The organism is Pseudomonas sp. MWU13-2100, from assembly GCF_023242365.1.
Taxonomy (GTDB): domain Bacteria; phylum Pseudomonadota; class Gammaproteobacteria; order Pseudomonadales; family Pseudomonadaceae; genus Aquipseudomonas.
Window position 1 is genome coordinate 1 of the sequence record NZ_JALLIX010000008.1, and the last position, 184,370, is coordinate 184,370.

Consider the following 184,370-nt stretch of genomic DNA (forward strand, 5'->3'; position numbering starts at 1 on the left):
CAAGTGGCGGGGTTGAGGTACGAGCGTGGCGCTCGGAAATCGATGCGCGGGCCCGATCTCCTCCAGGGAGGAGACCGGGTTTGCGGTTACAGCAGGATGGTGCGGATATCCGCCAGCAGGTCGCTCAGGCGCTTGGTGAAGCGCGCGGCGGCCGCGCCGTTGATCACGCGGTGATCGTAGGACAGCGACAGCGGCAGCATCAGCTTGGGCTGGAAGGCTTTGCCGTCCCAGACTGGCTGGATGGTGGCCTTGGAAACACCCAGGATCGCTACTTCCGGTGCGTTGACGATCGGCGTGAAGCCGGTGCCGCCAATGTGCCCGAGGCTGGAAATGGTGAAGCAGGCACCCTGCATGTCGTCGGCGGAGAGCTTCTTGGTCCGGGCCTTTTCCGCCAGGGAAGCCGCTTCGGCGGCGAGTTGCAGCAGGTTCTTCTGGTCGACGTTCTTGATCACCGGGACCAGCAGGCCATCCGGGGTATCGACGGCGAAGCCGATGTTGACGTACTTCTTGCGGATGATCGCCTTGCCGCTTGGTGCCAGCGAACTGTTGAAGTCCGGCAGTTCCTTGAGCAGGTGGGCGCAGGTCTTGAGCAGCAGAGGCAGGATGGTCAGCTTGACGCCGGCCTTCTCGGCCACGGCTTTCTGGGCCACGCGGAACGCTTCCAGCTCGGTGATATCCGCCGAGTCGAATTGAGTCACGTGCGGCACGTTCAGCCAGCTGCGGTGCAGGTTGGCGGCGCCAGCCTGCATCAGGCGGGTCATCGGTACTTCTTCGATTTCGCCGAAGCGGCTGAAGTCCACGACCGGGATCGGCGGGATGCCGGCACCGCCGGTTGCGCCGGCAGCTGCTGCGGCCGGTGCTTCCTTGGCCTTCTGCATCATCGCCTTGACGTAGACTTGCACGTCTTCCTTGAGGATGCGGCCGTGGGGGCCGCTGGCGCTGACAGCGTTCAGTTCGACGCCGAATTCACGAGCCAGTTGGCGTACCGCCGGGCCGGCATGAACCTTGGCACCCGAGTTGACCGGGGCGGCGGTTGGCGCGGTGGCCGCTACAGGTGCAGCGGCAGGCGCCGCTTCAGCCTTGGCCGGTGCAGTCGGTGCTGCTGCTGGAGCAGGAGCGGCTGGGGCGGCAGCCCCCTTGACCTTCAACTTGAGGATCAGGTCACCGGTACCGACTTCGTCGTCGAGTTTGATGGAAACGCTTTCCACCACGCCGGCGGCCGGCGACGGGATTTCCATGCTGGCTTTGTCGGACTCGAGGGTGATCAGCGATTGATCGACCTCGACGGTGTCGCCGGCCTTGACCGAGACTTCGATGATCTTGGCCTTGCCCGACGAACCGATATCCGGCACGTGGATGTCCTGGACGCTGTCGGCAACCGGAGCAGCTGCTGCAGCAACTGGTGCTGCAGCGGCAGCCGGCGCGGCGGCAGCCTGGGCCGGGGCAGGAGCCGCGGCTGGCGCGGCGCCAGCGACTTTCAGGACCAGGATCAGGTCACCGGTGCCGACTTCGTCGTTGAGCTTGACGCTGATGCTTTCCACGACGCCGGCGGCCGGCGACGGGATCTCCATGCTGGCCTTGTCGGATTCGAGGGTGATCAGCGATTGATCAGCTTCGATGCTGTCGCCGACCTTGACCGAGATCTCGATGATCTGGGCCTTGCCCGACGAACCGATGTCCGGCACGTGCACTTGCTGGACCGAGGCAGTGGCAGGTGCGGCGCTCGGGGCGGCAACCGGCGCGGCGGCCGCAACCGGAGCCGCCGCCTGGGCAGCAGGTGCTGGTGCGGCAGCGGGAGCCGCGGCGGCGGCACCTTCGACTTCCAGTTCCAGCAGCTCGTCGCCTTCTTTCAGGCGGTCGCCCAGCTTCACTTTCAGGCTCTTGATGATACCGGCTTTCGGCGCGGGCACTTCCATGCTCGCCTTGTCCGATTCCAGCGTCAGGATGCTCTGGTCGGCTTCGATGCGATCGCCGACCTTCACAAACAGTTCGATTACTTCACCTTCACCGCTGCCGATGTCAGGTACGCGAATGAGTTCGCTCACAGGGTGTCTCCTCAGCAGTCCAGTGGGTTGCGTTTTTCCGGGTTGATCCCGAACTTGACGATGGCGTCGGCCACCACCTTGGGTTCGATCTCACCACGGTCAGCCAAGGCTTCCAGGGCTGCCAACACCACGAAATGACGGTCGACTTCGAAGAAGTGACGCAGCTTCTTGCGGCTGTCACTGCGGCCGAAACCGTCGGTACCCAGGGCTTTGAACTCCTTGGATGGGACCCACTGGCGAATCTGTTCAGCAAACAACTTCATATAGTCGGTAGAGGCGATCACCGGACCTTTGCGGCCGTTGAGGCATTCTTCGACGTAGCTCAGCTTTGGCTTCTGGCCAGGGTGCAGGCGGTTGCTGCGCTCCACGGCCAGGCCGTCGCGACGCAGTTCGTTGAAGCTGGTCACGCTCCATACGTCGGCGCCGATATTGAATTGCTCACGCAGGATCTTCGCCGCTTCACGCACTTCGCGCAGGATGGTGCCGGAGCCCATCAGTTGCACGTGGTGGGCTGCTTCCTTGGTGTCTTCCTCGAGCAGGTACATGCCCTTGATGATGCCTTCCTCGACACCGGCCGGCATGGCGGGCTGCTGGTAGGACTCGTTCATCACGGTGATGTAGTAGAAAACGTCCTGCTGCTCTTCGGTCATCTTCTTCATGCCGTCCTGGATGATCACCGCCAGCTCATAGCCGTAGGTTGGATCGAAGGTACGGCAGTTCGGGATGGTGCCCGCGAGGATATGGCTGTGACCGTCTTCGTGCTGCAGGCCTTCGCCATTCAGCGTGGTCCGGCCGGCGGTGCCGCCGATCAGGAAGCCACGGGTACGGCTGTCGCCGGCGGCCCAGGCCAGATCGCCGATGCGCTGGAAGCCGAACATCGAGTAGAAGATGTAGAACGGCAGCATTGGCTGGTTGTGGCTGGAGTACGAAGTACCGGCGGCGATGAAGGAGCTCATGGCGCCTGCTTCGTTGATGCCTTCTTCGAGAATCTGACCCTTCTTGTCTTCCTTGTAGAACATCACCTGGTCTTTATCGACTGGCTCGTAGAGCTGGCCGACGGACGAGTAGATGCCCAGTTGGCGGAACATGCCTTCCATACCGAAGGTGCGGGCTTCGTCCGGGATGATCGGGACGATGCGCGAGCCGATTTCCTTGTCCTTGACCAGTTGCGCGAGGATCCGCACGAAGGCCATGGTAGTGGAGATTTCACGGTCGCCCGAGCCGTCCAGGATGGCCTTGAGGGTATCGAGTGGCGGGGTCGGGATGTTGAAGCTTTGCGCGCGGCGCTGTGGCACGAAACCGCCGAGTGCGCTGCGGCGCTCGCTGAGGTAGCGGGCTTCGGCGCTGTTGGCTTCGGGCTTGAAGAACGGCAGGTTTTCCAGCTGGTCGTCTTTGACCGGAATGTCGAAGCGATCGCGGAACAGCTTCAGGCTTTCGACATCAACCTTCTTGGTGTTGTGCGCGGTGTTCTTCGCTTCGCCGGCGCCGGTACCATAACCCTTGATGGTCTTGGCCAGGATGACGGTCGGTTGTTCCTTGTGGTTGACCGCTTCGTGGTACGCCGCGTAGACCTTGTACGGGTCGTGGCCGCCACGGTTGAGTTTCCAGATCTCGTCGTCGGACAGGTCGGCAACCATCGCCTTGAGTTCAGGCGAGTTGAAGAAGTGTTCACGCACGAACGCGCCGTCTTTGGCCTTGTAGTTCTGGTACTCGCCGTCGATGACTTCGTCCATCCGGCGTTGCAGGATGCCGTCGACATCCTTGGCCAGCAGTGGGTCCCAGAAGCGACCCCAGATGACTTTGGTAACGTTCCACTGGGCGCCACGGAACACGCCTTCGAGTTCCTGGATGATCTTGCCGTTACCGCGAACCGGGCCGTCGAGGCGCTGCAGGTTGCAGTTGATGACGAAGATCAGGTTGTCCAGCTTCTCGCGACCGGCCAGGGAGATGGCGCCGAGGGATTCCGGCTCGTCGCACTCGCCGTCGCCCAGGAAGCACCAGACTTTCTGCTTGCCTTCCGGGATGAAACCACGGGCTTCCAGGTACTTCATGAAGCGTGCCTGGTAGATCGCCTGGATCGGGCCCAGGCCCATGGAAACGGTTGGGAACTGCCAGAAATCAGGCATCAGCCAAGGGTGCGGGTAGGACGACAGGCCGTGACCGTCGACTTCCTGGCGGAAGTTGTTCATTTGTTCTTCGCTGATGCGACCTTCCATGAACGCACGGGCGTAGACGCCTGGCGAGGTGTGGCCCTGGAAGTAGATCAGGTCGCCGCCGTGTTCGTCGGTCGGGGCCTGGAAGAAGTAGTTGAAGCCGATGTCATACAGGGTGGCACTGGACGCGAAGCTGGAGATGTGACCGCCCAGGTCAGAATCTTTCAAGTTCGTGCGCATTACCATGGCCATCGCGTTCCAGCGCACCAGCGAGCGAATGCGGCGTTCCATGAACAGGTCGCCAGGCATGCGTGCTTCGTGGGTGACGGGAATCGTGTTGCGGTACGGTGTGGTGATGGCGTAGGGCAGTTGCGAGCCGCTGCGGGTCGCGAGTTCGCCCATACGGGTCATCAGGTAGTGAGCACGGTCTTCGCCTTCTTTGTCGAGAACCGATTCCAGGGCGTCCAGCCATTCCTGGGTTTCGACGGGATCGAGGTCTTGCATGGCTTGCTCCAGGGCGGAAAGGCTTCCAGAATCGGTTGCCTGAGTTTGCGACTGGCCTTGTGGGCAGACGACATAAATTCTTGGATGTCCGGAGGTTGTACCGGAGTCCTGTAGTTTTACTACAAATCGTCGACCATTTCAGCCTTTCGAATGTATAGACGAGTAGTAAAACTACAGATCGACGAGTGAAAACTTCCTGCTATGTTGTGAACCTAATCGATATTGTTGGTTGGAAAATAATCAAGGTGAGCACCTTTTTGAGGTTGGCTGCCAAAAAATAACCATTATCAGCTATTTCTAACTTTTGTTCGACAGTCCTTTCCACAGCGTGTTTCTCGCTATCACAGACTGCGGCTGATTGTTCGATCACCAAGGATAGACCATGAGCCTTCCAATGTTGGCCGACCTGCCGGCCATTCTCCTGTCTGCCGCCAATCGTGCCGAGCAGTCGTTTCGTGCCGCCGTTGCCGCCCTGGAGGACGATCACGGGCTGGCCCAGTGGACCGCGCAACGCTGGGCGCAGTTCGCCCGGGTCGGCGCGGCCAGTGACTTCTTTATTGAACAATCGCTGCGTGACCCTCTGATGTTGCTGGAGCTGGCGCAGTTCGGCGACCTGGATCGCGGCTTTGCACCGGGGGAGATGTGCGGGCAGGTCGCCGCGGCGTTGCAGCAGGTCGAAACGGAAGATGAGCTGGGGCGGGTCCTGCGCCGTCAGCGCACGCGCCAGCAGGTGCGGATCATCTGGCGTGACCTGACGCGCCAGGCGGACTTGGTGCAGACCTGTCGCGACCTTTCCGACCTGGCCGACGCCTGCATCGACCAGGCCTATCAATGGCTGTACCCGCGCTATTGCCAGCAGTTCGGCACGCCCACCGGGCGGCGCAGTGGCCAGGCGCAGCAAATGGTCGTCCTCGGCATGGGCAAGCTCGGTGCCGTGGAGTTGAACCTGTCCTCCGACATTGACCTGATCTTTGCCTACCCGGAAGGCGGCGAGACGGTCGGGGTCAAGCGCCCGTTGGACAACCAGGAGTTTTTCATCCGCCTGGGCCAGCGACTGATCAAGGCCCTGGACCCGATGACTGTCGACGGTTTCGTGTTTCGTGTCGACATGCGCTTGCGGCCCTATGGCTCGGCCGGTGCGCTGGTGCTGAGCTTCAATGCCCTGGAACAGTACTACCAGGACCAGGGCCGTGACTGGGAACGCTACGCGATGATCAAGGCGCGAGTGGTGGCCGGCGACCAGGTGGCTGGCGCGCAGTTGCTGGAAATGCTGCGACCCTTCGTCTATCGGCGTTACCTGGACTTCTCGGCCATCGAAGCGCTGCGCACCATGAAACAGTTGATCCAGCAGGAAGTCCGACGCAAGGGCATGGCCGAGAATATCAAGCTGGGTTCCGGCGGTATTCGCGAGGTCGAGTTCATTGCCCAGGCCTTCCAGCTGATTCACGGCGGGCGTGACCTGAGCTTGCAGCAGCGGCCGCTGTTGAAGGTGCTGGGAACCCTGGAAGGCCAGGGCTATCTGCCGTCGGCGGTGATCGGCGAGTTGCGCAGCGGCTATGAGTTTTTGCGCTACACCGAGCATGCGATCCAGGCGATTGCCGACCGCCAGACCCAGATGTTGCCCGACGATGACAAGGACCGCGCGCGCATCGCCTTCATGATGGGCTTCGACAGCTGGGCGGCGTTCCATGAGCGGTTGATGCACTGGCGCGGGCGGGTCGATTGGCATTTCCGCCAGGTGATCGCCGACCCGGACGAAGAGGACGGCGCCGAGAGCGAAGTGATGGTCGGCGGCGAATGGCTGCCGCTGTGGGAAGAGTCCCAGGACGAAGAGGCGGCCTGCCGGCAGTTGCAGGAAGGCGGTTTCAAGGAGGCCGCCAAGGCCCTGAAGCAACTGGCGGCGCTGCGTACCAGCCCACAGTTGCGCGCCATGCAGCGTCTCGGTCGGGAGCGGCTCGATGCCTTTATTCCGCGCCTGCTGGCCCAGGCGGTGGAACATGCCGATCCGGACCTGGTACTGGAACGCGTGCTGCCGTTGGTGGAGGCCGTGGCCCGGCGTTCGGCCTACCTGGTGCTGCTCACGGAGAATCCCGGGGCCTTGCGCCGCTTGCTGACCTTGTGCGCCGCCAGCCCATGGATTGCTGAACAGATCACCCGCTTCCCCATGTTGCTCGACGAGTTGCTCAACGAAGGCCGGCTGTTCAAGCCGCCGCTGGCACCGGAGTTGGCCGCGGAGCTGCGTGAGCGCCTGACGCGGATTCCGGAGGATGACCTCGAGCAGCAGATGGAGGCGCTGCGACACTTCAAGTTGGCGCATCGCCTGCGGGTCGCGGCTTCGGAGATTTCCGGCAGCCTGCCGTTGATGAAGGTCAGCGACTACCTCACCTGGCTCGCCGAGGCGATTCTCGAACAGGTACTGGCCCTGGCCTGGCGCCAGACCGTCGCCCGTCACGGCTCGCCGCGTCGCGTCGACGGCAGTTTGTGCGATCCGGGCTTTATTATTGTCGGTTACGGCAAGGTCGGCGGTATCGAGTTGGGGCATGGCTCGGACCTGGACCTGGTGTTTATCCACGACGGCGACCCGAATGCCGAGACCGATGGTGCCAAGCCCATCGATACCGCGCAGTTCTTCACCCGCCTGGGCCAGCGGATCATTCACTTGCTGACCACCCAGACCAACTCCGGCCAGCTCTATGAAGTGGACATGCGTCTGCGCCCGTCCGGTGCTTCGGGCTTGCTGGTCAGTTCCCTGGGCGCCTTCGAGCGTTACCAGCAGAACGAAGCCTGGACCTGGGAGCACCAGGCGCTGATCCGCGCCCGGGTATTGGTGGGTTGCCAGGAGGTCGGCACGGCGTTCGAGAAAGTGCGGGCGGCGGTGCTGGGGCGTGAGCGGGATTTGCCGACCTTGCGCCAGGAGGTCAGCGAGATGCGCGCCAAGATGCGCGACAACCTGGGGAGCAAGGCCACCGCGGCGGGCACGGCGGCCAATGCCTTCGAGGCCTCGGCACCCTTCGATATCAAGCAGGATGCCGGTGGTATCGTCGATATTGAATTTATGGTGCAATACGCGACATTGGCTTGGTCGAAAGCGCACCCGGCGTTGCTCCGCTACACCGACAATATCCGCATTCTCGAAGGGCTGGAGCAGGCTGGCCTGATCCCCGCCACGGATGCCAACCTGCTGCGCGAGGCCTACAAGGCCTATCGTTCCGCCGCCCATCGCCAGGCGTTGCAGAAGGAGGCAGGGGTGATCGCCGGCGATCAGTTCGCGGTCGAACGTCGCGATGTCATGCGGATATGGACCGAGCTGGGGCTAAGCTGATTGATATTTTAGAGGCGGGGAGGCATAAGCCTCCCCGCATCGTTTGTGGAAGCCTATGAATATTCTGATCGTTGGGCCCAGCTGGGTCGGTGACATGGTGATGGCTCAGACACTGTTCCAGTGCCTGAAGCAGCGTCATCCGCAGTGCGAGATCGATGTGCTGGCCCCGGAATGGAGCCGCCCGATCCTCGAGCGCATGCCCGAGGTGCGGGCGGCCTTGAGCTTTCCGCTCGGCCATGGCGCTCTGGAACTGGCCACGCGGCGGCGCATCGGCAAGTCCCTGGCCGGTCAATACGACCAGGCGATCCTGTTGCCCAACTCGCTGAAGTCGGCGTTGGTGCCGTTTTTCGCCGGCGTGCCGAAGCGCACCGGCTGGCGCGGCGAGTTTCGCTACGGTCTGCTCAACGATGTCCGCAAGCTGGATAAGCAACGTTATCCGCTGATGATCGAACGTTTCATGGCGTTGGCCTATGACCCGGGTGAGCGCCTGCCGACGCCGTATCCGCGGCCGAGTTTGCGGATCGACCCGGCCAGCCGCGATGCCGCGCTGGCCAAGTTCGAGCTGAGCCTGGACCGTCCGGTACTGGCGCTGTGCCCGGGTGCCGAGTTCGGCGAGTCCAAGCGCTGGCCGTCGGAGCATTACGCGAAAGTCGCCGAGGCGCGGATTCGTGAAGGCTGGCAGGTCTGGCTGTTCGGTTCGAAGAACGATCACGCGGTCGGCGAAGACATTCGTCAGCGCCTGATCCCTGGTTTGCGGGAAGAAGCGGTAAACCTCAGTGGCGCCACCTCCCTGGCCGAGGCCATTGACCTGATGTCCTGCGCCGATGCGGTGGTTTCCAACGACTCGGGGCTGATGCACGTCGCCGCGGCATTGAACCGTCCGCTGGTGGCGGTCTACGGCTCGACTTCGCCGGAGTTCACCCCGCCATTGGCGGACCAGGTGGAAATCGTCCGCCTGGGCCTGGAGTGCAGTCCGTGCTTTGACCGGACCTGCCGTTTCGGTCATTACAACTGCCTGCGTCAGCTCGAGCCGACCCCGGTGAATGAAGCCTTGCAGCGTTTGCACGGCACTGCGGTCGAGGTTCACTAATTGCGCGTATTGCTGGTCAAGACCTCATCCCTGGGTGATGTGATTCATGCCTTGCCGGCGCTCACCGATGCCGCGCGGGCGATTCCCGGCATCCGTTTCGACTGGGTGGTCGAGGAAGGCTTCGCCGAATTGCCGAGCTGGCACCCGGCGGTGGACAAGGTGATTCCGGTGGCGATCCGCCGCTGGCGCAAGAATATCTGGCAGACCATCAAGAGTGGCGAGTGGCGGCGGTTCAAGGAGAGCCTGCGCGCCCGGCCCTACGATCTGGTGATCGATGCCCAGGGCCTGGTGAAAAGCGCTCTGCTGACCCGCTATACCAAGGCGCCGGTGGCCGGCCCGGACAAACAATCGGCCCGTGAACCCCTGGCCAGCCGTTTTTATTCGCGGCGCCTGGCGGTGGCGCGCAATCAGCATGCGGTTGATCGCATGCGCCAGTTGTTTGCCTTGGCGCTGGGCTATGACCTGCCCAGGGGCATGGGCGACTACGGTCTGGATGTCGACAAACTGGTCGAGTTGCCGCGCAAGGCGCCTTTCGTGCTGTTTCTGCACGGCACCACCTGGGACACCAAGCACTGGCCGGAAGCCTACTGGCGCGAGTTGGCCGTGCGCCTGGGCCAGTTGGGCGTGCCGGTGAAGCTGCCTTGGGGCAATGCCGAGGAAAAGGCCCGGGCCGAGCGGATTGCGCGCAATCTGAAACACGTCGTGGTGTTGCCCAAGCTGAACCTGGCCGGGGTCGCCAAAGTGTTGGCCGGTGCCACGGCCTGCGTGGCGGTGGATACCGGCCTCGGCCACCTGGCCGCCGCGCTGGATGTGCCGACGCTGTCGCTGTTCGGTCCGACCAGTTCGATCCTGACCGGTGCCTATGGTCGGTCGCAGATCCATCTGGCGAGCAACTTCCCCTGCGCGCCCTGTCTTCAAAAGAAATGCACCTACGTTCCGACAGCGGAGGACCAGCAGCGCTTCGATCTGAAACGCGAGTTGCCTCTGTGCTTCACGCGCTTGAATCCCGAGCGTGTGGTAAGCCGACTGAGCGCGCTGTTAATGGCTGAGGAGCGGCACTGATGCAATTGGCTTTTGTTCTGTACAAGTACTTTCCGTTTGGTGGATTGCAGCGTGACTTCATGCGCATTGCCCTGGAGTGCCAACAGCGCGGGCACCAGATCCGCATCTACAGCCTGTTCTGGGAGGGTGATATCCCGCCTGGCTTCGAGGTGGTGATGGTGCCGGTCAAGGCGTTGTTCAACCATTGGCGTTACGCCAAGTTCAGTGCCTGGGTCAAGGCCGATCTGGCCAAGCGGCCGGTGGCGCGGCTGATCGGGTTCAACAAGATGCCCGACCTGGACGTCTACTATGCCGCCGATGGCTGCTTCGAAGACAAGGCGCAGAGCCAGCGTACTTCGTTGTATCGCCTTTGGGGCCGTTACCTGCATTTCGCCGAGTATGAACGGGCGGTGTTCGCCCGGGATGCGAAGACTGAAATCCTGATGATCTCCGAAGTCCAGCAGCCGCTGTTCGTCAAGTATTACGACACGCCGCAGGAGCGCTTCCACGTGCTGCCGCCGGGGATTTCCCTGGATCGTCGGGCGCCGGCGAATGCCGCCGAGATCCGCGCCGAGTTTCGCCGCGAGTTCAAGCTGGCGGACGATGAGCTGCTGCTGGTGCAGATCGGTTCCGGATTCAAGACCAAGGGGCTCGATCGCAGCCTCAAGGCCCTGGGCGCGTTGCCGCCGGCCTTGAAAGAACGCACCCGGCTGTTTGTCATTGGCCAGGACGACCCCAAGACCTTCCAGGCGCTGAGTGCCTCGCTGGGATTGGGCGATCGCGTGCAGTTCCTCATGGGGCGCAGCGATATCCCGCGCTTCCTGTTGGGCGCCGATCTGCTGATTCACCCGGCCTACAACGAAAATACCGGCACGGTGCTGCTTGAGGCTCTGGTGGCCGGTCTGCCGGTGCTGGTGACTGCGGTCTGCGGTTATGCCCGCTACATCGCCGAGGCCGATTGCGGCCTGGTGCTGGACGAGCCGTTCGAGCAATCCCAGCTCAATCAATACCTGGAACGGATGTTGGTCGATCAGGCCGCGCGTCAGGCCTGGAGCCAGCATGGCCTGAGCTATGCCGAGACAGCTGACCTCTACAGCATGCCGCAGCGTGCGGCGGACGTGATCCTGGGGGAACTACCGCAATGAAGCTGATCCTGGCCGAGCCGTTCAAGCGCTTGTGGGCTGGACGCGATGCGTTCGCCGAGGTCGAGCGCCTGGAGGGCGTGGTTTACCGTGAGCTGGAAGCACGGCGAACCTTACGTACGGAAGTCGCCGGGCGTGGTTATTTCGTCAAGATCCACCGTGGCATCGGCTGGCGCGAGATCTTCAAGAACCTGTTGACCGCCAAACTGCCGGTCCTCGGCGCGGGCCAGGAGTGGCGGGCGATCCAGCGCCTGCAGGAAGTCGCGGTGCCGACCATGACCGCCGTGGCCTATGGCGAGCGTGGCAGCAACCCGGCGGACCAGCATTCGTTCATCGTCACCGAAGAACTGGCGCCGACCGTCAGTCTCGAAGACTTCAGCATGGACTGGCCCAAGCAGCCACCGGAGCCGCGGCTCAAGCGCGCGCTGATCGCCGAAGTGGCGCGCATGACCGGCATGATGCACCGCGCCGGGGTCAATCATCGTGACTGCTATATCTGCCATTTCCTGCTGCATACCGACAAGCCGGTGACGGCCGAGAACCTCAAGCTCTCGGTCATCGACCTGCACCGTGCCCAGACCCGCGCGACGATCCCCGCGCGTTGGCGCAACAAGGACCTGGCGGCGCTGTATTTCTCTGTGCTGGATATCGGCCTGACCCGGCGTGACCGGTTGCGTTTCCTGAAGGGCTATTTCCGCCAGCCGCTGCGCCAGATCCTGCGCGATGAAGCCGCGCTGCTGGTCTTGCTCGAGCGCAAGGCGGAAAAACTTTACCGGCGCAAACTGCGCTACGGCGGCGCGCTCTGATGTCGCTGCGTTTGCGTCGTTTGGCGAAGGAAGGGGTTGATGCGTTTATCTGAATTGAAAACTGCCGGACGGGCTCCGGCGCTGCCCCTGGACCTGGAGTTGGCGGATGCCGCCGGCAGCGGGCAACTGCAGTTGCTGAGCCTGTTGCGCGTGTTGCCCGGCCAGCGTTATGTCGGTGCCGGAGTCTGGCGTGGGCGTGCGGTGCTGGCCAAATTATTGGTGGGCAGCAAGGCGCCACGGCACTTCCAGCGAGAACTGCAGGGTGTTCGGCTGTTGGCCGAGCAGGGCCTGACCACGCCGCTGTTGTTGGCCGATGGACTGAAAGAGGGCGAGGGCGGCTGGTTGCTCTTCGAGTTTCTCGAAGGCGCCGAGAGCCTGGGCGAGGCCTGGAGCAAGGTCGAGTCGCTGCCGCTGCTGGCCGCCGCGCAACAACAGGTACTGGCCGAGGCGCTGGGCGTCATTGCGCGGATGCACGGCAAGGGCCTGTGGCAGGAAGACCTGCACCTGGACAATCTGCTGCGCCATGACGGCAAGCTGTATTTGATCGACGGTGCCGGGATCCGTGTCGAGCATCCGGGCCAGCCGTTGTCACGGCAGAAAGTGCTGGAAAACCTCGGGGTGTTTTTTGCCCAGTTGCCCAAAGCGTTCGAGCCGTTTATCGAAGAGCTGCTGGTGCACTACCTGCTGAGCAACGGCGAGCATGCGTTGCCGCTGGAGGCCTTGCTCAAGCAGGTGGACAAGGTCCGTGGCTGGCGCCTGAAGGACTTTCTCGGCAAGATCGCCCGCGAGTGTTCGCTGTTCAGTGTCCGGCGCGGGGCGTTCGGCCTGCGGGCGATTCGCCGCGAAGAAGAAGCGCTGCTGGGGCCGGTGCTGGAGCAGGCCGATGCGCTGCTCGCGCGGGGCCCCTTGTACAAGAACGGCGGTACGGCCACGGTGGGACGGGTCGATGTCGGCGGCCGTCCTCTGGTGCTCAAACGCTACAACATCAAGGGCTTCAGCCATTGGCTCAAACGTTTCTGGCGCCCGAGCCGGGCCTGGCATTCCTGGCGTGAAGGCAATCGCCTGGCGTTCCTCGGGATCGCCACGCCCAAGCCGCTAGCCGTGCTGGAGCGGCGGTTTTTCTGGTTGCGCAGCCGTGCCTACCTGCTCACCGAACATCTGGACGGGGCGGATGTGATCGAGCGCTTTGCACCATACGTGGAGTCGGGCGAGGTACCGCCGGCGGAGCTCAAGGCGCTGGAGCAGCTGTTTGCCGAGTTGATCCGTGAGCGTATCAGCCACGGTGATTTCAAGGGGCATAACCTGTTCTGGCAGGACGATCGTTGGACCCTGATCGACCTGGACTCGATGCGCCAGCATAGTTCGGCGCACAGCTTCGCCAAGGCCTACGCCCGTGATCGGGCGCGCTTCATGCGCAACTGGCCGACGAGCAGCGCCTTGTACCGCTTGATCGACCAGCGTTTGCCCCGCTCGGCGGCCCCCGAACAGGGCTGACACGCCGGCGACAGGATAAGACGGGCAGATGAAACCAGTGTGTTCGTCTGCCCTGCGTCAGCTCCCGCGATGATAATCCTTGCTATAATCCCGCCCTTTAGTTGTTTGCCACTCCCTTGGCGGCACACATTTTTTCAGGCGCCTTGTCGCCTGCATGTAGACTTTGAGAGGCTAGACCCCTGTGGCATTGACGATTCTCGGCCTGTCCGGCGCCCTTAGTCATGATCCCTCCGCAGCGCTGTACATCGACGGCAAGCTGATTGCAGCGGCCGAAGAAGAACGCTTCGTACGCGACAAGCATGCAAAGAACCGCATGCCCTACGAATCGGCGAAGTTCTGCCTGGAACAGGCCGGTATCAAACCGTCCGACGTTGATGTGGTGGCGATTCCGTTCGCCCCCATCAGCCTGTTTGGCAAGGCTCGTTGGCACTACGCCAAGCGTTACTGGTACGCCCCGGATCGTGCTTTTGACGCGATTCTGATGGGCAACCGCCGCTACAAGCGCTATCGCAACAAGATCGTCTGGTGCCTGGAACAACTGGGTTTCGATCCGAAGAAAGTCAAGATCGAACCGGTCGAGCACCATCTGGCCCACGCCTCCAGCGCCTACCACTGTTCCGGTTTCAAAGAAAAAACCGCGATCCTCGGTATTGACGGCAAGGGCGAGTACGCCACGACCTTCTTCGGCTACGGCGAAAACGGCAAGATCCACAAGATCAAGGAGTTCTTCGATCCGGACTCCCTGGGCGGCCTGTACGGCGCGATCACCGAGTTCCTCGGCTTTGAAATGCTCGACGGTGAATTCAAGGTGATGGGCATGGCCCCTTACGGCGATGCCAGCAAGTATGACTTCTCGCGCCTGGCCTCGTTCGAAAACGGCGAGCTGGTGATCAACACCGACTACGCTAACGTCGTTGGCCTGCGCCGCTACAAGGAAAAGGGCAAGGGCTTCTACTTCTCGCCGAAACTGATCGAATGGCTGGGCCCCAAGCGTGAAGGCGATATCGCCGACGAGCCGTACATTCACTACGCGGCCAGCATGCAGGCGCTATTCGAGAAGATCTCGCTGCAGATGATCGACTACTACCTGGGCGATATTCTCAAGGACACCGGCAAGCTGGCCTTTGCCGGCGGTTGCGCGCTGAACGTCAAGCTGAACCAGAAGATCATTGCCCGCAATGACGTCAAGGAGCTGTTCGTGCAGCCGGCTTCCGGCGATGCCGGCACGGCGGTGGGCGCGGCGGCCTATGTGTCCCATGCTCGCGGGGTGCCGGTGGAGAAGATGGAGCACGTCTATCTCGGCCCGTCCTACAGCAACGAAGACGTGATCGCCGCCTGCGCGCGCCACGAAAAAGCGCCGAAGTGGCGCAAACTTGAGAACATGCCGGAGCAGATCGCCAGGATCATGGTTGACGGCAACCCGGTGGCCTGGTTCCAGGGCCGCATGGAGTTCGGTCCGCGGGCCCTGGGCGGTCGTTCGATCATCGGTTGCCCGAGCGTCGCCGGCGTGGCGGATCGGATCAACCACCAGATCAAGTTCCGCGAGCGCTGGAGGCCTTTCTGCCCGTCGATGCTCGACACCGTGGCACCCCAGATGATCAAGATCGATCACCCGGCGCCGTTCATGACCTTCACTTTCGAAGTGGCGCAAGAATGGAAGACCCGTGTGCCGGAAGTCGTCCATGAGGACGGCACTTCGCGGGCCCAGGTGCTCAAGCGCGAATACAACCCGCGCTACTACGATATGATGAAAGCGCTGGAGGTCCTCACCGGCAATGGTGTGTCCCTGAATACCTCACTGAACCGTCGCGGCGAACCGATGATCTGCTCGCCGACCGATGCCTTGAACATGTTCTTTGGTTCGGATTTGCAGTACCTGATCATGGAAGACATCCTGGTGGTCAAGGATGGAACGGAGGCTTATGACTCGCTTGGTTGATCGCCATGTGCTGCAATTTTGCCATAGCTACAGCAGTCCGTTTCTTGACTGTGCCCGTCAGTACGCGAGTCTGTTCAGTGGTACCGGCTACCGGGTAACCACAGTGTTCCTGACGGGGGCTGCTGACGCCAATGTCGCCGCCAGTTGCGCGTCAGATGAAGTGTTGTTCATGGAGTACAGCTCCAAGGCAGTTGCTGGCCTGAAGCTGGGCGCCATTCGTGATTTGCGCAAGATAGTCGCTGCGCGGAATTTCAGTTTCTGCATCGCCCATCGCGCCAAACCTATTTTTATCAGCATGTTGAGCACCTCGTTACCAATCATCGGTGTTCACCATGCCTTTGGTGACTACCAGCGCTTTAGTCGCCGGCTGTTCGCCAATCTGTTCCATAAGCGCCTGAGTCTGCTCGCTGTTTCCGATGCGGTGCGTGATGAAATTCGCCAGAGTTTGCCGCATTGGCCTGCCGATCGTATCAATACGCTCTATAACCGCATTGATATCGACTCCCTTCAAGCCAGTCAGCTGCCCCCGGCTCAGGCGCGCGACGCGCTTGGGTTGTCATCCGAGGCCTGGATCGTTGGTAATGTCGGGCGGCTTCATCCCGATAAGGATCAGGCCACATTGATCCGTGGATTTGCGATCGCCCTGCCGTATCTGCCTCAGAACAGCCAATTGGTCATTCTCGGCAGCGGTCGTTTGGAGCAGGAACTCAAGGCGTTTGCACGGGCGCTAGGCGTTGCCGAGCAAGTTTTGTTCCTGGGAAACATCCCTGAAGCCCGGCGCTACTTCAAGGCCTTCGATGTATTTGCGTTGAGCTCCAATTACGAGCCTTTTGGTATGGTCTTGCTCGAGGCTATGGCGGCGGGAGTGCCGCTTCTTGCTGCGGATTGTGGCGGCGCCAAGGAAGTAGTCGAGGGCGTCGGCATCCTGTTTCCGCTGGCGGATGCCGAGCATCTGGCGCAGGGGCTCAAGAGCCTCTCGTTACTCGATGATGAACAACGTCTGGCCTCTGCCGGACTCATGCTGGCGCGCTTGCGTGAGCGTTTTTCGGATCAAGCGGTTCGTGAGGCCTTTTGGCGCTTGCCGCAGGTTGCCGATCTGACTGTTGAGGCTTGATACGACAGGCTTCCAGTGGAGAGATGTATGAGCAAGCGTTTCAAGGTCCTGCAGTTACAGCCGGACTACAATGTCAAAAGAAATGATTTCTCCGATTTGGCCGAACAGATTGTCCTGGCTCTGCCGAAGGAACGCTATGAGGTGACATCGGCTTTTTTGCGCGGTCGTCCTGGGCCAGGGGAACCGGTCAGCCGCGCTGAACATTCTGTTTATTTCGATTTTACCAGCAATGCCCTCAAAGGCGTCATGCGCTTGTGGGTGATGTGGCGTTTGTATCAGTTCTGTCGTAAAGGACAGTTCGATGTGGTGGTCTGCAATCGTTTCAAACCGGTGAACATGTTGTTGCAGCTCAATCGCTGGTTGAAAATCCCTCTGTGCATTGGCATCTCTCATGGCTTTGGTGAGTATGATCGATTTTATCGGCGTCGCCAGGTCAAGGTGCTGGCTGACAAGCATTGGCGTTTTGTCGGGGTTTCGCCTGCGGTGAAAGCTTATCTGTTGGGTTGCCAATCCGGCTTCACCGATAAAAATACCTATGCGATCAGTAATGCGATCGATATCGAACAGGCGGAACGCTTGCAGCACTCGCGCGAGCATTCACGCGATCTGTTGGGGGTGTCATCTTCGGCCCGCTTGATTGGTGCGCTGGGGCGCCTGGTTCCGATCAAGGGGCACATTCATCTGCTTCAGGCTTTTGCCCTGCTCAAGGACCGGTACCCTGATAGTCAGCTGGCAATCATTGGCACCGGGAGAGAGGAGGCCAATTTGAAGGCTGAGATAGAGCGTCTGGGGCTGGAAGGGCGTGCGCATTTGCTAGGTTTTCGAGAAGACGCTATGCAGTACTTGCGAGCATTTGATATCTGGACTATGCCTTCTCTGAGCGAAGGGCTGGGCTTGGCGTTGCTGGAGGGTATGTGTGGGCACTTGCCCATTATTGCCTCCAACGTCCCGGCAATGTTGCCGCTTGTGCAAGGTGCTGGTGGCCTGTCCCATGATCCGGGCAATGTGGAGCAACTGGCTGCAGCGCTGGACACCTATCTGGCGATGAGCGACGAGCAACTGCGTGTCAAAGGTGAGCAAGCCTTTCGCTATCTGCAGGAGCATCACACCCTGGCGGAATTCAGGCAAAAGTACCTGGACCTGATCGAAATGGGTCTGCGTGATGAGGGGCGGGTATGAGTCTGCAGCCGCTGGTTTCGGTCATTATTGCTTCCTATAACCATGGGCCATACATTGAGCAGAGCATTCTGAGCGTGCTTGGCCAGACGTATCCGAATATTGAGTTGTTGGTGGTCGACGATGGTTCCAGCGATGACAGTGTCGAGCGGATCAGGCGTCTGCAAGCCGAGCATGGCTTCGACTTTCAGGTTCAGAAGAACCAGGGTTTGACCTGCACGCTTAACGGTGCGGTTGCCCGGTCCAGGGGGAGTTTGATTGCTCCGTTTGGGTCCGACGATATTATGTTGCCCGAGCGTATAGCGATCCAGGTTGCCCATATGGAGGGTGCGCCCGAGGTGGGTATTTGCGCGGGTAATATCGAGCTGATCGATAGCAACGGTAATCCTTTTCCCGAGAAACGCCCGGGCCGGGACGTGCCGTTCCGTCGCCTGGATTTTGATGACATGTTTCTTGAGCGAAAGCCCTATCCACCGGCACCTACCTTGCTGATTCGACGTGAGGTCCTGGAAGAGGTGGGCGGCTTCGACCCGACGATTCGTCTGGAGGACCTGCAGATCGAGTTGAAGGTCACGCATGCCGGTTATTTCATTGACGCCCTCGGGGTGCCAATGGCCCGTTATCGCAAACACGCCAGCAATTCATACAAGAATCTCCGATTCATGATCGACTCGATTCTCAAGACCTATGCACTGTTCAGTGAGCACCCGGCCTATGACGAAGTGCGTTATAAGTTCCTGAACTCGATGTTTATCAAGGCGGCAAATCGGGATAGGGCGCTGGCCCGAGAGCTTCTCAAGCAGATCCCGTACAAATACTTTAATCGCAGGACCTTACGGGGTTTGGGGCGCTTGTATTTTTCGCCGCAGCACAGGGGGTAATGGGGTGGGTTGGTTTGAACGCTTCTTGGAAAAACGCGCTAAACGTGCCATTCGAAAACTACCGAGAATCGAGCGAGGAGCGGCCCGTTTCCGCCGTCGCTACCCAGAGAATGGCTATGATTTTGGCTATGGTAGTTACGGCATCCCACAGGTCCATGATTGGCATGAAGGCACGACATTGCGTATCGGTGCCTATTGTTCGATCGCCGGTGGCGTACAGATTTTCCTGGGGGGGCATCATCGCGCCGATTGGGTGAGTACCTTCCCCTTTCCTGCCGTGTTGTCGCAGGCCTCGCATATTACCGATTATGGTGGTTCTCGTGGCGATGTCAGGGTCGGCAACGATGTGTGGCTCTGCTCCAATTGTACCCTGCTTTCAGGCGTTACCGTCGGTGATGGCGCCATTGTCGCCGCCGGTGCGGTGGTGACTCGGGATGTTGAGCCCTATGCGGTGGTGGCTGGCAATCCTGCGCGCTTTGTGAAGTGGCGTTTTCCAGAGGACCAGCGCATGGCGTTATTGCGAAGTGCCTGGTGGAATTGGCCGAAGGAAGAGGTGCAGGGTCTGGCCGACAAGCTCTGCAGCGACGACATCGCCGGATTCCTGGCTTATGCCGGACAGCGCAAGTCTTCTTGAGTAGCGAGGTGTGCGCACATTCCTGATGCCCTGTGCTCGTTTGTCCGTCCATCTCGCCGTCAGTGGATAGCGACGGCGAGATTGCGAGCGAGCAGGGCATGACTCAAATTTGAGCTTGTTTGCCCTTTGCCAACTGATGGCCGCGATTGGCGATACTGAGTGCCGCGATCAGGGCCAGGGGGATCCACAACAGGAACCAGTGTTCGCGCGGTCGTGTGAGGACTGCGCCGCCTTCGGCCAGGCCGGCACCAATGCCGTAGATCAGTAGGGTGGAGGCGAGGACGAACAGCGGCTGGAGGCGATGACGGTAGCCGCTGAGCAGACCCCACGCCAATATGAAGGCCCAGGGGATCAGGCCGATGATTCCGACGTAGTAGAGCACCCCCAGGGCAAAATTGTGGGGCTCCTGCAGCAGATAGCCTATGCCGACATCGATGCGCAGCTCAGAGTCGTATCCATGACCAATCCAGGGGTGTTCGGCGATTCTCCCCAAGGCAATTTGCCAGATCTGCAGGCGATAGGAGCTGCCGCGGTCGCCCAATACATCCGGGAACAATAGCAGAATGACGGCTGAGCCCAGCAGTATGCCCGTGATCATCACCAGAGCCCTGCGATTACGGCTGACGATGCTTAGCCACAGGATAGAGAGGGTAAGGGCCACCAGCGGGGTTCGCGACCCCGTTGCGATGACCGCGACCAGCATGACGGCCGTCGCCGGTACGCTGAGCCAGAGGACTGACAGGCGCGGGCTGGTAATGCAGGTGTACAACCAGTAAATGCAGAAAAACCCGAACAGATGAGAACTCAGCAGCGGGTTGGTGAAGGCACCTGCGCCGACCATGCGATGACCGGGTGCGTAATCTCTTAAAAATGGCACGAGGTCGATGATGGTCGCGACCAGGGCGATGGTCGCCGCGCAGAGCATCAGCGGCTTCAAGGCCTCGCTACGGTACTGGAGCAGCATGGCGCAACCGGCGAAGAGCATGAGCGGTTGCAAGGGAATTTTCATCATCCCGAAATCCGGGTTCTCTGGAGGGCTCCACAGCAGGCTCAGGCACAACCAGATACAGAGCGCCAGGAAACCGGCAATAATTGGCTCTCCCAGCAGCGTCTTGATTTCCCTCGGACGCAGGCAGAGCATCAGCAGAGAGGGAATACCGAACAGCCCGAGGTAGAATGAGGTTAGCGCGCTGCGGCTCTCGAGAAAGAACATCCCTGAAAGCAAGATCAGCAAACCCAGCGGCAGAATCCATTTACACAGGAAGTCAAAAATACGGGTTGAGGCAGAGGTCAGATGATTGGATTGCATGCAGGCAGGTCATTCCACAAGAGTGATCATCGCCCATCATAAGTGGGCAGCTTTTCAATGTCATTGGTCAAGGTGCGGGATTGTTGATCATTTCGTGTGCAAATACACCCCGGAAGCTGTGCTAAAGTCAGCCTCCTTTTTCATAACCGCCGCGTGATATGACCGAATCCAGTCTCAGCGCAAGCCCATCGAGCTTGAAAGTATACTTCCGCCTACTCGGCTACGTACGGCCTTATATCGGCCTGTTCGCGCTGAGTATCGTGGGTTTCCTGATATTCGCGTCGACCCAACCGATGCTCGGCTATATTCTGAAATATTTCGTCGACGGCCTGTCCAATCCGCAAGCCGCGCTGTTTCCGACGGTGCCTTACCTGCGCGACCTGCAGTTGCTGCAGGCGGTGCCGCTGTTGCTGGTGCTGATCGCCGCCTGGCAAGGGTTGGGTTCGTACCTGGGTAACTTTTTCCTGGCCAAGGTGTCCCTGGGGCTGGTTCACGATTTGCGGGTGGAGCTGTTCAATAACCTGCTGACGTTGCCCAATCGTTATTTCGACACCCACAACTCCGGGCATCTGATCTCGCGCATTACCTTCAACGTGACCATGGTCACCGGGGCGGTGACCGACGCGATCAAGGTGGTGATCCGCGAAGGCATGACCGTGGTCTTCCTGTTCCTCTCGCTGCTGTGGATGAACTGGCGCCTGACCCTGGTGATGGTTGCCATCCTGCCGTTGATCGCGGTGATGGTCAGCACCTCCAGCAAGAAGTTTCGCAAGCAGAGCAAGAAGATTCAGGTCGCGATGGGTGATGTCACTCATGTTGCCTCGGAAACCATCCAGGGCTATCGCGTGGTTCGCAGCTTCGGCGGTGAAACCTACGAGCAGCGGCGCTTTCTCAAGGCTAGCCTGAGCAACACCGACCGACAGTTGCGCATGACCCGCACCGGTGCGATCTATACGCCGATGCTGCAAATGGTGATCTACAGCGCCATGGCGGTGCTGTTGTTTCTGGTGCTCTACCTGCGTGGCGATGCCTCGGCCGGCGACATGATTGCCTACATCACTCTGGCCGGTTTGCTGCCCAAGCCGATTCGCCAGCTGTCCGAAGTCAGCTCCACGGTCCAGAAGGGTGTGGCCGGTGCCGAAAGTATCTTCGAGCAGCTTGATGTCACTCCGGAAGTGGACACCGGCACCGTGGAGCGGGAGTCGGTCAGTGGTCATCTGGAAGTGCGCAACCTGAGCTTTACCTATCCGGGCACCGAGCGTCAGGTCCTGGACAATGTCAGCTTCAGTGTCGCGCCTGGCCAGATGGTGGCCCTGGTCGGACGCTCCGGCAGCGGCAAGTCGACCCTGGCGGCCCTGATCCCACGCTTCTATCACCATGACAGTGGGGAGATTCTTCTCGATGGCGTGGATATCGAGGATTATCGACTGCTGAACCTGCGTCGACACATTGCCCAGGTCACCCAGCATGTCACGCTGTTCAGTGACACCGTGGCGAACAATATTGCCTACGGCGATCTGGCCGGCGCTCCCCGGGCCGATATCGAGGCCGCGGCGGCGGACGCCTATGCCAAGGATTTCGTCGAGCAACTGCCTCAGGGCTTTGACACCCTCGTGGGTGAAAATGGCGTACTGCTTTCCGGCGGTCAGCGCCAGCGTCTGGCAATCGCCCGAGCGTTGCTCAAGAACGCCCCGCTGTTGATCCTCGATGAAGCGACCTCGGCCCTCGATACCGAATCGGAGCGGCATATCCAGGCTGCCCTGGATCATGCCATGCAAGGGCGCACCACCCTGGTGATCGCCCACCGGTTGTCGACGATCGAGAAGGCCGACCTGATTCTGGTCATGGACCAGGGCCGTATCGTCGAGCGTGGTACCCATGCCGAGCTGCTTGCCCAAAAGGGTTACTACGCCCGGCTCAATGCCATGGGCCTGGACGAACCGGCGCACGTCGGGATCGTCTGATCCGTTGGCAGGGCGCGCGATGCCGATCGTTGCGCCCTGTTTTTGTCTAGGCAAGCCTTCGCTAACCCTGTGTTAATATCGCGCCCCTGTTCATTTTTTATGTGGGTTGCTCCATGAAGTTGTCCATGCCGCGATTCGATCAAGCCCCTGTCTTGGTGGTCGGCGATGTCATGCTCGACCGTTACTGGCATGGTGGTACCTCACGGATTTCTCCTGAGGCACCGGTGCCAGTGGTCAAGGTCGAGCATATCGAAGACCGTCCCGGTGGCGCCGCCAACGTTGCCCTGAACATCGCCGCCCTGGGTGCTCCGGCATCGCTGGTGGGGGTCACTGGTGACGACGAGGCCGCCGACAGCCTGGTCAACAGTCTCAAGGGGGCCGGGGTCCGGGCTCTGTTCCAGCGTATTGCGCACCAGCCGACCATCGTCAAGCTGCGGGTCATGAGCCGCCACCAACAGTTGCTGCGGATCGACTTTGAAGAACCCTTCGCCACCGATGCCTTGGCTCTGGCGTCTGAAGTCGATGGCTTGCTCGAAGGCGTCAAGGTGCTGGTGCTGTCCGACTACGGCAAAGGCGCCTTGAAGAATCACCAGGTCCTGATCCAGGCCGCCCGGGCGCGGGGTATTCCCGTGCTGGCTGACCCCAAGGGCAAGGACTTTTCGATCTACCGTGGCGCGAGCCTTATCACGCCGAACCTCAGCGAGTTCGAAACCATTGTCGGCGGTTGCGCCGATGAGCATGAATTGGTGGCCAAGGGCGCCCGGTTGATGCAGGACCTGGACCTCGGCGCCTTGCTGGTGACCCGTGGCGAGCATGGCATGACCCTGCTGCGCCCGGATCATCCGGCGCTGCACCTGCCGGCCCGGGCCCGTGAAGTATTCGATGTGACCGGTGCCGGAGATACAGTGATCTCGACCCTGGCGGCGGCCATTGCCGCGGGCGAAGAACTGCCGCATGCCGTGGCCTTGGCCAACCTCGCTGCCGGCATCGTGGTCGGCAAGCTCGGTACGGCAGCCATCAGTGCGCCTGAGCTGCGCCGGGCGATCCAGCGTGAGGAAGGGTCCGAGCGCGGCGTGCTGGGCCTGGAGCAATTGCTGCTGGCGGTCGACGACGCACGGGCGCACAACGAGAAGATCGTCTTCACCAATGGTTGCTTCGACATTCTCCACGCCGGTCACGTGACCTACCTGGAGCAGGCGCGGGCCCAGGGTGATCGGTTGATCGTCGCGGTCAACGACGATGCCTCGGTGAGCCGCCTCAAGGGCCCTGGCCGTCCGATCAACAGTGTTGATCGGCGCATGGCCGTGCTGGCCGGCCTGGGTGCCGTGGACTGGGTTATCAGCTTCCCCGAGGGTACCCCGGAAAACCTGTTGGCCCAGGTCAAGCCGGATGTGCTGGTCAAGGGAGGGGACTATGGGATCGACCAGGTGGTCGGTGCCTCCATCGTGACCGCCTATGGCGGGACGGTGAAAGTGCTCGGCTTGGTGGAAAACAGCTCGACCACGGCCATTGTCGAGAAGATCCGCAGCAACTGATAAGCGCCAGGCCCGTTCGATAGGTGCGGGCCTGGGTTTCGGCTTTCACTGTGGAGCCAGCTTGCTGGCAATGAGGCCCTTGAGCCTTGTGGTGGCCACACGGCCGCGATCGCCAGCAAGCAGGTTCCTTGTATCGACAAGGGCCATGTGTTCGTCCTTGCTTTGTCAGCGCCCGGTTTTCAGCGGCACGATCTTGCGCAGGATCTGCCGGGCCTTGCCGGTCAGGCGCTTGATTTTCGAATCTTTCTCCGGCTCCCCCAGCCCTTGCTGACGGACCCAGTCCTTCCAGCGAATCCGTTCCTCGCGCACCACCCAGCCTTCCTGTCGGGCAAAGCTTTCCGCCAGGTACAGACCGCGGGTGCTGGCCGGATGCAGTTGATCCTTTTTCAGCGTGTATAGCTCGGCGCAGGGCTGCCCGTCCTTGAGTGGCATCAGGTACAGGTCGGGTCGGCCGCGGTCCAGGCGTGCCACCAGTTGATCGTTTTCCAGGCGCTCGTCGACATGGAACAGGCTCAGGGACTTGGCCTCGCGAGGGACCTCCAGGCGCAGGTCATAGATCAGTTGCAATGATGCCGTGGGCAGGTGCACGTAGGTCCGCGGGCGCTCCATCAGTTGCAGTGCACCGCAGCGTACCGGCCGCGCCGCGCCGGACAAGGAGGTCAGGCGAAAGGGCAGGGCTTCGCGGTAATGCAGGGCCGCCGAGTAGGGCGTCGGCAGCCAGGTCTCATTGAAGCGACCGCCGAGCCAGCCTTCCGGGGTTTCCAGCAGGCACTCCTCGGCGATTTCGGCGATGGCGGTGAGCAGCGGAATGGCCAGTTCATGGGCCGGGACATAGCCGGAAATCAGCTTGAGTACCACGTCGCCGCGATCCTGGCGGCGCTGGCGGACCAGCACCCAGTAGTCGCGGTTGTGCCAGTGCAGGGTCAGGCGCACCGAGACGCCGAGGTTGGCCAGTCCCAGGGTGAAACGCTCGGGGTTGTCCACTGCGACCGGTTTGCGTTTGTGCAAGGTTTGCGCAAAGTTCAACGGCATCCCGACGCTCTGGTAACACAAGCCTTCGGGGGTCGCCTCGACGAGTAATGGCAGGGTCTTGAAGTCGCTGGGGTTCTTGCGTATCAGCGTCCGCGGCATCTCGGCTCCTTCTTGCGTCGGGGTCGGCCGCCTGGGCGGCATCAGTTTTGGCGAATGACCCGGGCCACCGTCGCCACATTGTGGGTCAGGTGCAGCGGGTTGATGGTGCCGACAATAGCACTGGCAACGCCGGGCTGTGCAAATAGCAGTTCAAAGCTGGCCCGCACCGGGTCGACACCTGGAGCCAGGCACACGTGGCCGCTGGCCAGGGCCTTTTTCACCAGGATCGCCTTGCCGTGGGCTGCAGCATAGTCAATGACCGGTTTCTCGTCCTGTTCGTTCAGATTGTAGGTGATCATCGCACAATCACCTTGCTCCAGAGCCTTCAGGCCACCTTCGACGGTCTTGCCGGAAAAACCGAAAGCACGGATCTTGCCTTCGTCCTTCAAGGCCGCGAGGGTCTGGTAGACATCGCTGTGTTCGAGGATCGCCAGGTCGTCGCCGTCGGAATGTACCAGTACCAGGTCGATAAAGTCGGTTTCCAGGCGTTGCAAGCTGCGCTCCACGGAGAAACGGGTATGCGCAGCACTGAAGTCATGGCTCGATTGGCCGGCTTCGAACTCTTCGCCAACCTTGCTGACGATCACCCACTCCTGGCGCTGTCCGCGCAGCAGCGGGCCGAGACGTTCTTCGCTGCGGCCATAGGCTGGCGCGGTGTCGATCAGGTTGATGCCCAGGTCACGGGTCAGATGCAGTAACTGGCTGGCTTGCTGATCGTCGGGAATCTGGAAACCGTTGGGGTATTTGACACCCTGGTCGCGACCGAGCTTGACGGTGCCCAGGCCCAGGGGCGACACCCGCAAGCCGGTGCTGCCGAGTGTTCGATGCAGGTCGTGCAGGGTCGGCAGGCTCATGGCAGCAGTTGCTCCCAGGGGGTTTGTGCGATGGCCGGCTTCGGCAACTCGGGCAGGCCGGCTGCCGGGCCAGGGCGGATCCCGTCGCGTTCCAGGCTCTTGATCACGCGGTCGGCGAAATCCGGCGCCAGGGCCAGCTTGGTCGGCCAGCCCACCAGCAGGCGATCCTGTTCGGCGAGGAAGGCATTGTCCGGACGGCTCAGGCCCGATTGCAGCGGTTCGGCGCGCTCGACCCGCAAGGTGGCCCATTGCGCCTGGCTCAGGTCGACCCAGGGCAGCAGGTTGCCCAGCTCCTTCTGGGCGGTGGCGATCTGCGCGGCGGGCTCGCGGGCGACACCTTCGGCCTCGGCGATGTCGCCGCCGAGGTACCAGACCCATTGGCCATCAGCCGTCGGATGGGTGGTCACGGTAATGCGCGGCTTGGGTCCGCCGCCCAGGCAATGGGCGTACAGCGGTTTCAGGCTCGGGCCCTTGACCAGCACCATGTGCAAGGGACGGGTCTGCATGGCCGGCTGGCTCAGGCCGAGGGTTTTGAGCAACGCAGCATTGCCGGCTCCGGCGCTGAGGACGATGCGCTGGGCATGGATATCCCGGCCATCGACCCGCAGGCCGACCAGTTGCTCGTTGTCCAGCAGCGGTTCGATAGTGTGGCCGGCGAGCAAGCCGTCACCGGCCAGTTCGGCCAGGCGGTTGATCAGGCTCGGCACATCGATCACCAGTTCCGCCAGGCGATAGACCTTGCCCTTGAAGCGCGGGTCTTGCAGGGCAGGCGGCAGTTGCTCGCCCTTGACCTGGTCGACCCGGCCGCGCACAGCCTTGCTGGCGAAGAAACTGGTGAGGTTGCCGGCCAGGGTGCCGGGGGACCAGAGATAGTGGGCTTCGGACAGCAGGCGCACGCCCGACAGGTCGAGTTCGCCGTTGCCGGCCAGGGCCTCGCGCCAGCGCCGCGGCATATCGGCGATGGCTTCCGAGGCGCCGCTCAGGGCGCCGTGCAGGGCGTATTTGGCGCCGCCGTGGATGATGCCCTGGGACTTGACGCTCTGCCCGCCGCCGAGGCTGGCGCTTTCCACCAGTACCGTCGAAAAGCCCTGGCGGCGCAGGCGCGCGTTGAGCCAGAGCCCGGCAACGCCGGCGCCGACAATCAGGACATCGGTGGAAAGAGCGGATGGCATGCGACGACCTCGGTGTTCAAGACAAGGCTCGCAGTATACAGGCTCATGAAGAGAGCATGTCTGGGCTGCGTGCGGCTAGTTGAGGTCGCGCGCGGTCCTGTGGTGAGCGGGCAAGCCCGCTCGCCACAGGACCGCGCTCGGCTTCAGGTCTTTTGAGCGGTTGGCATTGGTGACGCCCTAGTGCCCGGCGGTCTTCGAGAACAGCTGGATCACCACCACCCCGAGTACGATCAGGACCATGCCGAGCATGGCCGGGATATCCAGCTTCTGCCCGTAGAGAAACAGCGCGGCGACGCTGACCATCACGATGCCCATCCCGGCCCAGACCGCGTAGGCGACGCCCACCGGCACTGTGCGCACCACCAGGGTCAGCATCCAGAACGCAATGCCATAACCGACGATGATCAGCAGCAGCGGCAACGGCGTGCTCAGGCCTTTGACCGCTTTCATGGAGACGGTGGCGATAACTTCGGCGCAGATGGCAATGGCCAGGTAGTAGTAAGCGTGCATGGGGCAATCTCTCGTGTTTGGACCTGCTGACAAGGTCGGCATTCTAGAGATTCATCAGATGGGGTAAAGTCATTACCTATCTGCAAAAAAGATGGGTTGATCATGGGGATTCAGTGGAACCTGGAGCAGATGCGCCTGTTTGTCGGTGTCGCCGAGCAGCGTTCGTTTTCCGCCGTGGCTCGCCAGCAGCGCAAGGCGCAGTCGGCGGTCAGCAGCGCGATCGCCCTGCTGGAAACCGATCTGGGGGTGACGCTGTTCGAGCGTAGCAGCGGTCGCCAGCCGAAATTGACCGAGGCCGGGGCCGCCTTGCTGGAAGAGGCGCGGGAAGTGCTGCGCCAGTGCGATCGTCTCAATGGCCGGGCGCTGGCCCTGATGCGTGGCGAGGAAGCCTGTTTGCGCCTGGCCCAGGACGAGGCCATGCCCTACCAGCCGGTGCTCGACAGCCTGGAGGCGCTGTCGGAGCATTACCCCGGCGTCGAGGTGCAACTGGCCAGCGGTGCCCAGGGCGATGTTGCGCGCAAGCTGGTGGAGCGGCGGGCGGACCTGGGCCTGCTGTTCCACCACGACCAGATGCCGCAGACCCTGGAGCGGCGGGCGCTGGGCAGTGTCGAAATGGTCACGGTGTGCGCGGTCAATCATCCGCTGGCGGCTTCGCTGCGGGTCAACCGCCAGCAACTGGCCCGGCATCGGCAACTGCTGATCGCCCCGCAACAGAGCGGTTATCCCGGGGGCGAACAGCTCAGCCCGCAGGTCTGGCGGGCGGACTCCTTCTACGTAATGGCCGAACTGCTGATGCGCGGCCTGGGTTGGGCCTGGCTGCCACGGCATGTGGTGCAATACCCGGCGTACCAGAACCAGATGGTCGAGCTGAGCAGCGAATGGACACCGCCGGCGCTGGTGGTGGAGCTGGTCTGGCGCCGTGACGAACCCCTGGGGCCGGCGGCGCGCTGGCTGGCCGAACGCTTTGCCGAGCACTTGCAGGCGATCGGTTGAAAAAGCCGATAAACTCCGTCGCCATGAATAGAACTCTCTACAGCTTTTTGTTTCATCTGGGGCTGCCGCTGGTGGCGTTGCGTCTATGGCTGCGGGCGCGCAAGGCGCCGGCTTATGCCCGACGCGTCGGCGAGCGCTTTGCCCGTGGCCTGCCGGTACTGCGCCCGGACGGGATCTGGGTGCATGCGGTGTCGGTCGGCGAGAGCATTGCCGCCGCGCCGATGATCCGTGCGTTGCTGGTGAAGTATCCGCAGTTACCGATCACAGTCACCTGCATGACGCCCACCGGTTCCGAGCGGATCAAGGCGCTGTTCGCCGACGAACCGCGGATCCAGCATTGCTACCTGCCTTACGACTTGCCGTGGGCGGCGGCGCGCTTTCTCGAGGCGGCTCGGCCGAAGCTGGCGGTGATCATGGAAACCGAGCTGTGGCCCAACCATATCCATCAGTGCGCCAAGCGCGGGATTCCGGTGGCGCTGGCCAATGCGCGGTTGTCGGCGCGTTCGGCCAGGGGCTATGGGCGGTTCGCCCGGTTGACCCGGCCGATGCTGGAGGAAATGAGCCTGATCGCCGTGCAGACCGAGGCTGAGGCCGAGCGCTTCCGGCAGTTGGGGGCGCGGCCTGAGTGCGTCGAGGTGACCGGCTCGATCAAGTTTGACTTGAGCATCGACCCGCAATTGCTGGTGCGTGCCGCCGAGTTGCGTGGGCAATGGCAGGCGCAGGAGCGGCCGGTGTGGATTGCCGCGAGCACCCATGAAGGTGAGGATGCGGTGGTGCTGGCGGCCCATCGGCAATTGCTGGGCAACTATCCGAACGCCCTGTTGATCCTGGTGCCGCGTCACCCGGAGCGCTTCGACAGCGTGTTCGCCTTGTGCCAGGAGCAGGGCTTTGCGACGGTGCGGCGTTCCAGTGGCGAGCCGGTCAGTGCGCACACCGAGGTGATGCTCGGTGACACCATGGGCGAGCTGTTGTTTCTCTATGCCTTGGCCGATAGCGCTTTCGTCGGCGGCAGCCTGGTAGCCAACGGCGGGCATAACCTGCTGGAGCCGGCGGCGCTGTGCAAGCCGGTGCTGAGCGGGCCGCACCTGTTCAATTTCCTCGAGATCGCCGCGTTGATGCGCGAGGCGGGGGCGTTGCAGGAGGTGGAGGATGCCGAAGGGCTGGCGGTGGCGGTGCAGCGCCTGTTCGAGTTGCCGCGTGATGCGCAGAAGATGGGTGAGGCGGGGCTGAAGGTGATGAAGGCCAACCAGGGCGCATTGCAGCGCTTGCTGGATGGGCTGGGGCGCTTGCTGTCGCGCTAGCGCAATCCCTGCGGGAGCCGGCTTGCTGGCGATAGCGGCCGGTCAGGCGTTGCAAGGCTCACGGGCCTCATCGCCAGCAAGCCGGCTCCTACAGGTTTTCGGGTGTTCTCAAGAACCCATCAATACTTCGCATTGCCCTTGAGATTGGCCGCGGCCGCCTTCGCCAGGTCTGGCGGCAGGAAGTCCTTGTCCGGGTTGTAGTCGGCCTTCAGGTAGCGCTGCAGGTCGCTCAGGTCGCCCGGGTTCAGGGTGCCGGCCGCCTGCTTCAGGCGCAGGTTGTCGAGAATGTAGTCGTAGCGGGTGTTGTTGTAGTCGCGTACCGAGGTGTACAGCTGACGCTGGGCATCCAGCACATCGACGATATTGCGCGTCCCCACCTGATAACCGATTTCGGTCGCTTCCAGCGCACTCTGGTTGGAGATGATCGACTGCTTGCGCGCCTGCACCTGTTCCACATCGGTGTTCACCGCGCGATGCAGGTTACGGGTGTTTTCCACCACCTGGCGGCGCAGGGCTTCACGCTGCTGTTCGGTCTGGCTCAGGCGCGAAGTGGATTCACGCACTTGCGAGCTGGTCAGGCCGCCGCTGTAGAGCGGAACGCTCAACTGCAGGCCGATGGTGGTCTGCTTCACCGGTCCGGCATAACTCTGACCCAGCGCATTGGGGTTGCCCAGGCCGAAACCGTCATTGTCGCCAGCCTCGTACTTGGCCACCGCATCCAGGGTCGGCGCATGGCCGGCCTTGCGCTGCTTGAGGGTTTCCTCGGCGGCGCTGACGGCGTAGTTGCTCGCCAGCAGGTTGAGGTTCTGTCGGGCCGCGGTGTCGACCCAGGCCTTGGCGTCATTCGGGGTCGGCGCCAGCACCGGCAAGGTGTGGACGATGCCCTGGATCGAGTTGTACTGACGGTTGGTCAGGGTCATCAGCGCTTCGAAGGCGTCCGCCACCGCACGCTGGGCGACGATCCGGTTGGCCCGCGAGGTGTCGTAGCTGGCCTGGGATTGCAGTACGTCGGTCTTGTCCGACAGGCCGACATCGAAGCGCTCGTTGGATTGGTCGAGCTGGCGTTTGAAGGCCGCTTCCTCGGCCCTGGTCGAGGCCAGGGTGTCCTGGGCGCGCAGCACCGCGAAGTAGCTTTCGGCGCTTTGCAGAATCAGGTTCTGTTCGGTCGCCGAGAGTTGCAGGGCGGCTTGTTCGTTGATGTCCTTGGCGGCCTGGTACTGGAACCAGCGGTCGGCCCGGAACAGTGGTTGGGCCAGGGTTGCCTGGTAGGTCGTGGCGCTGCGGTTCAGGTTCATCGACGGTTGGTCGATGGAGGTCTGGACATTGTTCGTGCTGGCAGCGGCCGACAGGTTCGGCAGCAGCCCGGCCCGGGCCTGGGGTACGACTTCCTTTTGCGCGTCATAGTTGGCACGGGCGGCGGCCAGGTCGGCGTTGTTGCCCACGGCCTCCTGGTACACGCTGACCAGGTCGGTCTTGGCCGTCAGGGGCGTTTCAGCTGCCCAGACCAATCCGTTGGTCGCACAAGACACGGCCAGGGCCAGTGAAAGTTTGCGCAGCATGAGACGATTCCTAGAGTAAATATTACAGTGGTAATGCGATTGCCGAGGCTACTGCCCGGCTTGCCCAGCGTCAAGACGTTGCGAGTGTAGTGCCGGGGCGGGTCGGCAACAATCCTGTATATCTGCCATTTATCCAGACGAACAAGGGGGAGATGGCATTATGTCGCAGTCTTCTCTACACTCGGCGGGTTCTTGTCGGGGTGCCTTGCTATGAGGCTGAGATCGGATAATTCCGGATCCCGTTGAACCTGATCAGGTTAGCGCCTGCGTAGGGAACAAGATTTCTCGTCCCCCGGCGAGTCCTCTTGTGCTTCGTCCGGGATGTTGTTCGACAATCGAACAGCGTTTACGAGGACCGAGCACAGCACCCGTCCTGGTGCGTCCGTGCCTTCAGGTTCGTCCCGACAATCCCCTGGATACCGTCTGGAGAGCCGTGATGAGTACAAAATCAAAAGATGCCGCCAACCTCAGCGATTCAGCCAAGGTCGACGAGCAATCGGTACAGCCTTTTACCCGTTCGCAGAAAATCTACGTGCAGGGCTCGCGCCCGGATATCCGCGTGCCGATGCGCGAAATCAGCCTGGATGTGACCCCCACCGATTTCGGCGGCGAGATCAACGCCCCGGTGCTGGTCTACGACACCTCCGGTCCCTACACCGACCCGAACGTGACCATCGACGTGCGCAAGGGCCTGGGCGATGTGCGCTCGAGCTGGATCGACAGCCGTGGCGACACCGAACGCCTGACCGGTTTGAGCTCCAACTTCGGCCAGCAGCGCCTGGCCGACCCTGAGCTGACCAAGCTGCGTTTCGCCCATGTGAACAATCCGCGCCGCGCCAAGCCGGGCGCCAACGTCAGCCAGATGCACTACGCCCGTCAGGGCATCATCACCGCCGAGATGGAATACGTCGCCATCCGCGAGAACCTCAAGCTGGAGGAGGCTCGTGCCGCCGGCCTGCTCAAGCAGCAGCACCCGGGTCACAGCTTTGGCGCGAGCATCCCGAAACAGATCACCGCCGAATTCGTCCGCGAGGAAATCGCCCGCGGTCGCGCGATCATCCCGGCCAACATCAACCACGTGGAGCTGGAGCCGATGATCATCGGCCGTAACTTCCTGGTGAAGATCAACGGCAATATCGGCAACAGCGCCCTGGGTTCTTCCATCGAGGAAGAGGTGGCCAAGTTGACCTGGGGCATCCGCTGGGGCTCGGACACGGTCATGGACCTGTCCACCGGCAAGCACATCCATGAAACCCGCGAGTGGATCATCCGCAACTCGCCGGTACCGATCGGCACCGTGCCGATCTACCAGGCGCTGGAGAAGGTCAACGGCGTGGCCGAGGACCTGACCTGGGAACTGTTCCGCGACACCCTGATCGAACAGGCCGAGCAGGGCGTCGACTATTTCACCATCCACGCCGGTGTGCTGCTGCGCTACGTGCCGATGACCGCCAAGCGCGTCACCGGGATCGTTTCCCGTGGCGGTTCGATCATGGCCAAGTGGTGCCTGGCGCATCACAAGGAAAACTTCCTCTACACCCACTTCGACGAAATCTGCGAAATCATGAAGGCCTACGACGTCAGCTTCTCGCTGGGCGACGGCCTGCGTCCGGGTTCGATTGCCGACGCCAATGATGAGGCGCAGTTCGGCGAGCTGGAGACCTTGGGCGAGTTGACCAAGATCGCCTGGAAACACGACGTGCAGTGCATGATCGAAGGTCCGGGGCATGTGCCGATGCAGTTGATCAAGGAGAACATGGACAAGCAGCTGGAGTGCTGCGACGAAGCGCCGTTCTACACCCTCGGCCCGCTGACCACGGATATCGCGCCGGGCTACGACCACATCACCTCGGGTATCGGCGCGGCGATGATCGGCTGGTTCGGTTGCGCCATGCTTTGCTACGTCACGCCCAAGGAACACCTGGGCCTGCCGAACAAGGATGACGTGAAGACCGGGATCATCACCTACAAGATCGCCGCCCATGCCGCCGACCTTGCCAAGGGTCACCCGGGCGCGCAGATCCGTGACAACGCCTTGAGCAAGGCACGCTTCGAGTTCCGTTGGGAAGACCAGTTCAACCTGGGCCTGGACCCGGACACCGCGCGTTCCTACCACGACGAGACCCTGCCGAAGGATTCGGCCAAGGTCGCGCATTTCTGCTCGATGTGCGGGCCGAAGTTCTGCTCGATGAAGATCACCCAGGAAGTTCGTGAGTACGCGGCCAACCAGCGGATCGAAGCGGTCGATGTGGAAGCCGCCCAGGGCATGGCGGAACAGGCGGAGCGCTTCAAGCGCGAAGGTAGCCAGTTGTATCAGAAGGTTTGATGCGATCTGAAGTAATCGGGTGCCTGTAAGGGCCCTTTCGCGGGCAAGCTCTGCTCCCACGGTGTCCGCGCCCGATCACTGATGGTGGGGCGACACAAATCCTGTGGGAGCGGAGCTTGCCCGCGAAAGCAATGGCACGGGCAAGGATGCTCTCACGATAAAAAACACCTATCTCCTTCCCTTGGGCCAACCCTCTTGAACACTCCCAGCACCTACTCCCCCGATCTCGCGGTCCCCGCCGACAGGCGTGTGTTCGGCGCGCGCGATCTGTTTTCCCTGTGGTTCTCCCTCGGCATCGGCCTGATGGTCCTGCAAACCGGTGCCCTGCTGGCACCGGGTTTGGGCCTGTCCGGCTCGCTGCTGGCGATCCTCCTTGGCACCCTGGTCGGCGTCCTGTTGCTGGCCGCGGTCGGCGTGATCGGCAGCGACACCGGCCTGGCCTCCATGGCTGCATTGAAGCTCAGCCTCGGCCAGTACGGGGCGAGCCTGCCGGCGCTGCTCAACCTGCTGCAACTGGTGGGTTGGGGCGCGTTCGAAATCATCGTCATGCGCGATGCGGCCAGCCTGTTGGGCGCCCGGGCGTTCAGCACGGGTAGCCTGCTGGCCAACCCGTTGCTCTGGACCCTGGTGTTCGGCGTTTTGGCGACCTTGCTGGCGGTCAGCGGTCCCTTGACCTTTGTGCGCAAGATCCTGCGCAAATGGGGGGTCTGGCTGCTGCTGGCGGCTTGCCTGTGGCTGACTTGGAACCTGTTCGCCAAGGCCGACCTGGCGGCGCTGTGGGCGCAGGGCGGTGATGGTTCCATGCCGTTTGCCGTGGGCTTCGATATCGCCATTGCCATGCCGCTGTCCTGGCTGCCGCTGATCGCCGACTACTCGCGTTTCGGCAAGCGCGCGAAAAGTGTGTTCGGCGGCACCGCGCTGGGCTTTCTGATCGGCAACTTCTGGCTGATGAGCCTGGGCGTGGCCTACACCCTGGCGTTCGCTCCCAGCGGTGAAACCAATGCCTTGCTGCTGGCCCTGGCCGGTGCCGGGCTGGGTATCCCACTGCTGCTGATCCTGCTCGACGAATCGGAAAACGCCTTTGCCGATATCCACTCGGCGGCGGTGTCCAGTGGCATCCTGTTGCGTTGGAAGGTCGAACACCTGGCTCTGGCCATTGGTGTGCTCTGTACCCTGATCGCCTGCTTCGCGCCCTTGGCGCAATACCAGAACTTCCTGCTGCTGATCGGTTCGGTGTTCGCGCCGCTGTTCGGCGTGGTGCTGGTGGATCACTTCATCCTGCGCGGGCGCCGCGCCGCGGGCGCGGCGTCGCTGTTGCGCTGGCCGGCACTGCTGGCCTGGTTGGGCGGCGTGTCGACCTACCACCTGCTGGCCAACTTCCATCCGGAGTTGGGCGCAACCCTGCCGTCACTGGTGGTGGCAGGGCTGCTGCAAGGGTTGCTCGGTCGTGCATTCAACGTCGGGCGGGAAACAGCTCGGGCCTGAGCACGCCGTTGAGGCGCTGGTAGGGAATGTTCATTTCGATCAGGCCCATGGCGTAGGGGGCGATGGTCGTCACGTTGTACTTGAGGATCACGCCATCGCTGGCCAGGGTGACGTTCGGGGTTTTCCGGAAGGGCCAGGATGCAATGAAGTCCTGGTCCAGCCGGTTGTTGATCTGCCAGTTGTTATGGGCGACCTTGGCCAGCTTCCAGAACGTCTCTTCCTGGCCGGGCAGCAGCATGTCCTGCAAGCTCAGGGCCTTGTGATCCTGGCGCGACCAGGTGAGGAAACCGCGCCCTGGCATGCCATGTTCGACACCATCGTCCAGGTAGCTGGCGAGTTCGACGATCACCAAGCCGTCATGCTGCTCGCGTACGTTGGCTTGCAAGTAGCTGCCGTGGCCGCTTTCGGCGGTGGCGAGGAATTGCTCCCGATAGATCTTGAGTGAAGCCGGCAGTGGCGCGTCGGGTGAGGTGCGGCCCATCTGCAGCAGCGCCTGCTCTACCGCGGCGTCCAGTTGCGGTTCATCGGGGAAATGCACGGTATCGATGTTCACCAACGGGCAGTCCGGACCGCTGCAGCCCGGCTTGATCTGTTCGGAGGCGTCGCTCTTGACGCTCAGCGGGGTCTTCAGGCTAGGCTGGAACAGGCTCTGGCAGGCGCCCAGGGTCAGGGCGATGAGCGTCAGCGCGGCGATTTTAAAAAACGACATGGGTGTCCTTCGTCAGCGAAAGAAAGGTCAAGTGATCGGGCTTCGACTGTCAGCGGCGTACTCGGTTCGCCACTAAGCTAATTAGAGTAGGTTTCAGGTGCGCCCGTCTATCCCGGCGAGGGGAAAGGGGCTGCATCATGGCACTTCGGCGCGTTAGGATGGCGTGAAGTCGAGGCAGAGCCTCGCCGCGATCACAATGGGGAACATGATGACGGACAGCACCAAGACCAGCCCGACCACGGTCGAGGTCATCCTGCGGGAGAACTGCTTCAAGGGCTTCTACCGACTCGATCGCCTGCACCTGCGCCATGAGCTGTTTGACGGCGGCATGGGCAATACGATCAATCGCGAAGTCTTTGTCCGGCATGATGCGGTGTGTGTCCTGCCCTACGATGCCCGGCGTGATGAAGTGCTGCTGCTGGAGCAGTTCCGGGTCGGCGCCATGGGCAAGGCCGAAAATCCCTGGATGATCGAACTGGTTGCCGGTCTGATCGACAAGGATGAAGAACCGGAAGAGGTTGCCCACCGCGAGGCACAGGAGGAAGCTGACCTGAACCTGACGGCCTTGTGGCCGATCTCCCGCTACTTTCCGTCGCCGGGGGGCAGCAACGAATTGGTGCATCTGTACCTGGGGCGTTGCGACACCGAAGGGGCTGGCGGCCTGTACGGGCTGGCAGAAGAAAATGAAGATATCCGTGCCACGGTCTGGGCGTTCGAAGACGCCCTGCAAGCCGTGCGCGATGGGCGAATTGCCAACGCGGCGTCGATCATTGCCTTGCAGTGGCTGGCATTGAATCGCGCTGAAGTGAGGGGGTTATGGTCGTAAGTCTGTTGCGCGAACGTTATCGGGTTGACCTGGCGGGGCTGCAAGCGGCCTGCGAGGCCAACTATGCGCGCCTGATGCGGTTGCTGCCGCAGATGCGCGAGCAGCAGCGTGCACGGCGCATTGCCATGACCCAGGGCGAACAGATGCTTGGCGTGCTGGCGCTGGAGGTGTTGCAGGACAACCCCTACACCACCACCTTGCTGGTGCGCCAGGAACACAGCCTGCCATGGTTGCCGGTGCCGCAGTTGCAGGTGCAGGTCTACCACGACGCGCGCATGGCCGAGGTGATCAGTGCCGAGCATGCCCGGCGTTTTCGCAGTGTTTATCCATATCCGAACTCGGCCATGCACCAGCCGGACGAAAAAGCCCAGCTCAATGTGTTCCTCGGCGAGTGGTTGAGTCACTGCCTGGCTTGCGGCCACGAATTCGAGGCGGTTCGCTAGGTTGTATCCGGTTAAATGTGAAGTGTGTCCGTTTCACCCATTTCCTCTTTGCCGATTCCCCAACCATAATTGCCTAGGCGTGTTTTCCCGAGCGAAGCGTGCCGAACGACCCCTCAGCATTTTGCAGGAGAGCCTCTTGCCGAGCGAATCCACCCAATCGTCCCCCACGGACGCCGTGTTGCTGGTGCAACTGTCCGACAGCCACCTGTTTGCCGAGGCGGACGGTACGCTGCTGGGCATGAATACCCGGGACAGCCTGCAGCGGGTCATCGACTGCGTGCTGGCGGAGCAGCCCGGGGTCGATCTGCTGCTGGCCACGGGTGACCTGTCCCAGGACGGCACGGTAGGGTCCTATCGGCAGTTCCGGGAGATGAGCGAGGCAATCGGCGCGCCAGCGCGCTGGCTGCCCGGCAACCACGACGAGTTGCGGGAAATGGCTGAGGCCGCTCACCACAGCGATCTGCTCGAACCGGTGGTGGATATCGGCAACTGGCGGATTATCCTCCTGGATTCCGCCGTACCGGGCTCGGTTCCGGGCTATCTGCAGGACGAACAGTTGCAGTTGCTTGCGCAAGCGCTGAGCGAAGCGCCGCAGCGCCATCACCTGGTGTGTTTCCACCATCATCCGATTTCCATCGATTGTGCCTGGATGGAGCCCATCGGCCTGCGCAATCCGGAGGCGCTGTTCGCCGTGCTCGACCGCTTTCCCCAGGTTCGCGCATTGCTCTGGGGTCATATCCACCAGGAACTGGACCTCGAGCGCAACGGCGTCCGGCTGCTGGCGTCGCCCTCTACCTGCGTGCAGTTCGCGCCGGGCAGCGAGGATTTCAAGGTCGACGACAAGTCGCCGGGCTATCGCTGGCTGCGCCTGCATTCGGACGGACGGTTGGAAACGGCAATTTCCCGGGTCAGTGGCTTCGATTTCGAGGTCGATTACGGCGGTACCGGCTACTGACCACTTCTTCTTAATAGGTAGGAAGCGTCTCAGGGCGAGTCAGCGCGCCGGAGTCAGGCTAAACTGCGCGTCTTTGTCTGTGCGGTGCCTGGCTCTTGTGTGCGGGAGCCTGCCAATGGAGAGCGATCACATGTCCGGTTCGATCCTGTATATCCACGGTTTCAACAGCTCGCCGCTGTCGAAAAAGGCCTCTCAGTTGATCCAACTGATGGAGCGCCTGGGCCTGGAGGCGCAGCTGCGAGTACCGGCCTTGCATCATCATCCGCGCCAGGCGATGCTCCAGCTGGAAACGGCGATTGCCGAACTCGGTCGTCCACTGCTGGTCGGCAGCTCGCTCGGCGGCTACTATGCGACGTGCCTGGCCGAGCGCCATGGCCTGAAGGCGTTGCTGGTCAATCCGGCGGTGGCGCCGCACCGGATGTTCGACGGCTACCTCGGTCCCCAGCAGAACCTCTACAGCGGCGAGACCTGGGACCTGACCCTCGACCATGTGACGGCCCTGGCCGAGCTGGAAGTCCCGGCCCCCCGGGACCCGCAACGTTTCCAGGTCTGGCTGCAGACCGCCGACGAAACCCTGGACTATCGTGCCGCCCAGCAGTATTACCGGGCCTGTGCCTTGCGTATCCAGGCCGGCGGCGATCATAGTTTCCAGGGTTTTACCGAGCAATTACCGGCCTTGCTCAGCTTTGCCGGCATCGCTGCCGATACATACCAGGCGATCGATTTCTCGCAGCTCTGATGCCCTGAGGCACGGTGTTTTGAGAATGACCCCTATTCATAGACGACTGACGACGAGACCCCATGGCCACTCCCAGCGCTAGCTCTTATAACGCAGACGCCATCGAAGTCCTCTCGGGCCTCGACCCGGTGCGCAAACGCCCGGGCATGTACACCGACACCAGTCGGCCGAACCACCTTGCCCAGGAAGTCATCGACAACAGCGTCGACGAAGCCTTGGCCGGGCATGCGAAATCGGTGCAGGTGATCCTTCATGCCGACCATTCCCTGGAAGTCTCCGACGACGGTCGCGGCATGCCGGTGGACATTCACCCGGAAGAGGGCGTGTCGGGCGTCGAACTGATCCTCACCAAGCTGCACGCCGGCGGCAAGTTCTCCAACAAGAACTACCAGTTCTCCGGCGGCCTGCACGGTGTCGGGATCTCCGTGGTCAACGCCCTGTCGAACCAGGTGCGGGTGCGGGTCAAGCGCGACGGCAACGAATACCAGATGACCTTTGCCGATGGCTACAAGGCCACCGAACTGGAAGTGATCGGCACCGTCGGCAAGCGCAACACCGGTACCAGCGTGTACTTTGCGCCGGACCCGAAGTATTTCGATTCGCCGAAGTTTTCCGTCAGCCGCCTCAAGCATGTGCTCAAGGCCAAGGCGGTCTTGTGCCCTGGGCTGCTGGTCAGCTTCGAGGACAAGGCCACCGGCGAGAAAGTCGAATGGCATTACGAAGACGGCCTGCGTTCCTACCTGGTGGATGCGGTCAGTGAATTCGAGCGCCTGCCGGACGAGCCGTTCTGCGGCAGCCTCGCCGGTAATAAAGAAGCGGTGGACTGGGCCCTGCTGTGGCTGCCGGAAGGCGGCGACAGCGTCCAGGAAAGCTACGTCAACCTGATCCCCACCGCCCAGGGCGGTACCCACGTCAACGGTTTGCGTCAGGGCCTGCTCGATGCCATGCGCGAATTCTGCGAGTTCCGCAGCCTGCTGCCGCGTGGTGTGAAGCTGGCGCCGGAAGACGTCTGGGAACGGATCGCCTTTGTCCTCTCGATGAAGATGCAGGAGCCGCAGTTCTCCGGTCAGACCAAGGAGCGCCTGTCTTCCCGTGAAGCGGCCGCGTTCGTTTCCGGGGTGGTCAAGGACGCCTTCAGCCTGTGGCTCAACGCCAACCCCGAGCTGGGCATGCAACTGGCGGAACTGGCGATCAACAACGCCGGCCGGCGCCTGAAGGCGAGCAAGAAGGTCGAGCGCAAGCGCATTACCCAGGGGCCGGCGCTGCCGGGCAAGCTGGCCGACTGCGCCGGACAGGACCCGATGCGCGCCGAGCTGTTCCTGGTGGAAGGTGATTCCGCCGGCGGTTCGGCCAAGCAGGCGCGGGACAAGGAGTTCCAGGCGATCCTGCCGTTGCGCGGGAAGATCCTCAACACCTGGGAAGTCGACGGCAGCGAAGTGCTCGCCAGCCAGGAAGTGCACAACATCGCCGTGGCCATCGGTGTCGATCCGGGCGCGGCGGACATCAGCCAACTGCGCTACGGCAAGATCTGCATCCTCGCCGACGCCGACTCCGACGGCTTGCACATCGCGACCTTGCTCTGCGCGCTGTTCGTCCAGCATTTCCGCCCGCTGGTGGATGCCGGTCACGTCTATGTGGCGATGCCGCCGCTGTATCGCATCGACCTGGGCAAGGAGATTTTCTACGCCCTCGACGAAGCCGAGCGTGACGGCATCCTCGACCGCCTGGTGGCCGAGAAGAAGCGCGGCAAACCCCAGGTCACCCGATTCAAGGGCCTGGGCGAGATGAACCCGCCACAGCTGCGGGAAACCACCATGGACCCGAACACCCGGCGCCTGGTGCAGTTGACCCTGGACGATTTCGAAGCCACTTCGGAAATGATGGACATGCTGCTGGCGAAGAAACGCGCCGGCGATCGCAAGACCTGGCTGGAGTCCAAGGGCGATCTGGCCGAGGTCCTGACCTGATGCGTGGTTGCCCCGGCGGCGAACCACGGCTGCCGGGCCTGCGTGTTGAATACCCCCGAATTCACCTGCGCGGTGCTACAGCCGCCGCGCCAGACTACGAACTGATGAGGCCCGCATGAGCGACTCCCTTGATCTCAGCCTGGATGGCGTAGAACGCCGGTCATTGGCTGACTTCACCGAACAGGCCTACCTCAACTACTCCATGTACGTGATCATGGACCGTGCGCTGCCGCATATCGGCGACGGCCTGAAGCCGGTACAGCGGCGGATCGTCTACGCCATGAGTGAGCTGGGGCTGGATGCCGACGCCAAGCACAAGAAATCCGCGCGTACCGTCGGCGATGTGCTCGGCAAGTTCCACCCCCACGGCGACTCCGCCTGCTACGAAGCCATGGTGCTGATGGCCCAGCCGTTCAGCTACCGCTATACGCTGGTGGATGGCCAGGGCAACTGGGGGGCGCCGGATGATCCGAAGTCCTTCGCGGCCATGCGTTACACCGAATCGCGGCTGTCGCGTTACTCCGAAGTGCTGCTCAGCGAACTGGGCCAGGGCACTGCGGACTGGGTGCCGAACTTCGACGGTACCCTCGACGAGCCGGCGGTCTTGCCGGCGCGTTTGCCGAATATCCTGCTCAACGGCACCACCGGTATCGCCGTGGGCATGGCCACCGACGTACCGCCGCACAACCTGCGGGAAGTCGCCAGCGCTTGCGTGCACCTGCTGGATGATCCGAGTGCCAGTGTCGAGGAGCTGTGCAAGTTCATTCCGGGCCCGGATTATCCGACCGAAGCGGAAATCATCACCCCGCAAGCCGACCTGCTGAAAATCTATGAAACCGGGCGTGGCTCGGTGCGCATGCGCGCGGTCTACCGCATCGAAGACGGCGATATCGTCGTGCATGCCCTGCCACACCAGGTCTCCGGGGCCAAGGTGCTGGAGCAGATTGCGGCGCAGATGCAGGCCAAGAAGCTGCCGATGGTCGCCGACCTGCGCGATGAATCCGACCACGAACACCCGTGCCGAATCGTGATCATTCCGCGCTCCAACCGCATCGACCTCGACGAGCTGATGCAGCATCTGTTCGCCACCACCGACCTGGAGTCCAGCTATCGGGTCAACATCAATATCATCGGCCTCGATGGCAAGCCGCAGTTGAAGAACCTGCGCACCTTGCTGGTGGAGTGGTTGTCGTTCCGTGTCAACACCGTGCGCCGGCGCCTGAAGTTCCGCCTGGACAAGGTCGAGAAGCGCCTGCACCTGTTGGACGGTTTGCTGATCGCCTATCTCAATCTGGATGAGGTGATTCATATCATCCGCACCGCGGAACACCCGCGGGCCGAGTTGATCGCGCGTTTCGACCTCAGCGAGATCCAGGCCGACTACATCCTCGACACCCGTCTGCGCCAGTTGGCGCGGCTGGAAGAGATGAAGCTGCGCAACGAGCAGGATGAGTTGCTCAAGGAGCAGGCCAAGCTGCAAGCGCTGCTGGCCAGCGAAGCCAAGTTGAAGAAGCTGGTCCGCACCGAACTGCTGGCTGATGCGCAAACCTACGGCGATGACCGTCGCTCGCCGATTGTCACCCGTGGCGAAGCCAAGGCCCTGTCGGAAAACGAACTGATGCCGACCGAGCCGGTCACGGTCGTTCTGTCGGAAAAAGGTTGGGTTCGCTGTGCAAAAGGCCATGATATTGATGCCACGGGCCTGTCCTACAAGGCCGGTGATGGTTTCAAGACCTCGGCCGCGGGGCGCTCCAACCAGTTCGCGGTGTTTATCGATTCCACCGGGCGCAGCTACTCGGTGGCGGCACATACCTTGCCTTCGGCCCGTGGCCAGGGCGAGCCGCTGACCGGTCGTCTGACGCCACCACCGGGAGCCAGCTTTGAATGCGTGCTGCTGCCTGAAGACGAGGCCTTGTATGTCATCGCTTCCGACGCCGGGTATGGTTTCGTGGTCAAGGGCGAAGACCTGCAGGCCAAGAACAAGGCGGGCAAGACCCTGCTGAGCCTGCCCAATGGCTCCAAGGTGATGCCGCCCAAACCGGTGGCCGACCGCGAGCAGAACTGGCTGGCGGCAGTGACCACCGAGGGCCGGCTGCTGATCTTCAAGGTCAGCGACCTGCCGCAACTGGGCAAGGGCAAAGGCAACAAGATCATCGGAATTTCCGGTGAGCGCGTGGCCAGCCGCGAGGAATACGTCACTGACCTGGCAGTGATTCCGGACGGCGCGACCCTGGTGTTGCAGGCGGGCAAACGTACCTTGTCGCTCAAGGCCGACGACCTGGAGCACTACAAGGGCGAGCGTGGCCGGCGCGGCAACAAGTTGCCACGGGGCTTCCAGCGGGTGGACGCGTTATTGGTAGAAGGTCTCGGTTAAAGCGGTTTAGAGCGTTCATTCAGCTTATTAGCAGGAAGATCGCCACCGCGGTACTGGAGTCACGGCGCATATTCACGGATGATATGCGCCTCTTGCGGCACCCGCGTGGCGGCGTGCCCAAACGAATTTTTGGATCAGACTGTGGCAGGGCCTTGTGGCGGCCACCTGGATGGGATGATGACTGTTCTGCGCCTTCCTTTTATTTTGCTGCTGAGCGGCCTGCTCGGCTTGGCCGGCTGCAGCGTGCACCAGCCGATTTCCCTGTATCAGCTGGACAGCGGCACACCGGGCCAGCCTCAGCAAAGCGCGGGGATGTCGGTGGTGCTCGGGCCTATTATCCTGGCCGATTACCTGCAACGCGAAACCCTGCTGCAGCGCCAGCCCGATGGCAGCCTGACCGCGGCGACCGATGGTCGCTGGGCCGGCAGCCTGTCGTCCGATATCAATCAGTTGCTGGTTCGCCAACTGGCCTGGCGTCTGGACAGCCAGCGCGTGGTGCTGGCTCCGGCGATTGCCGGGACTACGCCGGATGTGCAGGTGTTGCTGTCGATTACCCGGCTGGATTCCGGCACCCGGCAACCGGCGATCCTCGACGCGCAGTGGCGTTTGCTCGACCGTCGTGGGCAGGTCCGGGATAACCGCATCGTCCATCTGGAGCAGCAGCACACCGGCACGTCGGCGGCGCAGGTCCAGGCCCAGGGCGAGCTGTTGCAGCGCCTGGCCGAGCAACTGAGCGTAGCGCTCAAGCCACTGGCCAATCAGACGCCGCTGGTTGAAAACCGCAAGGCGGCGGCCCCGGCGCCGGCCAAACAGGCCGGGCCCGAGAAACCGAGGATCCCGATGGCTTCGCCGATTCGCACGGATATGGAAGTGTTTCGCTTCTGAGGTCGGGACACCCACCCAACAAAAAGCCCGCATTCAATGCGGGCTTTTTGTTGGGTGCGAGAACGGCTATGAGTTCAGGCGACTTTGTGGGAGCGGAGCTTGTCGGACCACCGCACCGCCGCGAAGGGGGCCTTGAGGCCGCTAAAAGCTTCGCGGGCAAGCTCCGCTCCCACAAGGGGGATTGTGATCCGATCAGGCGGGTCGTTATCAGTTCTTGGCCCGGTTCTCGTGCATCCGCGCCAACTGGCGTTCCAGCATCGACGGATACGGCTCCATCAAGCGCTCCACACAGCAGGCACCCTCGGGGCTGGCAATCGGACGAATGCGCGCACGCTGGCGAATCAGCGAGTCGTCACTGATACGGCGTTCCACCAGCAGCAGGTTGCGGCTGTGTTGCGACAGCGCCAGGGCGTCCTGGGCGGTTTCCGTCAACAGCAGGTCAATCTGGCTCAGGCCGAACAACTCGTCGCCCAGGGTCAGGCCCAGCTGCAGTTGCAGTGTGATGCCGCTGTCAGCTACTTCGATCTGCAACTGGTGGCCCAGCGCCCGGAGCAGCTCGCCACAGCAGATGGCGTTGGTCAGGTAGTCATCGCCGCTGTCTTCGCTGTGGAAGAGCATCAGGGTGCTGCCGTCGTTCAGGGTGTGCAGTTCGCTCTCATACAGCGAGGCGGCCTGGTCCAGGCAATCGCGGTAACGGTCCAGCAGTTCCGTCAGGCGCGCGCGTGGCAGGCGCCGCAACTGGTCCTGGGCACCCAACTGCACCGCCAGCACCGCGCTGTGCTGTGGCTGGCTCGGCGCTACCGGCTGCGGCTTCACGGTCGCGCCGCTGGCGGTCTGCGGGCTTTCCCGCAGGTCGGCGAAAGGGTCTTCGTCGTCCAGTTCATCTTCCACGTTGCTGACGATATGCCGCGGAGCCGGCTTGGGCGTCGGGACCGCCGCGCGCTCGTCGAAGCTCGGATCGCGCAGGTTGCGGACCTGGAAGGCCGGCTCGGCGCGCTCTTCTTCCTCGACGTAGTCGTTTTCGTCGTAGTCGATTTCCGGTTCAGGCTCGGGCTCCGGTTTGACCGGGGCGAAGCGCGAGTGCAGTTGGCGCGCCAGGTCGCCGATTTCATCCTGGCGCTGGGTGGCCGGAGTATGTTCGTCCATGTCCCGCAGCCAGACCCGCAGTTGCAGCAACGGCGTGGAGATATGCCGGCCCAGGCGCAGGCTCAGGGCCAGCGCCAGCGCCAGCAGGATCGCGCTGAGAATGCCCATGCTTTGCAGGCTGATGGTCATCGGCTGCTGGAATTGCGCCATGTCCAGGCTGATGCGCAGATGCCCGGCGGTCACGTCCTGGAAGGTGATCTTGGTCTGGTACAGCCCTTCGGCCTCGCCCAGCAGGCCGTTTTTCGGGCGCTGGCCGGCTTCGGCGAGGATGCGGTTATCCACACTGTAGATTGCCGCGTGGGCCACCAGCGGGTTCTTCGTCAGGTTGTTCAGCAGCACGTTGAGGCTGAGGATGTCGTTGGACACCAGCAGTTCCGTGGCAGAGGTGGCCGTCTGGGTGGTCAGGCTCTGGCCGAGGGCATCGGCCTGCTGGTGCATGGCTTCCTTGAACTGCAATCCCATCACGCAGGCATAGATCACCAGCGCCAGCGCGACGAGGATCACGTTGTGGCTGGCGATGCGCAAGGCGAGCGGTACACGGCGGTGACGCAAGGCCCGGAAGATCAGCAGGAAGAAGTTATCGGTTTTGACTGGCGTGGGCCGGTTCACTGAGCGCGGCTCTTTTGTCCGTGAAGTTGACGCGCAGTATAGCGAGAGCCCCTAGACCGGCAAAGCGCTGGCTGTGCCCGATGGTCAGTGAAAGTGGGTAGAATGCGTTTTTTTTAACGAGCGGGGGTGCGCTTTGCGCGAAATCGTCCTGATCAGCATCACCGGAGAGGACCGTTCGGGTCTGACCGCAGCCACTGTTGGCGTGCTGGCACAAGGTGCTGTGAATATTCTCGATATCCGCCAGGCGGTTATCCATGGCAGCCTGGCGTTCGGCATTCTGGTCGAATTTGCCGACGCTGCGCGATCCGCCTCGACGCACCTGGACATTGAGGCCAGCACTCCCGGGCGCGAACAGCAGGTGCGCTTCACCCGACTTTCCGCGGCCGAGCACCAGGACTGGCTGGCGAACGAGGGCCAGAAGCGCCATGTCGTGACCCTGATGAGTCGTCAGGTAAACGCCGAACAGTTGCAGCGGGTGACGTCGATCACCGCGCGGCACGGCCTGGAGATCGAGCGGATCGACCGTCTGTCGGCGCATACAGCGTCTGACACGCCATCGGGCCTGAGCAAGAGCTGCTTCGAACTCTCCATGCGTGGTGAATTGACGGATCCGCAGGCCTTGCGCCGCGAATTCCTCAACGCGGCCCAGGAACTGAATGCCGATATCGCCCTCCAGGAAGACTCGTTGTTCCGCCGTCACCGGCGCCTGGCGGTATTCGACATGGACTCGACCCTGATCGAGGCCGAAGTGATCGACGAATTGGCCAAGGCCGCCGGCGTCGGCGAGCTGGTCTCGGCCATCACCGAGCGAGCCATGGCCGGCGAGCTGGATTTCCGTGCCAGCTTCAAGGAACGCCTGGCGCTGCTCAAGGGCCTCGACGTCAGTGTGCTGGACGCCATCGGCGCCTCGTTGCGCCTGACCGAAGGCGCCGAAGTGCTGTTCGCCGAGTTGAAGCGCCTGGGCTACAAGACCGCGATCCTCTCGGGCGGCTTCACCTACTTCGCCAAGCAATTGCAGGCGAAGTTGGGCATCGATTATGTCTTCGCCAACGAACTGGAAGTGGTGGATGGAAAATGCACGGGCGTGGCCATCGAGCCGATTGTCGATGCCCAGCGCAAGGCCGATCTGCTGCGTGAGTTGGCCGAGAAGGAAGGCCTGAGCCTGGAGCAGACCATTGCGGTCGGCGACGGTGCCAATGATCTGCCGATGCTGGCGATTGCCGGGTTGGGCGTGGCGTTCCGCGCCAAGCCGCTGGTCAGGCATTCGGCCAAGCAGGCGATCTCGACTCTGGGGCTGGATGGGGTGCTGTATCTGCTGGGTGTACGTGACCAGGAAGGGCAACGCTGAATTTCGGCGTCTGTCAGATCGCATCGCCGGCAAACCGGCTCCTACAGGATTTTCCACAACGAGCCGAAATCATCCTCGGCCACGCCCAGGCCGCCAGCACTTGGGTCGGTCTTGGGCATTGCCGGCTGTTCGAGCAGACGGTACTCGAACTGATTGAAGCTACCGGTGCTGGCCAGACGCTTGTTCAGCCCGGCACGGCGCTCTTCACCGTTGCTGTTGATGATCACCTTGTGCCCCTCCTGGAATGGCAGGCGTGGCGCCAGTAGTGTGGCGGGGACGCCGATGGCGCTGATTTCCGGCAGCAGCAGTGCCCGCAGGTACTGACTATTGCCTTCGCCAGCGCGGACCAGTTGCAGGCCACAAGGCTGGGCGTGCGGGGCTACCAGCTCAATGCCCATCTGCGTGCCGCCGCTGCGCACCTGGCGTATCCAGCGCACCACGGCGACGCTCCAGCCCTGGCTTGAGGGATCCTGGACCCCGACCATTTCCCCGGCCTGCAACTGCGCGGGCACTTCCTTGGGCCAGGCCAGGCAGTAACCGCCGGGGCTGTGATTGATGATCTGCAGGCCGTGGGTGGGAAAGTCTTCGACGCTATTGAAGGCGGCCTGACTGCTGTCGGCGTCGCTGGTTTCATACTGGATTTCTTCGTAGGGCAACAGGGTATCGGCACTGCCGGCGCGCTGGGCGTCGAAGGCGTGGCTCCAGGCATCCTTTTCGCTGCTGTTGGACAGCATCGCCGCGAATTGCGCAGCCTTGCTGATCGAAGGGATCTTGAGGATATCGCTGAAAGAACGTTGGCCTCCCAGGTAGAAGTGCAGGGCGCTCATGCCGACACACAAGGTCAGGGTGCCCTGGCCCGGCGTGCGCTGGAAGGTCCGTTCGGCGGCTTCGCCCCAGGCGGCGCTCAGATGCTGCAGTACGTCGAGGCTCAAGCCGTTGGGCACCTGCAGGTGCGACTGGCTGCGCAGGTCGGCGGGCAGCTCGAGGTAATCCTTGATGGCATTGACCAGGGGCAGGGTGTCGATCCCGATCAGGTTCGGCAGTTGTTCCACGGCGAACAAGGACGTGTAGCGCGGTGGCGCGTCGCTCCCGGGCGCCACGGCGAAGAGGCTGGACGCTTGCTCGGCGCCTTGCAGTTTGACCTGGGCGCTCCAGGGTTCGAGGACCTCGGCCAGCCGGGCGATGTTGTTCTGGCGCATCTGGTTGCAGCGTGCGCACCCCAGCAGCAGGGCGACAATATAGGTTCGCTCGATGCTCAGAGGCAGCGGCTGGCTGGCCTGCTCGTCAAACACCGGCGTGTTGTGCACCTGATAGACAAGGGCCAGTTGATAAAGCTGGTGCACCTCGAACCAGAGGCTTTCCGGCACTGGACAATAGAGTTGACTGGCGCGCACCAGCGGGCCGTTGAGGCAGTGCAGGGCCCTTTGTATGGCGGTGGTCAGCAGGGGCGAGCGGTCCTTGCCAGTCTTTGAAGCCACGCGCATGGCAATCTGCTTGTAGCCGATGGCCAGGTGGTTTTGCAGGGCCTGGCAGAGGTTGGCGACTTTTCTCGGGCGCTCGTCGAGGACGATGGATTGGTTGAGAAAGTGCCGCTCCAGGTTCTTGCAGACGTAGTAGACCTCGGGGCGCAGCAGTTCCAGCAACTGCAGGCGGTTTTCGCTGGGGGTGAGCAACAGGTTGAGTTCGCCCAGGCCCTGATACAGCAGGCGAGCGGTTTCCCCGAGATTGGCTTTCGGCAGGCCGGCGATCCAGCGCTTGAGGTCGCGCGGTGTCGCATCGCAGAAAGACAGGCTCAACTGCGTGGGCGTCGGTGCGCGCAACAACAGATGGGGACTCGGATTGCTCATGTAGCGGTCCAGCTCCGGCAGCGAAACAACCTGGGACCATTACAGCCCGGGATGATAAAAACGATGGCAAAATAATGCCACGACTCTAGCAGGGTTGCGGGACGGCTACAGCCTTGCCGGTCCAAGCCGACGGTGACCTTGTCCCTGTTCTGGTCTTGCGGGCTCGCGAAAATCGCTCGCGAGCCTGAAAAACCGCTGCACATCAGGCCTGGACGGGAGCGCCAAGGCCTTGGCCCATACGTACGGGCGAGCCGGCGACCAGCCCCTCAACCCATTGTACCTGCTGTGGCCCGAACAGCACGATGGCGGTGGAGCCCAGTTTGAAGCGGCCCAGCTCGGCGCCTTTTTCCAGATGAATGGGCTGGCGGGCGGCTTCGTCGTAGCGCACGGTTTTCAGTTCGCGCTTGGGCGGTGTGACCAACCCGGCCCAGACGGTTTCAATCGAGGCGACGATCATCGCGCCGACCAGGACCACGGCCATCGGCCCGCGCTCGGTATCGAACAGGCAGACCACGCGCTCGTTGCGGGCGAACAGCTCCGGTACGTTTTCCGCGGTGGTCTGGTTGACCGAGAAGATCCGTCCTGGCACGTAGACCATTTCCCGCAGGGTACCGGCCAGGGGCATATGGACCCGGTGGTAATCCTTGGGCGACAGGTAGATGGTGGCGAAGTCTCCGCCCATGAACGGTGCGGCGGCGGCCGCATCGCCACCGAGCAGTTCCAGCACGCTGTAGCTGTGGCCCTTGGCCTGGAACACCCGGCCGTGTTCGATCGGGCCGAGTTGGCTGACCGCGCCGTCGGCCGGGCAGAGAATCGCGCCCGGGGTTTCATCCAGCGGGCGCGCACCGTCTTTCAAGGCGCGGGTGAAGAAGGCATTGAAGTGCTCGTAGGCGGTCAGGTCCTCGACCAGCGCCTGGGACATGTCCACCTGGTAGCGCTTGGCGAACCAGGCGGTAAAGGCGTTCTTGAACCAGCGCACGCGGCATTCGGCAATACAGCCGGCCAGGCGCGACAGCAGGTGATGGGGCAGCAGGTACTGGCTGAGGATGAACAAACGCTTTTTCATCAAGGATCCTTGGGAATCTCAAATCTCTACAGGGGTGTCGGGGTGGTTGCCCCATTCGCCCCAGGAACCGGCATAACCTTTGACGCGCGGGTAACCGAGCGCCTTGGCGACCAGATAGGTGAAGCCAGAACGATGGTGGGTCTGGCAGTGGGTGATCACTTCCTTGTCCGGGGTGATGCCCAGGTCGGTGAGGATCTGTGGCATGTCGCGGCGGATGCGCAATTGGCGCTCCTTGTCCATGCCGGCGGTCCATTCGAAGTTCACCGCGCCGGGGATGTGCCCGCCCTTGGCGGCGAGGACTTTCTCGCCGCTGTATTCCTGCGGGCCGCGGGCGTCCCAGATGGCCAGGTCGGCGGCGCCAAGGCGGCTTTGCAGGTACTCGCGGGTGGCGGTGGGTTCGTCGTGCAGTGTCAGGGCGATGGGGCCGCCGACGACCGCGGGGGTGTCGCTGTCGACGGGCAAACCTTCGCCCAGCCAGGCGTGCAGGCCGCCATCGAGGTAGTGGTAACGGCTGTGACCGATCACGTCCAGCAGCCAGATGAAGCGTCCGGCCCAGCCGCCGCCTTCGTCGTCGTAGACCACATAGATCGCGTTCGGGTTATGGCCCAGTTCGCCGAACAGCGCTTCGAGCAGTTCCTTCGGCGGCATCAGACCGGGTGCCGGTGGTTGGCCCAGTTGGGTGCGCTTGGGATCGACGAAACGTGCGCCGGGAATATGCCCGCTGGCATAACGGGCGCTGCTGCTCAGATCCACCAGGATCAGCTCGGGGGCGTCGAGGCGGGGCAGCAGGTCGCTGGGCTCGATCACCAATGGCAAGCCAGAGAAGTCAGGCATGTGAGGTCTCCAGGGCACAAAAAGGAAAGATTGTAACGCAGCGTCAGGCGCCGCGGTTGGTAAAGGCATGCAGCGCCTTCTCGATGCACTGTGCGGTTTTGCCGAAGGCCTGCACGGTCATTTCCGAGAAAGGTCCGCCGCCCTGGTCGGCCACTAGCAGCATGATCACCCGGCCATTGTTGCTCAGGGAGCGCAGCAACAGGTGTTCGCCGGGGAACTGCCCCCGCAGGTTGCCGGGCAGCAGCGCGGAGAACTGGGCATTGTTGGCCGGGGTCAGGCGAATCTGCGCCGGCTGGTTCAGCAGCCGTTGCAGGACCGGGCTCGGGCTGACCTGCAACACCAGGCTGGCCGACTCTTTCGCCAGCCCGGCGATCTGGTGCACGCGCAAGCTGCTCTGGGTGCGGTCGGCCATCAGGATCATCACCCGGCGCAGGCCGCAGGTGGTCAGGGCGTCGCGGGCAACGCCGGTCAGGTGCATGGCGTTGGTGAACCGGCTGGGTTCGGCGAGCAGTTCGGCGCAGTGTTTGCGCCAGAGAGCCAGGGCCTCGGGGGAGGGATCGGTCGCCGGTAGCAGGCCGCTGTGGACGCGGCGCATGCTGCCGCGCCAGATCAAGGCTTCGGCCGGGTGCCAGAGGTCGGGCATGCTGTGCTGGTTGGCGCTCTGTGCCGCCTGCTGGTGCAGTTGCTGTTGCAACTCGTCCATGGGCAGTTGCAGGTACAGGCTGGTCAGGTATTGCCAGCGCAGGTGGTGCGGGCTGTCCCAGGCCTGTTGCGCCGAGAGGGCCAGGCCGTTGGCCAGCAGTACCGTATTGGCCGGCTGGTTCAGCCAGCGGCGCAGCTCCGGATCGGCGTCGAGCTGTTGTTGCTGGTGCAGGCGGTGCTCGCTGTCGCGGGCGATGTGCAGCGCCCTGGCCAGGGTGCGCAATTCGGTTTTCAGCAGGTGATAGCCCTGGGTCACCCAGTTCGGCAGGCGCCAGATATCGGCCATTGCCTGGCACAGGTCGAGCAGGCGCACGCCGAACAATTGCTGCTCGACGGTCGCGGCCGATTCATTCTTGTGAATCACCCGCAGCTCCCAGTCTTCGAGCAGGTTCGGGTGCGTCAGGGCCAGCGGCCAGAGTGGCGAGAGAAACAACAGGCTGCCCCAATGGATATCCTGCCAGAGCCGCGCCAGACGGGCGGCGAACAGGCCGTTGGCCTGCTGGCTGGCGTGCTGGCTGATCAGCTGGAGCTGTCGCAGGGCCACTGGAATCTCTTCCGGCGCCCTGGCCGGCAGGCGTGCCAGCAGTTCCTCGGTGCGCTTCAAACCCAGGCGATTGATCGCCACTTCGAGGTTTTCCGCCGGCTCGGTCATGCTGCCATGGGTGTGCTGATTGGCCTCGCAGATCACGCTCAGCGCCAGGGCCGGGCTGTCCTGTATGAGTTCGGCGATATCGCGCAGCGAGCTGCGGTTGTCGCGAATGGCGCGGCAGACGCGGTCGTGACTGTCCTGGGGGACGGGCAAACGCACGGCTTGCAGCAGCTTGATCCAGCCCTGCAAGGTGTTGGGTTTTTGCGTGGAGACAGTCGTTTCGTTAGCCATATTCGAGCGCGATCATCATCACTGTTAACAGGCCCGTAATGGGCTGGGCAGGCGCTGCGCAATCGACCGTGCAAGCTGGCACATGGCCGGTTTTCTGGCTTTTCGCCTGAACTGGCTATAGTCTGGCGCAGATTCGCCGATAAGTAGAAGAAGAGATTGATTAACTTCCGAATATGACCTTGAACCCGACTCAGTAAGTGCTCTCTACCTATGGCTAAAATTATCGGCATCATTGTCGTATTCGCGAGCGTGCTCGGCGGGTACGTGCTTTCCCATGGCAAGATTGCCGCACTGATCCAGCCCTTCGAGGTGATGATCATCGCCGGTGCGGCCTTCGGTGCGTTCCTGCAGGCCAACCCGGGCTACATGACGATGCACGTGGTCAAGAAGTCCTTGAGCATGTTCAGTTCGCGGTTTACCCACACCTTCTACCTCGAGGTCCTGGGGCTGATCTACGAGATCCTCAACAAGAGCCGGCGTGAAGGCATGATGGCGATCGAGGGCGATATCGAAGACGCCGCCGCCAGCCCGATCTTCGCCAAGTACCCGGCGGTGCTCAAGGACGAGCGCATGACCGCGTACATCTGTGACTACCTGCGGATCATGTCCTCCGGCAACATGGCGCCCCATGAACTCGAAGGGCTGTTCGACATGGAGCTGTTCTCCATGAAGGAAGAGCTCGAACATCCGGCCCATGCCGTGACCGGCGTCGCCGATGCCATGCCCGGCTTCGGTATCGTCGCCGCGGTACTGGGGATCGTGGTGACCATGGCCTCCCTCGGCGAAGGCGACCAGAAGTCCATCGGCCTGCACGTAGGGGCGGCGCTGGTAGGTACCTTCTTCGGTATTCTCGCCGCCTACGGTTTCTTTGGCCCCTTGGCGACCTCCCTGACCCACGATGCCAAGGAAGAGCTGAACATCTACGAAGCGATCAAGGCTTCCCTGGTGGCCTCGGCCTCCGGCATGCCGCCGTCGCTGGCGGTGGAGTTCGGGCGCAAGGTCCTGTATCCGAAGCACCGTCCCAGCTTCGCCGAGCTGGAACAAGCGGTTCGCGGTCGCTGAGTCATGGAAAACAATCAGCCGATCATAATCAAGCGCGTCAAGCGCTTTGCCGGTGGGCATCACGGCGGCGCCTGGAAAATCGCCTTCGCCGACTTCGCGACGGCGATGATGGCGTTCTTCCTGGTGCTGTGGCTACTGTCCACCGCGACCCCGGAACAGAAGATCGCCATCGCCGGCTATTTCAAGGACCCGATCGGCTTCTCCGAGAGCGGTACGCCCTACATCATCGACCTGGGCGGTTCGCCAGTGCTGGCACCGGACAAGACCCTCAATCCGGAAGTCAAATCCGAGCCGCAGCCGGACAAGGTCAAGGTCGACACCGATCAGGTGGAGAGCATGGCCGAGCAGGTGGAGAAAGAGCGCCTGGAATTGTTGATGCAGGAGCTGCATAAAAAGGTCGACGAGAGCCCGGAACTGCAGAAATTCAAGGACCAGATCAAGTTCGAGATCACCCCGGACGGCCTGCGTATCCAGATCATGGACGCGGAAAACCGGCCGATGTTCGACTCCGGCAGTGCGCGCCTGAAGCCTTACTTCGAAGACATCCTGCTGGCCATGGCCGATACCATCAAGGCGGTGCCGAACAAGATCAGCATCAGCGGTCACACCGATGCCAAGCAGTACGCCGGCACCGGCGGCTTCAGCAACTGGGAATTGTCGGCCAACCGCGCCAACGCGGCCCGACGTGCCCTGGTGGCCGGCAGCTACCCGGACACGCAAGTGGCACGGGTGGTGGGTTATGCCTCCTCGTCGCTGTTCGACAAGGCTGATCCATTCAATCCGGTCAACCGTCGCATCGATATCGTGGTCTTGACCAAGAAGGCGCAGAAGGCCATCGAAGGCGAGCAGGGTACGGATGATGCCAAGCCGGTACCGACCGAAGGGCAAGGTGCGCCGGGTGAGGTGCCGGCGGACCCGAACGCGCTGCCGGCCGACAAGCAGCCGCTGCCGGCCCATGAGGTGCGGCAACGCTTGAACATCTTCGAGGATGGGGTGCTGAAGATGGACGAACCGGGCCAGCCCAAGACGGGCTCGTAAGCCAGACAACAAGGCCGCGATGATCGCGGCCTTGTTGTTTCCATCATCCGCTCGAACGCTTCAATAGCTGTCTTGCGGCAGGCTGGCGATGATCGAGCGGTAGCTGTTCATCCGCTGTTGCTGCACACGGCCGTCTTCCAGGGCCTTGAGCAGGGCGCAGCCGGGTTCGCGGTCATGTTTGCAGTCGCGGAAACGGCAGGTGCCGATCAGGTCGTTGAACTCGATAAAGCCTGCTTCGACATCGGCACGGCTCACGTGACCCAGGCCGAACTCGCGAATCCCCGGGGAGTCGATCAGTTCACCGCCACCGGGGAAGTGGAACAGCCGCGCGGTGGTGGTGGTATGGGTGCCCTGGCCGGAGAGCTCCGAGAGCGGGCCGACGCGGGTGTCCACCTCGGGCAGCAGGCTGTTGACCAGCGAGGACTTGCCGACCCCGGACTGGCCGACGAACACGCTGATGTGCCCGTCCAGTTGTTGCTGCAACTGTTCCATGCCGTTGCCGTGGTGGGCCGACACTTCCAGCAGCGGATAACCCAACTGCCGGTAGACCGCCAGCAACGCATTCAGCGCCGGGGCGTTCTGCTCGTCGATCAGGTCGAACTTGTTCAGCAGCAGCAGCGGTCGGATGCCGGCGTGTTCAGCGGCGACCAGGTAGCGGTCGATCAGGTTGGCATGGGGCTCGGGGAGTGGGGCGAAGACGATCACGATCATGTCGACGTTGGCGGCCACCGGCTTGAGCTGGCCGCGGCTGTCCGGGCGCTTCAATTCGGTGCTGCGTGGCAGTTGCGCGACGATCACCCCGATGCCCTGGTTGCCGGCACGCCAGACCACCCGGTCGCCGGTCACCAGCGCCGGCAGGTTGGCCCGCAGGTGGCAGCGGAACACCTGGCCCTTGAGCTCACCCTCCAGCGCCTCGACTTCGACCTGCACGCCGAAGTGCGCGATCACCAGGCCCGTCTGTTCGGCACCCAGGTCACCGCCTTCCAGTGCTTCCACGGCCTGGGACTCGCGTTTGGCGGCGCGTGCGGCGCGTTCGCCCTGGATCTTTTCGATGCGCCAGTTCTGGCGGCGGTTGAGCTGGCGTTTGGCCATGGGTGTTCCGTGTCGTTGAATCGGCGGGGAGGGTCTAGCGGTCGCGAGTTTAGCACGCCCGGCAAGCGCGGCCTGCGCTAAACTGTGCGGCTACGCCGAGGAGCCAACCCATGCAAAACCCACAGAACCTGATCTGGATCGACCTGGAGATGACCGGCCTGAACCCGGACACCGACGTCATCATCGAAATGGCGACCATCGTCACCGACAGCAACCTCAACACCCTGGCTGAAGGGCCGGTGATCGCGATCCATCACAGCGATGAGATTCTCGCCGGCATGGACGAGTGGAACACCCGCCAGCATGGCGGTTCGGGGCTGACCCAGCGCGTGCGCGACAGCCGGATCGACATGGCCGAGGCCGAGGCGCAGACCATCGCCTTCCTGGAGCAGTGGGTGCCCAAGGGCAAGTCGCCGATCTGCGGCAACAGCATCTGCCAGGACCGGCGTTTTCTCGCCCGCCACATGAAGGCGCTGGAAAACTATTTCCACTACCGCAACCTGGATGTCTCCACCTTGAAAGAGTTGGCCGCACGCTGGGCGCCGGAAGTGCGTGACAGCTTCCAGAAGGGCAGCACGCACCTGGCGCTGGACGATATCCGCGAATCGATCGCCGAGTTGCAGCACTACCGCAAGCACTTCATCAAGTTCTGATCGTTTGACCGGTCTTATTGTGTGTGGGAGCGGAGCTTGCCCGCGAAGCCTTGCAGCGGTTTCACTGGCCCCTTCGCGGGCAAGCTCCGCTCCCACAATGATAGGCGTCGGGCTTGACTGGCGGACATTGGAACTTGCCCGCGCTCTTTTGGTGCGCGGCGCAAGACAGTAGACTGCGGGCCTTCTCTCGCCCGGATCGCCATCATGTTGCTGATGCTCTACCTCGTCGCCATTACCGCTGAAGCCATGACCGGTGCCCTTTCGGCCGGACGGCGCGGCATGGACTGGTTCGGCGTGGTACTGATTGCCTGCGTCACCGCCCTCGGCGGCGGTTCGGTACGCGACGTGCTGCTTGGGCATTACCCGCTGACCTGGGTCAAGCATCCGGAATACCTGGTGCTGACCTCGGTCGCGGCGCTGGTGACAGTGTTTATCGCACCGTTGATGCGTCACCTGCGCTCACTCTTCCTGGTGCTCGACGCCCTGGGCCTGGTGGCCTTTACCCTGATCGGTTGCATGACCGCCCTGGAGATGGGCCAGGGCCTGATGGTGGCTTCGGTCAGTGGGGTGATCACCGGGGTGTTTGGCGGGGTCCTGCGCGATATTTTCTGCAACGATATTCCGTTGGTTTTCCGTCGTGAGCTCTATGCCAGCGTCTCCTTCGCGGCGGCCTGGTGTTTCCTCGGTTGCACCTATTGGCAGCTGCCCCACGAGCAGGCCATTTTGATCACGCTGTTCGGGGGCTTCCTGCTGCGTCTGTTGGCGATTCGCTTTCATTGGGAAATGCCGAAGTTCGTATATAACGATGAGGCCTAGCAGGGCGTATATATTTATTGTTTGAAATCTTATTGTTGATCTGAATCGGTGGGTTCGGATCAACAAATTGCGTTTTTCTTTTGAAAAGGACAGCGAGTAGCCTTGTGACTCAAAAGTAGTAATAAGGATATTACGATGTCTGAGTCGCTTCGCCCTGAAGACCTTTCTTTGCGCGTCATTGTGCCGGGCAGGTTTGATCTATGAGTCAGCTACTGTTCGACTCCGCGACGAATCAATATGAGCTGTCAGGTGATGGATTAAGCAAAGACAGCCTGGCCTGCCTAGATGAAGTCAGACGGGCCCTGAAAAAATATGACATTTCTTTCCCGAGCCTTTATCTGGAGGGTCAGGAGGTGTGTGCTGCCCAAGGGGGAGTAACTTATACCTTGGGCACAGTTTATACGCAGGGCGCGCATGAGCAGCGCATTATTTATCCGTGCTTTCGAGATGAGTTTGTCTTTGATTTCGTTCGGGATATAACGTCCTTCTTCCTCTGGAAAGACATGGATCGAGCGTTGGCGGCTTCCTATGTGCAGCTCAAGTCGGCGTTGATGGAAGAAAATTCTGGCGAGGCGCATCGGGTCAACTTGGTATTGGTCCAGGATTTCATCGCCATGGCCAGCCTGGAGGGCGAGCACTTCAGGGTGAAAAAACAAGAATTGGATTTTCTGAATGGCCTGGTCTGTCTTTATCAACTGGGGGTCGCACAGGCGAAGATGAGAGCCTTCCATGGGGTGAGTCTGGCGAATCCCATGAAATCTGGCAGAAAAAGTCGTCGCAAGCGCGCCGTCGAGCACGCGTTGAATCTTCTGGTGGGTGATGATGTTGCTGATATCAAACTTTATCAGCTGGTTGCCGCGCAAAGTCCCGATTCTGCGGCAAGCATGCAGTTGATTTCAAAATACCATAGGCGCTGGAAAGGCACTATCAACACCCGGCAGGAGTTTTCAAGCTTTTTGTCCTCCATCAATCTCTGGTCAATGCCGCCTTCCCTTTTTGCCGGGTTCCATCAACTAAATGCGTTGAGAACACGGAGCCTGGCACAAATCCTACTGTCTCTCCCCGCCGAAGGCTCCGCTGCGTGGCGAGGGATATTTATCAGTCTCCACGGAGAGCTTGAGCTGTTTAGACGGCGAGAGCTGGGCCGCATCCTCAGGCCTGGCGGCCGTCACTATCTGGAGTTGGGGGCGGATTACTCAATCAGCAATAATGAGTTGGTTATAAAATACTCTGCCGCTGCGGCGGCAGGTGTGTCTTTTGACGGAGTTGTCAATGTTATTGGGCATGGTCGTGATCTAGAAAGGCGTGTCTCAGGACACCCGGAGAAGGTCGCAGAATGGCTATATAACAATATATTCAATACTTATGCCGCCGCAGGACTCAGGGCGCTGAAGGTGATCAACTTTCAAACCTGTCATATTTCTCAGACGCTGGCCACGCACATTACCTGCCTGCTTCTAGAACGGGCGTTATTTCATTTTGAAAAAGACAGAATCCCCAATGTGCTCATTATTTCCAGTCCCAGGACCTCTTTGGTATTGACGTCGCAGTTGCTGTTCGGTCGTCCGCGCTCGAGCACATGGCAAGAGCAGCATCTTGTTTTTCCTGGGCATGTGCTCAAGGCATTCAGGTATCTCATCGATCATTCATCAGGGATTCAAGTGGCGATCAAGGAAAATTTTGATTGGTCCCGGGCTTTTTCTGAACCCCACAACCTTTCATTCGTGGATTATTTGAGACGTACCCACGTTTTAGCGGTGAGGCAGGTTTCTGCCAATGCGAGCGATATTCATTCTATCGAGAAAACAGCCTTCGACCGCATCAGGAATTTTACGCAGGCAGAGTTCGATATTCGTAACCGACGGCTTGATGAGTGTGCTCGACTGATCAGCGATCATTTCTCCGCAGAGGATGGGGATATTCAAAAATTGGTGGAGATAGCCTCCATCGCCGAGGCATCAAGGCTGTTGCCCGTCGGTGAAGTCGAAACCGCTCGAAAAGTGATAGGTTTCCTGGTGGGGTTGAAATCGGCAAGAAACCGCAATGACCCGCTGGCGGGTTATCATCTTTATAACGAAACGAAAGTAAAATTCCTGATTGATCCTTATGACCCCTATGGGGCTGGAAAGATAAGGTATATATCGGACATTATTTTCAGGTTGTGTGGTTCGCCGACACCTAACAGTGAGGTTGGCTATGCGGTGGCCCACAGGAAATTTTTCCTGATCGATAAGCAGGACTATCTGGCGATGACCGGAATCAATATCGATTTCGCGGCTCGTGAGTTTTTCAAGAATTATCCGTATATACAGTTTGCTCCGAGCGAGTTCCATTCTTTTCAAGTGGCCACTCCTCAGTCGGACATGATGACTGTGAATGCGGCCCTGCGGCAGAGTCTCTGGGGCAGCGAACAGCTCGGGGTGTCAACGCGGGCGCTGAGGGCCTTGCTCGAGGGGGGGGACGAAACGAAGATCCTGCCGGCCCTGGATCAGTTGGAAAACAACCTGAGTCGCAAGAAGGCACTACTTGATGACTCACGGTCCCTGGGAAACTTGCAAGAAACCCAGGAACAGCTCCGCCGCGCCAAAAGCAGTATCCAGAAAAAGGAAATCTCACCCAGGGTCCTGAAGAGCAGCGCGCGCGTGGCCACCGGCACCAGTCGGTTACTGGGGGCGTTCGGGGTTTTTGCGGATTTCCGAACCCAGCCTTTCCACCTTGATTTTTCATCTGCCAGGTCAGGGGTCTTCACCGTCAGTGATTCGCTGGCGGTGGTCAAAGGGGTCTTTGATTTCACCACGGATATCGGGCCGGTGCTGGCCTTGCGTCTGGCCTCCAGTGCCACCCGGGCGCTCTGGCGGCCCAGGCTGGACCAACTCTTCTTCAAGATGAACAAGGTGCTGTTGCCCCTGGATGTGCTGTTCACCGCGGTGAGTCTCTATCGCAACATCGAAGGCGCTCAATTGGCCAAGACCGCCGAAGAACAAGTGCTCTATATCACCATGACGGTCATCGATGCGGCGGCCTTTGGGGTGAACCTGGCGGCATTTGTCCTGATTGGCGTTCCCGGGCTGAATGTCGTTCTTGTTCTTCTGGGGGCGGCGCTGGCCATCGTCAATATCATCCTGAATTCGATCGTTAGCCTTTCGCAGCTGGACAACTACCGCTGGAATGAAAAGGTCGGCCTGTTCTTCAGCAATATGTTCGGCTCTGCGGCGCTGGAAGGGATCCTGACCCAGCAGCAGATGCGCAGGGTGGCGGACCAGCTCTTTGATGGGAGTGATGTCACCACGGGTTTGCAGGACGATGGCATCGATCTGTTTCTGACACCGATGATCAATGACGCCGACGATCATGATCAGACCAACCCTCTCAAGGACGTCGGTACGGTTAACCAAGACGCCAGCTTTCGCCAGGAACCCAGGGGTTACACGTTGTCACCTTCGGGGTTTGGCCCGGATGATCTGAAGTCCTGGCCGGATGCCAAGGACAGGGGGAAAACCGAACAGGTTCACAAAGGCTGGTACCTGCGTCGCCGGGAAGTGCGCCGAGGGCGGGAGCGAAAGCTGATGGTGACGATGCCTTCGACGCCGAACAAACCGTTGGAAGTGCTGGATTTTGGCCCGATCCCGACGATCCTGTTATTCGGCGCCACCCCGCACCTGCTGCTGAACGTCAATCCTTTCGGTTGGGCTGCGGGAGAGTCCCCGGAGGAACGGGCCCGCAACAAATACCAGGTCAGGCTGCACCCCGAGACCAGTTACACCCTGCAGTTCAAGAGCAGCGTGATGGCATCAAGGGACCTCGACTCCAACTTCGGCAGTCGAACCGAACTGATGGTCCCAGAGGAAGCATTCCAGGCACTGCCTCAAGTCAGCCTGGATCTGCCGAGCCAGGAAGACGCGCGCGTGAGCATTCCCGAGTTGGACTTGTCGCGGTCTTCCCTGGAGGTCGTCAAGTTCAAGGACAAGAGCGCCTTCAAGCTGGATCTGGTCAGCACCGATGGCCACACCCCCTGTGCGCTGGAGCAAGTAGTGCGAACCGTGCAATTGCCCGCCCATATCCAGTTCAAGAGCGGAGAGCAGCACCCGGTGATGGCGGTGGTCGGGGAGGGCTCGCGGATTACCTTGAGAAATTCGAAGGGACGGTCCCTGCTGCTGTTGAGACGCAATGTCGCTCGTTGCGAGATCGATATCCAGGCGTCGGTCAGCCGTTTTGCGGTTTCCATTTAGCGGTGCGCCTGGCGTTTTGCACAGCCTCAAAACACTTTAAGGGAATATAAGTGATGAGTGACAGGAAAGTAGTAAAAATTACAGGGCATGGTGCGGCGGCGGACTCCAAACTGGATAAAGTCGAGCTGATCCTAACGGACACTTCACTTCGCTATCATGACATTACCACCCGGCTGGATCCTCGGGTGACCGCTATTAACAAGCAATCATTTAAAGTGGAAGACCGTGATCAGTCTAAGCTGCAAGTGTCTTTGGAGGGGAATTTCTTTGTCACCGAGGTTAAAGGCGATGAGTTGATGTTGAGAAAGAACATCGAACGAGACCTGAAGATTGTCTTGCAGAACCAGACCATTACCTTGAATCCCGATCTTTATTATGGAAAGCGCTTGTATCATGTGCTGGAAATGGATTTGCCTGAGCTGCGGGTTCCGGGAAACAACGAAGCGGTTTATCTAGGGAGCGCCGCCAGTCGCCCTTACGATACGACCGTGCTGCTGTTCAATGCAGAAAGGGAAGCGGATCTCGACCGCCATCCGTCGGATACGCTGGTCAATTATGAGATCACGCTGACGCGCTATGATGGACAGCCGACACTGCCGACATCGGGGTATCTGAGCTTTGCCGAGATAAAAAAAGCCAAATCCAAAGGCTTCGTTCTTCGGTCGAGTGCCCCGGCATCGGCCTTCAATTTGAGCGCCTTGCAGTTTTCCTATCGCATCACGACGCGTAGCGGCGCTCGGATCGAAGCGTTTGAGGACGATAAAAAAGATTTTTTGCAGGTCAAGGTTACGGCATCAAGCCATCAGCTTGTCGACATGCAGGCCATCAATAAAGCTCATGCCCTTGATTTTCTTTACCTTAAATTTCCGCTGGATGGCAAGGGGGTATTCAAGTACCTGAATATCCCCTTCCCGCGGTTCAGGGTCCTTTATGACTCCGCCATGGAGGTGACCTACAACAGTCTTCAAAGAATCGATCTTTCGAGTGCGCTGGAGAAAAACCAGCATGAGCTCCTGATTGATATGACCTCACTCGCTCCGGTGGCCTACCTGGACAAGAGGTCTTTTTTGCGGGCGAAAGGCCTGACCTACTTTGAGACGGCGCCCACCTCAACGCTGGTTAATATCTCGTATGAAATCCTCGATGCAAACTATCAAGTTGTAGCGAATGAGAAATACATTGGCCGTTGCCATTTCAGAGCAGTCAGCGAGGATGTGAATTCGCGCCGGCTATTCAATCTGGCGGCGCAAGGGAAAGCCTATTTCTTCGAAATAGATATCAAAGACCCTTTGAAGGAGAACGGCTCGGCCTCCTATTATCGACTTGACCTTTCCTCTCTATTGCCGTTCGTTGCCGTTGATCAGCTGTTTTTCTCCGAGGTCGATTTTTATTACAACCAGAAGGTGACATTCGAGAAACGGGTAAAAGAACTGGATCTTCCTTACGAGGACTTGGACGTCACCCCGGCGATCGCCGACGCCCACCTGGAAGGCTTCCTTGATGATCACACGTTGGCCTATACGGCCATTCCGTTTTCTTTTGAACGCATGGCACAAGATGTCTTCATGGTCCGAGGCTTTCCCGAGGCAATCGGAAAAAATGTTTCCATCCATGGCTACTCCAAGACTGGGAGAAAGCTGTTCGGCACGAAATGGTCGGAAAAAAAACGGGTGGAGGATGAGGTCGGCTGGTGGCGTGGCGTCGACATCCTGGTGTTTTGCATCTGGATGAAAAAAGACGCGCTTTCGGCAACCCCTTCGCCTTATTCCTACCGCGCCGAGAGGGAGTTTGAAGGCGGTGCCTATGACGCTCCGTATTTCCTGGCGATCGAGGGGAAATTCAATCCCTATAGCTATATCCCTTGTTTGAAAGGCAATCATGAATATGAACTGGACCCGCAGTTCTCCAATACCCTGTATGTGGGGCAGGGCCGTAGTAAGGTTCAAGGTCGCGGTTCGCCCAACACCCTGTATCTGATGTGGGACTCCCACACCACCTTCGATTTCGCGGCGGAAGAAGACTTTCGGCGAGGGCTGGCGCCTTCTCGTCTGAAACTCATCGGGGTCGAGCTGGAAAATATCGTTATCCAGGTGCCGGGGCCGGAGCACGAGCGTTGGGGGAGTATCGTTCTGGAGTGGGCCATGTTTGTCGATCCCTGGAAGGAGCTGGCGACAACCCGGGATTCGGCCGTCCTGGCCTGGCTGGAGGACAGTCACGCGGCGATCAAGGAAGGCTCACTGACCCTGGTCAACTTTCTGAAAGAGCCGATCGGTGAGTTTTTGGAAATCGAGATAAAAGGTCGCCTTTACACCTTGGAGGTGTCGCCAGGCGACGGCAAGATTCAGTGGCGTCGGCAAGTGGATCTGAGTCGCGAGGTCTTGGGTGAAAAAACCGTGGTTCGTCAGTGGAATGGCAAGACCGAGTATGTGTTGCGCAACACTATTCTGGGTAAGGTCAATACAGCGGTTTATCCCAGTGAGGAGGGGCAAGATATTCTTATCGCCCGTGGCGAGGTGGCTTATCTTCATGGCGGTAAGAATGAAACCCAGCTGATCGGCAATCTCCCCGAGAATTTTTTCTATCTCAACCAGGGCGGCACCGACAATGTGATTGCCAATGGCTACCGAAATACCATTGAGATCTCCAGCCTGTTGGGCGGCAACAAAGTTATTTTCCTGTCCACCCAAAAAGACGCGTTCAACTTCGTTTCCGCACCGGGTGTCAGTTTTACCGCGGCGCAAATCCAGGAGGATGACCTGTTCTTTTTTCTGGAACGTGAAGCCTACCTGCTGACGATTTGTTTGAAAGGACTGGTCGCCTGGGACAAGAGCAGACAAAGCCGCGTCAGCCTGGCCCTGGCAGAAGGCACATTCAGCGCCGATCAGTTAATTGAGTCCCTGAGAGGGATGGAACTGAATGACCGAGAAGAGGCGTATAGACTTCGGTCGGTTCTTCCCGAGCCGCTGTTGCAACAAGGGTTTACCCAATTGGCTGATCGCGTCGTCCAGGAGGGGTCGGTAAAGGCCTCCCTGAAAGACCAGATCGGCTCGTACGATGTGGTCGAAAAGGAATAAGGAGGGACACGGATGTCTGCGCAAATCAAACCGTTGGAGATGAACGAGGACCGCTATAAGGTGGCTTGTCCTTTTTATGGCGAAAAGAACTATACGTTCAGCTTTGAGTTCACCAGTGTCAACGCGGTCTGGCAGGAACAGGATGTCGACTCTGCCAGTCTTGTGGCTAAACCGAACATCTGGATGGGCGAAGAGAGGCAGGATCATTATAGCGATGGGCAACGCGAAGGCGCAGCGGATGAGCGTGTGTTCGCTTATCGAGAAGGCCGTGGTTTCACCCTGGTCTGTCTGAATGATCAGTTGTATCTCATGCTGAGGATATGGGAGGAGGATGAACAGGGAAATGTTTCATTGGCGAGCCGGCGGGCTAAAAGTGCGGTGAAGGTGGCGACCCGCACTGTCTCGGGGAAGGCTGAGCCGCTGATGTTTTCCCATGCGCAACCCTGCATTGTTAAGCTGGAAACCCAAGACGGTGTTTCGACAGTCAAAGTCTGGAATACGCAAAAGGCCGGGGAGGCACCTTTTATCCTGGATGGGTTTGGCGAAAGCTTTAAGGATTTTTTCTCAGGCTTTACCGAGTTCCAGTTCAATACCATCCCCTCGTCTGTCAAAAACGGTCGACACTCTTTGAAACTGGAGCGGGTGGCGGCCTGGCGAGGGAACACACAACCGGAGGGCAAACGGAATTTCAGGGATTTTCTGGATGAAAAAAAACAGGTCCTGAAGGGGTTTGGCTACCGGCAATTACCACTGGAGCGGTTGTCGGCATACTACCCATTTGAAAGGAACAGATGGGATGCACTGGGTCATGGGCTTTTTCATGCTGTCAACAATGCTGATTTTGAAATAGCGGTGACTCAAGGACTTTATTTTGATGCTTTCAAAAATAAATGTTCGCTCACCTTGCGTCCCTCTGTCGGGCAGGGGGCCTCTGTCAGTCTGGTGTTGAATGTCCTGTTGAAAGAATCGCATTTATATAAAATCACCACCGTCAGGGCGCAGATCGAGGCGTGGGCCAGGTCAGAGCCGGTTCTGTTACGACGCCAGCAGTGGTTGAGTTTCTATAAAATTGTAAAGGACATAGAAGCCTTTGACCCGGCCAGGCCTTTTGTCCTTTCCTCTGACTATAAGGATGGCACCCTTGCGGACATCATCAGCGCCAGCACACTGAGCCACAGGCTCCCGCATTTCATGAAGCAGTTGGCAGTGTCAAATTTTGAAGTCGAGAGCCGGATAAAAGACACGATTCGTCGTCTTCAGCTCAAACTGAACGAAGATAAAAAAAGGCTTTACGAGCGCCGCGACACTATTGGCATGCTTCGCCTCAAGACTTCCACGTCGACGAGTGCTGTCGTCTTCATGGTGCAAGTATTAAGGCGCATGAATGTTGATGCCGCGGGCGCCGAGTTGAGTTATGAGGAAAAAGTCGTTTTCAAAGATGCCCAAGGTCATGACCAGGGCGGTACTGACTTAAAAGATTTTCCCGGCTTCCTGCTGCTGTCCCTGAGTGACGATCGGACAGTATTCAATTTGTTTTTCGCGCGCGCCGAGAGTGACCTTTCCGGGGCCTTGGTAGCAGCCTTGAGCTATACCGTTACGCAGGTTGCCGATCAGGCAGCCGTGTACCTCGATGAGGTCATCCTTGAGCTCGGCCTGGGGGCGTTCGCGATGGAAGGGCCGATGATCGCGGTCAAAAGTCTGGGGCTCTGGAATACCGCGTTATGGCAGCGCGAGGGGCTCGTCACGGGCGGTGACAAGCCGGACCGGGACTATAATGTGAAAACATTGGTTCATCTCGGTTTTTCTGGCTCGCTTAATCCTCTGATAGCGCAATATAAAAAAACGCTGAAGGCTTAGGAGGCATCTGCCCATGTTGACGTTTGATTATAGTTTGAATCAGTACGAAATATCGGGTGCTGGGCTGAGCAAGGAAAACCTGGGTTATCTTGACGCGATTATCAAGCTCTTGAAGTCGTACGCTATTGTTGTTCCTGGGATTCATCTGGCCGGTCGGTTGATTAGAGCAACGCAGGGCGGAAGTACGTACACACTGGGTGAGATTCATACTCAAGGGCGTGAGCAAGATCGAGTGATTTACCCAGGCTTCCGAGATCAATGGAGTTTTGATTTCGCCAAAGATATTTCGTCCTTCTTGCTCTGGAAGGAAATGAGTGACGCCTTGAGGGCGAGCTATTCTGAGCTTCAGTCAGATTTATTGAAAAGAAAAGGGGCCGGTGCGCGGGCGTTGATCAGCCTGGCCTTGCTTGAAGAGTTTGTCGCGCTGGCCGACGTGCAGGGAGCGCACATTATTCAAAAAAGGCAAGAGCTGAGTTTTTTGAAAGGTCTGATTGCGCTTTATTACCTGGGGCTCGTCCAGAAAAAGGTGAGGGTGTCTCTAGGTGTTGACTTACCGGATACCGGTGCCTGGTCTGTCGCGCGGGTGAGGCGCGCTGCAAAAAAGTCACTGACCCTGCTGATTGGCGAAGACATCGCCAGTGTCAAGCTTTATAGGGCGTTGGCTACTTATGAAGAGCCCGTTTCCATGGACCTTATCGGTTTGTATTTTTCTTATAAAAGTAAAGGTGGGCTGAAACATTCCGCGGATCTGACCAGATTTTCTATTGCGCTGAAAGCCATGATCGCGGCCGATGTCAGTAGTTACAGGTGGCGGCTTGATACCGCCCTTTATCCCTTCATTGCCGATCTCGTGGATCCTCATAGTGTAGGGGCCGGCGATCCAGAAACCGTGCAGCGCTACCTCGAGAATCTGGATAAGGATTTTGTGCGCTTCAGAAAAGACAACCTGGATCGGCGCATTACCCGCGATCAAGGCTTTGGGGTGTACACGATCAGTCACTACCATAGGGTCCAATCACCGGAAGTCAATGCACTCTGGGGCAGGGCTCGGCCGAAATTCATTGACCTGTTGCCGATTGATTACATCAGTCCAGGCGCTGGCGAAATACCATTTGATGGAACCATCCATGTAGTCGCGCATGCAGATATTTTTGGCCTGAGTGGTGTCTCTAACCCTGAGAGAATTGCCAGTTGGATATACAGTAATTTTTCACGTACGTTTGGCAGGGCTCCCGCCAGGTTCAAGGAGCTGAAGTGTATTAATTTCACGGCCTGCCATTTCCCCAAGGCCATGGCGGAATATGTGGCCGTTCTATTTTTGCAACAATGCCTGGAGGACGGGCGCTTCAAGGTTGTGGGTGGCGACGGTGTTGAAAGGAACTGGGTGCCTAATATAACCGTTGTGTGCAGTCCTCATACGGCCTTGGCCTACAATTCCGGGCTGGATCTGATTCCGTTCGCCGTCGTGGATGCCGTCCATACAATCGCCCCCTTTCCTGGGGTTGTGTTGAATATCATGAGCGCCATGCGTGCTCGTGAGTTTACCGGTTTTTTATCCCGGGCCGGTGGCTTGGATTTCAATGAGGCCTATGTTCAGGAATTTTTAAAAGAGACTCGTGTATTCTCCATCGACAGCCTGGTCGGTGAGGCCTTTCAAGGTGGGATGGTCTCGGAGGAGGCATTGGATGAGGCAACAAAGCAAAGGACGGTGGATTATAAAGTTTATGAGCAAGGCCTGAGGGAGGAGAAAAAAAGGAGAAGGGTTGAGGCAAGCGCTATTCTTGAAATACCGTCACCGCCCTTTGGCCCGCTGGACAGGGAACAACACGTTGCGGCGACAGAGCGTCTGTTTTATGAGAGCGCCTCGATCAAGCCGGAAGGCGCCACCGCCTTTTTGCGGGTTAATACATTTGAAACGATGCGTTTGTTGCATGAATATTATGCGGCGGTGAAAAATCGCTATCGCGCTCTGGCGCCCAGTCGGACCAGTGATGATGCCGCCGAGCTCAACAGTCAAATATACAAGCAGGCTTTGGATGATCTGAAACGAGAAAATCGGATCAAGTTTCTTCTTGATCCGCTGGACCCGAGATACCACTATAAACGACAGTCGATCCTCAAGGGGTTCAGGGCCCATCTAGGTGTCGTGTACAGGGAGTTTCGGGACTTTCCATTTTATAGTCCGCACCAGCCGCCGGTGTTTGACGTGCAGCCGGACAATTATGCGTGGGTTTCCTATTATAACCAGCAGTTGGCGGAGATCCTGTTTGTCGCGACCAAGCAGGAGTATCGGGAGATGACCGGGATCGAGGTGGATAAAATTCACCTGTTTTCTGAAGTCAGTGTGCCAGAGGATACGTTCAGCAAAGTTCAAAAACCCAAGCATGACTGGACCGGGCTGAGGGTAATACTCGGCGCGCCCTTGTATCGCGGCCTCTTGGGCTGCGAGCAGCTTGGCGTGTCGACGTGGGAGCTGAGAGCGCTGCTCGATGGGGGCAAGGAAGCAAGGATTCTTCCCGCCCTGGGAGAGCTGGAAAACAATCTGAAAAGCAAGAGGGGCATTCTCAACGACTCGCAGTCCCTGAAGCGTCTGCAAGAGACCCAGGACAATCTGAATCGCGCCAAAACCAGCATCCAGAAGAAAACACTCTCGTCTTTGGTTTTGAAGACCTCCGCCCGTATCGCCACTGGCTCCAGCCGACTATTGGGTGCTTTTGGGGTTTTTGCGGATTTCCGAACCCAGCCTTTCCACCTTGATTTTTCATCTGCCAGGTCAGGGGTTTTCACCGTCAGTGATTCGCTGGCGGTGGTCAAAGGGGTCTTTGATTTCACCACTGATATCGGACCGTTGCTGGCCCTGCGTCTGGCCTCCAGTGCTACCCGGGCGCTCTGGCGACCGCGGTTGGACCAGCTCTTCTTCAAGATGAACAAGGTGCTGCTACCCCTGGATGTGCTGTTCACCGCAGTGAGTCTCCATCGCAATGTCGAAGGTACCCAACTGGCGAAGAGCGCCGAGGAGCAGGCGCTCTACATCACCATGACGGTCATCGACGCAGCGGCCTTTGGCGTGAACCTGGCGGCCTTTGTCCTGATTGGCGTGCCCGGGGTGAATGTCGTTCTTATTCTGGTGGGGGCTGCGCTGGCGATCGTCAATATCATCCTGAATTCGATCGTGAGCCTCTCGCAGCTGGACAACTACCGTTGGAATGAAAAGGTCGGCCTGTTCTTCGGCAATATGTTCGGCTCTGCGGCGCTGGAAGGGATCCTGACCCAGCAGCAGATGCGCGGGGTGGCGGATCTGCTCTTTGATGGGAGTGATCCCGCCACGGGTTTGCATCAGGATGGCATCGATCTGTTTCTGACACCGATGATCAATGACGCCGACGATCATGATCAGACCAACCCTCTCAAGGACATCGGTACGGTTAACCAAGACGCCGGCTTTCGTCGGGAACCCAGGGGTTATACGTTGTCGCCGTCGGGATTTGGCCCGAATGATCTGAGAACCTGGGCGGATGCCAAGGGCCGGGGGAAAGCCGGACAGGTTTACAAGGGCTGGTACCTGCGTCGTCGGGAAGCGCGCCGGGGACGAGAGCGAAAACTGCTGGTGACGATGCCTTCCACGCCGAACACGCGGTTGGAAGTGTTGGATTTTGGTCCCATCCCGACGATTCTTTTATTCGGCGCAACGCCGCACCTGCTGCTCAACGTCAATCCTTTCGGCTGGGCAGCGGGGGAGTCCCCGGAGGAACAGGCCCGTAACAAATATCAGGTCAGGTTGTACCCGGAGACCAGCTACACCCTTCAGTTCAAGAGCGGTGTGATGGCGTCAAATGACCTCGACTCCAACTTTGGCGGTCGAACCGAGCTGATCGTCCCAGGGGGAGAGTTCCAGGCACTGCCTCAAGTCAGCCTGGATCTGTCCGGCCAGGAGGACGCGCGCGCGAGCATTCCCGAGTTGGACTTGTCGCGCTCTTCCCTGGAGGTCGTCAAGTTCAAGGACAAGAGCACCTTCAAGCTGGGGTTGGTCAGCACCGATGGCCACACCCCCTGTGCGCTGGAGCAGGTAGTACGAACCGTGCAATTGCCTGCCCATATCCAGTTCAAGAGCGGAGAGCAGCACCCGGTGATGGCGGTGGTCGGGCAGGGCTCGCGGATTACCCTGAAAAACTCGAAGGGCCGATCTCTGTTGCTGTTGAGGCGGGAGGTCGTTCGTTGCGAGATCGATATCCAGGCGTCGGTCGGCGGTTTTGCGGTCTCGATTTGAGATTGGGGGTCAAACGACGCTGCGCTGCGCATGTTGCCGCAGCGCCCACTGCACATGCTCCTGAACCAGCTCCGAGGGATAGTCGCGACGCTGGTTGAGCGCCTCCAGCACCGGAATCGTCGACGGTGCATTGCCCAGCCCGACCGCCAGGTTGCGCAGCCAGCGCTCATAGCCCGCCCGGCGCAGCGGCGAGCCCTCGGTGTTTTTCAGGAAGGTCTCTTCGTCCCACAGGAACAGCTCGGCCAACCCGGCATTGTCCAGGCTGTGCCGGGGCTTGAAGTCGCCTTCATCGGACGGGCGGGCGAAGCGGTTCCATGGGCAGACCATCTGGCAATCGTCGCAGCCGAATACCCGGTTGCCGATCAATGGGCGCAGATCCTCCGGGATCGCGGTCTTCAGCTCGATGGTCAGGTACGAAATGCAGCGCCGCGCGTCCAGCACATAGGGGCCGACGAACGCCGCCGTCGGACAGATATCCATGCACGCCGTACAGCGTCCGCAATGCTCCGTGGCGTGGGGGGGATCCACCGGCAGCGGCAGGTCGACGAACAGCTCGCCGAGAAAGAAGTAGCTGCCGGCCTTGCGATTGAGCACCAGGGTGTTTTTGCCGATCCAGCCGAGCCCGGCCTGTTCGGCGATAGCTTTTTCCAACACCGGCGCACTGTCGACGAAGGCCCGGTAGCCAAACGGCCCGATGACCTGCTGGATGCGCTCGGCGAGTTGTTGCAGGCGCTTGCGGATCAGCTTGTGATAGTCGCGGCCCAGGGCGTAGCGCGAGACATAGGCCTTTTCCGGTTGGCCCAGGCGCCGGGCCATCTGTGTGTCGCCCGGCAGGTAGTCCATGCGCAACGACACCACCCGCAATGTGCCGGGTACCAGCTCTTCGGGATGCGAGCGTTTACTGCCGTGGGCGCCCATGTAATCCATGTCACCGTGATAGCCGGCGTCGAGCCAGCGTTGCAGGTGCTGTTCATGCTCGCCCAGTTCGAGACCGGCGATGCCGACTTGCTGAAAGCCCAGTTCGCGGCCCCATTCCTTGATGGATTGGGCGAGGGCGGGAAGGTCGACGCTATTTACAGGCATGAGACAGGAGAAACCTAGGCTTTGGTGCGTATAATTCTGCCAGACATCAGAGCTCGACGACGCATGCCGCAGACCAAACCACCTTTTTCCGATATTCAGTCATTGACCCTCGCCACGCTGCCGAGCCTTCCCGCACGGGAACTGGACGCCCACAAGGGGCAGTTCGGTCATGTGCTGTTGATCGGCGGCGACCGGGGTTTCGGCGGCGCGATCCTGCTGGGTGCTGAAACAGCCTTGCGCAACGGCGCGGGGTTGGTGTCCCTGGCGACCCGTGCGGAGCATGTGGCGGCGTCTCTGGCTCGGCTGCCGGAAGTGATGGCGCTGGGGATCGAGTCGGCCAATCAGTTGATGACGCTGCTGGCCCGGGCCAGCGTGCTGGTGGTCGGTCCGGGGCTCGGCCAGTCCGCTTGGAGCCGCAGCCTGTTGTCGCTGGCGGTCAATGCCGGGTTGCCGCAAGTCTGGGATGCCGACGCCTTGAACCTGCTGGCCGCGGGCGGTTTCGCGCTGCCGGCGGACAGCGTGATCACCCCGCATCCCGGAGAAGCGGCACGCTTGCTGGGGATTTCCACGGCCGCCGTGCAGGCCGATCGTCCCGCCGCCGCGCGCCGGCTGGCCCGGCAGTACCAGGCGGTCTGCGTGCTCAAGGGCGCGGGCAGCCTGGTTGCCGCGCCGGACGGGCGCCTGTCGATCTGCGAGCGCGGCCATCCGGCCATGGCCACCGCCGGGCTCGGTGATGTCCTGTCCGGTTTGCTCGGCGCCCTGCGGGCCCAGGGCCTGCCGGCCTACCAAGCCACCTGCCTGGCGGTATGGCTGCACGCCAGTGCCGGCGAGCAGTTGGGTAAAAACGGCCGTGGACTGGCGGCCAGCGATCTGATTCCGGTCATTCGACAGTTGCTGGAGGAGCAATCACCGTGTCTGAACTAACCCTTCAACTGCCCGATGAAGAGGCCATGGTTGCGTTCGGCCGGAAAATCGCCGAGGTGACCCGTGGCGTCGGGGTTGTTTTCCTTGAAGGCGATCTCGGCGCCGGCAAGACCACCCTGTCCCGCGGCATCATTCGCGGCCTCGGTCATGCCGGCGCGGTGAAAAGCCCGACGTTTACGCTGGTTGAACCGTACGAAATCGGCGATATCCGCGCCTTCCATTTCGATCTGTATCGCCTGGTCGACCCGGAGGAGCTGGAATACATGGGCATTCGCGACTATTTCGACGGCGCGGCCCTGTGTCTGGTGGAGTGGCCCCGGCGCGGCGAGGGCTTTTTGCCAAAGCCCGACCTGACCATTACCATTAGCCCGCATAATGGCGGTCGTTCGCTGTATCTGTTGTCCCAGGGCGCGCGAGGCGACTCCTGGTGTGCCGATCTGGCATTGGAAATCAAATAAATGATGGGGTTTGGTATGCGCATTCGCGCGTTGGTTGCTGTCGTGGGATTGTTGCTGGCGGCACTGGCCGTTGATGCCTTGGCGGCGACACAGGTCAAGAGTGTTCGCCTGTGGCGGGCCCCGGACAACACGCGCCTGGTATTCGACCTGTCCGGCCCGGTGCAGCACAGTGTCTTCACCCTGACCTCTCCGGATCGGCTGGTGATCGATATCAACGGTGCGACCCTCGGCGGCCCGATGAATGTGCCGACCGCCAACACCCCGATCACCAGCTTGCGGGCGGCCCAGCGCACGCCGACCGACTTGCGCGTGGTGGTCGACCTGAAAAAGGCGGTCACCCCGAAAAGTTTCGTCCTGGCGCCGAATGCGCAGTATGGCAACCGCCTGGTGGTCGACCTGTTCGACAACCCCGCCGATGCCGCGCCGCCGCCGGCGCCGACGCCCGCCGTATCCACCGTGCCGGCGGTGCCGGTAACGCCGACCGAGCCGGCGATCAAGCTGCCGCCAGCGCCGGCGGGCAAGCGTGACATCATTGTGGTGATCGATGCCGGCCACGGTGGCGAAGACCCGGGCGCTTCCGGCTCCCGTGGCCAGCATGAGAAAGACGTGGTACTGGCCATTGCCCGTGAGTTGCAACGTCAGGTCAGTGGCCAGAAAGGCTATCGCGCCGAGCTGACCCGTACCGGCGACTACTTTATCCCTCTGCGCGGTCGCACCGAGATCGCCCGCAAGAAAGGCGCCGACCTGTTCGTCTCGATTCACGCCGACGCCGCGCCTTCCTCCGCGGCTTTCGGGGCCTCGGTGTTCGCTCTGTCCGATCGCGGCGCTACCTCCGAGACCGCCCGCTGGCTGGCGGACAGTGAAAACCGTTCCGACCTGATCGGCGGCGCCGGCAACGTCAGTCTCGACGACAAGGACAAGATGCTCGCCGGTGTCTTGCTCGACCTGTCCATGACCGCCTCGCTGACCTCCAGCCTCAACGTCGGCCAGAAGGTCCTGAGCAACATCGGCCGGGTCACGCCGCTGCACAAGCAGCGGGTGGAGCAGGCTGGGTTCATGGTGTTGAAATCGCCGGATATTCCGTCAATTCTGGTGGAGACCGGTTTTATCTCCAACTCCAACGAGGCGTCCAAGCTGGCCTCCGCGAATCACCAGCAGGCCCTGGCGCGCTCCATCAGCGCCGGTATCCGCCAGTTCTTCCAGCAGAACCCGCCGCCAGGCACCTATGTCGCCTGGCTGCGTGACTCCGGCAAGATCGCCGAGGGCCCGCGTGACCATCGCGTGGCGCCGGGCGAGACCCTGGCCATGCTCGCCGTGCGCTACCAGGTCTCGGCGGCGACCTTGCGTAGCGTCAATCATCTGAGCAGCGACGAACTGAAGGTCGGGCAGACCCTGACCATTCCCGGCACTGAACTGGCGGCCAAACAATGAGCGAAGCCCTGAACAGCAGCGCTCGGATCGAACTGCTCAGCCCACGTCTGGCGAACCAGATTGCCGCTGGTGAAGTGGTCGAGCGCCCGGCCTCGGTGATCAAGGAACTGCTGGAAAACAGCCTGGACTCCGGCGCCAGGCGTATCGATGTGGATGTCGAACAGGCTGGCGTCAAGCTGCTGCGGGTGCGCGACGACGGCAGCGGCATCTCCGCCGACGACCTGCCGTTGGCGCTGGCCCGCCATGCCACCAGCAAGATTCGCGACCTGGAAGACCTGGAACGGGTGATGAGCCTCGGTTTCCGTGGCGAGGCTCTGGCCTCCATCAGCTCCGTCGCCCGGCTGACCCTGACTTCCCGCACCCGCGACGCCGACCAGGCCTGGCAGGTGGAGACCGAAGGCCGCGACATGGATGCCCGGGTGCAGCCGGCGGCCCATCCGGTGGGCACCTCGGTGGAAGTGCGCGACCTGTTTTTCAATACCCCGGCGCGGCGCAAGTTCCTCAAGGCCGAGAAGACCGAATTCGATCACCTGCAGGAAGTGATCAAGCGCCTGGCCCTGGCCCGCTTCGATGTGGCCTTTCATCTGCGGCATAACGGCAAGAGCATTCTCAGCCTGCACGAGGCCCATGACGATGCGGCCCGTGCCCGGCGGGTGGCGGCGGTGTGCGGTGCGGGTTTTCTCGAGCAGGCGCTGCCCATCGAAGTGGAGCGCAATGGCCTGCACCTGTGGGGCTGGGTTGGCCTGCCGACCTTCTCCCGTAGCCAGGCGGACTTGCAGTATTTCTATGTGAACGGCCGCGCGGTGCGCGACAAGCTGGTGGCCCATGCGGTGCGCCAGGCCTATCGCGACGTGCTGTTCAACGGCCGGCACCCGACCTTCGTGCTGTTTTTCGAGGTCGATCCGGCGGTGGTGGACGTCAACGTGCACCCGACCAAGCACGAAGTGCGTTTCCGTGATGGGCGCATGGTCCACGACTTCCTCTACGGCACCCTGCACCGTGCCCTGGGTGACGTGCGCCCGGAAGATCACCTGGCCGCGCCCGCTGCGGTGACCGGCATGGTCCGGCCGACAGGGATCGAGGCCGGTGAATTCGGTCCCCAGGGCGAAATGCGCCTGGCGACCAATCTGCTGGAGCAGCCCCCGTCGCAGCCTGCGTCGACGTTTGCGCCGACGGCTGGATCGGGTTCCGGTGCCGGTTACCAATATCAGTACCGCCCGCAATCCATCCAGATGCCGCCCGCCGCCGAGGCCCAGGGTGTCTATCGCGAGTTTTTCGCGCCGTTGCCGGATGCGCCGGCGTCGCCGACCCTGCCCGACGGCCAGGGCGATGTGCCGCCGCTGGGTTATGCGCTGGCGCAGCTCAAGGGCATCTATATCCTCAGCGAAAACGCCCAGGGCTTGGTGTTGGTGGATATGCACGCGGCCCATGAGCGGATCATGTACGAACGCCTGAAGATCGCCATGGCCAGCGAAGGCCTGAGCGGCCAGCCGTTGCTGGTACCCGAATCCCTGGCGGTCAGCCAGCGCGAAGCCGATTGCGCCGAGGAGCATGTCAGCTGGTTCCAGCGCCTGGGCTTCGAGTTGCAGCGCCTGGGCCCGGAAACCCTGGCGATCCGGCAGATCCCGGCGTTGCTCAAGCAGGCCGAGGCCAATCGCCTGGTCCAGGACGTACTGGCGGACCTGATGGAATACGGCACCAGCGACCGGATCCAGGCGCACTTGAACGAATTGCTCGGGACCATGGCCTGCCACGGCGCGATTCGCGCCAATCGGCGTCTGGCCCTGGCGGAAATGAACGGTCTGCTGCGGGATATGGAAAACACCGAGCGCAGCGGCCAGTGCAACCACGGTCGGCCGACCTGGACTCAGCTCGGGCTGGACGATCTGGACAAACTGTTCTTGCGCGGTCGCTGATGACGGCATCCAAGGCGTTACCGCCGGCCATCTTCCTGATGGGGCCCACGGCGGCGGGCAAGACCGACCTGGCCATCGAGCTGACCAAGGTGCTGCCGTGCGAGTTGATCAGCGTCGATTCGGCCCTGGTCTATCGGGATATGGACATCGGCACGGCCAAGCCCTCGAAAGCGTTGCTGGCGGAGTTTCCGCACCGGCTGATCGATATTCTCGACCCGGCACAGAGCTATTCGGCGGCCGAATTTCGCCGTGATGCCCTGGCGGCGATGGCCGAGATCACCGCACGCGGCAAGATTCCGCTGCTGGTGGGCGGCACGATGCTTTATTACAAGGCATTGCTGGAAGGCCTGGCGGAGATGCCGGCGGCTGATCCGCAGATCCGTGCCGAAATCGAAGAAGAGGCCGCACGCCTGGGCTGGCAGGCCCTGCACGACCAGTTGGCGGTGATCGACCCGGTATCGGCGGCGCGCATCCATCCCAATGACCCCCAGCGCCTGAGTCGGGCGTTGGAAGTCTATCGGGTCAGCGGATCGAGCATGACGGTCCACCGCCAGCGACAATCTGCGCAAAGTACTGACGCAGCCGCTTCGGGACGGCCTCAATTGCCCTATACTGTTGCCAACCTGGCCATCGCCCCGGCGGATCGCCAGGTCCTGCACGACCGAATTGCACAAAGATTCACACAAATGCTGGAACAGGGGTTTGTAGACGAGGTCGTAGCTCTGCGTAAGAGAAGTGACCTTCATGTCGGGTTGCCATCTATACGTGCTGTAGGCTACAGACAAGTCTGGGAGCACCTGGAGGGTAAGCTGACGTCAGCCGAAATGCAGGAGCGCGGCATCATTGCCACGCGTCAGTTGGCAAAACGCCAGTTCACCTGGTTGCGCAGTTGGACGGATCTGCACTGGCTGGACAGCCTGGATTGCGACAATCTGCCACGCGCCTTGAAATACCTTGGGACGATCTCCATATTGGGCTGAGTCCTTGCAATTGCCGTCTATCCTTGGGGGAAAGGCGGTACAAGCCATCCATTTACCTATTTTTTATTATTGATCCTTAAAGGAGTGCGGCACATGTCAAAAGGGCATTCGCTACAAGACCCTTACTTGAATACCTTGCGTAAAGAGAAGGTTGGGGTTTCCATCTATCTGGTCAACGGTATCAAACTGCAAGGCACGATCGAATCCTTCGACCAGTTCGTGATCCTGTTGAAGAACACCGTCAGCCAGATGGTCTACAAGCACGCGATCTCGACAGTGGTGCCGGTTCGTCCAATTCGTCTGCCTAGCGCAACCGAAACCGAACAGGGTGACGCTGAGCCGGGTAACGCCTGATAGGAGTCTCCTTTGTTCTTTGAGCGCCACGGTGGTGGTGAACGGACCATTCTCGTTCACTTGGAAGGTCAGGACCCTGAGGCGCGCGAAGATCCGCAGGAGTTTCAGGAGTTGGCAGTATCGGCAGGTGCCGAGACCGTCGCGTTTTTCAACGTGCCGCGTCATCGGCCAACGGCCAAATATCTGATTGGCACTGGCAAGGTCGAGGAGCTTCGCGACCTGGTCAAGGCCGAGCAGGTCGATATCGTGATTTTCAATCACATCCTCACGCCCAGCCAGGAACGTAACCTCGAACGCGTCTTCGAGTGTCGCGTGCTGGATCGCACGGGCCTGATTCTCGATATTTTCGCCCAGCGCGCCCGCACCCATGAAGGCAAGCTCCAGGTCGAACTGGCCCAGCTTGAGCACATGAGTACGCGCTTGGTCCGCGGCTGGACTCACCTTGAGCGACAGAAAGGCGGTATCGGCCTGCGCGGTCCGGGTGAAACCCAGCTGGAAACCGACCGGCGACTGTTGCGGGTGCGCCTGCGGCAGATCAAGGGGCGCCTGGAAAAGGTCCGCAGCCAGCGCGAGCAGTCTCGCCGCGGGCGCAAGCGCGCCGATATCCCGACGGTGTCGCTGGTGGGCTATACCAACGCCGGCAAGTCGACGTTGTTCAACGCGCTCACCGAGTCCGACGTGTATGCGGCGGACCAGCTGTTCGCTACCCTCGACCCGACTTTGCGTCGTCTCGATCTCGACGACCTCGGGCCGATCGTGCTGGCCGACACCGTGGGCTTTATCCGCCACCTGCCGCACAAGCTGGTCGAGGCTTTCCGGGCTACGCTCGAAGAGTCGAGCAACTCCGACCTGCTGCTGCACGTGATCGACGCCGCGGAACCGGACCGGATGCTGCAGATCGAGCAGGTCATGGTGGTGCTCGGCGAGATCGGAGCCCAGGACTTGCCGATCCTCGAGGTCTACAACAAGCTCGATCTGCTCGAGGGCGTAGAGCCGCAGATCCAGCGCGGCGAAGACGGCAAGCCGCAGCGGGTCTGGCTCAGCGCCCGGGACGGGCAGGGCTTGGAACTGCTCGAACAGGCGATTGCCGAGTTGCTGGGCAACGATTTGTTCGTCGGCACCTTGCGCTTGCCGCAGCGTTTTGCTCGACTGCGTGCACAGTTCTTCGAGATGGGCGCGGTGCAGAAGGAAGAACACGACGAAGAAGGCAGTTGCCTGCTGTCCGTCCGTTTGCCCAGGGCCGAGCTCAATCGAGTGGTCTCGCGCGAAGGGATGAAGGCGCCGGAATTCATCGAACAACACACTTTGCAATAAAAGCCTGGGAAAGCGGTTGTGCCGCATTGACAGGCATTCTGTAGCATTGGTCGGCGCGCCGCGGGCGCGTCTTTGCTTTATCAGATGGAGAGCGCTATGGCTTGGAATGAGCCGGGTGGCAACTCGAACAATCAGGATCCTTGGGGTGGCAAGCGCCGTAACAACGGCGACCGCAAGGGGCCACCGGATCTCGACGAAGCCTTCCGCAAGCTGCAGGAGAGCCTGAACGGGTTGTTCGGTGGCGGTAAGAAACGCGGTGACGATGGCGGTTCGGGCGGTGGCAAGGGCGGCGGTTTCGGCCTGCTCGGCATTGGCCTTGTCGTGCTTGCGGCCATATGGCTGTACAGCGCGGTCTATGTCGTCGACGAACAGGAACAGGCTGTCGTGCTGCGCTTCGGCAAGTACTACGAAACCGTAGGGCCGGGCCTGAACATCTATTTCCCGCCGATCGACAAGAAGTTCATGGAGAACGTCACGCGTGAGCGGGCGTACACCAAGCAGGGCCAGATGCTGACCGAAGACGAGAACATCGTCGAAGTGCCGCTGACCGTGCAGTACAAGATCAGCAACCTGCAGGACTTCGTGCTGAACGTCGACCAGCCGGAAATCAGTCTGCAACAGGCCACTGACAGTGCCCTGCGCCACGTGGTGGGTTCCACCGCGATGGACCAGGTGCTGACCGAAGGGCGCGTGCAGATGGCCAGCGAGATCAAGGAGCGCCTGCAACGCTTCCTCGATACCTATCGCACCGGTATCACCGTGACCCAGGTGAACATCCAGAGTGCCGCCGCGCCTCGCGAAGTCCAGGAAGCCTTTGACGACGTTATCCGCGCTCGCGAGGACGAACAGCGTTCGCGCAACCAGGCCGAAGGCTATGCCAATGGCGTGGTGCCGGAGGCCCGTGGCCAGGCCCAGCGCATCCTCGAGGATGCCAATGGCTATCGCGACGAAGTGGTCTCCCGTGCCAAGGGTGAGGCCGACCGCTTCACCAAGTTGGTGGCCGAGTACCGCAAGGCGCCGGAAGTCACCCGTGAGCGTCTGTACCTGGACACCATGCAGGAAGTCTTCAGCAATACCAGCAAGGTCCTCGTGACCGGCAACAAGAACGGCCAGAGCAACCTGCTTTACCTGCCGCTGGACAAGATGATCCAGAGCGGTTCCGGCGGCAGTACGCCGGCCAAGGTGGCGGGGTCGATGGCCAGTGGCAACACTGATGTCACGCCGCACATCACCGAGCCGCAACCCACACGCACCCGGGAGAGCCGCTGATGAGCAATAAATCACTGATCGCCCTGGTCCTCGGGGTCATCGTGGCGGTGGCTGCCTGGAACTGCTTCTACATTGTGTTGCAGACCGAGCGGGCCGTCCTGCTGCAGTTTGGCCGTGTGGTCGAGGCCGATGTCCAGCCAGGCCTGCATGTGAAGCTTCCTTACGTCAACCAGGTGCGCAAGTTCGACGCCCGCCTGATGACCCTGGATGCCCCGACACAGCGCTTCCTGACCCTGGAAAAGAAAGCCGTGATGGTCGATGCCTACGCCAAATGGCGGGTCAAGGACGCCGAGCGTTTCTATACCGCGACTTCCGGTCTGAAACAGATCGCCGACGAGCGTTTGTCCCGGCGCCTGGAGGCGGGCCTGCGTGACGAGTTCGGCAAGCGCACCCTGCATGAAGTGGTCTCCGGTGAGCGTGATGCGCTGATGGCGGACATCACCGCCTCGCTGAATGGCATGGCCGCCAAGGAGCTGGGGATCGAGGTGGTCGATGTCCGGGTCAAGGCCATCGACCTGCCGAAGGAAGTCAACCGCAGCGTCTTCGAGCGCATGAGTACCGAGCGTGAGCGCGAGGCTCGCGAGCACCGTGCCAAGGGTAACGAGCTGGCCGAAGGCATCCGTGCCGACGCTGATCGCCAGCGCCGTGTGTTGTTGGCTGAAGCTTATCGCCAGTCGGAAGAGGCCCGTGGCGATGGTGACGCTCAGGCCGCCGCGATCTATTCCAAGGCCTACAGCCAGGATCAGGAGTTCTACGCGTTCTACCGTAGCCTGCGTGCCTACCGTGAGAGCTTTGCGAACAAGAGCGACGTGCTGGTACTGGACCCGAGCAGCGACTTTTTCCGCTACCTGGAAAAAGCCAAGCCCTGATCCAGAATGCATCGTGTCCCCCTCCGCCCGGCAGCTAAAACGCCGGGCGGGGTGATCCTTTCGGAAAACGGGTGTATGATGCGGCAGCCGGGAAATTCCCGGCTTTTTTGCGTCTGTATGTTTGGTTGGCAGACGGCGGGTTGATCGACCCGACAGGTTTTTCGAGGAAAGTGGTAGGCGAAGCCGGTTTCAGGCTGTTCGTCGCGTCGTTCTTGCGCGCGTGTTAACCATTTTCTGCTTCACTCAAGGCTCGCCTGTGGGCTTGCTGCCCGGATCATAGGGGAAAGGCGTAATGGCAACGGTAGATCGCTGGCTCCTGCCAGATGGCATCGAAGAAGTACTGCCGCCTGAAGCGGCGCGCATCGAAGTGGCGCGGCGCCAGGTGTTGGACCTGTTCCAGAGCTGGGGCTATGAGTTCGTTGTCACCCCGCATATAGAGTATCTGGAATCCTTGTTGACCGGCGCCGGTCAGGACCTGGACCTGCGCACTTTCAAGGTGATTGACCCGCTGTCGGGCCGGCAGATGGGGTTCCGCGCCGACATCACGCCGCAGGTGGCGCGTATCGACGCCCACACCCTGCGTCGCGAAGGTCCGAGCCGTCTGTGCTACGCAGGTAGCGTGCTGCATGCGCAGCCGCGGGCCTTGTCGTCCTCGCGCAGCCCGATCCAGTTGGGTGCCGAGTTGTACGGCGATGCCAGCCCGAGCAGCGACGTCGAGGTTATCAGCCTGATGCTGGCAATGCTGCAACTGGCCGATGTGCCGGATGTGCACATGGACCTTGGTCACGTCGGTATCTACCGTGGCCTGGCTCGCGCCGCCGGCTTGTCCGGTGAAGTCGAGCAGCAGTTGTTCGATGCCCTGCAGCGCAAGGCAATCGATGAAGTAATCCAGCTGACCGAAGGTTTGCCGGCCGATCTGGCGGCCATGCTGCGGGCGTTGGTGGATCTGTGTGGCGGTCGTGAAGTGCTGGCAGCGGCGCGTGAGCGCCTGGCCGGTGCGCCGCCACAGGTCGCGGCGGCGCTGGATGACCTGCTGGCGATTGCCGAGCGGTTGTCCGCGCGCTTCCCGCAGTTGCCGCTGTATTTCGACCTGGGCGAGCTGCGCGGTTACCACTACCACACCGGCGTGGTGTTCGCGGTGTTCGTGCCGGGTGTCGGCCAGGCCATCGCCCAGGGCGGTCGCTACGACGATATCGGCGCGGACTTCGGGCGTGCGCGTCCGGCGACGGGCTTTTCCACCGATTTGAAAACCCTGGTGACCCTGGGGCGTGCCGAAATCGAGCTACCGTCTGGCGGTATCTGGATGCCTGACAGCACGGATGCGGCACTCTGGCAGTTGGTTTGCCAGTTGCGCGGCGAGGGTCAGCGTGTGGTCCAGGGCTTGCCCGGACAACCATTGGCCGCCGCCCGCGAAGCAGGCTGCGACCGGCAATTGATTCAGCAGAACGGGCTTTGGCAAGTATTGCCGCTGGCTTCTTGAGTTTTCCCGCCGGCGGCTGCCGGCACCAAGTTTGCGCGAATGAGGACAAGTGTTATGGGTAAGAATGTCGTAGTCCTGGGCACCCAGTGGGGTGATGAGGGCAAAGGCAAGATCGTTGATCTGCTGACCGAACATGCAGCCGCCGTGGTGCGCTATCAAGGTGGCCACAATGCTGGCCACACTCTGGTGATCGACGGTGAAAAAACCGTCCTGCACCTGATCCCGTCGGGCGTCTTGCGCGAAGGCGTGCAGTGCCTGATCGGCAATGGCGTGGTGGTTGCCCCGGACGCCCTGCTGCGGGAAATCATCAAGCTGGAAGAGAAAGGTGTGCCGGTGCGTGAGCGCCTGCGTATCAGCCCGTCCTGCCCGCTGATCCTGTCCTATCACGTGGCCCTGGACCAGGCGCGCGAGAAAGCCCGTGGCGAGCTGAAGATCGGTACCACCGGTCGTGGCATTGGCCCGGCGTACGAAGACAAGGTTGCGCGTCGCGGCCTGCGGATTGGTGACCTGTTCCACCGCGAGCGTTTTGCCGCGAAACTGGGCGAGTTGCTCGACTACCACAACTTTGTGCTGGTCAATTACTACAAAGAGCCGGCCATCGACTTCCAGAAGACTCTCGATGAGTGCATGGAGTACGCCGAGCTGCTCAAGCCGATGATGCTCGATGTCACCGCCGAACTGCACGAACTGCGTCGCGCCGGCAAGGACATCATGTTCGAAGGCGCCCAGGGTTCGCTGCTGGACATCGACCACGGCACCTACCCATACGTCACCAGCTCCAACACCACGGCTGGCGGTATCGCCACCGGTTCGGGTTTCGGTCCGATGTACCTGGATTACATCCTGGGTATCACCAAGGCCTACACCACCCGTGTGGGTTCGGGTCCGTTCCCGACCGAGCTGTTCGATGACGTCGGTGCCTTCCTGGCCAAGCGTGGTCACGAATTCGGTGCCACCACCGGCCGCGCCCGTCGTTGCGGCTGGTTCGATGCCGTGATCCTGCGTCGCGCCATCGACGTCAACAGCATCTCGGGTCTGTGCCTGACCAAGCTGGACGTGCTCGACGGTCTTGAAATCATCAATATCTGTGTGGGCTACAAGAACGAAAATGGTGCGGTCATCGACGCGCCAACCGACGCCGACAGCTACATCGGCCTGGAGCCGGTGTACGAGCAGATGCCGGGCTGGGCTGAGTCGACCCTGGGTGCCAAGACCCTGGAAGAGCTGCCTGCGGCGGCGCGTGCCTATATCAAACGCATCGAAGAGTTGGTCGGCGCGCCGATCGACATTATTTCGACAGGTCCGGATCGCAACGAAACCATCGTTCTGCGCCACCCGTTCGCCTGATAAGCCGTTGATGTAGATCACAAAGGACCTCTTTTGGGGTCCTTTGTCGTTTCTGCCTGTTGTTCGGCACGGGCCTTGCTGGGATTATCCTCTAAAAAGGGTGCTATCAAATTAATGGCGCCAAAGTCGAGGAATCTCCCGTGTCGGCCGTTCTCTCACTGTTACAAAGCCGTCTATTGCGGCCTGTGTTCGTTACCCTGGGTATCGCTCTTTTGGTGCAGGTGCTGGTGGCGGTCGCTCTGACCCGAAGCACGGTCACTGCACTGGAGGCTGATCTGGGCACTCGCCTGGGCATCGACAGCCAGAAGTTGTCCGGCGAGTTGGAGCAGGCGGGCAAGGAGGTGACATCAAGTCTCGATGCCCTCTCGGTCAATACGCGCCAGCGTCTGAACAGCGGCCTATCCTCGCGATTGAAGGATGAGCAGGCCCAGTTGCGTGCGGCGTTGGAGAAGGATCTGCGGGATTCGGCCAACGATATGGCGCAGTTGCTCGCCTCCGTGGCCCCTCGGGCCATGTGGGATAGCGACATACCGACCCTTTCCGAATTCGCCCGCCGTGCCCAGCGCAATCCGAACGTGCTGTTCGTGGTTTACGACGATGCGACCGGCGAACACCTGACCCGCTACCTGAACCGGGGAAACCCGATCAACCAGGCCCTGTTGGCAAAGGGTGAGGGCGAACGGGCGTTGGACAAGGTGCTCAACGCGGCGAAGAGCGATCCTTCGGTCTACTACCTCGAAGCGTCGATCAGCCCCAATGGCGTAGAGATCGGCAAGGTTCGCATGGGGGTTTCCACGGCCTCGGTCGAGGCCGACCTGAAGGCCTTGGACTTGCGTTTCGCGGCCTTGATCGCCAGCAGCGACAAGCTGGTGGGTGACAGTCTGCAAGGGGCGTCGGCGGACAGTTCCAAGGCCATGCAGGCCCGCTTGCAATCGGCTCAGGCCACGGCTTCGCAAATGCAGGCCAACACCACCGCAACCGTGCAGGATGCGGCGCAGACCTTGCGTTGGCGGATCGGCATGGGCCTGGCCCTGGTCGGTCTCGGCGTGCTGCTGTTGCTGGCGGTGGTGCTGGGGCGGCGGGTGGTCAACAAGCTGCATCTGCTGATTGCGGCCTTGAATGACCTGGCGGCCGGGGAGGGTGACCTGACCAAGCGCGTCCAGCTCAACAGCAATGACGAGATCGGTGACATGGCCTCGGCGGTGAATCGCTTTGTCGACAAGTTGCAGCCGATCGTGCGCGAAGCGGGGGATGTGGCGCAGCGTACCGGGGTGGAAATCGGCCAGATGACCTTGCGCAATGCCGGTGCCGATGCGGCCGCGAATTTGCAGCGTGACGAAGTGGCGCAGAGCTTGCGCGAGCTGTCGAAAATGGCGGATGACGCGCAGACCGAAAGCCATGCGATGCAGGCGGCGTTGAAGCAGGTGGTGGATATTCGCCAGGCGACCGATGAAAACACCCGGACCTCGACCCAGGTTGGCAATCTGATCGAGGCGTTGGCCGGGCAGGTGGATACCGGTGCCAAGGTGATCGAGCGGCTGGCGCAGCAGAGTGAGCAGATTGAGGTGGTGCTGACGGTGATCCACGGGATTGCCGAGCAGACCAACCTGCTGGCCCTGAACGCGGCCATCGAGGCGGCGCGGGCGGGTGAAACCGGTCGCGGGTTTGCCGTGGTGGCGGATGAGGTGCGGGCATTGGCGAGCAAGACACAAAGCTCCACTGGCGATATCCAGGCGCATATCGGTGCCTTGCAGCAGGGCGCGCGGGAGGCCGTGGCCGCCATCGGTCAGGCGGGGCGCCAGGCCAGTGAAGGATTGGCGGTATTGCGCAGCAGTGTGAAGTTGCAGCAAAGCGTGCAGTCTTCGGTGGAGCAGGTGCATACGGCGATTGGCCTGGCGACCCAGGCGGCGGCCCATCAGGCCGAGGGCGCGCATGCGGTGCGTGGGCGGGTCGAAGTGATCCATGCCCAGGCCGAGCGCGCGGCGCAGGCGGTGGTGGAGACCACGGCCAGCGGCAAGGTGCTGGACAGCCTGGCGGGGCAGCTCAAGGCGAGCCTGGGGCAGTTCCGGGCCTGACCGGGGTGTCAGTGCCGGCCTCTTCGCGGTGGTGCGGCGATCCGACAAGCTCCGCTCCCACAGTGTTTGCGCCCGATCACTGAGGGTGGGACGACACAAATCCTGTGGGAGCGGAGCTTGCCCGCGAAGAGGGTCTCAAGGTCGACAAAGTACGGACCTGCGGCTGAGCAGCTACCTGTGGCGAGCGGGCTTGCCCGCGCTCGACTGCGAAGCCGTCGTAAAACCTGTATCCCGGCTCTGTCATGGAAAACGCGACTGCAGGTTTTTTTTGGGGGGGGCTTCGCACCCCCGCGCGGGCAAGCCCGCTCGCCACATGGGTGTGGTGTGTTCAGGAGACATGATGGGGTCAGAAACGCAAAAACCCGCTTTCGCGGGTTTTTGTGAGATTCCAGAGTGATGCTCTGAAACTTGAATTGGTGCCCAGAAGAAGACTCGAACTTCCACGACCTTGCGGTCACCAGCACCTGAAGCTGGCGTGTCTACCAATTTCACCATCTGGGCAGCATCAGCAGCGTTGCACGCCGTTGATGGACCGCACTATACGGAGAGGCTTTTGATCTGTAAACCCCTGTTTTTGCTTTTAATTAAATCTCGGCTGCGAGTTCGCCGTCCGTCAGGCTCCAGTGAGGGTGGGATGTGCTGAGCTCGGGAAATAGCAGGAGGCAGAAACGCAAAAACCCGCTTTCGCGGGTTTTTGTGAGATTTCAGAGTGATAATCTGAAACTTGAATTGGTGCCCAGAAGAAGACTCGAACTTCCACGACCTTGCGGTCACCAGCACCTGAAGCTGGCGTGTCTACCAATTTCACCATCTGGGCAGTATCGTCAACGTCTGCGTCGTCGATGGCGCGCACTATACGGAGGCGCCTTTTAACTGTAAACCCCTGTCATGAAAAAAACCAAAAAAAACGCTTCAAAGTGCATCGTCCGGCATTTTTCACGCTGACAAATGGGTTTTAAGGCCACCTATGTGCCTGAAATTTCCCGTTTCAATACGCGTATGCCAAACTAACCCGCATATAGACAAGGTGAAATTTATCTAATGGCCGATTGGCAGTCCCTCGATCCCGAGGCCGCTCGTGAAGCGGAAAAATACGAAAACCCCATTCCTAGCCGCGAGCTTATCCTGGCGCACCTGTCCGAGCGTGGATCGCCGGCCAGTCGCGAGGAGCTGGTGGAAGAGTTCGGCCTGACCACTGAGGATCAGCTTGAGGCTCTGCGCCGCCGCCTTCGTGCCATGGAGCGCGATGCGCAACTGATTTACACCCGTCGCGGCACCTATGCGCCGGTGGATAAGCTCGACCTGATCCTGGGCCGCATCGCCGGTCACCGTGACGGCTTCGGCTTCCTGATCCCGGACGACGGCAGCGACGACCTGTTCATGAGCCCGGCGCAAATGCGCCTGGTGTTCGATGGCGACCGTGCCCTGGCGCGGGTTTCCGGCCTGGACCGGCGCGGACGCCGTGAAGGCGTGATCGTCGAAGTGGTGTCCCGTGCTCACGAGAGCATCGTCGGGCGTTACTTCGAGGAGGGTGGTATCGGCTTCGTCGTGGCGGACAACCCGAAGATCCAGCAGGAAGTGCTGGTGACCCCGGGCCGCAATGCCGACGCCCGTGTCGGTCAGTTCGTCGAGGTGAAAATCACCCACTGGCCGACGCCGCGCTTCCAGCCCCAGGGCGATGTGATCGAAGTGGTCGGCAACTACATGGCGCCCGGCATGGAAATCGATGTCGCGCTGCGCACCTATGACATTCCCCACGTCTGGCCCGAGGCCGTGCTCAAGGAAGCGGCGAAGCTCAAGCCGGAAGTCGAGGACAAGGACAAGGAGAAGCGCGTCGACCTGCGCCATCTGCCGTTCGTCACCATTGACGGCGAAGACGCCCGCGACTTCGACGATGCGGTCTACTGCGAAGCCAAGCCCGGCAAGCTGCGCCTGTTCTCCGGCGGCTGGAAGTTGTACGTGGCGATTGCCGACGTGTCCAGCTATGTGAAGATCGGTTCGGCGCTGGATACCGAGGCTCAGGTCCGCGGCAACTCGGTGTACTTCCCCGAGCGCGTGGTGCCGATGCTGCCGGAGCAACTGTCCAACGGCCTGTGCTCGCTGAACCCGCATGTCGACCGCTTGGCGATGGTCTGCGAGATGACCATCAACAAAAGCGGGCAGATGACCGACTACGTGTTCTACGAAGCGGTGATCCACTCCCATGCGCGCCTGACCTACAACAAGGTCAGCGCGATCCTGGAGCAGCCGAAGACCACCGAAGCGAAGAAGCTGCGTGGCGAGTATTCGGAAGTGGTTCCGGATCTCAAGCAGCTCTACGCCCTGTACAAAGTATTGCTGGCGGCGCGGCATACCCGTGGCGCCATCGACTTCGAAACCCAGGAAACGCGGATCATCTTCGGTTCCGAGCGCAAGATCGCGGAAATCCGTCCGACCACCCGTAACGATGCACACAAGCTGATCGAGGAGTGCATGCTGGCGGCCAACGTGGCCACCGCCGAGTTCCTCAAGAAGCACGAGATTCCGGCGTTGTACCGGGTCCACGACGGCCCGCCGCCGGAGCGCCTGGAAAAACTCCGCGCCTTCCTCGGTGAGCTGGGCCTGTCCCTGCACAAGGGCAAGGACGGTCCGTCGCCGAAGGATTACCAGGCGTTGCTGGCCAGTATCCAGAGTCGCCCGGATTTCCACCTGATCCAGACCGTGATGCTGCGCTCCCTGAGCCAGGCGGTGTACAGCGCCGACAACCAGGGCCACTTCGGCCTGAATTACGAGGCCTACACCCACTTCACCTCGCCGATCCGCCGTTACCCGGACCTGCTGACGCACCGCGCGATTCGCAGCGTCATCCACTCCAAGCAGGACACGCCACACGTGCGTCGTGCCGGTGCGATGACCATTCCGAAAGCGCGGATCTATCCGTACGACGAAGCGGCTCTGGAGCAGTTGGGCGAGCAGTGCTCGATGAGCGAGCGGCGTGCCGATGAAGCCACCCGTGACGTGGTGAACTGGCTCAAGTGCGAGTTCATGAAGGATCGCGTGGGCGAGTCGTTCCCGGGCGTGGTGACCGCGGTGACCGGTTTCGGCCTGTTCGTCGAGCTGACCGATATCTACGTCGAAGGTCTGGTGCATGTCACCGCCTTGCCTGGCGATTACTACCATTTCGATCCGGTCCATCACCGCTTGGCGGGCGAGCGTACCGGTCGCAGCTTCCGCCTGGGTGACACGGTGGAAGTGAAAGTCATGCGCGTCGACCTCGACGAGCGCAAGATCGACTTCGAAATGGCCGAGAAAACCCTCAATGCGCCGATTGGTCGCAAGAAGCGTGGGGCTGAAACCAGCGCTCCTGCTCCAGCAGCTGTCGAGAAAGCCCCGGAGCCGGCCAGGGCCGGACGCCGTGGCGCGACCGCGAAAAAATCGGACGACGCCTATCGCCCCAGCGATGCGGCGGCGAAAAACGCCGAAGTGCGCAGAAGCCGTGAACTGAAGCAGGCGTTGCTGGCCGAAGCCAAGAACGGCGGTAAAGGCAAGACCGAGGGAAAGCCCGCGCGCGGGACTCCGCCGGAAAAGCCGAGCAAGCATCGTAAAGGCCCGCCAAAAGCGGGCGCTGGTCCCGCGAAAAGCGGCGGGGCGCGTAAACCCAAGGGCAAGTCATGAGTCAGTTGGAAAAAATCTACGGCGTACATGCCGTAGAGGCGTTGTTGCGTCATCACCCGAAACGCGTCAAGCAGATCTGGCTGGCCGAAGGCCGCAGTGATCCACGGGTCCAGGTGCTGCTGGCGCTGGCCGCGGAAAACCGCGTATCCGTCGGTCAGGCCGAGCGTCGTGAGATGGATGCCTGGGTCGAGGGCGTGCACCAGGGCGTGGTGGCGGATGTGAGTCCGAGCCAGGTCTGGGGTGAGGCGATGCTCGACGAGCTGCTCGATCGCACCGAAGGCGCGCCGTTGATCCTGGTGCTTGACGGCGTGACCGATCCGCACAACCTTGGCGCCTGCCTGCGCACTGCCGATGCGGCGGGTGCGTTGGCGGTGGTGGTGCCCAAGGACAAGTCGGCAACCTTGACCCCGGCGGTGCGCAAGGTGGCCTGCGGCGCGGCGGAAGTGATTCCGCTGGTGGCGGTGACGAACCTGACGCGGACCCTGGAAAAACTCCAGCAGCGCGGCCTGTGGGTTGTCGGTACGGCGGGCGAGGCGGAGCAGGAGTTGTACCAGCAGGACCTGACCGGCCCGACCATCCTGATCATGGGTGCCGAAGGCAAGGGCATGCGCCGCCTGACCCGCGAGCATTGCGACTACCTGGTGCGCCTGCCGATGGCCGGTAGCGTCAGCAGTCTCAACGTCTCCGTGGCGACTGGCGTGTGCCTGTTCGAGGCGCTGCGCCAGCGCAGTGTCAAGGCTGCCAGCAAAAAGGCCTGATCCGAGGTCTTGGCCGATGCCGGCTTGTTCGCAAGTTTCAAGCCGAGCGCGGTCTTGTGGCGAGCGGGCTTGCCCGCGCTGGGGTGCGAAGCACCCCTGAAACCAGCAAAACCGACCCGGTCAGACAGATTGCGGTAGCTGGCTTTGCGACTGCTGCGCAGCCGAACGCGGGCAAGCCCGCTCGCCACAAGGTTGCCGGCATCCACAGGGACGGAGGCGCGCATCGGCTGGTGGGGCTGTTCAAATAATCACCAATTGTCTTGCGCCCCTCGCCCCCCTTCTCTACAATTGCGCCCCTTGCCGTGATGGCTGGCGCATCTGTGCCTACTCCAGGCAAGACACACAAGTGTCATTCACTCCTTGTCTGACCGTTTTTGAGCGGCAGGCTACAACCCGTAAGGAGCATTCATGCGTCATTACGAAATCATCTTTTTGGTCCACCCGGATCAAAGCGAACAAGTCGGCGGCATGGTAGAGCGTTACACCAAGCTGATCGAAGAAGACGGCGGCAAAATCCACCGTCTGGAAGATTGGGGCCGTCGTCAACTGGCCTATGCAATCAACAATGTTCACAAGGCTCACTACGTGATGCTGAACGTTGAATGCACTGGCAAGGCCCTGGCCGAGCTGGAAGACAACTTCCGCTACAACGATGCTGTGATCCGTAACCTGGTCATCCGTCGCGACGAAGCCGTTACCGGCCAGTCCGAGATGCTCAAGGCTGAAGAAAACCGCAGTGAGCGCCGTGAGCGTCGCGACCGTCCTGAGCACTCCGACGCCGATGGCGTTGAGGGTGATGACAGCGACGCCAGCGATAACGCTGACGAGTAATCCACGGACCTTTTGAGGAGCCAATTACATGGCACGTTTCTTCCGTCGTCGTAAATTCTGCCGCTTCACCGCTGAAGACGTGAAAGAGATCGATTACAAAGATCTCAACACCCTGAAAGCCTACGTATCCGAAACCGGCAAAATCGTTCCAAGCCGTATCACCGGTACCAAAGCTCGTTATCAGCGTCAGCTGGCCACCGCTATCAAGCGCGCCCGCTTCCTGGCCCTGCTGGCCTACACCGACAGCCACGGCCGCTGAGACCGGGCAGTCGACACGCAGTAAAGGATTGAATGCATGCGCGCCTTAGCTGGATTCATCATGCGGGGACGTATGCAGGCCATGCTCGTCGTGGCCGGATCTGCGGCATTGCCGCTGTTGTTCTGGTTGAGTGCCGCCGCCGGGTGCCTTGTGCTCCTGCGGCGCGGTTCGGACGCCCTTGGCGTCATTGGTCTGGGTGTATTGTCGGTGCTGCTGTTCTGGCACTTCGATATCCAGAAAGACCCCACGGCCCTTCTGGTGCTGCTCGGGTCTTGCAGCCTGGCGCTGGTTTTACGCGCCGGCTATTCCTGGAACCGCGTGCTGCTGGTCAGCATGGCTGTAGGGTTGGTATGTGCGGTGAGTCTGGGGACGATTTTCAGTCCCTTCATCGAAGGGTTGGCGCAGACGTTTGAACAAGTCGTGCCGCTGGCCCTCGGTGAGGTCTACCACAAATTGTCGGTAGATCAGCGAGCGTTCCTCGCGTCACTGGCCGTGCCCCTGTTGATCACCTCGACGGCGATCTCGCTGCAGGTCTTTAGTGTGATGTGCCTGATTCTTGGGCGCTATTGGCAAGCGTTGTTGTACAACCCCGGTGGTTTCGGGCGCGAGTTTCGCGCGATCCGGATCCCCAGGAAGGTGGCGCTGTCGCTGCTGGCCGTCATGTTTGTCGCGCCGTTTATCGGCCTGCATGCATTGATTCTGTTGCCGCTGTGCAGTGTTCCGCTGGTCTTCGCCGGCCTGGCCCTGATTCACGGGCTGGTGGCGCAGAAGAAGCTGGCCAGTTTCTGGCTGGTGGGGTTGTACGTCACGCTCGTGCCATTCATGCACTTGCTCGGTCCGTTGCTCATGGTATTGGCCATTGTCGACAGCCTGATTGATTTTCGCGGACGCCTGGCGTCGAAAGATACCGATAACGGTTCCGCGAACGGTGAAGGTTAAAAGTTAAGAGGATTTCCACATGCAACTGATCCTTCTGGAAAAAATCGCCAACCTGGGCAACCTGGGCGATAAGGTAAACGTTAAGGCCGGTTACGGTCGTAACTACCTGCTGCCATTCGGCAAAGCCACCGCTGCGACCGCTGCCAACCTGGCTGCGTTCGAAGAGCGTCGTGCTGAGCTGGAAAAAGCCGCAGCAGACAAGAAAGCTTCGGCTGAATCGCGTGCCGCCCAACTGGCTGAGCTGGAAGTGACCATCACTGCCACCGCCGGTGACGAAGGCAAGCTGTTCGGTTCGATCGGCACCCACGACATCGCTGATGCCCTGACCGCCTCCGGCGTTGAAGTGGCAAAAAGCGAAGTACGTCTGCCGAACGGCACCATCCGCAACGTGGGTGAATTCGACGTGGCCGTGCACCTGCACGCCGAAGTCGAAGCAACCGTACGCGTTGTCGTGGTGGCTGCTTAAGCAGTACCCAATCGTCTGGCGACTTGTGCGCCAGACGGTTAACATCGGGCACGACTCTGTTCATTCAGGTCGTGCCCTTTGTTTTTTTGGCAACGTCCTTTTGCAAACCCCCTGATTCCAAGTGGCCATGAACGATATCTCCGCTCCCGAGCAATACGATCTGCAAACTGCCGCGCTGAAAGTACCGCCGCATTCCATCGAGGCCGAACAGGCCGTGCTCGGTGGTCTGATGCTGGACAACAACGCCTGGGAGCGCGTGCTCGATCAAGTCTCGGACGGCGACTTCTATCGACATGACCACCGCCTGATCTTCCGCGCCATCGCCAAGCTGGCCGATCAGAACATGCCGATCGACGTGGTGACCCTGGCCGAGCAGTTGGACAAGGAAGGGCAGACCTCGCAGGTCGGCGGCCTGGGCTATCTGACGGAACTGGCGAAGAACATCCCGTCGGTGGCCAACATCAAGGCCTATGCCGCGATCGTTCGCGAGCGGGCGACCCTGCGCCAGTTGATCGGCATCAGCACCGAAATCGCCGACACCGCGTTCAACCCGCAAGGGCGTACCGCAGCGGAGATTCTCGACGAGGCCGAGCGGCAGATCTTCCAGATCGCCGAAGCGCGACCCAAGACCGGCGGCCCGGTCAGCGTCAACGACCTGCTGACCAAGGCCATCGACCGGATCGATACGTTGTTCAATACCGACAACGCCATCACCGGCCTGTCCACCGGCTACACCGACCTCGACGAGAAGACCAGCGGCCTGCAACCGTCCGACCTGATCATCGTCGCCGGCCGTCCGTCGATGGGTAAGACCACCTTCGCCATGAACCTGGTGGAGAACGCGGTACTGCGCAGCGACAAGGCGGTGCTGGTGTACTCCCTGGAGATGCCCGGCGAATCGCTGATCATGCGTATGCTCTCCTCGCTCGGGCGGATCGACCAGACCAAGGTCCGCGCCGGTCGCCTGGAAGACGACGACTGGCCACGGTTGACCTCGGCGGTCAACCTGCTCAACGACCGCAAGCTGTTCATCGACGATACGGCCGGTATCAGCCCGTCGGAAATGCGCGCGCGGACCCGGCGTCTGGTGCGCGAGCACGGCGATATCGCCCTGATCATGATCGACTACCTGCAGTTGATGCAGATCCCCGGTTCCAGCGGCGACAACCGGACCAACGAGATTTCCGAGATTTCCCGGTCCCTCAAGGCCCTGGCCAAGGAATTCAACTGCCCGGTGGTGGCCCTGTCCCAGCTCAACCGCTCCCTGGAACAGCGCCCGAACAAGCGCCCGGTGAACTCCGACTTGCGCGAATCCGGCGCGATCGAGCAGGACGCCGACGTAATCATGTTCGTGTACCGGGATGAGGTCTATCACCCCGAGACCGAGCACAAGGGCATTGCCGAGATCATTATCGGCAAGCAGCGGAACGGTCCGATCGGCTTTATCCGCCTGGCCTTTATCGGCAAGTACACGCGTTTCGAGAACCTGGCGCCGGGTAGCTACAACTTCGACGACGACGAGTAACCGAACGTTTCGTCAGCCAGCCTTCAGGTTCACGGTGTCTCTTCAGGGGGGGTGAATATGGTACGCACTCCCGCTTCGGTATAACCATAGTTCCAGCGCAGTTCTTCATCGGCGGGAATAGCCCGGGTGGTAAAGAACGTATTCAGACAGAACGACTGAAGGCGACCTTTTCCGGTATCGACATCGACGGGAAACACCGCGCCTTCGACGTTGTAGCCGCTGACGGCTTGCCGGACCGGGAAGTCTTCCTCATATTCGAAAATGGAATTGATTCGCGAAATAATGTTGTCGCCCGACAGCATCAGGCGATCCCATTTCGGCCTGCCGGGTCGGGGGCCGGGCATAATCTCGATCACGAACGGATCCTTGCGGGCATTGCTGACGTGAAACGGAATGAAACCACCGCCATACACGCCGATGGCTTCCCCGGCTTTCAACGGCCTTCTGGCCACGACCATGGCTTGGCCGATCATGCTTTGCTCCTGGGGGAACTTGGCATCCTGCTCGGTGAACTCCCGCAGTAGCAGCTTCTCCTCGTACAGCTTGGCGATCTCCTCGTGGGCCTCCCATTTCAAATATGGCAGGATGTCCTTGGCTGGGTAGCGAACTCCAGAGTGGGTAACGTCACTCATGTGCTGGATCTTTTTGATCCGCAGCGGATTGCCCAGCAGGTCTCTCAGGGGATAGCGGCCATTATTGGCACGGTCATAGTCCCCCATTCTGTTGGGCGCGCGCTGGTAGGACTTGATGATTTTCATGCGCTGCAAGTCTTCGGCGGTGAAGGGGTCCGGACTGACATACTCATGTGCCGAGAGCATTTCGGATTCGCTTTCCACCAACTCGATCTTGCTTTGTCCCGGGCCCGGAGTTCCGCCTTTCAAGCCGATCTCAGTGTTGATTTCCCAGCGGCCGGCCTTTTGCCGCAGCACCGGGCGATAACAGCGGAAAGGATTGCGGGCGTCGATCAGTTTCCAGCCAAGATCTGAAGACTCGACTTGGTAATAGCGACCTTCCTCCTGGATGTAGTGGCGGGAAAAGGTATCCCGATAGAGCCCGTCGTTTATCGGGGTCAGGTCGCGCCGGGGTGTTTTCAACGCGAAGTGAGTATCCAGCGCGATACCCGGGCGGTAAGGCGTGGAGGGCGCATGCGTTGGGATCTGGCGTACGACCACTGGCGAAGTTGTCAACTGTGTGATCTTGCGGATCAGTACTTGCTTGAGGGCCATGTCTCGATCCGGGCCCATGACGCCCAGGTTGTCGAGTTCGGTGTCGGGCAGGGCTTGTCGGATGGCCGAGTAGAGATCGCTCGGCGCCAGGGTCTGCCGGCCGTCGGCAGCGTAGACCCGATAGCGAGAGCCTTCACGCAGCAGGCGTCTGATGGTCGTTGCGGCGGCGTTCCCGACGCTCCCCAGAGGGGGCTCGGCCAGCGAGTTTGCATACAGTTCCAGGCGAACGTCGCCGGACCAGCCAGGTAGCGCTTCAAGGGTGTGAAGCGCCAGTTGGTCCGAGGCCGGATTGAATGCCGTGGGTAGATAAAGACCTTCATAAAGTCGAGCGGTGTCCACATGCTGCATTGAAAGCTCGGCTTCGTCTTTCAGATAGGGCGGCAAATTTTTCTGCTTGAGGATTTGTTGTTCTTCGGCGGGAGCGATGGATTTCTCCAAGGCTTGCACATAGCTTTTGGGTAAGTTCGGCAGATCCTGCCGGATCTGTTCGCGCAGAGGACCTTCGACGTGTTCGCTGTTTCGATACAGCGCCTCGAAGTGTTGCGATGCGTTCGGCTCGGGGATCACCGAAGGGCTAGTGCTGCCGGTGTCGGGGGGGCTTCCCAGAAGGCGCTGACGCTGGATTTGCCGGTCGAGCCGGAAGCGTTTCAAGGTATCGAGCAATTGTGCCGGCGGTGCTTGGTTATCGAGATGAAGTTGAAGCAACAGCTTCGAATCGGTGGCGCTGGCGTGCAGGATCGGCGCCAGATCCTCGTGCTGGAGGCCTGATGCAATCGGCCCCAACCGTTTTAGCCGCTTCAAGTCATCCCAGTCTTGTGGTTTTTCATGTGCGGAACGCCAGGCCCCGGCGCCGTTTTGTAGCAAGGGGGGTGAATATGCCCGTGGGTCGGAGGGGTGTCGAAGGGACCACGCGCGGGGATCGCCAGTCGCACTCACCTCATAGAGTTGATCGTCGAGTGACAGGTAGTGCCTGTCCTGGTATTCGTACAGGCCCTGTTCATCGACGCTCAGCGCTTCGGGCAGTTCAAGGGTTTGGCGATAGGGCAGCAGGTCCGGCTTCCACAAAAAGGACGTACCGGTCGAGGGCTCGACGCGAATCAGCGAGTTGACGAACCGGCCTGTCTTGATGGCACCCACATTGGCTCCCATGAGCGCCACCTGCTCGGCGATGTCCATCAGGTCGTTGAGCGCTTCAACCTTCTCATCGCGTCTCCAGGCATCGAACCCCTGATACACCTCAGTGATCAGTTGTACCCCGCTGGAGACCAACAGGACCTCGCCGATCAGCGGTATGAACGACACTGCCAGGGCCAATGTGCTCAGGCCGGCCCTTTCGTATGCCTGCAGTAGGTGTTGACGGGCTTGGGTGTCGATATCCGATGTAGGGGGGGCCGCTTCCCGCCCATGACGTTCGATCTGTCGGACGCGCTGCTCGTGCAGGCTTTTGAATACGTTGCCTTTCACGGGGTGTAGCGTCAGCAAAAATGAATCAGGCGACGGAACCGCCGGCTTTGCTCTCCATTTTTGCCACAAGGCACGTTTGATAATCTGCTTGAGCGGTGTTTCATGATCACTGCTCGGAAGGAATCGCGAAAAGAACTGCGCATAGCTGTGTGACAGCAGTCTGATGCTTAACTCATCTTCGAAATCCTTGAGTGAGTCGTAGCGGGCCAAGGGATTGATCGGATCCTGCGGTATGTAGACGATGCAGGGATGCGTCCCATCTTCGGCGTCGAGTCCGATGACCAGCACCTCGCTGATGTCCAGGCCGAGGAATTTGAGCCGCGAGTAGGGGTGGGTGCCATACCTGACGACATGGCTGTGGCTCAGCGCATTGAGCAGGACCCGGTAGTCGGCTGTTGAGATGTCACCCTTGATCCCGGCCAGATGTATCGTCACGGCAAAGGCGTCTGTGTAAGCTTTTATCAGTACGTCCTGGGTGCTGCGCGCCTGCTCGGCATCCGCTTGCGCGGGGGGCTGGAGAATGGCGCGCAGGTGGGCCTGGTAAAGGCTGCCGAAGTCGAGGCTGCGGCAGACCAGGGCGAACTCTTCGGGTTTGATGTGGGTTCTGCTGCCTCGGGCTCTGGGCGCCGAGTAGATCCCCGAGCCCGCCCCGAAGGTGTCGGCGCTGGTGAGCGATTGGTCGAAGTTGCTCACGGCGGCGGATAAGAGCGTTTGCTCGGTGGTCTCGCCCTGAACCGATATCAATCCGAAGAAATAGCCGTTTTTGCGTACATGAACGAAGGTTGCCTGCTCGACATCCAGGGTGAGTCGGAAGTTGAAAACGATGGCCTGTTCCAGCAACGGCCTGATGAATTGCTCGGGAGATTGCAGTTTTGCCAGCACCTGCTGAACGTCGTGCCGGGAATGGCAACTGGCGATCAGGCTTTGGCGCAAGGCGCTGCGTTGTGCCTGGGGGGCATCGATCAGCCATGAGGGCAAATGATCCTTGATGAGCGTGAAATGAGTCAGGTCGTTTGGGGTTGCGGGAGGAGCTGTCGTCATGGTGGTCGCCTTGCTGGTTTTTTGAAGAACCAGCTAACGACAAGGCGGTTGTACGGCTGCACTAGATAGTTGTCGGCCGGCATGTGGGAGATTGGCCAGGGTAAAACCAACTGTTATCGTCGGACTTGATCAAAATTTGTGCTATATTCCGCGCCCGCGAATTTTCATCTCGACACCGGTCATCGCCATGCAAGCAGCCAAGCCGTTATTTGACTATCCCAAGTACTGGGCCGAATGTTTCGGGCCCGCGCCCTTCCTGCCCATGAGCCGGGAAGAGATGGATCAGCTTGGCTGGGATTCCTGCGACATCATCATCGTCACCGGTGATGCCTACGTTGACCATCCGTCCTTCGGCATGGCGATCATCGGCCGACTGCTGGAGTCCCAGGGCTTCCGCGTCGGGATCATTGCCCAGCCGAACTGGCAGTCCAAGGACGACTTCATGAAGCTCGGTGAGCCGAACCTGTTCTTCGGGGTCGCGGCCGGCAACATGGACTCGATGATCAACCGCTACACCGCCGACAAGAAAATCCGCTCCGACGACGCCTACACGCCGGGCGGTCTGGCCGGCAAGCGGCCGGATCGCGCCAGCCTGGTCTACAGCCAGCGCTGCAAGGAAGCCTACAAGCATGTGCCGATCGTGCTCGGCGGCATCGAGGCCTCGCTGCGCCGGATCGCCCACTACGACTACTGGCAGGACCGTGTGCGCAACTCGATCCTGATCGACGCCAGCGCTGACATCCTGCTCTACGGCAACGCCGAGCGGGCGATTGTCGAAGTCGCCCAGCGCCTGTCCTACGGGCACAAGATCGAGGACATCACCGATGTCCGCGGCACCGCCTTCATTCGCCGCGACACGCCGGCGGGCTGGTACGAAGTCGACTCCACGCGCATCGACCGGCCGGGCAAGGTCGACAAGATCATCAACCCCTACGTGAACACCCAGGACACCCAGGCCTGCGCCATCGAGCAGGAGAAGGGGCCGGTTGAAGATCCGCAGGAAGCCAAGGTCGTGCAGATCCTGGCCAGCCCGCGCATGACCCGCGACAAGACCGTGATCCGCCTACCGTCGGTGGAAAAGGTCCGTGGCGATGCGGTGCTGTATGCCCACGCCAACCGCGTATTGCACCTGGAAACCAACCCGGGCAACGCCCGTGCGCTGGTGCAGAAGCATGGTGATGTGGACGTCTGGTTCAACCCGCCGCCCATTCCGATGACAACCGAAGAAATGGACTACGTGTTCGGCATGCCTTATCAGCGCGTCCCGCACCCGGTGTACGGCAAGGAGAAGATCCCGGCTTACGAGATGATCCGTTTCTCGGTGAACATCATGCGCGGCTGCTTCGGCGGCTGTACCTTCTGCTCCATCACCGAGCACGAAGGGCGGATCATCCAGAACCGTTCCGAAGAGTCGATCATTCGCGAGATCGAAGAGATCCGCGACAAGGTGCCGGGCTTTACCGGGGTGATTTCCGACCTCGGCGGGCCGACCGCGAACATGTACCGCATCGCCTGCAAGAGCCCGGAAATCGAATCCGCGTGCCGCAAGCCGTCGTGCGTGTTCCCGGGTATCTGCCCGAACCTGAACACCGACCACTCGTCGCTGATCCAGCTCTATCGCAGTGCCCGTGCCTTGCCGGGGGTGAAGAAGATCCTGATCGCTTCCGGCCTGCGCTACGACCTCGCGGTCGAGTCGCCGGAGTACGTCAAGGAACTGGTGACCCACCACGTCGGCGGTTACCTGAAGATCGCCCCGGAGCATACCGAGGAAGGTCCGCTCAACCAGATGATGAAGCCGGGCATCGGCAGCTATGACAAGTTCAAGCGCATGTTCGAGAAGTACTCCAAGGAAGCCGGGAAAGAGCAGTACCTGATTCCGTACTTCATTGCCGCGCACCCGGGCACCACCGACGAAGACATGATGAACCTGGCGCTGTGGCTCAAGGGCAACGGTTTCCGCGCCGACCAGGTGCAGGCGTTCTACCCGTCGCCGATGGCCACCGCCACGGCCATGTACCACTCGGGCAAGAACCCGCTGCGCAAGGTCACCTACAAGAGCGACGCGGTGACCATCGTCAAGAGCGAGGAGCAGCGCCGCTTGCACAAGGCGTTCCTGCGCTACCACGATCCGAAGGGCTGGCCGATGCTGCGCGAGGCCTTGCAACGCATGGGCCGTGGCGACCTGATCGGGCCGGGCAAGGACCAGTTGATCCCGCTGCACCAGCCGGCGACCGACAGCTACCAGAGCGCGCGCCGGAAGAACTCGACACCGGCCGGCAGCCACAAAGTGGCGAAGGACACGACCACCAAGATCCTCACCCAGCACACCGGCCTGCCGCCGCGTGGCAGCGATGGTGGCAATGCCTGGGACAAGCGCGAACAGGCCAAGGCCGCCGCGTTTGCCCGTAACCAGCAGGCGGCCAAGGAGCGTGCCGACGCGGCCAAGGGCAAAGGCAAGAAGCCGACCCGCAAGCCGGTGGTGCCACGCTGATTACAGTCTGGACTGCCCAGGCTGATGCGCTTGGCTCAATGCCCGCCGGTTGAAAACGACCTCAAGCCGGACTGAGATTTGTGGCGAGCGGGCTTGCCCGCGCTGGGCTGCGAAGCGGCCCTGAAACCGGCGAGCCCGGTGTATCCGGGCGGCCGAGGATGCCGGTTTTGCGACTGCTGCGCAGCCGAGCGCGGCGATGCGGCGTTCCGACAAGCCATGCTCCCGCAAGGGATTGATTACCGCTTGAATGATGGCCTTTTGCGTTCTAGTGGGACCCCGAGTCCTTTGTTAAGGTGGCGCGATTCCCACGTCACCCGACGCAAGTCTTCTCAAGGATGAACACCCGTGAGCAACCCGCTCCCTGGCATCGGCATGGATTCCAGCCCCTCGCAATTTCTCGCTCGCCAACGTATCGAGAGCCAGATCAACTTGCCGCGACTCTTTGCGGCGATTGACGCTGACCCTGGCATCGTCGGGGCCGGGGTGGTCTATATCGATGCCGACTTCAATGTCGTGACCCTGCGCGAGTTCCAGCCGATCTGCAGCATCAAGCCCAAGCGCATCATCCTGCGCGAGGCGCAGAAGTACATTGCGCCGGTGCAGTTCGCCCAGCAGGTGCAGGACAACCCACGTGAGTCACGTCTGGTCGGAGAAGCGATCAATACCACCTTGTCCTGCACCGGAGCGGTATTGGGCTGGATTGTCGTGCTCAGTGGCTCGGTTGCGGTTCCCTTCAGTGCCGGGGCAAGTTCGGTGGTAGTGGTCCTGGGGTATACCGCTGCGGCTGCCAGTTCGGTGCAGTGTTTCGCCGGGAGCATCCGAACGGTGGCGGAAGTGGTCAATCCAGCGCTCAACGATAAGCTGGACAGTGAAGAATGGTACCAATACGCCTCGATCGGCCTGGACGCTGCCTCTCTGCTGGGTGTAGGAGCTTCGACCCTGACCACCATAAAACTGGTGAAGGTGGCCAAGGCCACGACCGGTAAAAGCCTGCGTGAAGTGCTGCGCGGACTGACGCGCCAGGAAAGGTCGAAATTGACCAAAGAGTTGCTCAGCATCAACGATCCGCGGCTGACACCGAAGATGCTCAAACTCAAGCAGTTGGCGGGAGAGTTGCCCAAGCGCTTCACCCCGACCCAGCTGAAACACGCCACGGTTACCCAGATCAAGGACTCCCTGAGCGCGTCGATTGGCCTGCTCGGCAGCAGTTTGTCGGGCAATGTCAAAACCATTGCCGTCGGTTTGTACGAAGAGCTGGAGGAGTGATGGACGACCTGAGTCTGCCGCGTTTTCTATCGCGTTATTTCCCGACCTTTATCGGCGGCATTTTCGCGGCCCTGTTTTCATTGGCCTGTGCTATTCCGTTGGTGGCAGCCTCCTATTTCGCCGGGGCCTCACTCGGCGAGCAAGCGACCTGGTCGGTACTGGGGGGCGCGGCGATCACCCTGGTCGTGGTGCACTGCAATTTCATGGTGGTGCGTGGCAGGCCGCAGTGGGTTTGGGGGCTGGTCGGGGTGCTGGTTGTATGCCTGTTGGGCGTATTGCCGACCATCGAGGATCATCCGCATAAAGTCATCTATGCACTGGCTGTGCTGTTTCCGCTACTGGGTCTGCTGTTGCTCAACAGCAAGCGCCACCGCGAGATGCGCAGCAAGCTCGTCGACATTCGCCACCAGCGCGAAGCCCTGAAAAATGCCCTGGAGACCCGGCGAAAAACCCGCCGATAACGGCGCTCGACCATTCGCCCCGTTTCTGTGCGACTCTCTGCACTACGCCCTCAGGCTGGCGCCATTCTGGTGCTGTGCTTAGCTGAGCGAGCACGACTCACGCCGAAAGCGCAGGACTTGGCCAAGTGGCATAAGTCTTGCGCGCGTCGGTTCAAGCCCAGGCTCGCAGGAGGCACGCCGTGTCGATCCATGTCGCATTGCACCATGTCACGCATTACCGCTATGAACGCGCCATCGAGCTCGGTCCGCAGATCGTTCGCCTGCGTCCGGCGCCCCACAGTCGCACGCGGATTCTGTCCTATGCGCTGAAGGTCCAGCCCGAGCAGCATTTCATCAACTGGCAACAGGATCCCCAGGGCAACTACCTGGCGCGGCTGGTGTTCCCGGAAAAAACCAAGGAACTGCGCATCGAGGTCGACCTGGTCGCCGAGATGGCGGTGTTCAATCCGTTCGACTTTTTCCTTGAGCCCTACGCGGAGAAGATCCCGTTTACCTACGCCGCCGATGAAAAACACGAGCTGTCGCCCTATCTGGAAAAGCTGCCGCTGACGCCCAGGTTCCAGGCCTACCTGGACGGCATCGACCGCACGCCGTTGCCCAGCGTGGACTTCCTGGTGGCCCTCAACCAGCGCCTGAGCGAAGACATCGGCTACCTGATCCGCATGGAGCCCGGCGTGCAGACGCCCGAGCAGACCCTCGTCAATGCCTCCGGCTCCTGCCGCGACTCGGCCTGGCTGCTGGTGCAGCTGCTGCGTCACCTGGGGTTGGCGGCGCGCTTTGTCTCCGGCTACCTGATCCAGCTCACCGCCGACGTGAAAGCCCTCGACGGCCCGTCCGGCACCGAGGTCGACTTCACCGACCTGCACGCCTGGTGCGAAGTCTATCTGCCGGGTGCCGGCTGGATCGGCCTGGACGCCACTTCCGGACTGTTCGCCGGGGAAGGGCATATTCCGTTGGCCTGCAGCCCCGATCCGTCGTCAGCGGCGCCGATCAGCGGTCTGGTGGAACCTTGCGAGTGCGAGTTCAGCCATGAAATGTCCGTGGAGCGGATCTGGGAGGCGCCGCGCGTCACCAAGCCCTACACCGAGGAACAATGGCTGGCGATCCAGGCCCTGGGCCGGCAGATCGACGCCGACCTGCTCGAAGGCGATGTGCGCCTGACCATGGGCGGCGAGCCGACCTTCGTCTCTATCGACGACCCGGACGGCGCCGAGTGGAACACCGCCGCCCTGGGCCCGGACAAGCGTCGGCTGTCCGCCGAGCTGTTCCAGCGCATGCGCAAGCGTTATGCCCCGCAAGGCCTGGTGCATTTCGGCCAGGGCAAGTGGTACCCGGGCGAGCAGTTGCCGCGCTGGTCGCTCAATAGCTACTGGCGCCGCGACGGTGTGCCGATCTGGCACAACAGCGCGCTGATCGCCGACGAGCTGCAAGACTACGGTGCCGACGGCGAAACGGCCGGGCGTTTCCTGGCGAGTGTCGCCGAGCGCCTGAAACTGCCGGCGCGCTTTGTCTTCCCGGCCTACGAGGACAATTTCTACTACCTGTGGCGCGAGGGGCAGTTGCCGATCAACGTCACGGCCACCGATCCACGGCTGGATGACGAACTGGAACGCGCGCGCCTGCGCAAGGTGTTCTCCCAGGGCCTGGACAAGGTCATCGGCCAGGTCCTGCCGCTGGCCCGCACCGCCGCCAATGATCGCTGGCAGAGCGGGCGCTGGTACCAGCGGGACAGCCATTGCCGACTGGTGCCGGGGGATTCGCCGCTGGGTTACCGTCTGCCGCTGGCCTCGCAGCCGTGGGTGACGGCAGCGGAATATCCCTTCGTGCACCCCACCGATCCGAACCAGGATTTGCCCGAGTTGCCGAATACCGCTGCCCTCAAGGTCCATGGCGAGCCGGCGGTCAGCGAAGAGCGGGTGCCGAAGATCGACGAGTCGGCCGCCTGGCTGACTCGCACCGCCTTGTGCGCCGAAGCACGGGGCGGGCGCTTGTATCTGTTCATGCCGCCGTTGGAGCGGGTCGAAGACTATCTGGAACTGGTCAGCGCCATTGAAGCCACCGCCGAAGAGCTGCATTGCCCGGTATTGCTGGAAGGCTACGAGCCGCCCCACGATGCGCGCCTGGCGAATTTCCGGATCACCCCGGACCCGGGCGTGATCGAGGTCAATGTGCAGCCGTCCGCCAGCTGGGACGAGTTGGTCGAGCGCACCGAGTTCCTCTACGAGGAGGCGCGCCAGACCCGCCTGACCACCGAGAAATTCATGATCGACGGGCGCCATACCGGCACCGGCGGCGGTAACCATTTCGTTCTTGGCGGCGCGACGCCGGCGGACTCGCCGTTCCTGCGGCGGCCGGACCTGCTGCGCAGCCTGATCAGCTACTGGCATAACCACCCGTCGTTGTCCTACCTGTTCTCCGGGCTGTTTATCGGCCCGACCTCCCAGGCCCCGCGGGTGGACGAAGCGCGCAACGACTCGCTGTACGAACTGGAAATCGCCTTCGCGCAGATGCCGCAGCCGGGCGAGGAATGTCCGCCCTGGTTGGTGGACCGCCTGTTGCGCAACCTGCTGATCGACGTGACCGGCAACACTCACCGGGCCGAGTTCTGCATCGATAAACTCTATTCGCCGGACGGCGCCACGGGGCGCCTTGGCCTGCTGGAACTGCGCGCCTTTGAAATGCCGCCCCATGCGCGCATGAGCCTGACCCAGCAACTGTTGCTGCGGGCGCTGGTGGCGCGGTTCTGGCGCGAGCCTTATGCACCGCCCAAGCTGGCGCGCTGGGGCACCGAGCTGCACGACCGCTTCCTGCTGCCGCACTTTATCGAGCAGGACTTCGCCGATGTGATCGTCGACCTCAACGCCGCCGGTTATCCCCTGCGCGCCGAATGGTTCGCCGCGCATCTGGAGTTCCGCTTTCCGAAAGTCGGTGACTACGCGGTCAACGGCATTGAGCTGGAAGTGCGCCAGGCCCTCGAGCCCTGGCATGTGCTGGGCGAGGAGGGCGCGGTCGGCGGAACGGTGCGCTACGTGGATTCGTCCCTGGAACGCCTGCAGGTCAAGCTGAACGGCCTGGCGCCGCAACGCTACCTGTTGACCTGCAATGGCGTGGCGGTCCCGCTGCAACCCACCGGGCGGGTCGGCGAATTTGTCGCCGGCGTGCGTTATCGCGCCTGGCAGCCGGCCAACTGTCTGCAACCAACCATCCCGGTGCACGCGCCGCTGGTGTTCGACCTGCTCGACACCTGGATGCATCGCTCCCTCGGTGGTTGCCAGTACCATGTCGCCCACCCGGGCGGGCGCAACTACGAGACCTTGCCGGTGAACGCCAACGAAGCGGAAAGCCGGCGCATGGCGCGGTTCTTCCGCCTCGGCCACAGTCCCGGCACACTGCCGATCCCGCCGTTGAAGATCAACGACGAACTGCCGATGACATTGGACCTGCGACACACATAAAGCTGACAGGGCGCACGGAGTTTTCGCGTATCCGTGCGTCATCTGTCTGCGTTAACCTGATTGCCCTTGCCGTCTGCCGAGCTTTCCATGCCCGACCTGCTTGACCGCTACCCGCTGACACCGGGGACCTATCACGAACTGCTGGACGACGGCGGCGCCGTGCGTGCGCATTGGCGGCCGCTGCTCGAGCAGTTGCAGCGCAGCACGCCTGCACAACTGGCCCAGCGCCAGGCCTTGCTGGCCCGGCAGATCCAGGAAAACGGCGTGACTTACAACGTCTACGCCGATCCCAAGGGCGCCGACCGGCCGTGGGAACTCGACCTGCTGCCGCATATCATCCCCGCCGACGAATGGCAGCGGGTGGCGGCGGGTATCGCCCAGCGCGCGCGCCTGCTGAATGCGGTGCTGGCCGATCTGTATGGCCCGCAGACCCTGATTCGCGACGGCCTGCTACCTGCCGAGCTGGTCTTTGGCCACAACAATTTCCTCTGGCCCTGCCAGGGCATCCAGGCGCCGGCCGGAACCTTCCTGCACCTGTTCGCCGTGGACCTGGCGCGCACGCCCGACGGGCGCTGGTGGGTCACGGCGGATCGGACCCAGGCGCCGTCCGGGGCCGGTTATGCCCTGGAAAACCGCACCATTGTGTCGCGGGCCTTCCCCGACTTGTACCGCGACCTGCGGGTGCATCACCTGGCCGGGTTCTTCCGCACCCTGCAGGAAACCCTGGTGCGCCAGGCACCCAGCGATACCGAAGCGCCGCTGGTGGTGTTGCTGACGCCGGGTCGTTTCAACGAAAGCTATTTCGAACACCTCTACCTGGCGCGCCAGTTGGGCTACCCGCTGGTGGAAGGCGGCGACCTGACGGTGCGCGACGCCACGGTCTACCTCAAGACCCTGAGCGGCTTGCAGCGGGTGCATGCGATCATGCGCCGGCTCGACGACGACTTCTGCGATCCGCTGGAACTGCGCACCGACTCGGCCCTGGGCGTGCCCGGCTTGCTGGAGGCGGTGCGCCAGGGCCGGGTGCTGGTGGCCAATGCCCTGGGGAGCGGCGTGCTGGAGTCGCCCGGCCTGCTGGGCTTCCTGCCGAAGATCAACCAGCACCTGTTCGGCGAGGATTTGCTCCTGCCGTCCATCGCCACCTGGTGGTGCGGCGAGCCGCCGGTGCTGGCCCAGGCCCTGGAAAAACTGCCGGAACTGCTGATCAAGCCGGCGTTTCCGTCGCAGAGTTTTGTCCCGGTGTTCGGCCGTGACCTTGATGACGAGCAACGCCAGGCCCTGGCCGAGCGCATGCGCGCCCGGCCTTACGCCTATGTCGCCCAGGAGCTGGCGCAGTTGTCCCAGGCACCGATCTGGCAAGCCGAGGAGGGCGGCCTGCAACCCCGGGCCATCGGTATGCGGGTGTATGCCGTTGCCAGCGCCGACGGTTATCGGGTACTGCCCGGCGGCCTGACACGGGTGGCGGCGGAGGCCGACGCCGAGGTGGTGTCGATGCAGCGCGGCGGCGCGAGCAAGGACACCTGGGTGCTCAGCGAGCGCATGCCCAGCGGCGAGCATTGGCGCACCCAGCGTTCCCTCGGGGTCCGCGACCTGGTGCGGCGCGATCCCTACCTGCCGTCGCGGGTGGTGGAAAACCTGTTCTGGTTCGGTCGCTACTGCGAGCGTTGCGACGACAGTGCGCGCTTGTTGCGGATCATGCTCGCGCGTTACGTCGACGGCGACGATCCCCAGGCCTTGCGGGCGGCGGTGGAACTCGGCGAAAACCTGATGCTGCTGCCGGACGAGGGCGAGTTGCCCGAGCGCCTGCTGGCGGCCCTGCTCGGTGATGACTGGCCGTTCAGCCTGCGCTCCAACCTGCAGCGCTTGCAGTGGGCGGCGTCCCAGGTGCGCGGCAAGCTGTCACGGGAAAACTGGCAGGCGCTGGTGGAACTGCAACGCGAAGCCCTGAGCCTGGAAAGCGAAGACCCGAACTTCGGCGAGCTGCTGGATTTCCTCAACCGCCTGGTGATGTCCCTGGCGGCCTTGTCCGGCTTTGCCCTGGACGACATGACTCGCGACGAGGGCTGGCGCTTCCTGATGATCGGCCGGCGCATCGAGCGCCTGCAGTTTCTCAGTGGCAGCCTGGCCGCCTTCCTGCGCGGCATCGCCGTGTTCGATCAAGCCGGGCTGGCCTGGCTGCTGGAGCTGGGCAACAGCAGCATCACCTACCGCTCGCGCTACCTGGCGGTGCCGCAACTGATCCCGGTGCTCGACCTGCTGCTGCTGGATGAGCAGAACCCCCATGCGGTGCTGTTCCAGCTGAAGCTGGTGAGCCGCACCTTGCGCCGTTTGAACGATGACTTCGGTGTCCCGCGGGAGTTGGGACTGAGCCAGTTGGTCGAGCGCCTGGGACGTTTCGATCTCGGCAACCTGGAAAGCGCCCTATTTGGCGATATCGGTGTGCGTGACGTGCTCGACGGCCTGGCCGACCTGTTGCAGGAAATCGCCGACGCCAGCGGCCAGGTCTCCGATCGCCTGGCCTTGCGGCATTTTGCCCATGTCGACGATGTCAGCCAGCAAACGGTGTCCGTGTGATGAGTGCCCTCTACCAGATTTTCCACGATACCCATTATCACTACGACAGCCCGGTATCCCTGGCCCAGCAGCTCGCCCACCTGTGGCCGCGAGCCTGTGCCTGGCAAGTGTGCAGCGAGCAGATGTTGAAGATCAGCCCCGAGCCGACCAGTCGCCGGGATGAGCTCGATGTGTTCGGCAATCCGTTGACCCGCCTGGCGTTCGAGCGGCCCCATGACGAGCTGCTGGTCAATGCCTGGCTGAGTGTCGAGGTGCTGGCGCGGCCGGTGGTGGATTTCAATTTGTCCGCGGCTTGGGATGACACGCGCAGTGCCCTGACCTATAGCGGTCAGGTATTGAATCCGGAAATTCTCGAGGCCTGCCGTTATCGCTTCGAATCGCCTTACGTGCACCTGAAGAAAAGCTTCGTCGAGTTTTCCGAGAGCTGCTTCCCGCTCGGGCGCCCGTTGCTGGCAGGTGTCCAGGCGCTGATGGAGAAGATTTTCAGCGAGTTTACCTTCGATGCCGAAGCGACCCAGGTCGCCACGCCGTTGGTGGAGGTGCTGGAGCGGCGACGCGGGGTCTGCCAGGATTTCGCCCACCTGATGCTCGCCTGCCTGCGCTCGCGGGGCCTGGCGGCGCGTTATGTCAGCGGTTACCTGCTGACCCAGCCACCGCCCGGCCAGCCGCGCCTGATCGGCGCCGATGCGTCGCATGCCTGGGTGTCGGTGTTCTGTCCGGTGTCGGGCTGGGTGGATTTCGATCCGACCAACAATGTGCAGCCGGCCCTGGAGCACATCACCCTGGCCTGGGGCCGGGATTTCTCTGATGTGTCGCCGTTGCGCGGGGTGATCCTGGGAGGTGGCAGCCATGACCCGGAAGTGCGGGTAACGGTGATGCCGATGGGCGAGGTGGGGCGGCCGGTTGGCTAAGCCGAACACAACCCTGTGGGAGCCGGCTTGCCGGCGATGGGGCCTGCAAGACCGCCCAAAGCTTCGCGGGCAAGCACCGCTCCCACAGTGTCCGCGTCTGATTACAGATTAGCGGCGCGACACAAAACACCTGTGGGAGCGGAGCTTGCCCGCGAAGAGGCCCGTGAGGAAGCCACCAGCTTCGCGCGCAAGCTCCGTTCCCACGGGTTTCGGTGCAATCAGTCGATCAGGCGTTCGGCGTCGGATCCTGCGCCTCGCTTTCTTCGTTTTCCGCTTGCGGATTCAACAAGGCCGCGGCCTCTTCTTCGGCGGTGGTTTTCTTGCGTTGCAGCTTTTCCTCTTTCTTCTGCTCTTTGGCCAGGTCGCGCTGACGTTTGGCAAAGGAGTAATTGGGTTTGGCCATGGGCGATCCTCTGGGGTCGAAGGTGAGGTTGAGCGGCGCGTATTCTGCCTGTGTTCGTGGCGCAGCACACGAAACAATGGTTCTTCACGACAGGCCTGACCCCAGAGTAAAGGTTGGCCGGCGACTCTCCAAGGATTAAACCTCGCGCGTAGGCCTTTCAAAGGTACCGCTGGCACCACAGGCGTAGGCGGCGAGCAAGCTTTGCAGCAGGCTGTTGATAGACATTTTAGACGCTCCGTTGCGTGAGAATGTCCTAATGTTAGAGGCGGCTGGTTCGTCTGGCTGGTTGATTGTATCCATCGAAGCGATAGCTTAGGATTGTATACAATTTCTTGATTCAGATCAGAGAGGCTGCTCTTGATTTCGGGCAGTCTTCCCATTTGATTCCCTGATTTTCATACACTGCCTTGGAGATTCACCATGTTCGCCAAAGTTGTCGCGGTATCCCTGTTGGCCCTCGCCAGTGGCCAGTTGCTTGCCGCCGAATGCAAGGTCGATATCGACTCCACCGATCAGATGTCCTACACCGTCAAGGAAATCAGCATCGACAAGAGCTGCAAGACCTTTACTGTGAACCTGAGTCATTCCGGCAGCCTGCCGAAGAACGTCATGGGCCATAACTGGGTGCTGAGCAAGGCCGCCGACATGCCTGGGATCGCAACCGACGGCATGGCCGCCGGGATCGACAAGAACTACCTGAAGGATGGCGACACCCGGGTCATCGCCCACACCAAGATCATCGGTGCCGGCGAAAAGGATTCGGTCACCTTCGATGTGTCGAAACTGGCCGCTGGAGAGAGTTACGTGTTCTTCTGTTCGTTCCCAGGCCACAACTCGATGATGAAGGGCGAGGTCAAGCTCAAGTAACCCGCACCGCGACCCTGATCCCGGTAATCAGGGTTGCTCCTTCATCTTGAGATCCAGGCGGATACGTTTGCCTTGCAGATCCTCCAGGCTCAGGGTTCCGCCGAGCTTGGAGGGTTTGCGATTGCCGCTGATCACCCGTCCCTGATCATCCAGCGCGTGGCAAGTGAGTACCTGGCCCGGTCCGAAGAGGGCATCGGGGTCGGTGATCTCCCAATCGCACAAACCCTCATAGTGTTTTTCCCCCGAACTTGGAAAACCCGACACACCCGGGCGCAGGTTGTCGCGCACGGCAATCGAGCCGCTATGGGTGATGCTGCGATTCAGGTCGTCAGGTCCGTACAGCGCCTCGGTCTCGAAGCTCACTTCACTCAGATACAGTTTGCAGTCAGGCAGTTCATAGCCCAGGGGCACCTTGAAGTCGGTGCTGTGGGGCGTTTGCCCGAGCGCGGTATTGAAGTGCAGCACCGTGGGCTGATACGGGCAGCCGGCCTGGTTGGCTTTCGGGATGTAGTGTGCGTTGGCCTGCAAGGCGGTTTGCGCCGGCATCTGAGCGATCAGCAAAAAATACGCGGCACTGGGTTGGCCGGCGGCAGGCTTGTCGGCGGGGCTGGCGGCAGTGGCGACCCAACAGATGATCCCGAGGGCGCCAAGCAACGGAAAGGACCAGGGGGATCGGAGCACGGGTTGCGCTTGCAACTTCGGGTATTTGCGATTGAGCAACATCGGGTGGGGTCCCTGCCAACAACAAGATGCGGCGAAGACTGCCCAGTGACCGATGCTGTCTCAAGTGTTACGCGGAAAAATAGACGCTTCCTACGACATTCCCGCCGAATAAATCACGGCGCAAATGGCATCTCACGTTTGTGCTGGGTTTTTTCGTACGTCCGACAAATGATATCGAAAGCTTCCTGGCGTACCGGCTCGCCGTGCAGGAAGGCGTCGATCTCGGTATAGGTGACGCCGTGGGAGGCTTCGTCGGGTTTGCCCGGGGCCAGGTCCTCGAGGTCGGCGGTCGGTACTTTTTCCACCAGGAACTCCGGCGCGCCGAAGTGCCGGGCGATGGCCCGGACCTGGTTTTTCACCAGCCCGCTCAAGGGGGCCAGGTCACAGGCACCGTCACCGAATTTGGTGAAAAAGCCCATCACCGCTTCTGCCGCGTGGTCGGTACCGATCACCAGGCCATGGGCGGCCCCGGCGATGGTGTACTGCGCGACCATGCGCATGCGCGCCTTGGTGTTGCCGAGGACGAAGTCCCGCGACACCGCGGCCTGGCCTTCGAAGGCCGCGACTTCGCTGGCCAGGGATTTCACTGCCGGGCCGATGTTCACCGTGTGGCGCTCGTCGGGGGCGATAAAGTCCACCGACGCCTGGGCTTCGTGTTCGTCGAACTGGGTTTCGTAGGGCAAACGCACCGCGATGAAGCGGTAATCCTGGTTGCCGCTGCGCTCGCGCAGCTCACGCATGGCGCGCTGGGCCAGCAGGCCGGCGGTCAGCGAGTCGACGCCGCCGCTGATGCCCAGCACCAGCGTCTTGAGCCCTGAGTTCAGCAGGCAATCCTGGATAAAGGTGATCCGCCGCGCCACTTCGGCTTCGAGCGCGGCCTGGTCGGCGAACGGTGGCTGGACCTTGAGCTGTTCAGCAATCTGGCGCTGTACGGCTTGCATGATTCACTCCTTGCGGGATGGGGTCTGGAACAGGTTGATCGGTACCACTGGGCGAATCTCTAGCCGTTGACCTGGAATACATGACGCAGGTAGGCCACGAAGTTCGGGTCCTTGCACTGGGCCTTGCCCGGCTCGTCGGAGATTTTCGCCACGGGTTGGCCGTTGCAGGCGGTCATTTTAAGCACGATGCTCATCGGTTCCACCCCCTCGATGTCGCAGGTGAGGTTGGTACCGATGCCGAAGCTGACATTGATCCGACCGCGCAGCGCGCGGAATATCTCCAGGGCCTTGGGCAGGTTCAGGCTGTCGGAGAAGACCAGGGTCTTGCTCATTGGGTCGATGCCCAGCTGGTGATAACGATTGATGCATTTTTCGGCCCAGATCACCGGGTCGCCGGAGTCGTGGCGCAAACCGTCGAAGAGCTTGGCGAAGTACAGGTCGAAATCCTTGAGGAAAGCGTCGGTGGTGATGCAGTCGGTCAGGGCGATGCCGAGCAGGCCACGGTATTCGCGAACCCAGCAGTCGAGCGCGGCGATCTGGCTGTCGATCAGGCGCGGGCCGAGTTGCTGGTGGGCCATGATCCACTCGTGGGCCATGGTACCCAGGGGTTTCATGTCGAACTCGCGGGCCAGGTGCACGTTGCTGGTGCCGACGAAGCGCCCGGGGAAGTCGTGCTTGAGCACGCTGACCACTTCTTCCTGGACCCGGTAGGAGAAACGTCGGCGGGTGCCGAAGTCGGCGACCTGCAGCTCGGACAGTTCCTCGGCGGCGGCGTTGGCGCTGAGCCAGTCGAACTTGCGATAGAGCTGTTCGCGAGCCTGGCTCAGCAGGGTTTCCTGATAGCGATAGCGGTTGCGCACTTCGCTGACGATGGCCAGCAGCGGCACTTCGAACAGGATCACATGCAGCCACGGGCCGCGCAGGCGGATGAACAGCTCACCGTTCTCGATCCCGGTGTGGACGTAGCGCAGGTTGAAGCGGAACAGGCCGAGGAAGCGCAGGAAGTCCGGCTTGAGGAAGCTGATGCGCTCCAGGAAGCCCAGTTGGTCGGCGCTCAGGCTCAGTTCGGCGAGGCGTTCGATCTGGTAGCGGATTTCCGCCAGGTACGGACGCAGGTCTTCGCTGTTGCGGCAGCGGAAATCCCATTCGACTTCGACGTTGGGGTAGTTGTGCAACACCGCCTGCATCATGGTCAGCTTGTAGAAGTCGGTGTCCAGCAGGTTCTGCACAATGCGATCGCCAAAGGCCTTATCGCTCATAAGGGGAATCTCCATGCCGGTCGCGCGTTGCATCGGCGTCCTGGCAGTTCTTGAATGAAGATCGCTAGTGGCGCATATCCGCAGGCCGTTTTACCAGCAATTTTTGTTGTAGGTGCCGGCCCCTTCGCGGGCAAGCTCCGCTCCCACAGGTTCTCTGTGGCGAGCGGGCTTGCCCGCGTTCGACTGCGCAGCAGTCGCAAAACAGGCTATCTCAGTCTGCCTGATACACCGGATTCACAGGTTCTAGGGCCGCTTCGCAGCCCAGCGCGGGCAAGCCCGCTCGCCACAAGGGATCAGCTGTGAGTGAGAGGACCAAGCTGCTCCAGCATCCAGGATACGAAATCCCGCACCTTCGGCACTTCCGCCGAGTGTTCCGGATACGCCAGGTAATAGGCGTCGTGGTTGGGCATCGCATGGGGCCAGGCGAGCACCAGCTTGCCCTCCATCAGTTCCTCTTCCACCAGGAACCTGGGCAGCAAGGCCACGCCGCAGCCGACCTGGGCGGCGCGGATGCACATATAGAAGGTCTCGAAGCGCGGCCCGTGGTAACTGTGCTCGGTGTGATAGCCCTGGCTGTCGAACCAGTCGTGCCAGGCCTGGGGGCGCGAGGCGTTCTGCAGCAGGACCAGTTCGCTCAACTGCGTCGGATCGCTGAACGGTTGCTCCGGCAGGCAGGCCGGCGCACACACCGCCACCAGCTCTTCGCCGAACAGCCTCACGCACTCGGTGCCCGGACGCGAACCCTGGCCGAAATAGAACGCCAGGTCGCTACGACCCTGCAGCAGGTCGTCGGCCTCCTGTTCGTTGCACAGGTCCAGGTGGATATGCGGGTGACGCAGGCGCCAGCCCTTGAGTCGCGGCACCAGCCAGCGGGCGCCGAAGGTCGAGGGCGTGGACACCCGCAGGACTTCGGTTTCACCGCCATAGGAACGCAGGTAGTGGGTCGACATCTCCACCTGGGTCAGGATTTTTCGGACTTCCACCAGGTACAGGTCGCCGGCCGGGGTCAGTTGCAGGCGTCGCCGTACCCGGCGAAACAGCAGGTGCTGCAACAGCTCTTCCAGCTGTGCGACCTGTTTGCTCACGGCGCTCTGGGTCAGGTTCAGCTCTTCAGCCGCGCGGGTGAAGCTCAGATGCCGGGTGACGGCCTCGAAGCATTGCAGGGCCGTAATCGAAGGCAGGTATCTTTTATTCAGCATGGACGGGCCTTTTACTTGTGTCTTGCGCTGCATGAATAAATGGAATGATATCTCGCCTAATCGTCGTTTGTTGGCAAAGCTGAAGGCCGCTACAACTGAAGGTCTGAATTGTCGTGTTGTTTTCGACTGAAGCTTTCCGTTTTTCGCCTACAGGAGTAACCCCCATGGTTGCCGCATTGCTTGACCGTCTTGGTGTGAACCCGGCGCTGTACCAACAGGGCAAACAGCCCGTGCATTCGCCGATCGACGGCAGCCGCATCGCCGGCGTGAACTGGGAAGGCCCGGCCGAGGTCGAGCAGCAGGTCAGCCGTGCCGAGCACGCCTTCGACGCCTGGCGCAAGGTGCCGGCCCCGCGTCGTGGCGAACTGGTGCGCCAGTTCGGCGAAGTGTTGCGTGAATACAAGGCCGACCTCGGTGAGCTGGTCTCCTGGGAAGCCGGCAAGATCACTCAGGAAGGCCTGGGTGAAGTGCAGGAAATGATCGATATCTGTGACTTCGCCGTGGGCCTGTCGCGCCAGCTGTACGGCTTGACCATCGCATCCGAGCGTCCGGGCCACCATATGCGTGAGTCCTGGCATCCGCTGGGGGTGGTCGGCGTTATCAGCGCCTTCAACTTCCCGGTCGCGGTCTGGGCCTGGAACACCGCCCTGGCGCTGGTCTGCGGCAACGCGGTGATCTGGAAACCTTCGGAAAAAACCCCGCTGACCGCGCTGGCCTGCCAGGCCCTGTTCGAACGCGTGGTGAAAAACTTCAGCGATGCCCCCGAGTACCTGAGCCAGGTGATCATCGGTGGCCGCGACGCCGGTGCCGCCCTGGTCGATGACCCGCGTGTGGCGCTGATCAGCGCCACCGGCAGCACCCGCATGGGCCGCGAAGTGGCGCCGAAAGTGGCCGCGCGCTTTGCCCGCAGCATTCTGGAACTGGGCGGTAACAACGCGATGATCCTTGGCCCAAGCGCCGACCTGGACATGGCGGTACGGGCGATCCTGTTCAGCGCCGTCGGGACCGCCGGCCAGCGTTGCACCACCTTGCGCCGGCTGATTGCCCATGAATCGGTCAAGGCGGAGATTGTCACTCGCTTGAAAGCCGCCTATTCCAAGGTGCGTATCGGCCATCCGCTGGAAGGCAACCTGGTCGGTCCGCTGATCGACAAGCAGAGTTTCGAGAACATGCAGGACGCCCTGGAGCAGGCCCTGAGCGAGGGTGGTCGGGTGTTCGGCGGCGAGCGCCAGTTGCAGGAAAAATTCCCGAATGCCTATTACGTGTCGCCGGCCATCGTCGAGATGCCGGAGCAGAGCGAAGTGGTCTGCCACGAAACCTTTGCCCCGATCCTCTATGTGATCGGTTACAACGAATTCGCCGAAGCCTTGCGTTTGAACAATGCGGTGCCACAAGGCCTGTCTTCGTGCATCTTCACTACCGATGTCCGTGAGGCTGAACAGTTCATGTCGGCGGTGGGCAGCGACTGCGGCATTGCCAACGTCAACATCGGCCCGAGCGGTGCGGAAATCGGCGGCGCCTTCGGCGGCGAGAAGGAAACCGGTGGCGGTCGCGAGTCGGGTTCGGACGCCTGGCGCGGTTACATGCGCCGCCAGACCAATACTGTGAACTACTCGCTGGAGTTGCCGCTGGCCCAGGGCATTACCTTCGATTAACGAAGGTGCGAGGCAGGTCCCTGTGGCGAGGGGGCTTGCCCCCGTTGGGGCGCGAAGCGGCCCTGAAATCGGTAATCGCGAGCTATCAGACAGAACGCATCGACCGATTTTACGACTGCTGCGCAGCCGAACGGGGGGCAAGCCCCCTCGCCACATTCAGTCCGCCTGCCACAACAAGTTAAGTCTGGAGTGTGTTTGTTGGGTTTCATTTTCGGAGTCTGGCAATGCCGTTACGCGAAGAATGTCTATGGGAAACACTGACGCCGCAGCGGCCTGAAGCAGCGTCCTTCAAGGGCGAGCTGAAGGTCGATGTCTGCGTCATCGGCGCTGGTATCACCGGGCTCTCGGCTGCGATTCACCTGCGTGAGCAAGGCAAGAGCGTCTGTGTACTGGAAGCCCATCGCACCGGCCACGGCGGTTCCGGACGCAATGTCGGGCTGGTCAATGCCGGGATGTGGATTCCTCCGGACGAGATCGAAGCCGGTTTCGGCGAAGCGGTGGGCAGTCAGCTCAATCGCATGCTCGGGGCGGCGCCGGCCCTCGTCTTCAGCCTGGTGGACAAGCATGGCATCGATTGTCAGCTACGCCGCGAAGGCACCTTGCACATGGCCCACAACGCCAAGGGCGAGGCCGATCTGCGCAGCCGCGAGGCGCAGTGGAAACGTCGCGGTGCCCCGGTGGAGCTGCTGACCGGCAAGGATTGTGAAATCGCCACCGGTACCAGGAAAATCGCCGCCGCCTTGCTCGACCGACGCGCCGGCACCCTCAATCCGATGGCCTACACTTCGGGCCTGGCCAAGGCCGCGGCGCGGCTCGGCGCGCAGTTGTTCGACCACTCGCCGGTCACCCGCCTGGAGCGCCAGGGCCAGCGCTGGTCGGTGCAGACCGCCGAGGGCGCGGTCAGCGCCGAACAGGTGGTGATGGCTTCCAACGCCTACACCGAAGGCGAATGGACCGAACTGCGGCGCAACTTTTTCCCGGGCTACTACTATCAGGTCGCGTCCAGTCCGCTGACCGAAGAGGCCGCGCGGCAGATCCTGCCGGGCGGGCAGGGCTCCTGGGATACCCGCCAGGTGCTCAGCAGCATTCGCCGCGACGCCGACGGTCGTCTGTTGCTGGGCAGCCTGGGCAACGGCAACCAGAAACCGACGTGGTTCCTGCGGGCCTGGGCCGACCGGGTGCAGCAGCACTATTTCCCCTACCTGAAAAAGGTCGACTGGGAATGTACCTGGACCGGCTGCATTGCCTTTACCCCCGACCATCTGATGCGCCTGTTCGAACCGGCGCCCGGTTTAGTGGCAGTCACCGGCTACAACGGACGGGGGGTGACCACGGGCACGGTGGTCGGCAAGGCGTTCGCCGATTACCTGTGTAACGGAAATCCTCAGGCCCTGCCGATTCCCTTCGCGCCCATGCGGCCGATAGCGGCGGTAGGCCTGCGCAGTGGTCTCTACGAAGCCGGTTTTTCGCTGTATCACGCGGGCCAGTGCCTGCGGATTGTCATTTGATACAACAAAAAATGCTGATTCGGACGGCGCTTTTGTTCGAGACGGCTAGCCTGTAATGGTGCGCGATGTAGCAGTCGCGCACCGCGAGTGTGCACTTCGGTGACGCACGTTGTTACAGGGTGGTTGCACACCCTTCGGCGCCATGGTTGCAATAGTGGCACCAATGGGTTGCACCTTTTTTCTTAAAAGGTTCCACCTCCCGCGGTTTAGACGGTTGCACGCCCAGTTAAAAAGGGCCCGAAACAGTCCATAAAACAATAAGACAGCGACTTTTTGCAGAACAAAAAACCTATGGCACGCCCCTTGCTCTGAGCATTCATTGAAGTCGCAGTGCCAACTAAAAAAACCTTGGAGCACCACCTCATGTCCCAGACGTTTTACAAGAAAGGCTTTGTAGCCCTCGCAGTGGCTGCTGCGTTGGGTGTTTCTGCGTTTGCTCAGGCTGATGTCAAGATCGGCGTAGCGGGCCCCATGACCGGTGCCAACGCGTCTTTCGGCGAGCAGTACATGAAAGGGGCACAAGCGGCGGCGGATGCTATCAACGCAGCGGGTGGCGTCAATGGCGAGAAAATCGTTCTGATCAAAGGTGACGATGCCTGTGAACCGAAGCAGGCGGTGAACGTTGCCAAGGACCTGACCAATCAGAAGGTCGCCGGTGTTGTCGGGCACTTCTGTTCCTCTTCCACGATCCCGGCTTCGGAGATCTACGACGAAGCGGGCATCATCGCGATCACCCCGGGCTCTACCAACCCTCAGGTGACCGAGCGCGGTCTGGGTGCGATGTTCCGTATGTGTGGTCGTGACGACCAGCAGGGCATCGTAGCCGGCAACTACATCGTCGATGTGCTCAAGGGCAAGAAAGTCGCGGTCATCCACGACAAGGACACCTATGGTCAAGGCCTGGCGGATGCCACCAAGGCCCAGTTGATCAAGCGCGGCGTAACCCCGGTGATCTACGAAGGCCTGACCCGTGGCGAGAAGGACTTCAGCGCCCTGGTGACCAAGATCCGTGCCGCCGGTGCCGATGTGGTCTACTTCGGCGGCCTGCACCCGGAAGCCGGTCCGCTGGTCAAGCAACTGCGCACTGAAGGCTTGAAAGACGTCAAATTCATGTCCGATGACGGCATCGTCACCGACGAACTGGTCACCACTGCCGGTGGTCCGCAATACGTCGACGGCGTACTCATGACCTTCGGCGCCGACCCACGTCTGCTGCCGGACAGCAAGGCGGTCGTTGACCAGTTCCGCAAGTCGGGCTACGAGCCGGAAGGTTACACCCTCTATGCCTACGCCTCGGTACAGACCCTGGCCGCCGCTTTCAACGGTGCCAAGTCGAACAAGGGCGAAGAGGCGGCCAAGTGGCTGAAGGCACACCCGGTCAAGACCGTAATGGGCGAGAAGACCTGGGACGCCAAGGGCGACCTGAAAGTCTCCGACTACGTGGTTTACCAGTGGGATGCGAGCGGCAAATACCACCAGTTGGAAAAACAGAAGTGACATGAAGGTCTGACCCGGCTGGCGCCCCGTGCGCCGGCCAGTCACCAGGCGTGTCCGTGCAGTACCTGTCTTTTCTCGTAGAGCTGCACATGGCTGTGCTGCGACGGCGGTTGAACCCCGGTCCGTCGCGGTGCGCTTCTGTGCAGTCTCTCAAATGCGTGAGATTGCGTTATGGATGGTATTTTCCTGCAGCAACTGGTCAACGGCCTGACCCTCGGGTCGGTCTATGGCCTGATCGCCATCGGCTACACAATGGTCTATGGCATCATCGGCATGATCAACTTCGCCCATGGCGAGGTTTACATGATTTCCGCTTACCTCGCGGCAATCAGTCTGGCTCTGCTGGCTTACTTCGGTATTGAATCCTTCCCGCTCCTGATGCTCGGCACGCTGGTGTTCACCATCATCGTCACCGGGGTGTATGGCTGGGTCATCGAGCGCATCGCCTACAAACCCCTGCGCAACTCGACCCGCCTGGCACCGCTGATCAGCGCCATCGGGATTTCACTGATCCTGCAGAACTACGCGCAGATCGCCCAGGGCGCCAAGCAACAGGGCGTACCGACGCTGCTTACCGGCGCCTGGCGCGTCGATGTCGGCACCGGCTTTGTCCAGCTCACCTACACCAAGGTCTTTATCCTGGTGGCCGCGTTCCTCGGCATGGGCCTGCTGACCTATGTCATCAAGTACACCAAGTTGGGCCGCATGTGTCGCGCGACCCAGCAAGACCGCAAGATGGCTTCGATCCTCGGGATCAATACCGACCGGGTGATTTCCTATGTGTTCATCATCGGCGCGGCCATGGCGGCCCTGGCCGGTGTGCTGATCACCATGAACTACGGCACTTTCGACTTCTACGCCGGCTTCGTCATCGGCATCAAGGCGTTCACCGCCGCGGTCCTCGGTGGTATCGGCTCGCTGCCGGGCGCCATGCTTGGTGGGATTATCCTCGGCATCTCCGAATCGCTGTTCTCCGGCCTGGTCAACTCGGATTACAAGGACGTGTTCAGCTTCTCGCTGCTGGTCCTGGTACTGGTCTTTCGGCCGCAAGGCCTGTTGGGCCGTCCTCTTGTGTCGAAGGTGTAAGCAATGTCCTCAACCACTCAAAAATCGCTCGATATCAAAAAAAGCCTGGTTGACGCCATTCTCGCCGGCCTGGTCGCACTGATTGTCTTCGGCCCCATCGTCGGGGTCGTCCTGGAGGGCTACAGCTTCAACCTGCAACCCACCCGCGTCGCCTGGCTGGTGGCGATTGTGATGCTTGGCCGCTTTCTCCTCAGCCTGTTCCTGCAGACGCCCAAGGGCCTGCGGATTCTCGAAGGTTTCGAGAGCACCGGCTCCGGCGTGCATGTGCTGGCGCCGGACTACAAGTCGCGCCTGCGCTGGATCATCCCGATCATGATCGCGATCGCGGTGATCTTCCCGGTGTTCGCCAACTCCTACCTGCTGGGGGTGGTGATCCTCGGTCTGATCTACGTCTTGCTCGGCCTCGGCTTGAACATCGTGGTCGGTCTCGCCGGCTTGCTCGACCTGGGTTACGTGGCGTTCTACGCCATCGGTGCCTATGGCCTGGCGCTGGGCTATCAATACCTGGGACTGGGGTTCTGGACCGTCCTGCCGCTGGCCGCCATCACCGCCGCGCTGGCGGGTTGCATCCTCGGCTTCCCGGTCCTGCGCCTGCATGGTGACTACCTGGCCATCGTGACCCTGGGTTTCGGCGAGATCATCCGCCTGATCCTCAACAACTGGCTGTCGCTGACCGGGGGGCCGAACGGCATGCCGGCACCGCTGCCGACCTTCTTCGGTCTGGAGTTCGGCAAGCGCGCGAAGGAGGGCGGGATTCCGTTTCATGAGTACTTTGGCATCGCCTACAACCCGGATGTGAAGTTCTATTTCATCTATGCCGTGCTGTTCCTGGTGGTATTGGCCGTGCTCTACATCAAGCATCGCCTGACCCGCATGCCAGTGGGCCGCGCCTGGGAAGCCTTGCGTGAAGACGAGATCGCCTGCCGTGCCATGGGCTTGAACCACGTGCTGGTGAAACTCTCGGCATTCACCCTGGGGGCTTCCACCGCTGGTCTGGCCGGGGTGTTCTTCGCCACCTACCAGGGCTTCGTCAACCCGACCTCCTTCACCTTCTTCGAGTCGGCGCTGATCCTTGCCATCGTGGTGCTGGGTGGCATGGGCTCGACTATCGGTGTGGTGATCGCGGCCTTTGTCCTGACCGTGGCGCCGGAGTTGCTGCGCAGCTTCGCCGAGTACCGCGTGTTGCTGTTCGGCGTGTTGATGGTATTGATGATGATCTGGCGGCCACGTGGCCTGATCCGCATCAGCCGCACCGGGGTGACCCCACGCAAGGGCGTCCTGGTTGGAGGGGCTGGCCAATGAGTAATGACATCGTTCTGAAAGTCGAAAAACTGATGATGCATTTCGGGGGGATCAAGGCCCTCAGCGACGTCAGCCTGCAAGTCAAACGCAACTCGATCTTTGCCCTGATCGGCCCCAACGGCGCGGGCAAGACCACGGTGTTCAACTGCCTGACCGGCTTCTACAAGGCCACCGGCGGCAAGATCGAACTCAATGTGCGCGACAAGCGCACCAACGTGATCCAGCTGCTGGGCGAGTCCTTTCGCGTGGGGGATTTCGTTTCACCGAAAACCTTCCTCAGCCGGCTGTACTACAAGATGTTCGGCGGTACCCATCTGGTGAACCGTGCGGGCCTGGCCCGGACTTTCCAGAACATTCGCCTGTTCAAGGAAATGTCGGTGCTGGAAAACCTGCTGGTGGCCCAGCACATGTGGGTCAACCGCAACATGCTCTCCGGTATCTTCAACACCAAGGGCTACCGCAAGGCTGAAAGCGACGCCCTGGACACCGCCTTCTACTGGTTGGAAGTGGTCGACCTGGTGGATTGCGCCAACCGCCTGGCGGGTGAGCTGTCCTACGGTCAGCAACGCCGCCTGGAAATTGCCCGGGCCATGTGCACGCGGCCGCGGATCATCTGTCTCGACGAGCCGGCAGCGGGCCTCAACCCCCAGGAAACCGAAGCGCTGAGCGCGATGATCCGGCTGCTGCGCGACCAGCACGACCTGACCGTGGTGCTGATCGAACACGACATGGGCATGGTCATGAGCATTTCCGACCACATCGTGGTACTGGACCACGGCAACGTGATTGCCGAGGGCTGTCCGCAAGACATCCGCAACGACCCGAAAGTGATTGCCGCCTACCTGGGCGCCGATGAAGAGGAACTGGTATGAGTCAACCTATCCTCGAACTGAAGAACCTGGAAGTGTTCTACGGGCCGATCCAGGCCCTGAAAAAAGTCTCGTTGCACATCAACGAAGGCGAAACCGTCAGCCTGATCGGCTCCAACGGCGCGGGCAAGTCGACGCTGCTGATGTCGATCTTCGGCCAGCCGCGGGCCGCCGCCGGCGAGATCATCTACCGCGGTGTCGACATTACCCAGAAGTCATCCCACTACATCGCCTCCAACGGTATCGCCCAGTCGCCGGAAGGCCGCCGGGTGTTCCCGGACATGACCGTGGAAGAGAACCTGCAGATGGGCACCATCCCCATTGGCGACAAGTTCGTCGACGAGGACATGCAGCGTATGTTCGAGTTGTTTCCACGGCTCAAGGAGCGGCGTAACCAGCGGGCCATGACCATGTCCGGCGGCGAACAGCAGATGCTGGCGATTGCCCGGGCGCTGATGAGCCGGCCCAAGCTGCTGTTGCTGGACGAGCCGAGCCTGGGGCTGGCGCCGATCGTGGTGAAGCAGATCTTCGCCACCCTGCGCGAGCTGGCGGCTTCGGGCATGACCATCTTCCTGGTGGAACAGAACGCCAACCACGCGCTGCGCTTGTCGGACCGGGCCTATGTGATGGTCAACGGCGAGATTCGCCTGAGCGGCACCGGCAAGGAGCTGCTGGTCAACGAGGAAGTGCGTAACGCCTACCTGGGCGGGCATTGAGTCCCGTCCTGACGGGGTCATTGTGGGCGCCGGCTTGCCGGCGATGAAGTCTTGGAGGCGTGCATCGCTCTTGAAGTCCTGATCGCTGGCAAGCCAGCTCCCACAGGTATTGTGAACCCCCTGAAACGCCCCGCGATCCTCGGATCCGGGGCGTTTTTTTGTCTGTCCACAGCCCGGATCCGAAATTGTGGAAAACAATCTGAACAACCTGCCAAAGTGCGACATGAAACCGCTGCAAATGGTTGTTTTGTCATCAATTTGACTTGTCCCCGTTTGCTGTGGAGGTGGCTGTGGGTAACGTGGGAGTAGCTGGCTGAAAGCCTTTGAAACCGTGGCTTGCAGCCTATTGGTTGTTTTTTGATCGGTGGTTTTTTGCAGAGCGCCGAGCCGTTTTGTCAACAGCTATATTGTCACGGCTTGCGCCCGGCAAGCGGCCTGCCCAGCCTGTGGATAACTCTGTGGGCAAACTCTGGAAACATGCCCCCGAGTGGCGTAATTACTGGCCTGGAGCCACTGGGGCGAAATCCTCCACAAGGTTTTTTTCGACGCGGGCTGCACAACGGGTGTTCCGGGGTCAAGGGAAAAACTTTTGAAATAGCACTGCAGGCCTTTATGTACAGGGGATCGGCGGGGTTTCGAGTTGCCCCCGGATACTGTGGACGGGGCTGTGGATAAGGTGCGTACAGCAGGCGCCAGGCCACGGTTTGCGTGGCTTTGCTGCAATTGAGCGTTTTTTGTACAGTTGTGGTGTTTGCAAGATTACATTTCGCCGCCGGCCGGCCTTGAGGCATGCTGCGCAACGACCGTATTCATATCTGGCGGCCCGCCGGGCCGAGCAAGGAGAACTCCATGACATCCACGTTGTTTATCACGGGCGCGACTTCCGGTTTTGGCGAGGCCTGTGCCCGGCGTTTTGCCGAGGCCGGCTGGAAGCTGGTGCTCACCGGCCGTCGCGAAGAGCGCCTGAAGGCCTTGTGTGCCGAGCTGTCGCAACAGACCGAAGTGCATGGCCTGGTATTGGATGTGCGCGACCGCAAGGCCATGGAGGAGGCGATTGCCAACCTGCCGCCGAGCTTCGCCAAGCTGCGTGGGTTGATCAACAACGCGGGCCTGGCCCTGGGGGTCGATCCGGCGCCCAAGTGCAACCTGGACGACTGGGACACCATGGTCGACACCAATATCAAGGGCCTGATGTACAGCACCCGCCTGCTGTTGCCACGATTGATCGCCCATGGTCGTGGCGCGGGGATCATCAACCTCGGCTCGATTGCCGGCAACTACCCGTACCCGGGCAGCCATGTCTATGGCGCGAGCAAGGCGTTCGTCAAACAGTTCTCGCTGAACCTGCGCTGCGATTTGCAGGGCACGGGCGTGCGGGTGACGAATATCGAGCCGGGGCTGTGTGAGAGTGAGTTCTCGCTGGTGCGCTTTGCCGGTGACCAGGCGCGTTACGACGCGACCTACGCCGGTGCCGAGCCGATCCAGCCGCAGGACATCGCCGATACGATTTTCTGGGTGCTCAACACCCCGGCCCACGTCAATATCAACAGCCTTGAGCTGATGCCGGTGAGCCAGACCTGGAGCGGGTTTGCCATTGAGCGGAACAAGGGCTGAGAGCGTTCGCTGATTGTGGCGAGCGGGTTTGGCCTGATGCCTTGCAGCCAAGGCCAGACACTCTCCCCTGTGGGAACTAAGGCCAGACACTCTCCCCTGTGGGAGCAGAGCTTGCTCGCGAAGAGGCCCTTGAGGCCGCTAACAGCTTCGCGGCGCTGCGGAGATCCGACAAGCACCGCCCCGGCAACGTCTTCAAGTGCCTGCTTGTGCTCGGCTCAGCCGAAATACTCGGCCAGGCCGCTCAGGCAGGTCGCCAGGTGATAAGGCGTGGTCGACGGCATATCGCGTCGGCTGACCTCGCCCTGGGCATCCAGGCACTCATGCCAGCCGCCCGGGTGCAGGAAGTGCTGCTGCAAGGCGACCAGCTGACGTTGCAAGCGCGCCGAGTTATCCACACGCAACGTCAGCGCCCGCAGGTATTCGGCCTGGGCCCAGATGCGTTGGGTGCCATCGCGCAGGTTGCCGTTGATGTCGAGCATGCCGCTGACCGCACCGCTTTGCGGATCGACCCCCGATTGCTCGGCGAAGGCGAACGCACGGCCCAGTGAGCCATGCAGCGCCGTACCGCGCAGCAAAGGCGATGATTCCAGCAGGAACAGCCATTCGAACTGATGGCCCGGTTCGAACCAGTTATCCACAGCCCCCAGCGGTTTTTCCAGCATCACGCCGTGATGGCGGTCGATGAAGCGTTGTTGCATGCCGGCGGCCAAGGCCAGCAAGGCATCCTGCGTGGCGGCATCCTCGCGCACCGACAGGGTCGCCAGAAAGGCTTCGGCCAGGTGCATCAGCGGGTTCTGCAACGGCCCGCTGCCCAGGGGCGCCCAGTCGCGCTCCAGGCTCGCTTCATACAGGCCGTCGCCATTGGCGAAACGCACGGCGATCACTTCCAGGGCGGCGTTGAGCACCGACTCCACCAGCGGCTCGCGGACCTTGGCCCAGTAATGGGCGCAGGCGAAGAGAATGAACGCGTGGGTGTAGAGATCCTTGCGGGTGTCCAGCGGCTTGCCTTGCGGGTCGATGCTGTAGAACCAGCCGCCGTACTCGGCATCGTGGAAATGCCGTTGCAACGAACGGAACAGCGCACCGGCACGCTCGCCGGCGGTGGGGAAGGCGGCGTCACCGATCAGGCTGGAAAACAGATACAACTGACGAGCGCAGGCCATGGCGCGATAGCGTTGCGCTGGCAGCGGCCGATGATCGGCGTCCAGCGCCTCGTAGGGCAGCGCCATGTCGGCGTTCCAGCCAGGGCCTTGCCACAGCGGCACGATGACCTGGCGGAAGTGGTCTTGCACGGTGCTGAACAGTGCACTCAATTCAGGCGTGGAGGCGGAGCTGGAAACATCGGGCATCGGCTGGCGTCGTCAGGGCAAGGGCGGTTGCGCGACATGTTAACAGGCGGCTGCTGGCGATGCTGTTCCTTGTGGCGAGAGAGCAAGTCCCGATGTCGTTCAGTGACGGGTGTCTGAAGCCAGGCGCGCTCTTGTGGCGAGGGGCTGGCCCTAATGCCGCTCAGTTGAGGCCGAACAGGGTTCCTGTGGGAGCAGAGCTTGCTCGCGAAGTGGCCCTTGAGGCCGCTAAAAGCTTCGCGGGCAAGCTCCGCTCCCACAGGGACGAAGGGGGGGCAATATTCCATTTCCCTTGATTGAACGGCATTAGGGCCAGTCCCTTGCCACAAAGGCTCAACCTGCCAACAACCAGACCCCGGTCGCCGCCGATGCAACACCGGCCAGCCGCACCAACGGTGCCGCGGCTTGCGGCAATACCCGCACCACGGCATAACCCAGCGCATGCAAGGTTGCGGTCGCGACCACGAAACCGGCCGCATAGGTCCACGGGCTCGACATCTCCGGCAGCTCAAGACCGTGCGCCACGCCGTGGAACAAGGCAAATAGTGCCGTCGCCGCCGCCGCCAGGCTCAACGGTGGTCGTACCGCCAGCGCCACGGCCAGGCCCAGGGCCAGGAGCGAAGCGGCAATCCCGCTCTCCAGCGCCGGCAATGCCAGCCCTTCGAAACCCAATACCCCGCCGATCAGCATGCTGCCGACAAAGGTGCAGGGCAGCACCCAGCGCGCGCGGCCTTTTTGCTGCGCCGCCCATAGGCCGACCGCGACCATCGCCAGCAAATGATCGATGCCGCTGACCGGATGGCTGACACCGGCCATCCAGCCGCTGTCGCCATGGCCGGGATGGGCGAAGGCGACGGCTGGCATAACCAGCAGGGCGAGGGCGCCGAGGATTTTCTTCAAGGTCATGGGGCGGGCTCCGTGTTGTTGAAATAGCTGTTTGCCAAGCATCAGGCTGCTGTCAGCAGGCCCTGGCGTTCGATAAAGGCGACGATGGCCTCCAGGCCATGTCCGGTTTTCTGGTTGCTGAAGACAAAGGGCTTGTCACCGCGCATGCGCCGGGTGTCGCTGTCCATCATCTCCAGGGAGGCGCCCACCAGCGGCGCCAGGTCGATCTTGTTGATCACCAGCAGGTCGGACTTGCAGATCCCCGGCCCACCCTTGCGCGGCAGCTTGTCGCCGGCCGACACATCGATCACGTAGATCGTCAGGTCGGAGAGTTCCGGGCTGAAGGTCGCCGAGAGGTTATCGCCACCCGACTCCACCAGGATCAGGTCGAGCCCCGGGAAGCGGCGGTTCAACTGGTCGACGGCTTCGAGGTTGATCGAGGCGTCCTCACGAATCGCGGTGTGCGGGCAGCCGCCGGTTTCCACGCCGATGATCCGCTCCGGGGCCAGGGCTTCGTTGCGCACCAGGAAGTCGGCGTCTTCGCGGGTGTAGATATCGTTGGTCACCACCGCCAGGTTGTAGCGGTCGCGCAGGGCCAGGCACAGGGCCAGGGTCAGGGCGGTCTTGCCGGAGCCCACCGGGCCGCCGATACCGACGCGCAGAGGTTGTGTATTCATCATGTTCTCCTAGGAACGAAACAGACGGCTGTATTGGCGCTCATGGGCCATGCACGCCAGGGACAGGCCGAAGGCGGCGCTGCCGATGGATTGAAGGTCCTGGGCCGTGGCGGCTTGCTGGGCCTGTTGTAGCAGGGGCAGCAATTCGCTGGTCAGGCGCTGGGCGGCTTGCTGGCCCAGCGGCAGGGTTTTCATCAGCACCGCCAGTTGGTTTTCCAGCCAGCTCCAGAGCCAGGCGGCCAGGGCGTCCTGGGGACTGATGTGCCAGGCGCGGGCGGCCAGGGCCCAGCCCAGGGCCAGGTGCGGTTCGCTTTGCTGTGCGAGGAAGGTGCGGGCGGCGTCATCCAGTTCCGGCAGGCCGCTGAGCAACTGCTGCAGGGAATAACCCATCTGCCGGCTTTCCTGATACAGCTCGCGGGTCTCACGGCTGGCGCGGTGTTCTTCGCAGTGCTGTTTCAGCGCTGCCCAGTTTTCCTGCGCCGCGGCGTGACAGTGGGCGAGCAGCAGTGGTGCCTCGAAGCGGGCCAGGTTGAGCAGCAGTTGATCGGCGATCCAGCGCCGGGCGCCGTCCGCGTCCTTGACCCGGGCCTGCTCCACGGCCATTTCCAGGCCCTGGGAATAGCTGTAGCCGCCGATGGGCAGTTGCGGGCTGGCCAGGCGCAACAGCGCCCAGGCCGGATTCATGGGCGCACACCGAACTGGTGCAGGCGCGGCGGGTAGTTGAAGTCCTCGTCGCCGTGGCGGGAGTGGTGATGGCCGCCGCCGTAGGCCCCGTGTTCCGGCTGGAACGGGGCTTCGAGGGTTTCGGTATGGGCGCCGAGCTGTTCGAGCATGGCCTTGAGCACGTAGTCGTCGAGCAGCCTGAGCCAGCCGTCGCCGACCTGCAGGGCGACATGGCGGTTGCCCAGGTGATAGGCGGCGCGGGTCAGTTCGAAGGCGTTGCTGCAGGTGACGTGCAGCAGTTGTTCGGGGCGGGCGCAGACCCGCACGATACGGCCGTCCTCGGCTTCCAGATATTCACCGTCATACAGCGGTGGCTGGCCACGTTCAAGGAACAGTCCTACGTCCTCGCCTTCGGCACTGAAACAGCGCAGGCGACTTTTGCTGCGGGCTTCGAAGTTCAGGTGCAGCTCGGCTGCCCAGATCGATTGCGCTTCGATTCTGCGATGAATCACCAACATCAGGAGGCTTCCGGCAATAAACGATGCTTGAGCTAGAGCAAGGGGCTTGCCAATCGTCCGCTGCGTAGGAAAGTCCCGTCAGAAAGCGTTGGGTGCCTGAAAAGGGAGCGTAGTCATGTTTCAGAATGTTTCAAGATGGTGCGCCGGTGGTGCTAGTGCGCCTTTGTGGTGCCTTGTGGACCTCGTCGCCGGCAAACCGGCTCCTGCAGGTCCGTGTTCCAACGCAGAGATTGCGTCGTGCCGGTGTAGGATGCGACATCGTGCGGGTAGCTGGATCTTGGCACGCTGCAAAACCTGTAGGAGCCGGCTTGCTGGCGATCCGGGTGCAGGGCACCCGCTCCGGTTACTCGGTACTCCCGAGCCCTTGCCAATGCTTCAATCCGATAAAGATGAAGCGCAACTGCTGGGTAATCTTGGCCTGGGGCGTCAGGTGTTCCGGCAAGGGCTCGGACGGTGGATCGATGATGTCCGGCAGGGTGGCGAACACACTCTTGACGATCAGGTCGGCCATGACCGTCAGTCCGGCCGCGTCCAGGTGGACGAGCTTGGGCATCAGCCCCAGGTCGGTCGCCAGGTCCGTGCTGATATTTTCCCGTAGCGCGCCGATGGCCTGGCGCACTGGCAGTGAGCCACCGTATTGCTCGCGGGCAAGAAACAGGAACTGCGAGCGATTGGCCGCCACCACATCGAGAAAGATCCGCACCGACGCATCGATAATGCCGCCCATGACGAACTCGTTATGGCGCACCAGTCGAATGGTTTCGCGGAAGGTCTGGCCGACTTCGCGGACCAGGGCCAGGCCGAGTTGGTCCATGTCGTCGAAATGCCGGTAGAAACCGGTGGGCACGATCCCGGCGGTCTTCGCCACTTCCCGCAGGCTCAGGCTGCCGAAGCCACGGCCGGATTCCATCAGGTGCCGGGCGGCGTCCATGAGCGCGTGTCGAGTCTGTTGTTTCTGTTCGGCGCGGGGCAGCATCGCAAGGGTATTTTCTGGATGAAGAGAGCGGCGCACTCTAGCAAATCAGCTTTGCCGGCGTCGAACCAAGAGAAGGGGTATCGAGGGCACTTCGAATGTTCAGGGCCCTGAAATATCAAAGCCCGATCCAGGAGACCGGGCTTTGTTCCAGGCCAGCAAGGCCTTAACTCAGGCTGCTGTTGCGTTCGATCACACGGTCACCGCCGCCTTCGGCCAGACCTTTCTCTTCCAGGCGAGCACGGCCGCCTTCGGCGACGAATTGGCCTTGTGGAGTCTTGTCGTAGCCATCGGAAGCGAGGCCTTGGCCTTGTGGAGTCTTGTCATAGCCATCGGAAGCGAGACCTTGACCTTGTGGGGTCTTGTCATAGCCATCGGAAGCGAGACCTTGACCTTGTGGGGTCTTGTCATAGCCATCGGAAGCGAGACCTTGACCTTGTGGGGTCTTGTCATAGCCATCGGAAGCGAGACCCTGACCTTGTGGAGTCTTGTCATAGCCATCGGAAGCGAGACCCTGACCTTGTGGGGTCTTGTCCGAACCATCGGAAGCCAGAGTGTTCAGTACTTGGCTAACAGTTGCATGGCTGGCTTGAGCCTGTGGAGCAGCCTGTTCGCGGGCTGGCAACGCGTAGGCATTGGCAGCCAGGACGGCAAGGGTGAGGCTGAGGATTAATTGACGTTTCATGATCGGTTGCTCCGTAGGAGGGCGATAAAGTGGGTACGGAGCTAATGCTACTCTTGCAAAATCGATATAAAAGTTCATAAGCACAATGTTAATAATCAACGGAATTGATGGTTATGCCCAAACCCCTCTAGGTCGAGGCTTTCAGAGCGTTACCTTTGCCCCGTGATGGGTATTTTCGACCCACTGCCGCGCCACATGGGGGCAGGCAGTGAACGAAAAGCTGGCGGATTGGTCAGGACCGCTCATTCCTTGCCGTTGTCGATTAATGGTTTTTGGCGTTAAACCTTGTCGGGCGTTTGCCGGTCGTAAAGGCATAATGCGTCGATTTTTGGACGCTCAGTCGTTCTAGGAGCCCCGTGCAATGACACGCACTCGAAAGATTCTTGCCTGGAGCGGCGCCAGTCTCGTCCTCCTGCTGGCCATACTGGTCGCTGCCATCGTCCTGTTCGATTGGAACCGGGTCAAACCGCCGATCAACGCCAAGGTCTCAGCCATCCTCCATCGGCCCTTCGCCATCAATGGCGATTTGTCCCTGCGCTGGCAGCGGGAAGCCGACGAAGGTGGCTGGCGGGCCTGGGTGCCGTGGCCGCATCTGATCGCCGAGGACCTGACGCTGGGCAATCCCGATTGGTCGAAGAACCCGCAGATGGTCACGCTCAAGCGAGTCGAGTTGCGTCTTTCGCCATTGCCCCTTCTGGCGCAGCAGGTGGTCATTCCGCGCATCGACCTGACCGAACCCAATGCCAACCTCGAGCGCCTGGCTGATGGCCGAGCCAGTTGGACCTTCCAGTTCGATCCCAAGGATCCGAATGCCGAACCGTCCAACTGGGTGGTGGACATTGGCGCCATTGGCTTTGACAAAGGGCATGTCAGCTTCGACGACCAGAGCCTGAAAGCGCATCTGGACCTGGTGATCGACCCGCTGGGCAAGTCCATTCCATTTGGCGATATCGTCGGTGACAAGGCCGTGAAAAGAGCCCTGGAGAAGGGCTCGGCGCCCCAGGACTATGCCTTTGCGCTGAAGGTCAAAGGTCAGTACCACGGTCAGAACCTTGCCGGCAGCGGCAAGATCGGCGGCTTGTTCGCATTGCAGGACGCGACCAAGCCATTTCCGGTCCAGGCCGACGTGAAGGTCGCCGACACCCGGATCGCCGTTGCCGGGACCCTGACCGACCCGCGCAACCTCGGCGCCCTGGATCTGCGCCTGACGTTGTCCGGCTCCAGCCTGGGCAACCTCTACCCGCTGACCGGCGTCACCCTGCCGGATTCGCCGGCGTATGAGACCGACGGCCATCTGATCGCCAAGCTGCGCGATCCGGCCGGGGCGGCGTTCACCTACGAGAACTTCAACGGCAAGATCGGCACCAGCGATATTCATGGCGACCTCACTTATCTGGCGAGCCAGCCGCGGCCCAAGCTCAGCGGCACGCTGGTCTCCAACCAACTGCTGATGACCGACCTGGCGCCGCTGATCGGTGCTGACTCGAATGCCAAGCAGAAAGCCCGTGGCGGCGAAAGCAAACAGCCGGCGGACAGGCTGCTGCCGGTGGAAGAGTTCCGTACCGAGCGCTGGCGTGACATGGACGCTGATGTCGAATTCACCGGCAAACGCATCGTCCACAGCAGCGAATTGCCGTTCACCGATCTCTATACCCATCTGGTGCTCACCGACGGCGAGCTGAGCCTGGAGCCCCTGCGTTTCGGCGTGGCGGGCGGCAAGCTCGATGCGCAGATCCGCCTCAATGGCCGCGTCACGCCGATGCAGGGCCGGGCCAGGCTGACGGCGCGCAACTTCAAACTCAAGCAACTGTTCCCGACCTTCGAGCCGATGCAGACCAGCTTCGGCGAGCTCAATGGCGATGCGGATATCACCGGCACCGGCAACTCGGTGGCGAAGTTGCTTGGCACCTCCAACGGCGACCTGAAGATGCTGGTCAACGATGGCGCCATCAGTCGTGGACTGATGGAGATCGCCGGGCTTAACGTGGGCAACTACGTGGTCGGGAAAATCTTTGGCGACAAGGAAGTGAAGATCAACTGCGCGGCGGCGGACCTGGGGATCAAGAGCGGCCTGGCGACCACCCGGCTGTTTGTCTTCGATACCGAGAACGCGATCATCTATATCGATGGCACGGCCAACTTTGCCAGCGAGCAACTGGATCTGAAGATCACGCCTGAGTCCAAGGGCTTGCGGCTGTTGTCGTTGCGCTCGCCCTTGTACGTGCGGGGTAAGTTCATCAAGCCCGATGCCGGTGTGCAGGCGGTGCCGTTGATGTTGCGCGGCGCCGGCATGGTGGCCCTGGGCGTGATTGCCGGGCCGGCGGCGGGGCTGCTGGCGCTGGTGGCGCCCAGCGGCGATGTGCCGAACCAGTGCGCGCCGTTGCTGGAACAGATGCGGGCGGGCAAGGCGCCGAAGATGGTGAAGGACTGAACGCCTTGCCTGACACCGGCAGGCCCGCTCACCACAATGTATTTGTCATCTTCAATGTCGATGCTTTGATCTTCGCAGTGCCGCCGGGCTTTGGCTTTTGACCTTCAGGGACGTTCACGGGATGCCGCAAGAACTTGCCACACGTTATCCGCTGGTACTGGTGCCGGGCATGCTCGGTTTTGTCCGGCTGGTGTTTTTTCCCTATTGGTACGGGATCGTTCCGGCATTGCGCCGTGGTGGCGCGCAGGTGTTTCCGGTGGCGGTCTCACCGCTGCATTCCAGCGAGGCGCGCGGTGAGCAGTTGCTGGCGCGGATCGAGCAGATCCGCCGTGATACCGGGGCCGACAAGGTCAACCTGATCGGCCATAGCCAGGGGGCGCTGACCGCCCGTTATGCGGCGGCGAAACGGCCTGAGTGGGTGGCCTCGGTGACCTCGGTGGCCGGTCCCAATCATGGCTCGGAGCTGGCCGACTATGTTGACCAGCGCTACCCTCGTGAGGGGCTGCCAGCTCGGCTGCTCAGCCTGCTGCTTTGTATGGTGGCGCGGGTGATGGGCTGGCTGGACACGGGCCATTACGGGCTGCGGCTGCCGATGGACCTGCCGGCTTCACACCAGTCGCTGACCAGCGAAGGGGTTGCGCTGTTCAATCAGCAATACCCGCAGGGGTTACCGCAGAGCTGGGGCGGGCAGGGCGATGAACTGGTGAATGGGGTGCGTTACTACTCCTGGTCAGGAATCTTGCAGCCCGGGATCACCGATCGTGGGCGCAACCTGTTCGACGGCAGCAACCGCAGTTGCCGGTTGTTCGCCAAAACCTTCGTGCGCGAGGCCGGGCAGTGCGACGGCATGGTCGGTCGCAACAGCTCGCACCTCGGGATGGTGATCGGTGATGACTATCCGCTGGATCACTTCGATATCGTCAACCAGTCGTTCGGACTGGTGGGCAAGGGCGCGGAGCCGATCCGGTTGTTTGTCGAGCATGCGCGGCGGTTGAAGTCGGCGGGTGTCTGAAGGGGGCGTTCAACGCTGAATGCCCTGTCGCAGAGAGTGAAAATGCCAGCGCTGGCAGCGCTACTGGCACGTATTTCAGGGTGTAAAAGCGGCAGCTATTCGACGAGTCGCTGGACTATAGTTCGGCAGTCATCGACGAATCGGTGACCGGTCTTAGCCGATCGAAATACATGCTATTGGATGCACAAGCGCCTCCAGTACAATGCGGGCGCTTTTTGCCGCTTTGCGTTTTGCCATGGCGGCTGTGCGCGGGACATCTTCGGGTGTGCCGGGTTGTCCCAAAGTATGTCCCGGTCGGCTAACCCGCGTGCAGCTGCCACCCTCACTTGTTTAGCCGCAAAAGGGTGGTCGCTATTGAGCCTACATACTTTGGATTTGAATCATGACCAATTTCCGCCCGCTACAAAGCAACCTCACTGACGCCCCGGTGCTCTATCTCAAACTCGACGTCCCGGTGCGCAACCTCTACGAATTTGCCATACAGCGCCTCAAGGCGGCTCGCGACCTGAGCCACAGCCTGACCTGCATGAGCATCGGCAACACCTGCGACCGCGACCTCCAACACTTCGCCTCAGCGGCCTATCTGTTGTTGCAGGATGGCTGCGATGCGCTGGATGCAATGCAGGGGCGATTCACGGATCGTCAGCCAAGCGCCTTACAGGCCTGATCGGAAAAACGCGGATCTGAAAACACCACACAACCTGTAGGAGCGTGGCTTGCCCGCGAAGCTTTTAGCGTTCTCACGGGCCCTTCGCGGGCAAGCCCTGCTCCTACAAAGGACCGCGTTTGGCTTTGGCGGTTGGTTGGGATCAATCGTGGAAAACCATGTTTCTGGTTTCCCCCATCAACAGTGCCTGATTGCGCTCCGTCACGTCCCGAATGTAATCCCACAACAAGGTAATGCGCTTGAGCTTGCGCAGATCCTCCCGGCAGTACATCCAGAACTGCCGGGTGATATTCACCTCATCCGCCAGCACCGGCAGCAACCTCGGGTCCTGGGCCGCGAGGAAACACGGCAGGATCGCCAGCGCCCGGCCCTGCTGCGCCGCGACGAACTGGGCGATCACGCTGGTGCTGCGCAAATTCGCCGTGGCATTGGGCCGCCCATAGCTTCTGGCGACGCAATCAGTACCACTGACGGATCGGGTGCCTATCCGAACAGGCAGTTGTCCGGTTTTGCATGATTCGGCAACCTCTCTTGCCATGCCATTCCGGCGTGATCCTCCCCCTCACATCACCCAGCATCACAGCGGTGTTTGAGCTTCCTTGGGCGTAATGAAAAGGACAGCAAAATGAACAATGCAGAAACTGAAGGTCAGTGCACTGCTGCCGAACATCTGACCCAACAGCCCACCCGTCCAGTCAAGGCCATCCATGACTTCGCGACACTGGGTTCAAAGACCCGCATGGGTGGAGAAATCGTCACCGCCAGCACTGGCATGGAGATCAATGATCACCGCATCGCTTGCGTTGGCGACCTCGTGCGCTACCCCGACGGCAAGGAGAGCGAGATTGTCTCGGGTGCAGGTATCGCAGCGGCCTTCGATGGCCGGCCATTGGCGATTGTCGGCAGTGCCACCGACAACGGAGACACGGTCATCAATAGCCTGCAAAACGAAGCGCAGGTGGTGGAGTACATCGACGACAGCATTCCAGGCTTTCTACAGCCGGGTTACCTGGCGGAGCGTTCGACGTGAAGCGCTACCACATTACCGTGGGGGCGAAGACCACGGCGGGCGGTACCGTGCTGACCGGTTGGGAGTACGCCAAGATTGAAGGACAGCCCATGTCCAGGGAAGGTGATTTGGTTTCCTGCCCGGTCTGCCACAGTGAGGGGGTTATCGTCTGCACCGGGCCGCATCTGATAGAGCGGTTCGAAGGCAGGCAAACCGCACTGGAAGGCGATCTTTGCCGGTGCAAGTGCAACCCGCCGCCCACCTTGATTGCCAACCAGTGGTTGAAGAGTCAGCAGTTCAGCGCTGATCAACGGATGCCCTCGACCGCAACCGTCTCGCCTGCACCCAGTCTTGCCGTTCCAAGCGGCACGACCCGCCCAATCAACGCCTGCGTGTTCGCCAAATCCTGCTTCTCGGTGCCCCTGGGTTCGACCGACGCCGGAACGGAACCTGAACCCGCGAACCATTTTGGCGCCACGGCGCTGCTGGCTTCGACAGGCGCCGCTGGCACGGTCGGGCGGGTCGCCGGAACCTTGGGTAGCGATCTTGGCGCCTGGGCTGTACGTGGATTCGCCGGGGCCGCCGCCGGAGCAAGCTCGGCACTCAACGTCGTGCTGCTGGCCTTTTGGCCACGGACTATCGGTGATGCGACGCTGTACAGCCCGGAGCAACTGGCAAGCCTGCGCTCGGCCAGCACTCGGGTGCGCTTCCAGTTTCGCCGTGATGAGGTGGGAGAAATGCGGGTCTATGGCCTGCACACGAGACCTGACAGCGGCACGGATCGCGTGCCTGTTACACAGGCTCGATGGAATGCCGGCAAGAGCGCCATGGTCGCCGACCTGGACGGCATCAGCATCACCTGGACGCCGAACAATGGTCCGATGGTCAATGTACCCACGCCTTACCCCGGCACGCCGGAAAGGCTCGACAACCTGCTGGTTCATCCGATCCCGGCGGGTCAGGAAACACAGCTGGCCCACTACCCCGGACAGGAGGCCAACGACCTGACGTGGCAGGATACGATTATCACGTTTCCGGCTGACTCTGGTGTGCCGCCGTTGTATTTGGTGTTTGCCAAGCCGATGGTCAAGCCATTGGAGGTCGGGCCTGCTGGTGAGTTGCAGTCACGCAGCAAGAAGGATGGATTGGATATCGATCATATTCCGTCGCAAATGGCTTTGGAACGCTACCTCAAGAATAATGCCCCCGATATCGAACCAGCAGACATCAAGAGACTTCTGAGACGCGCCGCTAGCATCGCGATCCCCACCAAGGTGCACCAGAACTACAGTGAGACGTACGGCGGACGGAACAGCAAGAGCAAGCAACTCCGGGATGCTGTCGATCTACGTGAGGCGGTGGACAGCAACTTCAACACCATCAAGCGTTACCTGCTGGAGGACGGTTTCTCCAACACAGATCTTGAAGCCGCACGCGCTGATTTACATAAAATCAACCAAGAACAGGGGTGGTACTAATGGACTCCGCTACAGTCAACCGTTGGGTTAAGAGTTTGGGCCGCCACTACGATCAACTGGTCGCCGAGGGCACCATCCCCAGTATGCCCCTTCAAGAGCTCTATGAGGGGCGGGACTGGCTGGATATTGAGCCTGCTCCGGGTGTGGGAATGGAATTTTGGACGGATACAAAACGGCTCGAAAAGGTTCTTTTTACGCTGATTCCGACAGAGCATGGCGACCCCGTCTATAAGGGTGAATTACCCGTACCCTTCTCGTTAAAAATGGACCAGGCTGGAGTCCGGGCGCTTTTGGGTAAGCCGATGGAATCCAAAGGCCCTGTCAAGTTACCGGGTGGCCTTGGCATGCGTGGAGGCTGGGATGCCTACCGCCTTCAAGAAGATACCCACCCCAACGCGAGAGTAGGTTTCAGCTATACCGCTGACATGATGGTTAAAACGCTAGCCTTCGCCTTGATCAACACCGACCACGACTGACCCTCAGCCAAGGCTCTTCAAGTAAGTGCCTTGGCGACGGACTTGGCGGACTCGTGGAGTCTTTGGGGGTGGATCTCAGCGATCACTGTCCACTCGTTGACTTCGCGGCCAGTCCCTGGTGGGCAAGGGCACCTAACCGATCCGGATTTTTGAGCATGCTCGACGGCTGAGACAGGCTGAGGTTTGAAGGGGCTTCATGGCGGGGCGCCCTGTCGCAGAGAGTGAAAATGCCAGCGCTGGCAGCGCTACTGGTACGTATTTCAGGGTGTAAAAGCGGCAGCTATTCGACGGGGCGCTGGACTATAGTTCGGCAGTCATCGACGAATCGGTGACCGGTCTTAGCCGATCGAAACTGTTACGAAACGCAGAAGCGCCTTATGATGTCGGCGCTTTTTGCTGCCGGTTTTTTTGCCATGGCGGCTGTGCGTGGGACACCTGCGGGTGTGCCGAGTTTCGTAATAGTCTCGGTCGGCTAACCCGCGTACAGCTGCCACCCTCGTTTGTTTAGCCGCAGATGTTGGTGACTCTATGACTATTACGGAGTGACACCATGACCAATTTCCACCCGCTGCAAAGCAACCTCACTGACGCCCCGGTTCTCTCTGAGTGTGGCTTGCCCGCGAAGCTTTTAGCGATCTTGAGGGCCCTTCGCGGGCAAGCCCTGCTCCTACAAAGGACCGCGTTTGGCTTTGGCGGTTGGTTGGGATCAGTCGTGGAAAACCATGTTTCTGGTTTCCCCCATCAACAGCGCCTGATTGCGCTCCGTCACATCCCGAATGTAATCCCACAACAAGGTAATGCGCTTGAGCTTGCGCAGATCCTCCCGGCAGTACATCCAGAACTGCCGGGTGATATTCACCTCATCCGCCAGCACCGGCAGCAACCTCGGGTCCTGGGCCGCGAGGAAACACGGCAGGATCGCCAGCGCCCGGCCCTGCTGCGCCGCGACGAACTGGGCGATCACGCTGGTGCTGCGCAAATTCGCCGTGGCATTCGGCAGGGCATTGGCCAGGTACAGCAGTTCATTGCTGAACGCCAAGTCATCTACATAACTGACAAAGCGATGCCGGCCCAAATCATTGGCACGACGGATCGGCGGATGCTGGTCCAGATATTCCTGGGTTGCATACAGTTGCAAGCGGTAGTCACACAGCTTGCAGCACACATACGGTCCGTGCTCCGGGCGCTCCAGCGCAATGACGATATCCGCCTCGCGCTTGGACAAACTGATGAAGTGCGGCAACGGCAGGATATCGACGGAAATCGCCGGATAGGCGTCGACGAAATGACTCAACTGCGGAGTGATGAAAAAGCTGCCGAAACCTTCCGTGCAGCCCATCCGCACATGCCCCGACAGCGCCACCCCAGACCCCGAGACCTGCTCGCAAGCCATATGCAAGGTGCTCTCGATGGACTCCGCATAGCCCAGCAGACGCTGGCCCTCGGCGGTCAGCACAAAACCATTGGTCCGGGATTTTTCAAAGAGCAAGGTGCCTAGCGCACCCTCCAATGAGTTGATCCGGCGCGACACCGTGGTGTAGTCCACCCCCAGGCGTTTGGCCGCGCTGCTGGCCTTGCGGGTACGGGCGACCTCGAGGAAAAACTTCAGGTCGTCCCAGTTCAATGAACCTAAAGACGTGATGTTTTTTTGCATGTTGGTCCGGTTTTTATGTGCATTCTTATTAGAAGAACGCACATCTATACTCCAAAAACAGTCCAGTCACCATGCTCGGGCGCTGCCTCGCCCGTTTCGGACCGCCCGTCCAGGATTCGCCCCTACAACAATTCAGGAGACTTCAATGAACGTTTCTCTCAAGCCCGACACCACCCTCAAGACCGCCAAGCTGCTGATCAATGGCGAGTGGGTCGAATCCCAGACCAATGACTGGCACGACATCGTCAACCCGGCAACCCAAGAGGTCCTGGCCAAAGTCCCGTTCGCCACCGCCGCTGAAGTCAATGCCGCCATCGACGCCGCGCACCGCGCTTTCCAGACCTGGAAGCTGACCCCCATCGGCGCGCGCATGCGCATCATGCTCAAGCTGCAAGCGCTGATCCGCGAACACTCCAAGCGTATCGCCGTGGTCCTCAGCGCCGAGCAGGGCAAGACCATTGCCGATGCCGAAGGCGATATCTTCCGTGGCCTGGAAGTGGTGGAACACGCTTGCTCCATCGGCACTCTGCAGATGGGCGAGTTCGCCGAGAACGTCGCCGGCGGTGTCGACACCTATACCCTGCGCCAACCCATCGGTGTCTGCGCCGGGATCACCCCCTTCAACTTCCCGGCGATGATTCCGCTGTGGATGTTCCCGATGGCGATTGCCTGCGGCAACACCTTCGTCCTCAAGCCGTCCGAGCAGGACCCGCTGTCGACCCTGCTGCTGGTGGAGCTGGCGCTGGAAGCCGGTGTGCCGCCGGGCGTGCTGAACGTGGTGCATGGCGGCAAGGAGGTGGTGGATGCACTGTGCACCCACAAGGACATCAAGGCCGTTTCCTTCGTCGGTTCGACCGCCGTCGGCACCCATGTCTACGACCTCGCCGGCCGCCACGGCAAGCGCGTGCAGTCGATGATGGGGGCGAAAAACCACGCGGTGGTGCTGCCCGATGCCAACCGTGAACAGACCCTCAATGCCTTGGTCGGTGCCGGTTTCGGCGCGGCCGGCCAGCGCTGCATGGCCACCTCGGTGGTGGTGCTGGTGGGCGCGGCGAAACAATGGCTGCCGGACCTCAAGGCCCTGGCGCAGAAACTCAAGGTCAATGCCGGCAGCGAGGCGGGCACCGATGTCGGTCCGCTGATTTCCAAACGGGCGAAAGAGCGTGTGCTGGGCCTGATCGAAAGCGGCATCAAGGAAGGCGCCAAGCTCGAACTGGATGGCCGCGATATCCAGGTGCCGGGGTTCGAACAGGGCAACTTCGTCGGCCCGACCCTGTTCTCCGGGGTGACCACCGATATGCAGATCTACACCCAGGAAATCTTCGGCCCGGTGCTGGTGGTGCTGGAAGTCGACACCCTCGACGAGGCGATTGCCCTGGTCAACGCCAACCCGTTCGGCAACGGTACCGGCCTGTTCACCCAGAGCGGCGCCTCGGCGCGCAAGTTCCAGAGCGAAATCGATGTCGGTCAGGTCGGCATCAACATCCCGATCCCGGTGCCGGTGCCGTTCTTCAGCTTCACCGGTTCGCGCGGTTCCAAGCTCGGCGATCTCGGGCCGTACGGCAAGCAGGTGGTGCAGTTCTACACTCAGACCAAGACCGTCACCAGTCGCTGGTTCGACGATGACAGTGTCAACCATGGTGTGAACACCACCATCAATCTGCGCTGAGCGAGGAGTCTGCCATGAAGATTGCATTTATCGGCTTGGGCAACATGGGCGCGCCGATGGCGCGCAACCTGATCAAGGCCGGGCATAGCCTGAACCTGTTCGACCTGAACAAGAGCGTGCTGGAAGAGTTGGCAGCGCTTGGCGGGACCATCAGCGCATCGCCGAAAGCCGCGGCCCAGGGTAGTGAGCTGGTGATCACCATGCTGCCGGCGGCGGCCCATGTGCGCAGTGTCTGGCTGGGCGAGGACGGTGTGCTGGCCGGTATCGGTCGCGGTGTTCCGGCGGTGGATTGCAGCACCATCGATCCGCAGACCGCCAAGGATGTCGCGGCGGCGGCGGCCAAGCAGGGGGTGGCAATGGGCGATGCGCCGGTATCCGGTGGGACCGGCGGTGCGGCGGCCGGGACCCTGACCTTCATGGTCGGCGCTTCGGCGGAGCTGTTCGCCACCCTGCAACCGGTGCTGGTGCAGATGGGCCGCAACATCGTCCATTGCGGCGAAGTGGGCACCGGGCAGATCGCCAAGATCTGTAACAACCTGCTGCTGGGCATTTCCATGGTCGGGGTCAGCGAAGCCATGGCCCTGGGCGCGGCACTGGGGATCGACACCCAGGTGCTGGCCGGGGTCATCAACAGTTCCACCGGGCGTTGCTGGAGTTCGGAGACCTATAACCCCTGGCCGGGGATCGTCGAGACGGCGCCGGCTTCGCGTGGTTATACCGGCGGTTTCGGTGCCGAGTTGATGTTGAAGGATTTGGGGCTGGCGACGGAAGCGGCGCGTCAGGCGCATCAGCCGGTAGTGCTGGGCGCGGTGGCGCAGCAGCTTTACCAGGCGATGAGTTTGCGCGGGGACGGTGGCCTGGATTTCTCGGCGATCATCAACGGCTATCGCAAACCGTAGGTCTGTGGGGGCGGGGATTGGAGGATTGACGGATCGTTGCGGCGCCGCGAAGGGAGCACCGCGGTGTGCCTGCAAGACCGCGGTGCTCCCTTTGCGGGCAAGCTCCGCTCCCACAGGGTTTTTCGTATGACGATATTGTTGTGTTGGAACAGCGCTTTAATGTGGGAGCGGAGCTTGCCCGCGAAGAACGATAATGCGCTGTATCTGTAAGACCGCAGCCTTCTCTTCGCGGCGCAGCGGCGATGCGACAAGCTACGCACTCACACACCTGACCGCCCAGGGCGCGTAGAATCATCCCCCTGAAAATGCTTTCGAGGTGCGGGTGGTGGATCTACAGCAGGGTTTTGTCCTGACCCGGCATTGGCGCGACACCCCCACGGGCACGCAGGTCGAGTTCTGGCTGGCCACCGACAACGGTCCCCGGCATGTCCGGCTCCCGCCGCAACCCTCCGTCGCCTTCATTCCCGTCGCCCATCGCCAACGTGCCGAAGCCTTGCTGCGCGGTGAGCGTGGGGTCGAACTGCGTCCCCTGGAACTGCTGGACTTTCACCATCGCCCCGTCCTCGGCCTGTATTGCCAGCAACACCGGCAACTGATGAATATCGAAAAGCTGCTGCGCAAGGCCGGCGTCGATGTCTACGAAGCCGATATCCGCCCGCCCGAACGCTTCCTGATGGAGCGCTTTATCACCGCCCCGGTTCAGTTCGGCGGCACGGCCAATGCCGACGGCCCGCTGCTCGATACCCAGATGAAACCGGCGCCGGACTATCGTCCGCGCTTGAAACTGGTGTCGTTGGATATCGAGACCACCATGCAGGGCGAGCTGTATTCCATCGCCCTGGAAGGCTGCGGCGAGCGCCAGGTGTACATGCTCGGGCCGGCCAACGGCGACGCCTCGCAGGTGGACTTCAAGTTCGACTACCGCGACAGCCGTGCCGGCTTGCTCGAAGCCCTGAACGACTGGCTGGCCCTGCACGACCCCGACGCGATCATCGGCTGGAACCTGGTGCAGTTCGACCTGCGCGTACTGCACGAACACGCCGAGCGCCTGAAGGTGCCACTGCGCCTGGGACGTGGCGGCGACGTCATGGGCTGGCGCGACAACGGCGCACGCAATACCCACTACTTCGCGGCCGCCGCCGGGCGCTTGATCATCGACGGCATCGAGGCCCTGCGCTCGGCCACCTGGAGCTTTCCTTCCTTCAGCCTCGAATATGTGGCGCAACACCTGCTCGGTGAAGGCAAGTCCATCGACAACCCCTACCAGCGGATGGACGAAATCGACCGCATGTTCGCCGAGGACAAGCCCGCCCTGGCGCGCTACAACCTCAGGGACTGCGAGCTGGTGACGCGGATCTTCGACAAGACCCAGTTGCTGACCTTCCTGCTCGAACGCGCCACGGTCACCGGCCTGCCCACCGACCGCAGCGGCGGTTCGGTGGCGGCCTTCACCCATCTCTACCTGCCGTTGATGCATCGCCAGGGTTTTGTCGCGCCGAACCTGGGCGAGCGCACTCCCGAAGCCAGCCCCGGCGGTTTTGTGATGGACTCGCGGCCCGGCCTGTACGAGTCGGTGCTGGTGCTCGATTACAAAAGCCTCTATCCGTCGATCATCCGCACCTTTCTGATCGACCCGGTAGGTCTGGTGGAAGGCCTGCGCCATCCCGACGACAGTGACTCGGTAGCCGGCTTTCGTGGCGCGCGTTTCTCACGCACGCGGCATTGCCTGCCGGCCATCGTCGAGAGCGTCTGGCGGGGGCGGGAGGCGGCCAAGCGCGAGCACAATGCGCCGCTGTCCCAGGCCTTGAAGATCATCATGAACGCCTTCTACGGTGTGCTTGGTTCCAGCGGCTGTCGCTTCTTCGATACGCGCCTGGCGTCCTCCATCACCCTGCGTGGTCACGAGATCATGCGACGGACCCGGCAGTTGATCGAGGCCCAGGGTTATGCGGTGATCTATGGCGACACCGACTCCACCTTTGTCTGGCTCAAACGCGCCCACAGCGATGACGATGCCGCGCAGATCGGTCGCAGCCTGGTGGCCCAGGTCAACCAATGGTGGCGTGAGCACCTGCAGCAGGAGCTCGGGTTGAGCAGCGCCCTGGAGTTGCAGTTCGAAACCCACTTCAGCCGCTTCCTGATGCCGACCATCCGGGGTGCCGAGGAGGGCAGCAAGAAACGTTATGCCGGGTTGGTCACCCGTGCCGACGGTAGCCAGGAGATGATCTACAAGGGGCTGGAAACCGTGCGCAGCGACTGGTCGCCATTGGCCCAGGATTTCCAGCAGGAGTTGTACCGGCGGATCTTCGACCGGATGCCCTATCAGGACTATGTGCGTGACTATGTGCGTCGCACTTTGGCCGGCGAGCTGGACGACCGACTGATTTACCGCAAGCGCCTGCGCCGCCAGTTGGGCGACTACCAGCGCAACGTGCCGCCCCATGTGCGGGCCGCGCGCCTGGCCGACGAGTACAACGACGCGCAAGGTCGGCCCCGGCAGTACCAGAGCGGTGGCTGGATCAGCTACGTGATCACCCTGGCCGGCCCCGAACCGCTGGAGATACGCCGCGCGCCGATCGACTACGACCACTACATCACTCGGCAGCTACAACCGGTGGCGGACGCGATCCTGCCGTTTGTGCAGGATGATTTCAGCACCCTGATCGGCGGGCAGTTGGGATTGTTCTGAGCCACGCAGCGGGGTGAATTTCAGAGCAGACAGGCACCAGATTGGCGCGACGGCTGCACCGCTCTCGCGCTTTGGTCTTATCAAGCCGCCCTCAACGTATCGCTCAAATGATGTTCAGTACGATTACGCGCCGAAAAAGAGCCTGAAAGACCCTTGCTCGGAAAATAAGCGTCTACGCTGAGCAAGCACTCTAAAGAACAATTTACATCGCTCGATGTATCCATTCTAAAGCGTTCAGTCGCGCCAATCGAAAAGCGACCACACGACACAGCCCATTCAAGAGCATGTCTGCAAGCACCCATCAGACGGCTTATGGTTTTTCTGGCGCGTATTTTGCTGAAGCGTGTTTATCAGGCTTGCGGTTGTGACCAATTTCGCACGCATATGTATTCAAAATAACGCCAATCAGAATGCGCAAAATCATGGGAGTCAGCCCAATGTCTATCGATGCAAACCAGGTCCCGGTGGTCGTCATCACCGGCGCCCACGCCCAGCTCTACAACCAGGATCTCGCTCCCACGTCGGCGCAGGGACGCACCTGGGGGACGTTCAGCCTGTTCTCGATGTGGATGTCCGACGTTCACTCGGTCGGCGGTTATACCTTTGCCGCCAGCCTGTTCTTTCTCGGGCTGACGGGCTGGCAGGTGCTGCTCTCGATGATCGTCGGGATCACGATCGTCTACTTCCTGATGAACCTGATCGGCAGGCCATCGCAAAAATATGGCATCCCCTTCCCGGTGGTCGCGCGTATGTCTTTCGGCGTCCGGGGCGCCAATCTCGCCGCGGTGGTGCGGGGGATCGTCGGTATCGTCTGGTACGGCGTGCAGACCTATTTCGCCTCCAAGGCGGTGCAGGTGCTGGTGATCGCGGTACTGCCCTGGGCGGCGGACTTCACCCACAACAGCCTGCTGGGGCTGTCCACCCTGGGCTGGATCAGTTTCACCTTCATGTGGTTCTTTCAGCTGGTGATCTTCCTCGCCGGGATGGAGACGATTCGCAAATTTATCGATTTCTGCGGCCCGGTGGTCTATCTGGTCATGTTCGCGCTGGCCGGCTGGATGATCTCCAAGACCGGCCTGGGCAGCTTCTCGATGCAGTTCTCCGACAAGCACTTCACGGGCCTGGAGTCGATCGGTCTGATGGCCAGCGCCGCGATGCTGATCGTTGCCTACTTTGCCGCGCTGTTGCTTAACTTCGGCGACTTTTCCCGTTTCGCCAAGACTGAAGCGGTGATGAAAAAAGGCAACTTCTGGGGCCTGCCGGTGAATTTCATCGTCTTCGCGATCATCACGGTGATTGTCACGGGCGGTTCGATGAAGGTCTTCGGCGAGGCGATCATGGACCCGGTGCTGATTGTCGAGAAAATCAATAACCCACTGGTCTCGATCATTGGCGCGCTGACCTTCATCGTCGCCACCATGGGCATCAATATCGTGGCGAACTTCGTCTCGCCCGCCTATGACATCGCCAATCTGGCACCGCAGAAAATCAACTTCAGACTGGGCGGCCTGATCACTTCGATCCTGTCGGTGCTGGTCTGCCCCTGGCTGTTCGTCTCGAGTCCCCAGGCGATCACGATATTCGTGAGTATCTTCGGTGCCGTGCTGGGGCCGATGTTCGGCATTATGGTCGCCGACTACTATCGGGTGAAGCGCCAGGTCATCAAGCTGGAGGATCTGTACACGCTGTCGCCTGAAGGCTCGCTGTATTTCGAGGGCGGCTGGAACAGCAAGGCCTTGTTCGCCCTGATCGTTTCGGGAAGCCTGTCGATCGGCTTGGCGTTGCTGGGCGCATTCGGCTTGATTTTCAATGTCGGTGACTGGGGCTGGCTGATCGGTGCCGGCAGCGCAGCGCTTGTCTATGTGGCGGCCAATCGCTGGGGGACGGCCGTTTCAGCCCTCGGCGAAACGGTCTAGAGGGGCTGGTGAAACGACGTGACAGGGTTGCTCGTCGTTTCACCAGCGGTCGGTTCCGGCGCCGCCGAATCAGGCGAAGACGAAGTACTTGCGCACGGTTTCCACGACTTCCCAGGTGCCTTTCATCCCGGGCTCGATCACGAAGATATCGCCGGCACGCAGGTGGATCGGCGCCAGGCCGTCCGGGGTGATGATGCAGTAGCCTTCCTGGAAGTGGCAGTACTCCCACTTCAGGTACTCGACCCGCCATTTGCCCGGGGTGCAGATCCAGGTGCCCATGATCTTGCTGCCGTCTTCGCTGGTGTAGGCATTGAGGTTGACGGTGTGCGGGTCGCCCGCCAGTTTTTCCCATTTGCAGGCATCAAGGACCGGCAACGGGTGGGTATCGCGCAGAACGGTGATCGGTGGATTGGACATGTTGGGCTCCGGGCGCAGGTTCGTGAGGAAGCCTGCACCCTAGCGGTCGTCGGCAGCGGGCAGTTGTCCAGGTTCGACATCGACCTGCCCATGAGCGCATAAAGCCTCGAGCAAGGCGCGGGCGTAACCCGGCAGGTGTTCGAACGAACGGGCGCACAGCAGCAGTTTGCGTCGGGCCCAGGGCTCGGGCAGTGGACGGCTGACCAGGTCCGCCGTAACCGGCCAACGCTCCAGGGTCGCCTGGGGCACGATACCGGGACCCGCACCGCGCGCGACCATGCGCAACACCCCGTCAAAACCGTCGGCGCGCACCCGCAGTTGCAGGCGCATCCCCAGGTGCAAGGCCTGCTCTTCCAGGTAGGCGGCAAGGGCGCTGCCGGCGGGCAGGCCGACCTGTTCGTGGTGCAGGGTGTCGCTGAAACGCAGGTGGGATGGTTCCGCCAGGGCGTGGCCCAGGGGGATCGCCACCACCAGCGGATCGTCGCAAAACGGCCGGGTCTGCAAGCCCTGGGTATCCACCGCGTCGGAGACGATGCCGATATCCGCCGCCCCCTGGCGGATCGCGTGGACGATGCGCAGGCTGGGCAACTCCTGCAGGTCGAGGTCGATATGCGGGTGGCTGCACAGGAAGTCCGCGAGCCGTTCCGGCAGGTATTCGCTGATCGCGGCGCTGTTGCCCAGCAGGCGGACCTGGCCTTTTATCCCTCGGGCGTATTCGGCCAGGTCCTGGCGCAGGTGTTCGGCCTGTTGCAGCATCAGCCGGGCATGCTGGGCCAGGGTCTTGCCAGCGGGCGTAGGGGTGACGCCACGGCGGCCGCGCAGGAAAAATGGCGTGCCGAGGGAGGTTTCCAGGGCCCGTATCCGTGCGCTGGCGGCCGGCAGCGACAAGTGGCTGCGCGCCGCGCCGGCGGTGATATTGCCTGCGTCGAGGATATTCAGGTACAGCCGAAGGTCGGTCAGGTCGAAGTGCATGCGCATACGCTCGATTCGGTACGCCGCACCATTGTAGGAGCCAGCTTGCTGGCGATGGCGGTCGTAAGGGCAATGCAAGACTCAAGGGGCTCATCGCCGGCAAGCCGGCTCCTACAGGTTGAATCTGTCTCTTGCTATTCAAGAGGCTAGCTCAATGCATGACAGATTTTCAAACCCGCCGCCCGGGTCCAGTCTGTGGCCATGAATAGCTTTCTCGAGTTTTACCAGACCTTGGGCTTGCCCATTAGTCTGCTGGTGCTGGGCACCTTTCTGCTGGCGGGCATGATCAAGGGCGTGATCGGTCTCGGACTGCCGACGGTTGCCATGGGCCTGCTCGGCCTGGCTATGGCACCGACGCAGGCTGCGGCGCTATTGATCATTCCCGCGACCCTGACCAATGTCTGGCAACTGGCGGCGGGCGGGCATCTGTCGACCTTGCTCAGACGGTTATGGCCGATGTTGCTGGCGATCTTCCTCGGCACCGCTGTCGGTGTCTGGTGGTTGGGCGGGATGGACGGCGGTCATGGGATGGTGCGGGCCTTGGGCGCGGCCTTGCTGCTGTACGCCTTGAGCGGCTTGTTTCTACCGGCGCTGCGAGTCGGCGCCCGAACGGAGCGCTGGTTGGGGCCGGTCTGTGGGCTGGTCACCGGCCTCATCACCTCGGCCACTGGCGTGTTCGTGATTCCCGCCGTGCCTTACCTGCAGGCGTTGGGGTTGAACAAGGATGAACTGGTGCAGGCGCTGGGCCTGTCGTTCACCGTCTCGACCCTGGCACTGGCCCTCGGTCTGTTCTGGCATGGGGCACTGGGCGAAGGCGCCCTGGGGGCCTCATTGCTGGTTCTGCTCCCCGCGATCCTCGGCATGCTGTTCGGGCAATGGCTGCGCCAGCGGGTCAGTGCCACGCTGTTCAAGCGGGTGTTCTTTGTCGGCCTGGGCCTGCTGGGCGGGCATTTGCTGATCGGGGGCTAGCCGGAGTGGTCGAACAGTTCCGTAGGTTTGTCATGAGGGAGCAACAATAGATTCACTATTCATGCGCCTTGGACAAAGACCATTTGCTTCGATGCGGCGGGCGGCTACTATCAAGGCTGTGTTTGCGCCAAGGGATAACAGTGAAAGCCAGATCCGATGAATTGCAGATCTTCGTGTGTGTCATCGAGTGCGGCTCGATTTCCGCGGCGGCCGAACAGATCGGCCAGACACCTTCGGCGGTCAGCCGGAGCCTGTCGCGGCTCGAGGTCAAGCTGGAAACCACCTTGATCAACCGCACCACACGGCGTATGGACCTGACCGAGGAGGGCAAGTTCTTCTTCGAGCGGGCCAAGCAGATCCTGGAACAGATGGATGAACTGGAAGAGCGCCTGTCCTTGCGCCAGCGCACGCCCGCCGGGCGCCTGCGGATCAATGCCGCGTCGCCCTTCATGCTGCACGCGGTGGTGCCGCATATCGCGGAGTTTCGCCGTCTGTATCCGGATATCCAGCTGGAGCTCAACAGCAATGACCTGATCATCGACTTGCTGGAGCAAAGTACCGATATCGCCATCCGTATCGGCAACCTGGCGGACTCGACCCTGCACGCGCGCTCCCTGGGCAGCAGTCCGCTGAATATCCTCGCCAGCCCCGCGTACTTGGAAAAGCATGGGCTACCGGCCAGCGTCAGCGAGTTGTCCGGGCATACGCTGCTCGGGTTTACCCAGACCGAAAACCTGAACCACTGGCCGTTGCGGCATGCCCAGGGTGATCGCTGGCAGATCCAACCGGGCATCAGCGCGTCCAGCGGCGAGACCTTGCGTCAGTTGGCGCTGGAAGGGCAGGGCATTGCCTGTCTGTCACATTTCATGACACACCAGGATATCCAGGCCGGGCGCCTGCGGGTGATTCTGCCCGAGGCCAACAGTGGCTATCGCCAGCCGATTCACGCGGTGTACTACCGCAACTCGCAATTGGCGTTGCGGATTCAGTGCTTCCTCGATTTCATCCAGGCCAAGTTGGCGGGTTATGCCGCTCCGGTGCTTGTCGGTTAAGGCCATGAGCGCCTTGAACGCGCCACGCAACATCTGCTCCAGCGTGCATATCGATGATGTGGTGGCGCTGTACTGCTGGCACTGACCAAGACCCCGGCGGGAGTCTTCTACTTCATGGAAAGTGGCGAGGCCGTGTTTATCGAGATGACCACTGCCATGGCCCGGGCCCTGAACCTGGGCGAACCCCAGGACTGGCCGTTGGCCGACGCCGAGGCTGAATGGGGTTATGAAATGGCCAACTACGGCCAGGGCTCCAACAGCCGGGTGCGTGGCAAGAAGGCCCGTGAGCTGCTGGGCTGGGTGCCCAAGCGCACGTCGGTGATCGAATGGATTCGCAACCAGATGCTGTAACGCACGGCGGGTTGATCGCTCCCGGGCCTGGGGAGCGAGCGGCTCGAGCAGCCTGTGGAAGCTGCTCGGTCGTCCCCGGCCACTGAAACTTTACGACGCCGTTTTTGCGAGCGGCTTCGCGCTTTTTGCACTGATGGCACCTAGCTACTAAAGAATCTGTTTTCCAGGCCGAAGCGCTTTGATCCAGATAGCCAGGAAGACCCGTCATGAGCTTCGGTAAAACCACTCCCGTCCTGCATATCGATGACGAGGGCAAGGCGTTGGCGTTCTACATCGGATTCCTCGGGTTCTCTGTCGATTGGCAGCACCGTTTCGAGCCCGGGTTTCCGTTGTACCTGCAAGTGTCGCGGGGCGATTGCGTGCTGCACCTGAGCGAGCACAAGAGCGACGCCGCGCCGGGGGCGGCGCTACGCATCGAAACCGACGGGCTGGAAGCGTTCAGGGCACAGTTGCTGGGCAAGGCAGGTGGCGATGTACCGACAGAGATCCAGGCCATGCCCTGGGGTAGCCTGGACATGACTCTGCACGATCCGTTCGGCAATCGGCTGGTGTTTACCAACGCGATTTGCGCTTGACGAGGTTTATCCGAGTTGAGCCCGATCACCTGTAGGCGCGGAGCTCGCCGGGCCCCCGGAGCGCGGCGAGACCGGGTTATCAGACTCGGAAGTGGCTGACCATCATCTGCAACTGATTGCCCAAGCGGGCCAGTTCGACGCTGGACGCCGCGGTTTCATCGCTGGCGGCGGCGGTCTGTTCCGACACGTCACGGACATTGACGATACTGCGGCTGATCTCTTCGGCCACCGCGCTTTGTTGTTCGGCCGCCGCGGCGATCTGCTGGTTCATCGACTGGATGTTCGACACCGTGCGGGTGATGTTTTCCAGCGAGGTGCCGGCCTTGCGGGTCAAGGCCACGCTGCTGTCGGTCAGGGTGCGGCTGTTGTTCATCACATTCGCCACCTGCTGGGTGCCGTTCTGCAGGGCGGCGACCAGGCCTTCGATCTCCTCGGTAGACTTCTGGGTACGCTGGGCCAGGCCGCGGACTTCGTCGGCGACCACGGCAAACCCGCGTCCGGCTTCACCGGCCCGGGCCGCCTCGATGGCGGCGTTGAGCGCCAGCAGATTGGTCTGCTCGGCCACGGCCTTGATCACATCCATGACCGCGCCGATCTTGTCGCTTTCCTTCTGCAGCACGGTCATGGCTTCGGTCGAACGCAGCACTTCGGTGGCCAGGCGTTCGATCTGGGCAATGGCCTCGCCGACTACCTTGTCACCTTCACGGGCTTCACCGTCCGCGGCGGCGGCGGCCTGGGAGGCCTGTTCGGCATTCCGCGCGACCTCCTGAACGGTGGCGGTCATTTCGTGCATCGCCGTGGCGACCTGGTCGGTTTCGATTTTCTGGCTGTTGACCCCGGCGCTGGTCTGTTCGGTCACCGCCGACAGTTCCTCGGCGGCGCTGGCGATCTGGGTGACGCCATCGCGGATACCGCTGATCAGGTCGCGCAGGGTGGCGCCCATGCGCTGGATGCCTTGTTGCAGCACGCCCAGTTCGTCACGGCGGGTCACCATCAGGTTGTGGGTCAGGTCGCCGGAGGCGATGCGTTCGACGACGGCCAGGGTGTCGCGGATCGGGCGAGTGATCTGCCGGGTGATGAGTACGGCGGCGAACAGGCCGACCAGCAAGGCCAGCAGCGTACTGCCCAGTTGCAATGTCCGGGCCTGGGCGCTTTCGCTGTCACGCCGGTCCAGTTGGATCTGATACAGCGCGTCGCTGCGCGAGACGATGTCGTTGCCCTGGTCGGTCATTTCCTTGCGCGCCTGCACGGCGGCGGCGTTGGCGCTCTTGTAGGCCTGCAAGGCGCTGCGGTAGTTGCCCAGGGCGGTCTCGAGCTGGGTCACGGAGGCCTGCTCGGCGCCGCTGAAGGCTTGCTGCAGGGCCTTCAGCCCGTCGATCGCTTCGCTCAGTTGATTGAAGGCTTTCTGCTCGGTGTCCGGGTTGCTGTTGGCGGCATAGCCACGCACTTCATAACGGGTCAGCTGGAACTGTTCCTTGGCCCGGGTGATGGCCTGGAAACGTTCGAAGCGGCCTTCCTCGCCGGGCAGCATGTGCAGCACCTGGTCGTTGATGGCGGTGATCAGTTTGTTGACGACTTCGGCATTGTCGCCCATGGTCTGACGCGCGCCATTGGCGGTGCGATAGGCATCACGCATCTTGTTCAGCGATTGCTGGTATTGCGTGATGAGGTCAGCCTGCTCCTTGAGCAGCTTGAGGTTTTCCGGGCTCTTGAAGCTGCCGATCAGCTTCTGCTGTTGAGCGATGAACGCTTGCAGGTTGACCTGTACGTTCTGGGCGGCGGTCTCGTCACCGTTGGTCAGCATGTATTGCAGGCGCGCCACGCGCAGTTTGGTCAGCGAGGCGTTGAGTTGGGTGATGTCGCTCATCCAGTTGCTGCGGTCAATCAGCCCACCCAGGCTGTTCCAGCCGGTCAGGGCCAGGATGGTGGTCAGGAGCAGTACCAAGCCGAAACCCAGGCCAAGTTTCAGGTTGACGCTGATATTGCCAAACCAGCTATTCATCGAATTCCTCCAGGAACGTTGTGTTGCGTGCTGTCAGGTGGCTGGAAGGTGTTGTTTTTGGAACCAGCTGAATTTGTTGGTAGAGCTTGTATCGGCGGTAACACAGATAGCTGAAAGGATTTTGTCATACCGCATGTTTCTGCTAACCAGCGGACGAGGATAGTGCTGTTTGTTTGCGATACCGATTTTCCAGGCAAAAAAAACCGGCGCTTCAAAGGCGCCGGCTCTTTACGAATGAAGCGTATGGAGCCGCTTACTGTCCGTAGAAGTTATACAGGCGCTTGCCGCCGATGGTGATACTGCTCAGGACCTTGGTGGGTGCCGGCGGCGTCGAGATTTTCAGGTTCTGGTCAACGATGACCACGTTGTCCGGCGAGGCTGTCAGGAAGGCGTTCAGATCGGCTTCGGTCATCAGCACCTGCTGCTGGCGTTGGGTATAGAACACGGTGGAGGCCAGTCGCTCTTCCGGCTGGAACAGGGCGACCTGCTTGCCATGGGCCTGCAGTTCGATGACCTGGTCGGTCAGCGGTTTGAAGGAGTTCTTGATGTCGGAGCGCGACTCCAGCGACGCCACCACCAGATAGCCGCAGACCAGCAGGGCCATCAGCCCCATCGCCAGCGGCCGGTGATGTTTCACCAGCTTGGCGCTGAAGGGGGAGGTGGCCGAGCGTCGGCGCAGCCACTCGAGGATCACCGCCGAGTATTCGGCGGCGATGATGGCGGCGGCCGGCGCCATGGACATCAGATAGACCATGCGCTTGCTGGAGGCCAGGGTCAGCAGGGTGAACTGGGCCAGGATCCAGACGCTGGCGAACAGCAGGTGACGATTGGCCACCAGGCGCTTGCGCAGGTTCCACAAGCCCAGATACACCAGCAGGTTCCAGGGCAGGAAGGCTTCCGGCAGCTTGGCCAGGTAGTAGTAGAACGGTTCGTAATGCCCGGCGGAGGTGAAGGAGCCGCTGAAGCGGCCGACGCTGTTGGCCCACAGCACTTCACCGATGGCCTGCATACCGCCGCGCTGATAGAGCAGGACCAGCCAGATCAGCAGGGGGATCAGCCCGAGCGCGGTGAACAGCGCGGGGCGTAGCCAGTTGCCGAAGGTGAAGCGTTTGTCGAGCAGGCTTTGGGTCACCAGGTAGACGAAAATCACGACGCCCGGCAGGGCGAGGCCCAGTACGCCCTTGCTCAGGGTCGAGATCACGATGCCGAGGGCAAAGACACACCAGGCGCCAAAGGTCCTGTTGCCTTGCGCCGCTTGTTCGGTGGCGCGGAAGAACGCCAGCAGGGCCAGGGTCACCCCGAGGCTGAGCAGCGCGTCTTCGCCGACCTGCCGGGCATTGCCCAGGTAGCTGGCCATGGTGGCGAGCATCGCGGCGGCGGTCCAGGCCAGCACGGCCGGACGACCGATCTTGCGCAGGAAGGCAAACAATGCGAGCACCGTGAACAGGCCGGCGAAGGCCGAGGCCAGGCGCACGGCCAGGGGCGTGCCGCCAAACAGCTGGATGGCGCCGGCATCGAGCCAGAGGCTCAGCGGTGGTTTTTCCAGGAAGGGCTCGCCCAGCAGATGCGGGGTCACCCAATCCTGGGTCAGGTGCATTTCCATCGCGATCCCGGCGACCCGGGATTCGGTGGAGCCTTGCAACTCGTGGTTACCCAGCCCGAAGAAGAACAATAGGCCGCCCAGCAGGAGCAGGATGAGGAAGGGGCGTGTCATTCGCATAGTGATACCGAAAGAGAGGGGGCGGATCGCAAGGCGATCTGTTGATTGAAAAAGTATACGGGGCGATTTCTCAACATATTGTGAAGAGCCCTAGTGTCAGAGTGTGCCAAAACATTTCAGTCGCCCAGGGCCTCGCCTTCACGCCGAGGATCGGCCCCACCAGCCCATGACGACTGCCCCTTGGCGTCGCGCACCCGCATGATCGCCTGGGTGCCGCTGGTCATGTCCAGTTCGCTGACGGTGTGGCCCTTGTCCCGCAGCGCTTTGATCAATGGCGCCGAGAACAGGCCTTGTTCCAGTTCGGTGGGGCCATTGCGGCTACCGAAGTTGGGCAGGTTGATGGCCGACTGCGGATCGAGTTTCCAGTCCAGCAAGCCGACCAGGGTCTTGGAGACGTATTCGATGATCTGCGAGCCGCCGGGCGAGCCGACGGCGCCGAGAAACTCTCCGTTCGCCCGGTCGAACACCAGGGTCGGGGCCATGGATGAGCGTGGACGTTTGCCCGGCTCGACACGGTTGGCCACCGGCTTGCCGTTTTCGCTGGGGATGAAGGAGAAGTCGGTCAATTGGTTGTTGAGGATAAAACCCTCGACCATCAGGTGCGAACCGAACGAGCTTTCCACGGTGGTGGTCATCGATACGGCGCCACCCTGGTCGTCCACGGCGACGATCTGCGAGGTGGAAATGCGCATCGGCGAGCGGTCCGGCGCCAGGGCCACCTGGATGCCGGCCGGGACGCCGGGTTCGGCCTGGCCCAGGCTGCGTTCGCCGATCAGACGGGCGCGGCCGGCGAGGTAGCCGGGGTCTATCAGTCCGGCGACCGGGACCGGGACGAAGTCGCTGTCGGCGACATACAGGCCGCGGTCGGCATAGGCCAGGCGGTCGGCCTCGGCGATCAGGTGCACGGCCTGCGGACGGGGCTCAAGACCGGCGGGACTGGAGGTTTTCAGCGGGCCGAGTGCTGCCAGCGCCTGGCGTTTGTCCTGGGCTTCCAGGGCCTGCAAGGTGCCGAAGATCTGCGCGATGGCGATACCGCCGGAGGACGGCGGTGGCATGCCGCAGAGCTGCCATTGCTTGTAGTCGGAGCACAGCGCAGTGCGCTCCTTGGCCTGATAGCCTTGCAGGTCGGCCAGCGAGAGCGTTCCGCGGTTGGCGCTGCCATTGACCGCGGCGACGATCTCCTCGGCGATGCGGCCTTTGTAGAGCGCGTCCGTGCCTTCGTTGGCGATGCGCTTGAGCACGGCGGCCAGCTTCGGGTTTTTCAGCGTTGTGCCGACGGCTTTCGGGCTGCCGTCGGCATTGAGGAAGTAGGCGGCCATGGCGGGCGAGTGGGGCAGGAACGGACTGGCGACGATCTGCTTGTGCAGGCGCGGTGAAATCGGGAAGCCTTGTTCGGCGAGGCGGATGGCCGGCTCGAAGAGCTTCGCCCAGGGCAGGCGGCCCTGGGCGCGATGGGCCAGTTCGAGGGCGCGCATCACCCCGGGCGTACCGACCGAGCGTCCACCGATCTGGGCCTGGGTGAAGGCCATCGGCGTGCCGTCCGGGTTGAGGAAGAGCTTCTCGGTGGCGCCTGCCGGTGCGGTTTCACGACCGTCGTAGGCATGCACCTGCTTGCCGTCCCAGACCATGATGAAGGCCCCGCCGCCGATGCCGGTGGCTTGTGGCTCCACCAGGGTCAGCACGGCCTGCATGGCAATCGCGGCATCCACGGCGGAGCCGCCCTGGCGCAGGATCTCGCGCCCGGCCTCGGCCGCCAGCGGATTGGCCGCCGCGGCCATGTGCCGGGCCGCGTGTTGCGTGAGCAGGCCGCTGCGATAACCCGTACCGATTTCCGGTGCGTTGGGCAGGGTGGCGTCGGCTGAGGCAAACGGTGCGTTGCAGACGCTGAGGGCCAGGCTGATGGCCAGGGCGCAAAGGGAGAAACGACGCGATGGAAAACGTAAGTGCACTGTGTAGGCTCCTGCCTTGGACTTGCGCGGCACTATAGTCCGGGCGTGGCGGCGGGAACAATCGTTGAGCTATCGGACCTGGAACAGGAAAGCAGATGAAGCGCCAGGCTCGAACAACTTTTCGTTCTGGTGCTCACTCCAGGTTCTTTTGTTGATCTTCATCTGCTTGCGGACTGAGGTAAGGATCAAGCGAAACCCTGCCCATGGCAGGATTTCCGTTTGATCAGGCTCGCCAGCCGGTATGCTCGGTCCAGGGCGTTTACGCCATCGCCAACTGGACTACCTTGAAAATCACCATGCCCATGGCGACCACCAGGTAACCGCGCAACACCCCCATCCAGATCCGATTGCGCTGCGACAGGACCATGGGCTTGAGTTTGTCCAATGGCGGCATGCGCCAGGCGTTCATCATCTCCTGGGTGAAGGGGGTTGCCTTGTCGCTCAGGTTGGCTTCGTCCACGGCTTTACGGGCATGCAGCACGTTCACCGCAATAGCGATGATCAGGCCCACCACGCCACCGCCGATCAGGATGTTGGTGATGGTTTCACCGGACATGTCCGGGAAGGCCACGGCCGAGGTCAGGATGACGGACAATAGCACCAGTATGGCAACGATCACTGCGGTGACCACATTGGTGAAGCGCTTGTTCACCCAGGGACCGAGTACTTCCTTGTCATTGCACAGCAGCAGCAGGAACACCGTGGCGCTGGGCAGCAACACACCGGCCAGGGTTTGCACGGCGTTGGTCAGCAGGCCCAGCGGTACACCGGGTATCAGCACCAGGGCTGCGGCCACAGCGATCAGCCCGCAATACATCAGGTAGAAGCCCTTGGCATCGCCGGGTTTACGGTGCAGCGAGTGCTTCAGGCTCAGCACATCGCCCAGGGCGTAAGCGGTCGACAGCGACACCGCCATGGCACCGATGATGCTGGCATCGATCAGCGCGACCGCGAACAACACGCCCGGCAGGCGACCGTGGTACTTGGCGATACCGGCCGCGATGGCGCCGGCGTCGGTGAAGTTGCCGAACTCCGGGTTGCCGGCGAAAACCTGCGCGGTGAAGGCAATCATCGCCACCGCACCGATCACCACCAGGGCGATGCCCAGCCACAGGTCGGCGCGTTCGTACTTGATGAAGCGTGGGGTGATGCGCTTGTCGATCACGTAGCTTTGCTGGAAGAACAACTGCCAGGGCGCCACGGTGGTACCGACGATCCCGATGATCAGCAACAGCACCTCCGACAGCTTGCCGTCAGCCGGCAGTTGCGGGGTGAGGAAGTCGTGCGCGACCTGGCTCATCGGCGGGTGGATCATCAGGAAAATCGGCACCAGCAACAGGCTGCCGAACACCAGGATCAGGGCGAAGCGTTCGAAGCGCCGGAAGTTGCCCGTGCACGCCGCCAGCATGATAAATATCGCCGCCAGGCCGACGCCGACTACTTTGGGCACGCCGAGGAAATCCATCCCCAGGCTGATGCCGATGAACTCGGTGACGATGGTCAGGGCATTGAGGATAAACAAGTCGATGGCACTGAAAGCGCCCCAGAACTTGCCGAAGCGATCGAGGATCAGGCGGGCATGGCCGACACCGGTCACCACACCCAGGCGCAGGACCATCTCCTGGTTGACGTAGAGCACCGGGATCAGCAGGGCCAGGGTCCACAGCAGCGATGTGCCGTAGTTCTGGCCGGCCTGGCCGTAGGTGCTGAAGGCACCGGCGTCGTTGTCGCCGACCATCACGATCAGGCCCGGGCCGAGGATGGCCATCAGGGTCTTGAGGCGATGCCACCAAGTGTTGCGCGGGGCGATATCGTCATGGCGGATGGTGCCGAAGGCTCCGCGGATATCGCCGACATGGGCGCTGTCGAGGACAGCGGAGGGGGCATTCAGGTTGGACATGGTGAGTTCCTCCAAAGCGTGGCATTGGCAGCCGCTTTCGATTCCCATCGGACAGACGAGCACGGGTCTTCCTTCTCCTGGCCACAATCCGTGGGCGTTGTTGGAGACGAAATGACAGGCATTCCTGGCGTTACGGGAAACGCAATAAATTGGGTATTCAACCGCTGACCGAGGTCGGTCCGGGTTGCTTGGAGGTCACACGGAGGGGAGTTGCGTAAAGCGCGGGGCGTTCGAGCGGGGGGAGATCAACCAGGGTCAGTCCTACCTGCCAGGCGGCACCATTCCAGTCAGTGTGACCGGCCTACTAGAGCTGGGGTCCATGGGAGTTCTCCGTGGTTATTTCCGTGAATGTAACAAAATGTGAGGGAGTATGGCGAGTGGAAAATTATGAAACTTTTACAGGTGTTCTTGCCTGGAGTGTGAGCCACGATAAACCTTTACGGCATAAGCCTGTCCTGACGGTTGCGCTCCTACCCGGTCGAAAGCTGACGCCGCCGCCCGGGTTCAGGAATAGTCGCTACTCTTGAGACCGTCGCAAGACTCCGATCCCCGGAATCAAGGCATCGGCTTAGAACTGCTCGGCCTCCAGCCCGAACAACGACGCGCTACCCGCGCGAATGCTCTGCTCCAGACTCAGGATACGCGGCAGCAACCGGCTGAAATAGAACTGCGCGGTTGCCCGTTTCGCTCCATAAAATCCAGGGTCCTCGTCGTGCTTGTCCTGCGCGACCCGGTCCATGCGTGCCCAGAGATAGGCGTAGGCGACATAGCCCAACAGGTGCAGGTATTCGACGCAGGCACTGCCGATGGTGTTGGGGTTGGTCACAGCCTGCTCTTGCAGCCAGTCGCTGAGGTTCTCCAGGCGTTGCACCGCGTCCAGCAGATCGTCGGCGTAGGCTACGCCGGGCTGTGCGGCGTAGTCGCGGATCTCGGCGGTGAACAGGCGCAGGGCGACACCACCGTTTCCGACGACCTTGCGGCCCAGCAGGTCGAGGGCCTGGATGCCGTTGGTGCCTTCGTAGATCTGCGCGATGCGCACGTCCCGCACCAGCTGTTCCTGGCCCCACTCACGGATATAGCCGTGGCCGCCGAAGATTTGTTGGCCGTGGATGCAGCTGTCCAGTCCGGTATCGGTGAAAAATGCCTTGGCCACCGGGGTCAGCAGAGCGACCAGGGCTTCGGCGTTGTGCCGTTCATCAGGCTGATCGGAGAACTTGGCCAGGTCCAGTTGCTGGCCGACATAGCTGGCGAACGCGCGGCCGCCTTCGGTCATGGCCTTCATGCTGAGCAGCATGCGCCGCACGTCGGGGTGGACGATGATCGGGTCGGCGATTTTGTCCTTGGCCACCGCCCCGCTCGGGGCGCGGCTTTGAATACGTTCGCGGGCGTAGGTCCGGGCGTTCTGGTAGGACGCTTCGGCGCAACCGATACCCTGGATACCGATGGACAGGCGCTCGTAGTTCATCATGGTGAACATCGCCGCCAGGCCCTTGTTGGCTTCGCCGATCAGCCAGCCGCTGGCGCCGTCGAAGTTCATCACGCAGGTGGCGGAAGCCTTGATGCCCATCTTGTGTTCGATCGAGCCGCAGCTGACGGCGTTGGCGGCGCCGAGGCTGCCTTCGGCATCGACGAGGATCTTCGGCACCAGGAACAGCGAGATGCCTTTGGGACCCGGCGGTGCATCCGGCAGCTTGGCCAGCACCAGGTGGATGATGTTCTCGGTCAGGTCCTGTTCGCCGCCGGTGATAAAAATCTTGCTGCCGCTGATGCGGTAGCTGCCGTCGGCCTGGGGTTCGGCGCGGGTGCGGATCAGGCCCAGGTCGGTGCCGGCATGGGCTTCGGTCAGGCACATGGAGCCGGCCCAGCGGCCCTCGTACATCAGTGGCAGAAAGCGCTCTTTCAACGCCTCGCTGGCATGGGCGTCGATGGCCAGGCAGGCGCCGGAAGTCAGCGCCGAATACAGGGCGAAACTGGAGTTGGCGCCGTAGAGCATTTCTTCGAATTGCACGGCGAGCATCTTCGGCATCCCCATGCCGCCGAACCGCGGGTTACCGCTGAGGCCGACCCAGCCGCCTTCGAGATAGGTGGCATAGGCGTCCTTGAAGCCTTTCGGGGTGCTGACCTGGCCACCGTGCCACTGGGCGCCTTCTTCGTCGCCGCTACGGTTGAGGGGGGCGATCAGATTGCCGGTGACCTTGGCCGCCTCTTCAAGAATCGCGTCGGCGGTCTCAGCATCGACCGTCTCGGCCAGGGCCGGCAGGCGGGCCCAGAGTTGGCTGGCGTTGAAGACCTCATGTAATACGAAGCGCATGTCGCGCAGGGGGGCGTTGAACTCGGGCATGGCGTTGAACATCCTGCAAATAGGGGATGGAGACGCGGCCGTGGCCGCGCCATGGGCAATGCGCGTCACCCCGGGCGTCGGCAACGCCCGGGGTGGATAGGCAAAGGCTAGAGGTTTTTCGCCATATCGCGCAGGACGAACTTCTGGATCTTGCCGGTCGAAGTCTTGGGCAGTTGGGTGAAGATCACGGTTCGCGGAACTTTGAAACCGGCCAGGTGCTCACGACAGAAGGCGATGATCTCGGCTTCACGCACGTCCGGGTGATGGGCCTTGAGGGTGATGAAGGCGCATGGCGTCTCCCCCCATTTTTCATCCGGGCGGGCCACTACCGCGGCCTCGAGTACTGCCGGGTGGCGATAGAGCACGCCTTCGAGTTCGATGGTGGAGATGTTCTCGCCGCCCGAGATGATGATGTCCTTGAGCCGGTCGCGGATCTCCACGTAACCGTCCGGATGGGTCACCGCCAGGTCGCCGGTGTGGAACCAGCCGCCGTCGAAGGCTTCGGCCGTGGCACTGGGGTTTTTCAGATAACCCTTCATCACCGTGTTGCCGCGCATGAAGATTTCGCCGATGGTCTGGCCATCGGCGGGGACCGGCTCGAGGGTTTTCGGATCGGCCACCATCAGTCCTTCCAGGGTCTGGTAGCGCACGCCCTGGCGCGCCTTGACCTGCGCGCGCTCTTCCAGCGGCAGCTCATCCCAGGCCTCGTGCCAGGCGCAGATGGTCACCGGGCCATAGACCTCGGTCAGGCCGTAGACGTGGGTGACCTTGATGCCCATGGCCTCCACGGCGCCAATCACCTTGGCCGGTGGCGCCGCGCCGGCGACCAGGGCGTTGACCGGGTGATCGATCGCGGCCTTGGCCGACTCGGGCATGTTGACCAGGGCGTTGAGCACGATCGGCGCGCCGCTCAGGTGGGTGATCTGGTGTTCGCGGATCAGGTTGAGGATCTTCTGCGGGTCGACCCGGCGCAGGAACACATGCACCCCGGCCATCGCGGTCACGACCCAGGGGTAGCACCAGCCGTTGCAGTGGAACATCGGCAAGGTCCAGAGGTACACCGGGTGGTTGCCCATGCTCCAGATCATCTGGTTGCCGAGGGAGCTGAGATAGGCGCCGCGATGGTGATAGACCACGCCCTTGGGGTTGCCGGTGGTGCCGGAGGTGTAGTTCAGGGCGATGGCCTGCCATTCGTCCTGCGGCCAATGCCAGTCATAGGCCGGATCGCCCTCGGCCAGCAACGCCTCGTAGTCCAGGTCGCTGACGGCCTGGCCTTCGCCGTATTCCGGGTCATCGACATCGATCACCAGCGGCGGGTGGTCGAGCATGCCGACGGCGGCCTGCACCACGTCATGGAACTCGCGGTCGGCGATCAGCACCTTGGCTTCGCCATGGGCGAGCATGAAGGCAATGGCTTCGGCATCCAGGCGCACGTTGAGGGCGTTGAGCACCGCGCCGATCATCGGCACGCCGAAGTGGGCTTCGAGCATCGCCGGGATGTTCGGCAGCATCACCGCCACCGTGTCGTTGCGGCCGATGCCGCGCCCGGCCAGCGCCGAGGCCAGGCGCCGGCAGCGCGCGTAGGTCTGGGCCCAGGTGCGGCGGATCGAGCCGTGGATCACGGCGGGGTAGTCGGGGTAGACCTTGGCAGTACGCTCGATAAAACTGAGTGGAGACAGGGCAATATGATTGACGGCAGTTGGCGCGAGGCCTTGCTCGTAGATGGACATGGTTTGGGTACCCGGTGGCTGATTATTAGCTCTATGTCCGAGGCGCTCGGTCTTTACCGACCCCCTCGATGACTTATCCGGGGTCTTTTATATAATGTTTGCGGATGGATATGGAAGTACTACCTGAGTTGTATAGTATATCTACTATAGTGATTTCAAGGCTCAAATCATGACGGTTGCGCTGCCCGTGAAGTCGCTACCAGCCCGACCTTTCTCCAGACAGGGATCGCGATGAATTCCACCTCCATCAGCCGGCGGCAGGGCTTGTCGTTGCTCGAGCATGACCCGCAACCGAGCCTGCTGCTCGATGCCCGGGCCCGACCGCTGGAACTCAACAGGGCGTTGCTGGCATTGCTCGAACAACTGCCGCTGGCCGATGCGCTGAGCTTGTTGCCGGTCAATCACCTGCCGCTGGTGCGCGCCTGCCTGGACCAGCAACGGGCCATCGAAGGCGTCGAGGCGCAGTTCGAGCAACGGATCCTGATCTGGACCTTTATCCCCGACCCGCAGGAAAATCGCGTGCTGGCGCGCTGTCGCGAAGCCACCGCGCAGATCCTCGCCGAACGCGAATCGGCCACGGCCAGGCGGCTTTATCGGTTGATCACCGAAAACACTACCGACCTGATTTCCCGGCATACCCCCGACGGCTGTTTTCTCGATGCGTCCCCGGCGTCCTCGACCTTGCTCGGTTACTGGCCCGAAGAGTTGCGCGGTCGCCTGGCCCGCGAGCTGTTCCATCCGCAGGATCTGGCCGGACTGACGCACCGGGCCCGTGACGCCCTGGAGCAGGACGGTTATCACACCATGACCTATCGCATCCGCCATCGCGATGGTCACTATCGTTGGTTCGAGACCGCCTGCCGGGCGATTCGCGAAACCTACACCGGGTCGGTGGTCGAGGTGGTCAGTGTGTCGCGGGATATCACTGCCCGGGTTCAGGCCGAGGAAAACAAGCACCGGTTGGCCGAGGTGGTGGAGGCCAACCCTGACCCGGTGTTGTTCATCGAGCCCAGTGGGCATGTCACTTATCTCAACCCGGCGGCCCGGCGCACCCTCAAGCTCGGCGAGCTGTCGGCGATGCCGAGCCTGGGCGAGTTTCTGGCCGCCGATGCGTTGGCGGCCTTGCAGCGCGAGGGTTGGAGTCGCGCCGAACGGGATGGTCGCTGGAGCATCGAGGCCCGTCTGCAACCCCTCGATGGTGGAACCTCGGTGCCGGTGTCGTTGATGCTGCTGGCGCATCGTTCGGCCAGCGGCGAACGTTTCTACTCGCTGGTCGCTCACGACCAGAGCGAGCGCGAATTGCGCGAAGCCCAGCAGCGTCACCACCAGGATGAACTGGCCCACACCGCACGGCTGGTGACCCTGGGCGAGCTGGCCTCGGGGATTGCCCACGAGATGAATCAGCCCTTGGCGGCGGTGGTCAATTACGCCAGTGCCAGCCAGCGCTATTTGCAGGCATTGGACAGCAACCCACAGGCCGTGGAACGGGTGGCCCAGGGCCTGGAGCGGATCGCCGTGCATGCCAATCATGCGTCCGAGGTGATCAAGCGTCTGCGCGCGTTTCTGCGCAAGGGGCGGCGGCGCATGCAGGCCCTGGATATCAGCGAAGTGGCTCGTGACACGGTGCGCTTGTGTGCCTGGGAAGCCAATGCCTGCCAGGTGACGATCGAGGAGCGCCTGCCGGATAATCTGCCGCCGATTTATGCCGACCGGGTGCTGCTGGAGCAGGTGTTGCTCAATCTGTTGCGCAACGCCGTCGATGCCAACCGCGAGGTGCATCCACGGCAGGTATCGCGGATCATCCTGGCGGCCGAGCGCGGCGCTGATGGTGGTGTGGAGGTGAGTGTCAGCGATCAGGGCCCCGGTGTTTCCCCGGCGCAGCTGGAGCAGATCTTCACCCCGTTCTACACCAGCAAGGCCAACGGTCTGGGCCTGGGGTTGTCAATGAGTCGCAGCATCATCGAAGGTTTCGGTGGTGAGTTGCAGGCGCAACCCATGGCCGGCGGTCTGCGGATGCGCTGCTATTTGCCGGCGCAATAATGTACCGGTCTAAAAAAATAACAACAGGAGTAACGCAATGGTGAGTGTGGCGCAGCAGCTGGTCTATGTGGTTGACGATGACCAGGGCATGCTCGACTCGACGGTCTGGTTGCTGGAGTCGGTCGGTCTCAAGGCGCTGCCATTCACCAGTGGGCGGGACTTTCTCGAGGCCTGCGATACCCGGCTCAATGCCTGTGTGCTGCTGGATGTGCGCATGCCGGGCATGGGCGGTTTGAATGTGCAGGAAGAGATGAAAGCGCGGGAGATCCGTTTGCCGGTGATCTTTGTCAGTGGCCATGCCGATGTGCCGATCGTGGTGCGGGCGTTCAAGGCCGGTGCCCACGACTTTATCGAAAAACCCTATAACGAACAGCTGCTGCTCGACAGCGTGCAACAGGCCTTGAGCCGGGCCGATGACAGCCAGACGCTGAGCGAAGGGCAGGCGCGGGTCCAGGCCCGGCTGGACAGCCTGACCCCGCGAGAGCGTGATGTGCTGCTGCCGCTGGTGCAGGGTTACGCCAACCGGGAAATCGCCGAGCAGTTGGGGGTCAGCGTGAAAACCATCGACCTGTATCGCTCCAGGGTCATGAAGCGCATGGAGGCGCAGAACCTCCCGGATCTGGTGGGGATGGTGATTGCGGTGGGGTTGGTGGATCCGTTGAAGTTGCGTTGAGCGGTCAGTGCTCCCTGCGTTCATTACAGAGCTGAGCATTGATGCGTGGACGGTCATCATTGCGTTCAATCCATGTCGACCACATTACTTGTAGAAAGCAAATTATCAATTGAAGTTTACTTGCAACATGCAAGCGATGTTAATATCCAGCCATGAAAACGACGTCTAAAAAAGAGATTCGGTCCCATTGCGCAGTGAACTATGGCGTGGAGATCTTCGGCGACCGGTGGTCGCTCTTGATCATTCGCGACATCGTTTTTGTGGGCAAGAAGACGTATGGCGAGTTCCTGAAATCGGAAGAGAGAATCGCGACCAATGTCCTTGCTTCCCGCCTTGCCTTTCTTGAGGAGCAAGGGATTCTCTCGAGGGCGCCCAGCCCCGACGACGGGCGCAAGGACTTCTACAGGCTGACCGAGAAGGGCCTGGACCTCATTCCCATCGTGCTCAATATCGTCCTTTGGAGCGCGAAGCACGATTCGAAGTCGTACGTGCTGCGCCGCGAGGAGTTCATTGCCCGATTAGGTCAAAGCCCCTTGCAGGTGAGCGAAGAGGTGAAGACGCTGGTCCGCAATGGCGGATGTATCTTTCCTGAAAGCGCGGAGTGAGCACGCCCTGTCGCGAATGCGAGGGGCGTTCGACTCAGCGGTGCTTCAGCCTCCTGCTAGGGTAAAGCGTCGCGCTCGACGCCGTTGTGGCCGACCTCGGCCGACTCTACGCGGCGGTGAGGGCCGAGCGCGGAACCCTCGACATCGTCTTCGCCAATTCCGGGACAGGAAGCCAGCTTGTGCTCGGCGAGATCAGCGCCGAGCACATTGACGAAACCTTCGACACCAATGTGAAGGGCACGATCTTCACGGTCCAGAAGGCGTTGCCGCTGATGGGCCCGGGCGGTTCGATCAATAGTTGGGGGTCAACTCATCTTCAAGAGCTTGGTCAAACTCGATGATTAAAATTCATCGCAACTGTGCCAGCTTCGCCTCCACGGCATCGTCAAAGATGATGTAGAGCGCTTCGATATCGGCTGGCCGCAAGCGCTTGGCACTTTCCAGGCCGCCGATCCATTCAATCTGAATGGCCCTTTCAGCCTCCACGTCCGCAATGGTGCTGGCGGCATTGAAGGCCCGTACCAGGTCGCTGACGGGATCCCGGATAGGTTTTGGAAGTCGTAACAGGTCGAGCCTTTCTTGTGGCATGTCTTCCTTAACCGATTGAATTTAATGGTTAATATTGATTTTTAATGCGGAATGAAAATTGGAAAATCTTTCGCAATTACACGCCACTGTAACACCCATTTGAGCTCGATCTGATAACCGATCGCCTGTCCGCGCAAGGCGCTGGTCCCTGGGATACAACGCCCCCTCACTCAGCCTCGACCCCACGCTGTGTAAGCGTTGCAACAATGCTTTCAGCACCTTGGCCATCTCATGATCTGGCGCACCTCGGCGTAAGGATCTCTATCGGTTTGTCTGCCAGCTTGTGGCGTTTTTTGAGGGTTATACGACCTTTACGCCATCAGCGGGCTGTTTCCATAATTTGCCCAGGAAATCGAGCGCAGACATGCGCATAACCGTGATGACGCCATGACCTTTCGGCCTGGTCAATCACGAGGCAGAGAAGGGGACAGAAGATGAGGCTCAGGAACAAATCGGTTTTGATCACCGGCGGTACCAGTGGCATCGGTCTCGCCACCGCCAGGCTCTTCATTGCAGAGGGCGCGCGGGTCGCGGTGACCGGTCGCGATGTTACCGTATTCGAGCGTGTGCGGGCCGAACTGGGCGAGACCGCGCTGGTGCTCCAGGGCGACGTGCGTTCGCTCAAGGATATGCGGGCGATTGCCGCCGAGGTGAAAGAGCGCTTCGGCGCTCTGGATGTCGTGTTTGCCAACGCCGGTCGAGCATTCCCCTCGCCACTCAACGCCATCGACGACGACCTCTACGACGAGATCATGGACATCAACGTCAAGGGCGTGGTGGTCACGCTTCAGGCGGTGCTGCCGGACTTGCGCGAGGGCGCTTCGGTCATTCTCAACACATCCTTCGTCGCGCAGACCGGCAAGCATGGCATCTCCCTGACCGCCGCGGCGAAGGCGGCCGTGCGATCACTGGCCCGCAGTTGGTCCTACGAGTTCCTTGACCGGAAAATCCGCTTCAACGCGATTGCGCCCGGCGCGATGGACACGCCCCTGATCAGCAAGTGGGGGATGTCCGATGAGTGGGTTCGCGAGCGTAAGGCCGAGTTCGCCCAGGCGGTTCCGCTGGGCCACATGGGCAAGGCCGAGGACATTGCCTACGCCGCGCTCTATCTCGCCAGCGACGAATCTTCCTATGTGGTCGGCACCGAACTGGTAGTCGATGGCGGAGCCTCGCAACTTTAAAGGAGAAGTTATCGTGACCGACAATAGCGAAAACAACGCCACCGGTGAGCGCCCGCTCAGCTCGGGGAGTTCCCGCCGCGATGTGCTCAAGTTCGGCGGCATCGTCACCCTCGGCTCCATCCTCGGCGGCGGAGCCCTGCTTGGCCGTGTCGCTCCGGCTCTCGCGCAGGCCGGCAGCGGTGGAGAACTGGCCGCGAACGAACCGCTGAATATCTTGATCGTGAATTACGACGGCGGCACGCTGCTCGATTTCGCCGGCCCCAGCGAGATTTTTCACCGGCTACCGAATACCAAGGTTCGTTATGCGAGCCTCAATGGCGGCAACGTGACCCTCGAATTCGGGGTCGTGTATGGCAACACTGAGCGACTGGCCGACATTGAAAGGACCGACTTGCTCCTGGTCCCTGGCGGTTCTGACTTGTCGGCGCCGATGCGGCCGGAGTACCAGGCACAGATCCGGCGTCTGGCGGAAAGCGCCAAGCATATTACGTCGGTCTGCAATGGCTCGCTGGTGCTCGCCGCCACGGGCATTCTCAAGGGCAAGCGCAGCGCCTGCCATTGGGCCTTTGTCAACAAGCTGACCGAGTACGGAGCTATCGCTGTTCCGGATCGCTTCGTAGAAGACGACAACGGCCGGTTCATGAGCGGCGGCGGCGTGACGGCGGGCATCGACTTCGCGCTTCGTGTTGCCGCGAAGTTGCGTGGTCAACAGGCCGCCGAATTCACGCAACTGGCGATCGAATATGACCCCGCTCCACCGTTCCATTCCGGTCATCCCAGGGACGCTCGGCCAGAAGTCATCGCGATGGTCGACAAGGAACTGCCCGGCGCATCCAAAGGGCTCGCACGAATACCCGGCGTTCGTTGAAACGCTGCCAGGCAATGTGGGCTGCACCTGCCCAGTCGGGTGCAGCCCTCTTCCATTCAAGCCAATATCGGAAATCATCAGATGCGACAGATCCGTCTTTGTGCGGCTGCCCTTGCAGTCGGCTTCTCCTTTTTCGCCTTTACCCTGCCGGCCACTGCCGGTGACCCGCAGCATCCGCCCGCAGCGGCCATCAAGGCCGAGAATGCGCGATGGGCGCAGGCCTTCGCGCGAGGTGACTATGAGGCGATAGGTCGCCTCTATACGGCAGATGGCGCCCTCTTGCCGCCCGGGGGTGACAGAGTCAGCGGAGCCCGTGCGATCAGCGAATACTTCGCCAAGGGCTATGCCGGCTCCCCACCTGGCAGCGTATCTTTCAGCAATTACGAGTTCTACGGTGACGATCAGGCGGTTACCGAAGTTTCGGATGCCGATGTCCGTGATCACAGTGGAGCGCTCAAGTTTCGCGGTAAACAGATCCTGATCTTCCTGAAGCAGGATGGTGTCTGGAAGCTGCACCGCGACATGTGGAGTGATTACGGTCCGCTGAAACCTGACGCTCGTTGAGCGCTCGGGTCTGACCGCAGTGGCCCGGGTGGCCACTGACTGCGCTACGCGTGCTGATGGGGCGTCGATCTATCCGCGCTCACCGTTCAATCTGCTCTCGCGGCGGACCGATTGCGGCGGATGTCCATGCAGTTTGACGAAGGCCCGGCGCATCCGTTCCGGATCGGTGAAGCCCACCGCCAGGGCAATCTGTTCGATCGGTTCGCTGCCATCGCGCAGGCGCAGGCACGCCGCTTCAACGCGCAAGCGCTCGACCGCCTTGGCTGGCGTTTCACCGGTTTCCCGGCGAAAGGCTCGTCCGAATTGTCGCAGACTCAAGCTGGCCGCCTCGGCGAGTCGCTCGACAGGTAGCGCCTCAGCCAGATGTTCCCGGGCAAAATTCAGCGCAATGCGGATGCGATCCGACTCCGGCTCCATTTGTGACATGGCGGAGAATTGCGACTGACCTCCTGGTCGACGATAGGGCACGACCAGCAGCCTGGCGGTGGCACGGGCAACTTCCACGCCCATATCCCGTTCGATCATGGCGAGCGCCAGGTCGATGCCGGCGGCGATGCCGGCGGATGTCCAGATATGTCCGTCCGCTATATAGATACTGTTCCCCTCGATCTTGATACCAGGGAAGCGCGACTGCAATTGAGCGGCGTACAGCCAGTGCGTGGTTGCCCGGCGTCCGTCCAGCAAGCCGGTTTCCGCCAGCAGAAACGCTCCCGTACACACGCTTCCGACCCGCGAGGCCTTGGCCCCCAGTTTCTTGGCGGCGGCGATGTTTTCCGCTGCCCGCATCGGCTCGATATCGCCACCAATGAACAGGACGGTGTCAAACCTGCGCCTGCCTACCGGCTGGGTCTCGATCGGAAGGCCGGCATTGCCCAGCACTGATCCTCCCGCCTGCGAGATGACCTGGAGGTCATAGGGGGTATGGCCGGCGGCGGTGAGCACCTGATTGAACGCCGAAAGGGGGCCGGCAAGATCAAGAGCATCATGGCCATGGCAAACGAAGAATCCGACTCGATGCATGATGAGGTTACTCAGAATCCGGGAGGGCGTATTTTGCGGGAAACCCTTGGATAGCGCCATGGCAAGTAAGGGGCGAAAAATTGCTCAGGGGCGGGGTGGGCTTTTTGAGTGGTTTGATGGCGGCCGAGATGAGATCGAGGCGGCGGCTGGCCTGGCTCGATCACGGCCAGGGTGTTCATGCCGCCGATCGCACCGCCCCACAGAAACACGATGAGCGTCGCCAACCAGGGAAGCGGCTGGCTGAGTGGGATGGCGAGGGTGCCTGGCAGCAGTATCAAGCCACAGACTAATTGGCCGACTTTGTAGGAGCTGCGGTCGGCCATCCAGCCGATGGGCAGTTGCAGCAGGGTGCCGCCGATGCCGAAGACCACCAACAGCAACGGGCCGACGGCGATGCCCAGGCCCATGAGGGTTTCGTGCACGCCGATCGCGCGGCCGCGTTCGTCTTTGGAGGCGACTGCGACGATCCAGGTATCGCAGGCGATCCAGCGCAGGATCAGGCCGATACCGAGGACAAAATTCAGCGCAAAAATCAGCACCAGGTGGTGGGTCAAGGTCATGCCGATCAGCGCGCCAATGGTCAGCACCGCACTGAGGATGTTGGTCTTGACCAGCCCCAGATGAGCGAGCAAACGCGGCACCCATTTGTACAGCAGCAGGATCGCCAGCCACGAGGCGCTGACAATAACGCCGATCTTGGCCGGCTCCACGCCTTGCTGTTCCAGCGACAGCGAAAGCAGCGGCGTGACGGTGCCGATCTGCACGATCTGCGACAGTGCCGAGAGGGTGTTGATCTTGGTGAGGGCAAACCAGTGCTGTTTGTCGGTGTTTTCGATGCTCGGACTTTCCATGGGTGACCGACCTTGGTTAAACCGCCGTAAAGTGTTCGAACTGCCACGGGCACGACTCACCTTCGGGCTTGTGAAACAGGGCGTTGATGGTGTCCAGCGGCGTCCAGTTGGTCTGGATGCCTTGGAGGCTGCCAAGGAAGGGTAGAGCAGTTTCCAGCACGCGTTGGTGGTCCATCTGTTCCGGTTCGACAATTCCACGGTCGGGGTTTTCGATGGCCCAGAGGATACCCGAGTACACACCAGCGGCCACTTGCAGGCTGGTAGCGGTGTTGAACGGGGCAATCTGGCGCGCCTCGTCGATGCTTAGAATTGAGCCGTACCAGTAGGCATTCAGGGCGTGGCCCATGAGCAAGACGCCCAGTGCGTCGACACCTCCGGGGGCAATCTCGTCGTTCATGATCCGCTTGGTGTCCTGGAGCTTCCAGCCTCTGCCGACATATTCATGCAGGCCGGTGCAGGGGCCGCCGTTGGGCGTCCAGGTTTTCACTGACACCGAGGCGCCGGGGCGCTCCAGCCCAATTCGGCAGGCTGCCCTGCTTCGCTGACGAAGCCATCGACGGACCAGGTGTTGACGAACTCGTCGTCGGTCTTGATGCGTGATGAGCGCTGGGTATCGCGCTCGGCAATGTGGATCACCTTCACGTTCAGTGCCATCGCCAGCTCGCCCCAGGCCACACCCTCTTGGCCGTCGGGGACGCTCACGTCGAGTTTTGCCGCGAGCTGCAACAATGCAGATTTGACGAAGTGCGACACCAGGCCCGGGTTCGCGCCATGGGTCACCACCGCTGTCGGGCCTGGGCCGAGCTCACTTATAAGCGACAGCAACTGGTTGCGCAACGCATAGTTGGAACGCTGCGAGGTGCTCAGGCTCGGCTCGTTATAGGTGCCAGCCCAGGGTTCAATGCAGGTATCGAGGTACAGCGCGCCGTGCGCATGGGCAAACCGGATCAGGTCGGCGCTGCTCACATTCACCGACAGGTTGACGATGAAATCCCCCTGGCGGACCACATCGCGTAACACACTGCCAAGGTTTTCGGGCGTGAGCGCCACATCGATAAAACTCACCCCGAGGTCAACAAAGGGTTGGTGCTGCTCGATCTGCGGCGCGATCACCACCACCGATGAAAGCTCGAATGTACGCGCGCTCACCAGCAGCCCGAGGGTCGCCTTGGTGATCGAGCCGAAACCGATGAATGCCCACTTTTTGCCGGAAACTTCCTGGGCTACGCTGTACTGGCTCTGCTCAGGGTGAGTGCTCGGGCAAATGATCAAACAGGCCACTACTTCTCGAGCCTCAAGGGCTCGTACATACGCCTCAAAACTATCCCTGGCTTCTTGCGTGGTCCGTGCAATCGCCAACATATAACGATTTTTACTGAACTCCCGTCGCCCGGCAAGTGCCGGTCGGAGTACACGGCTGTCAACGGGTCGGGATAACGGGAAACTTGGGGTGCTCCATGGGCATGTCGAGCGTCAGCCTAAGCGGGTCGGTGCGATGGTTCGAGGCGCCGGTGTAGCGCGCCGAAACCGGCAGCCACAGGGTGGAATACACCCAGCGCGGCACATTGGAGCTATTGGCGGGGGCCGCATGGATCACGTTCATGTCGTGCACCGTGGCATCGCCGGCCTTGAGTGCAATGGGCGGCGACATCTCGAACTCGTCCAGCACCCAAGGATGCTCGTCGAGCAAGGTCACGTTATCGCGGCGGTTGAAGTAGCGCCCCAGCATGCCCGCCCGATGGCTGCGGCTGAGAAACTGCATGGTGCCCATCTCCGGCGTCAGGTCGACCAATGCAATCCAGATATTCAGCGCGCCCTGCCGATCCAGCGGGTGGTGGGGAAAGTCCTGATGCCAAGGGGTGTCGCCACCGGCCTCGGACTCGGGGTTCTTGGCGAACACGTGGTCGGAATAGAACCGCACTTCCTCGCCCACCAGTTGCGAAGCAATGCTGGCCAACTGAGGCGAATGGCTGAGCGCCTTGATCTGCGGGCAGGTGCTGGAAACTTCATCCCAGCGCGTGCCTCGGTCTTGATGACTGCTTGCATGTTCAATCTCCATTGCTTCCAGGGTTTATTGAGCACTGCTTCAGGTGGCCGATTGCGCGGCCAGGGGTTGCTTGCGCAACAACACGAGCGTCAACGCCCAGCCCGCGGCCAATAGCAGCGAGGACAAGGCGATAACTTGGGCGAACCCGTGGCCGAACTGGGCTGCATCGGTCACGTTGATCAACAGGCTGAAGATGGCCACTCCGATCAGGCCACCCACTTGGCGCGAGGCATTGACGATGGCGGACGCCACGCCGGACTTATCGCTGCTGACGTGGTTGACGGCAGTGGCGGTCAGGGTGGGCACCGTGAGTGAAATACCGAAGCCGATCACAAACATTTGCACGGCGATGTTGGCGTAAGGAGCGCCACCCACGAAGGGTGTCAGTGCCACCACGCCGAGCAGCGCGATGGCCAGGCCCAGCGCCAGCAGGCGTCGCTCACCCAACTTGGGCAGCCAGCGGGCAGCCAGCTGATTGCCGAAAAACAGCACGCCAGTCATGGGGATAAAGGCCAGCCCAGTATTGATCACCGAGTAGTGATTGACCTGCTGTAAAAAGATGCTGAACACGAAAATCAGCCCGTAGAACACGAAGTTCACGATCACGCCCAAGATCGAGGCCAGGCTGAACGCCGCGTTGTTGAACACCGTGAGCGGCACCATCGGCCGGGCAGTGCGCGACTCGACCCACAAAAAACCGAGCAAGCCGCCGACAAAGCACACGGCATGCACCGTAACGCGAAGATCGACGCCGTTCTGGCGGCCCAACTCGATCACCGCGTAGGTCAAGTTGGCCAAGGTAAACAACGCCAGCAGCTGCCCCCACAAATCGAAACCGCCTTTGTGGTTGGCCGGGATACGTGGCGCATTGGCCAGGCACAGCACAATGCCGATCAGGCCAATGGGCAAGTTGATGAAAAAGATGCTGCGCCAGCCGAACACACCAATCAGCAAGCCGCCCACTACCGGGCCGGCCGCCAGCGCGATGCCGGCAACGCCCGCCCACAATGCAATGGCCTTGCTGCGTTCGGCGGGCACCTCAAAGGTAATTCGCACCAGCGCCAGGGAAGTGGGCACCAACAGTGCCGCGCCAATGCCTTGCAGCGTGCGAAAGCCGATCAGCGCAGGCAAGGTGTCCGCCAGACCGCAGCCGAGCGAGGCCAAGGTAAAGACCGCATACCCCCACAGGAAGATTTTCTTGTGGCCAAACCGGTCACCCAATGCACCGCCGGTCAGCAAAAACGAGGCAAACAATAGCGTGTAGGCATTGACGATCCATTGCAGTTGCAGCACGTCGGTGGCGAACTCGGCCTTGAAACTTTCAAGGGCCACGTTGACCACGCTCACATCGAGCAGCACCACCACAAAGCCAAGACAGGTGGCGAACAGCGTCAACTTCTTATTGCTGGAAATATCCATTATCAATTCCTCAGGAGGTGTGAAGCGCAGCCGGCAGCGACTCCAGGGTCGCCTCGATCTGCGCCTTGAACGCCAATGCCGTAGCGCGCTCGACTTTCAGCGAACTGAACGCCAGCGACGCATGCCAGTTGCCATTGAATCTGCCCAGGTGCAGGACGAAGTCGTAGTTGCCGCCGGAGCGGTTAACCAGGGTTGAAAACCCGAGCACGGCCGGCGCGGGGTGAGTCAAGAAGCGGTCCAGCGGCCCGGTATTGGTAAAGGCCAGCGCGGGCCGCGGGCTGTCGTTGGCCGCACTGGCCGGGGGCGCACCCAGTTGCGCCCGGCCCTCGGCGACTGCCTGCGCATAGCGCTCAATACAGCCGAGCACACCCGGGTTTTGGCGCGAAAACGTGGTTTTGCGCACATCGATCAGGCAGGCCTTGGTCAACGGATGGTCATGGCTGGCAGGTTCACGCAGTGAATACGCGGTAAACAAGTCGAACGCCGGCACATCCGCGTAGCTGAGATAACTGTGCGCCAGCACCCCACCCCAAATGGCATTGGTGGTGAAGCCAGACGCCGCGCGCAGTTGATCCAGGCGTTCTGCGGCCTGGCGGCTGACCTGCAACTGGACAAAATCGGCGTAGCTGGCTTTACCCGTCTCAAGGGGTGACCCGCGCCAATACTTCAGGCGGATATGGAACGCCTGCGACGCCCGGCTATCGAGGCTTGCGGGCATCGCGCCCAGGTAACCGGCCAGGCTGTTGACCAGCCTGGCGGTGCTGTAGCCGTCGGAGATCGCATGGTTACGCGTCAGCAGAATATGGGTCTGGTTGATCTCGGAATCGGCAACCACTAACGCGCGCCAGCCCTCTTGATCCCCCAGCAAACGGTTCAATTCAAGCTTGAGCAACACGTCGGTACGCCGCGACGGTGGTGTTGTGCAGGTCGACGACTGCACGTGATTTTCGACCGGCACGAACCCGTACTGGCCGTCACCGACTGGCACAATCTTCTGATGCAGAAACGGGTACTCCGCCACCAACTGCGCAAACGCTTTGCGGGCCTGCACAGGGCCCACACACCCAGGCACCGTCAGCAACGAGGTCACCTGCGTGTTGCCGTTACGTTGCAAAAAGTTCTGGTGAAAGCGCTGTTCCGTTTCGTCGAGCAAGCGGTGCGATTGCATGGCTGGCCTCCCTGGCAGTGCCTATCGGTCGATGAACTGCATCATTCGCTGCTCGTAACGTTCACCGGCAACCGCCCACTGCCCCAGCAAGGCCTCGATCGCCTGAAGCTGCTCATCGCTGAGCACGCAGTCGTGGGCGGCTACGTTTTCTTCCAGGTAAGCCACACGCTTGGTGCCGGGGATCACCGCCAGGTGCGGGCTGCGCGTCAGCAACCAGGCCAGCGCCAGTTGCGCAGGCGTCATCGACCAGGAGGCGGCCAGGGCCAGAATCGACTCGGTCAGGAAGGTATTGGCCGCGAAGTTTTCTTCGCGAAAGCGCGGGTCCTGCTGGCGGAAGTCATTGGCGTCGTAGTGCGCGGCGCTGACCGCCTTGCCGGTCAAAAAACCGCGACCCAAGGGGCAAAACGCAACGTAGCCGATCCCCAGGTTGTGCAGCAGCGGCAAGATCTCTTGTTCGACATTGCGCTCCCACAACGAGTACTCGCCCTGGACCACGGATATCGGGTGGGTTTTATGGGCGCGCTCAATCGTGCTTGTCCCCACCTCACACAAGCCCAGGTAGTTGACCTTGCCCTGCTCAACCAGGCGCCCCATCGCGCCAACCACCTCTTCGATGGGAATAGCGGGATCGAGCCTGTGCTGATACAGCACATCGATGTGGTCCGTACCCAGCCGTTTGAGGGAGGCCTCGACGACCTTTTGCAGATTGCCTTGCGAGCTGTCGACGCCAACGATCTGGCCGTCGACGATGCGGAAACCAAACTTGGTGGCGATCACCACCTTTTCACGCCGACCGGCAAACGCGCGCTGCAACAGTCGCTCGTTGGTAAACGGCCCATAGGCCTCGGCCGAATCGAAGAAGTCCACGCCCAGCTCCAGCGCGCGGTGCAGGGTGCGCACCGATTCATTGTCATCCGTCGCGCCATACCACTGGCTCATGCCCATGCAGCCAAGGCCGATGCGGCCAACACGCAGCCCTTGAGTACCCAACGTGATCCTGGAAACCATAGAATCGCCCTCCTTGTGATACTGATCGTTCTACATGATTTTCAAATTAGCGCTTCTCCGTCAACACAAAATTTCAATAAATAAAATTTATTTTTTGGCTCAGTATCGAAATAACATTCCCGAAGCATACCTAAAAACCCTTTAATAACAGTCACTTGGTCACGTAAAACAAGGTTTTATTAATCTCGTTATACAAACCGTATGATTGGATCTAATAGCAAGAAACATATTGACACATAAAATCCGAGAGACTAAATACTCACAACAGAGACATACCAGTCTCTCTTTCCTTTCACGTGATCGAGGACGAACGCATGGGCAAGATGGACTCTTGGATCGGCCATTGGGAACGCAGGGTGCCGACCTTCAAAGCTGAGTGCGCCCAAGCGCAAGCGAACTATTTGGAAAGGCTCGACAAACCCCTCAGGACGCAGCAACACGTGCTTGAGGACATCATTTCGGTGTGCCAGAAATCGCTGTTCTGGAAGGAGAACGGCTTTCAGGTCAGCCACTGCAACGGTCGCATCACCCGCACCAACATCCCGGTCATGACCTACGAAGGGTTCCGCGAAATCCTGGTGCGTGAAGGCCAGCAAAAAGGCGGGATACTCAGCTGCAGCCCGGTGGTGCGCTGGCTCAAGACCAGCGGCACCACCGGCCAGTCCAAACGCATTCCTTACACGTTGCACTGGATCCGCCAGTACCGGGTGCCCGCAATCCAGGCCATGTGGGGCTTTTTTGGCTATCAATAACCGCCTCTACCTCAATTCCAAGCAGCACGCCGAACGCATTGCCGACCTGCGCCAGCGGCCCAGCGACCTGTCCAACCTGGGCACCAGCTTCCTTGAAAACGAGGTGGATTTCGTCGCCCTGGCGAAAACCTTCGACCTCTATAGCCCCGGCAGCGCCGACACCCCGGCGGCGATTCAAGAAAAGATCGCCGACTGCCTGGCCTATATGGAAACCCACGGCAAACCCGCCTTGCTTGAAATCAAGACCCTTTAGGAGCTTGCCCATGTCGATCCTTTTTGAATGCGTGCGGGACGGCCAGCGCTATGTCACCAGCCCCAGCACCGCCGGGCAGTACAGCCTCTACCCGGTGCCCGACCTGTATGCGTTGTTGCGCGACACACCGGCGCGCGAATTCCCCGGTGGGCCGCTGGCGTATCTGCGCGAACACTCGCCAGCGCCGTTGACGGTTACTGACCTTGCAGGCTTTGAGCTACTGCCTTGCCTGCTGCCGCCCGACCCGCGCCAGGGCGTGGTGTGCGGCTTTGGCTTGACCCACCAGAGCAAAGTCGCGCAACCACTGGAAAGCGACGAGCGCCCGGCCTTTTTTATCAAGGGCTTTGCCGACACGCTCAAGCGCAGCGGCGACGTGCTGCGCATGAGTCGCGGTGCGCTGTCGGCGTGTGAAGAGGCGGAAGTGGTGGCGCTGTTTCTGGTGGCCGACAACGGCCAGCCGGACTACATCGGCTACACCTTCGGCAACGACCTTACCGATATCGCCCTGGCCAAATCCAAGCGCAACTACCTGGCCTACGCCAAGTTGCAGCCCAGCGCCATTTCCCACCTGCTGTATTGGCAGCCACTGCCCGACCTGATCAGGGGCACAACCTCCATCTACCGCGCGGGCGACCTGCACTGGGAACAGCGTTTCAGCACCGGCCTTTCCTGCCTGTGTTATGACGCCGATGACCTGTTCGACACCCTGTGGCAGCACCCATCACTGCGACTGCCCGGCACGCTGATCTACCTCTATATGGGCGCCGATCGCAACAGTGCCGACGCCGGTATCCACCTAAGCCACGGCGATACCGTGGTGTGCGAGTTCGACAGCGGCCCGCGCCTGAGCAACTTGATTGAATGGGAGAACCTCCATGTATAAGCGCATCGTTTTGCTCAAAAGCCCTGACGCCCCGGCCGTCTCGGCGCTGCTGCAGGAGCTGCACGGCTTTCCCGGCCGTGTGCCCGGCCTGGTCGCGGTGGAGGTGATTGCCGACAGCGGCGACCGTTCGCTGGGTTACGACCAGGGTTTTATCCTCACGTTTACCGACGAGTCCGTGCTCCCCAGCTGGCGAGAGCACCCGTTGCACGCAGGCTTTCGCCCCCGCTTGCGTGCGTTATGCCAGATGTTGATTTTCGATTACCCGCTCCCAAGTCCTTTGCTACAGGAGGAAGACAGCCATGCCTACGCTTGAGCGCAACACCCAGGTGCTGGTCATCGGCGGCTCCGCCGGTATCGGCTTTGCCATCGCCAAACTGTTCCACCAGCAAGGTGCCACGGTCACCCTGGCCGGGCGCAGCGCAGCGCGGCTAAGCCAGGCGGCGCACGACATCGGCGCCGATGTTGCCACCGTGCCACTGGACGTCACGCAGCCGGCCGAACTGGAGCGCTTTTTTGCCCGGCCCACGCGCTGGAAGCACATCATTGTCACCGCCGCCTCGCTGACGTTCGGGCCGGTGCGCAGCGTCGCGCTGGAGGATGCGCAGCGCATCTTCGACAGCAAGTTCTGGGCGGCGTACCACATTGCCCGGCTGGCACCTTTCGACGAGGACGGCTCGCTGACCCTGGTCTCGGGGCGTTTTGCCCAGCGGTCCGGGCCGCAGACGGCACTTATCAGCGCGGTCAACGCCGGTATCGAAGGCTTTGCCCGCGGGCTGGCCAGCGAACTCTCGCCGGTGCGCGTCAATGTGCTGTCCCCGGGGTTTGTCGACACTGGCATGCACCCCGAAGCACTGGTACAGAAAATGCGCCAACGCAGCCAATCACTTCCTGTCAAACACATAGCCCTGCCTGAAGACATCGCCTCGGCGGCCCTGCTGCTGGCCACCAACCCGATGATCAGCGGCACTGTACTGGCCGTAGACGGCGGGGATACCGTGAGCTTTACGTAAGTTTTTGCGACATATGGGCGAAACACTGAATCGAGACTGAGATAGACTGGTCTATATCATAATGTTGCGGTTTTCGCCCATCCCAACTACTTGAACCTGGAGTTCCGAGTTGTCCGTATCGAAGAAGCAGCATGTCGTCGACACTGCTACCAGCCTGTTTTCCCAGCACGGTTTCCACCCCGTAGGTGTCGACTGGATCATCGAAGCATCGGGCGTCGCCAGAATGACGATGTACCGTAATTTCAACGGTAAGGAAGACCTGGTCAAAACCGTATTGACGCAACGCTCGGCACATCTGATCGAGCAATTGAAGACGCGTATGGATGAAAAGCCCAGCCTGGAAGAAAAGATCATTTCGATCTTCGATTGGCGTGGCCAGTGGTTCTGTTCCACCAACTTCGCCGGTTGCCTGTTCGGCCGCGCGGTGGCCGAGTACCCGGAGCACTCCGACATCCGGGAGATCGCCCTTGACTACAAACACAAACTGCATGCGCTTGTAGAGCACGAATTAGCACGCCACCACACCCCCGATACAGCGAAGACCCTCGCGACCTACATCATGATGCTGCTCGACGGGGCCACGGTGAATGCCCAGGCCTTCAGCAAAAGCCACTTTGCCGGCGATGCCTGCGATGCGGCGCTGATGTTGCTTCGATTTAACATGGGCAAGCAGATTCGCTGAGCGTTTTAGCGGTGTGCAGCGATGTCTGACAGCTCCATCTCCCTCGCCCACCGTTGTCACAACCCTGGATGATGGAGGCGCGCCTGCCGGGCTAGCGGTCAGCAGCTTCAATTCGATGCCACTGGAATCGGCCCTGGTCCTGTGGAGCCTGCGCAAGGAGTCCTACACCGCCCGTGCGTTCCTGGCGGTGGATGGGTTCGCGATCAATGTACTGGTCCATGAGCAACAACTGCTGAGCGACCGTTTTAGGACGGTTGGATAGGCCGAATCGAATTTTCTCGGTATCGAGCACGTCAGGCAGGTGCCCGGGGCTGATCAGTTCGATGCGATCAGCGAAGATCATGATCCGGATCGAGGCGCTGACAAAGTAGTCGCGGTGGATCAGGGCATTGACCAGCAGTTCTTCGAACACCTCCTCCGGCACCTCCAGCTGGCCGAGGGTATTGAAGTCCTGCTGGCGCTGCACATGGCGCAGGTTGCGCTTGATGAAGGCCAGGCTGCGCCGGTACTGCTCCAGCAGGTTGCCGTCTATGTCTTCGCTGTCTAGATAGTGGCGGTCATGCAGCACCGTGCCCGGAAACGCCACGGCCTTGATATCGAACGCCGGGCACAGACGTTGTGGCGCCTGGCCGAAGAGCAGCAAACCGGCCAAATTGGGTGTGCCGCCATTGGTGAGCCCAAGATTTTCCAGGATGCGGGTGGTTTCCAAACCTGTCTGTTCTGGGCTTTGTCGAAAGCGTCTTGAGGTTTATGGCTGGCCGCCTGCTGGGCGATCCAAGTCACTTCAACCCGTACCACACACCGCGTCCGCTGCCGTGCTGCTCCAGATGGTTTCGCTCGGTCAGGCTGCGGAGGTGCTGTTTCAGGGTGTTGCGGTTGGCTCCGGTCAGTTTGATGGCGTCCATCATCGTGACGCGCCCGTGTTCTCGGGCGAACTCCACGATTTGCAGTGACAGCTCAGGCAGCGCGGCCAGCACGATCTTTTCGCGCTCGACCTTCTTCTCCAGACGCCGAACCTGTTCGGCCAGTGAGCGCAAGAAGAACACCAGCCATGGCTGCCAGTTGGGCGCGTCCATGCGAATGGTGCCCTGTGTCAGGCGCAACGCCAGGTAATAGGCTTCCTTGTTCAGCTCGATCACGCTCTCCAGCGAGCTGTACGGCACATAGGCGTAACCGGCCTGGATCAGCAGCAGGGTCGTCAGCACCCGACTCAAACGTCCATTGCCATCCTGGAAGGGGTGGATTTCCAGAAACACCACAACAAAGATAGCGATGATCAACAAGGGGTGCAGTAGCCCCTTCTCCCGTTCGTCATTCACCCACGACGCCAATTCGGCCATCAGCCTTGGCGTGTCAAACGGTGTGGCGTTCTCGAAGACGATGCCGATCTGAGTCCCGTCTTCATCGAATGCGGCGACGCTGTTCGAATTGGTCTTGTACTGCCCCCGGTGACGTGCGTCCTTTTCACTGTGGCGCAGCAGGATCTGATGCAACTGCTTGATGTGGTTTTCGTTGAACGGGATCTCCCGCCACGAGCTGAACACCAGATCCATCAGTTCCGCGTAGCCGGCCACTTCCTGCTCGTCGCGGGTATCGAAGGACTGGATGGCCAGGTTGGAAAGCAAGCGTTCCACCTCGCGGTCAGTCAGCTTGCTGCCCTCGATACGGGTAGATGAGCCGATGCTCTCGATGGTTGCAACCCGCCGAAGCGCCGAAAGGCGCTCAGGCGCAAGCGTTCCCAAGGCCCGCCATGCGCCTTTGAATTCATCGATCCGAGCAATCAGCCTGAGGATCTCGGGTGTGATCTGGAGGGTGTCTGAACGTAGCATGCAACCAATACTACACCCATTAACACCCATTTAAAAATCGTGCGGATTTGGAATGGGTGTTAATGGGTGTGTTTTTGGTTTGCTTTGAATTGGGCAAAAAGGTGATGATTTTTCCTTTCGTCCAGGCATACAAAAACTCATAGACAAGCCTTGGATCTTCAGCTTTCGAGACTGAATAGAGAGCTACACCATCAGGATCGCTCGATGTTTTTTCCTCATAGTCAAGACTTGTTTTCGTATAGACGAAGCACGCCGTCAATCCCTGTATTTCTATAGGGCGATAGGCTTGTTCGAGACCAATATCGCTGCAGGTGCGATCACTTGCAACCGCAGTGGCAATCGAAGCCGAAAAAAGACAATCAATAAAAGCTTAAACATTGCTTGAGCACCTGCTATTAAAGTGACGATGGAAAATCGACGTAATCTCCCGCTTGTATTGTTGGCGTTCAGGTAGGCCTACCAATCCACTATTGATCGGGCGAGTGACCGCTCTGGCGGCGGCATCTAATTCAAATTCGGAGTCGAACCGCTATGGCCCAGCAACTCATCCAACCCATCCCACATGGTAGCACTCGCTTTCACAGTGAATAATCAACGGCGAAATCGACTGGGCATGGGCCGGCAGGCGGGTAGCCGCTTGTAATTCTTACGCCATCATCTTGCCGTCGCGGTTGCGGTCGATGATGTCGTACAGGCGCTTCTGTACCCGTTCCTTGTACTTGTCTTCAACTATCGGACCGTAGCGTTCCCACACGCCGAAATAATATTCGACTTGCTCGTCAGCGGAAATTTCAGTTCGTCAATATCTGCGTGCGCCCCACAAAAGCCTAGGCCAAGAGCTGTCGGGTCGATCCCTTTCGAGAGAACTTCCAGTGACTCACCATTTCGCACTACAAGAACACTCCCATATTTTGTTTTGTAAAAAAGTGCCCCATCCAAAACCTCCATCTGGAGTGAAAAAAAGCAAACATGTTGGCCCGCCTGCGTACTGCTTAGCTCTACCAAGTAACCTTGGTGCCTTGGCTCAATCTTGAGGCAGTCGCTAAATTGCTCGGAGCAACTACCTCCGCTACGTGGAGACGTACATAGTTCGCTTTTTTTCAAGTAGTAACCAGGCCATGAAAAAGAAGAAGGCGAGTTCTCAATCTCCTTGGACTTAAATGTTTTTGATGCTCTCTCCTCTTGACTGGCCGCAAGTGAGGATGTAAAAAATACCAATGCAACAAGGCATGAAAAATTCTTCATCATTTAACCCCCAGCTCCCAGGTAGCCGGCTCTATTTCTACCTTGTTCGTATTGCGCTAATTCCGGAGTGTCCTTGATATATTGCGCTAATGCCTCTCGATTATTTTCGGAGATATAGGGTATTTGCCTTGTCCAAATACTGCCTTGTTGATAAGTCAGGTCAACTGCTATGTCTCTCACGCGATCATCAAGCTGTTCCCATACAGTCACCCCAGGTGTTGCAACTAAACTGTATTGCTGTCGAGTCGCAATCTCATATCGTGGATATACCACATCCTCGAAAAGAATGCGCTGCGCTTGTTGTGAAACAGCTCCAAATATTTCTCGATTCGCGTTCACAAAATCGCGAGCAATTTGACCGAAAAGACCCGCTCCACGAGAAAAGTTCTTGGCAGAAACCTCATCTACGCCTGCAGCTATTAGATCCATATAAACTGCATCCTGTGTCCTGTGGCGCATGTCGTAACCACGCCCTAACGTTACACCAGAGGCTCCTCCCGGCCAATGCAAACGTCGGCTAAAATAAGAGCTATTCGGAATATCATTCCCCTCAGCGTCAAAAGTAACTTGACCTTTCCTTACAATCAGATCGCTCTGCCGTCGAAAAGTAGATAGATGCCCCAGCAAGCCAATGGGATGAAAGTGAAACACCTTCCCATAGGTCGGAATCCCCACCTTCGCCGCCACCTCATCCCACCAAC

At 61.2% G+C, this 184,370-nt stretch carries 142 protein-coding genes, 2 tRNA genes, 6 pseudogenes and 1 riboswitch; of the genes and pseudogenes, 97 read left to right on the top strand and 53 right to left on the bottom strand.

Annotation, left to right across the window (positions count from 1 at the left end; all coding sequences use genetic code 11):
* Positions 1-86: 86 nt before the first annotated feature.
* Both aceF and aceE read right to left on the bottom strand, forming a co-directional pair.
* Positions 87-2,045 (bottom strand): dihydrolipoyllysine-residue acetyltransferase, encoded by a 1,959-nt coding sequence (gene aceF, locus M5B99_RS07860; RefSeq protein WP_248803502.1) that lies wholly within the window; start codon positions 2,043-2,045, stop codon positions 87-89.
* Between the two features lie 11 nt (positions 2,046-2,056).
* Positions 2,057-4,702, bottom strand: a complete 2,646-nt coding sequence (aceE, locus tag M5B99_RS07865; protein WP_248803503.1) for a pyruvate dehydrogenase (acetyl-transferring), homodimeric type — start codon at positions 4,700-4,702, stop codon at positions 2,057-2,059.
* Positions 4,703-5,084: 382 nt separating this feature from the next.
* Between aceE and glnE the strand changes: the two genes are divergently transcribed.
* From glnE to M5B99_RS07920, 11 genes are all read left to right on the top strand, one after another.
* On the top strand, positions 5,085-8,024 hold the full coding sequence (gene glnE / locus M5B99_RS07870) for a bifunctional [glutamate--ammonia ligase]-adenylyl-L-tyrosine phosphorylase/[glutamate--ammonia-ligase] adenylyltransferase (RefSeq protein ID WP_248803504.1): 2,940 nt from the start codon (positions 5,085-5,087) through the stop codon (positions 8,022-8,024).
* A gap of 55 nt (positions 8,025-8,079) precedes the next feature.
* Positions 8,080-9,114, top strand: coding sequence for a lipopolysaccharide heptosyltransferase II (gene waaF, locus M5B99_RS07875; protein ID WP_248803505.1), 1,035 nt, complete (start codon positions 8,080-8,082; stop codon positions 9,112-9,114).
* Positions 9,115-10,176 (top strand): lipopolysaccharide heptosyltransferase I, encoded by a 1,062-nt coding sequence (gene waaC, locus M5B99_RS07880; RefSeq protein ID WP_248803506.1) that lies wholly within the window; start codon positions 9,115-9,117, stop codon positions 10,174-10,176.
* Positions 10,176-11,300 (top strand): glycosyltransferase family 4 protein, encoded by a 1,125-nt coding sequence (locus tag M5B99_RS07885; RefSeq protein WP_248803507.1) that lies wholly within the window; start codon positions 10,176-10,178, stop codon positions 11,298-11,300. Before waaC ends, M5B99_RS07885 begins: the two co-directional genes overlap by 1 nt.
* On the top strand, positions 11,297-12,103 hold the full coding sequence (gene rfaP, locus M5B99_RS07890) for a lipopolysaccharide core heptose(I) kinase RfaP (protein WP_248803508.1): 807 nt from the start codon (positions 11,297-11,299) through the stop codon (positions 12,101-12,103). The genes M5B99_RS07885 and rfaP overlap by 4 nt, the downstream gene beginning before the upstream one ends.
* A gap of 39 nt (positions 12,104-12,142) precedes the next feature.
* Positions 12,143-13,597 (top strand): lipopolysaccharide kinase InaA family protein, encoded by a 1,455-nt coding sequence (locus tag M5B99_RS07895; protein WP_248803509.1) that lies wholly within the window; start codon positions 12,143-12,145, stop codon positions 13,595-13,597.
* 181 nt (positions 13,598-13,778) lie between these two features.
* Positions 13,779-15,536 (top strand): carbamoyltransferase, encoded by a 1,758-nt coding sequence (locus M5B99_RS07900; RefSeq protein WP_248803510.1) that lies wholly within the window; start codon positions 13,779-13,781, stop codon positions 15,534-15,536.
* The gene (locus M5B99_RS07905) at positions 15,520-16,650 is read left to right on the top strand and encodes a glycosyltransferase (RefSeq protein WP_248803511.1); all 1,131 of its coding nucleotides are present in this window, start codon (positions 15,520-15,522) and stop codon (positions 16,648-16,650) included. Before M5B99_RS07900 ends, M5B99_RS07905 begins: the two co-directional genes overlap by 17 nt.
* A 27-nt stretch (positions 16,651-16,677) precedes the next feature.
* Positions 16,678-17,829: a glycosyltransferase gene (locus tag M5B99_RS07910; protein ID WP_248803512.1), complete on the top strand. Its 1,152-nt coding sequence runs from the start codon at positions 16,678-16,680 to the stop codon at positions 17,827-17,829.
* Positions 17,826-18,707, top strand: coding sequence for a glycosyltransferase (locus M5B99_RS07915; RefSeq protein WP_248803513.1), 882 nt, complete (start codon positions 17,826-17,828; stop codon positions 18,705-18,707). Before M5B99_RS07910 ends, M5B99_RS07915 begins: the two co-directional genes overlap by 4 nt.
* 4 nt (positions 18,708-18,711) lie before the next feature.
* On the top strand, positions 18,712-19,341 hold the full coding sequence (locus M5B99_RS07920; RefSeq protein WP_248803514.1) for a CatB-related O-acetyltransferase: 630 nt from the start codon (positions 18,712-18,714) through the stop codon (positions 19,339-19,341).
* 124 nt (positions 19,342-19,465) lie between these two features.
* Here M5B99_RS07920 and M5B99_RS07925 read toward each other — a convergent pair.
* A pseudogene (locus tag M5B99_RS07925) lies at positions 19,466-20,650 on the bottom strand (O-antigen ligase family protein); the annotation flags it as partial.
* 158 nt (positions 20,651-20,808) lie between these two features.
* On the opposite strand from M5B99_RS07925, the gene msbA reads away from it, so the two are divergent.
* Complete coding sequence (gene msbA / locus M5B99_RS07930; protein WP_248803516.1) at positions 20,809-22,614, top strand: lipid A export permease/ATP-binding protein MsbA; 1,806 nt, start codon at positions 20,809-20,811, stop codon at positions 22,612-22,614.
* A gap of 113 nt (positions 22,615-22,727) precedes the next feature.
* Positions 22,728-24,149 carry a bifunctional D-glycero-beta-D-manno-heptose-7-phosphate kinase/D-glycero-beta-D-manno-heptose 1-phosphate adenylyltransferase HldE gene (gene hldE / locus M5B99_RS07935; protein WP_248803517.1) on the top strand — a complete coding sequence of 474 codons (1,422 nt, stop codon included), beginning with the start codon at positions 22,728-22,730 and terminating at the stop codon, positions 24,147-24,149.
* A gap of 165 nt (positions 24,150-24,314) precedes the next feature.
* On the opposite strand, the gene M5B99_RS07940 is transcribed toward hldE, so the two are convergent.
* From M5B99_RS07940 to M5B99_RS07955, 4 genes are all read right to left on the bottom strand, one after another.
* Entirely contained in the window at positions 24,315-25,280 is a 966-nt protein-coding gene (locus M5B99_RS07940) for a metal ABC transporter ATPase (protein ID WP_248803518.1), read from the bottom strand.
* Positions 25,281-25,321: 41 nt separating this feature from the next.
* Entirely contained in the window at positions 25,322-26,134 is an 813-nt protein-coding gene (locus tag M5B99_RS07945; protein WP_248803519.1) for an aldo/keto reductase, read from the bottom strand.
* A complete protein-coding gene (locus M5B99_RS07950; RefSeq protein ID WP_248803520.1) occupies positions 26,131-27,306 on the bottom strand; it encodes an NAD(P)/FAD-dependent oxidoreductase in 1,176 nt (391 codons plus the stop codon). The genes M5B99_RS07945 and M5B99_RS07950 overlap by 4 nt, the downstream gene beginning before the upstream one ends.
* 177 nt (positions 27,307-27,483) lie before the next feature.
* Complete coding sequence (locus tag M5B99_RS07955; protein ID WP_248803521.1) at positions 27,484-27,816, bottom strand: DMT family transporter; 333 nt, start codon at positions 27,814-27,816, stop codon at positions 27,484-27,486.
* 108 nt (positions 27,817-27,924) lie between these two features.
* On the opposite strand from M5B99_RS07955, the gene M5B99_RS07960 reads away from it, so the two are divergent.
* Together M5B99_RS07960 and waaA are read left to right on the top strand one after the other, a co-directional pair.
* On the top strand, positions 27,925-28,809 hold the full coding sequence (locus tag M5B99_RS07960; protein ID WP_412548711.1) for a LysR family transcriptional regulator: 885 nt from the start codon (positions 27,925-27,927) through the stop codon (positions 28,807-28,809).
* A gap of 23 nt (positions 28,810-28,832) precedes the next feature.
* On the top strand, positions 28,833-30,110 hold the full coding sequence (waaA, locus tag M5B99_RS07965; RefSeq protein WP_248803523.1) for a lipid IV(A) 3-deoxy-D-manno-octulosonic acid transferase: 1,278 nt from the start codon (positions 28,833-28,835) through the stop codon (positions 30,108-30,110).
* A 119-nt stretch (positions 30,111-30,229) separates the two neighbouring features.
* On the opposite strand, the gene M5B99_RS07970 is transcribed toward waaA, so the two are convergent.
* Positions 30,230-31,669 (bottom strand): TolC family outer membrane protein, encoded by a 1,440-nt coding sequence (locus M5B99_RS07970; RefSeq protein WP_248803524.1) that lies wholly within the window; start codon positions 31,667-31,669, stop codon positions 30,230-30,232.
* Positions 31,670-31,855: 186 nt separating this feature from the next.
* Positions 31,856-31,961, top strand: a riboswitch (TPP riboswitch).
* Positions 31,962-32,105: 144 nt separating this feature from the next.
* Between M5B99_RS07970 and thiC the strand changes: the two genes are divergently transcribed.
* Positions 32,106-33,995, top strand: a complete 1,890-nt coding sequence (gene thiC / locus M5B99_RS07975; protein ID WP_248803525.1) for a phosphomethylpyrimidine synthase ThiC — start codon at positions 32,106-32,108, stop codon at positions 33,993-33,995.
* 195 nt (positions 33,996-34,190) lie between these two features.
* Positions 34,191-35,480 carry a putative hydroxymethylpyrimidine transporter CytX gene (gene cytX / locus M5B99_RS07980; protein WP_248803526.1) on the top strand — a complete coding sequence of 430 codons (1,290 nt, stop codon included), beginning with the start codon at positions 34,191-34,193 and terminating at the stop codon, positions 35,478-35,480.
* On the opposite strand, the gene M5B99_RS07985 is transcribed toward cytX, so the two are convergent.
* Positions 35,449-36,189 carry an RsiV family protein gene (locus tag M5B99_RS07985; RefSeq protein WP_248803527.1) on the bottom strand — a complete coding sequence of 247 codons (741 nt, stop codon included), beginning with the start codon at positions 36,187-36,189 and terminating at the stop codon, positions 35,449-35,451. The genes cytX and M5B99_RS07985 overlap by 32 nt on opposite strands.
* A gap of 208 nt (positions 36,190-36,397) precedes the next feature.
* Between M5B99_RS07985 and M5B99_RS07990 the strand changes: the two genes are divergently transcribed.
* The 7 genes from M5B99_RS07990 (at position 36,398) to M5B99_RS08020 (ending at position 44,378) form a co-directional block, all read left to right on the top strand.
* Positions 36,398-37,015 (top strand): NUDIX domain-containing protein, encoded by a 618-nt coding sequence (locus M5B99_RS07990; RefSeq protein ID WP_248803528.1) that lies wholly within the window; start codon positions 36,398-36,400, stop codon positions 37,013-37,015.
* Positions 37,006-37,458, top strand: coding sequence for a DUF1249 domain-containing protein (locus M5B99_RS07995; protein WP_248803529.1), 453 nt, complete (start codon positions 37,006-37,008; stop codon positions 37,456-37,458). Before M5B99_RS07990 ends, M5B99_RS07995 begins: the two co-directional genes overlap by 10 nt.
* Positions 37,459-37,594: 136 nt before the next feature.
* On the top strand, positions 37,595-38,413 hold the full coding sequence (gene cpdA, locus M5B99_RS08000; RefSeq protein ID WP_248803530.1) for a 3',5'-cyclic-AMP phosphodiesterase: 819 nt from the start codon (positions 37,595-37,597) through the stop codon (positions 38,411-38,413).
* Between the two features lie 130 nt (positions 38,414-38,543).
* Positions 38,544-39,152: a YqiA/YcfP family alpha/beta fold hydrolase gene (locus tag M5B99_RS08005; RefSeq protein ID WP_248803531.1), complete on the top strand. Its 609-nt coding sequence runs from the start codon at positions 38,544-38,546 to the stop codon at positions 39,150-39,152.
* Positions 39,153-39,214: 62 nt separating this feature from the next.
* Positions 39,215-41,119 (top strand): DNA topoisomerase IV subunit B, encoded by a 1,905-nt coding sequence (gene parE / locus M5B99_RS08010; RefSeq protein WP_248803532.1) that lies wholly within the window; start codon positions 39,215-39,217, stop codon positions 41,117-41,119.
* 115 nt (positions 41,120-41,234) lie between these two features.
* Positions 41,235-43,493: a DNA topoisomerase IV subunit A gene (gene parC / locus M5B99_RS08015; protein WP_248803533.1), complete on the top strand. Its 2,259-nt coding sequence runs from the start codon at positions 41,235-41,237 to the stop codon at positions 43,491-43,493.
* Between the two features lie 174 nt (positions 43,494-43,667).
* A complete protein-coding gene (locus M5B99_RS08020; protein WP_248803534.1) occupies positions 43,668-44,378 on the top strand; it encodes a membrane integrity-associated transporter subunit PqiC in 711 nt (236 codons plus the stop codon).
* A gap of 207 nt (positions 44,379-44,585) precedes the next feature.
* Here the strand turns inward: M5B99_RS08020 and M5B99_RS08025 are convergent, their stop codons facing one another.
* The gene (locus M5B99_RS08025) at positions 44,586-46,133 is read right to left on the bottom strand and encodes an AhpA/YtjB family protein (protein WP_248803535.1); all 1,548 of its coding nucleotides are present in this window, start codon (positions 46,131-46,133) and stop codon (positions 44,586-44,588) included.
* 133 nt (positions 46,134-46,266) lie between these two features.
* On the opposite strand from M5B99_RS08025, the gene serB reads away from it, so the two are divergent.
* Entirely contained in the window at positions 46,267-47,481 is a 1,215-nt protein-coding gene (gene serB, locus M5B99_RS08030; protein WP_248803536.1) for a phosphoserine phosphatase SerB, read from the top strand.
* 41 nt (positions 47,482-47,522) lie between these two features.
* On the opposite strand, the gene M5B99_RS08035 is transcribed toward serB, so the two are convergent.
* The 4 genes from M5B99_RS08035 to M5B99_RS08050 form a co-directional block, all read right to left on the bottom strand.
* Positions 47,523-49,328: a molecular chaperone gene (locus tag M5B99_RS08035; RefSeq protein WP_248803537.1), complete on the bottom strand. Its 1,806-nt coding sequence runs from the start codon at positions 49,326-49,328 to the stop codon at positions 47,523-47,525.
* 202 nt (positions 49,329-49,530) lie between these two features.
* Positions 49,531-50,394: an archaetidylserine decarboxylase gene (asd, locus tag M5B99_RS08040; RefSeq protein ID WP_248803538.1), complete on the bottom strand. Its 864-nt coding sequence runs from the start codon at positions 50,392-50,394 to the stop codon at positions 49,531-49,533.
* Between the two features lie 18 nt (positions 50,395-50,412).
* A complete protein-coding gene (rhdA, locus tag M5B99_RS08045; RefSeq protein WP_248803539.1) occupies positions 50,413-51,228 on the bottom strand; it encodes a thiosulfate sulfurtransferase in 816 nt (271 codons plus the stop codon).
* 43 nt (positions 51,229-51,271) lie between these two features.
* Positions 51,272-52,810 carry an HDOD domain-containing protein gene (locus M5B99_RS08050; RefSeq protein ID WP_248803540.1) on the bottom strand — a complete coding sequence of 513 codons (1,539 nt, stop codon included), beginning with the start codon at positions 52,808-52,810 and terminating at the stop codon, positions 51,272-51,274.
* 210 nt (positions 52,811-53,020) lie between these two features.
* Between M5B99_RS08050 and motA the strand changes: the two genes are divergently transcribed.
* Both motA and motB read left to right on the top strand, forming a co-directional pair.
* Positions 53,021-53,872, top strand: coding sequence for a flagellar motor stator protein MotA (gene motA / locus M5B99_RS08055; protein WP_248803541.1), 852 nt, complete (start codon positions 53,021-53,023; stop codon positions 53,870-53,872).
* 3 nt (positions 53,873-53,875) lie between these two features.
* Positions 53,876-54,910: a flagellar motor protein MotB gene (gene motB / locus M5B99_RS08060; RefSeq protein WP_248803542.1), complete on the top strand. Its 1,035-nt coding sequence runs from the start codon at positions 53,876-53,878 to the stop codon at positions 54,908-54,910.
* Between the two features lie 60 nt (positions 54,911-54,970).
* Here motB and rsgA read toward each other — a convergent pair whose 3' ends face one another.
* Positions 54,971-56,002, bottom strand: a complete 1,032-nt coding sequence (gene rsgA, locus M5B99_RS08065; protein WP_248796027.1) for a small ribosomal subunit biogenesis GTPase RsgA — start codon at positions 56,000-56,002, stop codon at positions 54,971-54,973.
* Positions 56,003-56,112: 110 nt separating this feature from the next.
* Here rsgA and orn point away from each other — a divergent pair, with 110 nt between their 5' ends.
* From orn to M5B99_RS08095, 6 genes are all read left to right on the top strand, one after another.
* Positions 56,113-56,655 (top strand): oligoribonuclease, encoded by a 543-nt coding sequence (orn, locus tag M5B99_RS08070; protein ID WP_248803543.1) that lies wholly within the window; start codon positions 56,113-56,115, stop codon positions 56,653-56,655.
* 201 nt (positions 56,656-56,856) lie between these two features.
* On the top strand, positions 56,857-57,471 hold the full coding sequence (locus tag M5B99_RS08075; RefSeq protein WP_248803624.1) for a trimeric intracellular cation channel family protein: 615 nt from the start codon (positions 56,857-56,859) through the stop codon (positions 57,469-57,471).
* Positions 57,472-57,671: 200 nt separating this feature from the next.
* Entirely contained in the window at positions 57,672-61,700 is a 4,029-nt protein-coding gene (locus tag M5B99_RS08080) for a hypothetical protein (protein ID WP_248803544.1), read from the top strand.
* Positions 61,701-61,753: 53 nt separating this feature from the next.
* Complete coding sequence (locus M5B99_RS08085; protein ID WP_248803545.1) at positions 61,754-64,774, top strand: hypothetical protein; 3,021 nt, start codon at positions 61,754-61,756, stop codon at positions 64,772-64,774.
* A gap of 12 nt (positions 64,775-64,786) precedes the next feature.
* On the top strand, positions 64,787-66,631 hold the full coding sequence (locus tag M5B99_RS08090; protein WP_248803546.1) for a hypothetical protein: 1,845 nt from the start codon (positions 64,787-64,789) through the stop codon (positions 66,629-66,631).
* 13 nt (positions 66,632-66,644) lie between these two features.
* Positions 66,645-70,898, top strand: coding sequence for a hypothetical protein (locus M5B99_RS08095; protein WP_248803547.1), 4,254 nt, complete (start codon positions 66,645-66,647; stop codon positions 70,896-70,898).
* Between the two features lie 9 nt (positions 70,899-70,907).
* Here M5B99_RS08095 and queG read toward each other — a convergent pair whose 3' ends face one another.
* The gene (queG, locus tag M5B99_RS08100; protein ID WP_248803548.1) at positions 70,908-71,981 is read right to left on the bottom strand and encodes a tRNA epoxyqueuosine(34) reductase QueG; all 1,074 of its coding nucleotides are present in this window, start codon (positions 71,979-71,981) and stop codon (positions 70,908-70,910) included.
* A 63-nt stretch (positions 71,982-72,044) separates the two neighbouring features.
* Between queG and M5B99_RS08105 the strand changes: the two genes are divergently transcribed.
* The 12 genes from M5B99_RS08105 to M5B99_RS08160 all read left to right on the top strand — a co-directional run bounded on the left by M5B99_RS08105 (position 72,045) and on the right by M5B99_RS08160 (position 86,398).
* A complete protein-coding gene (locus tag M5B99_RS08105) occupies positions 72,045-72,905 on the top strand; it encodes an NAD(P)H-hydrate dehydratase (RefSeq protein WP_248803549.1) in 861 nt (286 codons plus the stop codon).
* Complete coding sequence (tsaE, locus tag M5B99_RS08110) at positions 72,893-73,363, top strand: tRNA (adenosine(37)-N6)-threonylcarbamoyltransferase complex ATPase subunit type 1 TsaE (RefSeq protein WP_248803550.1); 471 nt, start codon at positions 72,893-72,895, stop codon at positions 73,361-73,363. Before M5B99_RS08105 ends, tsaE begins: the two co-directional genes overlap by 13 nt.
* 3 nt (positions 73,364-73,366) lie before the next feature.
* Positions 73,367-74,794, top strand: coding sequence for an N-acetylmuramoyl-L-alanine amidase (locus M5B99_RS08115; protein ID WP_248803625.1), 1,428 nt, complete (start codon positions 73,367-73,369; stop codon positions 74,792-74,794).
* A complete protein-coding gene (gene mutL, locus M5B99_RS08120) occupies positions 74,791-76,710 on the top strand; it encodes a DNA mismatch repair endonuclease MutL (RefSeq protein ID WP_412548706.1) in 1,920 nt (639 codons plus the stop codon). The genes M5B99_RS08115 and mutL overlap by 4 nt, the downstream gene beginning before the upstream one ends.
* On the top strand, positions 76,710-77,690 hold the full coding sequence (gene miaA, locus M5B99_RS08125; protein ID WP_248803551.1) for a tRNA (adenosine(37)-N6)-dimethylallyltransferase MiaA: 981 nt from the start codon (positions 76,710-76,712) through the stop codon (positions 77,688-77,690). Before mutL ends, miaA begins: the two co-directional genes overlap by 1 nt.
* Positions 77,691-77,783: 93 nt before the next feature.
* Entirely contained in the window at positions 77,784-78,044 is a 261-nt protein-coding gene (gene hfq, locus M5B99_RS08130) for an RNA chaperone Hfq (RefSeq protein ID WP_040063849.1), read from the top strand.
* A 12-nt stretch (positions 78,045-78,056) separates the two neighbouring features.
* A complete protein-coding gene (hflX, locus tag M5B99_RS08135) occupies positions 78,057-79,358 on the top strand; it encodes a ribosome rescue GTPase HflX (protein WP_248803552.1) in 1,302 nt (433 codons plus the stop codon).
* 96 nt (positions 79,359-79,454) lie between these two features.
* Positions 79,455-80,627, top strand: a complete 1,173-nt coding sequence (hflK, locus tag M5B99_RS08140; RefSeq protein WP_248803553.1) for an FtsH protease activity modulator HflK — start codon at positions 79,455-79,457, stop codon at positions 80,625-80,627.
* Positions 80,627-81,496, top strand: coding sequence for a protease modulator HflC (gene hflC / locus M5B99_RS08145; RefSeq protein WP_248803554.1), 870 nt, complete (start codon positions 80,627-80,629; stop codon positions 81,494-81,496). The genes hflK and hflC overlap by 1 nt, the downstream gene beginning before the upstream one ends.
* Before the next feature lie 292 nt (positions 81,497-81,788).
* On the top strand, positions 81,789-82,976 hold the full coding sequence (locus M5B99_RS08150; protein WP_248803555.1) for an ATP phosphoribosyltransferase regulatory subunit: 1,188 nt from the start codon (positions 81,789-81,791) through the stop codon (positions 82,974-82,976).
* Between the two features lie 54 nt (positions 82,977-83,030).
* Entirely contained in the window at positions 83,031-84,323 is a 1,293-nt protein-coding gene (locus M5B99_RS08155; RefSeq protein ID WP_248803556.1) for an adenylosuccinate synthase, read from the top strand.
* A gap of 140 nt (positions 84,324-84,463) precedes the next feature.
* The gene (locus tag M5B99_RS08160) at positions 84,464-86,398 is read left to right on the top strand and encodes a methyl-accepting chemotaxis protein (RefSeq protein WP_248803557.1); all 1,935 of its coding nucleotides are present in this window, start codon (positions 84,464-84,466) and stop codon (positions 86,396-86,398) included.
* Positions 86,399-86,812: 414 nt separating this feature from the next.
* On the opposite strand, the gene M5B99_RS08165 is transcribed toward M5B99_RS08160, so the two are convergent.
* A tRNA-Leu gene (locus tag M5B99_RS08165) sits at positions 86,813-86,899 on the bottom strand.
* A gap of 229 nt (positions 86,900-87,128) precedes the next feature.
* Positions 87,129-87,215: transfer RNA gene (locus tag M5B99_RS08170), tRNA-Leu, on the bottom strand.
* A 224-nt stretch (positions 87,216-87,439) separates the two neighbouring features.
* Between M5B99_RS08170 and rnr the strand changes: the two genes are divergently transcribed.
* The 7 genes from rnr to dnaB all read left to right on the top strand — a co-directional run bounded on the left by rnr (position 87,440) and on the right by dnaB (position 94,830).
* A complete protein-coding gene (rnr, locus tag M5B99_RS08175; RefSeq protein ID WP_248803558.1) occupies positions 87,440-90,052 on the top strand; it encodes a ribonuclease R in 2,613 nt (870 codons plus the stop codon).
* Positions 90,049-90,810, top strand: coding sequence for a 23S rRNA (guanosine(2251)-2'-O)-methyltransferase RlmB (rlmB, locus tag M5B99_RS08180; protein ID WP_248803559.1), 762 nt, complete (start codon positions 90,049-90,051; stop codon positions 90,808-90,810). Before rnr ends, rlmB begins: the two co-directional genes overlap by 4 nt.
* Before the next feature lie 408 nt (positions 90,811-91,218).
* A complete protein-coding gene (rpsF, locus tag M5B99_RS08185) occupies positions 91,219-91,641 on the top strand; it encodes a 30S ribosomal protein S6 (protein WP_040063859.1) in 423 nt (140 codons plus the stop codon).
* A gap of 28 nt (positions 91,642-91,669) precedes the next feature.
* Positions 91,670-91,900, top strand: a complete 231-nt coding sequence (gene rpsR / locus M5B99_RS08190; protein ID WP_002551829.1) for a 30S ribosomal protein S18 — start codon at positions 91,670-91,672, stop codon at positions 91,898-91,900.
* A 36-nt stretch (positions 91,901-91,936) separates the two neighbouring features.
* On the top strand, positions 91,937-92,839 hold the full coding sequence (locus M5B99_RS08195) for a hypothetical protein (protein ID WP_248803560.1): 903 nt from the start codon (positions 91,937-91,939) through the stop codon (positions 92,837-92,839).
* A gap of 19 nt (positions 92,840-92,858) precedes the next feature.
* Positions 92,859-93,305 carry a 50S ribosomal protein L9 gene (gene rplI, locus M5B99_RS08200; RefSeq protein WP_017125059.1) on the top strand — a complete coding sequence of 149 codons (447 nt, stop codon included), beginning with the start codon at positions 92,859-92,861 and terminating at the stop codon, positions 93,303-93,305.
* 127 nt (positions 93,306-93,432) lie between these two features.
* The gene (gene dnaB / locus M5B99_RS08205) at positions 93,433-94,830 is read left to right on the top strand and encodes a replicative DNA helicase (RefSeq protein ID WP_103495657.1); all 1,398 of its coding nucleotides are present in this window, start codon (positions 93,433-93,435) and stop codon (positions 94,828-94,830) included.
* Between the two features lie 29 nt (positions 94,831-94,859).
* Here dnaB and M5B99_RS08210 read toward each other — a convergent pair whose 3' ends face one another.
* Positions 94,860-98,561, bottom strand: a complete 3,702-nt coding sequence (locus tag M5B99_RS08210) for a dermonecrotic toxin domain-containing protein (protein ID WP_248803561.1) — start codon at positions 98,559-98,561, stop codon at positions 94,860-94,862.
* Between the two features lie 187 nt (positions 98,562-98,748).
* On the opposite strand from M5B99_RS08210, the gene M5B99_RS08215 reads away from it, so the two are divergent.
* The 6 genes from M5B99_RS08215 (at position 98,749) to M5B99_RS08240 (ending at position 109,719) form a co-directional block, all read left to right on the top strand.
* A complete protein-coding gene (locus M5B99_RS08215) occupies positions 98,749-101,052 on the top strand; it encodes a YgiQ family radical SAM protein (protein WP_248803562.1) in 2,304 nt (767 codons plus the stop codon).
* 345 nt (positions 101,053-101,397) lie between these two features.
* The gene (locus M5B99_RS08220; protein ID WP_248803563.1) at positions 101,398-102,318 is read left to right on the top strand and encodes an NAD synthetase; all 921 of its coding nucleotides are present in this window, start codon (positions 101,398-101,400) and stop codon (positions 102,316-102,318) included.
* On the top strand, positions 102,318-102,779 hold the full coding sequence (locus M5B99_RS08225) for a hypothetical protein (protein WP_248803564.1): 462 nt from the start codon (positions 102,318-102,320) through the stop codon (positions 102,777-102,779). Before M5B99_RS08220 ends, M5B99_RS08225 begins: the two co-directional genes overlap by 1 nt.
* Positions 102,780-102,958: 179 nt before the next feature.
* A complete protein-coding gene (locus M5B99_RS08230; RefSeq protein WP_248803565.1) occupies positions 102,959-106,234 on the top strand; it encodes a DUF2126 domain-containing protein in 3,276 nt (1,091 codons plus the stop codon).
* Between the two features lie 87 nt (positions 106,235-106,321).
* Positions 106,322-108,808: a circularly permuted type 2 ATP-grasp protein gene (locus tag M5B99_RS08235; RefSeq protein WP_248803566.1), complete on the top strand. Its 2,487-nt coding sequence runs from the start codon at positions 106,322-106,324 to the stop codon at positions 108,806-108,808.
* Positions 108,808-109,719, top strand: a complete 912-nt coding sequence (locus M5B99_RS08240; protein WP_248803567.1) for a transglutaminase family protein — start codon at positions 108,808-108,810, stop codon at positions 109,717-109,719. The genes M5B99_RS08235 and M5B99_RS08240 overlap by 1 nt, the downstream gene beginning before the upstream one ends.
* 226 nt (positions 109,720-109,945) lie before the next feature.
* On the opposite strand, the gene M5B99_RS08245 is transcribed toward M5B99_RS08240, so the two are convergent.
* Positions 109,946-110,122 carry a hypothetical protein gene (locus tag M5B99_RS08245; protein WP_248803568.1) on the bottom strand — a complete coding sequence of 59 codons (177 nt, stop codon included), beginning with the start codon at positions 110,120-110,122 and terminating at the stop codon, positions 109,946-109,948.
* 420 nt (positions 110,123-110,542) lie between these two features.
* Here M5B99_RS08245 and azu point away from each other — a divergent pair, with 420 nt between their 5' ends.
* A complete protein-coding gene (gene azu / locus M5B99_RS08250; RefSeq protein WP_248803569.1) occupies positions 110,543-110,989 on the top strand; it encodes an azurin in 447 nt (148 codons plus the stop codon).
* Between the two features lie 27 nt (positions 110,990-111,016).
* Here the strand turns inward: azu and M5B99_RS08255 are convergent, their stop codons facing one another.
* The 4 genes from M5B99_RS08255 to M5B99_RS08270 all read right to left on the bottom strand — a co-directional run bounded on the left by M5B99_RS08255 (position 111,017) and on the right by M5B99_RS08270 (position 115,111).
* Entirely contained in the window at positions 111,017-111,712 is a 696-nt protein-coding gene (locus M5B99_RS08255) for a hypothetical protein (RefSeq protein ID WP_248803570.1), read from the bottom strand.
* A gap of 113 nt (positions 111,713-111,825) precedes the next feature.
* Positions 111,826-112,653, bottom strand: a complete 828-nt coding sequence (nadE, locus tag M5B99_RS08260) for an ammonia-dependent NAD(+) synthetase (protein ID WP_248803571.1) — start codon at positions 112,651-112,653, stop codon at positions 111,826-111,828.
* 59 nt (positions 112,654-112,712) lie between these two features.
* Positions 112,713-113,912, bottom strand: coding sequence for a nicotinate phosphoribosyltransferase (pncB, locus tag M5B99_RS08265; RefSeq protein WP_248803572.1), 1,200 nt, complete (start codon positions 113,910-113,912; stop codon positions 112,713-112,715).
* A gap of 293 nt (positions 113,913-114,205) precedes the next feature.
* A complete protein-coding gene (locus M5B99_RS08270; RefSeq protein WP_248796055.1) occupies positions 114,206-115,111 on the bottom strand; it encodes a LysR family transcriptional regulator in 906 nt (301 codons plus the stop codon).
* Between the two features lie 164 nt (positions 115,112-115,275).
* Between M5B99_RS08270 and M5B99_RS08275 the strand changes: the two genes are divergently transcribed.
* From M5B99_RS08275 to M5B99_RS08310, 8 genes are all read left to right on the top strand, one after another.
* Entirely contained in the window at positions 115,276-116,766 is a 1,491-nt protein-coding gene (locus M5B99_RS08275) for an aldehyde dehydrogenase family protein (protein ID WP_248803573.1), read from the top strand.
* Positions 116,767-116,990: 224 nt separating this feature from the next.
* The gene (locus tag M5B99_RS08280) at positions 116,991-118,274 is read left to right on the top strand and encodes an NAD(P)/FAD-dependent oxidoreductase (RefSeq protein WP_248803574.1); all 1,284 of its coding nucleotides are present in this window, start codon (positions 116,991-116,993) and stop codon (positions 118,272-118,274) included.
* 363 nt (positions 118,275-118,637) lie between these two features.
* Positions 118,638-119,771: a branched-chain amino acid ABC transporter substrate-binding protein gene (locus M5B99_RS08285; protein ID WP_248803575.1), complete on the top strand. Its 1,134-nt coding sequence runs from the start codon at positions 118,638-118,640 to the stop codon at positions 119,769-119,771.
* A 171-nt stretch (positions 119,772-119,942) separates the two neighbouring features.
* Entirely contained in the window at positions 119,943-120,857 is a 915-nt protein-coding gene (locus tag M5B99_RS08290; protein WP_100939679.1) for an ABC transporter permease subunit, read from the top strand.
* Positions 120,858-120,860: 3 nt separating this feature from the next.
* A complete protein-coding gene (gene livM / locus M5B99_RS08295; protein ID WP_248803576.1) occupies positions 120,861-122,159 on the top strand; it encodes a high-affinity branched-chain amino acid ABC transporter permease LivM in 1,299 nt (432 codons plus the stop codon).
* Entirely contained in the window at positions 122,156-123,031 is an 876-nt protein-coding gene (locus M5B99_RS08300; RefSeq protein ID WP_248803577.1) for an ABC transporter ATP-binding protein, read from the top strand. The genes livM and M5B99_RS08300 overlap by 4 nt, the downstream gene beginning before the upstream one ends.
* Complete coding sequence (locus tag M5B99_RS08305; protein WP_248796061.1) at positions 123,028-123,744, top strand: ABC transporter ATP-binding protein; 717 nt, start codon at positions 123,028-123,030, stop codon at positions 123,742-123,744. Before M5B99_RS08300 ends, M5B99_RS08305 begins: the two co-directional genes overlap by 4 nt.
* Before the next feature lie 849 nt (positions 123,745-124,593).
* Positions 124,594-125,358, top strand: coding sequence for an SDR family oxidoreductase (locus M5B99_RS08310; protein WP_248803578.1), 765 nt, complete (start codon positions 124,594-124,596; stop codon positions 125,356-125,358).
* 215 nt (positions 125,359-125,573) lie between these two features.
* Here the strand turns inward: M5B99_RS08310 and M5B99_RS08315 are convergent, their stop codons facing one another.
* From M5B99_RS08315 to M5B99_RS08345, 7 genes are all read right to left on the bottom strand, one after another.
* Positions 125,574-126,707, bottom strand: a complete 1,134-nt coding sequence (locus tag M5B99_RS08315; protein WP_248803579.1) for an AGE family epimerase/isomerase — start codon at positions 126,705-126,707, stop codon at positions 125,574-125,576.
* Between the two features lie 330 nt (positions 126,708-127,037).
* Positions 127,038-127,610, bottom strand: a complete 573-nt coding sequence (locus M5B99_RS08320) for a HupE/UreJ family protein (RefSeq protein ID WP_248803580.1) — start codon at positions 127,608-127,610, stop codon at positions 127,038-127,040.
* Between the two features lie 41 nt (positions 127,611-127,651).
* Complete coding sequence (gene ureG / locus M5B99_RS08325; protein WP_248796065.1) at positions 127,652-128,266, bottom strand: urease accessory protein UreG; 615 nt, start codon at positions 128,264-128,266, stop codon at positions 127,652-127,654.
* A gap of 9 nt (positions 128,267-128,275) precedes the next feature.
* Positions 128,276-128,950, bottom strand: coding sequence for an urease accessory protein UreF (locus tag M5B99_RS08330; protein WP_248803581.1), 675 nt, complete (start codon positions 128,948-128,950; stop codon positions 128,276-128,278).
* Positions 128,947-129,447 carry an urease accessory protein UreE gene (gene ureE / locus M5B99_RS08335; RefSeq protein ID WP_248803582.1) on the bottom strand — a complete coding sequence of 167 codons (501 nt, stop codon included), beginning with the start codon at positions 129,445-129,447 and terminating at the stop codon, positions 128,947-128,949. Before ureE ends, M5B99_RS08330 begins: the two co-directional genes overlap by 4 nt.
* A 343-nt stretch (positions 129,448-129,790) precedes the next feature.
* Positions 129,791-130,423, bottom strand: a complete 633-nt coding sequence (locus tag M5B99_RS08340) for a TetR family transcriptional regulator (protein WP_248796068.1) — start codon at positions 130,421-130,423, stop codon at positions 129,791-129,793.
* A gap of 163 nt (positions 130,424-130,586) precedes the next feature.
* The gene (locus tag M5B99_RS08345) at positions 130,587-131,105 is read right to left on the bottom strand and encodes a hypothetical protein (protein WP_248803583.1); all 519 of its coding nucleotides are present in this window, start codon (positions 131,103-131,105) and stop codon (positions 130,587-130,589) included.
* Between the two features lie 361 nt (positions 131,106-131,466).
* Between M5B99_RS08345 and M5B99_RS08350 the strand changes: the two genes are divergently transcribed.
* The 3 genes from M5B99_RS08350 (at position 131,467) to M5B99_RS08360 (ending at position 135,215) form a co-directional block, all read left to right on the top strand.
* Positions 131,467-133,536: an AsmA family protein gene (locus tag M5B99_RS08350; protein ID WP_248803584.1), complete on the top strand. Its 2,070-nt coding sequence runs from the start codon at positions 131,467-131,469 to the stop codon at positions 133,534-133,536.
* A gap of 121 nt (positions 133,537-133,657) precedes the next feature.
* On the top strand, positions 133,658-134,548 hold the full coding sequence (locus tag M5B99_RS08355) for an esterase/lipase family protein (RefSeq protein WP_248803585.1): 891 nt from the start codon (positions 133,658-133,660) through the stop codon (positions 134,546-134,548).
* Positions 134,549-134,930: 382 nt separating this feature from the next.
* Entirely contained in the window at positions 134,931-135,215 is a 285-nt protein-coding gene (locus M5B99_RS08360) for a hypothetical protein (RefSeq protein WP_100939661.1), read from the top strand.
* Positions 135,216-135,357: 142 nt separating this feature from the next.
* Here M5B99_RS08360 and M5B99_RS08365 read toward each other — a convergent pair.
* A pseudogene (locus M5B99_RS08365) lies at positions 135,358-135,648 on the bottom strand (LysR family transcriptional regulator); the annotation flags it as partial.
* A 192-nt stretch (positions 135,649-135,840) separates the two neighbouring features.
* On the opposite strand from M5B99_RS08365, the gene M5B99_RS08370 reads away from it, so the two are divergent.
* The 3 genes from M5B99_RS08370 to M5B99_RS08380 are packed head-to-tail and all read left to right on the top strand — an operon-like array spanning position 135,841 to position 138,178.
* On the top strand, positions 135,841-136,245 hold the full coding sequence (locus M5B99_RS08370; RefSeq protein WP_248803586.1) for a PAAR domain-containing protein: 405 nt from the start codon (positions 135,841-135,843) through the stop codon (positions 136,243-136,245).
* Entirely contained in the window at positions 136,242-137,702 is a 1,461-nt protein-coding gene (locus tag M5B99_RS08375; protein WP_248803587.1) for an S-type pyocin domain-containing protein, read from the top strand. Before M5B99_RS08370 ends, M5B99_RS08375 begins: the two co-directional genes overlap by 4 nt.
* Positions 137,702-138,178, top strand: a complete 477-nt coding sequence (locus M5B99_RS08380; RefSeq protein ID WP_248803588.1) for a DUF6392 family protein — start codon at positions 137,702-137,704, stop codon at positions 138,176-138,178. Before M5B99_RS08375 ends, M5B99_RS08380 begins: the two co-directional genes overlap by 1 nt.
* A 706-nt stretch (positions 138,179-138,884) precedes the next feature.
* Here M5B99_RS08380 and M5B99_RS08385 read toward each other — a convergent pair.
* A complete protein-coding gene (locus M5B99_RS08385; protein WP_248803589.1) occupies positions 138,885-139,832 on the bottom strand; it encodes a LysR family transcriptional regulator in 948 nt (315 codons plus the stop codon).
* A 145-nt stretch (positions 139,833-139,977) separates the two neighbouring features.
* Between M5B99_RS08385 and M5B99_RS08390 the strand changes: the two genes are divergently transcribed.
* From M5B99_RS08390 to M5B99_RS08405, 4 genes are all read left to right on the top strand, one after another.
* On the top strand, positions 139,978-141,501 hold the full coding sequence (locus tag M5B99_RS08390) for a CoA-acylating methylmalonate-semialdehyde dehydrogenase (RefSeq protein ID WP_248803590.1): 1,524 nt from the start codon (positions 139,978-139,980) through the stop codon (positions 141,499-141,501).
* Positions 141,502-141,515: 14 nt separating this feature from the next.
* Complete coding sequence (gene mmsB, locus M5B99_RS08395; RefSeq protein ID WP_248803591.1) at positions 141,516-142,400, top strand: 3-hydroxyisobutyrate dehydrogenase; 885 nt, start codon at positions 141,516-141,518, stop codon at positions 142,398-142,400.
* Positions 142,401-142,725: 325 nt separating this feature from the next.
* Positions 142,726-145,089 carry a DNA polymerase II gene (locus tag M5B99_RS08400; RefSeq protein ID WP_248803592.1) on the top strand — a complete coding sequence of 788 codons (2,364 nt, stop codon included), beginning with the start codon at positions 142,726-142,728 and terminating at the stop codon, positions 145,087-145,089.
* A 437-nt stretch (positions 145,090-145,526) separates the two neighbouring features.
* Positions 145,527-147,005: an NCS1 family nucleobase:cation symporter-1 gene (locus M5B99_RS08405; protein WP_248803593.1), complete on the top strand. Its 1,479-nt coding sequence runs from the start codon at positions 145,527-145,529 to the stop codon at positions 147,003-147,005.
* A 69-nt stretch (positions 147,006-147,074) separates the two neighbouring features.
* Here M5B99_RS08405 and M5B99_RS08410 read toward each other — a convergent pair whose 3' ends face one another.
* Together M5B99_RS08410 and M5B99_RS08415 are read right to left on the bottom strand one after the other, a co-directional pair.
* A complete protein-coding gene (locus tag M5B99_RS08410; protein ID WP_103496138.1) occupies positions 147,075-147,422 on the bottom strand; it encodes a cupin domain-containing protein in 348 nt (115 codons plus the stop codon).
* Between the two features lie 39 nt (positions 147,423-147,461).
* Positions 147,462-148,394: a LysR family transcriptional regulator gene (locus M5B99_RS08415; protein WP_248803627.1), complete on the bottom strand. Its 933-nt coding sequence runs from the start codon at positions 148,392-148,394 to the stop codon at positions 147,462-147,464.
* 201 nt (positions 148,395-148,595) lie between these two features.
* On the opposite strand from M5B99_RS08415, the gene M5B99_RS08420 reads away from it, so the two are divergent.
* The 4 genes and pseudogenes from M5B99_RS08420 (at position 148,596) to M5B99_RS08435 (ending at position 151,341) form a co-directional block, all read left to right on the top strand.
* Positions 148,596-149,363, top strand: a complete 768-nt coding sequence (locus M5B99_RS08420) for a sulfite exporter TauE/SafE family protein (RefSeq protein WP_248803594.1) — start codon at positions 148,596-148,598, stop codon at positions 149,361-149,363.
* Positions 149,364-149,503: 140 nt separating this feature from the next.
* Positions 149,504-150,415 (top strand): LysR substrate-binding domain-containing protein, encoded by a 912-nt coding sequence (locus tag M5B99_RS08425; protein ID WP_248803595.1) that lies wholly within the window; start codon positions 149,504-149,506, stop codon positions 150,413-150,415.
* Positions 150,416-150,440: 25 nt separating this feature from the next.
* Positions 150,441-150,766, top strand: a pseudogene (locus tag M5B99_RS08430) (epimerase); the annotation flags it as partial.
* Between the two features lie 206 nt (positions 150,767-150,972).
* Positions 150,973-151,341 (top strand): glyoxalase superfamily protein, encoded by a 369-nt coding sequence (locus tag M5B99_RS08435; protein WP_248803596.1) that lies wholly within the window; start codon positions 150,973-150,975, stop codon positions 151,339-151,341.
* Between the two features lie 79 nt (positions 151,342-151,420).
* Here M5B99_RS08435 and M5B99_RS30165 read toward each other — a convergent pair whose 3' ends face one another.
* The 7 genes and pseudogenes from M5B99_RS30165 to M5B99_RS08465 form a co-directional block, all read right to left on the bottom strand.
* Positions 151,421-152,335 carry a methyl-accepting chemotaxis protein gene (locus M5B99_RS30165; RefSeq protein ID WP_412548712.1) on the bottom strand — a complete coding sequence of 305 codons (915 nt, stop codon included), beginning with the start codon at positions 152,333-152,335 and terminating at the stop codon, positions 151,421-151,423.
* A pseudogene (locus M5B99_RS30170) lies at positions 152,324-153,280 on the bottom strand (methyl-accepting chemotaxis protein); the annotation flags it as partial. The pseudogene M5B99_RS30170 and the gene M5B99_RS30165, both read right to left, overlap by 12 nt.
* Before the next feature lie 316 nt (positions 153,281-153,596).
* Positions 153,597-155,057, bottom strand: a complete 1,461-nt coding sequence (locus tag M5B99_RS08445; protein WP_412548707.1) for an ArnT family glycosyltransferase — start codon at positions 155,055-155,057, stop codon at positions 153,597-153,599.
* A 122-nt stretch (positions 155,058-155,179) separates the two neighbouring features.
* Entirely contained in the window at positions 155,180-157,012 is a 1,833-nt protein-coding gene (gene ggt, locus M5B99_RS08450) for a gamma-glutamyltransferase (protein WP_248803599.1), read from the bottom strand.
* Positions 157,013-157,271: 259 nt separating this feature from the next.
* Positions 157,272-158,912 (bottom strand): NRAMP family divalent metal transporter, encoded by a 1,641-nt coding sequence (locus M5B99_RS08455; protein WP_248803600.1) that lies wholly within the window; start codon positions 158,910-158,912, stop codon positions 157,272-157,274.
* Between the two features lie 568 nt (positions 158,913-159,480).
* The gene (locus M5B99_RS08460; protein WP_248803601.1) at positions 159,481-161,253 is read right to left on the bottom strand and encodes an acyl-CoA dehydrogenase C-terminal domain-containing protein; all 1,773 of its coding nucleotides are present in this window, start codon (positions 161,251-161,253) and stop codon (positions 159,481-159,483) included.
* Between the two features lie 107 nt (positions 161,254-161,360).
* Positions 161,361-162,983 carry an acyl-CoA synthetase gene (locus tag M5B99_RS08465; RefSeq protein ID WP_248803602.1) on the bottom strand — a complete coding sequence of 541 codons (1,623 nt, stop codon included), beginning with the start codon at positions 162,981-162,983 and terminating at the stop codon, positions 161,361-161,363.
* Positions 162,984-163,214: 231 nt separating this feature from the next.
* On the opposite strand from M5B99_RS08465, the gene M5B99_RS08470 reads away from it, so the two are divergent.
* From M5B99_RS08470 to M5B99_RS08485, 4 genes and pseudogenes are all read left to right on the top strand, one after another.
* Positions 163,215-165,023, top strand: a complete 1,809-nt coding sequence (locus M5B99_RS08470) for a PAS domain S-box protein (RefSeq protein WP_248803603.1) — start codon at positions 163,215-163,217, stop codon at positions 165,021-165,023.
* 37 nt (positions 165,024-165,060) lie between these two features.
* A complete protein-coding gene (locus tag M5B99_RS08475; protein ID WP_248803604.1) occupies positions 165,061-165,696 on the top strand; it encodes a response regulator transcription factor in 636 nt (211 codons plus the stop codon).
* A 152-nt stretch (positions 165,697-165,848) separates the two neighbouring features.
* The gene (locus M5B99_RS08480) at positions 165,849-166,301 is read left to right on the top strand and encodes a winged helix-turn-helix transcriptional regulator (RefSeq protein ID WP_248803605.1); all 453 of its coding nucleotides are present in this window, start codon (positions 165,849-165,851) and stop codon (positions 166,299-166,301) included.
* An 89-nt stretch (positions 166,302-166,390) separates the two neighbouring features.
* Positions 166,391-166,612: pseudogene (locus M5B99_RS08485) on the top strand (SDR family NAD(P)-dependent oxidoreductase); the annotation flags it as partial.
* Between the two features lie 37 nt (positions 166,613-166,649).
* Here the strand turns inward: M5B99_RS08485 and M5B99_RS08490 are convergent.
* Positions 166,650-166,889: a hypothetical protein gene (locus tag M5B99_RS08490; protein ID WP_248796098.1), complete on the bottom strand. Its 240-nt coding sequence runs from the start codon at positions 166,887-166,889 to the stop codon at positions 166,650-166,652.
* 434 nt (positions 166,890-167,323) lie between these two features.
* Here M5B99_RS08490 and M5B99_RS08495 point away from each other — a divergent pair, with 434 nt between their 5' ends.
* The 3 genes from M5B99_RS08495 to M5B99_RS08505 all read left to right on the top strand — a co-directional run bounded on the left by M5B99_RS08495 (position 167,324) and on the right by M5B99_RS08505 (position 169,502).
* Positions 167,324-168,070 carry an SDR family oxidoreductase gene (locus M5B99_RS08495; RefSeq protein ID WP_248803606.1) on the top strand — a complete coding sequence of 249 codons (747 nt, stop codon included), beginning with the start codon at positions 167,324-167,326 and terminating at the stop codon, positions 168,068-168,070.
* A gap of 13 nt (positions 168,071-168,083) precedes the next feature.
* On the top strand, positions 168,084-168,938 hold the full coding sequence (locus M5B99_RS08500; protein WP_248796100.1) for a DJ-1/PfpI family protein: 855 nt from the start codon (positions 168,084-168,086) through the stop codon (positions 168,936-168,938).
* An 81-nt stretch (positions 168,939-169,019) separates the two neighbouring features.
* Complete coding sequence (locus M5B99_RS08505) at positions 169,020-169,502, top strand: YybH family protein (RefSeq protein WP_248803607.1); 483 nt, start codon at positions 169,020-169,022, stop codon at positions 169,500-169,502.
* A 69-nt stretch (positions 169,503-169,571) separates the two neighbouring features.
* On the opposite strand, the gene M5B99_RS08510 is transcribed toward M5B99_RS08505, so the two are convergent.
* The 8 genes from M5B99_RS08510 to M5B99_RS08545 form a co-directional block, all read right to left on the bottom strand.
* On the bottom strand, positions 169,572-170,522 hold the full coding sequence (locus tag M5B99_RS08510; protein ID WP_412548713.1) for a GlxA family transcriptional regulator: 951 nt from the start codon (positions 170,520-170,522) through the stop codon (positions 169,572-169,574).
* 11 nt (positions 170,523-170,533) lie between these two features.
* Positions 170,534-171,373, bottom strand: coding sequence for an MFS transporter (locus tag M5B99_RS08515; RefSeq protein ID WP_248803609.1), 840 nt, complete (start codon positions 171,371-171,373; stop codon positions 170,534-170,536).
* A gap of 16 nt (positions 171,374-171,389) precedes the next feature.
* On the bottom strand, positions 171,390-171,866 hold the full coding sequence (locus M5B99_RS08520) for a saccharopine dehydrogenase C-terminal domain-containing protein (protein WP_248803610.1): 477 nt from the start codon (positions 171,864-171,866) through the stop codon (positions 171,390-171,392).
* Complete coding sequence (locus M5B99_RS08525) at positions 171,857-172,645, bottom strand: saccharopine dehydrogenase NADP-binding domain-containing protein (protein WP_248803611.1); 789 nt, start codon at positions 172,643-172,645, stop codon at positions 171,857-171,859. Before M5B99_RS08525 ends, M5B99_RS08520 begins: the two co-directional genes overlap by 10 nt.
* A 148-nt stretch (positions 172,646-172,793) precedes the next feature.
* The gene (locus tag M5B99_RS08530; protein ID WP_248803612.1) at positions 172,794-173,432 is read right to left on the bottom strand and encodes a phytanoyl-CoA dioxygenase family protein; all 639 of its coding nucleotides are present in this window, start codon (positions 173,430-173,432) and stop codon (positions 172,794-172,796) included.
* A gap of 27 nt (positions 173,433-173,459) precedes the next feature.
* A complete protein-coding gene (locus M5B99_RS08535) occupies positions 173,460-174,839 on the bottom strand; it encodes an MFS transporter (RefSeq protein ID WP_248803613.1) in 1,380 nt (459 codons plus the stop codon).
* A 10-nt stretch (positions 174,840-174,849) separates the two neighbouring features.
* On the bottom strand, positions 174,850-176,007 hold the full coding sequence (locus M5B99_RS08540) for a hypothetical protein (protein WP_248803614.1): 1,158 nt from the start codon (positions 176,005-176,007) through the stop codon (positions 174,850-174,852).
* A gap of 21 nt (positions 176,008-176,028) precedes the next feature.
* Positions 176,029-177,015 (bottom strand): aldo/keto reductase, encoded by a 987-nt coding sequence (locus tag M5B99_RS08545; RefSeq protein WP_248803615.1) that lies wholly within the window; start codon positions 177,013-177,015, stop codon positions 176,029-176,031.
* A gap of 314 nt (positions 177,016-177,329) precedes the next feature.
* Between M5B99_RS08545 and M5B99_RS08550 the strand changes: the two genes are divergently transcribed.
* The 9 genes from M5B99_RS08550 to M5B99_RS30185 all read left to right on the top strand — a co-directional run bounded on the left by M5B99_RS08550 (position 177,330) and on the right by M5B99_RS30185 (position 181,340).
* A complete protein-coding gene (locus M5B99_RS08550; RefSeq protein WP_248803616.1) occupies positions 177,330-177,767 on the top strand; it encodes a GH3 auxin-responsive promoter family protein in 438 nt (145 codons plus the stop codon).
* Positions 177,754-178,020: a hypothetical protein gene (locus tag M5B99_RS08555; RefSeq protein WP_248803617.1), complete on the top strand. Its 267-nt coding sequence runs from the start codon at positions 177,754-177,756 to the stop codon at positions 178,018-178,020. The genes M5B99_RS08550 and M5B99_RS08555 overlap by 14 nt, the downstream gene beginning before the upstream one ends.
* Positions 178,021-178,030: 10 nt before the next feature.
* Positions 178,031-178,903 (top strand): sugar transporter, encoded by an 873-nt coding sequence (locus M5B99_RS08560; RefSeq protein WP_248803618.1) that lies wholly within the window; start codon positions 178,031-178,033, stop codon positions 178,901-178,903.
* Complete coding sequence (locus tag M5B99_RS08565; protein WP_248803619.1) at positions 178,896-179,216, top strand: Dabb family protein; 321 nt, start codon at positions 178,896-178,898, stop codon at positions 179,214-179,216. The genes M5B99_RS08560 and M5B99_RS08565 overlap by 8 nt, the downstream gene beginning before the upstream one ends.
* Complete coding sequence (locus M5B99_RS08570) at positions 179,203-179,913, top strand: SDR family oxidoreductase (protein ID WP_248803620.1); 711 nt, start codon at positions 179,203-179,205, stop codon at positions 179,911-179,913. Before M5B99_RS08565 ends, M5B99_RS08570 begins: the two co-directional genes overlap by 14 nt.
* A gap of 109 nt (positions 179,914-180,022) precedes the next feature.
* A complete protein-coding gene (locus M5B99_RS08575; RefSeq protein ID WP_248803621.1) occupies positions 180,023-180,595 on the top strand; it encodes a TetR/AcrR family transcriptional regulator in 573 nt (190 codons plus the stop codon).
* Between the two features lie 13 nt (positions 180,596-180,608).
* Positions 180,609-180,857 carry a flavin reductase family protein gene (locus M5B99_RS30175; protein ID WP_412548708.1) on the top strand — a complete coding sequence of 83 codons (249 nt, stop codon included), beginning with the start codon at positions 180,609-180,611 and terminating at the stop codon, positions 180,855-180,857.
* 39 nt (positions 180,858-180,896) lie between these two features.
* A complete protein-coding gene (locus M5B99_RS30180; RefSeq protein ID WP_412548709.1) occupies positions 180,897-181,142 on the top strand; it encodes a hypothetical protein in 246 nt (81 codons plus the stop codon).
* Between the two features lie 12 nt (positions 181,143-181,154).
* Positions 181,155-181,340, top strand: a complete 186-nt coding sequence (locus tag M5B99_RS30185) for a hypothetical protein (protein ID WP_412548710.1) — start codon at positions 181,155-181,157, stop codon at positions 181,338-181,340.
* Between the two features lie 34 nt (positions 181,341-181,374).
* Here the strand turns inward: M5B99_RS30185 and M5B99_RS08585 are convergent, their stop codons facing one another.
* Both M5B99_RS08585 and M5B99_RS08590 read right to left on the bottom strand, forming a co-directional pair.
* On the bottom strand, positions 181,375-182,454 hold the full coding sequence (locus M5B99_RS08585) for a Fic family protein (protein WP_248803623.1): 1,080 nt from the start codon (positions 182,452-182,454) through the stop codon (positions 181,375-181,377).
* 1,218 nt (positions 182,455-183,672) lie between these two features.
* A pseudogene (locus M5B99_RS08590) lies at positions 183,673-184,370 on the bottom strand (hypothetical protein); the annotation flags it as partial.

Bases quoted from the DNA above. Each gene is read 5' to 3' on its own strand.
- aceE (WP_248803503.1), bottom strand. From the start codon at position 4,702: ATGCAAGACCTCGATCCCGTCGAAACCCAGGAATGGCTGGACGCCCTG.
- glnE (WP_248803504.1), top strand. From the start codon at position 5,085: ATGAGCCTTCCAATGTTGGCCGACCTGCCGGCCATTCTCCTGTCTGCC.
- waaF (WP_248803505.1), top strand. From the start codon at position 8,080: ATGAATATTCTGATCGTTGGGCCCAGCTGGGTCGGTGACATGGTGATG.
- M5B99_RS07885 (WP_248803507.1), top strand. From the start codon at position 10,176: ATGCAATTGGCTTTTGTTCTGTACAAGTACTTTCCGTTTGGTGGATTG.
- rfaP (WP_248803508.1), top strand. From the start codon at position 11,297: ATGAAGCTGATCCTGGCCGAGCCGTTCAAGCGCTTGTGGGCTGGACGC.
- M5B99_RS07895 (WP_248803509.1), top strand. From the start codon at position 12,143: ATGCGTTTATCTGAATTGAAAACTGCCGGACGGGCTCCGGCGCTGCCC.
- M5B99_RS07905 (WP_248803511.1), top strand. From the start codon at position 15,520: ATGACTCGCTTGGTTGATCGCCATGTGCTGCAATTTTGCCATAGCTAC.
- M5B99_RS07910 (WP_248803512.1), top strand. From the start codon at position 16,678: ATGAGCAAGCGTTTCAAGGTCCTGCAGTTACAGCCGGACTACAATGTC.
- M5B99_RS07915 (WP_248803513.1), top strand. From the start codon at position 17,826: ATGAGTCTGCAGCCGCTGGTTTCGGTCATTATTGCTTCCTATAACCAT.
- msbA (WP_248803516.1), top strand. From the start codon at position 20,809: ATGACCGAATCCAGTCTCAGCGCAAGCCCATCGAGCTTGAAAGTATAC.
- hldE (WP_248803517.1), top strand. From the start codon at position 22,728: ATGAAGTTGTCCATGCCGCGATTCGATCAAGCCCCTGTCTTGGTGGTC.
- M5B99_RS07940 (WP_248803518.1), bottom strand. From the start codon at position 25,280: ATGCCGCGGACGCTGATACGCAAGAACCCCAGCGACTTCAAGACCCTG.
- M5B99_RS07945 (WP_248803519.1), bottom strand. From the start codon at position 26,134: ATGAGCCTGCCGACCCTGCACGACCTGCATCGAACACTCGGCAGCACC.
- M5B99_RS07950 (WP_248803520.1), bottom strand. From the start codon at position 27,306: ATGCCATCCGCTCTTTCCACCGATGTCCTGATTGTCGGCGCCGGCGTT.
- M5B99_RS07955 (WP_248803521.1), bottom strand. From the start codon at position 27,816: ATGCACGCTTACTACTACCTGGCCATTGCCATCTGCGCCGAAGTTATC.
- waaA (WP_248803523.1), top strand. From the start codon at position 28,833: ATGAATAGAACTCTCTACAGCTTTTTGTTTCATCTGGGGCTGCCGCTG.
- M5B99_RS07970 (WP_248803524.1), bottom strand. From the start codon at position 31,669: ATGCTGCGCAAACTTTCACTGGCCCTGGCCGTGTCTTGTGCGACCAAC.
- thiC (WP_248803525.1), top strand. From the start codon at position 32,106: ATGAGTACAAAATCAAAAGATGCCGCCAACCTCAGCGATTCAGCCAAG.
- M5B99_RS07985 (WP_248803527.1), bottom strand. From the start codon at position 36,189: ATGTCGTTTTTTAAAATCGCCGCGCTGACGCTCATCGCCCTGACCCTG.
- M5B99_RS07990 (WP_248803528.1), top strand. From the start codon at position 36,398: ATGACGGACAGCACCAAGACCAGCCCGACCACGGTCGAGGTCATCCTG.
- M5B99_RS07995 (WP_248803529.1), top strand. From the start codon at position 37,006: ATGGTCGTAAGTCTGTTGCGCGAACGTTATCGGGTTGACCTGGCGGGG.
- M5B99_RS08005 (WP_248803531.1), top strand. From the start codon at position 38,544: ATGTCCGGTTCGATCCTGTATATCCACGGTTTCAACAGCTCGCCGCTG.
- parE (WP_248803532.1), top strand. From the start codon at position 39,215: ATGGCCACTCCCAGCGCTAGCTCTTATAACGCAGACGCCATCGAAGTC.
- parC (WP_248803533.1), top strand. From the start codon at position 41,235: ATGAGCGACTCCCTTGATCTCAGCCTGGATGGCGTAGAACGCCGGTCA.
- M5B99_RS08020 (WP_248803534.1), top strand. From the start codon at position 43,668: ATGATGACTGTTCTGCGCCTTCCTTTTATTTTGCTGCTGAGCGGCCTG.
- M5B99_RS08035 (WP_248803537.1), bottom strand. From the start codon at position 49,328: ATGAGCAATCCGAGTCCCCATCTGTTGTTGCGCGCACCGACGCCCACG.
- asd (WP_248803538.1), bottom strand. From the start codon at position 50,394: ATGAAAAAGCGTTTGTTCATCCTCAGCCAGTACCTGCTGCCCCATCAC.
- rhdA (WP_248803539.1), bottom strand. From the start codon at position 51,228: ATGCCTGACTTCTCTGGCTTGCCATTGGTGATCGAGCCCAGCGACCTG.
- M5B99_RS08050 (WP_248803540.1), bottom strand. From the start codon at position 52,810: ATGGCTAACGAAACGACTGTCTCCACGCAAAAACCCAACACCTTGCAG.
- motA (WP_248803541.1), top strand. From the start codon at position 53,021: ATGGCTAAAATTATCGGCATCATTGTCGTATTCGCGAGCGTGCTCGGC.
- motB (WP_248803542.1), top strand. From the start codon at position 53,876: ATGGAAAACAATCAGCCGATCATAATCAAGCGCGTCAAGCGCTTTGCC.
- rsgA (WP_248796027.1), bottom strand. From the start codon at position 56,002: ATGGCCAAACGCCAGCTCAACCGCCGCCAGAACTGGCGCATCGAAAAG.
- orn (WP_248803543.1), top strand. From the start codon at position 56,113: ATGCAAAACCCACAGAACCTGATCTGGATCGACCTGGAGATGACCGGC.
- M5B99_RS08080 (WP_248803544.1), top strand. From the start codon at position 57,672: ATGAGTCAGCTACTGTTCGACTCCGCGACGAATCAATATGAGCTGTCA.
- M5B99_RS08085 (WP_248803545.1), top strand. From the start codon at position 61,754: ATGAGTGACAGGAAAGTAGTAAAAATTACAGGGCATGGTGCGGCGGCG.
- M5B99_RS08090 (WP_248803546.1), top strand. From the start codon at position 64,787: ATGTCTGCGCAAATCAAACCGTTGGAGATGAACGAGGACCGCTATAAG.
- M5B99_RS08095 (WP_248803547.1), top strand. From the start codon at position 66,645: ATGTTGACGTTTGATTATAGTTTGAATCAGTACGAAATATCGGGTGCT.
- queG (WP_248803548.1), bottom strand. From the start codon at position 71,981: ATGCCTGTAAATAGCGTCGACCTTCCCGCCCTCGCCCAATCCATCAAG.
- M5B99_RS08105 (WP_248803549.1), top strand. From the start codon at position 72,045: ATGCCGCAGACCAAACCACCTTTTTCCGATATTCAGTCATTGACCCTC.
- M5B99_RS08115 (WP_248803625.1), top strand. From the start codon at position 73,367: ATGGGGTTTGGTATGCGCATTCGCGCGTTGGTTGCTGTCGTGGGATTG.
- mutL (WP_412548706.1), top strand. From the start codon at position 74,791: ATGAGCGAAGCCCTGAACAGCAGCGCTCGGATCGAACTGCTCAGCCCA.
- miaA (WP_248803551.1), top strand. From the start codon at position 76,710: ATGACGGCATCCAAGGCGTTACCGCCGGCCATCTTCCTGATGGGGCCC.
- hfq (WP_040063849.1), top strand. From the start codon at position 77,784: ATGTCAAAAGGGCATTCGCTACAAGACCCTTACTTGAATACCTTGCGT.
- hflK (WP_248803553.1), top strand. From the start codon at position 79,455: ATGGCTTGGAATGAGCCGGGTGGCAACTCGAACAATCAGGATCCTTGG.
- hflC (WP_248803554.1), top strand. From the start codon at position 80,627: ATGAGCAATAAATCACTGATCGCCCTGGTCCTCGGGGTCATCGTGGCG.
- M5B99_RS08150 (WP_248803555.1), top strand. From the start codon at position 81,789: ATGGCAACGGTAGATCGCTGGCTCCTGCCAGATGGCATCGAAGAAGTA.
- M5B99_RS08155 (WP_248803556.1), top strand. From the start codon at position 83,031: ATGGGTAAGAATGTCGTAGTCCTGGGCACCCAGTGGGGTGATGAGGGC.
- rnr (WP_248803558.1), top strand. From the start codon at position 87,440: ATGGCCGATTGGCAGTCCCTCGATCCCGAGGCCGCTCGTGAAGCGGAA.
- rlmB (WP_248803559.1), top strand. From the start codon at position 90,049: ATGAGTCAGTTGGAAAAAATCTACGGCGTACATGCCGTAGAGGCGTTG.
- rpsF (WP_040063859.1), top strand. From the start codon at position 91,219: ATGCGTCATTACGAAATCATCTTTTTGGTCCACCCGGATCAAAGCGAA.
- rpsR (WP_002551829.1), top strand. From the start codon at position 91,670: ATGGCACGTTTCTTCCGTCGTCGTAAATTCTGCCGCTTCACCGCTGAA.
- M5B99_RS08195 (WP_248803560.1), top strand. From the start codon at position 91,937: ATGCGCGCCTTAGCTGGATTCATCATGCGGGGACGTATGCAGGCCATG.
- rplI (WP_017125059.1), top strand. From the start codon at position 92,859: ATGCAACTGATCCTTCTGGAAAAAATCGCCAACCTGGGCAACCTGGGC.
- dnaB (WP_103495657.1), top strand. From the start codon at position 93,433: ATGAACGATATCTCCGCTCCCGAGCAATACGATCTGCAAACTGCCGCG.
- M5B99_RS08210 (WP_248803561.1), bottom strand. From the start codon at position 98,561: ATGACGACAGCTCCTCCCGCAACCCCAAACGACCTGACTCATTTCACG.
- M5B99_RS08215 (WP_248803562.1), top strand. From the start codon at position 98,749: ATGCAAGCAGCCAAGCCGTTATTTGACTATCCCAAGTACTGGGCCGAA.
- M5B99_RS08225 (WP_248803564.1), top strand. From the start codon at position 102,318: ATGGACGACCTGAGTCTGCCGCGTTTTCTATCGCGTTATTTCCCGACC.
- M5B99_RS08235 (WP_248803566.1), top strand. From the start codon at position 106,322: ATGCCCGACCTGCTTGACCGCTACCCGCTGACACCGGGGACCTATCAC.
- M5B99_RS08240 (WP_248803567.1), top strand. From the start codon at position 108,808: ATGAGTGCCCTCTACCAGATTTTCCACGATACCCATTATCACTACGAC.
- M5B99_RS08245 (WP_248803568.1), bottom strand. From the start codon at position 110,122: ATGGCCAAACCCAATTACTCCTTTGCCAAACGTCAGCGCGACCTGGCC.
- azu (WP_248803569.1), top strand. From the start codon at position 110,543: ATGTTCGCCAAAGTTGTCGCGGTATCCCTGTTGGCCCTCGCCAGTGGC.
- M5B99_RS08255 (WP_248803570.1), bottom strand. From the start codon at position 111,712: ATGTTGCTCAATCGCAAATACCCGAAGTTGCAAGCGCAACCCGTGCTC.
- nadE (WP_248803571.1), bottom strand. From the start codon at position 112,653: ATGCAAGCCGTACAGCGCCAGATTGCTGAACAGCTCAAGGTCCAGCCA.
- pncB (WP_248803572.1), bottom strand. From the start codon at position 113,912: ATGAGCGATAAGGCCTTTGGCGATCGCATTGTGCAGAACCTGCTGGAC.
- M5B99_RS08270 (WP_248796055.1), bottom strand. From the start codon at position 115,111: ATGCTGAATAAAAGATACCTGCCTTCGATTACGGCCCTGCAATGCTTC.
- M5B99_RS08275 (WP_248803573.1), top strand. From the start codon at position 115,276: ATGGTTGCCGCATTGCTTGACCGTCTTGGTGTGAACCCGGCGCTGTAC.
- M5B99_RS08280 (WP_248803574.1), top strand. From the start codon at position 116,991: ATGCCGTTACGCGAAGAATGTCTATGGGAAACACTGACGCCGCAGCGG.
- M5B99_RS08285 (WP_248803575.1), top strand. From the start codon at position 118,638: ATGTCCCAGACGTTTTACAAGAAAGGCTTTGTAGCCCTCGCAGTGGCT.
- M5B99_RS08290 (WP_100939679.1), top strand. From the start codon at position 119,943: ATGGATGGTATTTTCCTGCAGCAACTGGTCAACGGCCTGACCCTCGGG.
- livM (WP_248803576.1), top strand. From the start codon at position 120,861: ATGTCCTCAACCACTCAAAAATCGCTCGATATCAAAAAAAGCCTGGTT.
- M5B99_RS08300 (WP_248803577.1), top strand. From the start codon at position 122,156: ATGAGTAATGACATCGTTCTGAAAGTCGAAAAACTGATGATGCATTTC.
- M5B99_RS08305 (WP_248796061.1), top strand. From the start codon at position 123,028: ATGAGTCAACCTATCCTCGAACTGAAGAACCTGGAAGTGTTCTACGGG.
- M5B99_RS08310 (WP_248803578.1), top strand. From the start codon at position 124,594: ATGACATCCACGTTGTTTATCACGGGCGCGACTTCCGGTTTTGGCGAG.
- M5B99_RS08315 (WP_248803579.1), bottom strand. From the start codon at position 126,707: ATGCCCGATGTTTCCAGCTCCGCCTCCACGCCTGAATTGAGTGCACTG.
- M5B99_RS08320 (WP_248803580.1), bottom strand. From the start codon at position 127,610: ATGACCTTGAAGAAAATCCTCGGCGCCCTCGCCCTGCTGGTTATGCCA.
- ureG (WP_248796065.1), bottom strand. From the start codon at position 128,266: ATGAATACACAACCTCTGCGCGTCGGTATCGGCGGCCCGGTGGGCTCC.
- M5B99_RS08330 (WP_248803581.1), bottom strand. From the start codon at position 128,950: ATGAATCCGGCCTGGGCGCTGTTGCGCCTGGCCAGCCCGCAACTGCCC.
- ureE (WP_248803582.1), bottom strand. From the start codon at position 129,447: ATGTTGGTGATTCATCGCAGAATCGAAGCGCAATCGATCTGGGCAGCC.
- M5B99_RS08340 (WP_248796068.1), bottom strand. From the start codon at position 130,423: ATGCTGCCCCGCGCCGAACAGAAACAACAGACTCGACACGCGCTCATG.
- M5B99_RS08345 (WP_248803583.1), bottom strand. From the start codon at position 131,105: ATGAAACGTCAATTAATCCTCAGCCTCACCCTTGCCGTCCTGGCTGCC.
- M5B99_RS08350 (WP_248803584.1), top strand. From the start codon at position 131,467: ATGACACGCACTCGAAAGATTCTTGCCTGGAGCGGCGCCAGTCTCGTC.
- M5B99_RS08355 (WP_248803585.1), top strand. From the start codon at position 133,658: ATGCCGCAAGAACTTGCCACACGTTATCCGCTGGTACTGGTGCCGGGC.
- M5B99_RS08360 (WP_100939661.1), top strand. From the start codon at position 134,931: ATGACCAATTTCCGCCCGCTACAAAGCAACCTCACTGACGCCCCGGTG.
- M5B99_RS08370 (WP_248803586.1), top strand. From the start codon at position 135,841: ATGAACAATGCAGAAACTGAAGGTCAGTGCACTGCTGCCGAACATCTG.
- M5B99_RS08380 (WP_248803588.1), top strand. From the start codon at position 137,702: ATGGACTCCGCTACAGTCAACCGTTGGGTTAAGAGTTTGGGCCGCCAC.
- M5B99_RS08385 (WP_248803589.1), bottom strand. From the start codon at position 139,832: ATGCAAAAAAACATCACGTCTTTAGGTTCATTGAACTGGGACGACCTG.
- M5B99_RS08390 (WP_248803590.1), top strand. From the start codon at position 139,978: ATGAACGTTTCTCTCAAGCCCGACACCACCCTCAAGACCGCCAAGCTG.
- mmsB (WP_248803591.1), top strand. From the start codon at position 141,516: ATGAAGATTGCATTTATCGGCTTGGGCAACATGGGCGCGCCGATGGCG.
- M5B99_RS08405 (WP_248803593.1), top strand. From the start codon at position 145,527: ATGTCTATCGATGCAAACCAGGTCCCGGTGGTCGTCATCACCGGCGCC.
- M5B99_RS08410 (WP_103496138.1), bottom strand. From the start codon at position 147,422: ATGTCCAATCCACCGATCACCGTTCTGCGCGATACCCACCCGTTGCCG.
- M5B99_RS08415 (WP_248803627.1), bottom strand. From the start codon at position 148,394: ATGCACTTCGACCTGACCGACCTTCGGCTGTACCTGAATATCCTCGAC.
- M5B99_RS08420 (WP_248803594.1), top strand. From the start codon at position 148,596: ATGAATAGCTTTCTCGAGTTTTACCAGACCTTGGGCTTGCCCATTAGT.
- M5B99_RS08435 (WP_248803596.1), top strand. From the start codon at position 150,973: ATGAGCTTCGGTAAAACCACTCCCGTCCTGCATATCGATGACGAGGGC.
- M5B99_RS30165 (WP_412548712.1), bottom strand. From the start codon at position 152,335: ATGGTGACCCGCCGTGACGAACTGGGCGTGCTGCAACAAGGCATCCAG.
- M5B99_RS08445 (WP_412548707.1), bottom strand. From the start codon at position 155,057: ATGACACGCCCCTTCCTCATCCTGCTCCTGCTGGGCGGCCTATTGTTC.
- M5B99_RS08455 (WP_248803600.1), bottom strand. From the start codon at position 158,912: ATGTCCAACCTGAATGCCCCCTCCGCTGTCCTCGACAGCGCCCATGTC.
- M5B99_RS08460 (WP_248803601.1), bottom strand. From the start codon at position 161,253: ATGCCCGAGTTCAACGCCCCCCTGCGCGACATGCGCTTCGTATTACAT.
- M5B99_RS08465 (WP_248803602.1), bottom strand. From the start codon at position 162,983: ATGTCCATCTACGAGCAAGGCCTCGCGCCAACTGCCGTCAATCATATT.
- M5B99_RS08470 (WP_248803603.1), top strand. From the start codon at position 163,215: ATGAATTCCACCTCCATCAGCCGGCGGCAGGGCTTGTCGTTGCTCGAG.
- M5B99_RS08475 (WP_248803604.1), top strand. From the start codon at position 165,061: ATGGTGAGTGTGGCGCAGCAGCTGGTCTATGTGGTTGACGATGACCAG.
- M5B99_RS08480 (WP_248803605.1), top strand. From the start codon at position 165,849: ATGAAAACGACGTCTAAAAAAGAGATTCGGTCCCATTGCGCAGTGAAC.
- M5B99_RS08490 (WP_248796098.1), bottom strand. From the start codon at position 166,889: ATGCCACAAGAAAGGCTCGACCTGTTACGACTTCCAAAACCTATCCGG.
- M5B99_RS08495 (WP_248803606.1), top strand. From the start codon at position 167,324: ATGAGGCTCAGGAACAAATCGGTTTTGATCACCGGCGGTACCAGTGGC.
- M5B99_RS08505 (WP_248803607.1), top strand. From the start codon at position 169,020: ATGCGACAGATCCGTCTTTGTGCGGCTGCCCTTGCAGTCGGCTTCTCC.
- M5B99_RS08510 (WP_412548713.1), bottom strand. From the start codon at position 170,522: ATGCATCGAGTCGGATTCTTCGTTTGCCATGGCCATGATGCTCTTGAT.
- M5B99_RS08515 (WP_248803609.1), bottom strand. From the start codon at position 171,373: ATGGAAAGTCCGAGCATCGAAAACACCGACAAACAGCACTGGTTTGCC.
- M5B99_RS08530 (WP_248803612.1), bottom strand. From the start codon at position 173,432: ATGGAGATTGAACATGCAAGCAGTCATCAAGACCGAGGCACGCGCTGG.
- M5B99_RS08535 (WP_248803613.1), bottom strand. From the start codon at position 174,839: ATGGATATTTCCAGCAATAAGAAGTTGACGCTGTTCGCCACCTGTCTT.
- M5B99_RS08540 (WP_248803614.1), bottom strand. From the start codon at position 176,007: ATGCAATCGCACCGCTTGCTCGACGAAACGGAACAGCGCTTTCACCAG.
- M5B99_RS08545 (WP_248803615.1), bottom strand. From the start codon at position 177,015: ATGGTTTCCAGGATCACGTTGGGTACTCAAGGGCTGCGTGTTGGCCGC.
- M5B99_RS08550 (WP_248803616.1), top strand. From the start codon at position 177,330: ATGGGCAAGATGGACTCTTGGATCGGCCATTGGGAACGCAGGGTGCCG.
- M5B99_RS08560 (WP_248803618.1), top strand. From the start codon at position 178,031: ATGTCGATCCTTTTTGAATGCGTGCGGGACGGCCAGCGCTATGTCACC.
- M5B99_RS08565 (WP_248803619.1), top strand. From the start codon at position 178,896: ATGTATAAGCGCATCGTTTTGCTCAAAAGCCCTGACGCCCCGGCCGTC.
- M5B99_RS08570 (WP_248803620.1), top strand. From the start codon at position 179,203: ATGCCTACGCTTGAGCGCAACACCCAGGTGCTGGTCATCGGCGGCTCC.
- M5B99_RS30185 (WP_412548710.1), top strand. From the start codon at position 181,155: ATGCAGCACCGTGCCCGGAAACGCCACGGCCTTGATATCGAACGCCGG.
- M5B99_RS08585 (WP_248803623.1), bottom strand. From the start codon at position 182,454: ATGGGTGTTAATGGGTGTAGTATTGGTTGCATGCTACGTTCAGACACC.